Annotated in this window: 181 protein-coding genes, 3 tRNA genes and 3 pseudogenes; 93 read left to right on the top strand and 94 right to left on the bottom strand. The window is 58.9% G+C overall.

Translation table 11 applies throughout. The annotated features are described in order from the left end of the window. Positions 1-8,639: retention module-containing protein (locus FBY01_RS20180; RefSeq protein ID WP_145309055.1), on the bottom strand; the 8,639-nt coding region annotated here is incomplete at its 3' end. Between the two features lie 358 nt (positions 8,640-8,997). On the opposite strand from FBY01_RS20180, the gene FBY01_RS20175 reads away from it, so the two are divergent. The 7 genes from FBY01_RS20175 to FBY01_RS20140 all read left to right on the top strand — a co-directional run bounded on the left by FBY01_RS20175 (position 8,998) and on the right by FBY01_RS20140 (position 19,580). Next, positions 8,998-10,350, top strand: coding sequence for a TolC family outer membrane protein (locus FBY01_RS20175; RefSeq protein WP_010464927.1), 1,353 nt, complete (start codon positions 8,998-9,000; stop codon positions 10,348-10,350). A gap of 36 nt (positions 10,351-10,386) precedes the next feature. Next, complete coding sequence (locus FBY01_RS20170; RefSeq protein WP_010464926.1) at positions 10,387-12,543, top strand: type I secretion system permease/ATPase; 2,157 nt, start codon at positions 10,387-10,389, stop codon at positions 12,541-12,543. Then, complete coding sequence (locus FBY01_RS20165; RefSeq protein ID WP_145309058.1) at positions 12,533-13,900, top strand: HlyD family type I secretion periplasmic adaptor subunit; 1,368 nt, start codon at positions 12,533-12,535, stop codon at positions 13,898-13,900. The genes FBY01_RS20170 and FBY01_RS20165 overlap by 11 nt, the downstream gene beginning before the upstream one ends. A 437-nt stretch (positions 13,901-14,337) precedes the next feature. Next, complete coding sequence (locus tag FBY01_RS20155) at positions 14,338-15,258, top strand: LysR family transcriptional regulator (protein WP_077750398.1); 921 nt, start codon at positions 14,338-14,340, stop codon at positions 15,256-15,258. Between the two features lie 220 nt (positions 15,259-15,478). After that, positions 15,479-17,014 carry an MFS transporter gene (locus FBY01_RS20150; RefSeq protein ID WP_077750397.1) on the top strand — a complete coding sequence of 512 codons (1,536 nt, stop codon included), beginning with the start codon at positions 15,479-15,481 and terminating at the stop codon, positions 17,012-17,014. Positions 17,015-17,040: 26 nt separating this feature from the next. Further along, entirely contained in the window at positions 17,041-18,108 is a 1,068-nt protein-coding gene (locus FBY01_RS20145) for an HlyD family secretion protein (RefSeq protein ID WP_010464922.1), read from the top strand. After that, positions 18,105-19,580, top strand: a complete 1,476-nt coding sequence (locus tag FBY01_RS20140) for an efflux transporter outer membrane subunit (RefSeq protein ID WP_077750396.1) — start codon at positions 18,105-18,107, stop codon at positions 19,578-19,580. The genes FBY01_RS20145 and FBY01_RS20140 overlap by 4 nt, the downstream gene beginning before the upstream one ends. Here the strand turns inward: FBY01_RS20140 and FBY01_RS20135 are convergent. Beyond that, positions 19,561-20,250: an NYN domain-containing protein gene (locus FBY01_RS20135; protein WP_145309060.1), complete on the bottom strand. Its 690-nt coding sequence runs from the start codon at positions 20,248-20,250 to the stop codon at positions 19,561-19,563. The two genes, FBY01_RS20140 and FBY01_RS20135, sit on opposite strands and share 20 nt — an antisense overlap. Before the next feature lie 497 nt (positions 20,251-20,747). Between FBY01_RS20135 and FBY01_RS20130 the strand changes: the two genes are divergently transcribed. From FBY01_RS20130 to FBY01_RS20115, 4 genes are read left to right on the top strand one after another with little or no spacing between them, the layout of a single operon-like run. Then, positions 20,748-21,530, top strand: a complete 783-nt coding sequence (locus tag FBY01_RS20130) for an efflux RND transporter periplasmic adaptor subunit (protein ID WP_010464919.1) — start codon at positions 20,748-20,750, stop codon at positions 21,528-21,530. Beyond that, positions 21,527-22,846, top strand: a complete 1,320-nt coding sequence (locus FBY01_RS20125; protein WP_102594837.1) for an efflux RND transporter periplasmic adaptor subunit — start codon at positions 21,527-21,529, stop codon at positions 22,844-22,846. The genes FBY01_RS20130 and FBY01_RS20125 overlap by 4 nt, the downstream gene beginning before the upstream one ends. Then, a complete protein-coding gene (locus tag FBY01_RS20120) occupies positions 22,847-24,943 on the top strand; it encodes an HlyD family efflux transporter periplasmic adaptor subunit (protein ID WP_145309062.1) in 2,097 nt (698 codons plus the stop codon). A 12-nt stretch (positions 24,944-24,955) separates the two neighbouring features. Continuing rightward, positions 24,956-25,453 carry an N-acetyltransferase gene (locus FBY01_RS20115; protein ID WP_077750391.1) on the top strand — a complete coding sequence of 166 codons (498 nt, stop codon included), beginning with the start codon at positions 24,956-24,958 and terminating at the stop codon, positions 25,451-25,453. Positions 25,454-25,575: 122 nt separating this feature from the next. On the opposite strand, the gene FBY01_RS20110 is transcribed toward FBY01_RS20115, so the two are convergent. Both FBY01_RS20110 and FBY01_RS20105 read right to left on the bottom strand, forming a co-directional pair. Continuing rightward, positions 25,576-25,887: a hypothetical protein gene (locus FBY01_RS20110; protein WP_077750390.1), complete on the bottom strand. Its 312-nt coding sequence runs from the start codon at positions 25,885-25,887 to the stop codon at positions 25,576-25,578. 51 nt (positions 25,888-25,938) lie between these two features. Further along, on the bottom strand, positions 25,939-26,526 hold the full coding sequence (locus tag FBY01_RS20105) for a phage tail protein (protein ID WP_145309064.1): 588 nt from the start codon (positions 26,524-26,526) through the stop codon (positions 25,939-25,941). Between the two features lie 241 nt (positions 26,527-26,767). Between FBY01_RS20105 and FBY01_RS20100 the strand changes: the two genes are divergently transcribed. From FBY01_RS20100 to FBY01_RS20070, 7 genes are all read left to right on the top strand, one after another. Then, a complete protein-coding gene (locus FBY01_RS20100; RefSeq protein WP_145309066.1) occupies positions 26,768-28,339 on the top strand; it encodes a glycosyltransferase family 39 protein in 1,572 nt (523 codons plus the stop codon). Between the two features lie 126 nt (positions 28,340-28,465). After that, positions 28,466-29,302, top strand: coding sequence for a sulfotransferase (locus FBY01_RS20095; RefSeq protein WP_010464912.1), 837 nt, complete (start codon positions 28,466-28,468; stop codon positions 29,300-29,302). 51 nt (positions 29,303-29,353) lie between these two features. After that, positions 29,354-37,546 carry an Ig-like domain-containing protein gene (locus FBY01_RS20090; RefSeq protein WP_145309068.1) on the top strand — a complete coding sequence of 2,731 codons (8,193 nt, stop codon included), beginning with the start codon at positions 29,354-29,356 and terminating at the stop codon, positions 37,544-37,546. Positions 37,547-37,587: 41 nt separating this feature from the next. Beyond that, positions 37,588-39,102 (top strand): TolC family protein, encoded by a 1,515-nt coding sequence (locus FBY01_RS20085; protein WP_042932453.1) that lies wholly within the window; start codon positions 37,588-37,590, stop codon positions 39,100-39,102. Beyond that, positions 39,086-39,691: an adenylyl-sulfate kinase gene (gene cysC / locus FBY01_RS20080; protein ID WP_077747460.1), complete on the top strand. Its 606-nt coding sequence runs from the start codon at positions 39,086-39,088 to the stop codon at positions 39,689-39,691. The genes FBY01_RS20085 and cysC overlap by 17 nt, the downstream gene beginning before the upstream one ends. Further along, on the top strand, positions 39,688-40,473 hold the full coding sequence (locus tag FBY01_RS20075) for an aspartyl/asparaginyl beta-hydroxylase domain-containing protein (RefSeq protein ID WP_145309070.1): 786 nt from the start codon (positions 39,688-39,690) through the stop codon (positions 40,471-40,473). Before cysC ends, FBY01_RS20075 begins: the two co-directional genes overlap by 4 nt. Beyond that, positions 40,461-41,456 (top strand): sulfotransferase family protein, encoded by a 996-nt coding sequence (locus FBY01_RS20070; RefSeq protein ID WP_145309071.1) that lies wholly within the window; start codon positions 40,461-40,463, stop codon positions 41,454-41,456. The genes FBY01_RS20075 and FBY01_RS20070 overlap by 13 nt, the downstream gene beginning before the upstream one ends. Positions 41,457-41,551: 95 nt before the next feature. Here the strand turns inward: FBY01_RS20070 and FBY01_RS20065 are convergent, their stop codons facing one another. Together FBY01_RS20065 and FBY01_RS20060 are read right to left on the bottom strand one after the other, a co-directional pair. Beyond that, the gene (locus tag FBY01_RS20065) at positions 41,552-42,310 is read right to left on the bottom strand and encodes a slipin family protein (RefSeq protein WP_010464903.1); all 759 of its coding nucleotides are present in this window, start codon (positions 42,308-42,310) and stop codon (positions 41,552-41,554) included. Positions 42,311-42,312: 2 nt separating this feature from the next. Next, the gene (locus FBY01_RS20060) at positions 42,313-42,846 is read right to left on the bottom strand and encodes an NfeD family protein (protein WP_010464902.1); all 534 of its coding nucleotides are present in this window, start codon (positions 42,844-42,846) and stop codon (positions 42,313-42,315) included. Positions 42,847-43,045: 199 nt separating this feature from the next. Between FBY01_RS20060 and FBY01_RS20055 the strand changes: the two genes are divergently transcribed. From FBY01_RS20055 to FBY01_RS20010, 10 genes are all read left to right on the top strand, one after another. After that, positions 43,046-43,507, top strand: a complete 462-nt coding sequence (locus FBY01_RS20055) for an aminoacyl-tRNA deacylase (protein WP_010464901.1) — start codon at positions 43,046-43,048, stop codon at positions 43,505-43,507. A 139-nt stretch (positions 43,508-43,646) separates the two neighbouring features. After that, positions 43,647-43,892 (top strand): DUF2789 domain-containing protein, encoded by a 246-nt coding sequence (locus FBY01_RS20050; protein WP_010464900.1) that lies wholly within the window; start codon positions 43,647-43,649, stop codon positions 43,890-43,892. 96 nt (positions 43,893-43,988) lie between these two features. Then, entirely contained in the window at positions 43,989-44,183 is a 195-nt protein-coding gene (locus FBY01_RS20045; RefSeq protein ID WP_010464899.1) for a prevent-host-death family protein, read from the top strand. 135 nt (positions 44,184-44,318) lie between these two features. Then, positions 44,319-44,747, top strand: a complete 429-nt coding sequence (locus FBY01_RS20040; protein WP_010464897.1) for a MarR family winged helix-turn-helix transcriptional regulator — start codon at positions 44,319-44,321, stop codon at positions 44,745-44,747. Next, the gene (locus FBY01_RS20035) at positions 44,744-46,816 is read left to right on the top strand and encodes an FUSC family protein (protein WP_145309073.1); all 2,073 of its coding nucleotides are present in this window, start codon (positions 44,744-44,746) and stop codon (positions 46,814-46,816) included. The genes FBY01_RS20040 and FBY01_RS20035 overlap by 4 nt, the downstream gene beginning before the upstream one ends. Further along, positions 46,813-47,022 (top strand): DUF1656 domain-containing protein, encoded by a 210-nt coding sequence (locus FBY01_RS20030; protein ID WP_010464893.1) that lies wholly within the window; start codon positions 46,813-46,815, stop codon positions 47,020-47,022. Before FBY01_RS20035 ends, FBY01_RS20030 begins: the two co-directional genes overlap by 4 nt. Beyond that, on the top strand, positions 47,019-47,906 hold the full coding sequence (locus FBY01_RS20025) for an HlyD family secretion protein (RefSeq protein ID WP_145309075.1): 888 nt from the start codon (positions 47,019-47,021) through the stop codon (positions 47,904-47,906). Before FBY01_RS20030 ends, FBY01_RS20025 begins: the two co-directional genes overlap by 4 nt. Then, positions 47,903-49,351 carry an efflux transporter outer membrane subunit gene (locus FBY01_RS20020; protein ID WP_145309077.1) on the top strand — a complete coding sequence of 483 codons (1,449 nt, stop codon included), beginning with the start codon at positions 47,903-47,905 and terminating at the stop codon, positions 49,349-49,351. Before FBY01_RS20025 ends, FBY01_RS20020 begins: the two co-directional genes overlap by 4 nt. Before the next feature lie 81 nt (positions 49,352-49,432). Continuing rightward, entirely contained in the window at positions 49,433-50,068 is a 636-nt protein-coding gene (locus FBY01_RS20015; RefSeq protein WP_010464887.1) for a hypothetical protein, read from the top strand. 284 nt (positions 50,069-50,352) lie between these two features. After that, entirely contained in the window at positions 50,353-51,858 is a 1,506-nt protein-coding gene (locus FBY01_RS20010) for a YdgA family protein (RefSeq protein WP_010464885.1), read from the top strand. Between the two features lie 74 nt (positions 51,859-51,932). Here FBY01_RS20010 and FBY01_RS20005 read toward each other — a convergent pair whose 3' ends face one another. Beyond that, positions 51,933-53,462: an apoptosis inducing factor family protein gene (locus tag FBY01_RS20005; protein WP_145309079.1), complete on the bottom strand. Its 1,530-nt coding sequence runs from the start codon at positions 53,460-53,462 to the stop codon at positions 51,933-51,935. Positions 53,463-53,601: 139 nt separating this feature from the next. On the opposite strand from FBY01_RS20005, the gene FBY01_RS20000 reads away from it, so the two are divergent. The 6 genes from FBY01_RS20000 (at position 53,602) to FBY01_RS19975 (ending at position 57,684) form a co-directional block, all read left to right on the top strand. After that, entirely contained in the window at positions 53,602-54,162 is a 561-nt protein-coding gene (locus FBY01_RS20000) for a YbhB/YbcL family Raf kinase inhibitor-like protein (RefSeq protein WP_145309081.1), read from the top strand. 89 nt (positions 54,163-54,251) lie between these two features. Further along, entirely contained in the window at positions 54,252-55,955 is a 1,704-nt protein-coding gene (locus FBY01_RS19995; protein WP_145309083.1) for a VWA domain-containing protein, read from the top strand. A 1-nt stretch (position 55,956) separates the two neighbouring features. Beyond that, positions 55,957-56,523 carry an RNA polymerase sigma factor gene (locus FBY01_RS19990; protein ID WP_010464876.1) on the top strand — a complete coding sequence of 189 codons (567 nt, stop codon included), beginning with the start codon at positions 55,957-55,959 and terminating at the stop codon, positions 56,521-56,523. Next, positions 56,520-57,158, top strand: a complete 639-nt coding sequence (locus tag FBY01_RS19985; RefSeq protein ID WP_145309085.1) for a hypothetical protein — start codon at positions 56,520-56,522, stop codon at positions 57,156-57,158. The genes FBY01_RS19990 and FBY01_RS19985 overlap by 4 nt, the downstream gene beginning before the upstream one ends. Positions 57,159-57,178: 20 nt before the next feature. After that, a complete protein-coding gene (locus FBY01_RS19980) occupies positions 57,179-57,445 on the top strand; it encodes a hypothetical protein (RefSeq protein ID WP_154502514.1) in 267 nt (88 codons plus the stop codon). Further along, positions 57,442-57,684, top strand: a complete 243-nt coding sequence (locus FBY01_RS19975) for a hypothetical protein (RefSeq protein ID WP_077747473.1) — start codon at positions 57,442-57,444, stop codon at positions 57,682-57,684. Before FBY01_RS19980 ends, FBY01_RS19975 begins: the two co-directional genes overlap by 4 nt. Before the next feature lie 29 nt (positions 57,685-57,713). Here the strand turns inward: FBY01_RS19975 and FBY01_RS19970 are convergent. Continuing rightward, positions 57,714-57,790 (bottom strand) — tRNA-Arg (locus FBY01_RS19970). Between the two features lie 349 nt (positions 57,791-58,139). On the opposite strand from FBY01_RS19970, the gene gabD reads away from it, so the two are divergent. The 3 genes from gabD (at position 58,140) to FBY01_RS19955 (ending at position 62,395) form a co-directional block, all read left to right on the top strand. Then, complete coding sequence (gene gabD, locus FBY01_RS19965; RefSeq protein ID WP_010464868.1) at positions 58,140-59,582, top strand: NADP-dependent succinate-semialdehyde dehydrogenase; 1,443 nt, start codon at positions 58,140-58,142, stop codon at positions 59,580-59,582. Between the two features lie 185 nt (positions 59,583-59,767). Beyond that, a complete protein-coding gene (gabT, locus tag FBY01_RS19960; protein ID WP_010464866.1) occupies positions 59,768-61,045 on the top strand; it encodes a 4-aminobutyrate--2-oxoglutarate transaminase in 1,278 nt (425 codons plus the stop codon). A gap of 135 nt (positions 61,046-61,180) precedes the next feature. Next, positions 61,181-62,395: a response regulator gene (locus FBY01_RS19955; RefSeq protein ID WP_077747475.1), complete on the top strand. Its 1,215-nt coding sequence runs from the start codon at positions 61,181-61,183 to the stop codon at positions 62,393-62,395. A 71-nt stretch (positions 62,396-62,466) separates the two neighbouring features. Here the strand turns inward: FBY01_RS19955 and FBY01_RS19950 are convergent, their stop codons facing one another. Together FBY01_RS19950 and desA are read right to left on the bottom strand one after the other, a co-directional pair. Then, positions 62,467-63,456, bottom strand: a complete 990-nt coding sequence (locus tag FBY01_RS19950) for a sensor domain-containing diguanylate cyclase (protein ID WP_145309087.1) — start codon at positions 63,454-63,456, stop codon at positions 62,467-62,469. A gap of 255 nt (positions 63,457-63,711) precedes the next feature. Next, positions 63,712-64,896, bottom strand: a complete 1,185-nt coding sequence (gene desA / locus FBY01_RS19945; RefSeq protein WP_145309089.1) for a delta-9 fatty acid desaturase DesA — start codon at positions 64,894-64,896, stop codon at positions 63,712-63,714. A 146-nt stretch (positions 64,897-65,042) separates the two neighbouring features. On the opposite strand from desA, the gene dibA reads away from it, so the two are divergent. From dibA to FBY01_RS19915, 6 genes are all read left to right on the top strand, one after another. Beyond that, positions 65,043-66,962, top strand: a complete 1,920-nt coding sequence (dibA, locus tag FBY01_RS19940; protein ID WP_145309091.1) for a phosphodiesterase DibA — start codon at positions 65,043-65,045, stop codon at positions 66,960-66,962. 204 nt (positions 66,963-67,166) lie between these two features. Further along, positions 67,167-67,349 (top strand): sulfur starvation response protein OscA, encoded by a 183-nt coding sequence (gene oscA / locus FBY01_RS19935; RefSeq protein WP_010464855.1) that lies wholly within the window; start codon positions 67,167-67,169, stop codon positions 67,347-67,349. A gap of 75 nt (positions 67,350-67,424) precedes the next feature. Continuing rightward, entirely contained in the window at positions 67,425-68,438 is a 1,014-nt protein-coding gene (locus tag FBY01_RS19930) for a sulfate ABC transporter substrate-binding protein (RefSeq protein ID WP_077747478.1), read from the top strand. Between the two features lie 69 nt (positions 68,439-68,507). Further along, positions 68,508-69,326, top strand: coding sequence for a sulfate ABC transporter permease subunit CysT (gene cysT / locus FBY01_RS19925; protein WP_007899634.1), 819 nt, complete (start codon positions 68,508-68,510; stop codon positions 69,324-69,326). 12 nt (positions 69,327-69,338) lie between these two features. Continuing rightward, positions 69,339-70,208, top strand: coding sequence for a sulfate ABC transporter permease subunit CysW (gene cysW / locus FBY01_RS19920; RefSeq protein WP_010464848.1), 870 nt, complete (start codon positions 69,339-69,341; stop codon positions 70,206-70,208). Positions 70,209-70,211: 3 nt separating this feature from the next. Then, positions 70,212-71,201 carry a sulfate/molybdate ABC transporter ATP-binding protein gene (locus FBY01_RS19915; RefSeq protein WP_010464846.1) on the top strand — a complete coding sequence of 330 codons (990 nt, stop codon included), beginning with the start codon at positions 70,212-70,214 and terminating at the stop codon, positions 71,199-71,201. Between the two features lie 92 nt (positions 71,202-71,293). Here FBY01_RS19915 and FBY01_RS19910 read toward each other — a convergent pair whose 3' ends face one another. Next, on the bottom strand, positions 71,294-71,812 hold the full coding sequence (locus tag FBY01_RS19910) for a DUF962 domain-containing protein (protein WP_010464844.1): 519 nt from the start codon (positions 71,810-71,812) through the stop codon (positions 71,294-71,296). Positions 71,813-71,896: 84 nt separating this feature from the next. On the opposite strand from FBY01_RS19910, the gene FBY01_RS19905 reads away from it, so the two are divergent. Both FBY01_RS19905 and FBY01_RS19900 read left to right on the top strand, forming a co-directional pair. Further along, on the top strand, positions 71,897-72,583 hold the full coding sequence (locus FBY01_RS19905) for a Crp/Fnr family transcriptional regulator (RefSeq protein WP_077747479.1): 687 nt from the start codon (positions 71,897-71,899) through the stop codon (positions 72,581-72,583). Between the two features lie 70 nt (positions 72,584-72,653). After that, positions 72,654-73,019, top strand: coding sequence for a response regulator (locus FBY01_RS19900; RefSeq protein ID WP_077747480.1), 366 nt, complete (start codon positions 72,654-72,656; stop codon positions 73,017-73,019). Between the two features lie 156 nt (positions 73,020-73,175). On the opposite strand, the gene FBY01_RS19895 is transcribed toward FBY01_RS19900, so the two are convergent. Beyond that, entirely contained in the window at positions 73,176-74,180 is a 1,005-nt protein-coding gene (locus FBY01_RS19895; RefSeq protein WP_010464838.1) for an AraC family transcriptional regulator, read from the bottom strand. Between the two features lie 100 nt (positions 74,181-74,280). On the opposite strand from FBY01_RS19895, the gene FBY01_RS19890 reads away from it, so the two are divergent. From FBY01_RS19890 to FBY01_RS19860, 7 genes are all read left to right on the top strand, one after another. Next, positions 74,281-75,354, top strand: a complete 1,074-nt coding sequence (locus FBY01_RS19890) for a fatty acid desaturase (protein ID WP_145309093.1) — start codon at positions 74,281-74,283, stop codon at positions 75,352-75,354. Between the two features lie 384 nt (positions 75,355-75,738). Continuing rightward, entirely contained in the window at positions 75,739-76,320 is a 582-nt protein-coding gene (locus FBY01_RS19885) for an alpha/beta hydrolase (protein WP_010464834.1), read from the top strand. Positions 76,321-76,379: 59 nt separating this feature from the next. Continuing rightward, positions 76,380-77,312 carry a sigma 54-interacting transcriptional regulator gene (locus FBY01_RS19880; RefSeq protein ID WP_145309095.1) on the top strand — a complete coding sequence of 311 codons (933 nt, stop codon included), beginning with the start codon at positions 76,380-76,382 and terminating at the stop codon, positions 77,310-77,312. Positions 77,313-77,486: 174 nt separating this feature from the next. After that, positions 77,487-78,269, top strand: coding sequence for a MetQ/NlpA family ABC transporter substrate-binding protein (locus FBY01_RS19875; protein WP_010464830.1), 783 nt, complete (start codon positions 77,487-77,489; stop codon positions 78,267-78,269). 685 nt (positions 78,270-78,954) lie between these two features. Then, a complete protein-coding gene (locus FBY01_RS19870) occupies positions 78,955-80,058 on the top strand; it encodes an efflux RND transporter periplasmic adaptor subunit (protein WP_145309097.1) in 1,104 nt (367 codons plus the stop codon). Next, positions 80,055-81,122 carry an efflux RND transporter periplasmic adaptor subunit gene (locus FBY01_RS19865; RefSeq protein WP_010464827.1) on the top strand — a complete coding sequence of 356 codons (1,068 nt, stop codon included), beginning with the start codon at positions 80,055-80,057 and terminating at the stop codon, positions 81,120-81,122. Before FBY01_RS19870 ends, FBY01_RS19865 begins: the two co-directional genes overlap by 4 nt. Beyond that, positions 81,119-84,172: an efflux RND transporter permease subunit gene (locus FBY01_RS19860; RefSeq protein ID WP_010464825.1), complete on the top strand. Its 3,054-nt coding sequence runs from the start codon at positions 81,119-81,121 to the stop codon at positions 84,170-84,172. Before FBY01_RS19865 ends, FBY01_RS19860 begins: the two co-directional genes overlap by 4 nt. Before the next feature lie 114 nt (positions 84,173-84,286). Here the strand turns inward: FBY01_RS19860 and FBY01_RS19855 are convergent, their stop codons facing one another. The 13 genes from FBY01_RS19855 to FBY01_RS19790 form a co-directional block, all read right to left on the bottom strand. Beyond that, on the bottom strand, positions 84,287-84,916 hold the full coding sequence (locus FBY01_RS19855; protein ID WP_010464822.1) for a bifunctional 2-polyprenyl-6-hydroxyphenol methylase/3-demethylubiquinol 3-O-methyltransferase UbiG: 630 nt from the start codon (positions 84,914-84,916) through the stop codon (positions 84,287-84,289). 174 nt (positions 84,917-85,090) lie between these two features. Beyond that, complete coding sequence (locus FBY01_RS19850; RefSeq protein ID WP_010464820.1) at positions 85,091-85,447, bottom strand: DUF6124 family protein; 357 nt, start codon at positions 85,445-85,447, stop codon at positions 85,091-85,093. A gap of 542 nt (positions 85,448-85,989) precedes the next feature. After that, a complete protein-coding gene (locus tag FBY01_RS19840) occupies positions 85,990-86,634 on the bottom strand; it encodes a methionine ABC transporter permease (RefSeq protein WP_010464818.1) in 645 nt (214 codons plus the stop codon). Continuing rightward, complete coding sequence (locus FBY01_RS19835; protein ID WP_145309099.1) at positions 86,624-87,745, bottom strand: methionine ABC transporter ATP-binding protein; 1,122 nt, start codon at positions 87,743-87,745, stop codon at positions 86,624-86,626. The genes FBY01_RS19840 and FBY01_RS19835 overlap by 11 nt, the downstream gene beginning before the upstream one ends. 2 nt (positions 87,746-87,747) lie before the next feature. Next, complete coding sequence (locus FBY01_RS19830; protein WP_010464814.1) at positions 87,748-88,557, bottom strand: MetQ/NlpA family ABC transporter substrate-binding protein; 810 nt, start codon at positions 88,555-88,557, stop codon at positions 87,748-87,750. A 143-nt stretch (positions 88,558-88,700) separates the two neighbouring features. Next, entirely contained in the window at positions 88,701-90,059 is a 1,359-nt protein-coding gene (locus FBY01_RS19825) for an LLM class flavin-dependent oxidoreductase (RefSeq protein ID WP_145309101.1), read from the bottom strand. Then, entirely contained in the window at positions 90,059-91,252 is a 1,194-nt protein-coding gene (locus FBY01_RS19820; RefSeq protein ID WP_077747491.1) for an SfnB family sulfur acquisition oxidoreductase, read from the bottom strand. Before FBY01_RS19820 ends, FBY01_RS19825 begins: the two co-directional genes overlap by 1 nt. 23 nt (positions 91,253-91,275) lie before the next feature. Beyond that, positions 91,276-92,517, bottom strand: coding sequence for an SfnB family sulfur acquisition oxidoreductase (locus tag FBY01_RS19815; protein ID WP_145309103.1), 1,242 nt, complete (start codon positions 92,515-92,517; stop codon positions 91,276-91,278). A 323-nt stretch (positions 92,518-92,840) separates the two neighbouring features. Then, on the bottom strand, positions 92,841-93,605 hold the full coding sequence (locus tag FBY01_RS19810; protein WP_077747493.1) for a hypothetical protein: 765 nt from the start codon (positions 93,603-93,605) through the stop codon (positions 92,841-92,843). A gap of 491 nt (positions 93,606-94,096) precedes the next feature. Then, a complete protein-coding gene (tcyN, locus tag FBY01_RS19805; protein ID WP_010464805.1) occupies positions 94,097-94,852 on the bottom strand; it encodes an L-cystine ABC transporter ATP-binding protein TcyN in 756 nt (251 codons plus the stop codon). Positions 94,853-94,856: 4 nt separating this feature from the next. Next, positions 94,857-95,522 (bottom strand): cystine ABC transporter permease, encoded by a 666-nt coding sequence (gene tcyL, locus FBY01_RS19800; protein ID WP_010464804.1) that lies wholly within the window; start codon positions 95,520-95,522, stop codon positions 94,857-94,859. Then, complete coding sequence (gene tcyJ / locus FBY01_RS19795; protein ID WP_010464802.1) at positions 95,522-96,322, bottom strand: cystine ABC transporter substrate-binding protein; 801 nt, start codon at positions 96,320-96,322, stop codon at positions 95,522-95,524. The genes tcyL and tcyJ overlap by 1 nt, the downstream gene beginning before the upstream one ends. 351 nt (positions 96,323-96,673) lie before the next feature. Continuing rightward, positions 96,674-97,672: a D-cysteine desulfhydrase gene (locus FBY01_RS19790; protein ID WP_010464800.1), complete on the bottom strand. Its 999-nt coding sequence runs from the start codon at positions 97,670-97,672 to the stop codon at positions 96,674-96,676. Positions 97,673-97,862: 190 nt separating this feature from the next. On the opposite strand from FBY01_RS19790, the gene epsC reads away from it, so the two are divergent. Then, on the top strand, positions 97,863-98,789 hold the full coding sequence (gene epsC, locus FBY01_RS19785) for a serine O-acetyltransferase EpsC (protein ID WP_010464798.1): 927 nt from the start codon (positions 97,863-97,865) through the stop codon (positions 98,787-98,789). Positions 98,790-99,198: 409 nt separating this feature from the next. Then, positions 99,199-101,154, top strand: a complete 1,956-nt coding sequence (gene betT, locus FBY01_RS19780) for a choline transporter BetT (protein ID WP_169857611.1) — start codon at positions 99,199-99,201, stop codon at positions 101,152-101,154. Between the two features lie 18 nt (positions 101,155-101,172). On the opposite strand, the gene FBY01_RS19775 is transcribed toward betT, so the two are convergent. Next, positions 101,173-101,433: a hypothetical protein gene (locus FBY01_RS19775; protein ID WP_010464795.1), complete on the bottom strand. Its 261-nt coding sequence runs from the start codon at positions 101,431-101,433 to the stop codon at positions 101,173-101,175. A gap of 135 nt (positions 101,434-101,568) precedes the next feature. Further along, on the bottom strand, positions 101,569-102,309 hold the full coding sequence (locus tag FBY01_RS19770; RefSeq protein WP_083375285.1) for an SDR family oxidoreductase: 741 nt from the start codon (positions 102,307-102,309) through the stop codon (positions 101,569-101,571). A gap of 124 nt (positions 102,310-102,433) precedes the next feature. Between FBY01_RS19770 and FBY01_RS19765 the strand changes: the two genes are divergently transcribed. Both FBY01_RS19765 and mgrA read left to right on the top strand, forming a co-directional pair. Next, positions 102,434-103,324 (top strand): LysR family transcriptional regulator, encoded by an 891-nt coding sequence (locus tag FBY01_RS19765; protein ID WP_077747495.1) that lies wholly within the window; start codon positions 102,434-102,436, stop codon positions 103,322-103,324. A gap of 163 nt (positions 103,325-103,487) precedes the next feature. Then, positions 103,488-104,525: an L-glyceraldehyde 3-phosphate reductase gene (mgrA, locus tag FBY01_RS19760; protein ID WP_010464790.1), complete on the top strand. Its 1,038-nt coding sequence runs from the start codon at positions 103,488-103,490 to the stop codon at positions 104,523-104,525. A gap of 144 nt (positions 104,526-104,669) precedes the next feature. On the opposite strand, the gene tauD is transcribed toward mgrA, so the two are convergent. From tauD to FBY01_RS19720, 7 genes are all read right to left on the bottom strand, one after another. Further along, a complete protein-coding gene (tauD, locus tag FBY01_RS19755; protein WP_010464788.1) occupies positions 104,670-105,512 on the bottom strand; it encodes a taurine dioxygenase in 843 nt (280 codons plus the stop codon). A gap of 139 nt (positions 105,513-105,651) precedes the next feature. Next, positions 105,652-106,485, bottom strand: a complete 834-nt coding sequence (gene tauC, locus FBY01_RS19750) for a taurine ABC transporter permease TauC (RefSeq protein ID WP_010464786.1) — start codon at positions 106,483-106,485, stop codon at positions 105,652-105,654. Further along, positions 106,482-107,276 (bottom strand): taurine ABC transporter ATP-binding subunit, encoded by a 795-nt coding sequence (gene tauB, locus FBY01_RS19745; RefSeq protein ID WP_145309105.1) that lies wholly within the window; start codon positions 107,274-107,276, stop codon positions 106,482-106,484. The genes tauC and tauB overlap by 4 nt, the downstream gene beginning before the upstream one ends. A 16-nt stretch (positions 107,277-107,292) precedes the next feature. Continuing rightward, positions 107,293-108,270 (bottom strand): taurine ABC transporter substrate-binding protein, encoded by a 978-nt coding sequence (gene tauA / locus FBY01_RS19740; RefSeq protein WP_145309107.1) that lies wholly within the window; start codon positions 108,268-108,270, stop codon positions 107,293-107,295. A 242-nt stretch (positions 108,271-108,512) separates the two neighbouring features. Beyond that, positions 108,513-110,096, bottom strand: a complete 1,584-nt coding sequence (gshA, locus tag FBY01_RS19735) for a glutamate--cysteine ligase (protein ID WP_010464781.1) — start codon at positions 110,094-110,096, stop codon at positions 108,513-108,515. 280 nt (positions 110,097-110,376) lie between these two features. Further along, positions 110,377-110,760, bottom strand: coding sequence for a PaaI family thioesterase (locus tag FBY01_RS19725; RefSeq protein WP_010464779.1), 384 nt, complete (start codon positions 110,758-110,760; stop codon positions 110,377-110,379). Next, on the bottom strand, positions 110,760-113,084 hold the full coding sequence (locus tag FBY01_RS19720; protein ID WP_010464777.1) for a Tex family protein: 2,325 nt from the start codon (positions 113,082-113,084) through the stop codon (positions 110,760-110,762). Before FBY01_RS19720 ends, FBY01_RS19725 begins: the two co-directional genes overlap by 1 nt. 360 nt (positions 113,085-113,444) lie before the next feature. On the opposite strand from FBY01_RS19720, the gene ompR reads away from it, so the two are divergent. Both ompR and FBY01_RS19710 read left to right on the top strand, forming a co-directional pair. Continuing rightward, positions 113,445-114,185 carry a two-component system response regulator OmpR gene (gene ompR / locus FBY01_RS19715; protein ID WP_010464774.1) on the top strand — a complete coding sequence of 247 codons (741 nt, stop codon included), beginning with the start codon at positions 113,445-113,447 and terminating at the stop codon, positions 114,183-114,185. Between the two features lie 101 nt (positions 114,186-114,286). Next, entirely contained in the window at positions 114,287-115,600 is a 1,314-nt protein-coding gene (locus tag FBY01_RS19710; protein ID WP_010464772.1) for an ATP-binding protein, read from the top strand. 131 nt (positions 115,601-115,731) lie between these two features. Here the strand turns inward: FBY01_RS19710 and rimK are convergent, their stop codons facing one another. The 3 genes from rimK to FBY01_RS19695 all read right to left on the bottom strand — a co-directional run bounded on the left by rimK (position 115,732) and on the right by FBY01_RS19695 (position 117,910). Continuing rightward, the gene (gene rimK / locus FBY01_RS19705) at positions 115,732-116,637 is read right to left on the bottom strand and encodes a 30S ribosomal protein S6--L-glutamate ligase (RefSeq protein WP_007949201.1); all 906 of its coding nucleotides are present in this window, start codon (positions 116,635-116,637) and stop codon (positions 115,732-115,734) included. Further along, a complete protein-coding gene (locus tag FBY01_RS19700; protein WP_229801818.1) occupies positions 116,634-117,053 on the bottom strand; it encodes an ATP-dependent zinc protease in 420 nt (139 codons plus the stop codon). Before FBY01_RS19700 ends, rimK begins: the two co-directional genes overlap by 4 nt. 77 nt (positions 117,054-117,130) lie before the next feature. Beyond that, on the bottom strand, positions 117,131-117,910 hold the full coding sequence (locus FBY01_RS19695; protein ID WP_102593423.1) for an EAL domain-containing protein: 780 nt from the start codon (positions 117,908-117,910) through the stop codon (positions 117,131-117,133). A 116-nt stretch (positions 117,911-118,026) separates the two neighbouring features. Between FBY01_RS19695 and FBY01_RS19690 the strand changes: the two genes are divergently transcribed. Continuing rightward, positions 118,027-118,434: an RNA-binding S4 domain-containing protein gene (locus FBY01_RS19690; RefSeq protein WP_010464763.1), complete on the top strand. Its 408-nt coding sequence runs from the start codon at positions 118,027-118,029 to the stop codon at positions 118,432-118,434. A gap of 173 nt (positions 118,435-118,607) precedes the next feature. Here FBY01_RS19690 and FBY01_RS19685 read toward each other — a convergent pair. Further along, positions 118,608-118,826: pseudogene (locus FBY01_RS19685) on the bottom strand (phosphoesterase); the annotation flags it as partial. Between the two features lie 101 nt (positions 118,827-118,927). On the opposite strand from FBY01_RS19685, the gene hslO reads away from it, so the two are divergent. Together hslO and FBY01_RS19675 are read left to right on the top strand one after the other, a co-directional pair. Continuing rightward, positions 118,928-119,830, top strand: a complete 903-nt coding sequence (gene hslO / locus FBY01_RS19680) for an Hsp33 family molecular chaperone HslO (protein WP_010464758.1) — start codon at positions 118,928-118,930, stop codon at positions 119,828-119,830. A gap of 182 nt (positions 119,831-120,012) precedes the next feature. Then, entirely contained in the window at positions 120,013-121,554 is a 1,542-nt protein-coding gene (locus tag FBY01_RS19675) for a phosphoenolpyruvate carboxykinase (protein ID WP_077747502.1), read from the top strand. Between the two features lie 130 nt (positions 121,555-121,684). On the opposite strand, the gene FBY01_RS19670 is transcribed toward FBY01_RS19675, so the two are convergent. The 5 genes from FBY01_RS19670 to FBY01_RS19650 form a co-directional block, all read right to left on the bottom strand. Beyond that, positions 121,685-122,050: a DUF1493 family protein gene (locus tag FBY01_RS19670; protein WP_077747503.1), complete on the bottom strand. Its 366-nt coding sequence runs from the start codon at positions 122,048-122,050 to the stop codon at positions 121,685-121,687. Positions 122,051-122,139: 89 nt separating this feature from the next. Continuing rightward, positions 122,140-122,295, bottom strand: coding sequence for a YhfG family protein (locus FBY01_RS31895; protein ID WP_145309109.1), 156 nt, complete (start codon positions 122,293-122,295; stop codon positions 122,140-122,142). Positions 122,296-122,424: 129 nt separating this feature from the next. Beyond that, positions 122,425-122,712 carry a hypothetical protein gene (locus FBY01_RS19660; RefSeq protein WP_077747505.1) on the bottom strand — a complete coding sequence of 96 codons (288 nt, stop codon included), beginning with the start codon at positions 122,710-122,712 and terminating at the stop codon, positions 122,425-122,427. Positions 122,713-123,160: 448 nt separating this feature from the next. Further along, positions 123,161-124,288, bottom strand: a complete 1,128-nt coding sequence (locus FBY01_RS19655; protein WP_145309111.1) for a hypothetical protein — start codon at positions 124,286-124,288, stop codon at positions 123,161-123,163. A gap of 88 nt (positions 124,289-124,376) precedes the next feature. Further along, on the bottom strand, positions 124,377-124,640 hold the full coding sequence (locus FBY01_RS19650; protein WP_010464748.1) for a hypothetical protein: 264 nt from the start codon (positions 124,638-124,640) through the stop codon (positions 124,377-124,379). A gap of 270 nt (positions 124,641-124,910) precedes the next feature. On the opposite strand from FBY01_RS19650, the gene FBY01_RS19645 reads away from it, so the two are divergent. Together FBY01_RS19645 and FBY01_RS19640 are read left to right on the top strand one after the other, a co-directional pair. Then, on the top strand, positions 124,911-125,414 hold the full coding sequence (locus FBY01_RS19645) for a polysaccharide deacetylase (RefSeq protein WP_145309113.1): 504 nt from the start codon (positions 124,911-124,913) through the stop codon (positions 125,412-125,414). Between the two features lie 259 nt (positions 125,415-125,673). Further along, complete coding sequence (locus tag FBY01_RS19640) at positions 125,674-127,608, top strand: ATP-dependent DNA helicase RecQ (RefSeq protein ID WP_145309115.1); 1,935 nt, start codon at positions 125,674-125,676, stop codon at positions 127,606-127,608. A gap of 45 nt (positions 127,609-127,653) precedes the next feature. Here FBY01_RS19640 and FBY01_RS19635 read toward each other — a convergent pair whose 3' ends face one another. The 8 genes from FBY01_RS19635 to rffA all read right to left on the bottom strand — a co-directional run bounded on the left by FBY01_RS19635 (position 127,654) and on the right by rffA (position 134,829). Beyond that, complete coding sequence (locus tag FBY01_RS19635) at positions 127,654-128,067, bottom strand: GtrA family protein (protein WP_145309117.1); 414 nt, start codon at positions 128,065-128,067, stop codon at positions 127,654-127,656. After that, the gene (locus FBY01_RS19630) at positions 128,060-128,983 is read right to left on the bottom strand and encodes a hypothetical protein (protein WP_145309120.1); all 924 of its coding nucleotides are present in this window, start codon (positions 128,981-128,983) and stop codon (positions 128,060-128,062) included. Before FBY01_RS19630 ends, FBY01_RS19635 begins: the two co-directional genes overlap by 8 nt. Continuing rightward, complete coding sequence (locus FBY01_RS19625) at positions 128,980-129,645, bottom strand: acetyltransferase (protein WP_010464737.1); 666 nt, start codon at positions 129,643-129,645, stop codon at positions 128,980-128,982. Before FBY01_RS19625 ends, FBY01_RS19630 begins: the two co-directional genes overlap by 4 nt. After that, positions 129,642-130,277, bottom strand: coding sequence for a trans-aconitate 2-methyltransferase (locus FBY01_RS19620; RefSeq protein ID WP_010464736.1), 636 nt, complete (start codon positions 130,275-130,277; stop codon positions 129,642-129,644). The genes FBY01_RS19625 and FBY01_RS19620 overlap by 4 nt, the downstream gene beginning before the upstream one ends. Next, a complete protein-coding gene (locus FBY01_RS19615; protein WP_145309122.1) occupies positions 130,264-131,187 on the bottom strand; it encodes a glycosyltransferase family 2 protein in 924 nt (307 codons plus the stop codon). Before FBY01_RS19615 ends, FBY01_RS19620 begins: the two co-directional genes overlap by 14 nt. After that, positions 131,184-131,876: a WbqC family protein gene (locus tag FBY01_RS19610; protein ID WP_010464732.1), complete on the bottom strand. Its 693-nt coding sequence runs from the start codon at positions 131,874-131,876 to the stop codon at positions 131,184-131,186. The genes FBY01_RS19615 and FBY01_RS19610 overlap by 4 nt, the downstream gene beginning before the upstream one ends. 38 nt (positions 131,877-131,914) lie before the next feature. Then, positions 131,915-133,549 carry a hypothetical protein gene (locus FBY01_RS19605; RefSeq protein ID WP_145309124.1) on the bottom strand — a complete coding sequence of 545 codons (1,635 nt, stop codon included), beginning with the start codon at positions 133,547-133,549 and terminating at the stop codon, positions 131,915-131,917. Between the two features lie 137 nt (positions 133,550-133,686). Beyond that, on the bottom strand, positions 133,687-134,829 hold the full coding sequence (gene rffA, locus FBY01_RS19600) for a dTDP-4-amino-4,6-dideoxygalactose transaminase (protein WP_145309126.1): 1,143 nt from the start codon (positions 134,827-134,829) through the stop codon (positions 133,687-133,689). A gap of 322 nt (positions 134,830-135,151) precedes the next feature. Here rffA and FBY01_RS19595 point away from each other — a divergent pair, with 322 nt between their 5' ends. Together FBY01_RS19595 and FBY01_RS19590 are read left to right on the top strand one after the other, a co-directional pair. Continuing rightward, complete coding sequence (locus FBY01_RS19595; protein WP_145309128.1) at positions 135,152-136,378, top strand: 3-hydroxyacyl-CoA dehydrogenase; 1,227 nt, start codon at positions 135,152-135,154, stop codon at positions 136,376-136,378. A gap of 162 nt (positions 136,379-136,540) precedes the next feature. Then, positions 136,541-136,972, top strand: a complete 432-nt coding sequence (locus FBY01_RS19590) for a thioesterase family protein (protein ID WP_010464723.1) — start codon at positions 136,541-136,543, stop codon at positions 136,970-136,972. 68 nt (positions 136,973-137,040) lie between these two features. On the opposite strand, the gene FBY01_RS19585 is transcribed toward FBY01_RS19590, so the two are convergent. From FBY01_RS19585 to FBY01_RS19570, 4 genes are all read right to left on the bottom strand, one after another. After that, positions 137,041-137,529, bottom strand: coding sequence for a glycine zipper domain-containing protein (locus FBY01_RS19585; protein ID WP_145309130.1), 489 nt, complete (start codon positions 137,527-137,529; stop codon positions 137,041-137,043). A 359-nt stretch (positions 137,530-137,888) separates the two neighbouring features. Further along, entirely contained in the window at positions 137,889-140,237 is a 2,349-nt protein-coding gene (locus tag FBY01_RS19580; protein WP_102593429.1) for an FdhF/YdeP family oxidoreductase, read from the bottom strand. Continuing rightward, positions 140,234-141,073, bottom strand: a complete 840-nt coding sequence (gene fdhD / locus FBY01_RS19575; RefSeq protein WP_010464717.1) for a formate dehydrogenase accessory sulfurtransferase FdhD — start codon at positions 141,071-141,073, stop codon at positions 140,234-140,236. Before fdhD ends, FBY01_RS19580 begins: the two co-directional genes overlap by 4 nt. A gap of 93 nt (positions 141,074-141,166) precedes the next feature. Then, complete coding sequence (locus FBY01_RS19570) at positions 141,167-142,054, bottom strand: LysR family transcriptional regulator (RefSeq protein WP_010464716.1); 888 nt, start codon at positions 142,052-142,054, stop codon at positions 141,167-141,169. Between the two features lie 137 nt (positions 142,055-142,191). On the opposite strand from FBY01_RS19570, the gene lysM reads away from it, so the two are divergent. After that, a complete protein-coding gene (lysM, locus tag FBY01_RS19565; RefSeq protein WP_102593431.1) occupies positions 142,192-142,632 on the top strand; it encodes a peptidoglycan-binding protein LysM in 441 nt (146 codons plus the stop codon). Between the two features lie 86 nt (positions 142,633-142,718). Here lysM and yrfG read toward each other — a convergent pair whose 3' ends face one another. Beyond that, positions 142,719-143,381, bottom strand: coding sequence for a GMP/IMP nucleotidase (gene yrfG, locus FBY01_RS19560; protein WP_010464712.1), 663 nt, complete (start codon positions 143,379-143,381; stop codon positions 142,719-142,721). A gap of 90 nt (positions 143,382-143,471) precedes the next feature. Between yrfG and nudE the strand changes: the two genes are divergently transcribed. Both nudE and cysQ read left to right on the top strand, forming a co-directional pair. Further along, positions 143,472-144,038 carry an ADP compounds hydrolase NudE gene (gene nudE / locus FBY01_RS19555; RefSeq protein ID WP_010464710.1) on the top strand — a complete coding sequence of 189 codons (567 nt, stop codon included), beginning with the start codon at positions 143,472-143,474 and terminating at the stop codon, positions 144,036-144,038. Then, positions 144,035-144,862: a 3'(2'),5'-bisphosphate nucleotidase CysQ gene (gene cysQ, locus FBY01_RS19550; RefSeq protein ID WP_010464708.1), complete on the top strand. Its 828-nt coding sequence runs from the start codon at positions 144,035-144,037 to the stop codon at positions 144,860-144,862. The genes nudE and cysQ overlap by 4 nt, the downstream gene beginning before the upstream one ends. Positions 144,863-145,032: 170 nt before the next feature. On the opposite strand, the gene FBY01_RS19545 is transcribed toward cysQ, so the two are convergent. The 7 genes from FBY01_RS19545 to rfbB are packed head-to-tail and all read right to left on the bottom strand — an operon-like array spanning position 145,033 to position 152,127. Continuing rightward, the gene (locus FBY01_RS19545; protein ID WP_145309132.1) at positions 145,033-145,488 is read right to left on the bottom strand and encodes a YiiD C-terminal domain-containing protein; all 456 of its coding nucleotides are present in this window, start codon (positions 145,486-145,488) and stop codon (positions 145,033-145,035) included. A 40-nt stretch (positions 145,489-145,528) separates the two neighbouring features. Next, positions 145,529-146,923 (bottom strand): sigma-54 dependent transcriptional regulator, encoded by a 1,395-nt coding sequence (locus FBY01_RS19540; RefSeq protein ID WP_010464704.1) that lies wholly within the window; start codon positions 146,921-146,923, stop codon positions 145,529-145,531. Next, complete coding sequence (locus tag FBY01_RS19535) at positions 146,920-148,728, bottom strand: ATP-binding protein (RefSeq protein ID WP_010464701.1); 1,809 nt, start codon at positions 148,726-148,728, stop codon at positions 146,920-146,922. The genes FBY01_RS19540 and FBY01_RS19535 overlap by 4 nt, the downstream gene beginning before the upstream one ends. 36 nt (positions 148,729-148,764) lie before the next feature. Continuing rightward, positions 148,765-149,634 (bottom strand): dTDP-4-dehydrorhamnose reductase, encoded by an 870-nt coding sequence (gene rfbD / locus FBY01_RS19530; RefSeq protein ID WP_145309134.1) that lies wholly within the window; start codon positions 149,632-149,634, stop codon positions 148,765-148,767. Beyond that, positions 149,631-150,176 (bottom strand): dTDP-4-dehydrorhamnose 3,5-epimerase, encoded by a 546-nt coding sequence (rfbC, locus tag FBY01_RS19525; protein ID WP_010464697.1) that lies wholly within the window; start codon positions 150,174-150,176, stop codon positions 149,631-149,633. The genes rfbD and rfbC overlap by 4 nt, the downstream gene beginning before the upstream one ends. Further along, on the bottom strand, positions 150,173-151,048 hold the full coding sequence (gene rfbA, locus FBY01_RS19520; protein ID WP_042932450.1) for a glucose-1-phosphate thymidylyltransferase RfbA: 876 nt from the start codon (positions 151,046-151,048) through the stop codon (positions 150,173-150,175). The genes rfbC and rfbA overlap by 4 nt, the downstream gene beginning before the upstream one ends. Beyond that, positions 151,045-152,127, bottom strand: coding sequence for a dTDP-glucose 4,6-dehydratase (rfbB, locus tag FBY01_RS19515; RefSeq protein ID WP_010464694.1), 1,083 nt, complete (start codon positions 152,125-152,127; stop codon positions 151,045-151,047). The genes rfbA and rfbB overlap by 4 nt, the downstream gene beginning before the upstream one ends. A 176-nt stretch (positions 152,128-152,303) precedes the next feature. Here rfbB and FBY01_RS19510 point away from each other — a divergent pair, with 176 nt between their 5' ends. The 4 genes from FBY01_RS19510 to FBY01_RS19495 all read left to right on the top strand — a co-directional run bounded on the left by FBY01_RS19510 (position 152,304) and on the right by FBY01_RS19495 (position 157,960). After that, positions 152,304-155,216: an aminotransferase gene (locus FBY01_RS19510; RefSeq protein WP_145309136.1), complete on the top strand. Its 2,913-nt coding sequence runs from the start codon at positions 152,304-152,306 to the stop codon at positions 155,214-155,216. Positions 155,217-155,512: 296 nt separating this feature from the next. Beyond that, the gene (gene aguB / locus FBY01_RS19505; RefSeq protein WP_077747518.1) at positions 155,513-156,391 is read left to right on the top strand and encodes an N-carbamoylputrescine amidase; all 879 of its coding nucleotides are present in this window, start codon (positions 155,513-155,515) and stop codon (positions 156,389-156,391) included. 4 nt (positions 156,392-156,395) lie between these two features. Continuing rightward, complete coding sequence (gene aguA, locus FBY01_RS19500) at positions 156,396-157,502, top strand: agmatine deiminase (protein ID WP_145309138.1); 1,107 nt, start codon at positions 156,396-156,398, stop codon at positions 157,500-157,502. 245 nt (positions 157,503-157,747) lie between these two features. Further along, complete coding sequence (locus FBY01_RS19495; protein ID WP_010464685.1) at positions 157,748-157,960, top strand: hypothetical protein; 213 nt, start codon at positions 157,748-157,750, stop codon at positions 157,958-157,960. Positions 157,961-158,166: 206 nt separating this feature from the next. Here the strand turns inward: FBY01_RS19495 and FBY01_RS19490 are convergent, their stop codons facing one another. Next, positions 158,167-160,260: a TonB-dependent siderophore receptor gene (locus tag FBY01_RS19490; protein ID WP_083375265.1), complete on the bottom strand. Its 2,094-nt coding sequence runs from the start codon at positions 160,258-160,260 to the stop codon at positions 158,167-158,169. Positions 160,261-160,514: 254 nt separating this feature from the next. On the opposite strand from FBY01_RS19490, the gene FBY01_RS19485 reads away from it, so the two are divergent. The 6 genes from FBY01_RS19485 (at position 160,515) to FBY01_RS19460 (ending at position 165,099) form a co-directional block, all read left to right on the top strand. Further along, positions 160,515-161,129 carry a DsbA family protein gene (locus tag FBY01_RS19485; protein WP_145309140.1) on the top strand — a complete coding sequence of 205 codons (615 nt, stop codon included), beginning with the start codon at positions 160,515-160,517 and terminating at the stop codon, positions 161,127-161,129. Between the two features lie 233 nt (positions 161,130-161,362). After that, on the top strand, positions 161,363-162,649 hold the full coding sequence (locus FBY01_RS19480; protein WP_010464680.1) for an OprD family porin: 1,287 nt from the start codon (positions 161,363-161,365) through the stop codon (positions 162,647-162,649). 231 nt (positions 162,650-162,880) lie between these two features. Beyond that, the gene (locus FBY01_RS19475) at positions 162,881-163,630 is read left to right on the top strand and encodes a 2OG-Fe dioxygenase family protein (protein WP_102593439.1); all 750 of its coding nucleotides are present in this window, start codon (positions 162,881-162,883) and stop codon (positions 163,628-163,630) included. A gap of 46 nt (positions 163,631-163,676) precedes the next feature. Beyond that, a complete protein-coding gene (locus FBY01_RS19470) occupies positions 163,677-164,090 on the top strand; it encodes a GNAT family N-acetyltransferase (protein ID WP_169857613.1) in 414 nt (137 codons plus the stop codon). Beyond that, entirely contained in the window at positions 164,087-164,803 is a 717-nt protein-coding gene (locus tag FBY01_RS19465) for an AzlC family ABC transporter permease (RefSeq protein WP_010464674.1), read from the top strand. Before FBY01_RS19470 ends, FBY01_RS19465 begins: the two co-directional genes overlap by 4 nt. Continuing rightward, positions 164,782-165,099: an AzlD domain-containing protein gene (locus tag FBY01_RS19460; protein WP_010464672.1), complete on the top strand. Its 318-nt coding sequence runs from the start codon at positions 164,782-164,784 to the stop codon at positions 165,097-165,099. Before FBY01_RS19465 ends, FBY01_RS19460 begins: the two co-directional genes overlap by 22 nt. On the opposite strand, the gene FBY01_RS19455 is transcribed toward FBY01_RS19460, so the two are convergent. Then, entirely contained in the window at positions 165,016-165,942 is a 927-nt protein-coding gene (locus FBY01_RS19455; protein WP_042932449.1) for a LysR family transcriptional regulator, read from the bottom strand. The two genes, FBY01_RS19460 and FBY01_RS19455, sit on opposite strands and share 84 nt — an antisense overlap. A 475-nt stretch (positions 165,943-166,417) precedes the next feature. On the opposite strand from FBY01_RS19455, the gene FBY01_RS19450 reads away from it, so the two are divergent. From FBY01_RS19450 to FBY01_RS19435, 4 genes are read left to right on the top strand one after another with little or no spacing between them, the layout of a single operon-like run. Next, positions 166,418-167,431 (top strand): 2-keto-3-deoxygluconate permease, encoded by a 1,014-nt coding sequence (locus FBY01_RS19450; RefSeq protein WP_077747522.1) that lies wholly within the window; start codon positions 166,418-166,420, stop codon positions 167,429-167,431. Beyond that, the gene (locus tag FBY01_RS19445) at positions 167,428-168,708 is read left to right on the top strand and encodes a four-carbon acid sugar kinase family protein (protein WP_145309141.1); all 1,281 of its coding nucleotides are present in this window, start codon (positions 167,428-167,430) and stop codon (positions 168,706-168,708) included. Before FBY01_RS19450 ends, FBY01_RS19445 begins: the two co-directional genes overlap by 4 nt. A gap of 5 nt (positions 168,709-168,713) precedes the next feature. After that, positions 168,714-169,715, top strand: coding sequence for a 4-hydroxythreonine-4-phosphate dehydrogenase PdxA (gene pdxA, locus FBY01_RS19440; RefSeq protein ID WP_102593442.1), 1,002 nt, complete (start codon positions 168,714-168,716; stop codon positions 169,713-169,715). Between the two features lie 55 nt (positions 169,716-169,770). Further along, positions 169,771-170,550 (top strand): DeoR/GlpR family DNA-binding transcription regulator, encoded by a 780-nt coding sequence (locus FBY01_RS19435; protein WP_145309143.1) that lies wholly within the window; start codon positions 169,771-169,773, stop codon positions 170,548-170,550. Between the two features lie 144 nt (positions 170,551-170,694). Here FBY01_RS19435 and FBY01_RS19430 read toward each other — a convergent pair whose 3' ends face one another. Further along, the gene (locus FBY01_RS19430; RefSeq protein ID WP_010464659.1) at positions 170,695-170,991 is read right to left on the bottom strand and encodes a DUF3077 domain-containing protein; all 297 of its coding nucleotides are present in this window, start codon (positions 170,989-170,991) and stop codon (positions 170,695-170,697) included. A 539-nt stretch (positions 170,992-171,530) separates the two neighbouring features. Between FBY01_RS19430 and FBY01_RS19425 the strand changes: the two genes are divergently transcribed. The 6 genes from FBY01_RS19425 to FBY01_RS19400 all read left to right on the top strand — a co-directional run bounded on the left by FBY01_RS19425 (position 171,531) and on the right by FBY01_RS19400 (position 175,638). Then, a complete protein-coding gene (locus FBY01_RS19425; RefSeq protein ID WP_094469610.1) occupies positions 171,531-172,466 on the top strand; it encodes a hypothetical protein in 936 nt (311 codons plus the stop codon). Then, on the top strand, positions 172,463-172,690 hold the full coding sequence (locus FBY01_RS19420; protein WP_102593444.1) for a hypothetical protein: 228 nt from the start codon (positions 172,463-172,465) through the stop codon (positions 172,688-172,690). The genes FBY01_RS19425 and FBY01_RS19420 overlap by 4 nt, the downstream gene beginning before the upstream one ends. 410 nt (positions 172,691-173,100) lie before the next feature. Then, positions 173,101-173,322 (top strand): 4-oxalocrotonate tautomerase family protein, encoded by a 222-nt coding sequence (locus tag FBY01_RS19415; RefSeq protein ID WP_010464654.1) that lies wholly within the window; start codon positions 173,101-173,103, stop codon positions 173,320-173,322. Continuing rightward, entirely contained in the window at positions 173,319-173,975 is a 657-nt protein-coding gene (locus tag FBY01_RS19410; protein ID WP_010464653.1) for a DsbA family oxidoreductase, read from the top strand. The genes FBY01_RS19415 and FBY01_RS19410 overlap by 4 nt, the downstream gene beginning before the upstream one ends. Before the next feature lie 43 nt (positions 173,976-174,018). Beyond that, complete coding sequence (locus FBY01_RS19405) at positions 174,019-174,729, top strand: SDR family NAD(P)-dependent oxidoreductase (RefSeq protein WP_145309145.1); 711 nt, start codon at positions 174,019-174,021, stop codon at positions 174,727-174,729. Positions 174,730-174,795: 66 nt separating this feature from the next. After that, a complete protein-coding gene (locus FBY01_RS19400; protein ID WP_145309147.1) occupies positions 174,796-175,638 on the top strand; it encodes an oxidoreductase in 843 nt (280 codons plus the stop codon). Positions 175,639-175,790: 152 nt separating this feature from the next. On the opposite strand, the gene FBY01_RS19395 is transcribed toward FBY01_RS19400, so the two are convergent. The 4 genes from FBY01_RS19395 to FBY01_RS19380 all read right to left on the bottom strand — a co-directional run bounded on the left by FBY01_RS19395 (position 175,791) and on the right by FBY01_RS19380 (position 179,385). After that, the gene (locus FBY01_RS19395) at positions 175,791-175,997 is read right to left on the bottom strand and encodes a hypothetical protein (protein WP_145309150.1); all 207 of its coding nucleotides are present in this window, start codon (positions 175,995-175,997) and stop codon (positions 175,791-175,793) included. 941 nt (positions 175,998-176,938) lie between these two features. After that, positions 176,939-178,033 (bottom strand): ThiF family adenylyltransferase, encoded by a 1,095-nt coding sequence (locus FBY01_RS19390; protein ID WP_145309152.1) that lies wholly within the window; start codon positions 178,031-178,033, stop codon positions 176,939-176,941. Next, on the bottom strand, positions 178,017-179,129 hold the full coding sequence (locus tag FBY01_RS19385; RefSeq protein ID WP_145309155.1) for a ThiF family adenylyltransferase: 1,113 nt from the start codon (positions 179,127-179,129) through the stop codon (positions 178,017-178,019). Before FBY01_RS19385 ends, FBY01_RS19390 begins: the two co-directional genes overlap by 17 nt. A gap of 52 nt (positions 179,130-179,181) precedes the next feature. Then, positions 179,182-179,385 carry a hypothetical protein gene (locus tag FBY01_RS19380; RefSeq protein ID WP_223530747.1) on the bottom strand — a complete coding sequence of 68 codons (204 nt, stop codon included), beginning with the start codon at positions 179,383-179,385 and terminating at the stop codon, positions 179,182-179,184. A 92-nt stretch (positions 179,386-179,477) separates the two neighbouring features. Here FBY01_RS19380 and FBY01_RS19375 point away from each other — a divergent pair, with 92 nt between their 5' ends. Continuing rightward, positions 179,478-181,670, top strand: coding sequence for an ATP-binding cassette domain-containing protein (locus tag FBY01_RS19375; protein WP_178113281.1), 2,193 nt, complete (start codon positions 179,478-179,480; stop codon positions 181,668-181,670). Between the two features lie 101 nt (positions 181,671-181,771). On the opposite strand, the pseudogene FBY01_RS19370 reads toward FBY01_RS19375, so the two are convergent. The 12 genes and pseudogenes from FBY01_RS19370 to FBY01_RS19315 form a co-directional block, all read right to left on the bottom strand. Next, positions 181,772-182,120: pseudogene (locus FBY01_RS19370) on the bottom strand (hypothetical protein). Next, entirely contained in the window at positions 182,117-183,097 is a 981-nt protein-coding gene (locus tag FBY01_RS19365) for an integrase domain-containing protein (RefSeq protein WP_145309158.1), read from the bottom strand. The pseudogene FBY01_RS19370 and the gene FBY01_RS19365 overlap by 4 nt, the downstream one beginning before the upstream one ends. Before the next feature lie 441 nt (positions 183,098-183,538). Further along, on the bottom strand, positions 183,539-184,219 hold the full coding sequence (locus tag FBY01_RS19360) for a hypothetical protein (RefSeq protein WP_145309160.1): 681 nt from the start codon (positions 184,217-184,219) through the stop codon (positions 183,539-183,541). Beyond that, a complete protein-coding gene (locus FBY01_RS19355; protein ID WP_145309162.1) occupies positions 184,216-185,214 on the bottom strand; it encodes a hypothetical protein in 999 nt (332 codons plus the stop codon). Before FBY01_RS19355 ends, FBY01_RS19360 begins: the two co-directional genes overlap by 4 nt. A 126-nt stretch (positions 185,215-185,340) precedes the next feature. Beyond that, positions 185,341-186,663 (bottom strand): integrase arm-type DNA-binding domain-containing protein, encoded by a 1,323-nt coding sequence (locus FBY01_RS19350; protein ID WP_145309164.1) that lies wholly within the window; start codon positions 186,661-186,663, stop codon positions 185,341-185,343. A 171-nt stretch (positions 186,664-186,834) separates the two neighbouring features. Next, positions 186,835-186,910 (bottom strand) — tRNA-Thr (locus tag FBY01_RS19345). 78 nt (positions 186,911-186,988) lie between these two features. Next, positions 186,989-187,813, bottom strand: coding sequence for an FkbM family methyltransferase (locus tag FBY01_RS19340; RefSeq protein WP_102593455.1), 825 nt, complete (start codon positions 187,811-187,813; stop codon positions 186,989-186,991). A gap of 343 nt (positions 187,814-188,156) precedes the next feature. Beyond that, complete coding sequence (locus FBY01_RS19335; RefSeq protein ID WP_145309166.1) at positions 188,157-189,386, bottom strand: methyltransferase; 1,230 nt, start codon at positions 189,384-189,386, stop codon at positions 188,157-188,159. After that, on the bottom strand, positions 189,367-190,056 hold the full coding sequence (locus tag FBY01_RS19330) for an ABC transporter permease (protein ID WP_010464640.1): 690 nt from the start codon (positions 190,054-190,056) through the stop codon (positions 189,367-189,369). Before FBY01_RS19330 ends, FBY01_RS19335 begins: the two co-directional genes overlap by 20 nt. Then, the gene (locus tag FBY01_RS19325) at positions 190,053-190,748 is read right to left on the bottom strand and encodes an ABC transporter permease (RefSeq protein WP_010464638.1); all 696 of its coding nucleotides are present in this window, start codon (positions 190,746-190,748) and stop codon (positions 190,053-190,055) included. The genes FBY01_RS19330 and FBY01_RS19325 overlap by 4 nt, the downstream gene beginning before the upstream one ends. A 78-nt stretch (positions 190,749-190,826) precedes the next feature. Next, positions 190,827-191,573 (bottom strand): ABC transporter substrate-binding protein, encoded by a 747-nt coding sequence (locus FBY01_RS19320; RefSeq protein ID WP_010464636.1) that lies wholly within the window; start codon positions 191,571-191,573, stop codon positions 190,827-190,829. Positions 191,574-191,586: 13 nt separating this feature from the next. Then, positions 191,587-192,360 (bottom strand): ABC transporter ATP-binding protein, encoded by a 774-nt coding sequence (locus tag FBY01_RS19315; protein WP_007897462.1) that lies wholly within the window; start codon positions 192,358-192,360, stop codon positions 191,587-191,589. Positions 192,361-192,913: 553 nt separating this feature from the next. Between FBY01_RS19315 and gabP the strand changes: the two genes are divergently transcribed. Beyond that, positions 192,914-194,305 carry a GABA permease gene (gene gabP / locus FBY01_RS19310; protein WP_077747581.1) on the top strand — a complete coding sequence of 464 codons (1,392 nt, stop codon included), beginning with the start codon at positions 192,914-192,916 and terminating at the stop codon, positions 194,303-194,305. Positions 194,306-194,650: 345 nt separating this feature from the next. Then, entirely contained in the window at positions 194,651-194,977 is a 327-nt protein-coding gene (locus FBY01_RS19305; RefSeq protein ID WP_010464627.1) for a hypothetical protein, read from the top strand. A 78-nt stretch (positions 194,978-195,055) separates the two neighbouring features. Here the strand turns inward: FBY01_RS19305 and vapC are convergent, their stop codons facing one another. The 6 genes and pseudogenes from vapC to FBY01_RS19275 form a co-directional block, all read right to left on the bottom strand. Next, positions 195,056-195,463: a tRNA(fMet)-specific endonuclease VapC gene (gene vapC / locus FBY01_RS19300; RefSeq protein ID WP_010464625.1), complete on the bottom strand. Its 408-nt coding sequence runs from the start codon at positions 195,461-195,463 to the stop codon at positions 195,056-195,058. Then, the gene (gene vapB / locus FBY01_RS19295) at positions 195,463-195,693 is read right to left on the bottom strand and encodes a type II toxin-antitoxin system VapB family antitoxin (protein ID WP_083375253.1); all 231 of its coding nucleotides are present in this window, start codon (positions 195,691-195,693) and stop codon (positions 195,463-195,465) included. Before vapB ends, vapC begins: the two co-directional genes overlap by 1 nt. Positions 195,694-195,868: 175 nt before the next feature. Continuing rightward, positions 195,869-196,321: a hypothetical protein gene (locus tag FBY01_RS19290; protein ID WP_145309168.1), complete on the bottom strand. Its 453-nt coding sequence runs from the start codon at positions 196,319-196,321 to the stop codon at positions 195,869-195,871. 5 nt (positions 196,322-196,326) lie between these two features. Further along, positions 196,327-196,743, bottom strand: a complete 417-nt coding sequence (locus FBY01_RS19285) for a hypothetical protein (RefSeq protein WP_010464618.1) — start codon at positions 196,741-196,743, stop codon at positions 196,327-196,329. A 37-nt stretch (positions 196,744-196,780) separates the two neighbouring features. Next, on the bottom strand, positions 196,781-197,755 hold the full coding sequence (locus FBY01_RS19280; RefSeq protein WP_083375251.1) for an alpha/beta fold hydrolase: 975 nt from the start codon (positions 197,753-197,755) through the stop codon (positions 196,781-196,783). Between the two features lie 182 nt (positions 197,756-197,937). Further along, a pseudogene (locus FBY01_RS19275) lies at positions 197,938-198,375 on the bottom strand (DUF1016 N-terminal domain-containing protein); the annotation flags it as partial. Between the two features lie 268 nt (positions 198,376-198,643). Between FBY01_RS19275 and FBY01_RS19270 the strand changes: the two are divergent. Continuing rightward, complete coding sequence (locus tag FBY01_RS19270) at positions 198,644-199,093, top strand: hypothetical protein (RefSeq protein WP_010464612.1); 450 nt, start codon at positions 198,644-198,646, stop codon at positions 199,091-199,093. A gap of 37 nt (positions 199,094-199,130) precedes the next feature. Here the strand turns inward: FBY01_RS19270 and FBY01_RS19265 are convergent, their stop codons facing one another. The 6 genes from FBY01_RS19265 to FBY01_RS19240 all read right to left on the bottom strand — a co-directional run bounded on the left by FBY01_RS19265 (position 199,131) and on the right by FBY01_RS19240 (position 204,151). Then, positions 199,131-199,592, bottom strand: a complete 462-nt coding sequence (locus tag FBY01_RS19265; protein ID WP_010464610.1) for a DUF4234 domain-containing protein — start codon at positions 199,590-199,592, stop codon at positions 199,131-199,133. Between the two features lie 332 nt (positions 199,593-199,924). After that, positions 199,925-200,000 (bottom strand) — tRNA-Phe (locus FBY01_RS19260). Between the two features lie 103 nt (positions 200,001-200,103). Continuing rightward, positions 200,104-200,376, bottom strand: coding sequence for an oxidative damage protection protein (locus FBY01_RS19255; RefSeq protein WP_145309172.1), 273 nt, complete (start codon positions 200,374-200,376; stop codon positions 200,104-200,106). Then, complete coding sequence (mutY, locus tag FBY01_RS19250; RefSeq protein ID WP_077747586.1) at positions 200,373-201,440, bottom strand: A/G-specific adenine glycosylase; 1,068 nt, start codon at positions 201,438-201,440, stop codon at positions 200,373-200,375. Before mutY ends, FBY01_RS19255 begins: the two co-directional genes overlap by 4 nt. Further along, on the bottom strand, positions 201,437-203,668 hold the full coding sequence (locus FBY01_RS19245; protein WP_145309174.1) for an AsmA family protein: 2,232 nt from the start codon (positions 203,666-203,668) through the stop codon (positions 201,437-201,439). Before FBY01_RS19245 ends, mutY begins: the two co-directional genes overlap by 4 nt. Positions 203,669-203,746: 78 nt before the next feature. Further along, positions 203,747-204,151 (bottom strand): acetyl-CoA sensor PanZ family protein, encoded by a 405-nt coding sequence (locus FBY01_RS19240; protein WP_077747588.1) that lies wholly within the window; start codon positions 204,149-204,151, stop codon positions 203,747-203,749. A 224-nt stretch (positions 204,152-204,375) separates the two neighbouring features. On the opposite strand from FBY01_RS19240, the gene FBY01_RS19235 reads away from it, so the two are divergent. Then, entirely contained in the window at positions 204,376-206,040 is a 1,665-nt protein-coding gene (locus FBY01_RS19235) for an OFA family MFS transporter (RefSeq protein WP_010464600.1), read from the top strand. The last annotated feature ends 179 nt before the right edge of the window (positions 206,041-206,219 follow it).

Here is a 206,219-nt window from a genome sequence, read left to right as displayed (position 1 = left end):
GTCAGGCTGACGGTCGAGGTGTCGACGGTGTCGGTCACATCAGTGACCGCTGCCGCCGGGTCTTTCACCAGGTTCTCAAAGTTGCCGCCAGTGGCATCCTTGATGGTCGCTTCGACTTTCCCGGCATCTTTGTAGACGTCATCGGCTGGCGCCTTGACGGTCACGGAGCCGCTGGTGGCTCCGGCGGCGATGGTGATCACGGCACCGTTGCTCAGGTTCACGGTGACCGGCGTGCCAGCCGCGTTGGTCAGGTTGGCGGTGTAGACGATCGAACCGCCTTCAGCGACCGAATCAGTAGCGCTCAAGCTCAACGTCGTGGCGTCCGCGCTGTCGGTCACTTTGGTGACGACGGCGGAGCGGTCGGTGTCGAGTTTTTCGAAGTTGCCGCCCGTGCTCTCTGCAATCGCTGCCCGAACAGGCGAGGCGCCGGTGTAGACGTCATTTGGCACGGTGTACGGCGCCGAACCGCTGGACTCGCCAGCCTTGATGTTGATCACCAGACCGTTATTCAGGGTCACGGTCATGGCCGTGTCGGCAGGATGGCTCAACGTGGCGGTGTAGTTGATCTGACCACCTTCGCCGACGGTGCTCACATCGGCACTGAGCTTGAGCGTGGTGGTATCCACGGTGTCGTTGACGGTGGTGGTGTGCGTGGTTTTGCTGACGTCGAGTTTTTCGAAATTGCCGCCGTCGGTGCTGGCGATGCCAACGGTGATTTTGCTGCCGTCCTTGTAGACGTCATCGCTCGGCGCCGGAACGGTGATGAGGCCCGACTTGTCGCCGGCCTTGATCACGACGCTCTCGCCGTTGCTCAGTTTGACCGTCATGTCCGTGCCGGCGGCATTGCTGAGGTTGACGGTGTACGTGATGGTGCCGCCCTCGACCACGTAGTCGCTGGCGGTCATGGTCACTTTGGTGGTGTCCAGGGTGTCACTGATGGCGGTCGAGGTCGGGGTCTTGTCGGCGACCAGGCTCTCGTAATTGCCCCCCGTCACATCCTTGATGGCGTTGGTCAGCGGCTCGTGGCCGACCAAGGCATCGTTCGGCGCTTTGACGGTGATCGAGGCGTTACTTTCGCCGACCGCAATGGTGATTTTTTCGCCATTGGACAAGGTCACGACGACCGGCGAACCGGTGACCGGCGCGGTGACGGAAGCGGTGTAGACCACGTTGCCGCCTTCGGCGACAGAGGAAGTTGCAGTCAGGCTGACGGTCGACGTATTGATCGTGTCAGTGACTTCAGTAACCGCCGCTCCCGGGCTGGTGACCAGGTTTTCGAAGTTGCCGCCAGTCGCGTCTTTGATAGTCGCTTCGACTTTTCCGGCGTCTTTGTAGACGTCATCGGCTGGTGCCTTGACGGTCACGGAGCCGACCGTCGCGCCGGCCGCGATGGTGATCACGGCACCGTTGCTCAGGTTCACGGTGACCGGGGTGCCGGCAGCATTGGTCAACGTCGCGGTGTAGACAATCGAACCGCCCTCCGCGACCGAGTCGGTAGCGCTCAGGCTGACGGTGGTGGTGTCTGCGGAATCAGTAATCGAGGTGTCTGCCGACTTGCCGTCGATGTCCAGCTTCTCGTAGTTGCCACCCTTCGCGTCGTCGATTTTCACGCTCAGAGAACCACCGCCCGCCAATGCGTCGTTCGGCGCTATGAAGTTCACACTGGCGCTGCTCGAACCGACCGGAATGGTGATGGTCTGGCCGTTGGACAAGGTCACGACAACCGGCGAGCCGGTCACCGGAGCGGTAACGGACGCGGTGTAAACCACGGTCCCGCCTTCCGCCACGCTGCTGTTGGCCGTCAAGCTGACGGTCGAGGTATCGAGGGTGTCGGTAACGTCAGTCACTGCCGGAACAGTGCTTGGCACCAGGTTCTCGAAGTTGCCACCAGTCGCGTCTTTGATGGTCGCTTCGACTTTCCCGGCATCTTTGTAGACGTCATCGGCAGGCGCCTTGACCGTCACGGAGCCGACCGTCGCGCCGGCCGCGATGGTGATCACCGCACCGTTGCTCAGGTTCACGGTGACCGGGGTGCCGGCAGCATTGGTCAACGTCGCGGTGTAGACAATCGAACCGCCTTCCGCGACCGAGTCCGAAGCGCTCAGGCTCAGGGTGGTGGTGTCTTTGACGTCGGTCACCGAAGTCACCGCCGGGGTTTGATTCGCCACCAGGTTTTCGTAGTTGCCGCCGGTGGTGCCATCGATTTTCACGCTCAGCGAACCGCCGCCAGCCAAGGCGTCGTTCGGTGCAACAAAATTCACGCTACCCGAACTCGCACCGACCGGAATGGTGATGAACTGGCCGTTGGACAACGCCACTACCACCGGCGAACCGGTCACTGGTGCATTGACCGACGCGGTGTAAACCACGGTGCCGCCTTCGACCGTGCTGGCCGTGGCGGTCAGGGAGACGGTGCTGTTGTTGATGGTGTCGGTTACGTCGGTGACTGCTGGCGTCTTGTCTGCCACCAGGTTTTCGAAGTTGCCACCGGTGGTCTTGGTGATGCTGGCGTCGACTTTGCCAGCGTCTTTGTAGACGTCATCCTTGGGGGCGGCGAAGTTCACCGAACCGCTGGTGGCGCCCTTGGCGATGTTGATGACTGCGCCGTTGCTCAACGTAACGGTCATTGCAGTGCCAGCGGCATTGGTCAGGGTCGCGGTGTAGACGATCGAACCACCCTCGGCGACCGAACCGGTGGCGCTCAGGCTCAGGCCGGTGGTGTCGGTCGAATCGGTGACGGTGGTGACCGCCGGCGAAGAGCTGGTGACGACTTTTTCGAAGTTGCCGCCGTTGTGGCTGGCAATCGTTGCCTGGACTTTTCCGCCGTCGATGTACGGCGTATTGGCCGGTGCAGCGAAGTTCACCGAACCGGTGGTGGCGCCGGCGGCGATGTTGATCACTGCGCCGTTGCTCAACTTCACGGTCATCGCCGTGTCCGTCGGGTTGCTCAGGGTGGCGGTGTAGGTGATCTGGCCACCTTCGCTCACGGTGTGGCTGGCCGACAGGGACAGGGACGTCGTGTCCACCGTGTCTTTGACGGTGGTGCTCACTGACGTCTTGCTGACGTCGAGTTTTTCGAAGTTGCCACCGCTGGCGTCCGTCATCTTGACGGTGAGCTTGCCGGCATCCTTGTAGACGTCGTCGCTCGGCGCCGCGATGGTGACCGAACCGCTGGTCTTGCCGGCTTCGATGGTGATGGTCTCGCCGTTGCTCAGCTTGACGGTCACCGGGGTTTGCGCGGCGTTGGTCAGGGTCGCGGTGTAGGTGATGTGCGAACCTTCGAGCACAGACTTGTCAGCGCTGAGGGTCAGTTGTGTGGTGTTAGTGGTGTCGGCGACGTTGGTCACGGCCGGATTCGGGCTGGTGACCAGGTTCTCAAAGTTGCCGCCAGCGGCGTCCTTGATGGTGACTTCGAGTTTGCCAGCGTCTTTGTAGACGTCGTCTTTCGGCGCGTCGACGGTCACGGTGCCAGTGGTTTTACCAGCCGCAATGGTGATCACGGCACCGTTGCTCAGGGTCACGGTGACCGGAGTGCCGGCCGGATTAGTCAGGCTCGCGGTGTAAACGATCGACCCCCCCTCGTTGACGTTGCCGGTGGCAGTCAGCGACAGGGTGGTGGTGTCGACGGTGTCGGTCACGCTGGTGCTGACCGGGGTTTTATCGGCGACCAGGTTTTCGTAGTTGCCGCCACTGACGTTGGTGATCGAATTACTCACCGGCGCGTGGCCGCTCAGCACATCATTCGAGACCACGGCGTTGACGGTGCCGCTGCTGGCGCCGACCGCTATGGTGATGGTCTGACCGTTGGCCAGCGTCACGATCACAGGCGAGCCGGTGACAGGTGCGCCGACCGAGGCGGTGTACACCACGGTGCCGCCTTCAGCCACGGTGCTCGTGGCGGTCAGCGTGACGGTCGACGTGTCGAGGGTGTCGGTGACGCTGGTCACCGCTGCGGCCGGGTCCTTGACCAGGTTTTCGAAGTTGCCGCCAGTGGCATCCTTGATGGTGACTTCGACCTTGCCGGCATCCTTGTAGACGTCATCGGCCGGCGCCTTGACGGTCACGGAGCCGCTGGTGGCGCCGGCTGCAATGGTGATCACGGCGCCGTTGTTCAGGGTGACGGTGACTGGTGTGCCAGCCGCGTTGGTCAGGTTGGCGGTGTAGACGATCGAACCGCCTTCAGCGACCGAGTCGGTTGCTGTCAGGCTAAGCGTGGTGGTGTCCGCCGAGTCGGTGACAGAGGTGTCAGCCGACTTGCCATCGACGTCCAGCTTCTCGTAGTTACCGCCCTTGGCGTCGTCGATCTTGACGCTCAGGGAGCCGCCACCGGCCAAGGCATCGTTCGGCGCAACGTAGTTCACGCTGGCGCTGCTCGAACCGACCGGGATGGTGATGGTCTGGCCGTTGGACAAGCTCACGACAACTGGCGAGCCGGTCACTGGCGCAGTCACGGACGCGGTGTAAACCACGGTGCCGCCTTCGGCCACGGACGAAGTCGCAGTGAGGCTGACGGTCGAGGTATCAAGGGTATCGGTAATGTCAGTGACTGCCGGAACAGTGCTCGGCACCAGGTTTTCAAAGTTACCGCCAGTAGCGTCCTTGATGGTTGCTTCGACTTTGCCCGCGTCTTTGTAAACGTCATCGGCTGGCGCCGGAACGCTCACGCTGCCAGTGGTGGCACCCGCCGCGATGGTGATCACCGCGCCGTTCGACAGGTTTACGGTGACTGGTGTGCCAGCCGCGTTGGTCAGGTTGGCGGTGTAGACGATCGAACCGCCTTCAGCGACCGAATCGGTTGCTGTCAGGCTAAGCGTGGTGGTGTCGGCCGAGTCGGTGACCGAGGTGTCGGCCGACTTGCCATCGACGTCGAGCTTCTCGTAGTTACCGCCCTTGGCGTCGTCGATTTTGACGCTCAGCGAGCTGCCGCCCGCTAGGGCATCGTTTGGTGCAACAAAATTCACGCTACCCGAACTTGCGCCAACCGGGATGGTGATGGTCTGGTTGTTGGAGAGGGTCACCACTACTGGTGAACCGGTCACTGGTGCAGAGACGGATGCGGTGTAAACCACGGTGCCGCCTTCGGCCACGGACGAAGTCGCAGTCAGACTGACGGTGGACGTGTCGACGGTGTCGGTCACATCAGTGACCGCTGCCGCTGGGTCTTTCACCAGGTTCTCAAAGTTGCCGCCAGTGGCGTCCTTGATGGTCGCTTCGACCTTGCCGGCATCCTTGTAGACGTCATCGGTCGGTGCCTTCACGGTCACGGAGCCGCTGGTGGCGCCGGCGGCGATGGTGATCACCGCGCCGTTGCTCAGGGTGACGGTGACCGGAGTGCCGGCCGCGTTGGTCAGGTTGGCGGTGTAGACGATCGAACCGCCCTCAGCGACCGAGTCGGTTGCTGTCAGGCTGAGTGTGGTGGTGTCCGCCGAGTCGGTGACCGAGGTGTCCGCCGACTTGCCATCGACGTCGAGCTTCTCGTAGTTACCGCCCTTGGCGTCGTCGATTTTGACGCTCAGGGAGCCGCCGCCCGCGAGGGCATCGTTTGGTGCAACAAAATTCACGCTACCCGAACTTGCTCCGACCGGAATGGTGATGGTCTGGCCGTTGGACAAGCTCACGACAACCGGCGAACCGGTCACTGGCGCGGTGACGGACGCGGTGTACACCACGGTGCCGCCTTCAGCCACGGACGAAGTCGCGGTCAGGCTGACGGTCGAGGTGTCGATGGTGTCGGTGACGCTGGTCACCGCTGCGGCCGGGTCCTTGACCAGGTTTTCGAAGTTACCGCCAGTAGCGTCCTTGATGGTTGCTTCGACTTTGCCCGCGTCTTTGTAAACGTCATCGGCCGGTGCCTTGACGGTCACGGCGCCGCTGGTGGCGCCGGCGGCGATGGTGATCACTGCGCCGTTGCTCAGGGTGACGGTGACCGGCGTGCCGGCCGCGTTGGTCAGGTTCGCGGTGTAGACGATAGAACCGCCCTCAGCGACCGAGTCGGTTGCTGTCAGGCTAAGCGTGGTGGTGTCCGCCGAGTCGGTGACCGAGGTATCGGCCGACTTGCCGTCGACGTCGAGCTTCTCGTAATTGCCGCCCTTGGCATCATCAATCTTGACGCTCAGCGAGCTGCCGCCCGCCAAGGCATCGTTTGGTGCAACAAAATTCACGCTACCCGAACTTGCGCCAACCGGAATGGTGATGGTCTGGCCGTTGGACAAGCTCACGACAACCGGCGAGCCGGTCACTGGCGCAGTCACGGACGCGGTGTACACCACGGTGCCGCCTTCAGCCACAGTGGACGTCGCAGTCAGGCTGACGGTCGAGGTATCAAGGGTATCGGTAATGTCAGTGACTGCCGGAACAGTGCTCGGCACCAGGTTTTCGAAGTTGCCGCCGGTGGCGTCCTTGATGGTCGCTTCGACTTTACCGGCGTCTTTGTAAACGTCATCGGCCGGCGCCGGGACGCTCACGCTGCCAGTGGTGGCACCCGCCGCGATGGTGATCACCGCGCCGTTCGAAAGGGTGACGGTGACTGGCGTGCCAGCCGCATTGGTCAGGGTCGCGGTGTACAGAATCTGACCACCCTCAGCCACTTCGGTGGACGCCGACAGGCTCAGGCCGGTGTCGTCCTTCGAGTCGGTAATGGCGGTCAGCGCCGGGTCGGTGCTCGGAGTCAGTTGCTCGAAATTGCCGCCGGTGGTCCCGGTGATGGTGGTGCTGACGGTGCTGCCGTTGTTGTAAACGTCATTGTCCGCGGTATCGACGGTCACGCTGCCGGTGGTCTTGCCCGCTTCGATGGTGATGACCGAGCCATTGCTCAAGGTCACGGTCATCGGCGTGCCGGCCGGGTTGGTCAGGGTCGCGGTGTAAGTGATCTGGCCGCCTTCGACCACGGTGCCAGTGGCGGTGAGGCTCAGGCCGGTGTTGTCGACCGAGTCAGTAATGGTGGTGACCTCTGGCGTGGTGCTCGGAGTCAGTTGTTCGAAATTGCCGCCGGTGGTCCCGGTGATGGTGGTGCTGACGGTGCTGCCGTTGTTGTAAACGTCATTGTCCGCGGTATCGACGGTCACGCTGCCGGTGGTCTTGCCCGCTTCGATGGAGATGACCGAGCCATTGCTCAAGGTCACAGTCATCGGCGTGCCGGCCGGGTTGGTCAGGGTTGCGGTGTAAGTGATCTGGCCGCCTTCGACCACGGTGCCGGTGGCGGTGAGGCTCAGGCCGGTGTTGTCGACCGAGTCGGTAACGGTGGTGACCGCAGGTGTAGTACTCGGCACCAGGTTCTCGAAGTTGCCGCCGGTGGCGCCAGTGATCGTGGCGCTGACGGTGCTGCCGTTCTGATAAACGTCATTGGCCGCAGTGTCGACGTTCACGGTGCCGGTGGTTTTGCCGGCTTCGATGGTGATGGTCGAGCCGTTGGACAGGGTGACAGTCACCGGCGTTTGAGCCGGGTTGTTCAGTGTGGCGGTGTAGGTGATCTGGCCGCCTTCGGTGACCGTCGAACCCGCCGTCAGTGTGAGGGTGGTGGTGTCCGGCGAGTCGGTAATGGTGGTCACGGCCGGAGCCGGGTTTGGCACCAGGTTCTCAAAATTGCCGCCGGTGGCGCCGGTAATCGTGGTGGTGACCGTGCTGCCGTTGTTGTAGACGTCGTTGGCTGGAGTCGACACGTCGACGGTGCCAGTGGTTTTACCCGCATCGATGGTGATCGTCGACCCGTTGGACAGGGTGATGGTGACCGGTGTCTGCGCCGGGTTGGTCAATGTCGCGGTGTAAGTGATCTGGCCGCCTTCGGTGACGCTGGCGCCAGCGGTCAAGGTGACCGTTGTGGTGTCGACGGTGTCGGTGACTTGGGTCACGGCCGGTGTCGTCGGCGGGGTGACGGTGATGCCGTTGCCACCCGTGGTGCCGGTGACGGTCACGCTGATCTGGGTCGAGTCGTTATAAACAGTGTCGTTCGGCGCGAGCGGGACGTTGACGGTACCGGTCAACTGGCCGGCCTGAATCACGATCACCGAGCCATTGGACAGGGTGATGGTCAGGTCGGTCAGCGGCGCCTGGGTCAGGGTCGCGGTGTAAACCAGTACGCCACCGGCCTCGGTGATGCTCGGCGTGGCGCTCAGGCTCAAGGTCGATTCGCGCTGTACGTTGGCGCTAGTGTCAGCCGTCTGGCCACCGGTGGTGAGTTGTGCCGCCTGCGCCGCAGTGCTGAGGCCCGCGGTCGGGAAACCAATGGTCGGGTCTACCCGGCCAGCGGTTGCATCCAGCATCACGAAGCTGTGACCGCCACCCGCCGCACCGCCCGTGCCCGCAGCGGTAGGGCCGGCTGCGGTGGCTTCGAGTTCAGTGGTCGGGTCGGCACCGGCAACGATGGCTTGTTGCAGTTCTTCAACCGATGGCGCGGCTTGTGCAGTGGCTTCTGACAGGTCAGTGCTGGAATCCGGGTCGCTGGCGCTCCACTGAGTGTCGCGGCCCAGGTCCAGGGTGCGGCCGTCAGCCAGTTCCAGCGTAACGGCGCCCGCCGCGCCCGTGTCTACCTGATCGCCGACAAACAATCGGTCGCCTTCAACGAGTACTCGGCGAATGCCCTCTGGGGACACCGCGAAAACCTGACCGACAATGCTTTTGACGATGGCCACAACACTGCTCATTGAAGACTCTCCGGGTGTCACGTTCAGTTGACTTCCATGGACCTGATGGCGCTTTCGCCAACTCAGTCTGGACGTACTTTCAAGGTATTCGAGGCACAACTTTGACGCGGTTAATCGTCAACAAATTGGCTATACTTTTTCGCTATAAACTATATGCCAAACTATTGACCTTAGTGCTGTCATCCTAAACACTCGTCCCAGTAATGTCACATTGATATTTAGGTAACTACCCGCCTCGCAGAGTGCGATTCAGTTCCAAATTCAAACTTTCCGACACACGGTCATTCCGATGGTCATCATCCGATGCAGCGGTACGTTCTGCAGTGATTCAAGACAAGTAATTCCGGGAAATTCCAACATGCGTTTGCACCTGTTCAAGGCTCTACCCTTCGCTCTAGCCGCCAGTTTTGTTCAGGCGCAGTCACTTCCGGAGGCCATGCAACAGGCGTTGGATGTCCATCCGGAAATCCAGGCAGGTGTTAATAGTCGATTGGCCGCGGATTATCAGTTAAAGGCTGCAAAAGGTGGATACCTTCCCCGGGTCGATCTGCTGGGCGGTTATGGTCGCGAAGGCACTGACAGCGTCACCACCCGCGCGGCCGGCAGTGACAATCACTGGGAAACCCTGAACCGCAGCGAGTCAAGTTTGCGTCTGTCGCAAATGGTTTTTGACGGTTTTGCGACGTCCAGTGAAGTGGGGCGTCAACAAGCCACCGTTAATTCCCGTGCTTATTCCTTGTTGGGCACGTCCGAACGTACCGCGCTGACCGTGGCTCAGGTTTATCTGGATGTACTGACCCGCCGCGAGTTCGTGCGCCTGGCCACAGACAACCTGAAGAGCCACGAACGTATTTTTGACCAGATCAAGTTGCGCACCCAGCGCGGCGTCGGCAGCGGTGCCGACCTCGACCAGGCCGAAGCGCGTATGGCCCAGGCTCGCAACAACCTGATCACCGAACAGACCAACCTGGCGGACGCCGAGACCAACTTCCTCAGTGCCGTGGGCCAGATGCCCGATCAACTGGAGCGTCCTGCCGATTTCCTCGCGCTGTTGCCGGCCAACCTGAATGAAGCGCGGGCGCAGATGCTGGAAAACAGCCCGATCCTGCGTTCGGCCGAGTCCGACATCGCTGCGGCCGAGAAACAGTATGACGCGGCAAAATCGTCCTTCTACCCGCGCTTCGATGCCGAACTGGGTCGCTCCGCCGACAACGATCTCGACGGTCAGAATGGTCACAGCAACGAATGGCAGGCCATGTTGCGCATGCGCTTCAATCTGTATGCCGGCGGCAGCAACAAGGCGGATCTGGAATCCAAGTCCTACCTGTCCAACCAGGCCCTGGATATCCGCAATAACGCCCTGCGCGTATTGAACGAAGAGTTGGGCCTGGCCTGGAACGCGTTGAACAACGCCAACGCCCAGGTGCCGATCGCCCAGCAATATGTCGATCACAGCACCAGCGTGCGCACCGCGTACCAGAAGCAGTTCAGCCTGGGCGAGCGCACCCTGCTCGACCTGCTCGACAGTGAAAACGAACTGTTCACCGCTTCCCGTCGCCTGGCCGAGATCAAGAACATTCAGTTATTTACTCAATACCGAATCAAGGCGACCATGGGCGAGTTGCTCAAGAGCCAGGGAGTGGTCGCACCGTTGGCATCCGTTGTGCAGAACGACGTGAAGCCCAGGGTCCAGCTACCCGGGATGAATTGAGTCTTCCCTTTTTACTGTTATCCAAGAGTGCCGAGCGTGGAATCAGAAGTCAGTAGAGTTCAACTCATTCATGATCCACGCGCGCTGCACGACGATCCGTTACTGGACGGTCTGCTAGCCCTTTGCACCCTGCATCAGAAACCGGCCAGCGCCGCGATGCTGACCACCGGCCTGCCGTTGCCCAAGCAGCGTCTGAGCGTTGAGTTGTTGCCCCGCGCCGCCGCTCGCGCCGGTCTGCAAGGGCGGGTGCTGGTGCGCAAGCTGGAGCAGATTCCGGCGATTGCGATGCCGGCGCTGCTGCTGCTCAAGGATGGCCGCAGCGCCGTCCTGCTCGGCTGGCACGGTGAAGACCAGGCCCGCCTGCTGATCAGCGAAAGCGACGGTGGCGAAAGCCTCGTCAGCCGCGAACTGCTGGCCGACGACTACATCGGCAAAGTGTTCTTCGCCCAACCCCAGCACAAATTCGACGTCAATCACGGCACGCTGATCCCGCGCGCGCGCTCGTGGTTCCGCGACACCCTCAAGCGTTCGCGCTGGCTGTACGCCGACGCCATCGCCGCCAGTTTCCTGATCAACATCATCGCCATGGCCGCGCCGCTGTTTGTGATGAACGTCTACGACCGCGTGGTGCCGAACCAGGCGGAATCGACGCTGTGGGTGCTGGCCATCGGCATCACCGGGGCGTATCTGTTCGACCTGATCCTCAAGAGCCTGCGCAGCCTGTGCCTGGACCTGGCCGGGAAGAAAACCGACCTGATCATTTCGGCGACGTTGTTCGAACGCATCGTCGGCATGGCTATGAAGTACCGCCCGGCCCGGGTCGGCAGCTTCGCCCAGAACATCCATGAGTTTCAGAGCCTGCGCGACTTCCTCGCCTCGCTGACCCTGACCAGCCTCATCGATCTACCGTTTACGCTGCTGATCTTCATGGTCATCGCCATTCTCGGCGGGCACCTGGTGTGGATTCCGGTGCTGGCATTCCCGATTGCCCTGCTGATCGGCTATGCGCTGCAAAAGCCGCTGGTGGCGACCATGGAACGAACCATGGCCTTGGGCGCCGAGCGCCAGTCGAGCCTGATCGAAACCCTCGCCGGCCTCGATGCGGTGAAGGTCAACAACGCCGAAAGCGAACGCCAGTATCAGTGGGAACAGACCATCGGCACGCTCAGCCGCCTCGAACTTCGGGTGAAAATGCTCTCCGGCCTGGCGATGAACATCACCTTGCTGATCCAGCAATTGGCCGGGGTGATCATGATCGTCTTCGGCGTGTACCAGATCATTGCCGGCAATTTGAGCATGGGCGGTCTGATTGCCTGCTACATGCTCAGTGGCCGCGCGCTCAGCCCGCTGGCTTCGTTGTCCGGCCTGCTGACCCGCTACCAGCAAGCGCGGGTGACCATGGTCTCGGTGGACCAGATGATGGAGCTGCCGCAAGAACGCAACTTCGAAGAGCGCCCGCTGAGCCGCAAGGTACTGCAAGGCGCCATCGAATGCCGGCAGATGAACTTCACCTACCCGAATCAACAGAACGCGGCGCTGAAAAACATCAACCTGATCATCAAACCGGGCGAGAAGATCGGCATCATCGGTCGTAGCGGCTCGGGCAAAAGCTCCCTGGCCAAACTGCTGGTGGGGCTCTATCAGCCGGACGACGGCGCGCTGTTGGTGGACGGTGTCGACATTCGTCAGATCGACGTCAGCGAATTGCGCCACAACATCGGCTACGTCGCGCAGGACATCCAGCTGCTGGCCGGCACCCTGCGCGACAACCTGGTCTCGGGCGCGCGCTATGTAGAAGACGAAATGGTCCTGCAAGCCGCCGAGCTGGCCGGCGTGCATGAGTTTGCCCGCCTGCACCCGCAAGGCTATGAGCTGCAAGTCGGCGAACGCGGGCAGAACCTGTCCGGCGGTCAGCGCCAGAACGTGGCCCTGGCCCGTGCGCTGCTGCTCAACCCGCCGATCCTGCTGCTCGACGAACCGACCAGTGCCATGGACAACACTGGCGAAGAACGCCTCAAGCAACGCCTCGCGGCGGTGGTTGAAAACAAGACCGTGGTGCTCGTGACGCACCGGGCATCGCTGTTGTCGCTGGTGGATCGCCTGATCGTCATCGACCGCGGACAAATACTCGCCGATGGCCCGAAAGCCGCCGTGATGGAAGCGTTGAAGAAGGGGCAGATCAGTGTTGCTTAAGTCGGGTTTCAAGGATTCGATCCGCCGTTACTTCAAAGGCTCCGAGTCGCTGCATGGCCAGCCACTTCCCGAGGTCAATAAAGCCCTTATCGAAGACGCCCCGCGTGTGGTGCGGCTGACGATCTGGGCGATCATCGGCTTTTTCATATTCCTGATGCTCTGGGCCAATTACGCGGTGATCGACGAAGTCACCAAGGGCGACGGCAAGGCGATTCCGTCGTCGAAGATCCAGAAAATCCAGAACCTTGAGGGCGGTATCGTCTCCGAGTTGTTCGTCACCGAAGGGCAGATTGTCGATGCCGGCGCGCCGCTGATTCGTCTGGACGACACGCGGTTTGCCTCCAACGTGGGCGAGACCGAAGCCGATCGGCTGTCGATGCTGCTGCGCGTGGAGCGTTTGAGCGCCGAGGTCGATGACCGTCCGTTGAACTTCCCTGCTGATGTGCTCAAGGCTGTTCCCGGTCAGGCCGCCAGCGAAGAGTCGCTGTACATCAGTCGTCGTCAGCAACTGCACGATGAGATCGGTGGTTTGCAGGAGCAGTTGATCCAGCGCCAGCAAGAGCTGCGCGAATTCACCTCCAAACAGTCGCAGTACCGCAATGGACTGTCGTTGCAGCGTCAGGAAATCAACATGTCCGAGCCGCTGGTGGCTCAGGGCGCGGTGTCGCCGGTCGAGGTTTTACGGCTCAAGCGGGCTGAGGTCGAAACCCGTGGGCAACTGGACGCCACAACGCTGGCAATCCCGCGCGCCGAATCGGCAATCAAGGAAGTGCAGCGCAAGATCGACGAGACGCGCGGCAAGTTCCGCAGCGAAGCCCTGACCCAACTCAACGAGGCCCGCACCGACCTGAACAAGGCCCAGGCCACCGGCAAAGCGCTGGAAGACCGGGTCAGCCGGACGCTGGTCACTTCGCCGGTGCGCGGCATCGTCAACAAGTTGCTGGTAAACACCATTGGCGGCGTGATCCAGCCGGGCAGCGATCTGGTGGAAATCGTACCGCTGGACGACACCTTGCTGGTGGAAGCGAAGATTCGCCCGCAGGACATTGCGTTCCTGCACCCGGGCCAGGAAGCGACGGTGAAGTTCACGGCGTATGACTACACCATTTACGGTGGGCTGAAGGCCAGGCTTGAGCAGATCGGTGCCGACACCATCACCGATGAAGACAAGAAGACGACGTACTACATCATCAAACTGCGCACGGATCGCAGTCACCTGGGGACAGATGAAAAGCCGTTGCTGATCATCCCGGGGATGGTGGCTTCGGTGGATATCATTACTGGCAAGAAGACAGTTCTCAGCTATTTGCTCAAGCCGATTATCCGGGCCCGCGCCGAAGCGCTGCACGAGCGGTAGTTCTCGGTTGGGGCTGATGGCCTCATCGCGGGCAAGCCTCGCTCCTACAGGGATTTGTGAACGCGCTATCCCATGTAGGAGCGAGGCTTGCCCGCGAAGGCGGTCTCAAAAACGCCGCAAGTCAAAAGCCATATCGTTATTCATTAACGGTATTCAAATTTCAATTCTTGGTGGAGAACCTGGTGTTTGACACGCTGGAGCGCGTGACTGTTAAGCGCTGGGGGACGCAGCGCTGAGTTTTGCAGTGTCTGAGCTGGCCTCATCGCGAGCAGGCTCACACCCACAGGGTTTTGTGTTGAATACAAAATCTGCGTCCACTGAAGATCCCCTGCAGGAGTGAGCCTGCTCGCGATGAGGCCGGTCCAGCCAACACAATAATTGGGGATGTTTGCTAGCATTGCGTCTGAATCAATCCAGCCCAGACACGAGTGCTCAACATGCAACTCCCGGACATGAACCTTCTGGTCGCCCTAGACGCCTTGCTCGATGAAGGCAGTGTGGTGGGTGCCGCGCGGCGGATGAACCTCAGCCCGGCGGCCATGAGCCGAACACTCACGCGAATCCGCGAGGCCATCGGCGATCCGATTCTGGTGCGCGCCGGTCGTGGTCTGGTGCCGACGCCCAAGGCGTTGGAGCTCCGCGAGCAAGTGCGCGACGTCGTCGAGCAGGCCGCATTGCTATTTCGCTCGGCTGATGCGGTGGACTTGGGTTCGTTGCGTCGTCGGTTCAACATCCGGGCCAATGACTTCTTCGTCGGTGTCTACGGCGGCAAGCTGTTTGACACTCTCGACCGCCAGGCGCCGCATTGCGAGCTGCGCTACGTCCCCGAGGGCGATGGTGATGATGAAGCGCTGCGCGAAGGGCGCATCGACCTGAGCATCAGTAACACCCGGCCGCTGACCCCGGAAGTGAAGGTGCAGAATCTGTTTTCCACTCATTTCGTCGGCCTGGTTCGCGAGGACCATCCACTGTTCGACGAAGAGATCACGGCCGAGCGCTTCGCCGGTTTCTCTCACATCAGCATGTCCCGTCGCGGCATTGCTCGCGGGCCGATCGATACAGCACTCAATGCCCTTGGGCTTGAACGGCGGGTGGCGGTGATTGCGCCGAGTTTCCATGCGGCGATGTTTGCGCTGCCGGATTCCAACCTGATTTTACCGGTGCCCAAGGAGGCGCTGTTGAGTGTGCGGCGCCTGGGCTTGAAGCTGCGCTCGTTTACCCTGCCGGTTCCATTGCCCACGCTGATGCTGACCCAGGCCTGGCACCCGCGTTTCGACAAGGATCCGGCGCATCGCTGGCTGCGTGAAACGCTCAAGGCGTGCTGTGACGAGACCTGGCTGGCCGCACAACCCACCTGAAATTGAACACTGTCCCCTGTGGGAGCGAGCCTGCTCGCGATAGGGCCATCACATTCAATATAGATGTTGACTGAACCACCGCTATCGCGAGCAGGCTCGCTCCCACAGGGGTTTTGTATTGCTGCATAGAGCGCACTTATAACCTGCCCATAAGTCAATTTTCGTCAGGTTCCACACTTCTTAAAATGCTTCGGTATTCAACCCCCGGAGCTTGCAGCAAATGACTTCCTTCACGGTCACGGCACCTCTCGCCGCGGCCAGTCCGGCCGCCGTTACGCCTCCGGTCTTCGGCCCGCGGATCATCATCGGTCTGGTCGGCGTATTGCTGGCGGTGTTGGTGTCGGGCCTCAACGAGATGGTGACCAAGGTCGCGCTGGCTGACATTCGCGGCGCATTGGCGATCGGCTACGACGAGGGCACCTGGCTGGTTGCCAGTTACACGGCGACCTCGGTAGCCGCCATGGCCTTCGCGCCCTGGTGCGCGGTGACGTTCTCGCTGCGGCGTTTCACCCTCTGCGCCATCAGCGCCTTCACCCTGCTGGGCGTGTTGTGCCCGTTCGCTCCGACCTACGAAAGCCTGCTGGTTATGCGCACCTTGCAAGGCCTGGCCGGCGGCGCACTTCCGCCGATGCTGATGACCGTCGCGCTGCGCTTTTTACCGGCCAACGTGAAACTATACGGTCTGGCGGGGTATGCGCTGACGGCCACCTTCGGCCCAGGGCTCGGGACCCCTCTGGCCGGTTTGTGGACCGAGTACGTCGGCTGGCAATGGACCTTCTGGCAAATCATCGCACCGTGCCTGATTGCCATGGCTGCCGTGGCTTACGGTCTGCCGCAGGATCCGCTGCGTCTGGAGCGCTTCAAGCAGTTCAATTGGCGCGGCTTGCTGCTGGGTTTTCCGGCGATCTGCATGTTGGTGATCGGCATCCTGCAAGGCAATCGGCTCGACTGGTTCGAGTCGAGCCTGATCTGCGGATTGCTCGGCGGTGGGTTGCTGCTGTTGGTACTGTTTTTGATCAATGAATGGTCGCAGCCGATCCCGTTTTTCAAGATGCAGATGCTCGGCATCCGCAACCTGTCGTTCGCCTTGTTGACCCTGGCCGGCGTGTTGGTCGTGCTGCTGGCAGTGATCATCATCCCGTCCAGCTATCTGGCGCAGGTTCAGGGTTATCGCCCGGTTCAGACCGCGCCGATCATGCTGCTGGCGGCCCTGCCGCAGTTGATCGCGCTGCCGTTGGTGGCGGCGCTGTGCAACCTGCGTTGGGTCGATTGCCGCTGGGTGCTGGGGCTCGGCTTGAGCATGTTGGCGCTGTCATGCATCGGCGGTTCGCAGCTCACCTCGGTGTGGATTCGCGACGATTTCTACGCGTTGCAATGGCTGCAAATCTTCGGTCAACCCATGGCGGTTCTGCCGTTGCTGATGCTCTCGACCGGCAGCATCACGCCGATGGAAGGCCCGTATGCCTCGGCTTGGTTCAACACCGTGAAAGGCCTGTCAGCGGTGGTCGCCACCGGGGTGATCGAGGCGTTGACCACGTCGCGGCTGCATTTCCATTCGACCATGCTGGTGGACAACCTCGGCAACTCCCCTCTGACCGACAGCGACAGCGCCGGCCTTGCCCATCGGCTGCATGAGCAGGCTGTGGTGCTGACGGCATCGGATCTTTATCTGTGCATGGCCGGCGTCGCGCTGACGTTGATCTTGCTGATTTTTTGGCTGCCGACGCGGATTTATCCACCGCGTGCACCGACATGAATGCTTCACTGAAACAGAAGGCTTTTATGACGACTCAAACAAAGCAAAAAGTGGCTGTCGGCGTCGCCGCAGTGGTGGCGGTCGGCGTGCTGATTTACCTGCTGGCGCCAGGCGTTTTCGGTAAGCGCACCCAGCAGAACACCAATGATGCCTTTGTCTCGGCGGACTTCACCTTGGTGGTGCCTCGCGTGGCGGGTTTCATCAAGGAAGTGCTGGTGGAAGACAACCAGCAGGTCAAGGCCGGGCAGTTGCTGGCGTTGATCGATGATCGCGACCTGCGTGCCGCCGCCCAAGCCGCCGATGCCGAAACGCTGGTGGCCAGGGCGCAACTGCAAAATGCTAAGGCGACCCTTGAACGCCAGACGTCGGTGATCGCTCAGGCCCAGGCCACGGTGGTGTCGGCCAAGGCTGAAATGGCCTTCGCCGAGCATGAACTGAACCGCTACAACCACCTCGCCGGGGTCGGTGCCGGCACTGTGCAGAATGCTCAGCAAGCGCGCACGCGCATCGATCAGGCCTCCGCGCGGTTGGCCAATGTCACGGCGGTGCTGGCGGCGGAACGCAAGCAAGTGGAGATCCTCACCGCGCAGCGCGACGCGGCCGACGGTGGATTGAAGCGGGCGCAAGCGGCGCTGGAAATGGCCAGCTACGAGTTGTCTTACACGCGCATCGTTGCCCCTCAGGACGGCATGGTGGGCGAGCGGGCTGTGCGGGTCGGCGCTTACGTAACGCCGGGCAGCAAGATTCTGGCGGTGGTGCCGCTGGCACAGGCTTACGTGGTCGCCAATTTCCAGGAAACCCAACTGACCGACGTGAAGCCTGGGCAGGATGTGCAAGTGCGTGTCGACAGCCTCGGAGGCGAGGTCCTGACGGGGCGCGTCGAGAGCATCGCGCCGGCGACCGGTGTGACGTTTGCGTCGATCAAACCGGACAATGCCACCGGCAACTTCACCAAGGTGGTGCAGCGAATTCCGGTGAAGATCATTCTGGATCCGGGGCAGGCATTGGCCGAGCGGTTGCGGGTGGGGATGTCGGTGGAGGCGAGGATTGATACGGCCAGTGAGGCGACTGCGTCCGAGGTGGTTCAGCGATGAAGATCTGCGTTGGCCACTGGCCTCAACTCACCCTGTGCGCCTCGCTGGTCATGAGCCTTTCCGCCTGCACCGTCGGCCCCGACTTCCAGAAGCCTCAACCCCAAAAAATCACTGAATGGTCAAAACCATCAAAAGCCGCCGCCAGCGAAGCGGTATCCACCGACATGAACGAACGCTGGTGGGACGTCTTCAACGACCCAAAACTCTCGGCCCTGACCCAGCGCGCCTTGACCGATAACCTCGATCTGAAACTCGCCAGCAGCCGCTTGCAGCAAAGCCGTGCGGCGCGTCAGGTCATCACGGCCGACCGTTATCCGAATACCGCCGCCACCGGCAGCTACGGGCGCAAACGCAACAGCGGAGAAGGTCTGAACGACCCATCAGGCAACAACGGTGATTCGGCGTTCAACCTCTGGGACGCCGGCTTCTCCGCTTCCTGGGAACTGGATTTCTGGGGCCGTGTGCGCCGCGAAACCGAAGCCGCCGATGCGACCCTGGAAGTCGCGGAAAACGATCGCCGTGGGGTGCTGCTGTCGGTGCTCGCCGAAACCGCTCAGGACTATATTCAACTGCGCGGCGTACAGAGTACGCGGGCCGTTACCGAGCAAAACCTCGAGGTCGCCCGGCACAGCCTGAAACTCTCGCAACTGCGTCTGGCCGACGGTGTTGCCACCGACCTTGATGTCGCCGAAGCGGCTGCCCAAGTCGCCGCCATCGAGTCGCGTCTGCCCGCGCTGGAACAGCGCCAGTCACAACTGATCAACGCCCTGAGCTTGTTGATGGGCGAACCGCCTCAAGCGCTCCAGGCCGAGTTATCCACAGACGCCCCCGTGCCTTCAACACCGCGCCAGGTCGCCATTGGCCTGCCGTCGCAATTGGCTGAACGCCGCCCGGATATTCGTCAGGCCGAAGCCCGACTGCACGCCGCTACTGCGAGCATCGGCGTGGCCAAGGGGGACTTCTATCCGCGGATTACCCTGTCGGGCAACATCGGTTCGCAAGCCATGCAACTGAGCGATTTCGGCTCCTGGGGCTCGCGCTCGTTCGGCATCGGCCCGCAATTCAGCCTGCCGCTGTTCGATGGTGGCCGCCTGCGCGGGGTCCTGAACTTACGCGAGGCGCAGCAACAGGAAGCCGCCATCGCTTACCAGCAAACCGTCCTGCGCGCCTGGCATGAAATCGACGATCAACTGAGCGCCTACAACGCCAGCCAACTACGCCGCGACAGCCTCGCCGAAGCCGTCCGCCAAAACCGGATCGCCCTGCGCACCGCGCAGCAGCAATATGTGGAAGGGGTGGTGGATTTCGTTAACGTACTGACAGTGCAAGGCGCCTTGTTGGCGACACAGGAGCAGTTTGTCGAGAGCTCGACCGGGGTGTCGCTGGCGATGGTGGGTTTGTATAAGGCGTTGGGTGGGGGATGGGAGTCGGTGTATCCGTTGGCTAGTGTCGTTACCAGTAATCCGGTTTGATGGCGGGAGCCTTATGGGTCGGTACCCGTGTCTGAAATTGGTGTACCTGCAACTCTTCAGAGGTGACGACACGCCGCATCCAGTGAGAGTGCTCCTTCAAAGAACCTGGTGATGGGCGGTTTAACTCGGCACGGTGAGGAAGAATGACCCCGACTTTCATGTCAGGAAAATCTTCTCGAATTGCTTTCAGGGCTGGAGTCATGTCTGTGTCACTGGATACCAGGACTAGCTGTTCGATTTGTTTATTAGCATGGAACTTGGTCTGTCTTGCGGCTGTGCGATACATGCTGATCGCAATGTGGACATCTGTCTCTTTCTCTTCAAGCTTCCAGATGTCGACTTTGTCTTGGCGAGAGGCGCCAGTTTTTCTGTCAATGAAGCGAGGTGCTTTCGCGGGCTCAAGCTTATGGCGACCGTAGTGAACGGCAACGTTGGTTGCTTTTAATGCACGCAAATAGGTGTCTTGAGCTTCTTTGGAGGCTCGGCCGCGAGTTGCAAGCTCTGGCTTGACGGATGAGGTGAAGTAATCAACCGAGATTAATGAGCTTTGGGGATTCTCGATGTAAGCGACATGGCCCAGCAAACTTTTCAGATTGAGCCATTTGTATGGCGTGCCCGCGAGTAATCCATAGAACACGTTGTAGCCATCGACAAAAAACGCGGTTCGCACAAACTCAATCCTCTGAAACGAAAAAACCGGCCGAAGCCGGTTTCTTCACCCCAACGGCCAGTGAATTTAATCTCTGCGTACGGGGTTCAGTTGGGGAATCCTAAGTCGGGTGTGTCATATACGTCAACCCACTGGCTGATCAACATTTGACTCGATTGAAGGATTTCCAGCGCCGGCGAGTCAGTTTTGATCGCCGACCTTGGTGATGGTCAAGGCGTTATCGGCCTGAGTTATTAGTAATTGCTACAGGAAGAGTGTTGAGGTGCTGCATTTCGATAAAGGTTTGAAGTGTCGATCGCTGCTCTCCGTATCGATTGAAAGTACGTTCCCAATCTGATGTGGGATTTATTACCGATAGCTACTGAAGGAAAGCCCACGTTTTCGTGCTGAGAAATCAGGCAATTTTGAAACAGCACATTTCTATCCAAGGACATCTATCCACTTGACGCCCACCCACCCTGTCATAGACTCCGCTCATCCGTCAGGGAGATACGGTTATGCGGCGTTTTTGTGTTTGGGTTATTGGATTGACCGTTGTGACCTGCGCAGTCCACGCGCAAACGCCCGCGCCAGACGATCCGTTGTTGGAAAACAGCACCGCTGGCAGCAATGCGACAACCAGCAGCGAGGCCCGGGGCGTGTTGCGTGCCCGGGATCAGGCGGTGCTCGCCAGTGAGTTGTCCGGGCGCATTGTCGAGCTGCCGTTCAGTGAGGGCGAGTCGTTCAAGAAGGGCGATACGCTGGCGCGTTTCGATTGTTCCGCTTATCAGGCCCAGCTCAATGCGGCGCAGGCTGCCAACCGTGGTGCGGGTGAAGAGCTGTCCCACAACAAACAGCTGGCGGCGTTGAATTCGGTCGGGCGTTTTGAAGTGGCGCGGGCCCAAGCCAAAGTCAGCGAGACGCAGGCGCAGTCTCAGGTTTATCAGGTTCAGGTGAAACGCTGCAGCGTGCTGGCGCCGTTCGATGGCCAGGTCGTCGAGCGCAAGGTCAAACGCTATGAAAGCGTGGCGGCCGGTGCACCGTTGCTGGATGTGGTAGACAATCGAACGCTGGAGATCCATCTGCTGGTGCCGTCACGCTGGATGGCCCGGCTCAAGCCCGGTCAGACCTTCAGCTTTGTCCCCGATGAAACCGGTCAAGCGCTGGATGCCACAGTCAAACGCCTCGGCGCTCGAATTGATGAAGGCAGCCAGACCTTGTTGCTGGTTGCAACACTGCCCAATGCCAACGGTTTGCTGGCCGGCATGAGCGGCACGGCGCGTTTCGCGGAGCTTAAATGAACGCGCCCGCTGCGAGCGGTGCCGAACAGGTCTTCGCCAGGTTTCTTGATCTCGAACGCCTGACCCGCGCTGCGCGCACGCCTGCGCAACTGGCCTACAGCCTGGTCAATGACGGGCAGGCGCTATTTGGTTTTCGTCATGCGGCGCTGTTGATTGCCGGCAAGGTGCAGGCGGTGACGGGTGTCAGTGCCGTCGACCCGAATGCGCCATTCGTGGCGTTCGTCGAGCAGGCCGTGGCGCAATTGTTCAAGGCCGGTGTGCTGAAGCAGGCAAGGGTGATACCGGCGAATGTCCTCAGCGAATCGATTCAGGCCGATTGGCAAAGTCTTTCGGCGGCTCAGGTGTTTTGGCTGCCGCTGATCGATCACCAGGGCGAGGTATTCGGTGGGCTGTGGCTGGCGCGGGACCTGCCGTGGAACCCTTCCGAGCAAGTGCTGCTGTCGCAACTGGGCGACACTTACAGCCATGCCTGGTTGGCGCTGCAACCGCGCAAACCGTGGCGGCTACGCTGGACCCGAAAACGTCGGGTGGCACTGGTCGCCGTGCTGTTGCTCGGGTTGCTGATCCCGGTGCGCCAATCGGTGCTGGCGCCGGCAGAAGTGGTTCCATTGGGCGGCCGCGTGGTGGCTGCGCCCTTGGACGGCGTGATTGCCGAATTCCTGGTCAAACCCAATCAGACGGTCAAAGCCGGCGACCTGTTGCTGCGCTTCGAAAGCACCACGCTCAAGGCCCAGGCCGATGTGGCCGAACGCGCCTTGGGGGTGGCCGAAGCTGAACTGAAGGCCAATTCCCAACGCTCGTTCGCCGATGCCGAGTCCAGCTCGAAGATCGATCTGCTGGCTGCGCGAGTCGAGCAAAAACGCGCCGAACGGGATTACGCCCGCGAATTGCTCAAACGCAGTGAAGTCCGCGCCGAGCGCGGCGGTATCGCGGTGTTCGCCGATGCGGAACGCTGGACCGGCAAGCCGGTGCAGACCGGCGAGCGGCTGATGGAAATTGCTGACCCGACCCAGGCCGAGTTGCGCATCGAACTGGCGGTGGGCGACGCGATATCCCTTGAGCCCGGCGCGCAAGTCGCGCTGTTTCTCGACAGCGATCCGTTACAGCGGCACTTGGCGAAACTCGAACGCTCGGCTTATGAGGCGCAACCCACCGCTGCCGGACAACTGGCTTATCGCCTGGATGCGAATTTCGAGGGCGCACCGCCGCGCATTGGCCTGCGCGGCACCGCTAAAATTTTCGGCGACCGTGCTCCGTTGGCGTTGTACCTGCTGCGTCGACCTCTGGCCGGGTTGCGCCAGAGTGTGGGGCTTTAGATGAGCCTGCCGAGCCTGCGGGCCGACTTGCAACTGTCCGTGGCGACTCCGGCCCTCGATGGCTCGCCGCGCTGGACCCTCGCCGACCCAGTGCGCGGGCGCTATTTCAAACTCGGTGCCGCCGCGATGCGGTTGCTGCGTCATTGGTCGTTGGGGGATCCCGAGCAGGTGTTACGCGCCGCCAACCGCGAGCCCGGGTTGCCACTCGATGGCGCGGAGCTTGAGCAGTTGCTGGGCTTTTTGCGTGGCCACGACCTGATCAGCGCACTCGACCCGCAACAGCGCGCCAGTTACAGCCTGAAGGCGGCGGCCCAGCGTCAGACGCTGTGGCAGATTCTGCTGCACCAATACCTGTTTTTCCGCATTCCCCTGTGGCGCCCCGACGCTTTTCTCAATCGTGCCTGGCCATGGATCGAGCGCTTCGGCCCGCGGGCGCTGCGCTACGGGTTGCCCGTGACGTTGGGGCTCGGGGTGTTTCTGGTGTCGCGGGACTGGCAGCGGTTTATCGCCACCTTCCCGCATCTGTTCAGTCTCGGCGGCGCTCTGGCGTTCGGTGTGGCGCTGTTTTTCGCCAAGCTCTGTCACGAGTTCGGCCACGCCTTCATGGCCAAGCGCGCGGGTTGTCGGGTGCAGAGCATGGGCGTGGCGTTCATGGTGTTGCTACCGATGTTTTACACCGACGTCAGTGATGCCTGGCGGGTCAATGATCGTCGTGCGCGACTGTTGATCGGCGCCGGTGGTGTGCTGGCGGAATTGCTGCTGGCGAGCATTGCACTGCTGGTCTGGTCATTGCTGCCGGACGGTCCCGGGCGCACCGCTGCATTCATGCTCGCCAGTGCCACCTGGATCACCACGCTGGTGATCAACCTCAACCCGTTCATGCGCTTTGATGGTTACTTTTTGCTCAGCGACTTTTGGGAAGTGGACAACCTTCAAGGGCGAGCCTTTGCCTTGTGTCGTTGGCGGTTGCGCGAGTTTTTGTTCGGCTATGGGGCTGCGGCGCCGGAGCCCTGGTCGCCGAAGATGCAGCGTCGATTGCTGATCTGGGGCTATGGCGCGTGGCTGTGGCGTGCGGCGTTGTTTCTCGGGATCGCGCTGGCGGTCTATCACCTGTTCTTCAAGGTGTTGGGGATTTTCCTGATGCTGGTGGAGCTGGTTTGGTTCATCTTCCTGCCGATCTTGAGTGAGTGGCGGCAATGGTGGAGTCGACGGGAGCAGGCCTATGTCCCCCGCGTGTTGCTCAGCGGTCTGGCCTTGCTCGGACTGGTGCTGGTGCTGGTTTTGCCGTGGCGCAGTGCGGTGGAGCTGCCGACGATGCTGGAAGCGGGACGCGCCAGTGCGTTGCACGCGCCCGTCGCGGCGCGGGTCAAAACGGTGAACGTGCATGACGGTCAGGTGGTTGCCCAGGGTGAGGTGCTGATCGAACTGGAATCGCCGGACCTGGACTCGCGCCAGGCCATCGTCCGGCGTGAAATCCAGATCCAGCAGTTGCAGATGCGCCGTCAGGCCAGTCGCAGCGAAACCGCCGCCGACGCCGGGATTGTCGAGCAACGCCTGGCGGAGGCGGTGGCCGACTATCGCGGGCTGGCCGCCCAGCGTGAACGTCTGCTTCTGCGCGCGCCCCACGCCGGCACCGTGCGCGATCTGTTGCCGCAACTGGTGGCAGGTCGCTGGTTGTCGACCAAAGATCCCCTGGCGCGGGTCGTTGAAGACGGTGCACGGTTGCGTGGCTATCTGGCCGAAGCCGAACTGTGGCGCGTGGCGCCGGGGGCCACCGGGCGGTTCATTGCCGATGATCCGATGCACCCGGCGATCGCCGTGCGATTGACCGAAATCGACACCAATGGCGCGGCCTATGTCGATCAGGAAGCGCTGACGTCCGATCACCACGGGCCGATTGCCGTGCGCCGGGATGCGCATCAACGGGCTGAGCCGGTGCAGGGACAATACGGGGCGCGGTTGAGCACCCTTGAAGCCGCGCCGACGCCGATGCAACCCTTGCGCGGCGTGGTGGTGTTGCAGGGCAGCGGCGAGTCGTTGTTGGGCGTGGCCTGGCGCCGCATGGCGGCGCTGGGTGTCAGGGAAAGCGGTTTCTAAGGAGAGCAGGTGATGGCGAATACCGAATCAGTGGCGGCCGATGGCTTGGTGGTTCGGCCCTCGCGGACTAGCGATGGGCCTTTTTTGCACAGTCTTTACCAGGCGGCGCGGCCGGATCTGCAATGGATCGACGGCGATCGAGAAGTGATTGAGCAGGTGGTCGCCCAGCAATTTCAGGTGCAGGAACAGGGATTGGGGGAGCGATTCCCCAACGCGATGCATTACGTGATTGAAAAGCTCGACACAGCCATCGGTGCGCTGACCACCGATTTTGGCCCCAATGAAATTCGCGTGTTGTACCTGGCGTTCATTCCGCAGGCCCGCGGCCAGGGTTTTGGCCGCAAGGTGCTGCAAGGTGTGCAACAAGCCGCCCAACAGATCCGTTGCCCGGTGGCCACGGTGGTCTGGGCCAACAATCCCCATGCGCGCCAGCATTACCTGGCGCTGGGGTTTCAGGTTGAAGAGTGCAGCCCGGCGGCGGAGCGGTTGGTATGGTATCCACAAGGCTGAATCCACCCCTGCCCCCTGTAGGAGCGAGCCTGCTCGCGATGGCGGAGTATCAGTCACCATAGATGTGAGTGAACCACCGCCATCACGAGCAGGCTCACTCCTACAATGGGATTTCGGTGTGTTCAGTTGAAGGCGATATAGAAATACCCCATGTCCGGATCACGGCCCATGGCCGGCACACGAGAGACAAAAATGCCCTGCACCTGACCCAGCATCGGTAACTCCAGCGTGCATAACCCATCCACAAACGCTGTGGGTTCCAGACTGTTGAACTCGACACTGAACGGCACGCGCTCGCTGTTTGGCATCCGCGAATGGGGTGTTTCTTCAAGCGTGTAGATTTGGATCGACAACTCACTGCCATCCGGCAGCCGCAGCGAGCCTGTCTTGCCCAGCAGGGTCTGAAAGTGTTGGCTTTGAACCTGTTGCAACATGGCGTCACTCCCGAAAAAACGGCCGGGGGATGGGTATCCCCCGGCCAGACCTCAATTGCGAGAAGGGAACAACCCGTTCAAGGCGATGCTGAAGTTGAGCACCAGGAATGGATTCATCGTTTCCATCGGCAAACCGTTACCGGCCGACGAGATTTCCCCCGTCACGGCAGTGGCCACGCCCTTCAGCGGTACCGCCGCAGCGCCTTGCGCATCAGAGAAGATGCTCGCCGAGCCCGGGCCGCCGCCCGAAGCACCGATGTACGAGTTGGTCGCGGTTGGAGTGGTGACCGGGTTGCTCGCCGGGCTGGCCAGTTGCAGGGTGGTGGTGGCCGTCAGCCCGGACAAGGCATGGGTGTGATTCGGCAGGTTGGTGATGGTCGCGGTGACGTTCTCGGTCCCGGAGATTTCGCCAATGACCCGTGGTGTCAGGTTCAGCCCGTTGCCCATGCACACCGGCATTCGGCCTTGCAGGTTGGGTAGCATGAAGTTGGTGGAGCCATTGCCGCCGAAGTTGACGCCGAGCAGGGCAAATAGCGCGTTGTATTGCTGGACCGCCAGCGTCTGGCCGTTGCACAGGGCCCAGCCGTTGGGAGCAAAGTTAAAGGCGAAAGGCTGAATAGTGCCCATGAATACTTCCATAGTTCCTTATCCCTCAGGTTAGTGTCTGAAGCGTCACGTAAGGCCCGGTTATCCAGGCGGATCGCGCTGATCAGCCGACTCCATTCATCTCCGTGGCTGGGTCACGCCAAGCCAGAGCGTAGTAGATCCGGATGATTGCCGAATGTCGTTGGTCGTAAAGCCAGCATCGACGACGGCGCTGACGCTGACCTACAGTGATGACACGCTTCACGCTTTTTCACTGGCAGTCCCGAGGGGAGCAATGGAGGCGTACAGAGAATTGCCACTTGAGGGCACCCAAGGCCCGCAAGCGACACCCGGTGCCTGGGCGAGCGTCAAGCGCTTGCTTCGGTGGGTGCGCGAACATTGGCTGTTGCCGATCCTCGCGTTGGCCGCGCTGGTGCGTTTCTACGACCTGACGGCGGCGGCTATCTGGGGCGACGAAGGTTCCAGCCTGCTGATGAGCCAGTTTTCGCTCGGCGGGATCTGGCTGCACGCCGCGTACGATGTCCACCCGCCGCTGTATTTCATGCTGCTGCACGGCTGGGTCGAGCTGTTCGGCGACGGTATATTTTCGATCCGCAGTTTCAGCGCGCTGCCCGGGATCGCCACGGTGTGGCTCGGCTTCTGGCTGATGGACTTGCTCGCCACCCGGCGTGCCGCGCTGCTGGCCGGTTTGCTGCTGGCGCTGCTGCCTACGGCGGTGCGATACAGCCAGGAAGTGCGGATGTACTCACTGCTGGGCCTGTGGCTGATCGGTGCGACGATTGCGCTGGTCTACTGGATCCGATACCCCCGGCGCACGCGTTATCTGGTGGCGTATGTGCTGCTCATGACAGCGGCGTTCTACACCCATTACTTCACCGCCCTGTGCGTGCTTTGCCATTGGCTGTATCTGGGGGTGATCCGCCTGCAACCAGGTTACCGCTTGCGGCATATTCAACGCCCCGGCTGGTGGCTGGCGAACGTGGCGATTGTGTTGTTGTACTTGCCTTGGGTGCCGAGCCTGATCGATCTGGTCCAGCACATGGATCAGCTCAAGGCCAATGGCGATGTGGGATGGGAGGCACCGGTCACGTTCGGCTCGTTGCCGTCGATGATCTGGTCGTTTCTGATTCAGGACGATGGCGAGAACCTGCCGACCCTGATTTTCAGCACGTTACCTTTGGCGTTGCTGGCCTTGATGTGGGTGGCGCTGGCGCGGGATCGCAGCGTGATTCGGGGCAGTGCGCTGGTGGTGATCTACACCGTTGTGCCGTTGCTGGTAGTGTTTGGGGTGTCGTTTGTCTCGCCGGTGTTCATCGAACGTTACCTCACCGCCTACGCCCTCGGCCTGCCAATGATTGCCGCACTGGCCATTGATCGCCTGTACTCAGGGGCCCGGGTGTTGGCCATGACAGTGCTGGTGTTGTTTGCCGGTGTCGAACTGGTGGGCCTGAATAACAACGCCACGGTCGATAGCAACGACCAGTTCAACGTCATGGTCAATTACGTCAACCAGCACTTCGTTGCCGGTGACCGAATCGTCACCAGCGACATGCTTTGGTACCTCAGCTACGTCTATTACAACCGCACCGACGCCAAGCCGTTGCTGTACACACCACCGTTACCAGGCGGTGCGTCGAGCCGGCCGGGTGCTTATGGTTTCGGCACGTTGGTGACCCCGGACATTTACCTCGATAGCCTTGGCACCTTGCCCAAAGGCACGGGGCGCGTGTGGTTGATCGGCACTGTCGGTGTGCCGGACGAGTTCGCCCCGTTGCCCGCCGGCTGGCAGAGCGTTGGCCAAACGCAGGCAGGAGGCGCCAATGCGCGCTTGTTCGTGTTGCGTTAAGTCAGTAACAAAAATCTTGTTTTTCAGACGATTTAGCTTCGATTTGATATCAAAACACTACTACTGCTTCGGCCATTCATAGTCTACGCTCCGTCATACATAAAGGACTTATGATCAGGTGAAGGGATGCAGCAGTACCACTTTATCTCCGGCTTGCCGCGTTCAGGCTCGACCCTGCTTTCTGCAATCCTGTTGCAGAACCCGCGTTTCCACGCCGGCATGACCAGCCCCGTTGGCGCGCTTTTTTCAGGTGTTCTGGAACAGTGCAGCGCCGGCAGTGAGTTTGGCGCGGTGATCGATACCGATCTGCGCCGACGCTTATTGCGCGGTCTGTTCGACTCCTTCTACGCCGACAAGGCCGACAAACCGGTGGTGTTCGACACCAACCGGCTATGGAGTTCGCGCTTGCCGGCCATCAGCGACCTGTTCCCGCAGGCCAAGGTCATTGCCTGTGTGCGCAATGTCGCCTGGGTCATGGACAGCATCGAGCGTTTGTACCGCGCCAACCCCTTTGAAAACACCAAACTGTTCGGCGACGCGATCGAGCGCAACACCGTCTACAGCCGTTGCGAAACCCTGGCCCAGCGCAATCGCCTGGTGGGATTTGCCTGGGCTGCGCTCAAGGAAGCCTATTACGGCGAACACGCCGAGTCGCTGCTGATCGTCGACTACGACCTGCTGACTCAGGCGCCGGATCGGGTGATGCGGCTGGTCTACGACTTCATCGGCGAACCCTGGTTCGAGCATGACTTTGATCACCTCGCTTACGACGCGCCAGCGTTCGACCAGGCCCTGGGGGTTTCGGGCCTGCACAAGGTCAAGCCGAGGGTCGAACTGCAATCGCGGCGAACGATTTTGCCGCCGGACCTGTTCAAGCAGTACGCAGAATTGTCCTTCTGGCTCGATGGCTCAGCCAGCGCCGCCAATGTCATTCGCATGAAAGCCGATGCCGCGATCAGTTGATCGCGGCATTTTCATTTTCGCGTCACGAAAGTTCGAGTCCGGGTGAGCAGCATGTGGTGGAGCAAAGGCAAGTCGCGGGTTACCGAAGGTGCACGGGCGCTGGCCTCGCCCATGATCATGTCCCTGGAGCCGCGGATGTTGTTCGACGGCGCGGTCGCGGCCACCGTGGCGGATGCCGCACAGCCTGAAAGCCATCCCACGGCCGACGCGGCGAAAGCGCCGGCGAATGATCAGCCGGTCGCCAGCCAAGACACCCACGGCCAGGCCGATGCCACGCCGGCTTCAACACCCGTTGCCGTCCCGGGGCAGAGCGTGGTGTTCGTCGATTCCCGGGTCAAGGACGCCGACAGCCTGCTCAAAGGCGTGGCGCCTGGCACTCAAGTGGTTCAGCTGGACGCAAGCCGGGACGGTCTGCAACAGATTGCCGATTATCTGGATACCCATCAGGGCATCAGTTCCGTGCAAATCATCGCTCACGGCAACGCGGGCGACCTGTGGCTGGGCGACAGCTATCTGTCGGCCGACAACGTCGCGGCCCGAAGTGCGGTGCTGGCGGAAATCGGCAAGGACATGAATGCCGGCGGCGACATCATGATCTACGGCTGCTACACCGCCGAAGGTGAGCGAGGCTTGAGTTTTGTCGATTCCCTCGCGCAGCTGACCGGCCGTGATGTAGCCGCTTCCAGCAACCGCACCGGGATCGGCGGTGACTGGGACCTGGAAATTGTCACCGGCAACATCGAAAGCGCCAACGTGCTGTCGACCACGGCCATGAGTGAGTATCAGTGGGGCCTGGCGACCTGGACTGCTACCAACAACGGCAACACCGGTATCGGCTCGTTGCGTGCCGCCATCGCTTCGGCACAGAACGGCGATATCGTCACCTTCAACGCCAGCATGACGGTGCAGCTGACGTCCGAACTGCTGATCAACCAGAACATCACCGTCGATGGCGACTTGAACAACGACGGCGTGGCTGACGTAACTCTCGACGGTCAGTACCGGACGCGGGTGATTGAAATTGCCGCGGGCAGAACCGTGACCCTTGATGGCCTGGTGATTACCCGTGGCCTGGTGGCGGGAACGGGCGGCAACGGTGGCTACGGTGCCTCAGGGGCAATGGCCGGGGGGATTTTCAACGCCGGCATCCTGACCCTTAACAACGTCAGCGTGACCTCCAATGCCGCTTCCGGCGGCGGTGGCGGCGGCGGTGTCACGGGTGCTTTTTACGGCGGTGGCGGTGGTGGTGGCGGCGGTTTGGGCGGTCAGAACGGTGGGCATGGTGGCTCGGCCGGGCCGGGCACCGGCACGTTGGGCGGCCAGGCTGGCAGCGCCAATGCCGGCGGCTACGGTGGCGGTTATGACGCGACCCACATGGGCGGTCGCGGTGGCACCAATACTGGCGGCGCGGGCGGGCTGGGCGTGTCCTATTACAGTAACGGCGGTAACGGCTCGACGGCCACCAATGGCACGATTTCCATTGGCGGCGGGGGCGGTGGCGCCGGTTGGGACAAAGTCGGTGGCGCTGGCGGCAACGCGGCGGGCGGGATCTACAACGCCAGCAGCGGCACCATTACCATCATCGGCACTTCGACCATCAGCAACAACATCGGCGCCGGTGGTGGCGGTGGCGGTGGCGGTGGCCAAAGCAGCAATGCCAGCAATGGCGGCATCGGCGGTCGGGGCGTCGGCGCGATCTGGAACAAAGGCACGCTGCTGATCACGGCCTCCAACTTCGCGGCCCTGGCTGGTAATGCCGCGGCCAGTGGAGCAGGCGGTACCGCGCAGGGTGGAGGTACAACCGGAACTTCGCCGACCTCCGTCGCGACTATCTTCAACGACGGAGGTGTACTCAACACCGCGTATGCGCCGCCGCCGACCGCAACCATTGTGGTCGCTGACACCACGCTGAGCATCGGCGAAACGTCTTTGGTGACGATCACCTTTTCCGAGGCCGTGACCGGTTTCACCAACGCCGACCTGACCATTGCAAATGGCACCCTGAGCGCCGTCAGCAGCGCCGATGGCGGCATCACCTGGACGGCCACCTTCACGCCGACCGCGAGCATTTCCGATACGACCAACCTCATCACCCTGGACAACACCGGGGTGAGCAACGGCCTGGGCACGGCCGGCGTCGGTACCACGAACTCCAATAACTACGTGGTCGACACCTTGCGCCCCACCGTCGGCATCGTGTTCACCGACACCGCGCTGAAGGTCGGCGAAACATCGCTGGTGACCTTCACCTTCAGCGAGGCCGTGACAGGTTTCACCAACGCGGACCTGACGATTGCCAACGGCACCTTGTCGGCCGTGAGCAGCAGCGATGGCGGCATCACCTGGACGGGCACCTTCACGCCAACCGCCAGCATCACTGACGCGACCAACCTGATCACCCTCGATAACACCGGGGTCAGCGACCTGATCGGCAACGCCGGCAGCGGCACCACCGATTCGAACAATTACGCCATCGATACCGTGCGCCCGACCGCGACCATCGTGGTGGCCGACACGGCACTGAAAATCGGCGAAACGTCGCTGGTGACCATCACCTTCAGCGAAGCCGTCAGCGGTTTCACCAACGCTGACCTGACGATTGCCAACGGCACGTTGAGCGCGGTGAGCAGCAGCGATGGCGGCATCACCTGGACGGCGACCTTCACACCGACTGCCAGCGTCAATGACACAACCAACCTGATCACCCTGAACAACACAGGGGTCAGCGACCTGGCGGGCAACGCCGGCAGCGGCACCACCGATTCCAACAACTACGCCATCGATACATTGCGTCCAACAGCTACCATCGTAGTGGCAGACAATGCGCTGAGAATCGGCGAAACCTCGCTGGTGACCATCACTTTCTCCGAGGCGGTGAGCGGTTTCACCAACGCCGACCTGACTATCGCCAACGGCACATTGACGGCCGTGAGCAGCAGCGACGGCGGAATTACCTGGACGGCGACCTTCACGCCGACCGCCAGCATCAACGACACAACCAACCTGATCACCCTGAACAACACCGGGGTCAGCGACCTGGCGGGCAACGCCGGCAGCGGCACTACCGATTCGAACAACTACGCCATCGACACCGTGCGGCCAACGGCAACCATCGTGGTGGCGGACACCGCATTGAGAATCGGCGAAACCTCGCTGGTCACCATCACCTTCTCTGAAGCGGTCAGCGGTTTCACCAACGCCGACCTGACGATTGCCAACGGCACGTTGACGGCCGTGAGCAGCAGCGATGGCGGCATCACCTGGACCGCGACCTTTACCCCGAGCGCCAGCATCAACGACACGACCAACCTGGTCACCCTGAACAACACCGGCATCGCGGATCTGGCGGGCAACGCCGGCAGCGGCACTACCGATTCCAACAACTACGCCATCGACACGGTGCGTCCGACGGCCACGATTGTGCTGGCCGATACCACCCTGACCGCGGGCGAAACCTCGCTGGTGACCATCACCTTCTCCGAGGCCGTCAGTGGTTTCACCAACGCCGACCTGGCGATTGCCAACGGCACGTTGACGTCGGTGAGCAGCAGCGATGGCGGCATCACCTGGACTGCGACCTTCACGCCTACCGTTGGCGTGAATGACCTGACCAACGTCATCACCCTGGCCAATACCGGCGTGGCCGACCTTGCCGGCAACACCGGCAGCGGCACCACCAACTCCGGCAATTACACGATCGATACCGTGCTGCCGACGGCGACTATCGTGGTCGCCGACAATGCGCTGAAAATCGGCGAAACCTCGCTGGTGACCATCACCTTCTCCGAAGCAGTGACCGGTTTCAGCAACGCCGACCTGACTATCGCGAACGGCACGCTCAGCGCGGTGAGCAGCAGTGACGGCGGCATCACATGGACCGCCACATTCACGCCGACCACCACCATTACCGATGCCACCAACCTGATCACGCTGGACAACAGCGGTGTGCAAAACGGTTCGGGCAATGCCGGCAGCGGCACCACCAACTCCAACAACTACGCCATCGACACCGTGCGCCCGACGGCCACCATCGTGGTGGCGGACACTGCACTGAGCATCGGCGAAACCTCGCTGGTCACGATTACCTTCTCGGAAGCGGTCAGCGGTTTCACCAACGCCGACCTGACCCTTGCCAACGGCACGTTGAGCGCGGTGAGCAGCAGTGACGGCGGCATCACCTGGACGGCGACCTTCACGCCGAGTGCCAGCGTCAATGACACGACTAACCTGATCACCCTGGACAACACCGGCATCGCGGATCTGGCGGGCAACGCCGGCAGCGGCACTACCGATTCCAACAACTACGCCATCGACACGGTGCGTCCGACGGCCACGATTGTGCTGGCCGATACCACCCTGACCGCGGGCGAAACCTCGCTGGTGACCATCACCTTCTCCGAGGCCGTCAGTAGTTTCACCAACGCTGACCTGACGATTGCCAATGGCACGTTGACGGCTGTGAGCAGCAGCGACGGTGGCATCACCTGGACCGCGACCTTCACGCCTACCGTTGGCGTGAATGACCTGACCAACGTCATCACCTTGGCCAATACCGGCGTGGCCGACCTTGCCGGCAATACCGGCAGCGGCACCACCAACTCCGGCAATTACACGATCGACACCGTGCTGCCGACCGCCACCATCGTGGTCGCCGACAACGCCCTGAACATCGGTGAAACCTCGCTGGTGACCATCACCTTCTCCGAAGCGGTGACCGGTTTCAGCAACGCAGACCTGACCCTTGCGAACGGCACGTTAACCGCCGTGAGCAGCGCCGATGGCGGGATCACCTGGACGGCCACGTTCACGCCGACCGGCAGCATTACCGACGCGACCAACCTGATCGTGCTCAACAACAGCGGTGTGCAAAATGCCTCGGGCAACGTGGGCAGCGGCACCACCAACTCCAACAACTACGCCATCGATACCGTGCGCCCGACGGCCACCATCGTGGTAGCGGACACTGCACTGAGCATCGGCGAAACCTCGCTGGTGACTGTTACCTTCAGCGAAGCGGTCAGCGGTTTCACCAACGCCGACCTGACCCTTGCCAACGGCACGTTGAGCGCGGTGAGCAGCAGTGACGGCGGCATCACCTGGACGGCGACCTTCACGCCGAGTGCCAGCGTCAATGACACGACTAACCTGATCACCCTGGACAACACCGGGATCGCGGATCTGGCGGGCAACGCCGGCAGCGGCACCACCGATTCCAACAACTACGCCATCGATACGCTCCGCCCTACCGCGACCATCGTCCTGGCAGACCCGACCCTGAGTGCCGGCGAAACTTCGCTGGTGACCATCACCTTCTCCGAGGCCGTCAGTGGTTTCACCAACGCTGACCTGACGATTGCCAACGGCACGTTAACCGCCGTGAGCAGCAGCGACGGTGGCATCACCTGGACCGCGACCTTCACGCCCACCGTCGGCGTGAATGACCTGACCAACGTCATCACCTTGGCCAATACCGGCGTGGCTGACCTTGCTGGCAATACCGGCAGCGGCACCACCAATTCCGGCAATTACACGATCGATACCGTGCTGCCGACGGCGACTATCGTGGTCGCCGACAACGCCCTGAACATCGGTGAAACCTCCCTGGTGACCATCACCTTCAGCGAAGCCGTGAGCGGTTTCAGCAACGCCGACCTGACGATTGCCAACGGCACGTTGAGCGCGGTGAGCAGCAGCGACGGCGGCATCACCTGGACGGCGACTTTCACGCCGACCACCAGCATCACCGATGCCACCAACCTGATTACCCTGGACAACAGCGGTGTGCAAAATGCCTCGGGCAACGTGGGCAGCGGCACCACCGATTCGAACAACTTCGCCATCGACACCGTGCGCCCGACGGCCACCATCGTGGTGGCGGACACCACGCTGGCGCTGGGCCAAACCTCGCTGGTCACCATCACGTTCAGCGAGGCGGTCAGCGGTTTCTCCAATGCCGACCTGACTATTGCCAACGGCACGTTGAGTGCGGTGAGCAGCAGCGACGGCGGCATCACCTGGACGGCAACCTTCACGCCGACTGTCAGCGTCAACGATGCGACTAACCTAATCACGCTGGACAACACCGGCATCGTCGACCTGGCCGGTAACGCGGGCAGCGGCACCACCGACTCCAACAACTACGTGATCGACAGCCTGCGCCCGACCGCCACCATCGTCTTGAGTGATACGAGTCTGAAACCGGGCGAAACCGCGCTGGTGACCATCACTTTCTCCGAGGCCGTCAACGGATTCGACAACAGTGATCTGAGCATTGCCAACGGCACGTTGAGCGCCGTCAGCAGCAGCGATGGCGGGATCACCTGGACCGCGACTTTCACCCCGACCCTCGGCGTGACCGATACGACCAACCTCATCACCCTGAACAACACCGGCATCGCAGACCAGGCCGGTAACGCCGGTACGGGCACCACCAACTCCGCCAACTACGTGGTGGAAACCCAAGTGCCGACCGCGACCATCGTGATCGCCGACAACGCCCTCAAGGCCGGCGAAACTTCAGGCGTGACCATCACCTTCAGCGAAGCGGTGAGTGGTTTCAGCAACGCTGACCTGACCATCGCCAACGGCACGCTGAGCAATGTCTCGTCCAGCGACGGCGGCGTCACCTGGACGGCGACCTTCACGCCAACGGTCGACGTGACGGACAGCAGCAACCTGATCAGCCTCGACAACAGCGGTGTGATCAATGCATCAGGCAACAGCGGCGTGGGCGTGACCGATTCCAATAATTACGCCGTCGACACGGCGCGGCCGACCGCCACCATCGTGGTCGCGGACAATCGCCTCGGTATTGGCGAGACCACCACGGTAACCATCACCTTCAGCGAAGCGGTGTCCGGTTTCGACTTGTCGGACCTCAGCGTGGCCAACGGTGTGCTGTCCAACCTGGCCAGCAGCGACGGCGGCGTGACCTGGACCGCGACCCTGACGCCGACGGCGAACATCAACGACACCACCAACCTGATCCTGCTCGACACCGGCAACGTGGCCGACGCGGCAGGCAATGCCGGTGCCGCGATTGCCATTTCCAACAACTACGCCCTCGATGCCACGCGCCCGACCGCCACCATCGTGGTCGCCAATTCGCATTTGGGCATTGGCCAGACCACGCTCGTGACCTTCACCTTCAGCGAGGTGGTCAGCGACTTCGACTTGTCGGATTTGAGCGTGACCAACGGCGAATTGAGCAACCTGGCCAGCAGTGACGGCGGCAAGACCTGGACCGCGACCTTCACGCCCACCGCGAATATGTCCGACCCGAGCAACTTCATCGCCCTCGACACCAGCAATGTCGCCGACCTGGCAGGCAACATCGGCAGCAGCTTCGCCGTGTCCAACAATTACGCCATCGACGGTGAACGGCCGACCGTCACCGTCGTGGTCGCCAACCCGAACATTGGCGTCGGGCAGACGTCGCTGGTGACGATCACGTTCAATGAAGCAGTGAGCGGTTTCGATCTGTCCGACATCAATGTGGCCAACGGCACGTTGTCCGACCTGTCCAGCAGCGACGGCGGCACAACCTGGACCGCGATGCTGACGCCTACCAACAATGTCAGCAACGGCAGCAACGTGATCAGCCTGAACATCGCGGGCGTCAGTGACGGTTCGGGCAATGCCGGCAGCGGCGCCAGCCAGTCGAATAACTTCGCGATCAACACCGTATCGACCCCAAGTGTGTTGGTGCCGGTCGATCCGGTGATCCCCGTCTCGCAACCCGTAACCGTTGCTGAGCAACCGAACGCGCCGCTGCAACCGATCATTTTCGCCGCGCCAACGGGCGCGCTGGGCTCGCCGCTGACCTTTACCCCGCTGTTCGAAGACCGGGTGATCGGCAACGGCATCCGGCCGCTGGGGGACATTTTCATCAACCGCGGCGCGCTGACCCGCAGCTTCATCGCCCAGGTATTCAGCAGCAGCGACAGTGGCGGCGATGGGTCAGGTCACGGTTTCCTTGGCTTTGGGGGTGGCGATGGCGGGGTATTCAGCACCAGTACGCTGTCGAGTCTGTTCAATCAGGACACCAGCAGTGAACGCGGCGAGCTGAACTCTTTCGGCAGTCATTCCATCAGGGGCGGGGATGTTTCCCAAGGACTGCGCGGCGTGTTTGGCGCGCTGACGCTGAACGAGCAATTGCAACAACTCAAAGACACCGAGCAACGGCAGGTCGACAGCCTGGCCGCAGCGTTGAAACAGGTCGGCATCAGCGAAATGCAGGCCTGAAATAACCATAAAATCAGTGCAGCACTCAGGGGCAGTCAAGGATGAATAGAAGTCACTCGTTGTTGTGCGTCAGCCTGCTGGCGCTTGCGATAAGCGGATGTGCCGTCAAAAGTGAACCGATCGAACGCAGCGTCAGCGAACAGCGCGCCAAGAGCGATCTGCAAAATATGTACACCGGCCAGGAGCCGCTCAGTGGTCCGCTGACCTTGCACCAGGCCATGGCCCGTGCGGTGAAATACAACCTTGAAGGCCGGCTCAAGATCATGGAAGAGGCGTTGGCCAAGCGCCAACTCGACCTCGCCAGTTTCGACATGCTGCCGCGCATGGCCCTGGATGCAGGCTACGTCGGGCGTAGCAACGTTGGCGCCTCCAGCAGCCAGAGCGTACTGACCGGCACCCAGTCTTTGGAACCGTCGACCTCCCAGGACCGCGACCGCCGAGTGGCCGACCTGACCATGGTGTGGAACGTCCTCGACTTCGGCGTCAGCTACATCAGTGCCAAACAGCAGGGCGACCAGCGCCTGATTGTTCAGGAACGTCGGCGCAAGGTCATCAACACCATCGTCCAGGACGTGCGCTCGGCCTATTGGCGAGCGGTGGCTGCCGAACGTTTGCTCACGCAGATCGACAGCCTGATGGCGCGGGTCGATACGGCACGCGGCAACAGCCAAAGCATGAGCACCCAACGCATCGGCGATCCGATCCAGGCGCTGGGTTACCAGCGTTCGCTGATCGAGGCGACCCGCCAGTTGCAAGAGCAACGCCGGGCGCTGTCCCTGGCCAAAACCGAACTGGCGACCCTGATCAACCTGCCGATGGGCACCGATCTGAAATTGGCGACCCCGGACGACTACTCGATTCCGCAGTTGAAGGTCGGCATGGCCAGCCTGGAGCATGAAGCCCTGGCCAGCCGTCCGGAGCTGCGCGAACAGGATTACCAGACCCGCATCAGCACTGCCGAAACCCGTAAAGCCATGCTGCGGCTGTTGCCGGGGCTGGAGTTTTCGGCAGGTGGGCATTACGACAGCAACTCGTTTCTGGTCAACGACAAGTGGGCCGACTACGGGGTGAAATTGACCTGGAACCTGTTTAACGTGATTTCCGCACCGGCCGCGATCAACGTGGCCAAGGCCGGCGAAGAGGTCGCCAAGGCACGGCGCCAGGCCATGTCCATCGCGGTGCTGGCCCAGCTCTATGTGGCGAACGCCAACTACCAGGAAGCGCTGAATCAGTTCCAGACCAACCAGGAACTCTCGAGCATCGACGGGGAGATTCTGGGGCAATTGCGCAACCGTCATCAGGCGGCGGGACTTGGTGAACTGGACCTGATCCAGGGTGAACTGAACACGTTGCAGGCGGATTTGCGCCGGGACCTGTCCTATGCCGATCTGCGTAACGCCTACGGCCAGATCTTCGCCAGCGCCGGCCTCGATCCGATGCCGGACGAGGTGCAATCCACCGAAGTCCAATCCATCGCCACCGCCTTGGCCAACCGCGAAGCGGCGTGGGCGTCGGGCAATATCAGTGTGCCGGTGACCCATGCTCCGGTCCAATAACCTGCTGGCGCCGACCGCGAGCATCAATCGCGAACAACGGGAGACCCGCAATGGTCATCACGGCGCCGCGATCCTGCTGACCGGTTTGCCGGCGGCGGGTAAATCGACGCTGGCCCAGGCCCTGCACGCTGAGTTGTTCGAGCGCGGCGTGCAGAGCGTGGTGCTCGATGGCGACGGCTTGCGGGTCGGGCTCAATCGTGACCTGGGCTTTTCCGACAGCGATCGTCTGGAGAACATCCGCCGCGCCAGCGAACTCGCGGCGCTGTTGGTGGAGAACGGGCAGATCGTCATCCTCGCGATGATCGCGCCTCTGGTGGAGTTGCGTGAGGTGTTCGCTCGCCGTCTGGGTGAGGATTATCGCGAAGTCTGGTGCAGCGCTTCGTTGGCGGTGTGCGAGCAGCGTGATCCCAAAGGTCATTATGCGCGGGCGCGTCGTGGTGACCTGGCGGGGTTTACCGGGATTTCCGCGCCCTATGAACCGCCGCCGTCCGCCTCCCTGGTGCTCGACACCGGCGTGCAGTCGGTCGAAGCCTGCCTCGACCGCTTGCTGACCTGGCTCGGCGAGTGTGCGGTGCTGCCGAAACGATGAGCAGACCGGTATTTTCCCGCTTGCCGGTGGCGGTGGATTTACCGCTGTTGTTGCAGGCGCTGGCGGCGATTGGCGAGGACGCGTGGCATGCGCATTTCAACAGCGATTACTACGCCGGGGACTGGAGTGGTGTGGCGCTGGTGTCGGCGGCGGATGCGTTGACGGAACTGTCGCCGGGGCGTGGCGAACCGCTGTTGCGTTCGCCGTGGTTGCGGGATCCGCGATGGCAGCAGGGCTTGCGGGATCTGCCGCTGGAAATCGTCAGCGCACGCCTGTTGCGACTTGGGCCGGGCGGGCAGATTCATGAACATCGTGACTACGATCTTGGCGGACCAGCCGCCGATCTGCGTCTGCACATTCCGCTGCTCAGCCCGCCGAAAGTGGACTTCATGCTGGACGGTCAGCGCATGCCGATGACGGCGGGCGAGTGCTGGTTTCTCGACCTGTCGCGACCGCACCGTGTGGACAATCGGGATACTCAGGCGCGGGTTCATTTGGTGCTCGATTGCCGGCCGGGTGACTGGCTGGAGCAGGCGATTGTCGACGGTGTATCGACCACGCCGCAGCCGGGTTCGGGTGACGGCGCCTTGCTGCAATTTCAGCGTCTGGTGGCCAGTGATTTGCAGCTTTCGAAGACCTTGCAGGGCTTGCCGGACACCGAGGTGTTTATCACCCGCACCTTGGAGCTGGCGGCGGAGCGAGGCCTGGAATTTTCTCGGGAAGAACTGCGTGCCGCGATGCGCAGCGGTCGCCGCCGATGGAATGAACAATGGAGCGCCTGAATCTCGAAGGCTGGTTGCCGATTCGGATCTGGCAGCCGGCTGGCGAGTGGCAGGTCGATTGGTGCTGGTTCGGGGACACGCCATTGCATCAGCCGTTTTTTCGCGATGCCGTGGAAGCTGCGCTGAGGTTACCGTTCAATCAGGCGTTTCGTCGGCAGACGCCGCTGTCCATCCTCAGCAGTTTGCAATCGAGCCGTCCCGGTCTGGCACCCAGTGCCTTTATTTTTCACGCTTCGCGCTGTGGCTCGACGCTTATCAGTCAAATGCTCGCGCAACTCGCCAACCACATCGTCATCAGCGAACCGCCGCCGCTGGATGCGTTGTTGCGCAGTGGTTTGCCAGTCGTCGAACGGTGTGCCGCGGTCAAAGGGTTGTTGTCCGCCTATGGTCAGCGTCGGCTCGGTACGGAGCAACGGCTGGTGATCAAGCTCGATGCCTGGAACATCACCGAATTGCCCCTGTTGCGCGAGTGCTTTCCCGACACGCCCTGGTTGTTTGTGTACCGCGATCCGCTGGAAATTGCTGTTTCCCATCTGCGTCGACCGGGCATGCACATGGTGCCGGGAATGATCGGGGCCAGTGGGCTGGATGACGAATGGCCGTTCGACAGTCGTGAGGATTTTATTGCGCGGCGGTTGGGGCGGTTGCTGGCATCGGGGTTGGCGCAATGCCAGGCGTTTGGTGGGTTGGCGGTGAATTACGGCGAGTTGCCGGGCGCAATGGCGGGGCGGTTGGCTGGGTTTTTCGGGTTGGATGACGTGCAGAGGGAGCAAGTGTTTGCGGCGGTGGGGCGGCATGCCAAACAGCCTTCATCGGTGTTTGTCGGGGACTGTGATGACAAGCGGCGTGAGGCGTCGACGTTGTTGCGTGAGCGGGTGGAGCGTTGGGCGCGGGGGCCTTATGAGGCGCTGGTTGCCAAGTCATGCATTGACAGCACTGACGCCATCGCGAGCAGGCTCACTCCTACAGTTGATCTTCAGTGAACACAAATTATGTGTACGACGCAGATCCAATGTAGGAGCGAGCCTGCTCGGAAATCTCCGGAGGCATTACCAGACGTTGGTGTTTTCGCGGAAGGTCAGGATTTGGACGACAAATCCGCCATCCCCTTGAGCAATTCGATCGGCAGCGGGAAGACAATCGTCGCTGTCTTGTCCCCGGCAATCGAGCTCAGCGTCTGCATGTACCGCAATTGCATCGCCCCCGGCTGACGCCCCAACATCTCGGCGGCTTGCATGAGTTTTTCCGAGGCCTGCAATTCGCCTTCGGCGTGAATCACCTTGGCCCGGCGTTCCCGCTCGGCTTCGGCCTGTTTGGCGATGGCGCGGACCATCGATTCGTTGAGGTCCACATGCTTGATCTCGACGTTCGCCACCTTGATACCCCAGGCATCGGTCTGGGCGTCGAGCACTTGCTGGATGTCGATGTTCAGCCGCTCCCGTTCGGCCAGCAGTTCATCGAGCTCATGTTTACCCAGCACTGCCCGCAACGTGGTTTGGGCCAGTTGGCTGGTGGCCATGAGGAAGTCTTCGACCTGGATGATGGCTTTCTGCGGGTCGAGCACGCGGAAATACAGCACGGCGTTGACCTTGACCGAGACGTTGTCGCGGGTGATCACGTCTTGTGTCGGCACGTCGAGCACCACGGTGCGCAGGTCGACGCGAACCATTTGCTGGACCACCGGAATCAGCAGGATCAGGCCTGGCCCCTTGACTTGCCAGAAGCGCCCGAGCTGGAACACCACCCCGCGCTCGTATTCGCGCAGGATGCGGAAGGTCGACCCCGCCAGCGCGATCAGCAGTAACAGCAGCGCGGCAAAACCCAGTTGCAGGCCCATGGCTATTCTCCCTTCGACGCCGCGTCAGCCGCGGCCACTTTCAGCAGTAATCCCTTGCGTGCCACCACCCGGACCTTTTGCCCCGGTTGCAGCGGCGTGCTGCTGAGCACTTGCCACTGTTCGCCTTGCAGGTGCACCCAGCCGTTACAGGCGTTGTCGGCGTTCAACGAAATCACCGGCGTTACGCTGCCCACAAGTCCGGCATCGCCACTGACGTTGTGCCGCGGTCGGGTTTTCAGGGCGCGGATCAGCAGGAAGATCAACAAAAGCGCACTGATCAGTCCCAGGCCGATCATCAACGGCACCGGCACCTCGGTGTTGGTCAGAATCACCGCGCCGATGACGAACATCACAATGCCACCGAGCCCGATCACGCCGTAATTGGGCAGCGCCGCCTCGGCGATCAAAAAGGCGATGCCGAGCGTGATCAGCCAGATCCCCATGGGGTTGGGGGCCAGCAAGACAATGGTGTCCGACGCGAAGACCGATCCGCTCAAGGCCAACAGCAGCGCAACTGCACAGCAACGAATGTTCACGCGACCCTCCGGGAGAGTCATTGATGGTTCTTTATACAGTCTAGCTGAGCTGTGGGTTGTACGAATTTTGACCAGTTGTTGACCTTGGCCCGGCGGGCGGATTTCACTCCGGAATGCGCCAGCGGGCCTAGACTTTCAGTACGAAGAAAAGTGTTAACCATCGTCCGCCAAACAGTGTTTGCGGACACCGAGGTGCATCATGCGTATGGCAAGAACCCTGCAGAGCAGCCTGGACAAGGCGCACTGCGAATATGACATCGTGTCCCACCCGCACTCGGCCAGCAGCCTTGAAACCGCGCGACTCGCGGGCATTCCTGCCGAACGGGTGGCCAAGTCAGTTATCCTCGACGACCAACATGGGCATTTCCTGATGGCTGTGCTGCCCGCCAGCCGTCATCTGGACCTGAGCAAAGTTCGCAGCAGCGGCGAATGGCAGATCTCCCGGGAAAGCAACCTGCCGCACCTGTTCGATGATTGCGAACGCGGCGCTGTGCCCGCCCTGGGCGAAGCCTATGGCTTGGACGTGGTCATCGACCCGCTACTGACCCGGCAGAAAGACATCTATCTGGAAGCCGGCAACCACACCAATCTGTTGCGCATGGAAATGCCGCAGTTTCTGAAAATGGTGCCGCACGCCGAGGTGCGTGAATTGAGCCAATGAGTTTTGTGGAGTCAGTGACATCGCCTTCGCGGGCAAGCCTCGCTCCTACAGGATCACGCTGTCACCTGTAGGAGCGAGGCTTGCCCGCGAATGACTGCGCAGCAGTCACCCCATCATTTGCCATAAAAAGGAGCCCGACATGGAATCCCCAACCCACAACCTCCCCTCGCTGTTCAAGCAACTCGGCCTGCCGGACGACGCCGAAAGCATCGATAAATTCATCGCCACTCACTCACCGCTCAAGCCCGAATTGCATCTGGCCGATGCGTTTTTCTGGAACGAGAGCCAGGCTCAGTTATTGCGGGAGGAGATTCTGGATGATGCCGATTGGGCGGAGGTGGTGGATCAGCTGGATGTGCTGATGAGGAAGGGGCGGGGGGTGTAACCATCTGAGCGCAAGACCTTGTCACAGCTTTTCTGAAAGGTGTTACCTGAGCTGAAGTAGCTTTCATGGCGTTGAGTCCAACCATGAGACCGAGTCATGCAGCGTGTTTTGGCAGAAAGAGTCATCAGCATCTCTGAACTCGCGAAAAACGCAGGAACTATAGTGCGTGAGGCGCAAGACAGGCCTGTGGCGGTGATTGAAAAAAATCAGATCAAGGCCTCTCTGGTTTCGGCAGAGCTTTTCGAAACGATGCTGGTGCGTCTGGGCGATTTCAACCAGGGGTCCGGTTGAATGTCGTAAAACGGTCCGTCCGGCTACAGAATTGTTTCAAAACTTGACCAACTTTCCCCTCCAATGCCATATTGATAGTTAGCAAACTAACAGTGTGCATTTCCCCTCGTGCCGAAAAACCTCGACGCTCTCCAGATGAACATCAGCAGCTCCATGGTGGTGGCCGCGCGGCATTGGCGAAAGATCTGCCAGACCACGCTGGTCAACTATGGGATTTCCGAAGCCTGCGCCGTCCCGTTGTTGATGATCGGGCGCCTGGGCGAGGGTGTGCGACAGGTGACGGTGGCGCAGGCGGCTGGGATGGAGAGTCCGTCGCTGGTGCGTCTGCTCGATCAGCTGTGTCACGCCGGTTACGTCTGTCGCACTGAAGACGTCCATGACCGCCGCGCCAAATGCCTGAGCCTCACCGAAACCGGTCGGGAGCTGGTGCAGGCTGTCGAAATCGAGCTGGTGCGTTTGCGCCATGAAGTGCTCGAAGGGATCGACCGCAGTGATCTGGAAGCAACACTGCGGGTGTTGAGAGCCTTTGAAGCCGCGAACGCGCCATCGGTGGCCAACCCTTGAGCGGATTTTTCACCGGCGTTCCTCCGGCGCGGGACTGGTTCTACGGAGTGCGCACGTTCGCGGCGTCGATGATTGCGCTGTACATCGCCATGCTCATGCAAATGCCGCGTCCGTATTGGGCGATGGCCACGGTGTATATCGTTTCCAGCCCTTTTGTCGGCCCCACCAGTTCCAAGGCGTTGTACCGGGCGGTCGGCACCTTGCTCGGTGCGGCGGCCGCGGTTTTTTTCGTGCCGATGTTTGTCCAGAGCCCGTATGTGCTGGTGGTCGTGATCGCGCTGTGGACGGGGACGTTGCTGTTCCTGTCTTTGCATCTGCGCACGGCCAACAGTTATGCGCTGATGCTTGCCGGTTACACCCTGCCGCTGATCGCCCTGCCGGTTGTGGATAACCCGTTGGCGGTGTGGGATGTCGCGGAAGCGCGAACCGAAGAAATTTTTCTCGGCATCGCGGTGGCGGCCGTGGTCGGTGCCATGTTCTGGCCCCGGCGGCTGGCGCCGGTGTTCAACGATTCGGTGAACAAATGGTTCGCCGATGCCTCGACTTACAGCCTGCGTTTCCTCAGCCGCGACGTGCAACCTGATGAAGTCAGCGCCTTGCGCTCGGCGATGGTGGCGACGTTCAACAGCCTGGAATTGATGATCGGCCAGCTGCCCCACGAAGGCGCGCGGCCGCAGACGGTGCGTAATACCAAGGAACTGCGCGGCCGCATGATTCACCTGCTGCCCGTGATCGATGCCCTCGACGACGCGCTCTATGCCCTCGAACGCAGAACGCCCGAGCTTGTGGATAAGTTCGCGCCGCTGCTGACGGCGACCACCGAATGGCTGAATCACAAGGATGCCGACCTCGGCCGCTGGCAGGCGCTGAAGGATCAACTTGAGGCCTTGCAACCGTCCGCCGAAGCGCTGAATGACCGCAAGCAACTGCTGTTTTCCAACGCCCTGTATCGCCTCGGCGAGTGGGTCGACTTGTGGCAAGACTGCCGCAGCCTGCAATACGCCATTCAGTGCGAAAGCCAGGACAGCTGGCGCGCGGTGTATCGGCACTGGCGCCTGGGCCGCCTGTCGCCGTTTCTCGACCGGGGGCTGATGCTTTATTCGGCGGCGTCCACGGTGACCGCGATTATTGTCGCCTCGGTGCTATGGATCCTGCTCGGCTGGACCGATGGCGGCGCTGCGGTGATTCTGGCGGCGGTGGCGTGCAGCTTCTTCGCCTCGATGGACGACCCGGCGCCGCAGATTTTCCGGTTCTTTTTCTGGACCGCGATGTCGGTGTTGTTCGCCAGTCTTTATCTGTTCCTGGTCCTGCCTAACCTGCATGATTTTCCGATGCTGGTGCTGGCGTTTTCTGTGCCGTTCATTTGCATCGGCACCCTGACGGTCAAGCCGCAGTTTTACCTGGGCATGCTGCTGACGCTGGTCAACACCTCGTCGTTCATCAGCATTCAGGGCGCTTACGACGCGGATTTCCTCAGCTTCGCCAACTCCAACCTCGCCGGCCCCGTCGGCTTGCTGTTTGCCTTTGTCTGGACCCTGATCGCCCGGCCATTCGGTGCGGAACTGGCGGCCAAGCGCCTGACCCGTTTCAGCTGGCGCGACATTGTCAGCCTGACCGAGCCGGCCACGCTGGCCGAACACCGGCACCTGGGCGTGCAGATGCTCGATCGCCTGATGCAGCATCTGCCGCGGCTGGCCATGACCGGGCAAGACACCGGCATCGCGCTGCGGGAAGTGCGCGTATCGCTGAACCTGCTCGACTTGCTGGCTTATACGCCGCGAGTGCTCGGCGCCCCGCGAGTGCTGCTGCATCAAGTGGTGGCCGAGGTTGGCGAGTATTTCAAGGCGTGCCTGAAGGCGGGCGAGCGATTGCCGGCACCGAGCCCGCTGCTGATGACCCTCGACCGCACCCGCCGCGCCCTCAACACCGAGTGCGATGACGGCGCGCGTCTGCACCTGTTGCATGCCCTGAGCGGCCTGCGCCTGTCGCTGCTGCCAGGGGTGGAATTCGTCGCCTTGGGCGAACTCGAAGAACCGCTTCCCCATGGCATCGATGGAGCGCCTTTATGATCGGTGATCTGGATATCAGCGGGGTCTTCCTGCCCACGTTGCTGGTGCTGATGGGCATTACGTATCTGTTGTTCCTGTTGGTGCACGGGCTGCTGACACGCCTGCACTTTTACCGTCTGGTCTGGCACCGGGCATTGTTTAACGTGGCTCTCTACGCCTTGCTGCTTGGCGCCGTGGACTCACTCAGTCGATACCTGATGACATGAAAAAACCTTTTTTGACCCTCGGTCGCGTGGTCCTGACCTTGCTGATCGTGACCTTCGCCGTCGTCGTGGTCTGGCGCATGGTGATGTATTACATGTTCGCGCCCTGGACCCGGGACGGGCACATCCGCGCCGACATCGTGCAGATCGCGCCGGACGTTTCCGGGCTGATCCAGCAAGTGCAGGTGCGTGACAACCAATCGGTGAAACGCGGCCAGGTGCTGTTCAGCATCGACCAGGACCGATTCAAACTGGCCTTGCGTCAGGCGAAAGCGGCGGTCGCCGACCGTCAGGAAACCCTGGCCCAGGCGCAACGGGAAGCCAAGCGTAACCGCGGCCTGGGCAATCTGGTGCCGGGCGAGCAACTGGAAGAAAGCCAGTCGCGGGTCGCTCGCGCCGAAGTGGCGTTGATGGAAGCCCAAGTGGCGGTGGACAGCGCCCAGCTCAACCTCGACCGCTCGACCATTCGCAGCCCGGTGGATGGCTACGTCAACGACCGCGCGCCGCGTGCGCAGGAATTCGTCACCGCCGGGCGTCCGGTGTTGTCGGTGGTGGACAGTAATTCGTTCCACATCGACGGTTATTTCGAAGAAACCAAACTCGACGGCATTCATGTCGGCCAGTCGGTCGACATCCGCGTGGTCGGCGACCGCGCGCGTTTGCGTGGCCACGTGGAAAGCATCGTCGCCGGCATCGAGGACCGCGACCGCAGCAGCGGCAGCAACCTGCTGCCCAACGTCAATCCGGCCTTCAGCTGGGTGCGCCTGGCCCAGCGGATTCCGGTGCGGATTGCCTTCGACGACGTACCGGCGGATTTCCGCATGATCGCCGGGCGCACCGCCACGGTATCGATCATGGAAGACCAGCCGCAGGAGCCCGCGAAATGAGCAGGGCCGCGGGTTTGGCTGTCGTCGGATTAGGCGTGTTGCTGTCGGCCTGCCAGGTGGTCGGGCCGGATTATCACCTGCCGGACGACGCGGCCATCCACCGTGAAGACTTGCAGGGTGACTTGGCGGTGAACGGTAAAAATGTCGTTTCGGCCCCGGTGCCTGCCGATTGGTGGCGCCTGTATCAGGATCCGCGCCTGGACCAATTGGTGCAGCAGGCCATGGTCACCAATACCGATTTGCGCGTGGCGGCGGCGAGCCTTTCCCGGGCCCGTGCTCAGGTTGACGAAGCGCAGGCGGCGGGCGGCTGGAGCGGCGGCGTGAAAATGGGCGCCCAGCGTTTGCAGGAGTCCGGCGAAGCCTTCTTGCTGGCGGATAAAGTGCCCGTGGCCAACGTTGGCGACATCGGCATTACGACCTCGTATCAGTTCGACCTGTTTGGCACCTTGCAGCGCGGCATCGAAGCGGCCAAGGCCAATGCCGACGCGACCCAGGCTGCCGCCGATACCGCACGCATCACCTTGGTGGCCGATGTGGTTCGGGCCTACACCCAAGTGTGTGCGGCCAATGAAGAGCAGGAAATCGCTCAGCATTCCCTCGACCTGCAAGCCCAAGGCACGACCCTGATCCAGCGTCTGCGCGACGCCGGGCGCGGCGATGAAACCCAGGTCACGCGCTCGCAAACTCAATTCAAATCCTTGCGCGCCGACATGCCGCGCTATGAAGCGGCGCGCCAGGCGGGTTTGTTCCGTTTGTCGATGCTGTTGGCCAAACCGGTCGATCAGTTGCCAGCCGGGACCGCCACCTGCAACGAACTGCCGAAAATCACTCAATTATTGCCGGTCGGTGACGGCGCCACTTTGCTCAAGCGCCGGCCCGATGTGCGCCAGGCCGAGCGCCGATTGGCCGCCTCGACCGCTGGCATCGGCATCGCCACCGGCGAGTTGTACCCGGACATCAGCATCGGCGCGACCGTCGGCACCGTCGGCATCCTGGAAAACCTCGGCAAACCGGCGACCAACCGCTGGGGCTTTGGTCCGTTGTTGACCTGGACTGTGCCGTCCAATGGTTCCCGGGCGCGAATCCGTGAGGCAGAAGCGGCGACCCAAGGCACGCTTGCGCATTTCGACGGCGTGGTGCTCAACGCCATCCGCGAAACCCAGACCAGCCTGGCGCAATACTCCGCGCTGCTGCAACGCCGCGATGCGTTGGCCGATGCCGAACAATCGGCACAACTGGCCGCCGACCAGACCCACCGCTTCTTCCAGGCTGGCCGCGCATCGTTCCTGGCGGACCTGCAAGCCACCCGCACCTACACCGATGTACGGGCGCAATTGGCCTCCGCGAACACGCAAGTTGCCATGAGCCAGATCGATCTGTTCCTCGCGTTGGGCGGTGGCTGGGAAAGCGGACGAACGCAAGCGTCACAACCCGGCAAACCCTGAGGCCGTTGCTATGCTTTGATTTGATGAAGTCGCGCGTCGATTTCATCGATCAAGGCTCGCGTTGGTCATGGGGATCTAATAATGAAAAACCCTTATGCTCCCGGCTTCTGGTGCGCTATTGCGGCATTGGTTCTGCTGTCGGCCACCTATTTCTACGGCATCATGCTGGCCCACCAGATCGACAAGGCTCTGGTGTTCCTCGACAGCGCAGCCGCGCTGATTGCCGTGATGGCAATCGTCGTAGTGGCCTGGGCCTCAGTCCAGGGCCAGCGCATCAAGAAAAGACAACTCGAACAAGGCAAGACCCGGGTGCTGATCTGGGACACCAAGGTGGCGTTGCGTCGGGTCGAAACGGTGTTTGACCGCTATTTCTGGGGCAGTTACTGGCAACCGGGGCGCACGTTCCAGGAAGTCATGGGCGAACTCACCGGCACGCCACTGGAAAAAAGCCTCGATACGTTGAAGAAACAATGCCTTGAACTGGACAAGCAAGTCTCCGAAGACGGCAGGCACTGGCTGAACAACGCCCGCGAACTCTCCGATGTCGCCGCCGCCATGGCCCGCGAACGCTATCAGCTGGACTTCTGCGATCCCCGTGCGGACGTGACGGGCGGGGCGGTAATCAATCGCGATTTTGAAGTGCTGGTGTATACGTGGACGGCGCGACTCAAAAGCTTTGATCACCAGCTGGATGAGATGGAAGTTCAGTATTCCTGAATTGATGTTGTCGGTATTGACGCCTTCGCGGGCAAGCCTCGCTCCTACAAGGATCATGCGATACCTGTAGGAGCGAGGCTTGCCCGCGAACGCGATTTCATGACCGCCGAAACTCTCGGCCCGTGCACGCGGTCCATAGACACTCTTTAACCTTTAAACATTGGGCCACCCGGTGCGCCTGATGCTAATCTCCCTCGCACTTTCAGCGCAGTCGTGACCGCAACCCGTCAAGGGTTCAGGGAAGACGACCACATTTTCAACAACGGACATTGATCGGGTAATTCATGAATAAATCAGCAGGCGTGCTTCTTGGAATCGTCGTTGCCATCGGTGCAATCAGCGCCGGTGGTGCCTGGTACACCGGCACCAAAATCGAAGGCGTGCTGAATACCTCGATCGCTGACGCCAACAAAGAGCTGAAAGCCGCGCTGGTGGGTTCCAACGGCACGGCATCGCTGGAACTGGTCTCGCTGGAGCGCCACGTGTTCAGCAGCACCGCGCACTATCGCCTCAAGGGCGAAGGTGAAATGTTTGGCGAAGCGCCGGTCGAGTTGCTGTTCGTCGACCACATCGAACACGGACCGCTGCCGTTCTCGCGTCTGATGTCGCTGAAATGGCTGCCGGTCATGGCCACCAGTCACTACGAACTGGAAAGAACGCCAACCACCGAGAAATGGTTCGCCGCTGCCAAGGACCAGTCGCCTCTCAAGGGCCTGGTCAATATCGGGTACGACAATTCCACCAACGGTACGCTCGAATTGCTGCCGCTGGACGTGGCGCTGGACGCCACCTCCCATCTGAAGTTTTCCGGTCTGAACCTCGACGTCGCCGCCAGCGCCCAAGCCCAAAAGGTCAAGGCTGACGGCTACATGGACAGCCTGACGCTGACCACGGTGGCTGAAGACCAGACACCCGTGAAGGTCGAGCTGAACGGCCTGACCGTGGCCAGCAACCTGACCAAAAGCACCTACGGTTATTACGTCGGCGACAACACCCTGGAGGTGACCGACAGCAAAACCACCTTCGGCGCCAAACAGTCGGTACTGGGCTTCAAGAAATTTGAAATGAAAAACCACACCGAAGAGTCGGGCACCAGCGCTTCGGGGCGCGCCGATTACAAGGTGGGCGAGGTGTCGTTGAATGGCAAAACGTTCGGTTCTGCGCAGATGGCCATGAGCCTGAAAAACCTCGACATCCCGGCGACCATGTCGCTGATGCAGATCTACCAGACCAAATTGCAGCCCTACGAGAAGGCCGCCGCCGAAGCCGCTGCCGCCGGTGAACCGGCGCCAGAACTGGTGTTGACCCCGGAAGAAGAAGCACAGGTCAAAATCGGTCTGGAAAAACTGCTCGCGGCTGGCCCGCAGGTCGCCCTGGAGAATCTGTCGTTCAAATCCACCAACGGTGAAAGCCGCGCCAACCTGGTGCTCGACCTGACCAAACCGCAGTCCATGGACCTGCCGCCAGACCAGTTGACCCAACAACTGATTGCGCTGCTGGATTTCAATCTGAAAGTGTCCAAGCCAATGCTCGTTGACCTGTTCACTGTGCAATCGCAGATCGACGGTCAGACCGACGCCAAGCTCATCGCCGATCAGGCAACGGCGACTGCTGACATGTTCAGCAGCATGGCGGTCGGTACGCAATTGGCCAAGCTGGAGGGCAACGATGTCGTCGCCAAATTGCATTACGCCAACAATCAGGTGGAATTCAATGGCCAGAAAATGACCGTTGAACAATTTGTCGGCTTCGTGATGAGCAAACTCGGCGGCGTTGCACCGATTCAGTAATACCGTTCGCTTCATGGCAACGCCCGGTCTCTGCGAACGCAGGCACCGGGCGTTTTGCTGTCCGCTGTTTAAACCTAATCAACATCCCGAATCAACAGCCACGCCTCATCCACCGGCAGCGGTTGCTTCATCCGTTCAGCGAGCATCGCCATCGCCCGCTCTTTGTCGCAGGCAACAGCCGCCACCACCACGCCGTTCTTGCTGAACAGGCCGATAAAGGGTGGATGGTCAGGATTGCCCTTGAACTCGACTTCGTCCCAGCTTTCGGCGTGGCCGAGGTAGTCGTAATTTTTGCCGAAGTGCCAGGTCCAGAAATACGGCACGTCGAGGTAGTGCTCGTCGCCGCCCAGCATGTTCGCCGCCGCAATCCGCGCCTGTTGCTGCGCCAGGCGCCAGTGCTCGATGCGCTGGGGCTGGCCGTTGAGCGGGAAGGTCGCGATATCACCCGCCGCCCAGAGCCCTTCGGCCACGCGCATGCCGCCGTCGGCCTGCAGTGAACGGTCTTTTTCCTTGGGCAGGTCGGCAAACGGATCCGTCGCCGGGCTGACGCCTATGCCGACGAGCACCAGATCGGCAGGCAAACGTTGACCGTTTTCCAGTTTCACCGCTTCGACCTTGCCCGCGCCTTCGATTTGCGCGGCTTCGCTGTCGGTATGAAACACCACGCCGTTGGCCACGTGCCGGGCACGAATCGCTTTGCCGACCGCTTCGCCAAACTGCTTGACGAACGGCACTGCGTGGCGCGCCAGCACGGTGACCTCCAGACCGTATTGGCGCAGGGCCGACGCGGACTCCAAGGCAATGAAGCTATCGCCGATGATCACCACCCGTTGGCCGGGTTTTGCCGCGTTCAGAATCCGCGTCGCCTGATCTTTGGAGCGCAGCAGGAAGACTTGCGGCAAGTCGGCGCCTGGCAACGTGAGGGGGTTGGGTGTGCCGCCGGTCGCGAGCAGCGCAGCGTCATAGGTCAGTGACTGACCGTCGGCCAGTCGCAGTGTTTTGTTGGCTGTATCCAGGCTCGCCACTTCACCATTTATTCGCTCGATGCGCTGCTCGCGGTAAAAGCGTTCATCCCGTAGCGGCGGGACTTCTTCGGGCGGCATTTCCCCGGCAATCACAAATTTGCTCAGCACTGTGCGGTCGTAACCGGCGTCGGCTTCACGGTCGATCAGCACGACGCGGCCGCCGAAGCCTTTTTCGCGCAATGCCGCCGCTCCCGCTGTGCCGGCGGCCCCGGCTCCGATGATCACAAATGTGCGCTCATCATCGGCTGGCGGGGTGTGGGGATCCGAGAGCGGCTGATCGTCGACCCAGACCTCGTCATCACGCATCTCCAGGGGATAGCGCTTGAGGCTGTCCAGAGACGGCGGATCACATAGCCCGCCATCCTCGATCCGATACGCGGCTTTGTGCCACGGACAGATCAGACGCCCATGACACAGCGCACCCTCGGCCAGCGGCGCCCCGGCGTGGGGGCATTCACCTTGATAGGCGCGCAATTGATCGCCGACCCTTAGCAAAACTATCTTGGTGTCCGCGATCCGTACTTCCAGGCCTCGGTTTTCGGGCACATCGGCAAAACGGGCGACGCGGTGCAGGGCCATGATCATTCTCCAGGCGGGCGTTTCACTTAAGAGTTTGGCCTTAGTCCCGAGGTTCAGCCAATTCCCACTGCCACCGCACCAACGGTACGGCTATAGTTCGCAGGCCGACGAAGGCCCCATCCGCACAAGGTGCTCCGGAATGACCCGATTGACCTCTCTGAACCCTTGGCTGGCGGCCGTTGCAGTCGCCCTTTGCGTGCAATTTCCGGCGCAGGCCCAGGAGCGTTTCACCGTCAGCATTCCCGGTGTTTCGGATAACCGCCTGTTCACCTCGGCGGCGGCCAGCGACGCCAGCGGCTGCGGCGGCAAGAATCAGCCCCCGGCCCTGAGCTGGAACGCCGGCCCCCAGGGCACCTTGAGCTACGCCATCGTCATGCACGACCCGGACGGCCAGAAAGGCCTTGGGGTCGATCACTGGATTCACTACGGCATCAAGGCCACGACCCGTCAGATCCCGGCCGGAGTGGGCGCCAAATCCGCGCTAGAAGGTATGGGCGGCAGCAACAGCAAAGGCACCACCGGCTACATCGGTCCTTGCCCACCCATCGGCGACAGCTCCCACCACTACATTATCCAGCTCTACGCCCTGGACCTCGCTCCGGACGCCTTGCCCGCCGGCCTGACGCGTGCGCAGCTGCTGGAGAAAATCAAAGGCCATGTGCTGAAAAACAGCAGTGTGGTGCGGCGTTATCACCGCTGAGATTGATTTTTCAGCCGGGTTAACCCGAACCTGGACGGGGGCTCGTCTCAGAGGATGAATGGATCAATTTCCTCCTGAGGTCAGCCCCCATGTCCCTCCCTCTGCATTTCCTCCGCCCGGCCGCCCAGGGTTTCACCGTCGGGTTGCTGTTGGCCGTTGCCGGTTGCGGCGCTTCCTCTAAACCTGAGTCCGCCGCAGTGTCGCCACCGGCTCAAGGTGCACTGAAGACTGAGGCGCTGGTGCGCAGCGAGTCCGTTGCCGCGGATGCCTCGATGGCCAAACGCAGCGCCCGTCCAGCCCCCATGGTGAGCTTTGCGCCTGAGGTGGCTGCGCCGGGTTATCGGGATGAGCAGCGCGAGCAATATCAGGCATTGGCGGATAACCCGATTCACAGTGTGGCCGAGGCGCCGGTCTCGACCTTCAGCGCCGACGTCGATACCGGCGCTTACGCCAATGTCCGCCGCTTGCTGAATCAGGGACGCCTGCCGCCCGAAGGCGCTGTGCGGCTGGAAGAACTGGTCAATTACTTCCCCTACGACTACGCGCTGCCCACGGACGGCTCGCCTTTTGGCGTGACCACTGAACTGGCGCCATCGCCATGGAATCCGCATACCCGTTTGCTGCGCATCGGTATCAAAGCCTCGGACCGCGCAGTCGCGGAACTGGCCCCGGCCAACCTGGTGTTTTTGGTGGACGTCTCCGGCTCGATGGACCGTCGCGAAGGTTTGCCACTGGTCAAAAGCACCCTGAAATTGCTGGTCGATCAACTGCGCGAGCAGGACCGGGTGTCTTTGGTGGTCTACGCCGGCGATTCGCGTGTGGTTCTTGAGCCGACTTCTGGACGGGAAAAAGCGAAGATTCGTACAGCGATTGATCAATTGACCGCCGGTGGCTCGACGGCGGGTGCCTCGGGCATCGAATTGGCCTACCAGATGGCGCAACAAGCCTTCATTCTCAAAGGCATCAACCGCATCCTGCTGGCCACGGACGGTGACTTCAACGTCGGCATCAGCGACTTCGACAGCCTCAAGCAAATGGCTGTGGATAAACGCAAGACGGGCGTTTCCCTGACCACCTTGGGTTTTGGTGTGGATAACTACAATGAACATCTGATGGAACAACTGGCCGACGCCGGCGATGGCAACTACGCCTACATCGACAACCTGCGCGAGGCGCGCAAAGTGCTGGTGGATCAACTCGGTTCAACCCTCGCGGTGGTGGCGAAAAACGTGAAGCTGCAAGTGGAGTTCAACCCGGCGCAGGTCAGCGAATATCGGCTGCTGGGGTATGAGAACCGGGCGCTGAAGCGTGAGGATTTCAGCAACGACAAAGTCGATGCCGGTGAAATTGGTGCAGGACACACGGTGACGGCGTTGTACGAAATCGTGCCCAAGGGCGAGAAGGGCAGGCTGGAGCCGCTGCGGTATGGCAAGGCTGAGCCGGTGGCTTCCGGTACAACTGGGGAGTTGGCGATGCTGCGTGTGCGATATCAGCTGCCGGAAGGTGGGAAAAGTCGCTTGATCGAACGGCCGATTGCGGGTAATTCGGTCGGCAACGCCAGTGATGACCTGCGCTTCGCGTCGGCTGTGGCAGCGTTTTCCCAGCAGCTCAAGGACGGGCGTTACACCGGTGATTTCAGCCTGAAGGACACCGAAGCCTTGGCGCGCGGTGCACGGGGCGACGACCCATTCGGTCTGCGCGCAGAGTTCGTGCAATTGGTTGAGTTGGCGCAGAGCCTGCGAACCACTACCACCGCCTCCAACACTGAGTCGCATAAAGGAGCTTATAACTGACATGTCCGCGCCTGAACCGAGCGACGAATCGCTACTGGCCCGGTACCGCGCAGGCGACGGGCCAGCGTTCGAGATCTTGTACGCCCGTCATCGCCAGGGCCTCTACCGATTCCTCTTCGGTTTGAGCGGCAGGCCTGAACTGGCCGAAGAGGTTTACCAGGACACCTGGCTGAGCCTGATCCGCAGCACCAGTCAGCCACAAGGCCGGGCGAATTTTCGTACATGGCTTTATCAGATTGCCCGCAACCGATTGATCGATCACTGGCGCAAACATGGCATTCACAACCCTTTGCACGATAGCTACGACGAACAAACCCACGCCGTGATTGATGAGGCGACCGATCCCGAACAACTGCTGAGCCTGAGCCGCGACAGCCAACGCCTCGAAACCGCGTTGCACGACTTGCCCGCCGACCAGCGCGAAGTGTTCCTGCTCCGCGCCCACGGCGATCTCGACCTGCCGCAGATCGCCGCCCTCACCGAAACACCCCTGGAAACCGTCAAGAGTCGCTTGCGCTATGCCCAGCAAAAACTGCGTCGGCTGCTGGCCGAGGAGGTACTGACATGACTGACGCCCGTAAAACACCGGAAGACCAAGTGCTTCAGCATTACCGTGAACACGTGGCTGGCGAACCACCGGCTCATCTGGATGCATTCATCCTGGCTGCTGCACACCGTGAAACACCTGCGCACAAACCGAACCTGTGGCAACGATGGGTCCAGGCTTGCCAAAAACCTCGTTGGCAGGTCGCATTCGCCAGCCTCGTTGGCGTCGCCTTCATGTTGGCGCTGGTGCAGCGTACGCCTGAGCAAGTGCCAACTTTGGATTCCAGCCCTGCACCCAAAACCTCGTCTTTTGCGGTCAAGAAAGAAGCTGCAGAAGCACCTGCATCGGTTGCCCGCTCAATGGCGGCCCCGGCCGGCGCGATGTCCGCGCCTGCGCCCGCACCCGTAGCGCCAATGGCTGAATTTGCCGCGCCGGCGCAGAGCGAATCGATCAGTGCTGACATGGCGGAAGAATCAAAAATGAGCAAACGCCCAGCGGAGGCTCCGGCGAAATTTATCGACGACCAGTTACGTGAAGTGATTCGCTTGCAAAATGCCGGTCAAACCAAAGCAGCTGATGAGCTGATGGCGACCTTGCACAAACGCTTTCCCAAGGAAAATCTCGCGGCTCGGCTCAAGGAATTGCAGAAAAACTGAGCAGCAGGGCGGTCGGCCATTTGGCAACGAGCCCCGAAAGCGCGCACTATCGGCCTATAGCCGATGCGTTGGAGGATGCCGTGGCAAAAAAAATCGACCGCATCGCCCAAATGCTCAACTGCCCGGAAAAGGGTGAGGTATTGCGGCGCGCTGTGACGGAGAGTCGTAAGGAGTTTCTGCTGGCGAAGCAGGCAGAGGAAGCGCTGGAGGAAGACGTTCTTGACGATGAAGAGGTTGAGGACGAAGAGGATGATGAGTATGACGAGTTTGATTGGACGACGGAATGAAAGACCACATTATGCTCGTTTGTGAATCTGACACCTTGGTTGCTCAGCGCTCGTCCTACACGGAATCACAGCAGATGGCAGTTCGGTTACAAGCTAAGGCTATTGAAGCTAGCTGTAATGATCCGCGTCCAAATATCGCCGCCGAAACAGTGTTTGCGGAGCTTTATGTGCTCATTGATGACATTGAGGCTAAGCAAAGCAGGACGGGACACCGCCCACAAAAAAGCCCCAGTCCCTAAGGCCTGAGGCTTTCTCGTTTCTACTAGTATGGTGCACCAGGCGGGATTCGAACCCACGACCCCTGCCTTCGGAGGGCAGTACTCTATCCAGCTGAGCTACTGGTGCAAGCGGGCGCCATGATACTCATATGCACTGCGGGCGTCCATGCTGCTGAATCGACTGCGGTTTTCGCAAGCGTAACAACCGTTTGCTACGTTGATCAGAAAAAGTAGGCAAATGCGGCGTTTTCGTTCTTTTTTTCGAACAGACTATTGTCCTTTACCCCCTTTGATCCTAGGATTCGTTTGAGATTTCAAACGCTCTTGTCTGGGTGCTGAACCGCACGAGTTTCGAACAGTGCGCTATTTATGTGCTTCAGCCCGGTGAATGATTTCCCTGACGGCAGCCTACAAGGCGCCTTTCTACAATCATAATTCGCTCCGCGCTGGTCGCGGTGCTGTTAAGGAAAGCCGACATGCAGCTTAAAGATACCCAGTTGTTCCGCCAGCAAGCCTTTATCGATGGCGCTTGGGTTGATGCGGACAATGGTCTGACGATCAAGGTCAACAACCCGGCAACGGGCGAAATTCTGGGCACTGTGCCGAAAATGGGCGCTGCCGAAACCCGCCGTGCGATCGAAGCCGCTGACAAGGCGCTGCCGGCCTGGCGTGCACTGACCGCCAAGGACCGCGCGAACAAGCTGCGTCGCTGGTTCGAACTGATCATCGAAAACCAGGACGACCTGGCTCGACTGATGACCCTGGAACAGGGCAAGCCATTGGCTGAAGCCAAGGGCGAAATCGTTTACGCCGCTTCCTTTATCGAGTGGTTCGCCGAAGAAGCCAAGCGCATCTACGGTGACGTGATTCCGGGCCACCAGCCAGACAAGCGCCTGATCGTGATCAAGCAGCCGATCGGCGTGACCGCAGCCATCACCCCGTGGAACTTCCCGGCCGCGATGATCACCCGTAAAGCCGGCCCGGCCCTGGCCGCCGGTTGCACCATGGTACTCAAGCCTGCTTCGCAAACCCCTTTCTCCGCATTCGCGTTGGCTGAACTGGCCCAGCGTGCCGGCATCCCTGCCGGTGTGTTCAGCGTGGTCACCGGCAGTGCCGGCGACATCGGCAGCGAGCTGACCAGCAACCCGATCGTGCGTAAATTGTCCTTCACTGGCTCGACCGAAATCGGTCGTCAGTTGATGGCTGAATGCGCCAAGGACATCAAGAAAGTGTCCCTGGAACTGGGCGGCAACGCGCCGTTCATCGTGTTCGACGACGCGGACCTGGATAAGGCCGTCGAAGGCGCGATCATTTCCAAGTACCGCAACAACGGCCAGACCTGCGTCTGCGCCAACCGTCTGTACATTCAGGATTCGGTCTACGACGCGTTTGCCGAGAAGCTGAAAGTGGCCGTGGCCAAACTCAAGATCGGCAACGGTCTGGAAGAAGGCACCACCACTGGCCCGCTGATCGACGAAAAAGCCGTGGCCAAGGTTCAAGAGCACATTGCTGACGCAATCAGCAAAGGCGCAACCGTTCTGGCGGGTGGCAAGGTCATGGAAGGCAACTTCTTCGAGCCGACTATTCTGACCAACGTGCCGAAAAACGCTGCCGTGGCCAAGGAAGAAACCTTCGGTCCATTGGCGCCACTGTTCCGCTTTAAAGACGAAGCCGAAGTGATCGCGATGTCCAACGACACCGAGTTCGGCCTGGCCTCGTATTTCTATGCTCGCGACCTGGGTCGTGTGTTCCGTGTGGCCGAAGCTCTGGAATACGGCATGGTCGGCGTCAACACCGGGTTGATCTCCAACGAAGTCGCGCCGTTCGGCGGCATCAAGGCGTCGGGCCTGGGCCGTGAAGGCTCCAAGTACGGCATCGAAGATTACCTGGAAATCAAATACCTCTGCCTGGGCATCTAAGCTCGGCAGACGGGAATGCAACAAGCGGAAAGGGCACGAGAGCGCTGTCCCTTTCTGCGCTTCAAACGGAATTTTCTCTGTGGCCGGGAAAGCTGTGGCAGTCGATCATCGCATGCTGCCGTAGTTGCCTCCCCGCCGCATTTTCCTTGAACCACGCCGCCCGATGAGCGGTGAATGAGGACTTTATGAGCAAGACTAACGCATCCCTGATGAAACGCCGCGAAGCCGCTGTACCGCGCGGTGTTGGCCAGATTCACCCGATCTTCGCCGACCACGCGAAGAACGCCACCGTGACCGACGTTGAAGGTCGCGAGTTCATCGACTTCGCCGGCGGTATCGCCGTGCTGAACACCGGTCACGTGCACCCGAAAATCATCGCCGCGGTGACCGAGCAGCTGAACAAGCTGACCCACACCTGCTTCCAGGTGCTGGCCTACGAACCGTACGTAGAGCTGTGCGAAAAAATCAACGCCAAGGTGCCAGGTGATTTCGCCAAGAAAACCCTGCTGGTCACCACCGGTTCCGAAGCCGTTGAAAACGCTGTGAAGATCGCCCGTGCCGCCACTGGCCGTGCCGGCGTGATCGCGTTCACCGGCGCTTACCACGGTCGCACCATGATGACCCTGGGCCTGACCGGTAAAGTCGTGCCTTACTCGGCCGGCATGGGCCTGATGCCAGGCGGCATCTTCCGCGCGCTGTACCCGAACGAACTGCACGGTGTGAGCGTCGACGACTCGATCGCCAGCATCGAACGCATCTTCAAGAACGACGCCGAGCCGCGTGACATCGCTGCCATCATCATTGAGCCGGTTCAGGGCGAAGGCGGCTTCTACGTCGCGCCTAAAGAGTTCATGAAGCGTCTGCGTGCCCTGTGCGACCAGCACGGCATCCTGCTGATCGCTGATGAAGTGCAAACCGGCGCTGGCCGTACCGGCACGTTCTTCGCCATGGAACAGATGGGCGTTTGCGCCGACCTGACCACTTTCGCCAAATCCATCGCTGGCGGCTTCCCGTTGGCCGGTGTGTGCGGCAAGGCCGAATACATGGACGCCATTGCTCCAGGCGGCCTGGGCGGTACTTACGCCGGTAGCCCGATTGCTTGCGCTGCGGCCCTGGCCGTGATGGAAGTGTTCGAAGAAGAGCACCTGCTGGATCGCTGCAAGGCAGTCGGCGAGCGTCTGGTCACTGGCCTGAAAGCCATCCAGGCCAAATACCCGGTGATCGGCGAAGTCCGTGCCCTGGGCGCGATGATCGCGGTCGAGCTGTTTGTCGACGGTGACAGCCACAAGCCGAACGCTGCCGCGGTGGCATCGGTGGTGGCCAAGGCTCGCGACAAAGGGCTGATCCTGCTGTCCTGCGGCACTTACGGCAACGTTCTGCGCGTCCTGGTTCCGCTGACCGCGCCGGATGAGCAATTGGACAAAGGTCTGGCAATTATCGAAGAGTGCTTCTCGGAACTCTGATCTAAAATGTTCATATGAATGTGTGAGCTGATCGACAAAAAACCCGCTTCGGCGGGTTTTTTTGTCCCCGGGACAAACGGCACCGTCCATGATCAGCATTGACTAAGGTACAAGCATCGCAAAGGGAGCGTGCAGATGACCGCTGTGGTTTTACCGGCTGTACCGCGTGTGTTGGTTGCCGAGGCTGACCCTTGGTCTCGTGACCTGATCAAACAAGTGCTGTTGAGCGTGCGCTGTGACGCACGGCTGGATCTGTGTGCCGATGGTCAGGAAGCGTTGCGGCTGTTGGCGGAAAATCCGTATGACCTGGTGATCGTCGACGGGGAGCTGCCCGGCGTCGACGGTCTGAATGTCTTGCGCAACGTCCGTCAGCGCAAACGCAATCCGCCACTGCCTTTCATCCTGATGAGCAGCCGCAACGACAGCGCCAGTGTGCGCGAAGCCTTGCCCCTGGCGCCTACGGCGTACCTGACCAAGCCCCTGAACATGGAAAGCCTGACCCAGCGTCTGCAGGATCTGCTGCTGAACGCCGGTGAAGAGGTTTTCTGTGAAATGCCGACACTGGCGGCCGGCATGACCTTGTCGGTGTATCTGCAGCGCCGTCGCGAACTGGCGGAGGGTGCGCCATTGATGGCCGATGTGCAGATGGCGGTCAACGCCAGCCTGAACACCCGCGGTCTTGACCTGGTGCGGCTGGAAGAGGAAATCCGCACCGACCCGCACATCACCGCCGTTCTGATCGCGGCGGCTAACAGCGCGGCGCTGCACGTTGGCGATGCGGTCCAGACCTTGTCTCAGGCGCTGCACCGCTTGGGCTCCGCGCAAAGCATGAACCTGATCCTCGGGTTGGCACTCAAGCACAGTGCCCGGCTCAGCGATCCGTTCCTGGCGGACTATGCCGAGCGCTTCTGGGACTTGTCTCTGCACACTGCCGAATACGCCCGCACGCTGGCGCGGTTGCTGGATCTGGATCAAGAGCGTTGTTATTGCGCAGGCATTCTGCATTGCCTCGGCGACCTTGCGTTGCTGAGGTGTTTGCAGGAATGGAAGCAGGCCGGTGGCGAGCTGGATGAACGGGAGGAGGTCGGCAATGCCTTGGCCGAGTTCGGCGCAGCCTACGGTTCGTCGCTGCGGACTCGCTGGCGGCTGCCGCTGGAGTTGCGGGAGTTGATTGCAGCGGCCTATCAGCTCGGTGGCGGCGTTTATTCTCGCGAAGCGTTGGTGATGAACATGGCCGCGCAACTGGCGCGCCTGACCGAGCACGAGGGCATTGAGGCCTTGGCGAAGAGCCGGACTGCGCGGTTGCTCAAGATCGGCTTGCCGGAGTTGATGCGGCTGCGCAAAAAGTAAACTTCACACAAAAACCTGTGGGAGCGAGCCTGCTCGCTCGCACAGGAGTTGTGTTGGATTTTGGATGGGTGTCACCCGGAAATAATGCGGTTTTTACCCTGGCGCTTGGCTTCATACATGGCGGCATCCGCGCGGGCGAACACGCTGTCGAGGGAGTCGTCCTCCGGCGTCAGGCTGGTCAAGCCCTGGCTGACGGTGATGCCGAACGTCTGGTCATCATGGCTGAAGCTCAGTTGCTGAATCTGCCATTGCAGGCGCTCGGCGACTTGCATGGCCATGTCGGGTGCACAGCCGGGAAACACCGCTGCGAATTCCTCGCCTCCGATCCGCCCGAATACATCTCCCCGGCGTAATGCAGCTCGACCGCTCTCGGCGATTCGTTGCAGTACGTTGTCGCCCGCTTGATGACCGTAAGTGTCGTTGACCCCTTTGAAGTCATCTATGTCCAGCAACAGGAACGCCATCGGTGCGCCTTGCTTGCGCGCCTGAGCAAACTCGCGTTGGGCGCATTCGAAGAAGTGTCGGCGATTGCTGCTTTGCGTCAGCACATCGGTGGTCGCCAGGCGCTGCAACTCGGCTTCCATCCGTTTCTTTTCGGTGATGTCTTCGGCAATGCCGACGATGGTCACCGGTTGGCCCGGCTCGGCCTGGCGGTTGATGAAGCATTTGTCGCTGAGCCAGCGCACCTGGCCGTCGGCGGCGATGATGCGGTATTCGCGGTCTTCAACGGCGCCTTTGACCAGCACTTCGGCGAGGCTGCGCTCGGCGTAGTCGAGGTCATCGGGGTAAATGCTGTCGCGCCATTCGTTGTAGTCGGACAGCAAGCTGCCAGCCGATCGGCCAAAAATCCGTTCATACGCCGGACTGACGTAGAGCACCTGACGGGTTTCCCAGTTGAAGGCCCAAAGCACCGCGTTGACGCTCACCAGCAGGGAGCTGAACAGCTGTTCGCGTTCGCTCAGGCGCGCGACTTCGCTCTGGGCGTGCATTAGCGCCATCAGGGTTTGAGCAGTGTCGGGCGATTGAGCGAAGGATGCGTCTTGCAGGTTTTTTGGGACCATTGGGACAACTCTCAAAGGGCGTGCGCCGCTTGAGGTTCGAAAGCAGCAACAACGAAGCCCGCCGGGGTATGGCGAAGTGTCTTTGAGATAGGGGATTTGGAGATTGGTTCCCGCACTACGTGGCGAGGAGGCTTGCTCCCGCCGGGCGGTATCTGAGGCGCGTTTTTTCAGTTAAAACGCGTCGTCAGATTTTGCGGCGACGTCGTCGCCGCACGGGGGCAAGCCCCCTCGCCACAGGGAAGAGCTTCGGCAGGGTCAGGCAGCGGCGGGGCGCAGGGAGTAGGTTTTCAACTGGTCGGCGAAGTCGCGCAGGGATTGAATCCCGCTGGCTTCCGCTTCGTGCACCCAATCCTTGATGGCAGCCAGCATGTCGTGACCATTTGAGCTGGTCTTGACCCAGATCTGCTGCAAGGCCAGGCGTTTCTCGTAAATTACCTTCAGCGCCTGGCTGTGCTCGAGCATGGTCTGGATGCGCAGGTGGTGCTTATCGTCCAGCAGACTGGTTTCCCGCGAAAGCAGACGCTTGGCCCGGTGGAACTGGTGACGGACCGAGTGATCGACCTTTTCCAGCTCTTGCTTGACCAGCGGCGCGATGACCAATTTGCGGTATTGGGCCATGATCTGGAAGCGGTTGTTGAGGATCGCCATGGCGGTGTCCATGTCCAGGCTGCCTTTGCCTTCGACGCGGTGGGCGATCGGTGCAACCCGCTGGACCTTGGCCAGGCGGAAGAAACTGAAGACCTGGATCCAGGCCCAACCGAGGTCGAACTCCCACTTCTTCACCGACAGTTTTGCCGAGTTAGGGTAGGTGTGATGGTTGTTGTGCAGTTCTTCGCCGCCGATCAGGATGCCCCAAGGCACCAGGTTGGTCGCCGCGTCGCGGCATTCGAAGTTGCGGTAGCCGATGGCATGGCCCAGGCCATTGACCACGCCGGCGGCCCACACCGGGATCCACATCATCTGGATCGCCCAGATGGTGATGCCGATGGTGCCAAACAGCAGCAGGTCGATGACGCCCATGATCGCCACACCCAGCAGCGGGAAACGGCTGTAGAGGTTGCGCTCGATCCAGTCTTCAGGGCAGTTCTTGCCGTAGATGCGCAGGGTCTCCGGGTTTTCCGCTTCGGCGCGGTACAGCTCGGCACCTTTGCGCAGAACGGTGGACAGGCCCTTGATGACCGGGCTGTGCGGGTCATCGACGGTTTCGCATTTGGCGTGATGCTTGCGGTGGATAGCGGTCCACTCGCGGGTGTTCTGCGCCGTGGTTAGCCACAGCCAGAAACGGAAGAAATGTTTCAGGCCAGCATTGAGCTCAAGCGAGCGATGGGCTGAATAACGGTGCAGATAGACCGTGACGCCGATGATCGTCACGTGGGTCATCAGCAGGGTGACTGCCACCAGTGACCAGGGCGACAAGCCGAGAAAACCTTCGTACCACATAGGCTATAGGGCCCTCGATAAAGAAAAAAACAGCCGTTGCATTATCACTAAGCCCACAGATAAAACCAGCCACCCTTTCAGATAAGAGTGGCTGGATGTTTCTTTAACCTATAATCCCATCCTTTTCGCAGGGACAAGGACGGCTAATGTCTGCCACCTATCGCGACGCGTCGCGAGCAGCGCTGCTCTATCTATTGATTTCCATCGTCTGGTTGCAGCTCAGCGGCTATTTATTGAACAGTTTCTTCGATGGCTCCGACGAGCTGGTACGTTGGCAACTGATCAACGGTTATGTCTGGATCCTGCTGAGCACCGGCTTGATCTTCGTTGCCAGAGCGCGATTGCTCCGTTGCCTGGGGATCGGCAACACATTGAGTGAGCGTCATGAAGAGCGCGAGCGTTTGCGCCAGGCGGCTGCGGTGTTCGATTGCACGCGTGAAGGTGTGCTGGTCACCGATAGCAACGGGCTGATCGTCCACGTTAACCGGGCGTTCATGGAAATCACCGGCTACTCGCAGGCGGAAGTGCTGGGTCAGCGACCGAGCCTGTTCAAGTCGGGCCATCACCCCGCGGATTTTTACCAGACGATGTTCGTGACACTCAAGAGCCTCGGCGAGTGGAGCGGGGAGATCTGGAACCGCCGCAAAAGCGGTGAGATCTACCCGCAATGGCAGACGATCCGCGTCATTCGCGACGATCAGGGCCAGCTCAGCCATTACGTCGCGGTGTTTTCCGACATCAGTGCGATCAAGAACTCCGAACATGAACTCAAGCACCTGGCTCATCACGATCCGCTGACGGATCTGCCTAACCGCTTGCTGTTCACCGACCGTACCGAGCAGGCGCTGACGTCGGCGCAACTGCACAAGCGTGGCTGTGCATTACTGATGATCGACCTGGATCATTTCAAAATGATCAACGACAGCCTTGGGCACACCATCGGTGACGAACTGCTCAAGGCCGTGGCCGAGCGATTGCAGGCCATGCTCGGGCCGGAGCTCACGCTGGCGCGGCTCGGTGGCGATGAGTTCGCGGTGCTCGCCGAAAGCTGTCCGCAGTTGATGCAGGCGGCGGCGCTCGCGCAACGGATCATTGATGCTCTCAAAGAGCCGTTCCAGATCGGCGGGCATCAACTGTTCATCAATACCAGCATCGGTATCAGTCTGTTCCCCGGCGATGCCTTGAGCGCCGAACAATTATTGCGTAACGCTGACTCGGCGCTGTTCAAGGCCAAAAGCGCCGGTCGCGATGGCTACGCCTTGTACACCGAAGAGCTGACCGCCCATGCCCAGAATCGGGTCGAGACGGCTGTTGAATTGCGCCGAGCGCTGGAGCATCAGGAGCTGCGCGTTTATTACCAGCCGGTTCACGACCTCAGGACCCGTCGCCTGGTGGGCGCCGAGGCGCTGGTGCGCTGGGAGCATCCGCAACGGGGGCTGGTGCCGCCGGCAGAATTCATTCCCATCGCCGAACGCACCGGGTTGATCGCGGAGATCGATGCGTGGGTGATGCGCCAGGCTTGTCAGCAAATGTGCTCGTGGCAGCAGGCCGGTGTGGTGTTGTCGTTTATCGCGGTAAACGTCTCGTCTCGACTGTTCGCTCGCCGTGAGCTCTTTCAGCAAGTGGCGAAAGTACTTCACGAAACCGGGCTCGACCCAGCGTTTCTGGAACTGGAAGTCACCGAGAGCGCGGTCATGGAAGACCCGGAAGTGGCCTTGGAGCAGATGCATCGACTGCGCGAGTTGGGTGTGCGGCTGGCCATCGATGATTTCGGCACCGGCTATTCGTCGCTGCTGCGGCTCAAGCGTTTGCCGGTGCAGAAGCTCAAGATCGATCAGGGCTTCGTCGCAGGATTGCCGTGGGATGAGGACGACGTGGCGATCGTGCGGGTGATTATCGCGCTGGCGCAAAGCATGGGGATGCAGGTGCACGCCGAAGGGATCGAGCAGGTCGAGCAGGCGCGTTTCCTGCTCGAACACGATTGCGATCTGGGCCAGGGCTACTGGTTTGGGCGACCGGTTCCGGCCGAGCAGCTCGATTGGGCGCATGCGCCGGAAATTCGCTAAGCGCAGGTCCCCCCTTAATCCGTGACGCAAAGCGTCACCGGATACTTCCCCCCTTCGCGCATAGCGCCGAAGCGATCTGCTTTCTGGTTATATAAACATTCTTAAATAGTCTTTTTAAGAATATCTACGCGTCTCTAGTATTGCTCTCACGCCGCAAGCAGTGCCGCCACTGCCAGGCAATCTCTCAGTTGAAGGAGCAGCACCATGAGCGCATCCCTACGTAGCGTTGAGGGTCAAGACGAAGCCACCATCTTGCGTGAGATCCAGAGCGCACTGCGCGACCTGCGCTTTGGCGCAGTCGAGATCACCGTGCACAACGCTCAGGTGGTCCAGATCGAACGCAAAGAAAAATTCCGTCTGCAAAGCCCGAGCAACAAACCGAGCTGAAAAAAACCGGCAGCCCGCGCTTCCAGCACTCCATAAAAAAAGCCAACACATCCAAGAATTCCAGGAGCTTTCACCATGTCGTCGATTCGTCATTTCGCTTTGGCCGCCCTGGCCAGTGCATTTTTTGCTGGTTCTGCGGTTGCCAAGGATTACGAGTTGCTCAACGTGTCGTATGACCCGACTCGCGAGCTGTATCAGGATTACAACGCCGAGTTCGTCAACTTCTGGAAGAAGGACCACGCTGGCGATAACGTGAAAATCCAGCAGTCCCACGGTGGTTCCGGCAAACAAGGCCGTGCCGTGATCGATGGCCTGCGCGCCGACGTGGTGACCCTGGCCCTGGCCGGTGACATCGACGAAATCGCAAAACTCGGCAAGACCCTGCCGGCCGACTGGCAGAAGCGTCTTCCCGAGGCGAGCACGCCTTACACCTCGACCATCGTGTTCCTGGTACGCAAGGGCAACCCTAAAGGCATCAAGGACTGGGGCGACCTGGTCAAAAACGACGTGTCGGTCATCACTCCTAATCCGAAAACCTCCGGCGGTGCGCGCTGGAACTTCCTCGCGGCCTGGGCCTACGGCCTGAAAGCCAACGGTGGTGACGAAGCCAAGGCCAAGGAATACGTGCAGACCCTGTTCAAGCATGTGCCGGTCCTGGACACCGGCGCTCGCGGTTCGACCATTACTTTCGTCAACAACGGTCAGGGTGACGTGTTGCTGGCCTGGGAAAACGAAGCGTTCCTGGCTTTGAAAGAAGACGGCGGCGCGGACAAGTTCGAAATCGTTGTGCCTTCGCTGTCGATCCTCGCCGAACCGCCGGTGGCTGTGGTCGACAAGAACGCCGAGAAAAAGGGCAACGCCGAGATCGCCGAGGCGTACCTCAAGCACCTGTACAGCCCTGCCGGCCAGGAAATTGCGGCGAAAAACTTCTATCGTCCACGTGACAAGGATGTGGCCGCCAAGTACAGCAAGCAGTTCCCGACCCTGGACCTGGTGACCATAGACAAGGATTTCGGCGGCTGGAAAAGCGCTCAGCCGAAATTCTTCAATGATGGCGGTGTGTTCGACCAGATCTACCAGGCGCAGTAGTTTTAAATAGCCATCAACGAGCCCCGGATTTAAGTTCGGGGCTTTGCGCGTTCTCAACCAAGGACTTTTATGTCGCGTCGTATCTCCCCCGTCATACCCGGCTTCGGGCTGACGCTGGGCTACACCTTGGTGTACCTCAGCCTGATTGTGCTCATTCCACTGGCGGCGATGTTCGTGCATGCCGCTCAACTCACCTGGGATCAGTTCTGGGCGATTATCTCGGCGCCACGGGTGCTGGCGGCGTTGAAGCTGAGCTTCGGCACCGCGCTCTATGCCGCGATCATCAACGGCATCATCGGCACGCTGCTGGCCTGGGTGCTGGTGCGCTATACCTTCCCTGGACGCAAAGTCATCGATGCGATGATCGACTTACCCTTCGCTTTGCCCACCGCCGTGGCCGGTATCGCGCTGACTGCGCTATACGCGCCCAATGGTTGGGTAGGTCAGTTTGCAGCGGACCTGGGTTTCAAGATCGCGTATACCCCCCTCGGCATCACCCTCGCCCTCACTTTTGTGACACTTCCATTCGTAGTACGTACCGTACAGCCAGTATTGGCTGATATCCCGCGTGAAGTGGAAGAAGCGGCAGCGTGCCTGGGTGCAAAACCGCTACAGGTTTTCCGCCATATTCTGGTGCCCGCGCTGCTGCCAGCCTGGCTGACCGGTTTCGCGTTGGCCTTTGCCCGCGGGGTCGGCGAGTACGGTTCGGTGATTTTCATCGCCGGCAATATGCCGATGAAAACCGAGATCCTGCCGCTGCTGATCATGGTCAAACTCGACCAGTACGATTACACCGGCGCCACGTCCATTGGTGTACTGATGCTGGTGGTTTCCTTCGTCCTGTTGCTGCTGATCAACTTGCTGCAGCGGCGCATCGAAACCCCATAAGGAGGCGCAGAAATGTCCCAATCGTCTATTGCTGCTGCTTCCTCGAACGCCGCCCGCCGTGGCAGTGCTTCGTCGCGGCGAATCCTGATCGGCCTTGGCTGGCTGGTGTTCGTCCTGTTCCTGTTGCTGCCGCTGGTGATCGTGGTCTCTCAGGGCCTGAAGCTCGGAATCGGTGCGTTCTTCACCGCGATCTTCGAACCCGACGCGCTGTCGGCCCTGAAACTCACGGTGATTGCCGTGCTGATATCAGTGCCGCTGAACCTGGTGTTCGGTGTCAGCGCTGCATGGTGCGTGAGCAAATACTCGTTCCGTGGCAAAAGTATGCTGGTCACGCTGATCGACCTGCCGTTCTCGGTATCGCCGGTCATCGCCGGTCTGGTCTACGTGCTGATGTTTGGCGCCCAGGGCCTGTTCGGGCCGTGGTTGCAGGATCACGACATCCAGATCGTCTTCGCCTTGCCGGGCATCGTGCTGGCGACGATTTTCGTCACCGTGCCGTTCGTGGCGCGTGAACTGATCCCGCTGATGCAGGAACAAGGCACCCAGGAAGAAGAGGCTGCGCGCTTGCTCGGGGCCAATGGCTGGCAGATGTTCTGGCACGTCACCGTTCCCAACATTAAATGGGGTCTGATCTACGGCGTGGTGTTGTGTACCGCGCGGGCCATGGGTGAATTCGGTGCGGTGTCGGTGGTTTCCGGGCACATTCGCGGGGTGACCAACACCCTGCCGCTGCACGTCGAGATCCTCTACAACGAATACAACCACGTGGCCGCGTTCGCTGTGGCGAGCCTGTTGCTGATCCTGGCGCTCTGCATCCTGCTGCTCAAGCAGTGGAGCGAAAACCGTATTAACCGCCTGCGCGCCAGCGCCGCGGAGGAATAAGTCATGTCGATCGAAGTGCGTAACGTCAGCAAGAATTTCAATGCGTTCAAGGCGCTGGACAACATCAGCCTGGACATTCAAAGCGGCGAACTCGTGGCCCTGCTCGGCCCTTCGGGTTGCGGCAAGACCACGCTGCTGCGGATCATCGCCGGCCTGGAAACCCCGGATCAGGGCAACATCGTGTTCCACGGTGAAGACGTCTCCGGCCATGACGTGCGTGATCGCAATGTCGGCTTCGTGTTCCAGCACTACGCGCTGTTCCGTCACATGACGGTGTTCGACAACGTCGCGTTCGGCCTGCGCATGAAACCGAAAAACCAGCGCCCAAGCGAAAGCCAGATCGCGGTGAAGGTTCATGAACTGCTGAACATGGTGCAACTGGATTGGCTGTCGGATCGCTACCCGGAGCAACTTTCCGGCGGCCAGCGTCAGCGTATCGCGTTGGCCCGTGCCTTGGCGGTGGAGCCGAAAGTCCTGCTGCTCGATGAACCGTTCGGGGCGCTCGACGCCAAGGTCCGCAAGGAGCTGCGTCGCTGGCTCGCACGGCTGCACGAAGACATCAACCTGACCTCGGTGTTCGTGACCCACGACCAGGAAGAGGCCATGGAAGTCGCCGACCGTATCGTGGTGATGAACAAAGGCGTGATCGAACAGATCGGCTCACCGGGCGACGTCTACGAAAACCCGGCCAGCGATTTCGTTTATCACTTCCTCGGTGATTCGAACCGCCTGCATCTGGGCGAAGACAACCACGTGCTGTTCCGCCCGCATGAAGTGTCGCTGTCGCGGCATGAGCTGGAAGACCATCACGCGGCGCAAGTGCGGGATATCCGTCCGCTGGGCGCGACCACTCGGGTGACGTTGAAGGTCGAAGGCCAGAGCGAGTTGATCGAAGCTGAAGTGGTGAAGGATCACGACAGCCTGATTGACCTGGCGAAGGGCGATACGCTGTTCTTCAAGCCCAAGGTCTGGCAGAAACTCGCCAACATCTAAGGCAAAAGCTTCGCGGGCAAGCCTCGCACCTACAGGGGATCTATGGCGTACATAGATCCCCTTTAGGTGCGAGGCTTGCCCGCGAAAGCAATCTACGCAGCAGCGCGCTTCGGATTGACCCGCACCCCACCCACCCGCGCCTCGATCTGCTCTTTCAAATCCCGCCGCATCCCTAGCAAAAACGCCAGTTCAACCACCACAAACAGTGGCCCGACAATCAACCCCGTCACATCATCGACAAACGCCGGTTTGCGTCCTTCATAGTGATGACCGACAAACTGAATCGCCCAGCCCACCACAAACATCCCGATCCCGCTCGAGAGCCACACCAGCGTACTTTGCTGCGCGAGAACCTGACCCGCCCAGACGCACAGCCCCAGCAGCACCGTCATCAACACCCCGAGGCGTACCTCCAGGCGCAGGTAAAACCATGCCGAGGCCAGTGCCAGCAGCACCGCCGGCGACACCCAGCCCCCGACCCATTGCGGCCGCGACAGCAGCACCGCCACCGCCACCACAATCAGCGGAATCCCGATAAAGTGGCTGGCGATATTGCGCGGGTCACGGTGGTAAGCGGCGTATTGACTGAGATGGTCAACGAGGCTTTTCATTGTTATTCCTCCTGTAGGGTGATTGATCATGCCTCGGGTTCACCTTTCGCTCTGTCAGGCAGGCGACAATCTCCAGGAGTTTTCATGAGCATGCAGGTTTGGCGTTCGCGCCTGGAGTCGGGGCAGTGGTTCAGTCATTTACCGGTTCCCTTACAGGATAGTCTGCTGGCTGCGGCCCGGGTGCGACGGTTGTCGACCGGGCAGCTGTTGTTCAAACGCGGTGACCCGCCGTGCGGGTTGTATGCGGTGATCGAAGGCGCGGTACGCATCGGCGCGGTCAGCGAGCAGGGCAAGGAAGCGCTGTTGAGCCTGGTGGAGTCGCCCCATTGGTTCGGCGAAATCTGCCTGTTCGACGGCCAGCCACGCACCCACGATGCGTTCGGCGTTGGCCAGTGCACCCTGTTGCACATCCCGCAGGCGGCATTGCTGGCGTTGCTCGACGAACAACCGGTGTATTGGCGGCAGCTGGCATTGCTGATGAGCCACAAACTGCGCCTGACCTTCATCAACCTCGAACAGCTGAGCCTGATGCCCGCCCCGGCACGCCTGGCTCACCGCCTGCTGATGATCGCTGAGGGCTACGGCGAATACGATCCGCCGCGCCGCGTGCTGCAACTGCCGCAGGAGCAACTGGCGTCAATGCTGTCGCTGTCGCGCCAGACCACCAACCAGATCCTCAAGGACTTGCAGGGGCAGGGCATTCTGAATTTGAAGTATGGCGAGATCGAAATCCTCAACGCCGAGGGCTTGCGGGCCTTGGCGATTTTCTGAAACTCAGCGTTTTTGATGGGCTTTGCCCGCGAACGCGCCTAGCCTGTGATGACGACAATCGAGGTGTGCCATGCGTGTGCTGCTAGTAGAAGACGAATCGGAGATCGCCAAACGCCTGGCCAACGGCCTGAACGAGGCGAGTTATTCAGTCGATGTGGCGCTCAACGGTATGGACGGGCGTCGCTTTATCGAGTCCGGCGAATACGATCTGATCATCCTCGACGTGATGCTGCCGGGGCTCAACGGCTGGCAGTTGCTGCAACAGATCCGCAAGCTCGGCGACACGCCGGTGCTGTTGCTGACCACCAAGGACGGCATCGAAGATCGCCTGCGTGGGTTGGAGCTGCATGAAGATGATTACCTGCTCAAGCCGTTTGCCGTGAGCGAACTGGTGACGCGGGTGCGCAAGTTGTTGCGGCGGGATCGGGGGCGTTAGGGCGTTACTGCGGTGTCTGGCCTGGCCCCTTCGCGGGTAAGCCTTGCTCCTACAGGTTTTTCGATTTGCCGCGATATTGTGGTCCATATGGAACCACTGTAGGAGCGAGGCTTGCCCGCGAAGAGGCCGGTTCTGGCAAACCATCTTTCCGATGTTTCACCGCAACCCATCCCGAAACTGCCCCGGTGTCATCCCGGTCCAGCGCTTGAACGCGCGGCTGAAGCTGCTGGTATCGGCGAACCCCAGCATATAGCTGACTTCACTCAACGAGCATTGCGGGTCACGCAGGTGCAGCAGCGCCAGGTTTTCGCGGCTTTCATTGAGCAGCGCGTCGAATCGACAACCTTCGTCCGCGAGATGCCGTTGCAGGCTGCGCAAGCTCAGGTGCAGGGCCTTGGCGATGTGTTCGGCGCTCGGTTCGCCTTCGGGCAATTGTTCTTCAATGGCATCGCGGACCTTGCGTTCCCACGTCAGCGGCTTGAGTTGCGCCAAAGTACGCTTGAGCACTGCTTCGTTGTGTTCAGCCAGTTCCGGATTGGCATCGTCCAGGTGACTGTCGAAGTCCACGAGGGCAAATTCCAGTCGGTCCTCGTCGGCGGCGAAGTGCACCGGCGAACGAAAGACTTTGTGCCATTGATGCGGGTCGGCCGGTTCCGGGCGGCGCAGATACACCGCCAGCGGGGCATATTCGCGGCCCAGGCGATTGCGGCAGGTGCGCACGTAAATCGCGGCAAACGCGTCGATGGCCTCCAGCGCCGGTGCGGGATTGCCTTGCGGAATTTTCAGGCGGAAGCGGTAGCGATCTTCAGCGCGGGTCAGTTCCAGTTCCAGCGCATCGCTGACCACCTGGTGATAACGCACGATGCGCTCGAACACTTCGCGCAGGCTGCCACTGGCCACCAGCGCATAACCGAGTGCATGGAACGTGGTCGGGCTGACAAAACGTGACACCCGCAGACCGATCGCCGGGTCGCCGCTGACCTGCACCGCGATTTCCCACAGGCGCGTGGTGCCCGACAACGGGTAACGGGCGTTCGGGTCGTCCATCAATTGCGGGTCGAGCCCCGCCTGCTGGCACAGAGCGGTGCTGTCGAGGCCCAGCGCATCGAGTTGCTTGCGCAGGGCGCGGGTCCAGCTGGCGAGGGAGGTCGGTTCAGTCATGCTGATTGGCGCTTCCGGTCAACAGGTTGGCGTTCACGGCTACCACGGTGTGAGGGTTCACAAGGCAGGATGCGAACATCAATAACCAGAGGATGGAAGCATGGACGGTACTTCTGCAAGTCCCCAGCGACTGAATGCAGCCCAACGATCAGCGCATATTCGCGAAGTGGTGCTGGCCAGAGGGGTCGAACTGCGAAAACGCTACCCGATTCTCAACCATCAGGACGCCTTGGGCGCGGGCATTCTGGCCTTCGCGCTGGCCGGAATGATCGGTTCAGCGGCGCTCTACCTGACCGGGCACCTGGCCTGGTGGGCGTGCCTGTTGCTCAACGCGTTTTTCGCCTCGTTGACTCACGAGCTGGAACACGACCTGATTCATAGCATGTACTTCCGCAAACAACGGGTGCCGCACAACCTGATGATGGGCCTGGTGTGGCTGGCGCGCCCGAGCACGATCAATCCATGGATTCGCCGGCATCTGCACCTCAATCACCACAAGGTGTCCGGTACGGAAGCCGACATGGAAGAGCGCGCGATCACCAACGGCGAGCCTTGGGGATTTGCGCGGTTGTTGATGGTCGGCGACAACGTGATGTCGGCGTTCATTCGCATGCTGCGCGCCAGGACCTGGGCGCATAAATTCAGCATCATCAAACGCACGTTGAAGGTCTACGCGCCGCTGGCGCTGGTGCATTGGGGCGCCTGGTACATGTTCCTCGGTTTCCATGCGGCGAATGGCATTGCCTACCTGACGGGGTCACCCATCGAATGGTCGGCGACCACGCTGTCGGTGATGACAGTCATCGACATCGCGGCGGTGGTGATCATCGGCCCGAACGTGTTGCGCACGTTTTGCCTGCATTTTGTCAGCTCCAACATGCATTACTACGGGGACGTGGAGCCGGGGAATGTGATTCAGCAAACCCAGGTGCTGAACCCTTGGTGGATGTGGCCTATGCAAGCGTTCTGCTTCAACTTCGGCAGCAGCCACGGGATTCATCACTTCGTGGTGAAGGAACCGTTTTACATCCGCCAGATGACCGTGCCGGTGGCGCACAAGGTGATGCGCGAGATGGGCGTGCGGTTCAATGATTTCGGGACGTTTGGGCGGGCGAACCGGTTTGTACGCGAGGAAACAGCAGAGGCGCAGGAGGTGCGTGCCGCTCAGGCTTGATCGATGTTCTCGGAAACTCAACACGGCAAAGGCGCCCGTCATCAATCTGACCCAAAGGGGCGGTACGTTATGACCCAAGCAGGATGACTTGGTAGTTACTGTATCGCGATCCACTTATGCGTTTCGGATCTAATAAAGTAATTAAATATTCCTTTATTGGATAAGTATTTAAGTCAATCATCGCATCCAGTGATGTTGATTAGGGCTAGCAGATTTTGAGTTTCCGGGGCCGTCTCCTTGGCAGGGTGCGGTCCCTTTTTTTGTCTTTTCAAAACCACCGCATATTCCTTATAGGTCTTAATAAATAGCTTCTTATTCCTTAACGGGTATAACTCTCCTCCCTATACTCGACCGGGAACAGACACGCAGCAGGAGAGCTCCCCCATGCGCAACGAATCAATTCGCTACCTGATTGTGCCGGGCTGGCAAGGATCGCCGGAAGATCATTGGCAAAGTCACTGGCAGAACAGCCTGCCCAATAGCGCTCGGGTGGAGCAGGCCGACTGGCTGACGCCGCGTCGTGAAGACTGGGTTGCCGCGCTGGCAGAAGCGATTGCTGCCGACAGCACGCCGGTGATCTTGATTGCGCACAGTCTGGGTTGCATTACGGTCGCCCATTGGGCGGCCACGGCATCGCTGCATTTTTTGCGACAGGTTCGCGGTGCCTTGCTGGTCGCGCCGGCGGACGTTGAACGTCCGGCATGTGCTCCGGCCTTGCGCAACTTCGCACCGATTCCCACAACCCTTTTGCCCTTCCCGAGCCAGGTCGTCAGCTCCGACAACGACAGCGCCGTGAGTGCGCCGCGAGCCCTGGAGCTGGCTCGCAACTGGGGCGCCGAGGCGGGGATTCTGCCGGGTGCCGGACACATCAACGTGAAGTCCGGTCACCAGCGCTGGGAGCAGGGATTTGCCTATCTCTATCGCCTGCAAAATCGAATGGAACACCACGCCCTGCGACGCGCTTGAACCTTTTTCTTTTTTAGAACGCCAACCCGTCTCCCGGCGGTTCAGGGCGGGAGTCTGCCATGAGTTTTGAAGCCTTCGGTCAGCCACTGCTGACCTTTCCCGACGCAGAAAAAAGTCCCCTGAGTATTCGCGCCAAGGCGCTGGTGTTTGTCGATCCACGTTCCCGGCAGTTGCGCCAGGAGCTGGAACAACTGGCGCCGCGCTCGATCTCGGTGTTGATCCGTGGTGAAACCGGCAGCGGCAAGGAATTGCTTGCGCGGCACATCCATCGTGCCAGTGATCGCGGAGGGTTATTCGTCTCGGTCAACTGCGGCGCCATCAGCCCGACCTATGCTGACGCCGAACTGTTCGGCTATGCCGCCGGCAGTTACAGCGGATCGGCCAGCAGCCGCGCGGGGTGGTTCGGTTCGGCCAATGGCGGCACGCTCTACCTGGATGAGATCGGCGACTTGCCGCTGCCGATCCAGATCAAATTGCTCGCCGCCCTGGAAAACCACGAAGTCACCCGCGTTGGCGCTCAGCAACCGAGCCCGGTGGACGTGCGCCTGGTGGCGGCCACCAGTATCGATCTGGCCCAGGCGGTGGCGGCCGGGAAATTCCATGAGCGGCTTTATCACTACCTCAGCGAAGGTCAACTCGAACTGCCGGCATTGCGTGACAGGGTCGGGGATATTTTGTCGCTGTCAGAATATTTCCTCGGCATCTACAGCCAGCGCCTCGACCTGCCGGTGCCGCTGATCAGTGAGGCCGCGCAGTTGGTGCTGGAGCGGCACAGTTGGCCGGGCAATACCCGGGAGCTGGAGAATGTCATTCACTTTGCGCTGCTGGTCAGTACCGGCGACGAGATTTTGCCGGAGCATTTGAATCTGCCTGAAGTGCCTGTGTCGTTGGTGCAGATAGAGCAGCAGATCGCTCAAGTGAGCAAAAACGGCACGGCTGACGAGCGTTCGGCGCTGAAGGATCTGCTCGAAAGCTTTAGCCGAATGCTGTAACCCGTGTGGGTTAGAGCTGTATGAACAAAATGGAATATGAGAGTGAATAAAAGATATTGTTCGGGAATAAAAAATCCCGGTATTGTCCGCCTCACGCCAGCGATAGCACTTCACTGGCACACGTACTATTTAGCCGTCGTCGCTGACGACCGTGATTTTCGATAAGGACACTGCATGAAAAAGGTTCTGTTGTTCACCGCACTGGCGGCTGCCCTGACTGCGGGCCTGGCCCAGGCTGGCGAGAAACTGGTGGTGGCGGCGACCCCGGTTCCACACGCCGAGATTCTGGAACTGATCAAGCCAACCCTCGCCAAAGAAGGCGTGGACCTGGAAATCAAAGTGTTCACCGACTACGTTCAGCCGAACGTACAGGTCGATCAGAAGCGTCTGGACGCCAACTACTTCCAGACCCTGCCGTACCTGAAAAGCTTCAACGAAGGCAAAGGCACTAATCTGGTAACCGTGATCGGCGTGCACGTCGAACCATTCGGCGGCTACTCGAAGAAAGTCAAAACCCTGGCTGAGCTGAAAGACGGCGCGACCATCGCCATCCCGAACGAAGGCAGCAACAGCGGCCGTGCCCTGATCCTGCTGCAGAAGGCTGGCCTGATCGAGTTGAAAGACCCGAAAAACGCTCTGGCTACGCCGAAAGACATCGCCAAGAACCCGCACAACTTCAAGTTCAAGGAATTGGAATCGGCCATGCTGCCGCGTGTGCTGGATCAGGTCGACCTGGACATGATCAACACCAACTACGCGCTGGAAGCAGGTCTGAACCCGGCTAAAGATGCGCTGGTGATTGAAGGTGCCGATTCGCCTTACGTGAACTTCCTGGTGGCTCGTCCGGACAACAAGGACAGCGTTGCCATCCAGAAACTGGCCAAAGCCCTGACCAGCCCGGAAGTGAAAGCATTCATCGAGAAGAAGTACAGCGGCGCGGTACTGCCGGCGTTCTGATTCGCGAGGTAAACCCCTTCAAGGTTTCGAACGCCGACGGCTGGTAAAGCGTCGGCGTTTTTTTTGCCTGCGAGAAACCTGTGGCGAGGGAGCTTGCTCCCGCTGGGTTGCGACCCTAAATCCTGCACATGCGCTTCTTCAGGCACACCGTTTCGACTGATTTTGCGACTGCTGCGCAGTCGAGCGGGACGGTGCGGCGGTCCGACAAGCTCCCTCGTCACAAAAGCGCCCGCGCATTCAGGCTACTCTGGCCTCCAGCGCCCGGCGCAATGCCACCAATAACTTCACGATTTCCTGCGGATCCAACCGCTGTGGCACTTTCATCTCAGCCATTTTTCTCTTCCTTGTGAGGGTTCAGCCAGGGAGTCTGGCCAAAAGCTGTGCGTCCTTGGAGGGGCTTTTTGAAAAAAAGATCCCTCCTACAGCTGCAAGGAAAATAGTCGTCTTCTTTCGCCGCGACAAATCCGCGGGATAGTTTTTTGCGTGATGCGACAAGGTCGACGTGAAGCTGGCCAACACGATCGTCATCCGAACCTCAGGCTGGCTCTCAGTGGGCTCCGCCACGTGCTACAAGATTTGTGACTTGATGGCTTTATTTGAGGGCGTCAGGTGCACCCATGGAACCCTGTTCTAAGCTCACAGTCGTATCGCCATTGGCACGTCCGTACAACGCAAAGGAGTCTGCATGGCTGGTCCCGGATTGAAAATAGCGGTTGGTCTGAGCCTCCTTGCACTACTGACCGCGTGTGGCGATAAAAAACCGGTCGAGAAGGACCGTCCACGGGTCTTCGTCCAAGAGGTCAAACCCTTGGATTACGCCGCGTCGGTGACGCTCACCGGCGATGTTCAGGCCCGGGTCCAGACTGAGTTGTCGTTCCGCGTGGGCGGCAAGATCATTCAGCGCATGGTCGATGTCGGTGACCGAGTGTCGGCCAAACAAGTGCTGGCCAGACTCGATCCCAAAGACCTGCAGACCAGCGTCAATTCGGCCCAGGCCCAAGTCACCGCCGAGCAGGCCCGGGTCAAACAGACCGCCGCCGCGTTTGTCCGCCAGCAAAAACTCCTGCCCAAGGGCTACACCAGCCAAAGCGAATACGATTCCGCGCAAGCTGCCTTGCGCAGCAGTCAGAGTGCGTTGACCGCTGCCCAGGCGCAATTTGCCAACGCCCGTGAACAACTCGGCTACACCGCGCTGATTGCCGAGGCGCCAGGCGTGATAACGGCGCGTCAGGCCGAAGTCGGCCAAGTGGTGCAGGCGACGGTGCCGATTTTCAGCCTGGCGCGCGATGGTGAGCGTGACGCGGTGTTCAACGTCTACGAATCGCTGCTGGCCGAGGCGCCGGAGGATAAAACCATCGTGGTCAGCCTGCTCGACAACCCGTCGATCAAAACCACTGGCACCGTGCGGGAGATCACCCCGGCGGTGTCCGCGCAGACCGGCACCGTGCAAGTCAAAGTCACCCTCGACAGCCTGCCCGAGGGCATGCAACTGGGCTCGGTGGTAAGCGCCACGGCCAAGACGCCGGGCAAGTCCGCCGTGGAATTGCCGTGGTCGGCCCTGACCAAAAACCTCAGCGATCCGGCGGTATGGCTGGTGGATGGCGAGGGCAAGGCGCAACTGCACAATGTTACGGTCGGTCGTTACCTGACCGGCAAAGTGATCATCAGCGCCGGCCTGCAGAGCGGCGAAAAAGTCGTCATCGCGGGCGGTCAGTTGCTGCACCCCGGCGTGAAAGTTGAAATCGCCGAAAACACCTACAAGGATCTTGCTGTGGAAGCTCAGCCATGAAGCGTCTGTTACTGGTGTGCACGGCGATGATGCTGGCGGCTTGCTCGAAAGAGGAACCGCCGCCGGAGCCGATACGTCCGGTGCTGTCGGTCAAGGTCGAATCGCTGGACGAGGAACATCTCGGCCGCTTTGCCGGCAGCATCCAGGCCCGCTATGAAAGCAATGTCGGGTTCCGCGTGCCGGGGCGCATCGCCAGCCGTAACGTCGATGTCGGTGCCGAAGTGGAAAAGGGCGCGCTGCTCGCCACCCTGGACCCTACCGATCAGCAGAATCAGCTGCGTTCCGCCCAGGGCGATCTGGCCAGCGTCCAGGCGCAATACATCAACGCCCAGGCCAGCGCCCGGCGGCAGCAGGAATTGTTCGATCGCGGCGTCGGCGCCCAGGCGCAACTCGATGTCGCGCAGACCGACCTGAAGACCACCCAGGCCTCTCTCGATCAAGCGAAGGCGGCGGTCGATCAGGCCAAGGATCAGCTCAACTATGTCGAATTGCGCTCGGACCACAAAGCCATCGTCACCGCGTGGAATGCCGAAGCCGGGCAAGTCGTCACCGCCGGCCAGCAAGTGGTGACCCTGGCGCAGCCGGACATCAAGGAAGCGGTGATCGACCTGCCGGACACCCTGGTCGACCAACTCCCGAGCGACGTCGTCTTTCAAGTTGCGGCGCAACTGGACCCGAGTATCAACACGACGGCCACTGTTCGTGAAATCGAGCCCCAGGCCCAGAGTGCGACGCGTACCCGTCGAGCCCGCCTGACCCTGACAGACACACCGCCCGGCTTTCGCCTGGGCACCGCGATCAGCGTCACCCTCAGCTCCGCGATCAAACCCCGCATCGAACTGCCCTTGAGTGCGCTACAGGAGGTCGGTGGGCAATCGCGCATCTGGGTCGTCGATACGCAGACCCAGACCGTTGCCCCACGGGACGTCAACCTTCTCAGCCGCACCGATTCGACCATGGTCCTGGCCAACGGTGTGAAGTCGGGTGAGCGGGTGGTCAGCGCGGGTGTGAACAGCCTGAAACCCGGACAGAAAGTGAAAATCGACGAGGACAGCCCCCAATGAAAGGGAGTTTCAACTTATCCGAATGGGCCCTCAAGCATCAGTCGTTTGTCTGGTATTTGATGTTCGTCGCGCTGCTGATGGGCGTGTTCTCGTACATGAACCTGGGGCGCGAGGAAGACCCGTCGTTCACCATCAAAACCATGGTCATCCAGACCCGCTGGCCGGGCGCGACCCAGGAAGAAACCCTCAAGCAGGTCACGGATCGCATCGAGAAAAAACTCGAAGAGCTCGACTCCCTCGATTACGTCAAAAGCTATACGCGGCCCGGCGAGTCCACGGTGTTCGTCAACCTGCGCGACACCACCAGTGCCAAGGACATCCCGGAAATCTGGTACCAGGTGCGCAAGAAGATCAACGACATTCGCGGTGACTTCCCCCAAGGCCTGCAAGGGCCGGGATTCAACGACGAATTCGGTGATGTGTTCGGTTCGGTCTACGCCTTTACCGCCGACGGCTTGTCGATGCGCCAGTTGCGCGATTACGTGGAACAGGTTCGCGCTGAAATTCGTGAAGTGCCGGGGCTGGGCAAGGTCGAGATGGTCGGTGAGCAGGACGAAGTCCTCTACCTGAATTTCTCCACCCGTAAATTGGCGGCGCTGGGGATCGATCAACGCCAGGTGGTGCAAAGCCTGCAAACCCAGAACTCGGTGACCCCGGCCGGTGTGATCGAGTCCGGTCCGGAGCGCATCTCGGTGCGCACCTCGGGGCAGTTCGCTTCCGAGAAAGACCTGGCCAACGTCAACCTGCGGCTCAATGACCGCTTCTACCGCCTGGCCGACATTGCCGACATCAGCCGTGGCTACGTTGACCCGGCGACCCCGGAGTTCCGTTTCAACGGCCACCCGGCCATCGGCCTTGCCATCGCCATGAAGAAGGGCGGCAACATCCAGGAGTTCGGCAAGGCGTTGCACCAGCGCATGACCGACCTGACCGCAGACTTGCCGGTGGGCGTTGGTGTACACACTGTGTCCGATCAGGCCGAAGTGGTGGAAAAAGCCGTCGGAGGCTTCACCAGTGCCTTGTTCGAAGCGGTGGTGATCGTGCTGATCGTCAGCTTCGTCAGCCTCGGTGTGCGCGCCGGGCTGGTGGTGGCGTGCTCGATCCCGCTGGTGCTGGCCATGGTGTTCATCTTCATGGAATACAGCGGCATCACCATGCAGCGGATTTCCCTCGGCGCATTGATCATCGCCCTCGGCCTGCTGGTGGACGACGCAATGATCACGGTCGAAATGATGGTCACACGCCTGGAAATGGGCGAGACCAAGGAGCAGGCGGCGACGTTTGCCTACACCTCCACGGCGTTCCCCATGCTCACCGGCACATTGGTGACCGTCGCCGGTTTCGTGCCCATCGGGTTGAACGCCAGCTCGGCGGGCGAGTACACCTTCACCCTGTTTGCCGTTATCGCGGTGGCGATGCTGGTGTCGTGGATTGTCGCTGTGTTGTTTGCCCCGGTGATCGGCGTGCACATTCTCAGCGCCAAGGTGAAACCCCATGACGCCGAGCCCGGGCGCATCGGCCGTGCATTCAACTACGGGATGTTTTGGGCCATGCGCAATCGCTGGTGGGCGATCGGTATCACCATTGCGCTGTTCGTGGCCTCGGTGTTTTCCATGCAGTTTGTGCAGAACCAGTTCTTCCCGTCGTCGGACCGCCCGGAAATCCTCGTCGACCTCAACCTGCCGCAAAACGCCTCGATGGCCGAAACCCGCAAGGCGGTGGACAAGCTCGAAGCGACGCTCAAGGATGACCCGGACATCGTGCGCTGGAGCACTTACATCGGCGAGGGAGCGATCCGTTTCTACCTGCCCCTCGACCAGCAATTACAGAACCCGTACTACGCGCAACTGGTGATCGTCAGCAAAGGCCTGGAATCGCGCAACGCCCTCAGTCAGCGCTTGCGCGAACGGCTGCGCAAGGATTTCGTCGGGATCGGCAGCTACGTCCAGGCGCTGGAAATGGGCCCGCCGGTGGGTCGCCCGATTCAGTACCGGGTCAGCGGCAAGGACATCGATCAGGTGCGCAAGCACGCCATCGCCCTGGCCACCGAGCTGGACAAGAACTCGCACATCGGCGAGATCATTTACGACTGGAACGAACCGGGCAAAGTCCTGCGCATCGAGATCGCCCAGGACAAGGCGCGGCAACTGGGGCTTTCTTCGGAAGACGTGGCCAACCTGATGAACAGCATTGTGGTTGGTTCGCCGGTGACTCAGGTCGATGACGATATCTACCTGATCAACGTCGTGGGGCGCGCGGTGGACGCGGAACGTGGCACGCCGGAAACCCTGCAAAACTTGCAGATCGTGACCCCGAGCGGCACGTCGATTCCGCTGCTGGCGTTCGCCACGGTGCGCTATGAACTCGAGCAACCGCTGGTCTGGCGCCGTGACCGTAAACCGACCATCACCATCAAGGCGGCAGTGCGTGATGAGATTCAGCCGACTGACCTGGTGAAACAGCTCAACCCCGCCATAGATAAATTCGCCGCTGGTTTGCCGGTGGGTTACTCGGTCGCCACGGGCGGCACGGTGGAGGAAAGCGGCAAGGCCCAGGGGCCGATTGCCAAGGTGGTGCCGCTGATGCTGTTTCTGATGGCGACCTTCCTCATGATCCAGCTGCACAGCGTGCAGAAGCTGTTCCTGGTGGCGAGTGTCGCGCCGCTCGGGCTGATCGGCGTGGTGCTGGCGTTGATCCCGACGGGCACGCCGATGGGCTTTGTGGCGATCCTGGGGATTCTGGCGCTGATCGGCATCATCATCCGCAACTCGGTGATCCTGGTGACCCAGATCGACGCCTTGGAGAAAGAGGGCGTTTCACCTTGGGATGCCGTGGCGCAGGCCACGGAGCATCGACGCCGACCGATTCTGTTGACCGCTGCGGCGGCCAGCCTGGGGATGATCCCGATTGCCCGGGAAGTGTTCTGGGGGCCGATGGCTTACGCCATGATTGGCGGGATCATTATTGCGACGTTGCTGACCTTGCTGTTTTTGCCAGCGCTTTATGTCGCCTGGTACAAAATCCGCGAGCCGCAGAAAGAGGTGCAGTAAGGCGAGCGCTACGCGCTCATCGCGAGCAGGCTCGCTCCTACAGGGGGACCGCGTCCGTCTGGACAACTCGGTCAACTGTAGGAGCGAGCCTGCTCGCGATGGCGTCCTGTCAGGCTACACCGGCTTGCGCCACACACTCGCCAACCAAGGCTGCTGCTCCCGCGGCAGCCCCGCCGGCCGGTAGTAATGCTCCTGCTCCACAAACCCCGCCTCAGTCAGTAATTGCTGCCACGCCGCAAGATCGTGATAAGCCCCATAACGCGGCCCATTCCACCCTTCCTGATTCTCGCCGCGAGGATTGGAACTGAACAACACGCCACCTGGCTTCAACGCCCTGCGCAACTCCTTCAACACCCGAGGCAATTCCTGGCGCGGGATATGAAACAACACCGCATTGGCAAAAATCCCGTCGAAGCGTTCATCCGGCAGGTCCAGCTTCAGAAAGTCCTGCTGCCATACTTCGCATCCACTGTCCTCACGCGCCATCTGCGCAAACTTTTCCGAACCATCAAGCCCGACAGCCCTGTGGCCCATGCGCGTGAACGTCTGCAAATCCCGCCCCGGCCCACAGCCGAAATCGAGAATGTCGAACGGCGCCTCGCCCTGAATATGCCGCAGCAAGGCATCGATGTTCTGGCTGACATCATGATCGCGAGTCCCCTCGCGAAAACCTTCGGCCACCGAGTTGTAATGGTCCAGGGTGGTGGCGGTGATCTTCTGGAGGTCGTCGGGGGTTTGCTTCATGGTCGGCTGCGCACGCAATGGGGATTTGCCGAATATACGCCATCAGACGGGGGGCTGCTTCGCAGCCATTCGCGGGCAAGCCTCGCTCCTACAGTTGATCGAGTTGTTTCGACAGACGCGTACTCCTGTAGGAGCGAGGCTTGCCCGCGAAGGCGATTTCACTGCCGACCGATGTCAGCCCTGCTTCATCCCCAAACAATCAATGGAGCGATCAACCATGGCTTTGGCAATCTCCAGCAAATGCCAAACGGAAAACACCATGGCTCGATCCGCCCCCTTGAGGTGATCGCCACACTGATACGCGGTGACTGAAGCGCAGCGCAGCAAATCCGCAACATAGAGTTGGGTGTCTTCAAAGCTCACGTCTTCACTGACGTTGTAGAACCGCAGTTCATCGGGGGCCGAAGGCTGTTCTCCGGTGAGGTAGAAATCGATCGCACGATAAAGGGCGGAACGATCTCTGAGTGGATCGTCGGTGGGTTTGTCTTGGGTGGATGTTTCGGGAGGTGGATCGGGGACAGATCTTTTCATTGGCGTTGCTCCTATTGCTGCAGGGGAGCCGACACCTTCGCCTACTAAGCGGTGGGTGGCAGCTGTACGCAGGTAGTAGGCCGGTCAATAGGAAAACCGGTGCACCCGAGAGTGCCCCACGTACAGCCACCATTTTCTGCACGCGGCAAGCAACACCGGGCATGAGCATGGAACCGCCATACGCCTATTGTTCCGGGCTACTAAACCCGATCACTGATGAGCAGTGACGGACCGAGACTAGCCACCGAATTTGGCAGGCGCAAGCGAGCGGAATGATCTAGGAAATGTCCTGCAAATGAAAGGGACCAGGCCTGTAGGCACACTGATTTTCCTGTGGGAAATGTTCCCCCTGTTGCGAGGGAAATTGCCCGTGTCGAGGACACTTTTGTGGCGAGGGAGCTTGCTCCCGCTGGGCTGCGAAGCAGCCCCCAGCCATTCGATGAGGTGTGTCAGATAAACCCGGTCTAAAGATCTTGCGATTGCTGCGCAATCGAGCGGGAGCAAGCTCCCTCGCCACAAAAGCGCTACAACCTTGACCGTGTTCAGCGCTTGTTGAGCCCCTGAGCCAAGCGATCCCCACCCAGCTGGATAATCGCCACCAACACCACCAGCAACACAATCACCGTCAGCATGATCTGGCTGTCAAACCGCTGATACCCATACCGATACGCAATGTCCCCCAACCCCCCCGCACCAATGGCCCCGGCCATGGCCGACGAGTTGATCATGGTCACCAGCGTGATGGTGAAACCACCGACAATCCCCGGCAGCGCCTCGGGCAACAGCACATGCCAGACGATGTGCCAGCGCCGGCAACCCATCGCTTGGGCCGCTTCGATCAAACCGTGATCCACCTCGCGCAAACTGACTTCGGCTATGCGCGCAAAGAACGGCGTGGCTGCAATCGTCAGCGGCACCACCGCGGCCCAGACCCCGTAAGTGGTGCCGACGATCAACCGGGTGAACGGAATCAGCGCCACCATCAGAATCAGAAACGGAATCGAGCGGAACAGGTTCACGAAGGCGCCCAGTGCACGGTTCAGCGCCGGTGCTTCGTAGATGCCGCCTTGGGTGCTGGTGACCAGGATGACCGCCAGCGGAATCCCCGCCAGCAGCGCAATCAGCGACGACACGCCCACCATCAGAAACGTGTCGATGAAGCCTTGCAACAAACGATCAAACCACATAACCGAGCACCTCCACCTGTTGCGCCCAGTGGCCGGCGCGCTGACGCAGTTGCTCGGCGCCCAAGGACGACCCCGTCACCGCCAGCAGCAATTGCCCCAGCGCATGGCCCTGAATGCGTTCCACGCCACCTTGCAGCAACCTCACGCGACCGCCGAGGGCGCTGAACAGCGCTGCCAGATCCGGTTCGTCTGTGGCGCTGCCGGTGAAGCGCAAACGCAACACAACCGCCGCATCCGAGGACTGAGGTTGTGGACGCAAACCGCTTTGCAGTTCTTCCGGCAGCGCGTGTTGCAGCGGCGCGAGCAAGGTCTTGCTGACTTCATGCTGCGGGTCGCCAAAGACTTTCCAGACCGGCCCTTGCTCGACGACTTTTCCGTGTTCCAGCACCACCACCCGATCACAGATATCGCGGATCACCGCCATCTCGTGGGTGATCAGTACGATGGTCAAACCCAGCCGCTGATTGATCTCGCGCAGCAGGCCGAGGATCGATTGCGTGGTCTCCGGGTCCAGTGCCGATGTGGCTTCGTCACACAGCAGGATCTCCGGGTCATGCACCAACGCGCGGGCGATGCCGACACGCTGTTTCTGTCCGCCGGACAGCTGCGCCGGATAGGCCTTGTGCTTGCCTTGCAGGCCGACCAACTCCAGCAGTTCGCGGACTTTCTGTTCGCGTTTTTCCTTGGGTACACCAGCGACTTTCAGTGGCAATTCGACGTTCTGCCAAACGGTCTTGGCCGACATCAGGTTGAAGTGCTGGAAGATCATGCCGATCCGTCGGCGCAGCGCGACCAGGCGGTCTTCATCGAACTCGCCGATGTCCACTTGATCGATCAGCACCCGGCCGCTGCTCGGTTGTTCGAGACGGTTGATGGTGCGGATCAGCGACGACTTGCCAGCGCCGCTGCGACCGATGATGCCGAACACTTCACTGCGCTGGATCGCCAGGTCGATGCCGTGCAACGCCGCCACTGGACCCTGCTGACCGGTGTAGGTTTTGCCCAGGCCGATGAAGCGCACATGAGCGCGGTTCAGGTCCGGGTGCAGTTCGGTCTGTTCGGCTTTATGTGGCTCTGGAATCTCCAGTCGCCGTTGGATCGCGGCCGTCATCCTCAGCTTTCCCAGCCGGCTTGATAGAGCTTGCCGTGGGCTTTATCCAAGGCTGCACGAACAGCCGGCGAGTGCTGGTAGATATCGACAAACTTGATCAGGCGCGGATCGGTTTTGCTCTTGGGCTGGATCACGAACTGAATCACGTATTCCTTGTGATCGAGACCGTCGAACAGCAAGGCCGAACCGGCATCGAAAGTCTTCGACAGACGTATATACGCCGGGTAGCCCTGCACCAGATCGGCATCGTCATAGGCGCGCACCAGCTGTACCGCTTCAACCTGGAGGATTTTGATGTTCTTCGGGTTGGCGATGATGTCTTCTTCGGTGGCCTTGTAGCCGACACCCGGCTTGAGGGTAATCAGGCCGGCCTTGGCCAGCAGTTGCAGGCCGCGACCGCTGTTGATCGGGTCGTTGGCAATGGCGACGCTGGCGCCTTGTGGCAGTTCGTCGAAGCTTTTGTATTGCTTCGAGTAGAGGCCGACGTTGTTGATGATCCCCGGCGCAAACGGCACCAGGTCAAAACCGGCGGCAGCCTTGGCGTTTTCCAGGAACGGGACGTGCTGGAAATAGTTCACGTCGATGTCGCCGGCCGCGAGGCTGACGTTGGGGGCGATCCAGTCGCTGAACTCCACGAGGTCGACTTGCAGGCCTTGTTTTTTGGCTTCCTCGACGGCGGCTTCCAGCGGGATGGCGAAGGCCGCGGTGGTGCCGACTTTCAGCGGCGCGTCGGCGGCGAAGGTGACAGAGCTGAAGAGGCCGAGGGCCAGGGCCAGTGCTTTGACTGGGTGGGAGAGGCAGGTCTTTTTCATGATGGGGTTTCCAGTCAGTGCATAAATTTTGGGTGTTTGGGCGGGCCTCTTCGCGGGCAAGCCTCGCTCCTACAGGTTCAGCGCCGTACCGGACACTTGTGAACGACCAATACCTGTAGGAGCGAGGCTTGCCCGCGAAGCTTTTAGCGCCGAAACGCCGAGCCCGTATGTTGCTCAGGCAAATGCGCTTCGCCGTGAAACAGCTTTTCCCGCAGACTGCCGTTGTCATAAGCCGTTTTGTACGACCCACGCCGCTGCAGCTCCGGAATCACCAGCTCAATGAAATCCACATAGCTTTCCGGCGTGACAATCCGTGTCAGGTTGAAGCCATCCAGCCCGGTCTCGGCGATCCACGATTCCAGTTCGTCCGCCACTTGCTCAGGCGAACCCACCACCGTGATGTAGCGGCCGCCGAGGGCGTGTTGATCGAGCAATTTGCGCCGGGTCCAGTCGTTGTTTTGCAGGTTTTTGGTCGCCGACTGGATCGCATTGCTCTTCACGTACTGGATCGGCTCGTCGATCTCGTAGTCGGAGAAGTCGATGCCGGTCGACGCCGAAAAATGCGCCACGCCGGCCTCCGCGCTGGCATAACTCAGGTATTCGGCGTGCTTGGCCCAGGCCAGCTCCTCGGTGGCGCCGACAATCACGTTCAAGCCCATGAACACCTTGATGTCTTCGGGATTGCGCCCGGCTTCAACAGCGCTGGCGCGAACCTTATCCACCTGAACCTTGGTCGATGGTTTGTTCTGCCCGCTGATGAACACGCACTCGGCATGACGCCCTGCGAACAGCAAACCGCGATCGGAACTGCCGGCCTGGAACAACACCGGCGTGCGCTGCGGCGATGGCTCGCAGAGGTGATAACCCTCGACCTGATAGAACTCACCCTTGTGTTCGACCTTGTGCACTTTTTCCGGTTGGGCGTAGATCCGCTGTTGCGGGTCATTCAACACCGCGCCGTTTTCCCAGCTGCCTTCCCAGAGTTTGTAGAGCACTTCGAGGTATTCATCAGCCTGGTCGTAACGGCGGTCGTGTTCGACCTGTTCGCTGAGGCCCATGGCCTTGGCGGCGCTGTCGAGGTAACCGGTGACGATGTTCCAGCCGACCCGGCCGCGACTCAGGTGATCGAGCGTCGACAGGCGGCGGGCGAACAGGTACGGCGGTTCGTAAGACAGGTTGGCGGTGAGGCCGAAACCGAGGTTTTTCGTCACCGCCGCCATGGCTGAAACCAGCAGCAGCGGGTCGTTGACTGGCAGCTGGATCGATTCTTTCAGAGGCACGTCCACCGAGTTCTGGTAGACGTCGTACACGCCGACGATATCGGCGATGAACAGACCGTCGAACAAGCCGCGTTCCAGCAACTGCGCCAGTTCGGTCCAGTATTCAATGGTTTTGTACTGGGTGGAGGTGTCCCGTGGATGCGTCCACAAGCCGTGGTTGATGTGCCCGATGCAGTTCATGTTGAACGCGTTGAGCAGGATCTTCTTTCTCGCCTCGGCCATCAGATGGTCCCTCGCAACGGAGGGTTTTCATCGTTGAGGTAGTAGTTGCCGACGGCGTGATACTTCCAGCGCACCGGGTCGTGCAGGGTATGCACCCGCGCGTTGCGCCAGTGGCGATCGAGGCCGTGTTCGATCAGCGTTGCCTGGCTGCCGGCCAGTTCAAACAACGTGCTGCCGGCGGCGAGGGAAATGTCGGTGCTGATGGCGCGGGCTTCGGCAACGGCAATCGAGGCCGCAGCGACGGTCTCGGCGTTGGTGTTGGCCTGGGCTTTGTCGAGGAATTCGCCGGAGCGTTCCAGCAAGGCTTCGGCGGCGTGCAGGCGAATGCTCAGGTGGCCGAAACTCTTGAGGGTGAGCGGGTCGTCAGTGGCTTTTTCATGGGTGGCGTCGATCCACGGTCGGGTTTTGGTGCGCACGAAGTGCAGGGCGTCTTCATAGGCGGCGCGGGCGATGCCGGTGTCGATGGCGGCGTGAAGAATCTGTGCCAGCGGGCCAACGGTGGTCGGGCGCTCGAACGCACTTTGAAACGGGATGACGTCTTCGGCGGCGACGTAGACGTCTTCGAACACCACCGAACCGCTGCCGGTGGTGCGCTGGCCGAAACCGCTCCAGTCGTCGATGACGGTCAGGCCTTTGCTGTTGTGGGGGACGAACGCCAGTTGCTGCACGCCGTTTTCATCCACCACCGACGTCGGAATGCGTTGCGCATAGATCGCGCCGGTCGCGTAGAACTTGCGACCGTTGATGCGATAACCGTCAGCGTCGCGGGTCAGGCTGGTGACGCGGTCATGGGCGGTTTTGGTGCCCAGTTCCGCCAAGGCATTGCCGAAGCGCTGGCCGGCGAGCACTTCGGCGTACAGGCGTTTTTTCTGCTCTTCGCTGCCGTTCACGCGCAGCACTTCGAGGGCGTAGAAATGGTTCTGCGGGATCTGTCCGAGCGAGCCGTCAGCCTGGGCAATCAGCGCGATGACCTTGGCCAGGGTCACGTTGGAAACCCCGGCGCCGCCGTATTCTTTGGGCACGCTGATGCCCCAAAGACCCGAGCGGGAAAACACTTCCAGCTCCGGGTGCGGCAAACGGCGTTCGCGGTCGCGCAGGGCGCTGTCGCGTTTGAAATCTTCGGCCAGATCGGTAGCGACGATCAGGGCTTGCTCATCGCTGGTTATGACCGCGACGTGGTGAGAATGAGTCATGTGTTTCTCCAGAGATCTGGTCGTTAAATCCAGGAGTGGCGAGCGGGCAGCGTGCCGTTCAGGTGATAGCTGCCGATGGCGTGGTATTTCCAGCGCACCGGGTCGTGCAGCGTGTGCACGCGGGCGTTGCGCCAGTGGCGGTCGAGATTGAACTCGGCGAGGGTCGCGCGGCTGCCGGCCAGTTCGAAGAGTTTTTCGCTGGCGAGCAGCGAGATCTCGGTGGTCAGCACTTTTGCTTCAGCGACGGCAATGGACGCGCGCGCGGCGGACTCGGTAGTGAGGGGCGCGGCGCTGACCTCATCGAGTACTTGTCCGGCCTTGCGCAGCAGTGCCTCGGCGGCGTGCAGTTCAATTTTCAACTTGCCGATATCGGCGATGACGTAGAGGTCGTCGCTGGCCCGCTCGACCTTGGCGTCGATCCACGGACGGGCACGGGTTTTCACGAACTCGATGGCGTCGTCGATGGCACCGCGAGCGATACCGGCGTCAATGGCCGCTTGAATCAGTTGCGACACGGCACCCTGGATGTTCGGGCTGTCGTTGATCTTCCAGTTGTCTACCACCAGCTCGGCGTCGACCCGCACGTTGTTGAGCAAAATGGTGCCGCTGGCGGTGGTGCGCTGACCGAAGCCTGACCAGTCATCCACAATGCGCAGGCCCGGTGTGCCGCGACGGACGAAGGCCAACACTTGCTTGCCGTCGTCGTTCAGCGCCTTGACCGCCACCCAATGGGCGAACAGTGCGCCGGTGGAGTAAAACTTCTGCCCGCTGATGACAAAACCATCCCCGTCAGCGGTGATCCGCGCTTTGAGTTCGAGGGTGTTTTTGGTGCCGTGCTCCGGCCCGGCATTGCCGATGCGCCAGCCTTCGAGCACGCTTTTGAACAGCTGTTTTTTTTGCGCCTCGGTGGCGCTGCCGAGTACCAGGTGCAGGATGCCGAACTGGTTCTGCGGGATCTGTCCCAGTGCCGGGTCCGCCGCAGAAATGATCGCGAAAACCTCGGCCAGGGTGACGAACGAAACCTGTGGGCCACCGTACTCGCGCGCAATGGAAATGCTGCCCAGGCCGCTGCGGGTGAACTGTTCGATTTGCGACCATGGCAATTTGCGCTGCCGGTCACGTTTGGCCGCTTGCAGGCGGGCGACTTGCGCCAGCTCATGGGCGGCCTTGATGGCTTGTGCGTCGTTGCGCAGGACCTGCGCGGGCAACAACAGGGGGGCGATGTCCAGATCACTCTGAACGATTGCATCTGCCAGACTGGACATCAGTGCCGCTCCTTGGCTGCACGCAATGCCCTGGCGATCTGCACTGGGGTGATTGTGTTCCGGACCATACCTACCTCACATCTCATGGAGTCGCCGCGAGGGTTGCGGCGAACGAAAATCAAGAATGTCCGGTGGTCCGGTGCATATACCCTAAACGCGTATAAAAAATTAATAAACTAACTTTTGGGAATATGCATAGAAGGGTGTTGCTTCCCCTGTAGGAGCGAGGCTTGCCCGCAAAGGCGAAGTGTCGGGGACCTTTGATGTTGGCTGACACACCGCCTTCGCGGGCAAGCCTCGCTCCTACAGGGACGGCGGTGTTTTTACTTATTGCGCGTTTCGGCGGCTTTCAATTGCTCTTTGAACGGCACTTTCAGATAGGGATTGTTGCAACCGATCTTGAGCCAGCGCGGTGGTGCCCAGCCGGAGTTGTTGCCCACGCGATCGAGGATGCAGTAAGTCACCTCCAGCCGAAGGTCTTCGCCGGCTTCGAGAATGATCGCCGGCGGCACCCAGACCTGAACCGGCTGGCCCACCTCGTCGGCCTTGAGCTGCGGCAGGTCCATGCGCACATCACCCCAGCGCAGGGTGATTTCATCGTCGACGGCCATGTTCAGGTAAGGCTCGATGGTCAACGGCACGCCCCGCTTGATCTGGTTCGGATTGACCCCCTGACGGCGAATGGTTTCGGGGATGCCCACTGGCGCCAGGTGCTCGTTTTCGTGGCCGCACAGCGTGAGTGGCTGACCGCCCGGGCAATCGAGCTTGATCTGTACCCGTGTGGCGAGCGACAGCGCCGGCCCCTGTCCGACTTGCATGACGCGGTAGTGAATGCAGGAGGAGCCATTGGCAATGAAGCTTTGCGGCACACGCAGACTGACGACTTCGCCGACATCGTCGGCCATGAGGACGCGGGAGGCGACGTAGCAGTTGTCCCAGAACAGTTCGATCAGGTCGCCTTCGTCCATGCCGGGGTAGGGCGCCACATCGATCAGCAGATGGGCCGCCGAAGTGACATTGATGCCCGTCTTGTGGGATTGCGCCAGGGTAGGGGCCGCAAGTCCGGATTTATTCGAGGTGCTTGTCATGGGTTTCTCCTTGACGCCTTGCAGCGAAGTCCGTTTCTGAAAAAATCAAAAGGCGTGTATTACCGAGCAACAAAGTTGTTCACTATTTGCAAGTTTCAATAATGGTTTTTAACGATGGTTGACGCCTGCTGGGGACTAGATAAGAGTGCGCCTGAATAGGTGTCAATAGAACTGACTAGTTAAGTAGGGTATTCAGTGCTATTCAGAAAAATCCTACGCCTTGAAGTTAATATGCCGCACCGCTCTGTCGAATTTCGCCGCGTATTTATTGATTTTCGGGCGTGGGTGGCGGCGACGGTGTGCTCATTGATGGCACTGGATCTGGCGGATTTTAGGCGCGTTGAATCTGTTGCAGAACATATATATGTACCGCATGCAGTTGTAAAAATTGATCTATTGTTCGAATGAACGAGAAGAGAGAATCGAGCGATGTGGGTGGCGGGGTAAGTTGCCACTTCCATCCATGGAAGTTGACAAATGGTGAAGCGATATTAAGGGTTGGTGTTATTCAGGAACTTGCTGAGAAACTGCTTCGTCCGTTCTTCTTTCGGGTTGGCAAACAACGCCTTGGCTTCGCCTTGCTCGACGATCACACCCTTGTCGAAAAACACCACACGGTTGGCCACGTCCCGGGCAAAGCCCATTTCGTGGGTAACGATCACCATGGTGCGCTTCTCTTCAGCCAGGCTGCGGATGGTCGCCAGCACTTCACCCACCAGCTCTGGATCAAGCGCTGAGGTGGGTTCATCGAACAGGATCACTTCCGGCTCCATCGCCAGTGCACGGGCAATCGCCACACGCTGCTGCTGACCACCGGAAAGGCGTCGCGGGTAAGCGTCTTCCTTGCCCGCCAGGCCAACCCTGGCCAACAGCTTTTTACCCAGGGCAACGGCGTCGGCGTGCGGGATCTTCTTCACGATGATCGGGCCTTCGATGACGTTTTCCAGGGCGGTGCGATGGGGGAACAGGTTGAAGTTCTGGAACACGAAACCGACATGCTGACGCAAGCGCCGCACCAGGTTCTGCTGCTGGTTCAACGGGCGGCTGCCATCGATCTCGATGTCACCGACCTTGATCCGGCCGCTGGTGGGTTCTTCCAGAAAATTCAGGCATCGCAGGAAGGTGGTTTTACCCGAGCCGCTAGGCCCTATGATCGCGACGACCTCACCTTCCTTCACTTCCAGATCGATGCCGTTGAGCACCACTTGACCCTTGAACTGCTTTGTCAGTTTTTCCACGACAATCATTGGGTCAGGACTCCTGGTCGTGCCGATTGACCCGCTCTTCCAACTTGTTCTGCAGGTGCGAGAGCACCGTGGCCAGAATCCAGTAGATCAGCGCGGCGGCAAGGTACATGGTGAACACTTCGAAGGTGCGTGCTGTGATCAGTTGCGCCTGGCGGAACAGTTCCGGTACCTGGATGGTGGCGGCCAGCGCGGTGTCCTTGACCAGCGAAATGAAGCTGTTGCCCAGCGGCGGTAATGCGGTGCGCATCGCTTGCGGGATAATGGCCCGGCGAAGGGTTTGCGCACGAGTCATGCCGATGCTGGCGGCAGCTTCCCACTGACCGCGCTCGATGGAGCTGATCGCGGAACGCAGGATTTCACAGGCGTAAGCGGCCATATTCAGCGAGAAGCCGATCAGGGCCGCCGGCAGCGGATCGAGTTCCATGCCCAATTGCGGCAAGCCGTAATAGATCACGAACAGTTGCACCAGCAACGGCGTGCCGCGAAAGAACGACACGTAGATGCGGGCGATCCAGCTGACCAGCTTGAAGCGCGACAGGCGCATCAGTGCCAGGCCGAAGCCCAGCATGAGGCCGAAGAACATCCCGCCCAGGCTCAAGATGACCGTGTAGTAGGCCCCCTTGAGCAGGAAAGGCAGGGAGTCCAGTGCGAGTTGAAAAGCTTCTTCCATTATTGAGTGACGTCAGCGCTGAAGTATTTTTCCGAAAGCTTTTTCAGCGTACCGTCGGCACGCAGCTTGTCGATGGCTTTGTTCACCGCAGCCAGCAACTCAGGCTCGCCTTTGCGCAGGGCAATACCGGCTTCCTGACGGGAGAACGCTTCGCCGGCGGCGGTGGTGTCCTTGGCTTTCTTGGCGTATTCCAGAGCGGCCAGACGGTCGATCAGAATGGCGTCGATGCGGCCGACGCGCAGGTCCTGGAACTTGGTCGGATCATCGTCATAGGTCTTGATGATGGCTTTTGGCTGATTGTCTTTGAGCCACTGCTCGTAGTTGGTGCCCAGGCCTACGCCCACTTTTTTGCCGGCCAGATCGGCGGCAGACTTGATGTTCAGCTCCGCGGCCTTCTTGGTCAGCACCAGCGCCTGAATCCCGGAAACGGTGTACGGCTCGGAGAAGTCATACTTCTTCTTGCGCTCTTCGGAGATGGTCACCTGGTTGATCACTGCGTCCAGACGTTTGGATTCCAGCGCCGCGAGGATGCCGTCCCATTTGGTCGGTTGCAGTTTGACCTTCACGCCCAGTTCTTTGGCCAGGGCTTCGGAGAACTCGACTTCGAAACCGGCCAGTTTGCCGTCGGCGTCAACGAAGCTGAACGGTGGGTAAGTGCCTTCCAGACCGACGTTGATCACGCCCGCGTCCTTGATTTTTTGCAGCTGCTCACCGGCAACCGCCTGCCCCAGCAGACCGGCGCTCAGCGCCAGGCCCAGCGAACCGACCAGCAGATTTCGACGTAGTGCGGAAAAATTCATGACAAGCCCCTGTGTTTTCTTATGAAGACGCTTTTAGGAATGTTGGCAAAATCGGGATTTGGACGACTGCAATATCCTGCCCTAAAGCAGCGTATGCGTCTCGCTGCAAATTCGCCTGCGGCGTGACTATATGATGGCGCTTTTAGATAGGAAAATAATAAATATCGTGTTTGTTATTCTTTTATTTCATATGAGATGCACGCGATTCCCTGTGGCGAGGGAGCTTGCTCCCGCTCGGCTGCGCAGCAGTCGCAAAATCAGTCTCCGCGGTCAACTGAGAAACCGTGGGGGACAGGTCTTGGGGGCGCTGCGCACCCCAGCGGGAGCAAGCGCCCTCGCCACAGGAGTACTTCAACTGGTCAGCGAGTCCTTGTAGGCAAACAACGCTGGTGCACCGCCGGTATGCAGGAAAATGATCGGGCCATCGTTGAACCGTTGACGACCGATGCCATCCAGCAACCCGGCCATGGCTTTACCGGTGTAAACCGGGTCCAGCAGCAACCCTTCCTGACTCGCCACCAGCTTCACCGCCGCCAGCGTCCCGGCATTCGGCTCGCCATACCGCGGGCCAAAATATTCGTCCCACAGTTCGATCTTGAAACCCGCCGGCAGGCTCACGCCCAGCAACTCGGCAGTGCGCTCGGCCAGGCCCTGGACTTTCGGGCGCTGATCTTCATCGCTACGGGAAACCGTGACACCAATCACTGGCAAATCCGGCAGTACTTCACTCAGTGCCAGCGCCAGACCACTGTGGGTCCCGGCACTGCCCGAGGCCAGGACCACGGCGGCAAATTGCAGGCCGGTGTCCTTGATCTGTGCGGCCAGTTCCAGCCCGGCGCGCACATAACCCAAAGCGCCCAGCGCATTGGAGCCACCAATTGGCACCAGATACGGTTTCTTGCCGTTATTGCGTAAACGGTCGGCCAAGGCTTGCAGTTGCTCGTCGGCATTGTCGAGGTTTTCCACCAGCTCGACCTTGGCATCGAACAGGTCGAGCAGCAGCCGATTGCCGTTGCCCAGGTAGTTGGCGTCGTCGGTGCCCAATGGATTTTCCAGCAGCGCGACGCAGCCCAGGCCAAGCTTGGCCGCAATGGCGGCAGTCTGGCGCACGTGGTTGGACTGAAGCGCACCCGCGGTGATCAACGTGTCGGCGCCCTGGGCCAAGGCATCGGCCGCCAGGTATTCGAGTTTGCGCAGCTTGTTGCCGCCCATGGCCAGCGGTGTCAGGTCATCGCGTTTGACGTACAGATCACGGCCGAGCCAGGTCGACAGCCGTTCGAGTTTTTCAAGCGCGGTAGGGTGGCCGAGGAGGTCGAGGCGGTTAAAGCGGGCAAGCTGTTGTTTGATCATGGGTCCGTACTGGCCAAGGAAGATGTCAGGACTATAGGCACGGCTATATGCATGGGCAACCGTCAATCGCTTATAGCCAAAAGAACTGAACACAGCACAATTGGTTCTTAATTCGGCCTCCAGACCTTGCCGTAAAGTAATCGCCGACAACGCGGCCAGACACTCCGGCCGCCCGTGAGGAGTTTTTACCGTGAGCGAGCGTTCCAGCCATTGGCAATTGCAGACCATCGTCAGTCAACTGCGTACTGCGCGGGACCAGTGGCGCGCACAAAACGGCCGAGTCAGCGGCGAGCAGGGCGGTCGCGAATTGCCTTCCCGGGCCGCCATGGCGGAGATACTGGAAGCGCTGTGCGGTGCCTTGTTTCCGATGCGTCTGGGACCGGTGGATTTGCGTGAGGAGAGTGAAGACTTCTACGTCGGGCACACGCTGGACGTCGCGTTGAACGCGTTGCTGGCGCAGGCACGACTCGAACTGCGTTACGCCGCTCGTCACAGCGCCGAAGCTGACACCGAAGTGGAGGCCAAGACTATTGCGATCATTCAGGATTTCGCCCTCGCGTTGCCGGGGCTGCGCAGCTTGTTGGACACCGATGTGCTGGCGGCCTATCACGGTGACCCGGCAGCTCGTAGCGTCGATGAAGTGCTGTTGTGCTATCCCGGGATTCTGGCGGTGATCCACCATCGCCTGGCGCACCATTTGTACCGCTCGGGGCTGCCGCTGCTGGCGCGGATCAGCGCAGAAATCGCCCACTCGGCCACCGGTATCGACATCCATCCTGGGGCGCAGATCGGTCGCAGCTTCTTTATTGATCACGGGACGGGTGTCGTGATCGGCGAGACGGCGATCATTGGTGAACGCGTGCGGATTTATCAAGCCGTGACGTTGGGCGCCAAGCGCTTCCCGTCGGATGAGGACGGCCAGTTGCAAAAGGGCCATCCGCGGCATCCGATCGTTGAGGATGATGTGGTGATCTATGCCGGCGCGACGATTCTGGGGCGGATCACCATTGGCAAGGGCTCGACCATTGGCGGCAACGTCTGGCTGACCCGTAGCGTACCGCCGGGGTGCAACCTGACGCAGGCGAATTTGCAGCATGATGACGGGACGCAGAAGTAAGCTTCGAAATTTCTGCTGACTGCACCGGCCTCATCGCGAGCAGGCTCGCTCCCACAGTGGATTTTTGAACGACACATCTCCCTGTGGGAGCGAGCCTGCTCGCGAATGGATTTCAAGGCGCACGGTAATCATGGCATTTAGCTAATTTCCCGCTGAACGAATCCCCCCAATCCCACGTCATACCCATCCTTGAGCTAGCGTACAGAACGTACCGCCGAGCCCTGCGATTAGTCCTTAGCACCCTATTCATGTTTAACTTGAACGCTCATTCAAGTTAAACCGCCGGTTTGCTGCCCGTTCACAACAGGAGGCTTGCCTTGCCGAGTCCGTTATTGATTGCCCTGTTTCACCCCCTTGAGGTGCACCTTTCATGAGTGCATCGTCCCTCCCTCCAAGCGGCCAGGTCCGCATGAATCCGCCGGTGTTTTATTTCGCGGCGACCTTCATTCTGCTGTTCGGCATCGTCGTCATTGCCATGCCTGAACAGGCCGGCGCCTGGCTGCTGGAAGCGCAAAACTGGGCGGCCAATACGGTCGGCTGGTATTACATGCTCGCGATGACGCTGTATCTGGTCTTCGTGGTGGTCACCGCCTTGTCTGGTTACGGCAAGATCAAGCTCGGTGCCGACCACGACGAGCCCGAATTCAGTTACCTGTCCTGGGCCGGCATGCTGTTCGCCGCCGGGATCAGCATCACGCTGTTCTTCTTTTGCGTGTCCGAACCGCTCACTCACCTGGCCCAACCACCGCAAGGCGAGGCCGGCACGGCGGATGCGGCGCGTCAGGCGATGCAGATTCTGTTTCTGCACTGGGGCCTGCACGGCTGGGGCGTGTTCGCCTTTGTCGGCATGGCGCTGGCCTACTTCGCCTACCGCCACAACCTGCCGCTGGCCTTGCGTTCGGCGCTCTATCCGCTGATTGGCAAGCGCATCAACGGCCCGATCGGTTACGCCGTGGACGGCTTCGGCATCATCGCCACGGTGTTCGGCCTCGGCGCCGACATGGGCTTTGGCGTGTTGCACCTCAACTCGGGCCTGGACTACTTGTTCGGCATCGCTCACACCCAGTGGATTCAGGTCGGCCTGATCACGTTGATGATGGGCGCGGCGATCATCGTTGCGGTGTCCGGCGTCGATAAAGGCGTGCGGGTGATGTCCGACATCAACATGCTGCTGGCCTGTGCGCTGTTGCTGTTCGTGTTGTTCGCCGGTCCTACGCAGCATTTGCTCAACACCCTGATCCAGAACATCGGCGACTACCTCGGCGCGTTGCCGATGAAGAGTTTCGACCTGTACGCCTACGACAAACCCAGCGACTGGCTGGGCGGCTGGACCGTGTTCTATTGGGCCTGGTGGATTGCGTGGTCGCCGTTCGTGGGCCTGTTCATCGCCCGGATCTCCCGTGGCCGTACCATTCGCGAATTCGTCTTCGGCGTGTTGCTGATTCCGCTCGGTTTCACCCTGGCGTGGATGTCGATCTTCGGCAACAGCGCCATCGACCAGGTCCTGAACCACGGCATGACCGCACTCGGCATGTCGGCCGTCGACAATCCGTCGATGACCCTCTACCTGCTGCTGGAAACCTACCCGTGGAGCAAAACCGTCATCGCGGTGACGGTGTTCATCAGCTTCGTGTTCTTCGTCACCTCGGCCGACTCCGGCACCGTGGTGCTGTCGACGCTCTCCGCCAAGGGCGGCAACCCGGATGAAGACGGGCCGAAATGGCTGCGGGTGTTCTGGGGCGCGATGACCGCGCTGGTGACCAGTGCGTTGCTGTTCTCCGGCAGCATCGATGCGCTGAAGTCAGCGGTGGTGCTGACGTCGTTGCCGTTCTCGATGATCTTGCTGCTGATGATGTGGGGGCTGCACAAGGCGTTCTATCTGGAGTCGCAGAAGCAGATCGCGCAGCTGCATTCCCTGGCGCCGGTGTCCGGCTCGCGGCGGGGCGGTTGGCGTCAGCGTTTGACCCAGGCCGTGCATTTCCCGTCCCGCGATGAGGTCTATCGTTTCCTCGACACCACGGTGCGCCCGGCGATCGAAGAAGTGAGCGCCGTGTTCGTCGAGAAAGGATTGAACGTGGTCACTCAGCCCGACCCGGCCAACGACAACGTCAGCCTGGAAATCGGACACGGCGAAGAGCATCCGTTTATCTATCAGGTGCAGATGCGTGGCTACTTCACGCCATCGTTTGCCCGTGGTGGCATGGGTTCCAAGGAACTCAACAACCGCCGTTATTACCGGGCCGAAGTGCATTTGAGTGAGGGCAGCCAGGACTACGATCTGGTGGGTTACACCAAGGAGCAGATCATCAACGACATCCTTGATCAGTACGAACGGCATTTGCAGTTCTTGCACTTGGTGCGTTGAACGTAGTGGCGGTGCTGTTCACGTTTCGGTGGTCAACACCATGAACAGCACCAGCGCCGCCACCGGTACACCGAACACGGCGCTGCCAACGACCAGTTCCGTGCTCAACGGCTGACCGGCATTGACCATGCCGACCGCGCCGTTGATCAGTGTCAGGGCCAGCCACAGGACCACAAAACTGTAGGCCAGGGTCTCGCGGCTGAAGCCGATTTTCTCGCCGATGAACAGCATCAGCGCCAGCAGGATCAGGCCGAAGGTGATGATGATCGTGGTGTGCATGATGCATTCCGTCCTTTCGATGTGTGCTGCCCTCAAGACCGCCTTCGCGGGCAAGCCTCGCGCCTACAGATTGCGCGCAACCCCTGTAGGCGCGAGGCTTGCCCGCGAAGGCGTCTGGGCTGCCTGCAAACCAGCTTAAACCAATCCACCATTCACCCGCAGAATCTGCCCATTGACCCAAGCCGAATCCGGCCCGACCAGAAACGACACCACACGAGCAATGTCCTCCGGCTGACCGAGACGCTCCAGCGGAGGCATCTTGGCGAAGGTCTGGATCTGCTCTTCGCTCTTGCCGTGCAAAAACAACTCAGTTGCCACCGGCCCCGGCGCCACGGCGTTAACGGTGATGTTGCGCCCGCGCATTTCTTTGGCGAATACCTGGGTCAGGGATTCCACGGCCGCTTTGCTGGCGATGTATACCGCGTAGCCTGGCAGGTTGAGCCCGACGGTGCTGCTGGAAAAGTTGACGATCCGCCCGCCGCTGTTCAGACGCGTCGCCGCCTCACGCAAGGTGTTGAAGGTGCCGCGCGCGTGGATGTTGAAGGTCTGGTCGAACAGTTCGTCTGTGTGTTGCGCCAGCGGCATCACTTTGAGAATGCCGGCGTTGTTGATCAGCACATCGACCTTGCCCAGTTGCGTTTCGGTCTCGTCGAACATCCGGCGCACGTCGTCGGCATTGGCCACATCGGCCTTGATCGCTATGGCTTGATGGCCGGCCTGACGCAACTCCACCACCCGTTTTGAGGCTTCGATGGCGCTGCTGGCGTAGTTGATGGCGACGGCGAACCCTTCGCTGGCCAGTTGTCTGGCGATCACGGCACCGATGCCACGGGAGGCGCCGGTCACGAGGGCAACTTTCGAAGTTTGAGTAGTCATGGCGAACCTTTGAAGGTGTTTGTTGGGGTGAAGCCAGATTCACATGTTTACCGAAGTCGATAAATGCACGAGAGTTGCCTTGACTGTTCAATAATCGCCAACAATCGAGGAGCAAGAGCCAAGCGTGGATCAAGTCAAAGCAATGAAGGTTTTCGTGCGGATCTACGAGCGCAGCAGCTTCACGCTGGCCGCCGAGGACCTGAATCTGCCACGGGCGACGCTGACCCATACGCTGAATCAGTTTGAAGCGTGGCTCGGTACGCGCTTGTTGGAACGCAGCACCCGCAGGGTGCGTCCGACGCTGGACGGCGAGGCCTACTATCAGCGTTGTGTGCACTTGCTGGCGGAACTGGAAGAAGCCGAACTGGCGTTTCGCGGTTGCGCACCCAAAGGCCGCTTGCGCGTGGACTTGCATGGCACCCTGGCCAGGCATTTTGTGATCCCGGCATTGCCACAATTCATGGAGCGTTACCCGGACATCGAGTTGTCCATCAGCGAAGCCGACCGTTTTGTCGACCTGATCGCTGAAGGCGTCGACTGCGTGCTGCGCGCCGGCACCTTGAGTGATTCGGCGCTGATCGGAAAACGCATCGCCAGCCTGCGCCAGATCACCTGCGCCAGCCCCGCCTATCTGCGTCAATACGGTGAACCGAAAAGCCTTGAAGACCTGAAACACCATCGCGCGGTGAACTACGTCTCGCGCACCACCGCCAAGTTGTTCCCCTTCGAATTCATGGTCGATGGCGAGCTGAAAGAAGTCGCTATCGAAGGCGCGGTTTCAGTGTTCGGCGCGGAAATCTACGCGGCGTCGGCAATTGCCGGGCTCGGCCTGATCCAGTGTCCGCATTACCGAATGGAGGCGCAGATTTCCCAAGGCCTGGTGCAAGAAGTCCTCATCGACACGCCGCCACCGTCAATGCCGGTTTCGGTGCTGTACCCCCACAACCGACACATGTCGCCACGGGTTCGGGTGTTTGTGGATTGGTTGGGGGAGCTGTTTACGGGCGCTGTTTGACCTTGCTGTTCTTGATCGTTCCCACGCTCCGCGTCGGAACGATCATCTGTGAAACGTTTCAGCTTTTTCTCGAGTCCGAGGTTTATCGGCGTTTGTCTGGGCGTATGCTGGGCAACTTGCGAAGCAGTCGATACCAACTTCAAGACAGACAAGAGAGGATTCGATGACTTACACCGCTGCCGAAAACCGCTACGACTCTATCCCTTACCGCCGCGTAGGCCGCAGCGGTCTGGTGCTGCCGGCGCTGTCCCTGGGGCTGTGGCACAACTTCGGTGACAGCACGCCGATCGACACTCAGCGCTCGCTGTTGCGCACCGCCTTCGACCTGGGCATCAACCACTTCGACCTGGCCAACAACTATGGCCCGCCGTATGGCAGCGCCGAGATCAACTTCGGTCGTTTGCTGCGTGAAGACTTCAAGCAGTACCGCGACGAGTTGATTATTTCGAGCAAGGCCGGCTGGGACATGTGGCCCGGCCCTTATGGCCAGGGCGGCGGTTCGCGTAAATACGTGCTGGCCAGCCTCGACCAGAGCCTGCAACGCCTGGGCCTGGACTACGTGGACATCTTCTATTCCCATCGCTTCGACCCCGACACCCCACTGGAAGAAACTGCCAGTGCGTTGGCCACCGCCGTACAGCAGGGCAAGGCGCTGTACATCGGCATCTCGTCCTATTCCGGGGTGAAAACCCGTGAGATGGCGGCGCTGCTGAAAGAGTGGAAAGTGCCGTTGCTGATTCACCAACCAGCCTACAACCTGCTCAATCGCTGGGTTGAAAAGGATCTGCTGGACGTCACCGACGAACTCGGCACTGGCGTGATTGCGTTCACGCCATTGGCGCAGGGCTTGTTGACCGACAAGTACCTCAATGGCATTCCGAAGGATGCGCGGGTCAATCGCCCGGGCGGTGGTTCTTTGCAGGAATCACATCTGTCCGAAGCCAACATCGCCCACGTGCGCGGGCTCAACGAAATCGCCAAGCGTCGCGGTCAGAGCCTGGCGCAACTGGCGTTGGCATGGACGCTGCGCGATCCGCGCGTGACCTCGGCACTGATCGGTGCGAGCCGGCCGGAGCAGATTATCGAGAACGTCGCAGCGTTGAAGAATTTGAGTTTCAGCGCGGAAGAACTGGCGGAAATTGACCGGTTTGCCCAGGAAGGCGGGATCAATCTTTGGGAGAAGCCTTCGACGGCTGAATAAGTGTTCGGCACGGGGTCTTGCTGCGCCTGTTCCTGCCTCTTCGCGAGCAGGCTCGCTCCCACAGTGGATTTGTGTCAGGCACAGACCCTGTGGGAGCGAGCCTGCTCGCGATGGGGCCAGAACAGGCAGTAAAGAACTCAGGACTCACCGAAAGAAAGGCACATCCCCCAACACCGTAGCCCGCTGCATCACCCGCCGCGCCGGTCGGTAATCATCCACGGCGTAATGCTGTGTCACGCGGTTATCCCAGAACGCCACGTCATCTTTTTGCCAACGCCAGCGAATGGTGAATTCCGGCCGCGTCGCATGAGCAAACAACAGCTTCAAAATCGCTTCACTCTCGGTGTCCGACAGCTCATTGATCTTCGACGTGAAGCCTTCATTGACGAACAACGCCCGGCGCCCGCTCACCGGGTGTGTGCGGATCACCGGGTGCGACAGCGGTGGATTTTTGCGGCGTGCTTCTTCCCACTGGGCCAACGCTTGCGGCGTGTTGCCATATCGCTCCAGCGGGAACGAGCGGGTGAAATCGTGTGTGGCCGTCAGGCCTTCGAGCAAGCTTTTCATCGGCGCGGACAACGCTTCATACGCCGCGATGCCACTGGCCCACAACGTGTCGCCGCCAAACTCCGGCAACAGCTTGGCACTCAGCACCGCGCCCATGGCCGGGGTCGGCAGGAAGGTCACGTCGGTGTGCCAGATCGCGTTGTCGCGCACGTCGGTGACGGCGGTGTCGAGGATCAGCACTTCGGGCTGTTCCGGCACGTTCGGGTAGATCGGATGGATGTGCAGGTCGCCGAAATTCGCAGCGAATCGCGCCTGCTGTTGCGGTGTGATCGGCTGGTCGCGGAAGAACAGCACTTGATGCTTGAGCAGCGCTTGCTCGATGGCGTCGCGCTGTTCCAGGTTCAGTGGCTGGCTGACGTCGATGCCGCTGATTTGGGCGCCGAGGGCCGAGCTGAGGGGGACGATGGTCAGGTTGCTCATGGTGATTCTCTTTAATCCGGGGTGCCGAGCTTTTGTAGGAGTGAGCCTGCTCGCGATAGCGGAGAGTCAGACGACAGGGTGGTGGCTGATACACCGCCATCGCGAGCAGGCTCGCTCCCACATTAAGATCCCAAAAAACTCAGTGGGCCTGGCCGTGCCACGGCACCAGTTTGCGTTGCAGGGCGCGCAGGCCCATTTCCATGGCAAACGCGATCAGGGCAATCACCAGAATCCCCAGCACCACCACATCGGTGACCAGGAATTGCGCGGCCGACTGCACCATAAAACCCAAACCGCTGGTGGCGGCGATCAATTCGGCGGCAACCAGCGTCGACCAACCCACGCCCAGACCAATGCGCACGCCAGTCAAAATGTCCGGCAAGGCACTCGGCAGAATCACATGGCGAATCAACTGCGCCCGGGTCGCTCCCAGCGACTGAGCGGCGCGCAACTTGGCCGGGTCAACCGTGCGCACGCCAGTCGCGGTGGCGATGGCGATCGGGGCAAAAATCGCCAGGTAGATCAGCAAGACTTTCGACAACTCACCGATGCCGCACCAGATGACGATCAGCGGCAGATAAGCCAGCGGTGGAATCGGCCGGTAGAACTCGATCAACGGATCGAGCACGCCGCGGGCGATGCGGTTATGGCCGATGGCGATGCCGATGGGCACGGCGGTCAGCACCGCGAAACCAAGGCCCAGACCGATACGGCTGAGACTGGCCCCCAAGTGCTGCCACAACGTTGAATCCATGTAGCCGCTGGTCACCAGCAGCCAGCCCTTTTGCAGCACGGCGGACGGTGGTGGCAGGAACAGCGGTTCGATCATCCCTGTGGCGGTGACGGCCCACCAAATGACAACCAGCGCCACCAGCGTCAGCACGCTGATCCACCGAGTGCTGAGGCTGCGACGTGACGGGATGTCCGTGGAACCCGGTTTAACCGCGACGGCGGGAATTTGATAGCTGCTCATGCGCGCTCCTGCCGCTGGGCGGTGCTGCGTTGGGAGAACACTTTGGCGAGTACGTGTTCGCGAGTTTCGATGAAGCGCGGGTCGGACTTGATCGAGCGAGCGGACTCACCGGCCGCATACCGCTGACCGAAATCCAGGCTCAGGCGCTCGACGATTTTTCCCGGATCAGGCGCCAGCAGAATCAGGTCCGTGGCGAGGAACACCGCTTCTTCGATGTCGTGGGTAATCAGGAAAACCGGTTTGGCGGTGCGCTGCCAGACTTGCAGCAGCAGCTCCTGCATCTGTTCGCGGGTGAAGGCGTCGAGGGCGCCGAAGGGTTCGTCCATCAGCAAAACGCGCGGGTCGGCGGCCAGCGCACGGGCCAGGCCGACACGTTGCTTCTGGCCACCCGAGAGCTGCCAGATGCGGCGACTTTCGAAGCCGGAAAGGTTCACCAGTGCGAGCATTTCCTGAGCGCGCAGTTCACGTTTTTCCCGCGCAATGCCGGCCAGCTCCAGGCCGAAACCGACGTTGGCCAACACGTCCTGCCAAGGCAGCAGGGCGTCGTCCTGGAACACCACGCCGCGTTCGGCGCCCGGGCCTTTGACCGGCACGCCGTCAAGGGTGATGCGCCCGGCGCTGGGTTCGACGAAACCGGCAATCAGGTTCAACAGCGAGGTCTTGCCACTGCCGGACGGGCCGAGGGCCACCAGCAACTGCTGGGGGCCCAGGCTCAGGGAAATATCCGCCAGTACCGGTTCGGCGGCGCCGGGGTACTGTGCGCTGATGCGCTCCAGCTGTAGCAAAGCCATCGCAGTTAACTCCCGATCAGTTGGTGATGTACTTGGCGCTGACGTAAGGGGCGTAGTCCGGCAGCACGGCCTCGACCTTGCCTTGTTCCTTGAGGAATGCGGCGGTGTCGGTAATGGCCTTGGTGGTCGGTGCGCCGAGGGTGATCACTTGGTCAGCCGCCAGCGGGAAGACGTTGCCTTGCAGCAACAACGGAATGTCGCTGGCCTTGGCGCCCGACAGTTTGACAAGCTTGTCCACGTTGCTTTGATTGGCCAGCCAGGCTTTCGGGTCTTTGCGGTAATCGGCGTAGGCGTCGAGGGTCACTTTGGCGAACGCAGTGACGATTTCCGGGTGCTTCTCGGCGAAGTCCTTACGCACGATCCAGGCATCGAAAGTCGGAGCGCCGAACTTGGCCAGTTCGCCGGAGGTAATCAGCACTTTGCCGTTTTCCTTGGCGACACCGAGGGCTGGGTCCCACACGTAAGTGGCGTCGATATCACCGCGTTTCCACGCAGCGATGATGGCGGGCGGAGCGAGGTTGAGCACGGTGACCTTCGACGGATCGATGTTCCAGTGCTTGAGCGCCGCCAGCAGGCTGTAGTGGCCGGTGGAAACGAACGGCACGGCGATTTTTTTGCCGATCAGGTCTTGCGGAGTCTTGATCCCGGAGCCTTCGCGGGCGACCAGGGCTTCAGCCGCGCCGATCTGGGTGGCAATGAGGAAGGTTTCTACCGGGATTTTGCGGGTGATGGCCGCCGTCAGGGGGCTGGAACCGAGGTAGCCGATCTGCACGTCGCCGGAAGCGATGGCGGCGATGATGTCGGCGCCGTTGTCGAATTTGCGCCAGTCGATCTTGGCGTTGGTGGCTTTTTCGTAAGCGCCGTCGGCCTGGGCGACCTTTGCCGGGTCAACCGTGGTCTGGTAGGCGACGGTCACGTCAGCCGCCTGGGCAAACAAACTCGCCGCAGCCAGAGACGCGGCCGCCAAGAGGCGAAGAGAGAAATTCAGTTTCATTGAGAAGCTCCTTGTCAGGCGACCGAGAGTCGGCGTGAAAGGAGACTAAATGATCTAAGAATCCGAAAATAAATAACTTTTTCGAATGAGCTTATGAGCGGAAAATTCTAAGGGAGACCGCAGTGCGGCCATCGCGGGCAAGCCTCGCTCCTACAGATTCGGGGTCGAGTCACAAATGGGGACCGACACAAAACTGTAGGAGCGAGGCTTGCCCGCGAAAAGGTCTGAAGGACCTTCTGATGTTAGTTGCTGATCGCCAGAATGCTCGCCTGATACGACCCGACAAACACATCGAAATCGCCGACTTCGTTCTGCTCCAGCGCCACCTGCTCAGCCAGCGAGGAGCGTGCGCGTTCTTCAAACTTCGCCTGATCTTCGCTATTCAACGGCTCGCTGCGGAAAAACTCCGCATGCGCCTGGCTCTGGCGCAGGGAGAACTGGGCAAAGCTCTCCTTGTGTTCAGCCATGGCCGCCAGCACTTGTGCTGAAGGTGTGCGCGACGAATCCTTGACCTTCTCCATCTGCACGTCCAACGCCTTGCTGTGGGCATCGCCGCCATGGCTTTGATCAAGCAGCGCCGCGAGCGGAGCTATTTTTTCCAACAATTCGCCGGCCCATTCCTTCAGGTCGACCGGTTGACCGTCACGCTGCAGTTGCAGGCCCGGACGACGACCTTCCTTGACCACGCTGAGGAAGTTCGAGGTCGCGTTGCCGCACGAAGTATTGGTCAGCAGCGGGCTGTCGTTCAGCGCGCAATACAGCAGGAACGCGTCGAGGAAGCGCGACTCTGGCAAATCGATGCCCATCGGCAGGAACGGATTGATGTCCAGGCAACGCACTTCGACGTACTGAATGCCGCGGGCCACCAGCGCCTGGATCGGCCGTTCGCCGGTGTAGGTCACGCGCTTCGGGCGGATGTTGGAGTAGTACTCGTTTTCGATCTGCAGGATGTTGGTGTTGAGCTGAACCCACTCACCGTCCTGATGCGTACCGATTTCGACATACGGTGCATACGGCGTGGCGACCGCTTTGCGCAGGCTGTCGGTGTAGCTGGCCAGATCGTTGTAGCACGGCGTCAAGCCGGCCTGGGCGTTGCTCTGGTAACCCAGGTCACTCATGCGCAGGCTGGTGGCGTATGGCAGGTACAAGGTGTCCGGGTCCAGTTGCTCCAACTGGTGCGAACGACCGCGCAGGAAACCGGCGTCCAGCGCAGGGGAGGCGCCGAACAGGTACATCAGTAGCCAGCTGTAGCGGCGGAAGTTGCGGATCAGCGCAATGTAGGCTGACGACTGATAGTCGCGGTCGGTGCCGACAAAGCCTTCAGCCTCTTTAAGCAGTGGCCAGAGCTTTTCCGGCAGGGAAAAGTTGTAGTGAATCCCGGCGATGCACTGCATGGTCTTGCCGTAACGCAGGGCCAGGCCCTTGCGGTAGACGTACTTGAGCTGACCGATGTTGGACGTGCCGTAATAGGCGATCGGGATGTCTTCCTCGGCCGGCAACGGGCACGGCATCGATGGACTCCACAGAAACTCGTTGCCGAGCTTGCTGTAGGCAAAACGGTGAATCTTGTCCAGGCTCGCCAGCGTATCGGCCGGGTCTGGCAGGGCCGGGGTAATGAATTCCAGCAGCGACTCGGAATAGTCGGTGGTGATTTGTTCATTGGTCAGCGCGGAACCCAATGCTTCCGGGTGCGGCGTTTGCGCCAGGCGACCTTCGCCGGTCACGCGCAGGCATTCACGTTCGATGCCGTGAAGGCACTGTTCGAGCAGAGAGAGGTTAGCGCGCTCGCCAAGCAGAGCCAGGCGGCGGTTGAGAAGTTCGCTCAAGTTGGATTCCTTCACGCGTCAGTCGCCCCAATATGGGGGTGGGCAAGACGGTCTACAAGGGTGAAGTTGAAACTGGCGTTTTCGCCTGGTTTTTGGACCGTACACGGCTGCTGACAGCAGCCAAGGAATTCCCTGTGGGAGCGAGCCTGCTCGCGAAGAGGGCGTGTCAGTCAACATTGATGTTGTCTGATACACCGCCTTCGCGAGCAGGCTCGCTCCCACAGGAAACTTCGGCGCTGCAGTCACAGCGCCGAAATTAACTCAAATCGATGACTTCTAGCTACAGGACAGCGAACGTGCCTTGTGCTTTTGCGACGAGTTTGTCGCCTTGCATCACGTCGGCTTCGACCACTAGCGTGCGCCGGCCCGGGTGAATCACCCGCGCCGTGCACATCACTTCACCGTCGGAAACGGCGCGAATGTAGTTGATCTTGCACTCGATGGTCGCGCTCTGCTGGTCAAAGCCGTGGGTGCTGGAACAGGCCAGCCCCATGGCAATGTCCACCAGACTGAACAAGGCCCCGCCGTGCAGCTTGCCGCCGCGATTGCGCAGCTCTGGCGCAAGCCCCAGGGCGACTTGCGCCACCCCGGCTTCCAGACTGTGCAAGCGACATCCCAGCAGCTTGAAAAAAGCGCTTTCGGTCAGCCCGGCAGGGATCTCCATCAGCGTTTCTTCAACTGCTTGGCGTTGGCAAACAACGATGCCATGGCGTTGTTGGCCGGGGCCGCCGCCGTGGTTTCCTTACGCGGTGCGTTGTTCTGGGACTGGCGTGGCGCCGACCCCGGACGTGCACCACGAGCGCCGTCGATTTTCTCGCCCGGGGTGTCGCTCATGCGCATCGACAGACCCACGCGTTTACGCGGGATATCGACTTCCATGACCTTCACTTTCACCACGTCTCCGGCCTTTACCGCTTCGCGCGGATCCTTGATGAACTTCTCCGAAAGCGCAGAGATGTGCACCAAACCGTCCTGATGCACGCCGATGTCGACGAACGCGCCGAAGTTGGTCACGTTGGTGACGACGCCTTCGAGGATCATGCCCAGTTGCAGATCCTTGAGGTCTTCGACGCCTTCCTGGAACTCGGCGGTCTTGAACTCCGGACGCGGGTCACGGCCCGGTTTTTCCAGCTCTTGCAGAATGTCGGTGACCGTTGGCAGACCAAAGGTTTCGTCGGTGTACTTCTTCGGGTCGAGACGCTTGAGGAAGCTCGCGTCGCCGATCAACGAGCGAATGTCACGGTCGGTCTCAGCGGCAATGCGCTGCACCAGTGGATAGGCTTCCGGGTGAACCGCCGACGAATCCAGCGGATTGTCGCCGTTCATGACGCGCAGGAAACCGGCCGCCTGTTCGAAGGTTTTCTCGCCCAGACGAGCGACTTTCTTCAACGCCGCACGGGTTTTGAACGCGCCGTGCTCGTCGCGGTGGCTGACGATGTTCTGCGCCAGGGTCGCGTTGAGGCCGGAGATGCGGGCGAGCAGCGCCACGGAGGCGGTGTTGACGTCCACGCCCACGGCGTTCACGCAGTCCTCGACCACGGCATCCAGGCCACGCGCCAGTTTCAGCTGCGACACGTCGTGCTGGTACTGGCCGACACCGATGGATTTCGGATCGATCTTCACCAGTTCGGCCAGCGGATCCTGCAAGCGGCGGGCAATCGACACGGCGCCACGGATCGACACGTCGAGGTCCGGGAATTCCTTGGAAGCCAGTTCCGACGCCGAGTAAACCGATGCACCGGCTTCGGAGACCATGACCTTGGTCATCTTCATCGCTGGGTATTTTTTGATCAGCTCAGCGGCGAGCTTGTCGGTTTCACGGCTGGCGGTGCCGTTGCCGATGGCGATCAGGTCCACGGCATGCTTGGCGCACAGGGCTGCCAGAATCGCGATGGTCTGGTCCCATTTGTTGTGCGGTACGTGCGGGTAGACCGTGGCGTGATCCAGCAGCTTGCCGGTGGAATCGACCACGGCGACCTTGCAACCGGTGCGCAGGCCCGGGTCGAGGCCCAGGGTGGCACGCGGGCCGGCCGGGGCCGACAGCAGCAAGTCGTGCAGGTTGTGGGCGAACACGTTGATCGCTTCGGTTTCCGCGCCATCGCGCAGTTCGCCGAGCAAATCGGTTTCGAGGTGGGTGTAGAGCTTGACCTTCCAGGTCCAGCGCACCACTTCGCCCAGCCATTTGTCGGCGGCGCGGTTCTGGTTCTGGATGCCGAACTGCTGGCCGATCATGCCCTCGCACGGGTGCATGGTGCCCGGCAGCTCGTCGCCGACTTTCAGCGCCGAACTCAGGATGCCTTCGTTGCGGCCACGGAAAATCGCCAGCGCGCGGTGCGACGGCATGCTTTTCAGCGGTTCGTCGTGTTCGAAGTAATCGCGGAACTTGGCGCCTTCCTCTTCCTTGCCGGCGATGACGCGGGCACTGAGGGTCGCTTCCTGCTTGAGGTAGCTGCGCAGCTTGTCCAGGAGGCCGGCGTCTTCGGCGAAGCGTTCCATCAGGATGTATTTGGCGCCTTCGAGGGCCGCCTTCACATCGGCCACGCCTTTTTCGGCGTCGACGAAGCGTGCGGCTTCGGCGTCTGGCGTCAGGGTCGGGTCGTTGAACAGGCCGTCGGCCAGCTCGCCGAGGCCGGCTTCCAGGGCGATCTGGCCCTTGGTGCGGCGCTTCTGCTTGTACGGCAAGTACAAGTCTTCCAGGCGGGTCTTGGTGTCGGCGAGTTTGATGTCGCGTTCGAGTTGCGGGGTCAGCTTGCCTTGCTCCTGAATGCTGGCAAGGATGCTGATACGCCGTTCGTCGAGTTCTCGCAGGTAGCGCAGACGCTCTTCCAGATGACGCAACTGGATGTCATCGAGGCTGCCGGTCACTTCTTTCCGGTAACGGGCGATGAAGGGAACGGTAGAGCCTTCATCGAGTAGCGCGACGGCCGCTTCGACCTGTTGTGGGCGTACACCGAGTTCCTCGGCGATGCGGCTGTTGATGCTGTCCATAAAACCACCTGACAAATTGTGAAAGCAGGCTCGCAGGCGCAGGGATAAAGGCTCGGCGAGTCTGGTTGAGCGGCCTGGCGTGCGCCGCTACCTGGATCAACAGGTATCCCGTTGACCCGTGAAATCGAACAATGACTGCCGGCGCCATGAAAATAAAAAGCGGCCAACTGCAGCCATGATCAGACGTTGCCTGACACAAAAGGCCGCGCATTATAACCAGCGTTCTATCATTCAGGGGCATCGCAGGCATTAGCGCGAGGGCCGGATTTCTGGCAGTGAAGGAAAAATCTGCTAACAATGCACACGGTGCGTATAACGGCAGCTACGCCATAATGCGCGCCGAGATCAAAGGAGCATCCAATGAGCAGCACTGCAAACAATGCTGAAGGCGAAAAAATTCTTATTGTTGACGACGATCCAGGGCTGAGCAGCCTGCTGGAACGCTTTTTCGTCAGCAAGGGCTACCGCGCCCGCGCCGTGCCGAACACCGAACAAATGGATCGCCTGCTGGCGCGTGAAGTGTTCAACCTGGTCGTCCTCGACCTGATGCTGCCCGGCGAAGACGGTCTGACCGCCTGCCGCCGGCTGCGCACGGCGAACAATCAGATCCCGATCATTATGCTGACCGCCAAGGGCGATGAGCTGAGCCGCATCAAGGGCCTGGAACTGGGCGCCGACGATTACCTGGCCAAGCCCTTCAACCCGGATGAGCTGATGGCCCGTGTCAAAGCGGTCCTGCGCCGTCAGTCGACACCTGTGCCGGGCGCACCGGGCAGCGAAGACGAAAGCGTGACCTTCGGTGACTACGAACTGTCCCTGGCCACCCGCGAACTCAAGCGCGGTGACGAAGTGCACATGCTGACCACCGGTGAATTCGCGGTGCTCAAGGCCTTGGTCATGAATGCGCGTCAGCCACTGACTCGCGACAAGCTGATGAACCTGGCCCGTGGCCGTGAATGGGATGCCCTGGAGCGTTCCATCGACGTGCAGATTTCCCGTCTGCGCCGGATGATCGAGCCTGACCCATCCAAACCGCGTTACATCCAGACGGTCTGGGGCGTGGGCTACGTGTTCGTTCCGGATGGCGCCGCCACCAAGTGATCGGCGATTTGTAGGAGCGGGTCTTGCGGACAATCGTCCGCAGACTCGCGATCCGCAATATGCGAGCATCGCTCGCTCCTGCAAGTGTGTAGCGGTTATTCATGAAAACCCCCGTTTGGTTCCCCCAGAGTTTCTTCTCCCGCACCCTGTGGCTGGTGCTGATCGTCGTCCTGTTTTCCAAGGCACTGACCCTGGTTTATCTGTTGATGAACGAAGACGTGCTGGTGGACCGCCAATACAGCCACGGTGTCGCCCTGACGCTGCGCGCTTATTGGGCCGCTGATGAAAAGAACCGAGAGAAAATCGCTGATGCTGCCACCCTGATCAGGGTCGTGGGCGCGGGTGTGCCGGAAGGCGAGCAACATTGGCCTTACAGCGAGATCTATCAGCGGCAGATGCAGGCTGAGTTGGGTGCCGACACCGAAGTGCGATTACGCATGCACTCACCGCCGGCCCTGTGGGTTCGGGCACCTAGCCTGGGCGATGGCTGGCTGAAAGTGCCGCTGTATCCGCATCCGTTGCGCGGCCAGAAAATCTGGAACGTGCTCGGCTGGTTCCTTGCTATCGGCTTGCTGTCCACCGCCTCGGCGTGGATCTTCGTCAGCCAGCTCAATCAACCCTTGAAACGTCTGGTGTATGCCGCACGGCAACTCGGCCAGGGGCGCAGCGTGCGCCTGCCGATCAGTGACACGCCGAGCGAGATGACCGAGGTGTATCGCGCCTTCAACCAGATGGCTGAAGACGTCGAGCAGGCCGGTCGCGAGCGCGAGCTGATGCTGGCCGGGGTGTCACACGACCTGCGTACACCGCTGACCCGTTTGCGCTTGTCCCTGGAATTGATGGGCGACCACAACGACCTCACCGACGCGATGGTGCGTGACATCGAAGACATGGACGCGATCCTCGACCAGTTCCTCGCGTTTATCCGCGATGGTCGTGACGAGTCTGTCGAGGAAGTGGACCTGATTGACCTGGTTCGTGAAGTCGCTGCGCCGTATAACCAGAACGAAGAAAAAGTGCGTCTGCGCCTGGAACCGATCCAGGCGTTTCCCTTGCGTCGGGTGTCGATGAAGCGGCTGCTGAACAATTTGATCGGCAACGCTTTGCACCATGCTGGCAGCGGGGTTGAGGTGGCGGCTTATGTCTCCGGTGATACCAGCGCGCCGTACGTGGTGCTGAGCGTCATGGACCGTGGGGCAGGGATTGATCCGTCGGAACTGGAGGCGATCTTCAACCCGTTCACCCGGGGTGATCGTGCCAGGGGCGGGAAGGGGACAGGACTTGGACTGGCCATCGTGAAGCGGATCGCTTCGATGCATGGCGGGAATGTCGAGTTGCGCAATCGGCCGGGTGGCGGGCTTGAAGCTCGGGTGCGGTTGCCGCTTGGGCTTATGTTGCCGCGGGATGCGGTTTAACAGCTGACTACTCCAATCATTCCCACGCTCTGTGTGGGAATGCAGCGCTGAACGCTCGGCGTCCCGGCAACAGCCGAACGCGGAGCGTCCGTTAGAGCATTCCCACGCAGAGCGTGGGAATGCTCGGTGGGTCAGCCCTTGCCTTTGGTGCGCGTCATATTCGGCCCGCCATTCTTCTCAAGATGCTCGATGATGATCCCCGCCACATTCTTCCCGGTGGTGGTCTCGATCCCTTCCAGCCCTGGCGACGAGTTCACTTCCATCACCAGCGGCCCGTGATTGGAACGCAGGATATCCACGCCCGCCACCGCCAGCCCCATGACCTTGGCCGCCCGCAACGCGGTCATGCGTTCTTCCGGGGTGATCTTGATCAGGCTGGCACTGCCACCGCGATGCAGGTTGGAGCGGAACTCCCCAGGCTTGGCCTGGCGCTTCATCGCCGCGATCACCTTGTCGCCCACCACGAAGCAGCGAATGTCCGCGCCCCCGGCTTCCTTGATGTATTCCTGAACCATGATGTTCTGCTTCAGGCCCATGAAGGCCTCAATCACCGACTCTGCCGCCGTCGCCGTTTCACACAACACCACACCGATGCCTTGCGTACCTTCCAGCACCTTGATCACCAGCGGTGCGCCGTTGACCATGTCGATCAGGTCGGGAATGTCATCCGGGGAGTGCGCAAACCCGGTGACGGGCAAGCCGATGCCGCGGCGCGAGAGCAGTTGCAGTGACCGCAGCTTGTCCCGCGAACGGGCGATGGCCACCGATTCATTGAGCGGGAAAACCCCCATCATTTCGAACTGACGCAACACCGCGCAGCCATAAAACGTCACAGACGCACCGATCCGCGGGATCACCGCGTCGAAACCTTCCAGCGGCTTGCCGCGGTAATGGATCTGCGGTTTGTGGCTGGCAATGTTCATATAGGCGCGCAGGGTGTCGATCACCACCATTTCATGTCCACGCTCGGTACCGGCTTCGACCAGACGACGAGTGGAATACAGACGCGGGTTCCGCGACAGCACAGCGATCTTCATGCAACACCTGTGGAAGAGGTAGATACCGGGAACACCGGCTTGTCTTGTACATATTTGATGCCCGGATTGACCACCAGTTGGCCGTCGATCAGGGCTTTGGAGCCGAGGAGCAGGCGATAACGCATGGACTTGCGGCAGGCGAGGGTGAATTCGACCCGCCATACCCGATCACCCAGGGCCAGTGTGGTGCTGACCACGTAACGCATCTGAGCGTGACCGTTGGAGCTTTTGATGGTTTTGCGCGTCACCAGTGGCGCCTCGCAGCGTCGATGGCGCAACTGCACCACCGTGCCCAGGTGCGCGGTGAAGCGCACCCAGCTTTCACCGTCGCGCTCGAACGGCTCGATGTCGGTCGCATGCAGGCTTGAGGTGCTGGCGCCGGTGTCGATTTTTGCGCGCAGGCCCGCGACTCCCAGATCCGGGAGCGCCACCCACTCGCGCAGACCGATAACGGTCAAATGGTCAAATGTCTTCAATAGGAAAAAACCGGCGATTAACGCGTCCAGGCCTCAGGTGCTACCTGGGCCAACGCTTTGAATGCAGGCTTGGCGAACCAGTAACCCTGCATCAGAAATATTCCACAGTCCGCCAGGAAATCCCGTTCTCCGGCGCTTTCGATGCCTTCGGCGATGACTGTAACGTTCAACTCCGCACACATTGTGACAACCCCTCGGACGATCGCCTGACGAACACGGTCGCGATCGACATCGCGGATCAGTGCCATGTCGAGTTTGATCAGGTCCGGTTGGAAATCAGCCAGCAGATTGAGCCCCGAGTAGCCCGCGCCGAAATCGTCGATGGCGGTCTTGAAGCCGAATTCGCGGTATTCACGCAGAATATTAGTCAAATGGCGATAGTTATCTACGTGCTCGCTTTCCAGGGTTTCGAAAATCAGCCGGTTGATGGGGAAGTTGTGTGTTTTCGCGGCTTCCAGAGTGGTGCGGATGCACAGCTCCGGGCGGTACACGGCGTTGGGCATGAAGTTGATGGACAAGTGTGTCTGCATGTTTAGATTGGCCGCTCCTGCAATGGCGCGGGTCCGGCAGAGCTGGTCGAAGCGGTAGCGATTTTCCTCGGTGACCTGGTCGAGCACCGACAGTGCGCCTTCCCCGGCAATGCCACGCACCAACGCTTCGTGAGCAAAAACTGATTGGTCGCGCAAATCGACGATCGGTTGGTAGGCAAAAGAAAAATCGAAGCCCAGCGGCTCGCTTTGCTGGCAGCCCTGGCAACCGCCCTGAGGCGAGGTCAATGAAGACGGGAATATAGTCACTCGATCACTCCATGCCGGTGAGCCGGCCAAGATCACAGTCTATCTGGGGGGCCGAGTTCTTGCGCCCGACAGAAACGGTAGTACAGTTCCGACTATGGGCTGAAAGAGGAATTCCAGTGGCACAAAAAAACGAAGAGGACGACAAGGTCCGTCTCGATAAGTGGTTGTGGGCCGCGCGTTTTTATAAAACACGTGCCTTGGCCAAGGCGGCAATTGAAAGCGGCAAGGTGCATTGCCGTGGTGAGCGCTGCAAACCGGGCAAGGAGCCGAGGGTGGGCGACGAGTTTCAGATTCGTGTGGGGTTCGAGGAACGCACGGTGGTGGTCCAGGCGCTATCGATTGTGCGCCGTGGCGCGCCAGAGGCTCAGACGTTGTATGCGGAAACCGATGCCAGCATCGCCAAGCGCGAAGCGGCTGCGGCCATGCGCAAGTCCGGCGCGTTGGGCATGAGCACCGATGGCAAGCCAAGCAAGAAACAGCGGCGGGATTTGTTCAAGTTTCGTGGGAGCAGTAACGACGAGTGAGGTAGATGCTTCTGTGTCGTCTGGGCTGAAGTCTTCGCGGGCAAGTCACGCTCCCACAGGTATAGCGCCGACCTTTGTGGGAGTGAGCCTGCTCGCGATCGAGTGCGCAGCACTCGCCGGCAGCACCACAAAATCAGGCCCTAAGCACCACACTCATCCGCGAAACTCCCCACATCGAATGGGCGCAGACTTGCAATCGCCCAGATGCGTAGCCATATCGGGTTGCTGGCCAGCGGCGCATTCAGCAGATGAAACAGCCACTCGTCGAAAATCACACACAGCATCTGACCCGTAGGCCATAACCAAAAGGCCAGCAGCGCCAGAGGCACGAAATTGCACAGAGCCAACCGGCGCAGGTTCCACCTTGCTTGGAACAAACCCGGATTGTTCATAAAATGCCTCCCATGGCTGAACGTCGCGCACCAAAGCGGTGCTGCAAAGGCGCAATTTTCACGGTTGTAACCATTTTGTCATTACTTCAGAACCCAGACCTATGACCGATCTACCGGATACCGACTACACCCAACGCTTCATCTTCGATGACAGCGACACCCGCGGCGAGCTGGTTTCGTTGGAACGGAGTTACGCTGAAGTCCTCGCCAAACACCCGTATCCGGAGCCGGTCGCGCAACTGCTCGGCGAACTGATGGCGGCCGCGTCGCTGCTGGTCGGCACGTTGAAGTTCGATGGCTTGCTGATTCTTCAGGCCCGTTCCGACGGTCCGATTCCGCTGCTGATGATCGAGTGCTCCAGCGAGCGTGAAATCCGTGGCCTGGCCCGTTACGACGCCGACCGGATTGCCCCCGACGCGACCCTCGCCGACCTGATGCCCAATGGCGTGCTGGCACTGACCGTCGACCCGACACAGGGTCAGCGTTACCAAGGCATTGTCGACCTGGATGGCGAAACCCTGTCGGAGTGCTTCACCAACTACTTCGTCATGTCGCAACAGGTTGGCACCCGGTTCTGGCTGTACGCCGATGGCCGTCGCGCCCGCGGCATGTTGTTGCAGCAACTGCCTGCCGACCGCTTGAAAGACCAGGAAGAGCGCGAGGACAGTTGGCAGCACATCACCGCGCTGGGCAACACCCTGACCGCCGACGAATTGCTGAGCCTGGACAACGAAACCGTGCTTCATCGCCTCTACCATGAAGAACAGGTGCGCCTGTTCGATGTGCAGAGATTGCGTTTCCGTTGTAGCTGCTCGCGAGAACGTTCGGCCAATGCTCTGGTCAGTTTGGGCATGGAAGACGCGCAGGCGCTGGTCATCGAGCACGGCGGCAACATCGAGATCGATTGCCAGTTCTGCAACCAGCGCTACCTGTTTGACGCGGCCGATATCACCCAATTGTTCGCCGGTGCGGGTGTCGAGACACCGTCAGATACCCGGCACTAAAACGGTTCAGCGCAGGTAAGTTCACTGGATAGCGCCGGAATAACGCCGTTCTGACGGGAGGGCCCTACTATTTTTGGGCGTTTCTGGCATAATCCGGCCCACTTTTTGTCGCGGTAGTAGTGCACGACTTTCTACTACAAAACGTTTGGAGCACACTCGGCCACTGGCCGACGGGGAATCTCATGACGCAAGCCAATAACGCCGTGTACACCGATCTGAGTGTTGATGATCTGGTAAAAGAAGCTCTGAATCGCGGTGAAGGCGAGCTTGCCGACACTGGCGCACTGGTTGTTCGCACCGGTCACCGTACCGGCCGCTCGCCAGTCGACCGTTTCATCGTTGAAGAGCCGTCCACTCAGGCCGCCATTGCCTGGGGCCCGATCAACCGCAAGTTCCCGGCCGACAAGTTCGATGCCCTGTGGGACCGCGTCGAGGCCTTCAACAACGCGCAAGAACATTTCGTTTCCCACGTCCATGTAGGTTCGGCTGAAGAGCACTACTTGGCCGTGAAAATGACCACTCAGACGGCTTGGCAGAACCTGTTCGGTCGTTGCCTGTTCATCAACCCGGCTCAGTACAACCCGGCCGGTCGTGAAGAGTGGCAAGTTCTGAACGTCGCCAACTTCGAGTGCGTTCCAGAGCGTGACGGCACCAACTCCGACGGCTGCGTGATCATTAACTTCGCCCAGAAGAAAGTGCTGCTCGCCGGCATGCGTTACGCCGGTGAAATGAAGAAAGCCATGTTCTCGGTGCAGAACTTCCTGCTGCCGGCCGCCGACGTGCTGCCAATGCACTGCGCTGCCAACATCGGTGAAGCGGGCGACGTGACCCTGTTCTTCGGCCTGTCGGGCACTGGTAAAACCACCCTGTCCGCCGACGAAAGCCGTTACCTGATCGGTGACGACGAACACGGCTGGGGCGAAGGCGTTGTCTTCAACATCGAAGGCGGCTGCTACGCCAAGTGCATCGACTTGTCCGAGAAGAACGAGCCGGTCATCTGGAAAGCCATCAAGCACGGCGCCGTCCTGGAAAACGTCGTCATCGACGATGCCAAGCACGCCGACTACGCCGACGTCAGTCTGACCCAGAACAGCCGCGCCGCTTACCCGCTGGAGCACGTTGCCAAGCGTTCCGAGAAGAACCTCGGTGGCGAGCCAAACGCTGTGATCTTCCTGACCTGCGACCTGACCGGCGTACTGCCGCCAGTCTCGATCCTCAGCGAAGAACAAGCGGCCTACCACTTCCTGTCCGGCTACACCGCGCTGGTGGGCTCGACCGAAATGGGTTCCGGCAGCGGCATCAAGTCGACCTTCTCCACCTGCTTCGGCGCACCGTTCTTCCCGCGTCCGGCCGGCGAATACGCAGAACTGCTGATCAAGCGCATCCGCGGCTTCGGCTCCAAGGTTTACCTGGTCAACACCGGCTGGACCGGCGGCGGCTACGGCGTTGGCAAACGCTTCAACATCCCGACCACCCGTGGCGTGATTGCAGCGATCCAGAGCGGCGCGTTGATCGGTGCAGAAACCGAGCACCTCGACACCATCAACCTGGACGTGCCGTTGGCAGTGCCAGGTGTTGAGACTGGCCTGTTGAACCCACGTAACACCTGGGCTGACAAGGCTGCTTATGATGAAGCGGCCAAGGCGCTGGCTGGGTTGTTTGTTGAGAACTTCAAGAAGTTTGAAGTGAGCGACGCGATCAAGGCTGCAGGTCCTAAGCTGTAAGGCTTGGATTTAGCGAATGAAAAAGCCGCCCTTTGAGGGCGGCTTTTTTGTGGGCGTTTGGTTTCACCATCCAACTCACAACTGCCAATATTCCAGCTGTGTTGGCGCTAAACGACCAGAATAATGGCACTTATGTGTTGGGCTCGATGCCTTCCAGTTGCTGCGTATCCCACCGTTGCATTTTGATCGCTTGGTAAAGCATGCCGATGGTCAGCGGGATTTTGTCACCGCGACCCTTTGCCTTTCGCTTGAGATGCACATCAAACCCTTCGGGCTGAAAGTAGCGATAGGCGTCGTAGTCATCGAGGTCGATCCCGAACTGTTGTTCCAGCGATTCCATCAAATGCCGCGCATCAGCGCCATTGCAGCCCAGGTCGAAGTTGATCGAGGTGGTGAGGCTGATGGTTTTGCGTTCGGGCAGGCCGAGCTCTTCGTGCAACAGCTGCATGAGCAGGTGCATGACTTGGTCGTCGGGGAAGTTGGGGGAGAGGTTCATTGCGGGGGTGTCCGGTTGGGCTTGGATGGATCTTATTGATCGGCAGGCTTGTGGGGAAGGGCGGGAGCGGGTTGTGACGGTTTGTCTTGTTAGTATTTGGCGAGCGCTTCTTCTCGCGTTGGCAGTGGTTTGTCGAGGTCTGCCGGGGATGTGTCGAAACCAGCGAAATGCAGACTGGCCAGGTAATTAGAGCGGCACACCTTTTCGTAGTGCGCTTGTTTGTGTTTGAACGTTAATTCAGACATCACGATTGTCTCAGGCGTTGAAGGCTTGATCGAATGCAGCCCGGGACGCTCTGCGTCCCAAGAGCCGAACGCGGAGCGTCCGTGGAGGCGTTCCCACGCGGAGCGTGGGAACGATCTTTTCACTCGGCGTCAGGCAGGTGCTTTCCAGCCCATCATGCGTTGTTGGGCGACTTGGAGCAGGTCGCAGCCGTCCTGGGCCAAGAGGTAGAGCGCGTGGGTGATGTGGGGGATGTCTTCGACGTCGCCGTGTTTGAAGCAAACGCAGTGCAGGGTTTTGAGGAGGTCGCTGGAGGCTCGGATGCGCTGGAGGGCGGCTTCGAGGATGTCCTGGGGGTTGGCCTCTGTGTCGATGATCAGGGGCGGGGAATCGGTTAGGTTGGTTTGCAGTGGGAGGTAACGATCGTTTGTAAGTGTCATTATTTGTAGCCTCAAATGCATCAGAAAGAACCGCCGCCACCGTGACCAAGCGATGGGAGGCGGACTGTGTTCGGGTTGGTCAACCGATGAGGCTCACATCCCGGCACGCCCGAGGGCGTCCCAAACACAGCCGCCATATAGCGTGCAGGCACTTAAAGTGCCGGCAGCATACAACGGACGCTTAGATATGAGCCATTCGGGTGACCAAGCCCGAGTCGCTGATTTGGCAGCGACAGTCACGACTATAGATACGAGCTACCAAGCAGCGATAGGCGACAAAGCATCCCCGCTTGTAGGAACGGGCCGAACCTCGGTTAGGCCCTTTCCATAGGAATTTTCCGCGGCGCAATTTCTCGCGTTTTTTCGCCATCAGCCTCATCGCGTCCTCATCAGAAATGCTCGGCGTGAATCATCAAGGTTGACCTGAACCTGCTCCCACACCCATCACTTAACCAATATGCTGATAAGCCGCCACATCCTGCAGGCCAGTGGTCAACCCAGTCGCCGGCGCGTAAATCGTGCCTCTCACCGCCGAGAACTTGACCCCGTTGCTGCCTAGCGAAACGTAGCGCTCGCCCTGGTCCAGTTCGGTGAAGAAGGTGTACGAGCACTTTTCCATCGCTTTGTATTTCGCGGCGGCGCTGGCCATGGCGTTGTGGTGGTTTTGCAGGTCGGTCGGGGTCAGGTTGGTGGTTTTGTTCAGCGGCACACCCCAGCGTTTCAAGCACACTTCGGCAAAGTGGCGGACGATCAGGCCGGGTTCGGCCAGCGCTTTAGGGCCGCTGACACCATCGGCGGCGGCGTTGCCGACCAGCGTGCCGTGGCGGCCGGGCATCGGGTAGATGTGAGTGCGGGTGCCGGTGGCCGTTTGCGGGATGACGCAGCTGAAGCCTTTGGAGCGTTCGTCCCGGGCGTAGAAGCCAACGTATTCTTTTACGTTGGCATTCAATTTGACTTTTTCTTCCTGAAAGTTACCGATGCCCGGTACCGGATCTATCGCAAAGATGTTCACCGGGATGTTCTTCAGTGCGCTGTCCTTGAACATGGCATTGGCCAGCATATGGCAACTAATGCCGCCGCGGCTCCAGCCTACCAAGTTGACGTTGGTTGGAATAACGCCGTCCTTGCGGAATGTTTTGATGATTTGTTCCTGTAACTTCTGTTGGGTCACGCTGCGGTCGCCGTAGTTGTACTTGCGCCACAACCAGGAACCTTCGACGATCACATCTTCAATAGGGATTCCGGCAGCCTTGAGACGGTTGTATTCAGCCTCGGTCAGTTTTTCACGTTCCCAGTCGCATTTGCCTTTGATGATGTTGATGGCGTGTTTGACGTTTTCTTCCCAGCCCTTGCCGAACAGCGTGCCGCTCAGGCCGTAGTCCCCGGATTTGGTGAACAGCTCGTCGGCTTGCAGGTTGCTGGTGCCGGGGCCGTCAATCACGATCCATTCGGCAAATTCGCGGCCGCCGTGATGGGAAGCCAGTGTCGAGACCAGTTCGCCGTTCCAGTAAGTCGGGTTCTGGTTGTCGAATTTGGTCGAACCGGTGCCGCAGAAGAAAATAGTTAATGTAGTCATTGTAGTGCTCTTGATGGGTTTAAGAGCTTGCAGACTAGTGTTTGTTATTTGCAAGTTGAAGAAGTTAGTTGTTTCTGTATTTGTGTTTTTAAAGTTCTGTTCGTTGTCTTGCAACTTCAAGAAGTTCGCAGCCGTCCTGCGTTAATAAATAAAGTGCATTCACTATGTGAGGAATATCCTTCACATCCGCCTGTTTGAAGCACAGGCAGTAAAGTGTTTCGAGCAGGTCGCTGGCGGCGCGCAGACGTTGGTGGGCGGCGTCGAGGATTTCGTGAGGGTCGGCCTCGGTGTCGATGACCAACACGGGCGATTCGCTGTAGCGGGTTTTGAGCGGGCGATAGCGGTCTTGCATGAGGTCCGTCCTGTTTTCAGCGGCGACGCAAACTATAGAGGCGTACTTCCTGGCGTCGCAATACAGCGCAAATGGACGGGATTTGTAGGGGATTTACTTGCGTTGTGGCTTTTTGCCTACGTGTACCCCGAGGCTTTTTTCAGCAAATCCCCTAGAAGTCGAATTTCCTACATGTTTGTCAGGCGCAACGCAGCAATCCTCTGTATGGTGCGCGCCAGAATCTGTAGGACGTTTCGAAAACGTCTGTTCAATGCTTAAAGGGAATTAGGTATGCAATGGCTACGTATGGCCTCGATTTTGTTGCTGTGGGCAGGTGTTTGTCGTTTGGCGGGCGCAGCTGACACGGATAATTCGTTAATCCTCGCCAATGTGGATCGCACCGGTTGGCCAGATGCGATGACAAGCCAGGCCAATGTGGACACTGCGTCCCGCGCCGAAGTGTTGATGTTCGGTAAGGCGCTGCTGGCCAGCGAAATGCTCGACGAACAAAGTCTGAAACAGCGACTGGGCGTGCAGGATGTAAAGCTCAAGTCGGTCAGGCGAGTGCGTGACGGGTTGTGGGATCGGTTACTTATCACCTACCGCGGCGCCAGTCAGAACTGCGACGGCGAACCCTTCTGCCCTCGCGTGCGAAGCGTCGCCGATTTGCGTCAGTTGGCGGCAGCCTTCACGGGTGAAATCAGCCCGGCCCATGCGGTTTGGGTGAGCAAGAGCCAAACCGTTCACGAGCAAGCGCTGAATGATCAATTGCGTGTGGCGGTGTTGGTGCCCTGAGGGCTCTCGAAAGTCTTGCGGAGACTGCTCTGGTCTTTTCGCGAGCGGTTCGCTCCCACACTATTTTGAAATGCATTTCCCTGTAGGAGTGAGCCTGCTCGCGATAGCGATCTGAACGCTGCCCAACCCTCATGCCTTGCCGTGTCCAGGTTGCATCCGCTGTATCATCCCGTATCGTTTTGGTCCCCGACCTTTTCTCGACTCGCTGCGTTTGCCGGCTAGGCTTTGGGCTTCGCAGCGGTCAACGGAGTGACAGCTTATGCACAACACCCTGGAACAGGTTTTCGGTTATCCACAGTTTCGACCCGGCCAGGAGGCGGCGGTCAGCGCGGTGTTGGCCGGGCGCTCGGCGGCGGCGATTTTCCCCACCGGCTCAGGCAAGTCCCTTTGTTATCAATTGCCGGCGCTTTTGCTACCGCACCTGACGCTGGTGGTCTCGCCGCTGCTGGCGTTGATGCAAGATCAGTTGGCGTTCCTTCAACGCCATGGCATTGCGGCGGGCAGCATCGATTCGGCCCAGAGTCGGGACGACGCAAGTGATGTGATGGCCCGGGCCAGGTCCGGCGAACTGAAGATTTTGATGATCTCTGTGGAGCGCCTGAAGAACGAGCGCTTTCGCAATTTCCTGCAGCAGGTGCCCATCTCGTTGTTGGTGGTGGACGAGGCGCACTGCATCTCGGAGTGGGGCCACAATTTCCGTCCCGACTATCTCAAGCTTCCCGACTACCAGCGCCAGTTCAACATTCCGCAGGCGCTGCTGCTGACCGCCACTGCGACGCCCAAAGTGATCGCGGACATGGAGGCCAAATTCGCCATCGCACCCGAAGACGTGGTGACCACCGGTTTCTACAGGCCGAACCTCAATCTGCTGGTCGAGCCGGTACGCGGTCAGGACAAGCGCCGACGTCTGGTCGAATGGATGAGCGAACGTCCGGGCCAGCCGAGTATCGTCTACGTCACCCTGCAAAAAACCGCCGAGCACATCGCCGAACACCTGGGCCGTAACGGCATACAGGCCGAGGCCTATCACGCCGGTTTGCCCCACGAACAACGCGAAGCCATTCAAAAACGGTTCATGGGCGGGCAGTCCAATTGCATCGTCGCCACCATCGCCTTCGGCATGGGCATCGACAAGAGCGACATCCGCAACGTGGTGCATTTCGATCTGCCCAAATCCATCGAAAACTACAGCCAGGAAATCGGCCGCGCCGGACGAGACGGGCAGCCATCCGACTGCCTGGTATTGGCGAACCGCGACAGCCTCAACGTGCTGGAAAACTTCGTCTACGGCGACACGCCGGAACTGGACGGCATTCGTTGTGTGCTCGATGAGATGCAAGCTGCCGCGCCGGAGGGGCAGTGGGAGTTTCTGTTGGGGCCCTTGTCGGACCAGAGCAACATTCGCCAGCTGCCGCTCAAGACCTTGCTGGTGCAACTCGAACTGCGTGGTTTGATTGCCCCGCGTTACGCCTATTACGCCGAATACCGCTTCAAGTATTTACAAGAACCGGAAGCTTTGCTGGCCCGCTTCGAGGGCGAGCGCAAAGATTTTGTCGCGGCCATCATCCAGACCTCCAGCCGCGCCCGAACCTGGGCAACGGTGAATTTCGACGCTCTCTATGAACAGCATCAAGCCGAGCGCAACCGGGTGGTCAAGGCGCTGGATTATTTCCAGGAGAAAGGCTGGGTCGAGCTGGAAAGCAAGCAGATGACCGAGGTCTACAGCCTGCTGCAAGCGAATGTCGACAGTCAGGCACTGAGCGCCGAACTGCACGCCTATTTCACCCAGCACGAACGTACCGAGATTGCTCGGATTCACGCGATGCTGGATCTGTTTGCCACCGACCACTGCCTGGGCTATCGCCTGGCCGAGTACTTCGGCGATGAAAACGCGCCTCGTCAGTGTGGACATTGTTCGGTGTGTCATGGGCACGTGGCGCGACTGCCATCGCCGCCGGAATTGCCGGCGCTTGTGGAAAAAAACTTTGAAGCGCTGTGCGATGATTTTATCCACAGGCATGAACAGCACACCGGCAATGTGCCGTCGGCTGAACGCGTAACGCGGTTTTTGTGCGGGATCAGCGTGCCGCTGTTTACCAAGCTCAAGGCGCGAGCGACTCCCGGATTTGCGACGCTGGAGAACTATCCATATGCCGATGTGCGGGCTTGGGCAGAAGTGGCTTTGTCAAAATGAGGGGGCGCAGGCATGGTTGCGAGCAGCTATGCCTCGCCTCGTTGATTAATCAGTTTTTTTTGGAAATACAAAGAACTTGAACATCAGGAAAAGAAAACCGGCAACGGCAAATATGGAAAATACCTGGACCCACTGATGCGGGTAGCCGAGATGGTCCACCATGATGATTAGAAGGGACAAATTCAAGGCATACCCAAGGCTATGCGCAAAAATATAACGCGCCCCAGCACTCATCAGATTGCCATCATGGGAAAAGGTCCATTTTCGGTTACTGATAAAACTGATGGCGGTACCCACCGCGTAGAGTACGCTCATCGTGATTTTCGGTGTGCCGCCATAATAGGTAATCAACAAATAGATCAAATAGCCTAGAAAGTTAGTTATCAGACCGATTACGCCGTAACGCACTAACTCGATAATTGTCTTTTTCTTGGGGAGCTTGCCCAGTGATTTACGCATCTACCCAAACCGCCAGACCAAAACCGGATTTGCCATAACCATTACCGTTGTAGAGCATGTAACGTTGGTCTTTATGGATAAACACGTAGGGGTATTCGATCATCTCCGAGTCCCAATCATCAGCCGAGACATCAATGCCGCAAGCGCTCAAATCCAACTGCCAGGCGTGACCATCATTACTGCGCGCATACCCGATCCTGTAGGATTCCCCCGCACCACTTCGATAAGAAAACCACATTTCAAACCCGGTTTCTGTCGAGCCTATGACTGTTGGTCTCGAGAACGCTTGTGCTTGCCCAATAACGTAGGGAACCGCCAATCCTCGCCGATTCCAATGATGCCCGTCGGTAGAGGATGCGTAGTTCAAGGTATGCAGCATCTCTCCATTGCCGGCATCCCAATTTGCGGTTGAGCCGTACCACATATCGTAACCATCGCTGTCACGGCGCATCACCCAAGGGTAGGAAAGACTAATGGGATCGGTAGCATCAGCACCCATGAAAGGCACCTGACTCTCAAGTTTCAACGTGAGATCCGCATTGACGATCAGTCGACCGATATCACCACGCCAATGGCCGGCTGCTGGGTTTTGCCAACCCATAAATAGCATGTACCGAATGCCGTCGGCCTCATAACAATTGCCGATGCTGACGCCATCTGCAAAAAAGCTTCCTTCGTTGCCATGCACAAACATCGGTTCGTCATGTTCACAGATCACTTGGCGAGTGATGATGTTGACATCAACCGCGCCCACTGAGGACCGGTTGTTGGCGTCTCTTCCGCTGTAATAAATCCGATAAACGTCGCCTTCAAGCAAAACGGGTAAGGGATTGGCAACGTGAGTCAAAAGCTTTGGATGCCGTCCGGTAATGGGGGGGCGGTAGAGCAGTCCCAGTTTTTTCCAGTGAGGGGTCATATCTTCCTCAACTTGGTGCTTGGCACTTTGGAGCGCTCAGTCGCTGAACCGACGTACAAGCCCTCGGGTTCGGCATCACTCAAGAGCAAGGCACCTGCACCGATGACGCACCGTTCACCGACTTTGATGTGATCGCGCAGCGTTGCGTTAACACCGATAAAGCACTGCTCACCGATGTCGACGCCTCCAGAAACCACCACGTGGGAAGCAATGAAGGCGTGATCCCTGATCGTGGAGTGATGGCCAATATGATTACCGCTCCACAGCGTCACGTTGTTGCCGATGGTGACAAAGGGCTGGATGGTGTTGTCTTCGAAAATGAAGCAGTTCTCTCCGATACGTCCTTCATTCAAAACCGTTGCGTGAGAGCTGATAAAGTTTGCAAACCGGTAGCCCATTGCCTTGCCGGCAAGGTACTTTTCTTTGCGCACAGCATTGAGTTTCGAGTAGCTCAATGCGACGAACAATTCGAATCGATCTGGCGGATACTGCGTAGAGAGCTCCTCAAATGCGCATACAGGAAGCCCGCAAAATGTCGGGTCGGTGACGTACGCCGCGTTGACAGTAAACGCGACAACTTCATAGTCTGAATCCGAGGAAAAATAATAATGGGCAAGTTGTGCAATATCGCCCGCTCCAAAGATAATCAACGGTTTCTTCATGGTTGTTTCCTCACCAGGATGGTGAACTCATAGAGATCATAATCATGAAGAAGCGCCACATTGCGCGAATAACGACGTTTACAAAGATCGAACAGTTTGCAAGGGTCAGCGTAGTAAAGATATTCACGCATCTTGTCGGCATCGGAGTAGGACGTCAGGCAATTGAAGGCGAATCCCAATCGGCTGGTCTTGTCGAGCGTATCGAGTACACCTTCAAGGTAAGTGGACCACTCTAAATCTGTTCTGCCCAGGCGGACGTTGAAAATGCCACTCGCAATTCCGTAGTCAGCGGTTCGCATGGGTTCGCTGCCGACATGGAACTGTACGTGGGATTGACCGTTGTAACGCAGCCTTGCGGCATTGACCATGTCTTCAGACACATCGATGCCGTCGTAGGAAAATGCGCTGTGTCGCTCCTGCAAAAAGTCGTAGAACGCACCGTAGCCACTGCCGACATCATTGATGGAAAAGGGCTTTTCGCTGTCAATGATGTTGTTGAGTTGCTTAAACCGCAGGTACTGCCCTTCTTTACCATTCCAGTCCACCCCTTGAGGCGTCTCGCCGTGCTCGGCAAGTTTCGAGGAGTAGTACTCGGCAACTTCAGACAAAAGTTCGGTTTTATCGCTTTCCATGAACTTGCCTCACAATGGTATAGGGACGCTGTTTGGTCTCGGAGAATATCTTTGACAAATAAATGCCGACAACACCTATAAAAGAAATGATCATCCCGCCCAACAGCCAAATAGAGGCCATCACCGAGGTCCAGCCATCGACGGGTGTGGCCTGCGTGAGTTTGATGATCAGTAGATAAGTGATGTAAACGCATGACAACAGTGAAATGGCCAGGCCAATATAAAAAATACCAATCAGTGGTGCATTGCTGAATGAGGTGACGGAATTGACCAGCAGCGACATTTTCCGGCGAAACGTATACGTTGTTTCGCTAGTGCTGTGTTTTTTTATGAGGCGAGGGTTTTGAACGAAACCTGTGATGTGCCACAGGCCTGCCATAAACACTTCACGTTCTTGATGGCTGAGCAGTGCATCCACATAACGACGGGTCATCAATCGTGCAGTCACGATGTTCTCTGGAAGGTTGAGGCCCGTGAGTAGCCTGAACAAGCCATAGAACCAGCGCCCACTGATACGCTCCAGAAAATTGCCTTTGCGTCGTTCCTGCACGCCATAGACCACGTCATTTTGGTCTTCTGCCATTTGTTGCGCGAACGTGAGCAGCCATTCCGGTTCTTCTTCCAGATCACTATCGATCAGAAATATGCGCTCACCGGTGGCGTGTGCCAGGCCGGTCATCATCGCCTTGTGATGGCCGAAATTGCGCGACAGGTCGACAACCACGACGTGGCCGTCCTGCTCGGTCAAACGCACTGCGGTTTCCAGACTGTTGTCGGGTGAGCCATCGTTTACAAGGACGATTTCATAATCATCGCCAACCAGCTTTTGTGCGGCAGCGCTTGCTCGCTGGTGAAACTCAGCCAGGTAAGCAGCTGATTGATAAAGCGTCGCTACAATTGATAGTTTCATTGGCGTATGAATTTCATGAAGTTAGGCGTTTCTTTCCCACAATTGAATAACAAATCAAGAATGGTTACGTAGTGAGAAAAATCTCCCCAGAGCTGCGGATACTCAGGGTAGCCGGAATAGTCAAACCAGCTTAGCTGAATACCTCGGTCGAAGAACACATCGGCCTCAACGTAATCCCGTGCTGCCGGGCCGGAAATGTACTCGGTGGCGCCAGCCTGCACACAGAGGTCCGCCAGGCGTTCGGTCTTGCCGTCGCTCAACGTATAGTCCGAAGAATTGCTGATGACCGTCGTAATCCCCAGATAGGTACAGATGCGCTCGAGAAAGGCTCTATTGAGGTCAGACAGCCGCGTGTAGGGACCTGTAAAGAGAGGTTCAAGCCAGGCTGAAATCTCTTCGAAGTGCGGCGAACGGCGATAATTTTGCTGCAAGGATTTCCAGTGAACCGACGCCCACTCGGAACCCTCGATTTCGGTTTCGAAAATTGTCTGGTGGTATTTGCCTTTGACTTTAACGGGCACGGTTAGCCATTGCAGACCCTGAGGTGTCTTGATCTGGTTTCGGTTGCGCCAGTCACGCCGGGTGTATTGCATGTCGTCATAGAGAATGAATTCATCGACAGCGGCAATCATGTCGAAATAACCCTTCCAGGGTATGTAATTGGATTGCACGATAGCGATTTTTTTCATTTCGTTCAGACACCTCTTAAATGAATAAAATGCATGATTTATAAATCGTCCAGGTTCACACAGCAATAACCCATGTCATCACTCTTTTGTACATTACGAAACTGCAATGGCATCCATTCGCAGCGTGAAATGACACCAGGACTTTTCAGTTTTTTCAAGAAGGGCAATAGTCGACCATTTGACAGGTCGCCGCCGAAGCCATATTCGGATACATAAAGAACATGTATGGGGTTTTTCGCTTTCATATAAGCGAAATACGTCATGTGATCGACAACCATATTTCGTGTGTTGTCCGGAGGCAGACCACAGGATGCACCAAGCTTCTCAATGGATTTCAAGTGGGATTGGGTATTGAAAACCGGAATGGACAAGGGTTGGCCAGGCAGCGTTGCTGCCGCAGACGCAGAGTTTTTTAGCGTGGCGGGAAATACTGCTAATAAGAGCGTCATCATCGAAAGGATGGAAATGATCAAGATGGCTGAGTAACCAACAGCCGAGTATCCACGCCATTTTGGGATGATGATGTTATGCAATAACAAAGCGGCCAGGATGATGGCGATGGGTAAAAATTGGGTAGCTGCGTAGAAATTCTGAATATTGAAGAAAAGCGCATTGAATATGTCGGCGGATGCCAGCAATGCGGCCAGAAAGACGGGTGCGGATAACTTTCTTCTTACGATGTTGATCATAAAGATCAATAAGCCAGCAAGGTGCGTGCCGATGATAAAGGCGTAAAGCAGATATTTGATAACGAAGTTCAAGTACAGGAAAAAGCTGTCACTGCTTTCAATCGGCGGCAGCCAACCCGATTGCGAAACCGGATTGAAGGTCAAATGTAAAAGTAGTTTGTCCGGGAAATTCAGAAGGTTGTTTGACGCTGCGTTGATAAAATCAAGCGGTGCAGAGAATAACATTCCTGGCAACAGTGTGTTGGCAGCCAGTAACGCTTGCATTGCAGGTGCATCTGTACAAGCGGCAATAGCGTTCGATTCGTGGAGTACTTGAGCAAACAGCACCAGCGCATAGACGAGCAATGCGCAACGGATTAGCGTGTGATAAGTCTCGGTGGTCAACCACAGGGCGACCAATAAAAAAGGGAGGAAGAACAGGCTTTTTGGATGGACATAAAAAAAACAGGAAAGTATAAATGTCATCAGCAATGCCCCCAGGCATTGTTTAAACACGGTTTTTTCGGCTTTAAAATAAAACGCGGTTAAACAAAAAACCAGAATAGGCAATGTCATAAACTGTTCGGAGCGAGACAGGACCAATAGATATGGCAATACGCCTAGTGATGAAAATGCAATAAGGCCGGCAAGACGTGTCATGCCGGATTTTTCATTTGTTTGCTTAAAGCACCAGAATGTAAGCAGGCCAAACCAAACCAGTGTTAAAACAATCCCGCTTAATCTCGTCCCAAGAGGGCTCAGGTTGCTATATATCGTCGAAATCAATGCAGCGGCGGGATAAAAGACCCAGGAGACAGCCCGGTCGGACATTGTCGAGCATTGTGGAAAGAAAGACACCAAATGTTGGTCTTCAAGAAAAAACCTCGACACACTCCACTTTGACACAATTTCGTCAGAGTAGACGGGTATGACAATCCCGGACAGCAATGTAAAAAAAAATAGTCCGATAACTATGGAGGCGGTTCGTTCTGTAATTTTGTACATAGTTACGGCCTTGTGGGTGAAGCGGTACAGTTGTGAGCGGGCAATGCGCCTGCTGCTTTATAACGAGAATGCGACACTTTTTGAATGTCGAGGTGCACCGCTATAAGGCGGCCTCTCCCATGATATATTTTTGTTGATTAGTTGCTGGTCGCATTCAATAACAAGTCGGCAATTTTGTTTTGCTGCTGTTCGGTGAGCCCTACCCACATTGGCAGTCTTATCAAACGTTCCGACTGTTGGTTGGTCACCGTCAGTGGTCCGTGTGCTCGTCCATAGCGCTGTCCTGCTGGAGAGGAATGTAACGGAACGTAGTGAAATACCGCATCTACGGCGTTTTGTTTCAACCTGGTCAATACGTGTTGACGGTCAAATTTCGGATCAAGCAATACGTAATACATATGCGCGTTATGATGGCACTCATCCGGCACTATCGGACGTCGTAAAATACCTTTCTGTTCAAAGGGGGCTAGCAGTTCGTGGTAATGCTGCCAACTCGCCAGGCGCTGGGCGGTTATTGATTGTGCCTCTTGCAATTGTGCCCACAGGAACGCTGCCGTCAGTTCTCCGGGCAAAAAAGAAGAACCTACCTCTTGCCACGTGTATTTATCGACCTCTCCTCGGAAAAATCGACTGCGATCAGTGCCTTTTTCCCGAATTATCTCAGCGCGCAACGCCAGGTCGTCGTCATTCACCAATAACGCTCCGCCTTCGCCGGAAATCACGTTCTTGGTCTCGTGGAAGCTGAAAGCACCTAAATCACCGATGCTCCCCAAGGCTCGCCCTTTATAGCTAGCCATCACTCCTTGAGCGGCGTCTTCCACGACTTTCAGGCCGCGCCGCCGAGCGATGTCCATGATGGTGTCCATTTCGCATGCAACTCCTGCGTAATGGACTGGGACTATCGCCTTCGTGCGGGGCGTAATGGCTGCCTCAATCAGGCGTTCGTCGAGGTTCAGAGTGTCTTCTCTGATGTCGACGAATACAGGCACCGCACCTCGCAAAACAAAGGCATTGGCGGTGGAGACGAAAGTGTAGGAAGGCATGATGACTTCGTCACCGGGCTGGATGTCCAGCAGCAACGCGGTCATTTCAAGAGCAGCAGTACATGAGTGGGTCAAAAGCGCTTTGACAGACCCGGTTGTTTCTTCGAGCCAGCGGTGACATTTCTTGGTGAACGGACCATCTCCAGCGAGCACATTACCGAGCTTCGCCTGTTCAATGAAATAAAACTCCTTACCTGTCATATAAGGTCGATTGAACGGGATTTTTCCGATACTCACGCGATGCCTCCGGGCCTGAATAGTTGTAGTGGTGTAGCCAGTCAGCAGATTGTTACTTTTTTGTATTTAGCCTGGCGAAACTTTAATCGAAGGGCCGCGATATATTCATCCGCCGATAGGCAGGTTCGGCTGTGCGGATCATAACTTAACGCTCCGCTGAAGCCCACATTCACCCAAGGTGCGCACAGGTCGGTTCCCGAATTTACGGCGACTTTTTTCGATCCATCCGCTGAATGTCCCTCATCACAGGAATAAATTTCAAAAATACCCGGCGGCTGACTATGGTGAGGGCTGTCTTTGGATCGCCAACAAGAGAGCAAACATGAGCCAGACACCGTTCAACATTCAGCGCGCCGCCGTGATTGGTGCGGGCACCATGGGCCGTGGCATTGTCATGTGCCTGGCCAATGCCGGGGTGCCGGTGCAATGGGTCGATAACAACCCGCAGATGCTGGAACAGGCGCTGATTACCGTGGCGGACACCTACGCGCACAATGTGCGCCAGGGTCGCATCGATCAGGCCGAGGCGGATGCGCGCATCGCTCGGGTCACGGCAGCGGCTGATTATGCGGCGATCCGCGAGGTTGACCTGGTGATCGAAGCGGTTTACGAAAACCTTGAGCTCAAGCAAAAGATCTTTCGCGAACTGGACGGGCTGCTCAAACCCGAAGCCATTCTGGCCAGCAACACTTCAGCGCTGGATATCGACGCCATCGCCGCGGCGACTCGCCGTCCGGCTCAGGTCCTGGGGCTGCACTTCTTCAGCCCGGCGCACATCATGAAATTGCTGGAAATCGTTCGCGGTGCGCAGACTTCGCCCGCCGTACTCGATGCGGCGCTGGAGCTGGGCACGCGCATGGGCAAGGTCAGCGTGGTGGCGGGCAACTGTGAGGGTTTCATCGGCAACCGCATGCTCAATACCTACGTGCTTGAAGCGCGCAAGATGCTGCTTGAGGGCGCTTATCCCTATCAGGTGGATGCGGCGCTGCAAGGCTTCGGTTTTGCCATGGGGCCGTTTCGCATGTACGACGTGGTGGGCGTCGACCTGGGATGGCGGGCTCGGGAACTGGCAGGCACAGGCCAGGATGCGCCTGAGGTTCAGGTGGATAACCGTCTGTGCGAACTGGGGCGATTTGGTCAGAAGAGCGGCAATGGCTATTACCACTATGAGCCGGGCAGTCGACAGGCTGAACACGATCCTGAAGTCGATGCGCTGGTGCTAAGTGTTAGCGAAGGGCTTGGCTTCCAGCGTCGGGAGATAAGCCCTGAGGAGATTCTTGAGCGCTGTCTGCTGGCACTCGTCAATGAAGGCGCGAAGATCCTTCAGGAAGGTATTGCGGGGTCGGCGCACGACATTGATCTGGTGTACCTCAACGGTTATGGCTTCCCAGCGGTCAAGGGCGGGCCAATGGCGTGGGCGGATCAGCAAGGGCTGGCGGATATTCATCAGCGTTTGATGGCGCTGGAGACTCGCCAGGGCGATCACTGGAAGCCGGCGCGGTTGATTGGTGAGTTGGAGTTGATGGGTAAAGGGTTTGCTGACAAGTAATTGATGCAGCGCCTGTACCGGCGCTTTCGCGAGCAGGCTCGCTCCCACAAGGGATCTCGGTGGCCCACCCCTTCAAGTCTAAACATACAAGCGAGCCTGCTCGCGATGAATACAGCGCGGTATTCTCCTTAGACTGGCAATCCAACTCCAGGAATCGACACGATGTCCAACCCGATGCCCCAACGCACCGACTACCCGCACTTCCAGCCCATCACCACCCGCTGGCACGACAACGACGCCTACGGTCACGTCAACAACGTCACTTACTACAGCTTCTTCGACACGGCAGTGAATACCTACCTGATCGAAATCGGTGGCCTGGATATCCATGACGGCGAGGTGGTGGGTTTTGTGGTGAGTTCGTCTTGCGATTATTTCGCCTCCATCGCCTTTCCGGAGCGGATCGAGATCGGTCTGCGGGTGGGCAAGTTGGGTAACAGCTCGGTGCAGTACGAACTGGCGGTATTCAAGGCCGGGGAAGACGAGGCCTGCGCGGCGGGGCGCTTCGTGCATGTGTTTGTGGATCGGACGTCGAATCAGCCGGTGGCGATCCCTGCCGGATTGCGTGGTGCATTGGAGCGTCTGGTGGTTTGACGGACAAAAAAAATCGCAGCCCTTGGGCTGCGATTTTTTATCTATCGGTCAGCGAAGCCGTTCAGGCCTCAATGATGACGATAGTGCTTCTTATGTTTGCGATGACCGTAGGCATGACCTCGGCCCGGGTGGCCGTCACGGTAGTAGCGACGATCATCACGGCCGCCGCGATAGGAGCGACGATCATCGTCTTCATCGCTCTTGTTGCCCATGTAGTTACCCAGCGCGCCACCGGCGCCGCCGCCTGCTGCGGAGCCGATCAGGCTGCCGGTGGTGCCGCCCATGCTGCGGCCGACCACGTTACCGCCTGCTGCGCCCAACGCACCACCAATGGCGGCTTCGCCACGGCTGCGTTTGTCTGCGCCGACTGCGCTACCACCCGCGCCGCCCAAGGCCGCGCCAATGGTGGAACCCGTATTACCGCCAAGCGACTGACCGACGACCGAGCCAAGAACCCCGCCCAATGCGCCGCCCACACCTGCTTCGGTGGTGCCTCCGGCAGAAGCGAAGCCACTGACCAGGCCAAGGGACAACAAGAGAATCGAGGAGAACTTCATAGAGGAACCTCAAGGGGATGACGGCGCGATCCTGAGGCTGTGTCGGGGTTGTGACAATCGAAATCCGACGAGTAACACGACTTGAGCACATTTCTATAAGTTGCTGTTTTTTGGGCGGAACTTAACGGTTTTTCGCCGGTCTTTAGCTACTTCCGATAGGCCGTTTTTGTGAAAAAGCGGCCTTTTTTGTGGGCGATTGGAAAGTACCGAAAGGGGCCCGATCATGTGTTGTCATGTCGGACGCCTTCGCGGGCAAGCCTCGCTCCTACAGGATTCGTGTCATGTACAAAAAAAATGCGTAAGACACCGATCCTGTAGGAGCGAGGCTTGCTCGCGAAGAGGCCAGACCTGCCGTCCCGTTAAGCCGACTTGGCCAAAATCAACCCGGTCTCACTCGCCATTTCCAGACGGATCGCCACAAACTTCGACGTTGGCGTATGGCTGCCATCCCCGGTGCTTTCCAGCGGCACCAGTGGATTCACTTCTGGATAGTAAGCAGCCGCCTGCCCCGCAGGAATATCAAACGCCAGCAGCGTAAACCCCTTCACTCGACGCTCACGTCCATCATCCCAGATCGAAACGATGTCAGCCTTCTGCCCAGGCTTGAACCCCAGGCGAATGATGTCCGCTTCATTGACGAACAACACATCCCGCTGACCCTTCACGCCACGGTAACGGTCATCCAGCCCATAAATCGTGGTGTTGTACTGATCGTGAGAACGCATCGATTGCATGATCAGGTCCGGCAACACGCCCGTGGCGCGGGTGCGTTCGTGCACCAGGTCCTTGGGCAGGGCGTTCGGGCGGAAATTGGCGCGCCCGGACGGGGTGTTCCACTTGCGTGCACCGGCGCTGTTGCCGAGGTAGAAACCGCCCGGATTCTTGATCTTCTCGTTGAAGTCGCGAAAGCCCGGAATGGTATCGGCGATCAGATCGCGAATGCGGCTGTAATCGGCCACGAGCCAGTTCCAGTCCACCGGTCTGCTGCCCAGGGTCGCGGCAGCGATGCCGGCGATAATCGACGGCTCCGAGCGCATCTGATTCGACAGTGCCTGCAACTGGCCGTTGGAGGCGTGGACCATGCTGAACGAATCTTCGACGGTCACCGCTTGCGCGCCTTCGGCCTGGATATCGATGTCGGTACGGCCCAGGCACGGCAGAATCAGCGCATCTTTACCGTGGGCCAAATGGCTGCGGTTGAGCTTGGTGCTGATCTGCACGGTCAGGTCGCAATTGCTCAGGGCCTGGAAGGTGCGCGGGCTGTCCGGGGTTGCCTGGGCGAAGTTGCCACCCAGACCGATAAAGACTTTGGCGCGGCCTTCGGCCATGGCATGAATCGCCTCGACCACGTTATGACCGTTTTCACGCGGCACCTTGAACTGGAAGCGCCGCTCCAGGGAATCGAGGAACGCCACTGGCGGACGTTCGTTGATGCCCATCGTCCGGTCACCCTGCACGTTACTGTGGCCACGCACCGGGCACAGGCCGGCGCCCGGCCGGCCGATGTTGCCGCGCAGCAGCATCAGGTTGGCGATTTCCTGGATGGTTGCCACTGAGTGGCGGTGCTGGGTGATGCCCATGGCCCAGCACATGATGACGTTCTTGCCTTTGGCGTACATGCGCGCCGCTTGCTCGATTTCCACCAGGGGCAGGCCGGACTGCTCGACGATCTGCTCCCAGGAAGTGTCGTCGACGGTGCCCAGGTATTCCAGGACGTTGACGCTGTGCTCATTGAGGAAATCGTGGTCGAACACGGCCGGCTCACCCGCCTTCTGCGCGTCGCGCTCCCATTGCAGCAGGAATTTCGCCATGCCACGCAGCACCGCCATATCGCCGCCCAGCGCCGGGCGGAAGTAGGCGGTGTTGGTCGGCTTGTCGCCGTTGGTGAGCATTTCGATCGGGTGCTGCGGGTGCTGGAAGCGTTCCAGGCCCCGCTCTTTCAACGGGTTGATGCACACCACCTGCGCGCCGCGTTTCACGGCTTCGCGCAATGGTTCGAGCATCCGCGGATGGTTGGTGCCCGGGTTCTGGCCCCAGACAAAAATCGCGTCGGCGTGTTCGAAGTCGTCGAAGGTCACGGTGCCTTTGCCGACACCGACACTTTGCGCCAACGCCACGCCGCTGGCCTCGTGGCACATGTTCGAGCAGTCGGGGAAGTTGTTGGTGCCGTAGGTGCGCACGAACAATTGATAGAGGTACGCCGCTTCGTTGCTGGCGCGGCCCGAGGTGTAGAACTCGGCCTGATTCGGGCTCGACAGGCCCTGCAAATGTTTGGCGATCAAGGCGAACGCCGCTTCCCAGCTGATCGGCTTGTAGCGATCAGTTTCGGCGTCATAGCTTAATGGCTCGGTCAGGCGACCCTGATACTCCAGCCAATAATCACTCTGTTCCAGCAACGAACTGACGCTGTGTTTAGCAAAGAAAGCGCCGTCGACACGCCGTTTGGTCGCTTCCCAGTTCACCGCTTTGGCGCCGTTCTCGCAGAACGCCACCATGCCGGCTTCGTTGGAATCGCCCCAGGCGCAACCGGGGCAGTCGAACCCGCCGTTCTTGTTGGTTTTGAGCATCATGCGCAGGTTTTTCAGCGCGTTGTCACTGGTCAACCAGGCCCGGGCAACGCTGGCCAGTGCGCCCCAGCCACCGGCCGGGCCTTTGTAGGGCTTGTAGCGAGGGACGGGTTTCTGGTCGGCTTGACGGTGTTGACTCACGCTTGATTCTCCAATGCCGGGCTGTAGACCCGCGGCGCATTCTTCTGGGGCAGATGGATGAGGTTGAGGTTGTGGCGACGGGCCCATTGCACGGCAAGGCCCGTGGGCGACGACAGGCTGACCAGGGTCTGGATGCCGGCGCGCAATACTTTTTGAATCAATTCGAGGCTGCAACGGCTGGTGACAATCGCCAGGCCGCCTTCAGTCGGGATCTTCTGGCGGATGAGCCCGCCAATCAGTTTGTCGAGGGCGTTATGCCGGCCGATGTCTTCACGGCCCAGCAGCAATTCCCCCTGACCGTTCATGAACACCGCCGCATGCACCGCGCCGGAGTACTGACCAAGAGGCTGGAACGCACCGATGCGCTGGCGCAAGCCATCGAGCCATTCGGCGGGGGGCAATGGGGCGCCGGGCAATACCTTGAGGTCTGGCAACGCCTGTTCAACCGCTTCCACGCCGCAGAGCCCGCAACCGCTGGTGCCGGCCATTTGCCGACGCTGCTGCTTGAGGTTCCAGAACGCGCGGTTGGCGATGGTCACTTGCGCGTATTGCGCCGAGCCCGAGCCGCTGAGTTGCAAGTCATAGATGTCAGAGGCGTCTTCGATGATGCCGCTGCCGAGGCTGAAACCGACGATGAAGTCTTCAAGGTCCGTCGGCGTTACCAGCATCACCGCCTGACTGATGCCGTTATAAGCGATCGCCAACGCGACTTCTTCGGCGAGCGCGGTGCTGGCCGATTCGATTTGTTGAAGGTCGCTGTAACTGTAGGTCTGGCTGGCGGCGGGTGCGGGCGCTTCAGAGGCGGGCGCCGCGCAGGCAGGGCGCTTGGCTTTCATGGGCATCACCGACGGTTTAGTCAGCTTTAAGCCTAGGCGCGTCAACTTGTCGCGTCTAATCGCTTATACCGATCTACCGATAGATGACATCGATCAAGAAGCTGTCAGCGATTTCTGATAGATCGCAAAGCAGGCTTCGGCCAGCGCCGAACGCGGGGCGCTGCGACGCATGATCAGCCCAAGCCGGGCAAGGGTCTTGGCGTTTTCGATGGGTTGCAGACGCAAGTGATCGGTGAGATTTTCCAGGCCGCCATCCAACGGCATCACCGCGCAGCAGAGGCCGCCGTGCACCGCTTGTAACAATTGGTGGACCGCGTCGGTTTGCAGAAGCGGCTGGGGTGTCAGGCCGCGGCTGTGGAAGTTGTGATCGATGGACTGGCGAAAGTGCATGCCGCTGGTGAGCATGCCCAAGGGCAACTCGATCAAGGACTCCCAACTCAACGGCGCCTCGCCAAAGCTGAAGAAGCGCTGATCGTAGAGCAGGCCCATGCGGGTTTCGCTGAAGGCCAGGGAATCGAAACGCTCGTTGTCCAGTCGCTCCAGGTAAGACACGCCGAGGTCCAGGCGATTGTTCGCCAGTTGTTCGAGGATTTGTTCGGAGCTCAGGGCCGAGAGTTCAAAGCGCAGGTTCGGGTGTTCGGCATGCAGGCGTTGCATCAACGGCAGCGGATCGAAACTCGACAGCGGCACCACGCCCAACCGCAGCGTACCGACCAGATTGCCGCGACAGGCGGCGGCCTCGGCCTGCAAGCCGTCGTAGGCCGCCAGCACCGTGCGTGCCCACGCCAACACGCGCTCGCCCGGCGCGGTGAAGCCTTCGAAGCGCTGGCCACGATTGACCAGCGGCAGGTCGAGTTCTTCTTCGAGGCTGCGCAGGCGCATGGACAGGGTCGGCTGGGTGATATGACAGCGCGCTGCGGCCTGGCCGAAGTGGCGGGTTTCGTCGAGGGCGATGAGGAATTTCAGCTGCTTGATGTCCATCTTCGCTCCAGGGCGCGGTGAAGGTCGGGATTCTAGCGCTTGTGCCGGATCAGCGTCATTGGTCGGGTTGGAACCGGGGGTTTCAAGCTTGGTCTAGTCTTTTGCGTCTGGAACCCTAAACCCAAGGAGCGTGCACCATGAGTATTTTTAGCTTTGTGAAAGAAGCAGGCGAAAAACTTATCGATCTACTGACACCGGGCAACGCCAATGCCAGTGAGCAGTTGAAGGAACACATCAGCAAGGTCGGCCTGGGTAACCCGAATGTGCAGGCTACGGTGGACGGCGACAAAGTCACCGTCACCGGTGATGTGGGCAGCCAGGAAGAGAAGGAAAAGATTCTGCTGGCGGTGGGCAATATCGCTGGAGTTGGCAGCGTGGACGATCAGATGACCGTGACCGGGCCGGTGGTAGTGGCCGCAAAGTTTGTCACCGTCGTGAAGGGCGACACCCTCAGCGCTATTTCCTTGCGCGTGTATGGCGATGCCAACAAGTATCAAAAAATCTTCGACGCCAACAAACCGATGCTCAAGCATCCGGACAAGATCTATCCGGGGCAGACGTTGCGGATTCCTGAGTAATCCTTAAGTCCGTTTGATGGCCTTCGCGGGCAAGTCGGAGCGAGCGATGCGGCGTTCCGACTTGCCCGCGAAGCAGGCGATAAGGTCTAAAGCCCTGCGATAAGCTCCCGATAATCCCCCACCGCCGCAAACTCCGCCGTGTCCTTCGGCCCTTTGCGACTGTCCGGCTCACTCACCGCCAACAGGTGCGCCACCCCAAAACTCTGCGCACTGCGCAGGATCGGCAACGTATCGTCGATAAACAGGCTGCGCGCCGGGTCGAAACCGATGTCGGCCTGCAACGCCTCCCAGAACTGCGGATTCTCCTTGGGAAAACCATAGTCATGCGAGCTAATTAACCGCTCGAAGTAGGGCGCCAGTTCAATCCGTTCCAGCTTCAATGACAGCGAGTCACGGTGCGCATTGGTGATCATCACCACGCGCTTGCCCGCCTGTTTGATCGCCGCCAGAAACGTGTCCGCATCCGGTCGCAGGGCGATCAGGTGGGCGGTTTCCAGTTTCAGTTCGCGCACCGGCAGTTTCAGCTCGGCGCTCCAGAAATCCAGGCAATACCACTGCAATTGGCCGGCGTTGCGTTCGAACAGCGGCTGCAATTCCATCTCGGCCATGGCCCGGCTGACCCCGTGCAACTCGGCGTAACGCTGAGGCAGGTGCTCCATCCAGAAATGGTTGTCGTAGTGCAGGTCCAGCAGCGTGCCGTCCATATCCAGCAGAACGGTGTCGATGTCGCGCCAGGGCAGCAGGGACATAAAAAACTTCTCCAGCGGTAAAAAAGATATCCGAGGTCAACAATCAGGATAGGCCGGGTATAGTAACCCGCTTACGCCAAGGAGCCTTTCATGCGCCAGAAACCCACCGTACTCGCCCGCGAGATCGTCGCCACCAGCCGTTTGTTCTGCGTCGAGGAGCTGAAGCTGCGCTTTTCCAATGGCGTGGAGCGCACCTACGAGCGCTTGGTCGGCAAAGGCGCCGGCTATGGCGCGGTGATGATCGTGGCGATGCTCGATGCGGATCATGCCGTGCTGGTCGAAGAGTATTGTGGCGGCACCGATGCTTATGAGCTGTCGTTGCCCAAAGGCTTGATCGAGCCGGGCGAGGACGTGCTGGCGGCGGCCGAGCGCGAGCTCAAGGAAGAGGCCGGGTATGGCGCGCGGCAACTGGAGCACCTGACCGAGTTGTCGTTATCGCCCGGTTACATGAGCCAGAAGATCCAGGTGGTGCTGGCCACCGATCTGTACGAAGAGCGCCTGGAGGGCGACGAGCCCGAGCCGATGGGCGTGGACAAGATCAACCTGCGCGAGCTCTCATCCCTGGCGCAGAACCCGCGATTCACCGAGGGCCGTGCCTTGGCGGCGCTGTATCTGGCCCGTGATCTGCTGACTCAGCGAGGGGTGTTTCTGCCATGACGTTCCCGCATCCATTGATGGCGCCTGTGATTGAGCTGGCGCTGAAGGCTGGCGAAGCGATTTTGCCGTTCTGGCGCATCGGCACGGCGGTGACCGCCAAGGCTGACGATTCGCCCGTCACCGCAGCCGATCTGGCCGCCCACCATCTGATCCTGGACGGACTGACGGCACTGGACCCGAGTATTCCGGTGCTGTCCGAAGAAGACGCCAACATTCCCCAAAGCGTGCGAGCCGGCTGGCAGCGTTGGTGGCTGGTGGACCCGTTGGACGGGACCAAGGAGTTCATCTCCGGCAGCGAAGAGTTCACCGTCAACATCGCGCTGATCGAGGAGGGCCGGGTGGTGTTTGGCGTGGTGTCGATGCCGACCAACGGGCGGTTTTATGTCGGTGGCGCCGGTCTGGGCGCATGGCGTGGTGATAAAGGTGCCGAGGCGTTGCCGATTCAGGTTCGTGAGATTCCTGCTGCGGGCGAGGCGTTTACCGTGGTCGCCAGCCGCCGGCATTCAAGCCCCGAGCAGGAACGTTTGCTGGCCGGTTTGAGCGCCAGTCTGGGTGAGTTGCAACTGGCTAATATCGGCAGTTCGTTGAAGTTCTGTTTGCTGGCTGAAGGGGCGGCGGATTGTTATCCGCGCCTGGCGCCGACCTCGCAGTGGGACACGGCGGCGGCCCAAGGTGTGCTGGAAGGGGCGGGTGGTGAAGTGCTGGATTTGAGCGGGAAGCCTTTTTGTTATCCGGCGCGGGAATCGTTGCTGAATGAGTTTTTTCTGGCGCTGCCGGCGAAGGCTGCGTGGCGGGAGAAGTTACTGGAACTGGCCCGATCCTGAGTTCACCCAAACCTGTGGCGAGGGAGCTTGCTCCCGCTGGGCTGCGAAGCGGCCCCAAAACCTAGACTCCGCGCAGCATCAGTTAAACCCGGCTGCCTGATTTGCGACTGCTGCGCCCGAGCGCGGACCGGCCGGCGGGAGCAAGCTCCCTCGCCACAGGTTTTGTGTCTTTACCGGTGCAAGACGTACTGCCCGGTAAACCTCACCGCATCCTCATCACTATCGGCATTGACGATCCGCGAATGCAACGTCAGCCGCGCCCGTCCATAGCGCTGATACATCGCCAGAAACTTCTTCCACACCACCGCGCTCGGCGCCTGGCAAATCGCAATCGCGTCCATGGTCACCGGCAGCGGATAAGTGATGTGCCCTTCCTGAATCACAATGTGCCCGCCTTCAATCCCTTCTTCGTGCAAGCGCAAATGCAGCCAGCCCCAACCTGCCAGCACCGCGCCGCAGTACAGGCTGCCGCCGAACATGGTGCTTTTGTGATTGACGTTGGCATCCAGCGGCAAGTGCAGTCGCAGTTGCTGGTCGTGCCAGTCGAGCACTTTGAGGCCCATGTCCCGGGTCAACGGAATATCGCGGTGGAGGACTGATTCCAGGTGACGACTGTCGCGGCTCATTCACGGGTCTCTTTTTTAAAGATGATGATGGGACGGTAGCTCAATCGAGTTCGTCGGTGTGGCTACTGGCGCCGCCGTCGGCGAAGTTCAGGCCGTGCTTGCGCAGTTTGTCGTGCAGAGTCTTGCGCGGAATGCCGAGGGCCTCGGCGAGGCTGCGCACCGAGCTGTGAGAGCGCGCCAGTTCGGCGGCAATCAACGATTTCTCGAAGTTTTCCACTTGCTCGCTCAGGCCGCCGCTGACCACTTCTACGGTCATGCCGGCAGCGCCCTCCGGTGTGTTGTTGTCCAAGGCCAGTTCCAGGCCCAGGGCAAAACGTTCGGCGGCGTTTTGCAGTTCACGCACGTTGCCCGGCCAGGTGTGGCGCAGCAGCAGGGCGCGTTGCCCCGGTTGCAGTTCATGGGGCGGCAAGCCATGGCGGGCGCTGGCTTCGTCGGCGAAATACTGGAACAGCACCAGCGCGTCTTCGCCGCGTTCACGCAGCGGCGGAATACGCAGCGGCGCGACGTTCAGGCGGTAATACAAGTCGGCCCGGAAGCGCCCTTGATCGGCGGATTGACGCAGGTCTTCCTTGGTCGCGGCGATGATGCGGATGTCCAACGGGATCAGTTGATTGCCGCCCAAACGCTCGACCACGCGCTCCTGAAGCAAGCGCAGCAGTTTCACCTGCACATCCAGGCTCATGCTTTCGATTTCATCGAGGAACAGCGTGCCGCCGTTGGCGAACTCGAACTTGCCGATGCGGCGCTTTTGCGCGCCGGTGAAGGCCCCCGGCTCGTGACCGAACAGCTCGCTTTCCACCACCGACTCAGCCAAGGCCCCGGCGTTGATCGCTACAAACGGACCGCTACGGCGGCTCGACAAATCGTGCAGCGCCCGGGCCACGACTTCTTTGCCGGCACCGGTTTCGCCAAGAATCAGCACGTCAGCCTTAGTTGCCGCCAGCGCACCAATTTGCTCGCGCAAGCGCAGCATCGGCGCCGATTGCCCGACCAGTCGGGTGCTCAGTTCATTGCGATCGCTCAGGGCCAGACGCAGGCTGCGGTTATCCAGAACCAGTCGGCGCAGGGCCAAGGCGCGGCGAACGCTGTCCAGCAGCGCGTCGCTGGCGAAGGGTTTTTCCAGGAAGTCATACGCCCCGGCGCGCATCGCTTGCACGGCCAGCGGCACATCGCCGTGGCCGGTGATCAGCAACACGGGCAACTCAGGGTCCTGGGCATGCAGTTCGGTCAGCAGTTCGAGGCCGTCCATGCCCGGCATGCGGATGTCGCTGACCACCACGCCGGGCCAGTCGCGCTCCAGTTGCCCGGCCAGGCCCTTGGCTTCGGCCAGTGGCAGGATTTTCAGGCCCGCCAGGTCCAGCGTCTGGCTCAAAGCTTGACGCAGGTGGGGATCGTCGTCGATCAGCACGACCTGGACACGGTTATCGATGGTCATGCACTTCGGTCCTCGGACGGTTGCAGGCTCACACCCGGTGCGCCTGCGCGCAACTTCAGGGTAATCAGGGCGCCGCCTTCCTTGTGGTTGGCGAACGACAGTTCACCGCCGAAGGCGCGCATCAGGGTTTCGCAAATCGCCAACCCCAGGCCAAGCCCCTGGGTGCGGGTCTTGGTGGTGTAGAAGGGCTCGCTGGCGCGACCAAGGGCTTCCATGCAGAAGCCGGGGCCGTTGTCGCGAATGTACAGCGTGACGCCGTCCGCGGTGGATTGGGCACTCAACCAGAGTTTACGCGGCGGGCCTTTTTCGGTCAGCGCGTCCAGCGCGTTGGCCAACAGGTTGCCGAGTACCTGGCGCAGACGGGTTTCCCCGGCCTCGACCCACAACGTGGCCGCCGGCAAATCGCGGATCAGTTCGACTTCCATGCTTCTCCGACGCTTGGCCAGCAACGCCAGGGCGTCATCCAGCGCTGGTTGCAGGGCGACACTTTCCGGCGCATGGCGATCGCGCCGGGCGAAGGCGCGCAAATGAGCAATGATCGACGCCATGCGTCCGGTCAGTTCGCTGATCAGCTTGAGGTTGCCGCGGGCATCGTCGGTGCGTTGATGATCGAGCAGCACTTCGGCGTTTTCCGCGTAGCTGCGAATGGCGGCCAACGGTTGATTCAATTCGTGGCTGATGCTCGCCGACATCGTCCCCAGCGCCGACAACTTGCCGGCCTGCACCAAGTCGTCCTGGGCGCGCACAAGTTCCTGCTGGGCATGTTCGCGCTCCAGCACTTCCTGTTTCAATCGACGGTTGAGGCCTTCGAGGTCACTGGTCCGCTCGGCGACCCGGCCTTCCAGCTCGCGCCGCGCCTTGGCTTCGAAGGCGATGCGTTCGAGGTAATGGCGGCGGCGCTGCATCATCAGGCCGAGCAGCAACATCAAGACCAGCAACGTCGCGCCGCCAATGGCGACAACGGTACGCACCGGGCGGTCGATCAGGGTGCGGGGGGCGAGGATGCTGACGTTCCAGCCGGTTTCGGCGATCTGCTGGGTTTGAGTCAGCCAGGCGTTGGGGTTGAGCCTCAATGGTTTCGGATCTCGGGTCGGGTACGGCTGGATCGCAGTGATCGCTTTGCTTTCTTCTTCGCTCAATGGCCGGGTCGAGCGGAATCGCCACTCAGGCCGCGACGTGAGGATGACCACACCGTTATGGTCGGTCAGCAGCAGTTGTTCCGGGGTTTTACCCCACAGGCTTTCGGTGTGGTCCAGGTCGACCTTGACCACCAGTACGCCGATGATTTTCTCGCCGTTGCGCACGGCGGCGGCGAAGAAATAGCCGCGCTTGGCTGACGTGGTGCCTAAGCCGAAAAAGCGCCCGAGCCGCCCGGCCATGGCTTCGCTGAAATACGGACGGAAGGAAAAATTGCGGCCGACGAAACTGTCGTGTTTGTCCCAGTTCGATGCGGCCAGGGTCTTGCCCGTGGTGTCCATCAGGTACATGACTTCGGCGCCGGTCTGGGCGCTGATGTTTTTCAACAGGCGATTGGCATTGCCTTGGGTGACGCTGTCATCCGGCGCCCCGAGCACTGCGCGCAGGGCCGGCAGGTCGCCGAGGATCTGCGGCAACACTTCATAACGGTGCAGCGTGCCCAGCAGGTTGGCAACGTAAAGGTCGAGGGTCTGACGGTTCTGCCCGGCCAGCTCGCTGCGGTAGTAACGCTCGGCCAGATGCTCCAGCGGCCACAGCAACGGCGCCAGGCACAGCGCAAGCAGTGCGAGGCTGCGCCAGCGGGGTCTGCGGGGAAGGGTCGGAGTCATGAGCATCGGGCGCCTGTGGGTACAGGCGCATTATGCCTAGGCTTGCTCGGCAAGACACTCGCGCAGCGCGGTTTGCCAGTCAGGCTGACTGACGCCCCATTCGCGTTGCAGGCGGCTGCAATCCAGGCGCGAGTTCAATGGCCGGGCGGCCGGCGTCGGATAGTCGCTGGAGGGGATCGGCAGCAGGTTTGCGCAAGGCTTGCCCTGATCCCGCAGTGCCTGGCCGATGGCCTGGGCGAAACCGAACCAGGAAGTCTCACCCTGAGCGGTCAAGTGATACGTGCCCCAGGCCCCGGCCTGTCCCGCTTGCCAGCGTTCGATCAGTGCGACGGTGCTGCTGGCGATCGTGCCGGCCCAGGTGGGCGCGCCGATCTGGTCAGCGACAATGCGCATCTCCGGCTTTTCTTGCAGCAGGCGTTGCATGGTCAGCAGGAAATTACGACCGTGAGTCGAGTAGACCCAACTGGTGCGCAGGATCAGGTGCTGGCCTTGTACCGCGCTGATCGCTTGCTCGCCGGCCAGCTTGCTCTTGCCGTAAACGCCGAGCGGGTTGGGCAAATCGGCTTCGTTGTAAGGCTCGGCTTTGCTGCCGTCGAAGACATAATCGGTGGAGTAGTGAATCAGCGGGATACCCAGCGCCGACGCTTCTTCGGCCAAAATACCCGGCCCGGTCGCGTTGATGGCAAACGCCAACTCCGGCTCGCTTTCAGCTTGATCGACTGCGGTGTGAGCGGCCGCGTTGATGATCAGGTCCGGGCGAACGCGCTGCACTTGCTGACGAATCTGTTGCGGCTGAGCCAGATCGAGCTGATCGCGACCCAAAACAACCCATTCGCCAACAGCACCCAGGCGAAGCTGCAACTCACGCGAAACCTGACCGTGCTGACCGCAGATAAGAATTTTCATGGAAACAGATCAGCCTCTTTCAGGCTTTTGCCGTTCTGATCCTTGGCCGACAGTTTGGGCGCTTCGTCCAGTTGCCAGTCGATGGCCAGCGTCGGATCGTCCCAGCGAATGCAGCGCTCGGCGGACGGCGTGTAATAGTCCGTAGTCTTGTAGAGAAACTCGGCGAATTCGCTCAGCACCACGAACCCATGGGCGAACCCTTCCGGCACCCAGAGTTGGCGACGGTTTTCTGCAGACAGGCGCACCGCTTCCCACTGGCCGAAATTCGGCGAGCTGCGACGGATGTCCACCGCGACGTCGAGCACTTCGCCGACGGTTACCCGCACCAGTTTCCCCTGGGTATTTTCCAGCTGATAGTGCAGGCCGCGCAGCACGCCTTTCTGCGAGCGGGAGTGGTTATCCTGAACAAACTGCGTGTCCAGGCCGGTCGCTTCTTCGAACGCCTTGGCATTGAAGCTTTCGTAGAAAAAACCGCGCTCGTCACCAAACACCTTGGGTTCAATGATCAGCACGCCGGGCAAGGCGGTTTCAATCACATTCATTGTTCTTCCCCGGCCAGTTTGAAGAGGTACTGGCCATAGCCCGTCTTGCCGAAATAGCTGGCGCGCTCCAGCAACAGCTCGCGGCTGATCCAGCCATTTTCGTAAGCGATTTCTTCGAGGCAAGCGACTTTCAGGCCTTGGCGGTGCTCGATGGTCTGCACGTATTGCGAGGCTTCGAGCAGGCTGTCGTGGGTGCCGGTGTCGAGCCAGGCGAACCCGCGACCGAAGCGCTCGACCTGCAGATCGCCGCGTTGCAGGTAAGCGTTGTTGATGTCGGTGATCTCCAGCTCTCCACGCGGCGAAGGCTTCACCGCTTTGGCGATCTCGATCACATCGTTGTCGTAGAAATACAGGCCGGTCACGGCATAGCTGGACTTCGGCTTTTTCGGCTTCTCTTCGATCGACAGGGCGCGGCCTTCTCTGTCGAAATCAATCACGCCGAAGCGCTCCGGATCCTTGACCCAATACCCAAACACGGTGGCGCCGGAAGGGCGCATGGCCGCGTTTTTCAACTGTTCGCCAAAGTGCTGCCCATGGAAGATGTTGTCGCCGAGGATCAGGCACACCGGATCGTCGCCAATAAATTCTTCGCCGATCAGGAAAGCCTGGGCCAAACCGTCCGGCGACGGCTGTTCGGCGTAGCTGAAGTTGACGCCGAACTGACTGCCGTCACCCAGCAGGTTGCGGTATTGCGGCAAATCCTGAGGCGTGGAGATCAACAAAATATCTTTGATGCCGGCCAGCATCAGGACCGAGATCGGGTAGTAGATCATCGGTTTGTCGTACACCGGCAACAGCTGCTTGGAGACGCCAAGCGTGATCGGGTGCAGACGCGTGCCTGAGCCACCGGCCAAAACGATGCCTTTCATCATGCGAGCAGCTCCTTGGTATTGATGGCACCCAGGCGTTCACCCTGATAACTGCCATCCTGAACGCGACGGCACCATTCCAGGTTGTCGAGGTACCACTGAACGGTTTTGCGCAGGCCGGTTTCGAAGGTTTCTTCGGGCACCCAGCCCAGTTCGCGCTCGATCTTGCTCGCGTCGATGGCGTAGCGCAGGTCGTGGCCAGGCCGGTCCTGGACGAAGGTAATCAGGTCAGCGAAATGAGCCACGCCTTCAGGCTTGTTCGGTGCCAACTCTTCGAGCAACGCGCAGATGCCACGCACCACGTCGATGTTCTTTTGCTCGTTGTGACCGCCAATGTTGTAGGTCTCGCCGACCACGCCTTCGGTGACCACTTTGAGCAGCGCCCGGGCGTGATCCTCGACAAACAGCCAGTCGCGCACTTGCAGGCCGTTTCCGTAAACCGGCAGCGGCTTGCCGGCCAAGGCGTTGAGGATCACCAGCGGAATCAGCTTTTCGGGGAAGTGGAACGGCCCGTAGTTGTTCGAGCAATTGGTCAGCAACACCGGCAAGCCGTAGGTGCGCTGCCAGGCGCGGACCAGATGGTCGGACGCCGCTTTGCTGGCCGAATAGGGTGAGCTGGGCGCGTAAGGCGTGGTTTCGGTGAACAGATCGTCGACGCCATGCAGGTCGCCGTAGACCTCGTCGGTGGAGATGTGATGGAAGCGGAAGGCGCTTTTTTCCGGCTCGGCCAGCGTCTGCCAGTAGGCGCGAGTGGCCTCGAGCAGGCTGTAGGTGCCGACGATATTGGTCTGGATGAAGTCCGACGGACCGTCAATAGAACGGTCGACATGGGATTCTGCCGCCAGGTGCATGATCGCGTGAGGCTGGAAACGTGCCAGTACCGCACTGACGGTGGCCTGGTCGACGATATCGGCCTGGACGAATTCGTAGCGGGTGTCGGTGGCAATGCTGGTCAGCGACTCGAGATTGCCGGCGTAGGTCAGTTTGTCCAGGTTGAGCACTTCATGCCCGGTGTGCCGAATGAGGTGGCGAATCAGGGCAGAGCCAATGAAACCGGCACCGCCGGTGATGAGAATACGCATGTTGGCCAGCCTTTTTCTGTAAGACGATAAAGCGAATGAGCATAGCTTGTCGGCAGGAGCAGGGCGGTGCAAGAGGGTTGTTGGTCGTAATTGGCATTTGCCGCACCAGGGGGGGGTTGATTCTCGACCGATGCAGTGGCGATATAGGTGCCTAATAACATTTCAGGGGTCGTTGTATGCCGCTCGCCACGTTGATTCACCGCGCCAGTTTGCCCAGCCCGCAAGTGTCTGCGGAGCAAGCGCTAGAGCTGCTGGAAGGGCATTACGGGCTGAGTGGAAGGTTGCACGCCCTGGGTAGCCAGCAGGACCTCAACTTTCGGGTCGACAGTGATCAAGGGCGTTTCGTCCTGAAAATCTGCCGTGGCGACTATTCGGCGCTGGAGCTGCAAGCCCAGCATGCCGGACTCAAGCAGTTGGGTGAACACTCCGGCGTGCATGTGCCGCGAGTGATTCCGGCAATAAACGGCGCTGAACTGCTCACGCTGGAAGTCGGGGGGCAGGCCGTGCATATGCGTCTGCTCGATTACATCGAAGGCCAGTCGCTGACGCACCTTGATCATTTGCCCGGTCCGGTGGTGGCCGGTTTCGGTCGGCTGTGCGGCGAAATGGACCTGGCACTGGCCGCTTTCGAGCATCCGGGCCTTGAGCGCACGCTGCAGTGGGATGCCCGCCACGCCAGCGCGCTGATTAGCCATTTGCTGCCGGTGATCAAGGATGACGCGCAACGCCAGTTGATCGCCGACGCGGCGGAACGGGCCGAGCGCCATTTGCTGCCGCTGGTGGACAAACTGCCGGTGCAGGCGATTCACATGGACATCACCGACGACAACGTGGTCTGGCAGCGTGACTCGCAACGCCAATGGCAGTTGCAGGGCGTGATCGATTTCGGCGACCTGATCCGTACCTGGCGCATCACCGATCTGTCGGTCACTTGCGCGGCGTTGCTGCATCACGCCGATGGCGATCCTTTCTATATTTTGCCGGCGGTCCAGGCGTATCACGCCGTCAATCCGCTCACCCATGAAGAACTGCGGGCGCTGTGGCCGCTGATCGTCGCGCGCGCGGCGGTGCTGGTGCTCAGTGGCGAGCAGCAAGTCAGCATCGATCCGGGCAATGATTACAGCCGCGACAACCTGAGCCACGAGTGGGAGATCTTCCGCGTGGCCACGTCGCTGCCGCTGGAATTGATGGAAGCGGCGATTCTGACGTCGGTCGGCCAGACACTGCCGAGCATTGGCAGCGAAGGTTTCGCGCCGTTGCTGCCGAGCCTGGTGGGGCGTGAATTTGCCTTGATCGATCTGGGCGTGCTGAGCCCGCATTTTGAGGCGGGCAACTGGGAGCAAGAGGGGGTTGATCAGCGTTTGCTGACTGAAGCTGCGGCGGCGCATGGATTGGCGGCCAGTCGTTATGGTCAATACCGGCTGTCCCGTACTCGTCCAGATAGCTCAGGCGAACCCGTCACCTGCCCGTTGCACGTGGAGTTGCGAGTGCCAAACGGCACGGCGGTCGAATCGCCGTTTGCCGGCATGGTCCATCAGCCGGTGGCGGGTGTGTTGCAACTGGACGGTCCGCAACTGAGCGTGCGGTTGTGGGGCGTGACGCCGTCGCTGCACACCGGCGCGGCGCTGGTCAAAGGTCAGGTGCTGGGTGCGGTCAGCGGGCCGTTGATTGTGCAGTTGTGCCGAGGCGCTTCGTTCGATGCGCCGTTGTTTTGCACGCCGTCTCGCGCACCGGCCTGGCAAGCGTTGTGCCCGTCACCTGCGGCGCTGCTGGGGCTGGCTTGCGATGCTGAAGCCGAGCTCGATTCGCAGACGTTGCTGGCGCGCCGTGACGCCAGTTTCGCGCGCACGCAGAAGCATTATTACGTCGACCCGCCGCGCATCGAGCGTGGCTGGCGCAATCACCTGATCGACATGCAGGGCCGCTCCTACCTCGACATGCTCAACAACGTCGCGGTGCTGGGCCACGGTCATCCGCGCATGGCGGCGGTTGCCAGCCGTCAGTGGTCGTTGCTCAATACCAACTCGCGCTTCAACTACGCGGCGGTGGCCGAGTTTTCCGAGCGCCTGCTGAAGCTGTCGCCAGAGGGCATGGACCGGGTGTTCCTGGTCAACAGCGGCAGCGAGGCCAATGACTTGGCGATCCGTCTGGCATGGGCCTACAGCGGCGGTCGCGACATGCTCAGCGTGCTGGAGGCTTATCACGGCTGGACAGTGGGCGCGGACGCGGTTTCGACCTCGATTGCCGACAACCCGCAAGCCTTGAGCAGCCGTCCCGATTGGGTGCATCCGGTGATCGCGCCGAATACCTATCGCGGCGAATTCCGTGGCCCAGGCAGCGCGCCGGACTACGTGCGCAGCGTCGAACACAACCTGGCGAAAATCGCTGAGCAGAAACGCCAGTTGGCCGGTTTCATCTGCGAACCGGTGTACGGCAATGCCGGCGGGATCTCTCTGCCGCCGGGTTATCTGAAACAGGTCTATGCGTTGGTTCGCGCCCAAGGCGGTGTGTGCATCGCCGATGAAGTGCAGGTCGGCTACGGGCGCATGGGTCATTTCTTCTGGGGCTTCGAAGAGCAGGGCGTGGTGCCGGACATCATCACGATGGCCAAAGGCATGGGCAACGGCCAGCCGTTGGGCGCGGTGATCACCCGCCGGGAAATCGCCGAGGCGCTGGAGGCCGAGGGTTACTTCTTCTCGTCGGCCGGTGGCAGTCCGGTCAGTTGCCAGGTCGGCATGGCGGTGCTGGACGTGATGGAGGAAGAAAAGCTCTGGGAAAACGCTCAGGTGGTGGGGGGGTATTTCAAGGAGCGGCTTGAAGCGCTGATCGATATTCATCCCTTGGTGGGCGCGGTGCATGGTTCCGGCTTCTATCTGGGTGTCGAGCTGATCCGCAACCGCGAGACCCTGGAACCGGCGACCGAAGAAACCACGGCGCTGTGTGACCGGTTGCGGGAGTTGGGGATTTTCATGCAGCCGACAGGGGATTACCTGAACGTCCTCAAGATCAAGCCGCCGATGGTGACCTCGCGCCGGAGTGTGGATTTCTTTGTCGACATGCTTTCGAAGGTGTTGGGTGAAGGGTTGTAAGGCTTGATATCGCCTTCGCGGGCAAGCCTCGCTCCTACAGAATTTGCGCGATTTCAAATTGGCGCATGGCCTGTAGGAGCGAGGCTTGCCCGCGAAGGGGGTCTCAAAAAAGCCGATTGTTATCGAGTTTAAGTGCTTTAAATAAGACGGGCGGAGTATTAATCGCTTCTAAAGTCGATATTTATCGGCTATAAAGTCGCCATTGCTCACGGCGTGCCTCATCGCGCCCGTGCTTCCCGTTTCTGTCATCGGTCGAGGCCATACTCGACCCATCAGCACTTGCCCGGAGATGATTCATGAGTCGTATCGTTACCGTCGCCGCCACCCAGATGGCCTGTTCCTGGGACCTTGAAGCCAACATCGAGACCGCTGAGAAGCTGGTCCGTGAGGCTGCAGCCAAAGGCGCGCAGATCATACTGATCCAGGAGCTGTTCGAGGCGCCGTACTTCTGCCAGAAACCGAACCCGGATTACCTGCAACTGGCCACGACGGTTGAAGACAACGTCGCCATCAAGCACTTCCGGAAAGTCGCCAAGGAACTGCAAGTGGTGCTGCCGATCAGCTTCTATGAACTGGCCGGCCGCGCCCGTTTCAACAGCATCGCGATCATCGATGCCGACGGCAGCAACCTCGGGATTTATCGTAAAAGCCACATCCCGGACGGCCCGGGTTACCACGAAAAGTATTACTTCAACCCGGGCGATACCGGCTTCAAAGTCTGGAACACCCGTTACGCGAAAATCGGCGTCGGCATCTGCTGGGATCAGTGGTTCCCGGAGTGCGCTCGCAGCATGGCGTTGCTGGGTGCGGAAATCCTGTTCTACCCGACCGCCATCGGCAGCGAGCCGCACGACAAAACCATTTCGTCCCGCGACCACTGGCAGCGCGTGCAACAAGGCCATGCCGGCGCCAACCTGATGCCGCTGATTGCGAGCAACCGCATCGGTAACGAAGAACAGGACGGCTACGACATCACGTTCTACGGCTCATCGTTCATCGCCAACCAGTTCGGCGAGAAGGTCCAGGAACTCGACAAGACTGAAGAGGGCGTGCTGGTCCAGAGCTTCGACCTCGACGAGCTGGAGCACATTCGCAGCGCGTGGGGTTCGTTCCGTGATCGTCGCCCGAACCTATACAATGCGATCAAAACCCTCGACGGTTCCCTGGAGTCCTGATCGTATGACCACTTTAAACAGCACCCCGCGCGCCGATGGCTTCTACATGCCCGCCGAGTGGGCGCCACAAACCCAGACCTGGATGATCTGGCCGGAGCGCCCGGACAACTGGCGCCTGGGCGGCAAACCCGCGCAAGCCGCGCACGTGGCCGTCGCCAAGGCCATCGCCCGTTTCGAACCGGTGACCGTGGCGGTCTCTGCCGGCCAATACGAAAACGCCCGTGCCCGTCTCGACGTGCCGAATATTCGTGTGGTCGAGATGTCCAGCGACGACGCCTGGGTTCGCGACACCGGCCCGACGTTCGTCATCAATAGCAGTGGCGAAGTCCGTGGTGTGAACTGGGACTTCAACTCGTGGGGCGGTTTCGATGGCGGTTTGTACTCGCCGTGGAACCGCGACTCGCAGGTGGGCGGCAAGATCCTCGAGATCGAGCGCAGCCAGCGCTACCGTACCGAGGGCTTCGTGCTCGAGGGCGGTTCGATTCACGTCGATGGCGAAGGCACCCTGATCACCACCGAAGAATGCCTGCTCAACCGCAATCGCAACCCGCACCTGAGCCGGGGGGAAATCGAAGCGGTGCTCAGTGCTCATCTGGCTGTGGATAAGATCATCTGGCTGCCGGACGGTCTGTTCAACGACGAAACCGACGGCCATGTGGATAACTTCTGCTGCTACGTGCGTCCGGGTGAAGTATTGCTGGCCTGGACCGATGATCCGCAGGACCCGAACTACCCGCGCTGCCAGGCGGCAATGAAAGTGCTGGAAAGCAGCACCGATGCCAAGGGTCGCCCATTCACGGTGCACAAGATGCCGATCCCGGGACCGCTGTATGCGACCGAGGAAGAGTGTGCCGGCGTGGATCCGGTGGACGGGACTCAGGAGCGTAATCCGAGCGTGCGTCTGGCCGGTTCCTACGTGAACTTCCTGATCGTCAACGGCGGCATTATCGCGCCGAGTTTCGACGACCCGCTGGACGGTCCTGCGAAAGAGATTCTGCAGGCGCTATTCCCGCAGCATGAAGTGGTGATGGTGCCGGGCCGCGAACTGTTACTGGGGGGCGGTAACATCCACTGCCTTACCCAACAACAGCCGGCGCCGCACAAGGAGTGAGTGGGGTTGTAACAGCCTGAACCGGCTGAAAAATCACCAAGACGCCGGTTTATCCCCGCTCTTCACCCAGAAGCCCGCAGCCCCAAAGGACTGCGGGCTTCTTTGTATCCACTTGTCGACACTTGGGAAACATTGGCACAGCTCTTGTATCTGTCACGGAGTGAAACAGGGAGGGGGAGGACTTCGATGTTCTGTCATAAACCTTGGATAAGTTAGCCGCTCACGAACCAGGAGAGAGCGCTGAAATGAACGCCGAAGTGAACGTAGTGAGAGAGCGGGCGTTGCATCCCCTGGCAGTTAATAGCGAATCGCTCCAGGTCCTGGCGCACTGGTTGAAGTCCAATGGAACGCGTCAGATCAGAGAACCTGATCCGCGCCGGATGATGATCGAGCGCTACCCCGCTGGTTTATTCAGCGAGGCGGAACTGGAAGCGTTGTGGGATGTGATGGAAGGATAAGAAGAAAAAACAAAGGATTGATGAGAGCGCTGCCGGGATGGCGGCGCTTTTTTATGGGCGATGGATTTGTAAGCTACACCCTGACCATTGTAGGAGCGAGCCTGCTCGCGATGGCGGCCTGGCAGTCACATTAACGTTGACTGACCCGCCGCCATCGCGAGCAGGCTCGCTCCCACAGGTGATTGGTGGGAACACATCAGCAGTGTTTAGAAGCTGTAGGTCCCCGTCACCACCAGGCTGCGCGGTTCGCCGGGTTGAATCTGCGCCGCGCTGGTGGCCGACGAGTAATAGGTCTTGTCGCTGATGTTGTTCAGTGCCGCACGCAAGTCCCAATCCTTCTGCCGGAATCCGGCCAGTGCATCCCAACGGCCATAACCCGGCAGTACGACGGTGTTGAGGTTATCGGCGTAACGCTGGCCGACCAGGGTCAACCCGGTTTCCGCATACCAGCCCATTTCCGGTTTCCAGGTCAGGAACAGACTGCCGTTGTGCTTGGCCACGTTGCTGATGCGTTTGCCTTCAAAGCCGTTGTTGTCCTTCTCGACCGTCGCGTCCTGTACGCCCACGCCACCGCGCACGTACCAGTTGCCGGCAATTTTACCGGTGCCGGTCAGCTCGATCCCGCGGGAACGTTGCAGGCCCGAGAGCAAGGTGACGGTCGGGTTGAGGGGATCGCTGGTGCGGCGGTTGTAGAGTTCCAGTTCGTAGATTGCCAGGGTGGTGCTCAGGCGGTCGTCGAGCCAGTCGCTCTTCACGCCGATTTCCTTCTGCTTGGTCAGCTCCGGGCTCAAGTCGTTGCTGTTACCGGCAGCGCCGGGCGTGATGCCGATCAAGCCGCCGCCCACTGGCGAGAACGTCTTGGTCCAGGAGGCATAGAAGGAATGATTCTGCAGCGGCGTCCAGACCAGGCCTACACGCGGGCTTGTGCTGTGGCTGTCACGGTCTTCGGAAATGTCGCGCAGCTTGTTGGTCGATTCGATGTCGAACGTGTCGTAGCGCAGACCGGCCAGCAGTTGCCATTGATCGTTCAGACGCAATTGATCCTGCACGTACACCGCACGGCTTTCGACTTCTGTGTGGTTGTCGCTGGACACCTGCATGCGGCCGGTGTGGCGCAGATCGCGATTCGGGTTGTGCAGGTCCAGCGCCGGCACCGGCGAGCTGCCCGGCCCGGAAGTGGCCGCGTTGTAAAGGGTCGGATCGCGGCGCTGGCTGCCGATCTCGATGCCGGTCAGCAGGCGATGCTCCAGGCCGAAGGTGTCGAAACCTCCCTCCAGTTCGACGTTGTTGTAGACATTGCGGGTGGTCAGGTCTTGCTGCCAATGCTGACGCGTGACCTTGTTGGTGGCCGGGGTGTAACCGGTCAGGTACGTGTTGTCGAAATCGCTGTCGAGCTTGAACACGCCCAGGGTGTGGCGCAGCTGCCAGTTGTCGCTCAGTTCATAGCTGAGTTTGGAGCGCAGGGATTGCGACTTGTCGTCGATGAAATCGTGCTCGCTGCCGTAGGTCGTATCGCGTCCTACGTCTGCCGGGCGCCCGTTTACGCCAGGAATACCGCGATCCGGCGTGCGGTTGTAACGGCTGTATTCGTATTGCACCAACCAGTTCAGGTCCGGCGTCAATTGCCAGCTCATGGAGGGCGCGAACAGTTGGCGGTTGCCGCTGACACCCTCGCGAAAGCTGTTCTGATCCATGTTGCCCATGTTCAGGCGCAGGCTGATGTTCTCGGACGGATCGGTGCTGAGGTCGGCATAAAGGCTGCGTAAATCATCGCTGCCGCCCTGGGCTTCGATGGTCGAACGGCGGCCGAACTCGGGCAGTTTGCTGACCCGGTTGACGATTCCGCCCTGGCTGCCACGCCCGTATAACACGGCGGCCGGCCCTTTGAGGACTTCGATACGCTCGATGTTGTGCAAGTCGCGCACGTATTGGCTGTCGTCACGAATGCCATCGAGGTAGAAGTCGTTGCTCGCATCGAAACCGCGGATACGCAGGCTGTCGAAACGAGTGTCTGCACCGCTGCTGACGTTGGGGATGCCGCTCAATGCAGTGCCCAGATCATTGGTGCCGTAATCCGAGACGTTCGAGGTTTTAATCGAGTCGATGGCTTGTGGCACGTAGCGCACCGGAGTCGCAGTCCGGGTGGCGGTGCTGGTTTCCTTTACTCGCGGATCGTCGGCCTCCGCTTCGGCACTGATCGAGGTTTCGGGTAAAACGGTGGTCGCGGCGCAGGTGAATCCGGCAGACAGAAAAGCAGAAAACCCAAGGGTGACGGGCATAAGGCGGAAGGGGGCAGGCATCTGAAGCGCATCCGAAAGGGTAGAAGAATTCGAGGGTGCGAATGGTAATGCTTGTTATTTGCTTCGGTTAATTATTCTTGAAAAGCTTCGTTGTTCGATTGTTTCAAGTTGTGTCGAGATTGCTACAGAGGCTTGTCGAGACTATTCGACCGATTCATGAAACAGACTGAATGCCATTCCAGCGTTTTTCCGCAACGGTCCGAGGACTAGTCTGCCGGCACTGAGTTTCCCTGATTGATTGCCGGAGTCTTTCCATGATCCTTCACTACATTTACGACCCTTTGTGCGGCTGGTGCTACGGCGCCAAACCGCTGGTGCACGCCGCTCAAGGCGTGTTGCCAGTGATCGCCCACGGTGGCGGCATGATGAGCGGTGCCAACCGCAAAGCCGTTTCGCCACAATTGCGCAACTATGTGATGCCCCACGACCGCCGAATCGCCGAGTACACCGGCCAGCCATTTGGCGAAGCGTATTTCGAAGGTTTGCTACGCGACGACACGGCGGTGTTCGATTCCACCCCGCCAATCGCTGCGGTGCTGGCCGCCGAACACATCGCCGGCCGTGGGCTTGAGTTGCTGGGGCGTTTGCAAACCGCCCATTACGTGGAAGGGAGGCGGATTGCCGATGAGGCGGTGTTATTTGAGCTGGCAAAAGAGATTGGTATTGAGCCTGATGCCTTTGCGTCAGCCTTCATAAGCACCGACTCGGATCGCCACATCAAGGACAGCCGCGCATTGCTGGCCCGTGTCGGTGGTCAAGGTTTTCCGACCTTGGCGTTGGAGCAAAATGGTCATTTCACGGTGGTCGATATCAGCCCTTGGCTTGGTAAGCCGGAAGCGTTCGCGTCCTGGCTTGCTCAGTCCGCTTAGATGTTTTTCGCCTATGGATAGACGATTCATCAAATTGACACAGCCTTCTGGGCGCGGCTACGATCGCGCCCAACGCCTGTGGCTAACCGCCATGACTCATAAAATAATAAAAAGGCCCGCCACGATTTCTTCGTGGGCGGGCCTTTTTGTTTTGGGGTGAAAAAAGAGTGCGATAGCGCCGTTTCAGCCGTTCGACACAGCGCGTATCAACCGGTAATAAGGAAAAAAACAAAATGTTGAATAAGCGAATCAGCTTGATCGCTCTGGGGATGTTGAGCGCTACACAGGCCATGGCTAACGACCAGGCCGAATCCAAGGGATTTGTTGAAGACAGCAGCCTCAAAGTGCTGCTGCGCAACGCCTACATCAATCGTGATTACAAAGACGGTCGTGCGGACAAAGCCGAATGGGGCCAAGCGGCCATCGGCACGTTCTCGTCCGGCTTCACCCAAGGCACCGTCGGTGTCGGTGTGGATGCTTTCGGTCTGTACGCACTGCGTCTGGATGGCGGCAAGGGTCGCACCGGCGCACAAGGCATCGACTTCTTTAAAAAGGGCGACAGCGGCAACGCGGCTGACGACCTGTCCAAAGGCGGTGCAGCAGTCAAATTCCGTGTCTCCAGCACCACGCTGACCTACGGCGACCAGATGCCGGCCCTGCCGGTGCTGAGCTACGACAACTCGCGCCTGCTGCCGGAAAGCTACACCGGCACCTTGATCACCTCCAAGGAGATCAAAGGCCTGGAGCTGAACGCCGGTCGCTTCACCGCCGAATCGCGCAAAAGCGCTGAAGGCCGTGACAGTGGTGGCCTGAAGTCGATCAACGTGTTGGGCGGTAGCTACCAGTTCACCGAACAATTCAAGGCGGCGCTGTACGCATCCGACGTTGAAGACGTGTTGAAGAAGCAATACGTGAACGCCAACTACGTGTTCCCGATCGACAAGGATCAGTCCCTGACCCTGGACTTCAACGGCTATCGCACCAAGCTGGATGATTCCTACGTCCGCGAAAGCGGCGCCACCGGCGACGACAACAAAATCTGGAGCCTGGCGGCGACCTTCGCCACCGGCCCGCACTCGTTCACCCTCGCTCACCAGCGCAGCACCGGCGACAGCAACCTGGGCTATGCCTACGGCGGTTACCAGAAGGACCAAGGTCGTGTCGGCGACGGCGGCAACACCATCTACCTGGCGAACTCCTACTGGTCTGACTTCAACGCCGAAGACGAGCGCAGCTGGCAGTTGGGCTACGGCCTGGACTTCACCGCATTCGGCGTTCCTGGCCTGAGCTACAACTTCGCCTACGTGCGCGGTGACAACATCACCACGTCCACCAGCGAAGGCGGCACCGAGCGTGAAATCTTCAACCAGTTCAAGTACGTCGTGCAAAGCGGCCCGGCCAAAGACCTGAGCGTGAAACTGCGCAGCTCGATCCTGCGTGTCTCGCAGAAATCCAGCGAGTACAACGTCAGCGGTAACGAAGTGCGTGTGTTCGTGGATTACCCGATCAACATCTTCTGATGATCGACTGAGTGTTCAACACTCACTAAAGAACCCCGACTGGCTCGGGGTTTTTTTCGCCTGAGAACCGTTGAAAAACGCATAAAAAGGCCATTTTCGATCGTAAAAAGTCAAACTAAAGCAACGTCATGCTCCGTTTCAAGCAGCGCTTGATATGCCTCAAATTCTTTCTCATGGACGTAAATCCTGTGCTCTCTAGATTAGGCAGCTAAATGCACGGAGATTTTTAAAATGATCGTTTTGAACAAAGAAGTGGGCGAGTTTCTACGGCGTGACAAATATGCGAACGTCCGGGGTGCTGACTTCAATCTTTTCGGTCATTTCAACGATTTCGTCAGATTGACCAATAGCTGGGAAAACATGGAGCCGGACAGTTACTACGGACAGTCCGAGGCGGGCATGCGCTACCGTCGCTACAGCGATTTCGAGTACAACCCGGTCACGCGCGATCTGAAGCAACTGGAACACCGCGCTTATGTTCAGTCCAAGGCGAACAACAGTTACGTTGGCGGGATGGTTCGGCACTTCCAGGACTTCTCTGATGAAATCATCAGTTCGCCGGTGATGCGCAGCCTGATCGACACCGACTTCGAAGTGTACAAAAACGTTTTGCCACCTGAGTTGCACGACGAAATCTGGCAGTGCCAGATTCATCAGATCCGCATCGAGATCAAGCCTGGCAAACAACTGGAAATCACCCCGGAAGGTATTCACTGCGACGGTTATCCGTTCAGCGGCGTGCACTTCTGGGGACGCAATAACGTTGAAGGGGCAGAGAGCCGTTTGTACGACACGGAAAACCAGGAGCACCTGGCCTCGACGACGTATCAGGAAATCCTCGACACCACCTACTTTCTCGATCGCGACATGCGTCACTACGTGACACCGGCACGCAATACCCATTCTCACGACATGGCGTACCGGCAGATTCTGGCGATCTCTTTCTCGCGGCCCGGGACCGCTTTCGACATTGTTCGCTGAACAGTACAACACCGTGACCAGCCTCGCCGAGTGCCCCGCACCGGTGATGCTGCGGCGCACCACGGCCAAGGATGCACAGCGCCTGGAACGCTTCTTTCGGCAATTCGAAGAAGTGTCTTTCTGTGAATGGCAGGACGCCAAATGCCTGCGCAGTGTGCTGGTGCAGAAGACCACCACCGCGTTTATCGCGCTGGATGTCAGCGGTGAAATCGTCGGCGCAGTGCTGGGCGGAATGCTCGGCAGTCGCGGCACGATCAACCACCTCGCCGTGAGCCCGGATTACCGCAGCCAAGGCGTCGGTCAACGCCTGGTTGAAGCAGCGTCGTCAGACATGAAGCGCGTGGGCGTGCTGCGGATGTTCCTGTTTGTCGACGATGCTAACCTTGCCGGCCAGCGCTTCTGGAGTGCCCAGGGTTTTTGCGAGCCGCGCGGCGAAAGAACATTTGAGAGGGACCTATGAATGAGACGTCCAGCAGCCAGCCGCTGATGGTCGAGCCGCACGCTTCGCGCACCTTCGCCGAAGCCAGCCCGGTGGTTGCGGGTTACTTCACGGTGTCGTTTGTGTTCGGTTTGATGGCGGTGAATGCCGGGTTGCCTGTGTGGCTGCCGGTCGCCATGTGCCTGTTCGTGTATGCCGGCGCTTCGCAGTTCGCCGCCCTGGCGCTGATTTCCAGCGGTGCGTCGCTGACCACCATCATCCTCACCACGTTTCTGATCAACGCGCGGCACATGCTGATGTCGGTCTACATGGCCAAGGCGTTGCAGGCGATGGGCCTCAGCCGAATGGAGCGCTGGTGTTACGCGGGTGGGCTGACCGATGAGTCGTTCGCTTTTCACAGCGTCAAACTGGGCAAAGGCTCGCCCGTCAACGTGCGTTACCTGATCGGTTTCAATCTGTATTGCCACACCTCGTGGGTGCTCGGCGGTTTGCTGGGGGCGATTTGCGCGCAGTATGCGGCGCACTTGATCCAGTATCAGCTCGACTACGCGTTGACCGCGATGATGCTCTACGTGCTGGTGTCGCTGTGCAACACGCGTAACAAACTCATCGCCGCACTGGCCGCCGTCGCCTGCATGGGCGTGCTGAGCCTGGTCGGCAGCTCGCCCTTCAACGTATTCATCGCCACATTTGTGGGCTGCGGGGTGGGCGTATGCCTGACCAAACGTTCCTGATTCTGGTCGTTGTGCTGATGATGGCCGTGACCTTCCTGCCGCGCGCATTGCCGCTGCAAGTGAACACTGACCATTGGCCGCCCTTCGTCGCCCGGGCGCTGGAATACCTGCCGGTGGCGATCGTCGCTGCAATCAGCCTCACGCCGTTGTTGATCAAGGATCAGCACGTGCAGCTCGATCGCCCGGAATTTTATGCCGCGATTCCGACGTTGTTATGTGCGTATTTCAGCAAAAACCTCTTTCTCTCCGTTGCGGTGGGAACGGCTGCGTACATTGCGCTCGGCTCGTTCATGTAGCGGGAGGTCGACCACATCGTGCAAAGCCTGGCCCGACAACTCAGGATTATTGATCGCCAGCCGCACTTCAAGGGCATCCTCGAAGCCGGGGAAAATCGTCAGGCCATTGCGCTGGGCTGCATCCCGCGAAACCATGCCAAGGCCGTCCATCTGGGTGATCAACGACAGCGTCAGGGTTTCGCTGCACGAATAGACCATCCGCTTGCCCGACTCGTAATTGCCCAGACCCGCGTCGAGAAAGCGCAAGAAGCTGTGGGAATACGGACAATCGTCTGCCGGACGCACCTGAAACTTGTTGCCGAGCAGCACCAGCGGATCATGTTCCTGACCGCAATGCGCACCGACCACCTGCACCTGGACCTCGGGCAGGATAATGCTGGGCAATCCCGGCTTCTGCGGACCAATCAGCACCGCCAGGTCAAAGTCTTCGTTCTTCAGCTTGCTGAGGTTTTCCATCGACTCGGCGTAGCTGAATTCCAGCTGATAGTCGGGAAACACCTCAATCAGGCGTCCGATCATTCGCCGATTGAAGTCAGCCGACAGCGTCGTGTTCAGCGCTACCTTGAGCGTGCGCTGCCCAGGCACCTTCAACGCGGCGACTTTTTCTTCCAGTTGCCGCGTGGCAACCAACACCTTGTCCATGTAAGGCGTGAGTTCCGTGCCCTGCGTGGTCAGGGTCAACCCCTTGTTGGAGCGACGAAACAACCGAAAACCGAACTGTTCTTCGACCTTGTTCAACTGCGCGGCCAACGCCTGCACGGTTAAACAGGAATGCTCTGCCGCCGCCGACAAAGAGCCGGTCTGAACAATGCGCATGAGGTTGCGTAGGGTTCTGCTATCCATTGGGTAATGCCCTCTAAAGTGGGCTGGCTATTGTTGAGTACCTGGCCGCCGGTTGGGCGATACGTGCTGGCTATAATCCTGCACCTGAACACGCTTGTCCCGAGTTTAGTAGCGAATTGATGCTGCGTCCGATGGTTGGAGGCTTACATAGAGTCGAGGTTTTTTGGGAAAACTGGGTGATCAGGGTCAAAAAAATGCTCAGGCCGGGAGGTTTGGGCATTTTTTTTGGGATGTGTGAATGTTCGACCTTGCCGCTTTTCTGTATCTGGGGGCGGCTACTGAGGTGGCTGGCAAAGGTATTTGTGAAAAAACAGGTTTCCTCCATAAATGATCAAAACGATCATTTGAATGATTGGTTTGCGCAATTAAGAACGAAAGCCTAAGATTATTTTGACTGAGTCAATCATCAAATGATCGAATCAGTCAGTTTCGAGGTGAAGTACGTCTTACCAAACAATTATAAAAGGAGACCCTCGTGGCCCAAATTCCTATCAAGCGCACCATTGAACGCATCCCTGGCGGCATGATGATTGTCCCGCTGCTGATTGGCTCACTGGTGGCTACATTCCTTCCTGACACACCGAAGTTTTTCGGCTCTTTCACCAATGCGCTGTTCACCGGGGCGTTACCCATCCTCGCGGTGTTCTACGTCTGCATGGGCGCGAGCATCAATATCAAGGCCACACCTTATCTGCTGAAGAAGGGCGGCACGCTGCTTATCACCAAAGTCGGCATCGCCGTGCTTATCGGCATTGTGCTCGGGCATTTTCTCGGCGAGCAGCCGATTTCGTCTGGCCTCTTCGCCGGCATTTCAACGCTGGCGGTCGTCGCCGCGATGAACGACACCAATGGCGGCTTGTACATGGCGCTGATGGGGCAATACGGTCGATCCGAAGACGTCGGCGCCTATTCGGTCATGTCCCTGGAGTCCGGGCCTTTTCTGACCATGGTCACCTTGGGCATCGCCGGCCTGTCGGCTTTCCCTTGGCCGACGCTGGTGGGCAGCATCCTGCCACTGGCCCTCGGCATGCTATTGGGCAATCTCGACCGTGACATGCGCGACTTTCTGGCCAAGGCCGTCCCGGTGATGATCCCGTTTTTTGCCCTTGCACTCGGCGCCAGCCTGGACTTGCATAACGTCTGGCAGGCCGGTTTGCTGGGTCTCGGCATGGGCGTTGCGGTGGTTGTGCTGACCGGCATTCCGCTGTTCTTCGCCGATCGTTTGACCGGTGGCACGGGCGTCGCGGGTGTTGCCGCAGCCACCACCGCCGGGAATGCCGCGGCCGTCCCTGCACTGATTGCGGCAGCCAACCCGGTGTACGCCGAAGCGGCCAAGAGCGCGACCATACTGGTAGCCGCCTGCGTCGTGGTCACCGCGATCCTCGCGCCGTTACTCACCGCCGCCGTCGCCAAACGCGTGCAGCAGCGCAATCCTGTCGTCATACCTGAACCGGGGATCGAACCTCAAAAGCAGGAGGCTTTGCGATGAGGATTCTGATCATCGCTGACGATCTGTCCGGCGCGGCAGATTGCGCCATCGGCTTTGCCAGCGTGGGGATGCAAACGGTCGTTACCCTCGACCCCCTGAATGACGAGGCTGACGCTCAAGTGATTGCCGCGGATACGGACACTCGGCGCCTCCCACCCGCACGGGCTGCCGAGCGCACGGTCGCGGCATTCAAAGCACTGCACAAACCCGGGCAGCGGCTGTACAAAAAAATCGATTCGACGCTGCGCGGCAACTGGGCGGCTGAGGTTGCCGCCCTGCAACCGTTGGCCGGCCTGGCCATCGTCGCCCCGGCTTTTCCGGCCACCGGGCGCACGTTGCGCGGCGGTCGCGTGTTCGTCAACGGCCAGCCGCTGGAAACCACCGACACCTGGAAACTGGAAAACGCCGACCGTCCGGCCGATGTCGAGGCGATGCTGATTGCCGCAGGCCTGAGCACCGCGAAGCTCGACCTCGACACCTTGCGCGGCAACGAAAAAGCGCTCGAGCGGCACATTGCTGAAATTGCCGGCAATGGCACGCAGGCGCTGATCGTCGATGCGCAGACCGAAGACGACCTGCTGACCCTCGCTCGCTTGACCGCGTCGATGGATCAGCCGCTGTTCTGGATCGGTTCGGGTGGTCTGGCACGGGAAATCGCCAGTCTTCCTGATTTATCCGAAGCAAGGTTTACGACTATCGAACCTGCGACCCTCGAAAAAAGCCAGGCGCCGATTCTGATCCTCGTCGGCAGCCTCTCCGGCGTCTGCGAGCGACAATGCGAGCGGCTCAAAGAGCGTGGCGGCGTCAGCGAACTGGTTATACCGCCTGAAGTCCTTCGTCAGGGCTCAACCCACGGCGATTGGTCGCTCTGGCAATCGCGCATTGGCGAGCAACTGGACGGCTGGAGTGACCTGCTGCTGCGCATCGGCCGCGATGAAGCGTTCGATCCCCAAGAGGGCGCGCAACTCTCGACCATGCTCGCCGTGCTGGTCGAACCGCACTTCGCCAAGGTCGGCGGCCTGATCGCCACCGGCGGCGAAACCGCGCGGGCCATATTGACCACCGTCGGCATCGACAGCCTGCAACTGCTGACCGAAATCGAAGCCGGCGTCGCCTTCGCCCGCCCGACCGTTTCCCGCCAGGGCCATCGTCCCGGCATCGTTACCAAGGCCGGCGCGTTCGGTACCGACAACGCCTTATATGCGGCATGGCAACACCTGAGCGACAGCGCCGATCGCTCCCCGCCCCAACGCACACGAATCCAAGGACTCGAATGAACACTATGAGCAATTACCTCCCCATCATCGGCATCACCATGGGCGACGCCACGGGTGTCGGCCCGGAAATCATCGTCAAGAGCCTGACTCACGACATCGTCTACCAACAATGCCGGCCCCTGGTGATCGGCGATGCCCGTCGCCTCGAACAGGCCAACGTCATCGTCGGCGGAAGTGCCAAAGTGCGCCGTATCGAGGACGCATCCCAAGCCTTGTACGAGGCCGGTACCATTGACTGCATCGACCTTAACCTGATCCCCGACGACCTGCCGTTCGGCGAGTTGTCGCCCATCGCCGGTGACGCTGCTTATCAATACATCGCCCGCGCCGTGCAACTCGCCGAGGCCAGCCAGATCGACGCGATCTGCACCGCACCGCTGAACAAGGAAGCGCTGCACGCCGGTGGCCACAAATACCCTGGCCACACAGAAATGCTCGCGCACCTGACCAACGTCGACGAAGTCTCGATGATGCTCGTGGCGCCGCAGTTGCGGGTGATTCACGTCACGACCCACATCGGCATCATCGACGCGATCCGCAAGATCGAGCCGGGCCTGGTCCAGCGCACCATCGAGCGCGGCAACGCGACACTGATCAAGGCCGGCATTGCTCGCCCGCGAATTGGAGTTTGCGGGATCAACCCCCATGCCGGTGAAAACGGACTGTTCGGTTATGGCGAAGAAGAGGAAAAAATCATCCCTGCGGTGAAGCTGCTGCAAGAACGCGGCCTCGACGTCACCGGCCCATTGCCTGCCGACACGCTGTTCTTCCGCGCCGGTCGCGGCGACTTCGATCTGGTGGTGGCGATGTATCACGATCAAGGCCACGGCCCGGTCAAAGTGCTCGGTCTGGAAGCGGGCGTAAACGTCACCGTGGGCCTGGACGTGATCCGCACCTCGGTCGACCATGGCACCGCGTTTGATATCGCCGGCAAAGGCATCGCCGATGAGCGCAGCCTGCTCGAAGCGCTGCGCCAGGGCGCCGAGCTTGCCACGCGACGGGGATGAGGCGCAGGGGCTCGGTCGTGTAAGATCGACCACCGTCCCCACAACGAGACCCGCCATGAAAGCCTCCGAACGCCACCGCGCCATCCTCGATCTCGTGCGAATTGGCGATGCCAACGTCGAGCAATTGAGCGCGGCACTCGGAGTCTCGGAAGCCACGGTACGGCGCGACCTGACCATGCTCGCCAAACAGCGGCACCTGGTGCGCACCTATGGCGGCGCAACTGCGGTGGTCGGCGTTCATGAGCCGGAAGCCTCGCTCGAAGAACGCAAGACATCCCAGTGGGAACAGAAAGATGCCATCGCCCAGGCAGCGGCGGCCCACGTTCAGGATGGTGATACCGTGCTGCTCGACGGCGGCACCACGTGCGCCGCACTGGCCCATCATCTGTGTTCGCGACAAGACGTGCATGTGGTGACCAACAATTTGCTTGCCGTAATGACCCTGGCCAATGCGCCGGGTATTCGGTTGACGTTGATCGGCGGCGATCTGCGCGGTTCGAGCATGAGCACGTTGGGGCCGCTGGCGGAGCTGACGTTGAGTCGGCTCAGTGTCGACAAGGCCTTTCTGGGTGCGGATGGCGTGGTTGCGGAGTTTGGTTTGTGTGAGGCGAGTGCGCAGCAGGCTTATTTGAAGGAATGCATCATCAAGCGAGCGGCGCAGATTGTTGTGCTCGCGGACACTGACAAGTTGGGGCGCGCCCGACAGCAGCACTGGACGCCGATTGAGCGGGAGTGGCGGTTGATTACCGGAGCTTCAGCGGATGAGGCGGCGCTTGCGCCGTTTTATGCGCTGAAGCAGATCACTGTGGAAACTGTGAGCGTCGACAACGCTTAAGGTTGTGAACGTTTTTATGCAAAAGACCCATTTTATGATCGTTTTTGTGCACGTAGATTCGTTTTTACGCACAAAGCATATGCCAACACCCTCTCATTGACGCAAAAAGCCCCGATTGATTCGGGGCTTTTTTATGCATGCGATTTAGATAGGTACGACGTTACTGGCTCGGTTGTTACATGGCGCGTCCAACACCTTCACCACATCATCAATGATCGCCTTGCTCATATCCTGCAAGTAATGCGATGCCCAGGCGTGCCGGTCGGTGTCGCGAACCATGGCCGCGTCTGACGCGAGCAGTTTGGCGACGTGGAGCAGATCGGAGGCGTGGGAGAGGGCTGCAATGACCGGGACGCCGGCGTTGATGCGGAAGAGCGGTTCGTTGGCGTGGTAGGAGAAGGGGGTGAGGCCGATGGTTTTAAGGTCTTTGGGGTTGGTCATTGGGCACCTCCGGTTTTTGGGCGGTGGTGGGTGATGGCAGGCGTAGCAAAGAGGGAAGTTTTGAACGGATCAATAGCGTGCATTTGCAATACTCCAAAATCAAAGTAGAGCTGCCGCGTTCGTTCTCAGGCGAATGGGTGGCAGCTGTGCGCAGGCTGAGAAACCGGTATGCACGACCCGGCAGACCCGAAGGTCTCCCACGCACAGCCGCCATTGCACGGAAATGCAGGCACAAAAAAACGCCGGCAATCGTGATTTAGGGCGCTGGTGCGCGCGCATATTACCCGGGTTCTCAGGCCCGGTCGCTGAATTGGCAGCGACGGTCTGAAGGTAGCTTGAGGGCGACGGATGCGCAATCGTGGCTAGGTGGTGGCTTGTGTGCAAATTTAACAAAGGAGATTAATAAGAATTTTAAATTACACCTACGTCGGAAAATTCATTCGACTTTTTAGGAGGGATTTGTAGGAGCGCTGTGTCACTGAACTAAAAAAGTCAGCTATATTTATGGCTTGGATCGAGCCTTGAAAAAATGCGGGTGTATGTTGAAAAAAATAACAAAAAACAATTCAAAAAACAGATCGATTGAAGGTAGGGTTTTTTATTTTTCTGTAATGTTTTCCAATTTTTGGATGACGCTAATTTCGCCCGTTATCATTGGTGCGTTTATTAGTAAATATTTTGCGACTGGGGAATTATCTAAGTTTACGTTGGGTGAAACGGTACTTTTTTCATTAAGCGCTTTTCTGCATCTAGTGTTTACCAGCGTTTTATTGTCGTCGAGCACTCGTAAATCCGTGACTCAAGAAGTAGAGAAGCTTATTAAGCAGAATAAGATTTTCAGAAAGATAGTGATTCCGAAAGCTTCCCAAATGTATCAAAACCTAAAGTTTCAACAAACTGTGTCGTATATTTCCACGTTGGAGTTGGAGAATTTAATCGATGAAATCAATGATTCTAATAATACTGACTGCACAAGCGCTCGGGTATCTGCTGATTTAGGAAAGATACTTTCGCCTCTAGTCAAATATAGAGCGGAGCTTTTTGGTTATAGCTCGACGGCTTTATATAACTTTGCATTATACCTTTATAATGAGAGCACAGCTCAGCTTGAGCTTAAATGGAGAAGCCATGATGACAGGCTCGTTACCACGGGGAGGAGCTGGAAACCGGGATTCGGCCATGTAGGATTAACATACATTTTGGATGAGATAAAAATTTGCCATGATATTACTAGGAGCACGGAGCTTTCGGTAAGCTCAAGTACTATCGGTGATGAGCATAAATATAAGTCATTTCTTTCTATGCCAATAAAAGACTCTGCAAAACTCAGCTCTGGCAGCAAACCGTTGGGTGTGCTAGTATTCACTAGTAATGAATCTAATCAATTTTCCTTGGAGAGAGATAAGATGTTAGGCCTGACAATAGCTAAACTCTTATCGATTTATCTGGATAAACGATTTGGAGCAAGACCATGAGAATATTTAATTTTCTTTCAAAGAAAAACAGCGAAATTGATAAAAATAGAGTTGCTGGTGGAAATGATATATATCATTCGTCGATATCTATGTTTTTTGAAGACGAGCTTTTAAAGGGCTCCGAAGAGAAAAATTCGTTTGTAGCGAGCTGGGTTGATTCTGAAATAAAAAATAGCGAAGATTATTTTAATAATGAGCTGAGGTCATCAGCTTCAAAAGAGTAGAGTCTTGTATTTGTTAATGACTAAGTAAGAGTTTTTTGAGTTTATATACTTACTTCGGTCCAATGTAGCATCACTATAATGAACTTAGGTGTCGAGGGCTCTAATTAGAGGCCGTCCTGAGTGGAATTATGAAATTACGATTTGTTGACGAGAGCCCGACCTGTTCGGGCTTTTTTACGTCCGGAAAGGTACTGGGCGCCCAGGAAAATGTGCCCCTAACAACAGATCTCTTAAATCTCTGCGAGAGCTTCCTGATTAGCGAAGAAGTCACGTCGAGCTCGGATTGTAATAATTACACCGCGTAACTAATGATGTTCCCGCCCCCACCTTTATCCCCTCCAGCTAACTCCCTACATTGAACTCCAACGCCGACCCATTCATTCCGAAGGGAAGGTCACTGGAGATTCCTCATGCCTTTCGTAAGCGTACGCATCACCCGCGATGGCGTTACCTCTGAGCAGAAAGCTCAGGTGATCGCCGAAATCACTGAAACCCTGGAACGCGTCCTGAAGAAGGATCCGCACCTGACCCACATCGTGATCGAAGAAGTCGACACCGATAACTGGGGCTACGCCGGCATCAGTACCACTAAGTACCGCAAGCAACTGGCTGAGGCGGAGGGCAAATCATGACCGCGTCCGTCTCCATCGATTTCATCTCCGACGTGGTGTGCCCGTGGTGTGCATTGGGTGCGACGGCGCTGGAGCAAGCGATCGAGAACGTGGCCGGTGAGATTTCAGTGGAGCTGACCTACAAGCCCTTCGAGTTGAACCCGGACATGCCGGCAGTCGGCGAAAAAGCGGTCGAGCATTTGATGCGCAAATATGGACGCACCGCCGCAGACGTCGCCGCTGGCAAAGCGATGCAGATCGAACGTGGCGCGGCTCTGGGGTTCAAGTTCGATCTGGACAAGCGCACTCACTTCTACAACACGTTTGATGCGCATCGGCTGCTGTTGTGGGCGTTGCAGGAAGGGCGGCAGGTCGCACTCAAGAAAATCCTGTTGCGCGCTTACTTCACCGACGGCCAGAACCCGAGCGATCGCGAAACGTTGGTGAGTCTGGCTGCTGAAGCGGGACTGGATGCGGCGGCGGCTCAAGAGGTGTTGGCGTCCGGCGCATTTGCCAAAGAAGTGCGTGAGCTTGAAGCGTTTTACCGCCAGCACGGCATCAACTCGGTCCCGGCCATGGTGCTGAACGGTCGCCACCTGGTGTCCGGTTCGCAGTCGGTCGAGTACTACGAACAAATGTTGAGACAAATGGCCAAGGCCCCCGCCGAAGCCTGATTACTTACTTATTCAAACCATTATTTATTAGTAGAGGTTCATCATGAGCAATTCGAAAAAAGTCATCGTTATCACTGGCGCATCCCAAGGCCTCGGCGCCGGCATGGTCAAAGCCTTCCGCGACCTGGATTACAAAGTTGTCGCCACTTCGCGTTCGATCAAACCGTCCACCGATCCGGACATCCTCACCGTGGCGGGCGACATCGGCAACCCGGAAGTCGCACAACAAGTCATCCGTGAAGCCATCGCACGTTTTGGTCGCATCGACACCCTGATCAACAACGCCGGCATCTTCATCGCCAAGCCGTTCACCGCCTACACCGCCGAAGACTACGCCAACGTGTTGTCGGTGAACCTGAACGGCTTCTTCTACATCACCCAACTCGCGATCAACGAGATGGAAAAGCAAGGCAAAGGCCACGTCGTCAACATCACCACCAGCCTGACAGATCACGCAATTGACGGTGTGCCGTCGGTACTGGCTTCGCTGACCAAAGGTGGTTTGAACGCAGCGACCAAGTCCTTGGCGATTGAGTACGCCAAGCGCGGGATTCGGGTGAATGCGGTTTCCCCTGGCATCATCAAGACCCCGATGCATGGTGAGGAAACCCATGCAGCGCTGGGCAGTCTGCACCCGGTCGGCCACATGGGCGAAATCAACGACATCGCTCAGGCGGTTGTGTATCTGGACAACGCCAACTTCGTCACTGGCGAAATCCTGCACGTCGATGGCGGTCAGAGCGCCGGTCACTAAGACCTCTTTGACTTGTCCACAGCGCCGTCGATCACTATCGACGGCGTTTTTATTGGAGAACGCAGGATGAACACCCACGCTCACAAGGTTTTCCTGATCACCGGCGTCAGTTCAGGTTTCGGCCTTGCCTTTTCGCAAGCAGCGCTGGCGGCGGGGCACACGGTGGTTGGCACGGTGCGGCGCGAATCCGAGTGCGCCGCGTTCGAAGCGCTGGACGCCCATCGCGCTAAAGCGTTCGTGCTCGACGTCACCGATTTCCCAGCCATCGAACCACTGGTGGCTGACATCCTGCGCGAGGTGGGGCAGATCGACGTGCTGGTGAACAACGCCGGCTATGGGCACGAAGGCATTCTCGAGGAATCGCCACTGACTGAAATGCAGCGCCAGTTCGACGTCAACGTGTTTGGCGCGGTGGCAATGATCAAAGCAGTCCTGCCCGGCATGCGTGAACGGCGCAGCGGGCATATCGTCAACATCACCTCCATGGCCGGCTTCATCACCTTGCCGGGCATCGCTTACTACAGCGGCAGCAAATTCGCCCTTGAAGGCATCAGCGAAGCGCTGGCCAAAGAAGTCGAAAGCCTGGGCATTCACGTAACCGCCGTCGCACCTGGCTCATTTCGCACCGAATGGGCGGGGCGCTCGATGATCCGATCCGGTCGCACCGTGAGTGACTACGACGCGGTGTTCGATCCAGTGCGCAAGGCGCGGGAAGAGAAGAGTGGCAAGCAGGCTGGTGATCCGCACAAAGCTGCGCAGGCGTTGATGACCTTGGTCGCTGCTGAAAAGCCGCCGGTTCATCTGTTGCTGGGTAAGGATGCGGTGAGGTTGGTGCGTGAAAAGATTGCGCGGTTGCAGGGGGAGATTGATGCTTGGGAGCATCTTTCGGTTTCTACGGAGTTTGAGTGATTGATGGCCGGTGTATAAAAATCCAGAACCCAGAAACAACAAAGCCCTCGTATTTCTACGAGGGCTTTGTTTTGTGGTGTCGGCAATAGATCTGAAAATCATCTGGGCGCCCCTCTCCTCTCGTAGGAGGCGAGTGATTCCATTCGCTACAGTCAGAAAAGCGCCACGTCTTCGTCGTCGGGGACTTCGTCCGTAACAATCACTCGTGCGTGTGCGCTGTGCTCATCCTCCATGCGCAACCCGAAGTAGCGGGTATCGTTGGCGTCCCAAAATGCCTCTATCTGCGCCATGGCTGCATGTTCAAGCAGCACCTCGGCGCTGTGCTCCAAGATGATCGAGTAACGTCGTTCGGTGTTCATTACAAAGGGGCTCGCAACGGCGGAGTGAAGTGGCAGGTTGTGCATAAGCACTGCTGTCATTATGCCGCCTCACTGATTTTCGACCGTAACCGCTCATCGTTTCGGTGAGATATGTAGATGCGCGGTACCAGAATTGGCTGCGCCGATTCCGCACCTTTGATGAATATAACCACCCTTCAGCGAGCGGGGCGCAAAAAGGGGCGAACACGGAACGGGGAGCCAGCAGAGGAAACCCAGGAGCGTAAGACCCATAAACGAAAAAGGCCCACCTTTCGGTGAGCCTTTTTCGATACTGCGTATGGTGCGGCACCAGGAGTCCAATAATAAATTAACTATTTGATTTATATGGTTTTTATTGTTTAGTATAAAATTTTATATCCCTAATACTACTCTAATCGATACCCGCAATTTATTAGGCTTTTCAGATCTTCCGCGGAACGTATTGTTAAGTGGGAGTGTGGAGGGTAGTGGTCGCAGATATCTGATTCGTATAATATTTTTTTGTATGGATGGAGCTTAGTTGTTATGCATTAAAAATGCAGAAATTATTTCTAGATATTGATGGCGTTATAGAGAAAATAATAAATTATAAATAATAAACGCAAAGCTGGACTGGAAATAATGCCCTTTACCTGCTTGAGCTATGTGTGATTGTTAGTTGATCTCTGTGCTCGGCAGGCGTTCGCGGTCGGTACCATGTATAAAGTTGTCGCTTAGTCTTGAGTTTTTTTACGTGAATAATGAAAGTTTTAGTTTTTACCCAGTCCCGGCAATCACATTTAAAATATTAAAGAGAAACAATGTCACTTGGGAAAGCGCTTGTCGGTTTCATGATTTTCGAATAAGTATAGCAGTTGTAATGTTGTATTCGGCCAGTCCATATTTTACAAGATGGAAAGTATAAAGTTAGTGTGTGTGTTTGAGATGGCCTCTTTAGATTATCAGATTATGTCGTCGGAACAATATTCACAAACGGTATTTCTACTCACAGTAAATGCACCAAAATCAAAGTTGCTTAAGTTAAATTCAATACGTTTATTTATTACCGCCAAAAATTTTAATGGCACACCAAAAATAACTTTAATTGCCTCTGTTGAGGTAATCGATGCGGAAACACCACATACGGGACCTATACTTCCAATTTTACGAGATTTTCTATTTAGTTTTTTTACACCAAATAGATCCGCAGCGTTCGTTGGAGTCAGCACTTGATCGAAACAGTGGAAGCAAGCGGTTAATCCTGGAATAACTACCTGCCCAATCAGCGTTAAGTGTAAATTATAACCGCCACCAATGATGTGTGGAGTTTTATATTTTAAACAGAAATCGGAAACTATCCTGGACGTTTTGTCAACGCTCGGAAAGTCTGCGCAATTTATAATTAAATTTTGTGTGTTAGGTAATGATCCTAAATCTTCGACAGATTCCATTTTTTTACAGATGGCCTTTATTTCAATACCATATGAATGCCTGATGCTGTCGCGAGCTGAGGTAGCTTTAGGCTTTCCGACGTCAGCCTCAAAGAACAAATCTTGTCTATGGAGGTTAGATGCCTCGACGACGTCATCATCCATTACAGTAATATTCTGGACACCAGCTTTTATCAAGCAATGCAAAACCCATGACCCTACAGCGCCAAGTCCGATGATAAGTACACTTGCCTTTGAGCCTTGCGAGATGGCCTTTTTAACTTCCGATGTGGAATGAAAATAACTTTCTAAAGTATTTATCAGTCGAGGGCGTGAGTCTACGTCAGACTGAGAGTACGGTTCATTCACTTCAATTAGAACGTATTTCTCTTGAAGAAATAGGGCTAGTGCACATAGCTCGTGAATTAAAATTTCTGGATACAAAGCGCTGATTGAACTAACTGTCAGCGAACCATCAAATCGGTGTAGTAATCCAATAATTTCAGGGTAACTCTGCTCGATAAAAAACCCGACCCTTAGATTGCTATCAAAAAACTCAACAATCTGTCCAAGGTGTACAATTGCAATGCAACTTCTTAACCTAAATACTTTATTTTCTACAGACATCGCAACCTTCCTTAGCTGAAATTTCCACCCACTCCACTTCACTTTTTCCGATCATGAACTCTCCACGCTGAGATAGCCTAGATTTATATGCCTCACCGCCTGCAATGTAGTTCAGCAGTTGTACACAAGCGTATGATGCAGAAAACAGAGACATACTGTAAGTTCCGCCGCTACCACCGATAACATGTGTTTTTGTGGGGTTGGTTTTATGTACCTTGTAAGATGGTTTCCAGTCAGCTAAGGCAACGCTGAAAAAATTGCTACAGCAATCAACACAGATAGACTCTCCAGGAATAAAAAAATCTCCTGTACTCATGAGGTGAGCATCAAACCCACCGGCAACATAAAGAGGGATATTCTTAGCCCACAAATAGCGCCCGAGTTTGACCGAAGTGTGACCTATATATGGTTCGTCGGCCGTGTTAATTACGACAGTGGCACTATCCACCAAACTGGATAGGACTGTTAAAGGTAGGAGTTTTTCCTGGATGCACTTGACGCTTACATCGGAGTTTATTTTTTCGATGTAACGCCTGAGAGCATGAACCTTCGGTTCTCCGATCTCATTAATTGAAAAATATGGATGCCGTTCGGAAGACTGTTGAGTGAGGGTCTTGTTATCTACAAGCGTAAAATTTGATACTCCAGCTCTTGCAAGATTAATTACAATAGAAGCCCCAACTGCCCCCACACCAAAAACAACGCAGTGGCTGTCAACGATTCGTTGATGAGCCTTATCTGCGGGCAACCCAAATATCCAATCAGACAAAAAGTTTATCTGTCGTGAGTATCGCGAGTCAGGGTCTGTACTCGAAGGGTATTCTAATACACCGTTAACGATTAAATAATCTAATATCGACTTGAGTTCATCGAGGTCTACTTCGAACCCAAAATCGGCTAAATGCTTCGAGAGGGGCTTTACTCCATCTAGGGCAGATAGTACTTCACTAAATGTAGGGTCAACCCGAATGGAAAGTTTTTGCCTAGTATTGATATGGTAAAACTGAATAGTGCAGACATGAGGTTCACCTGTGGACATGTATACATCCACGCTGTCTTTTATTTTTAAGACAGGATCATATGTGAAAGCTTCCATTCTTCATCCTACCGATAGGAATAGGTGCCAAATTCTTGGCACCGCTCCAAAATCAATATTGCAAAACACCGGCATTGGCTTCGAGATACTCATCCCAAGAATCTAAACTGCCATCATCAGATCCAATATCTTGACGGGTGCAAACTCGAGTGCAGCAATCGCTTCTGCTTCCTGAACAAGTCGTAGTGTACTTGGTACCGGCTTCAGGATGTTCTCCTACTTCGGAAAACTTCAAACTAACCTTCATTTTGACCATTGCTAACTCCGTTTACGTTATGGACACAGAGCGAAAACGATACCATAATGGCATTCTCATGTCACTTACAACTTTCACGAACGGAGTTACTGATGCAGGGAAGATCAGAAGAAAATTTCTTCACAGTTGTTGGTGCCAAAACAAACAACCTAAAAAGTCTAAATATTAGAATTAAGTTAAATTCATTGACCGCCATAACAGGGATAAGTGGTGGTGGGAAGTCTTCTTTAGCGTACGGCACGCTATTTTCAATCTGCAAACAGCAATTTAATCAGCTGGAGTTTGGAGCATATGATTATGCTACTTATAGCGTGGATTCATTTCATGGCTCATTACCTGCGATTGCGCTAACGCAAAACAATTTTAACTCAAACCCAAAATCGACAATTTATTCTTACCTAGATATTCCTAGTTACCTCTACTCAATCCTTCCGAACGACGACACATTAATCGATCATTCATCTCTTCGTTTAAATAAGCCAGGAAATGAATGTCCGCAGTGCGAAGGAAGTAGAGAGTCACTATCGTTGTCCGAAAGTCTCATTTTTGATGAATTTAAACCTTTGGAAAAAATCCCTTTCAAATGTTGGTTTGGGGCAAATCTATCTAAGCATACAGCTCTGCTTCGCGCTTTTTGTGAGGATGAAGGAATTGATCTGAAAAAATCGATTTCTGAGCTTTCAGTGCAGCAAAAAAATTTGGTCCTAAATGGCGAGTCGGCTAAAAAATTTAAAATAAGCTTTGCCTTTAGTGGGAAGAGGAGATCTAGAGAAGAACGTTACATAGGTCCAATAAAGAGCTTGGTGGAGTTCTCGCAGAGCGAAAAAGCATCACTATATGATGCTTATAGGAAGTTTTCAAAACCATCTCCGTGCTCCCATTGTGACGCAACTGGCCTGAACTTGAGTTTCTATAAGAAAAGCAAAGTATCTGGAATTTCTCTTTTTGAATTTTTAAAGTCTCCAATTTCTGAGGTTGTCACGCGGCTGAAATACTCAGGTAAAAGCCAACCTTCGGCATTAAAAGCATTAGTTACCCAACTGGAAACACTCATTGAACTTGGTTTGGGGTATCTTTCTTTGGTAAGACAGGTCCCCACCCTGTCTGGTGGAGAGTTACAAAAACTTAGGTTTGGTCAAATATGTAATACTTCAATTTCTGGGGTTATGTTTGTTTTGGACGAAATTTCGTCGCAAATATCTACAAATGCTCATGATCTTTTGATTGAGAAGATGAGAAAAATATGCGCTAACGGAAATACAATTGTAATGATTGAGCATAATCATTACTTTATCCAATCGGCAGACCAAGTAATTTGCATAGGTCCAGCGCCGGGAAATGAGGGTGGCTATATTGTACCTTATGTAGCTCCTGAGCATTCTGTACTTGAAAGAGATAAAGAGTATAAGTCGGCGGACTTTTTTCCTCTCCCCAAAGTAAGCAAGAATAATGTTTCAAATGTCCTAGCGTCTATTCCCAAGAATGCTATTACCGGAATATGCGGCGTTTCTGGTTCGGGTAAGTCCTCTTATGCAGCCGCTATTAGTGAAGTATTTCCCGAAGCTCACTACGTTTCGCAAAAGCAAATGCGTGGAAACGTTAGGTCTACTATATCTACAGCTCTAGATTTGAGCGCAAGTATCGCGAATATTTACTCAAAAAACACTGATATGGCTAAGGAGCTTTTCCTGCCTCAACCAGGTAAGTTAGGTTGCTGTGATGTCTGCGGTGGAACAGGGGTCGTAGACTTTGCTAGGACTTTTGAGAAAACGATTAAGATAACCTGTTCTCTCTGTGAGGGTTCATTGTTTTCAGAAGTTGTCGATCTTATTAAAGTGTTTAACATGAATGTGAAGGAGTTTTATGGTTCACCTCTTCACTCTCTGCCTAATGATCTGGTTGTGCAAAGTAAAAAGTTGAGCTCTGTAATAAAAATCGCTGAGGCTCTTGGGGTATCCCACTTGAGTCTAAATAGGAAAATCGGAAGTTTGTCAGGGGGCGAATCTCGCCGTATTAAATTGCTGCAAGCATTAATCTCTCCAAGTAAAGACAAAATACTGATAATAGATGAGCCTGGCGCTGGGCTGGATAGTGCTTCTGCAGTTAAAGCCATAACTCATATTGGCGATTGCGCTGCTTATTTTAAGGCTATTTTGGTGATAGACCATAAGCCGGAAATACTTGATCGATGCAATTATATCTTAGAGTTTGGCCCGGGCGCTGGGCCAGCGGGAGGGGAACTTATATACTCTGGGTTGCCATTCAGCAGGAGTAGAGCAGTATAAGGGTTGGTTTTTTAGCGAAAAATCTGTGATAGATGATTTGAAAGGTAAGCCTCTCAATTGTGAAATAATGGGAGGTTTACGCGATTTGCCCTTGTTTTTGTTTATTCCTTCCCTGCCTTTACTTTGTGTAGAGTAGTTAATGCAGCGTCCTCTATAGATGCCGGCCTTCGCGAAGCTTTTTTGAACTGCCAGGATTTGTTTAAGCGAGTAGTGAGTAAATGCACGGTCAGCAGATAGTAAAAACGCGTCGACTTAGTGCTGGTTCAGGTGCTGATTTAGAAACCAGTCAAGATGTTTTCGCTGCCAGGCCCATGGATTATCTCGGTACCAGCGATTAGAAATCGCCGCTTGAATGGCCTTTGCTTGGCGTAGGTGACGCTCACGTGTGGCATGCGATCCGGTCAGAACGCCCGCCAGGAACAGCTCCATATCGAATGGTTTGTTGCTCATGTTCGACCACCGATGTAGGCCGATACCACGTCGATACGGCCATGCCCCAGTTCATAGCTGATTTGGTCTCGGGCCTGCTGATCGAGGGGCTGGTCGAGTTGGTAGCAACGACCACCGTTGATGGGCGCGGGATGATGGGTGATTTGCTTATAGCGTTCGCACGCATAGGCCGCTCGCAATTCGTGGAAGCCCTTGAGTTTGTGCGTATGGAGAATCTCCCGTGCGGGGCGAACGATTACCTGTTGGAAATCGAGGTAGCGTTCATTTGCTGCAAGCAGGTTGCGGCTACCATCAGAAGGGACTTGAAGGGCGAATGCCAGTGCGTCGCGGATGTGCTCATCCACCGTTATCCACCGAGGGGCCGAGGCTCCCGAGCGTCCAGCTTTGGTGCCGTCCTGGATGTTGATACTCCCGAGTTGCTCGGCTTCCCGTTGCAGTCGAGGAGGGTCGGCCAAAATGGCCGCGCGCAAGCGCATTCCGGCGACTCGCGCCAAATGCACGATGGCGGCAGCGCGTTGCATTTGGTGTTCGCAGAGTACGTCGACGATCCGTTTCACATGTTCGCGATCTTGGCCTTGCGGCACCGATTGACGAACACTGGTGCGCCGCATTCCCAACGCCTTGCTCGAACTCACGACCTTCACATACTGATCACCGCGAAGCGCAGCCATGGTCCGGTTCACGCTGGACAATCGGTTTTGCGCGGTGGCGATGCTTATAGCGCCTTGTTCAACTTGCTGACGCAGATATCCGGCGTACTCCAGCAGGGTCTGCCGATCAATTTGTCGCGCATCGTTAATACCTGGTCCATCCTCCGACCGACACCACCGAACAAACGCGTGCCAGCGATCACTGTGCGCTGTAACGGTCCCATAGTGCCTACCGCTGAACATGTCTTTCAGCGCTTGCGGCCCGGCATAGCTCAGTTGCCGACCATCGCCAAAATTCCGCCCGTCCCGTCTACCTACCAGTGCCATGATCAAACTCCTCTCGAAGCCAAACCTTTGAGACTTTCCCCACGTCATCCCGCCAAAGATGTTGAGTGTTATCAGGGATCAAGGCCCCTGCGACCTGTGAGGGTTGTCCACTGCGCGGGACTAGCGGCTCTTTACGACCGAGAGCTTGGGCTTCTCATGATCTGGCCTCCTGAACACTTCCGAAGACGTGGGCGGATGGAGGCTGCGCTGGCGGACGAGACCGGCGCCGCGAGATCTTGAGTCAGGTGAAGGCAGTGAGGCGATGACCGGGGCGTGCCTGACTGTCAGTCAGGTGCAGTCTATTCCCTGGGCTCCGTCACGTCCTCAGCAACCAAGCTCTGCTAGAAATTGAATGATGCTGCTACGCTTGAGAAGGGCTCTCTTGGCCTATGTAAAATAGATGCGCAAGCGAAAAAAAGCCCTACGTGGTAGGGCTTTTCATTACAGCGAGGCTAGCTCTCTGACAAGGTTGGGCATGTAGCTGACTCTCGCGGGCTGACCCTTGAGGCCAAGCAGAGGGTAAACTTGCCCACCGATACCAGGCGTGATCTCGCCGTCTTCTGCTTTTTCGCTATCAACTGCGAACACCAGAAACTCGAACTTGTCAGCAATGTAGCTCGGGAACTCATCGCGTAATGCTTTTTCAGAGCTGATGTGCATCACTGGTGAGACGATATATATCTTCTCGGGATTCACATGCTCGATAAGCTCAAGAAGGTTAGTTCGCACAACGCAACTGCCTGAAATGATCGACTTGGCAATAACCAAAACCGTGGCACCTTCATATCCAGGTTCTAGGAATTTATGCACGACTGGAGCAATGCTTCCACCTGGAATGGAGTAATGGTTATTCCAAAATACTGCAGCTTTGGTGGAGTGATTTTCCTTCAGGCAGTCATAAATACCCTTGCTGAGGTAATCGGCGTCCTCTGCGGTTGACGCTAAAAGGCATTGCTTGTGTGCCGGAATTTTCTGATTAAGCACTCCACCCAGCAGTTCTCCCAGCGCACGCATGGTGGCCGAGTAAGCTTGCGGGTTATCCGTCGATGATAGAAGGCTGTCCAAGGCTGCCTTAGCTTCACCTTTAGCAAGTGCACTGTATTTCCTATTCACAATGCTCATTGACGGTTTTCCCCTGTGGGCAAATGGTCATCTAACGTCTCTGCTTCAAGTGACATCAGAAAAACAACGATGTCTCCAGGCTTTTTGAGCTTGGCCAGAGCTTGAGGTGACGGGCTAGCAATGCTTGAGGTAACCCTCGCCTGCATCCCATTGTAGCTGACAATAAAAGCGCCGCATTCTACCGTCACAGAAGGCATTTGGAAAGCGGCCAGCAGGTCTGTGAGCCAAGTGGGTGCATCGGATTCCTGCAGATTTTTGACCGTCACGACCCCAACTTCCTCTTCTTCTATACCGTTGGGCACGAAGCTTGCGAATACATCAGGATGAGACATCGCTTTGGCTTTGGTCAGGACGTCCAGTACCGTACGGCCATGTTCATTGTCCGCGCACCACTGGCCTAGCACCAATCTAAAGGCCGCGTCAACGTTTGACAAGCTTTGGGTGGTACACAGCTTATTCAGCGCCTCACGTAAAGGGCCATGTCCAATTACCAACTGGGTGGACGAGGTGTGGTAGGGGAAATGCTCGGACAGGCAGTAATCCTTCATATCTGCAGGGATTTTTGCGTCATTGGCTGCAGCCTTGTCGATGCTACTGACGAGTAATACCTGGGTGGAAATTTTGCTCAGATGAAGGTCATGGTCGATGATTTGCTGCATACCGAAGCGGCACTGCATCTCCTCATCCCAGCTAGCGGGATCACCGTCTGAATTCTTGGCTTGGTAGTTGGTTTTTTGTGCGGCAGACAAATGGCGGACACATAGATCATCGACGAAAGCGGTTTCCTGGCAGGTGATGTGGTAGTCGCCATACTCTCTTGCCTCGACGTTCGATGCTATGAGGCAGATTTTGTTAGCCGCGAAAAAATTCTCGAAGTCCGAGCCTTTCTTGTTGTTTTTGCCGCCTCGACCGATGTTCGTCAGCTTTTTCGCGAGCTCGGCTCCGAATTGCTGCTCTACGAACTGCGTCACTTCCGTGTCAGACATTTCTTTCATCGGTCGGCCCCTTGGTTAGTCACTTCATTATCTCCATCACCTAACAGCCAGTCGAGGGCATGTGGGCGGATTGCCATCCAAAGCTTTAATAGGCTGCAGTGTTTGTAGAGATAAGCACAGATGTCCTTACTCAGTCACGCTGGGCTTGTGACGAAGGCGAGTGACATTCTTGCCGATATGGTTAGCCAATTCGTGGGGCGTAAGGTGCTCCTGCCGATTGGCCTCAAGGTACCGGCTCCACCAGTTCTTGATCAGTCGGCGCTCCTCGATGAACTCAGCCTTGTGGATATAGGCCGCTCGGACGTTATTCCTCTCCTTGTGGCTCATCTGCCTTTCAATGGCTGTCTCCGACCACAGCCCTGACTCAATCAGCGCGCTACAGGCCATCGAACGAAACCCATGCCCGCAGATTTCGGTTTTGGTGTCATAGCCCATTTTTCTGAGCGCGCTGTTCACCGTGTTTTCAGACATGGGCTTCCAGGGCTTGGCATCGCCTGCAAACACCAAGTCGAATTTGCCGGTGAGGACGTGGATCTGTTCAAGCAGAGTCACGGCTTGCGGCGATAAGGGTACAAGGTGGATGTCCCCTGCCATCTTCGTACCCCTTGTGGAAAAGGGTACTCCTTCCAGCGCGGAGCGAGTGTCCGGTATCTCCCAGGTGCCGCGCTTGAGGTCGAACTCGCTCCAGCGGGCGAAGCGCAGTTCGCTGGAGCGGACGAACACATGCAGCGAGAGCATGACCGTCAGCCGGGTAAGTGCGCGGCCTCTGTAGGTGTCGATGCGCTCCTGCAATTCAGGCAGACGCGATAAGGGTAAAGCAGGGCGGTGAATCACCCTCGGTGCTTTGATCAAACCTTCAAGGTCGGAGGCAGGATTTGCCGCGATCTGTCGAGCACGTTTCGCCTCGCGCATGATGCTTTGCAGGTAGTTTTGTACCCTTAACGCGACGTCAATCGTGCCACGCTTCTGGATTGCTTCCAGAGGTTGCATCAGGTCATGGGTGTCCAGATCGACAATAGAGCGAGCGCCGATCAGCGGGAAGACATGGGTTTTGAGGCGGCTCAGGACCGTCTTGGCATGGCCCGGAGCCCATTTGGTAGACATCGCTTTGTGCCATTCCAGTGCAGCGCTTTCAAAGGTTCGGCCTTTGATTGCGGCCTGCGTCTTGGCTTGGTGTTTGGTCTCTATGGGGTCGATGCCTTTCGCCAGCATCCGCTTGACCTCCAGGCGCTTGTTGCGCGCATCGGCAAGGCCGACCACGGGATAGCTGCCGAACGAGGTCAGTCCTTCGCGTCCATCAGGTTTGACATACCTGAGACGCCAGCCTTTACGGCCATTGGGTTGGACTAGAAGGTAGAGGCCGTCGCCGTCGAAAAGCTTGTAAGCGCGGTCAGTGGGCTTGGCTGAGCGGCAAGCCGAATCGGAGAGTGGAGCAGTGGTGCGCGACATAAGGGTACTCCCCCTTTATCGAATTACCTTACCCCTAACACTACCCCTAAAACGGTTGGAATCCACCAGTTTCTGACGGAAACCGACGGAACGCCAAAACGAAAAAACCCGCCAGAAGGCGGGTTTTTCGGGAGTTTCAGAGATTTTGAAAGCCTTCTCTGGAACCTTGGATGGTGCCGGCACCAGGAGTCGAACCCGGGACCTACTGATTACAAGTCAGTTGCTCTACCAACTGAGCTATACCGGCGTGTTAGGGCGACGATTATAGCGATTGGATTGGTTCTGTAAACCCCTGAATTCAGACTATTTTTGCGCAGGCGTCACGTCAGGCGCGAAGCAGGGTTTTCTTGAGTTTCTGAAGGGCTTTCCAGGTGCGGCTGTTTTGCATCGCGCGCAGCTGTGCTTCGGCCTGTTCGGCGCGTTGAAGGGCGGCGGCGAGTTGGTGTTCGGCGTCGCTGACGGGGTGGCTGAAGTTGTGGCCTTTGCAGAACTGGAACTCGTCCAGGTTGCACGGCGGGATGTCGAAGGCGGGTTTGAGGTTCAGGTGTTCGTTGGCCAGGTAGTAGGTGTTGATGCCGTCGAACAGGATGGACTGATAGCCGGCGTCGGTGACGAGGGTTTCCCAGGTCTGGTCGCGGTCCCATGGGGTTTCGATGAGGATGACCCACGGCCGCCATTGGCTGAAGTCCATGCCGCGCAGGACGGTTTCTTCGTGGCCTTCGACGTCGATTTTCAGAAAGTGGATCTCGCGGCCCGGGGCGTGTTCTTCGCAGATGGAGGTCAGGGTGCGGGATTGGACGGTCTGGCTGCGCACGTCCATGCCGGCGTCTTTGTGCATTTGCGCCATGGCCGGATCGAGGGTGGAGAGGCCGGTGCCGGCGATGCCGTAGAAGGTCAGGTCGTTGGCGCTTTCACCTGCCACGCATTGCAGGTTGGTGTCTTTGGCGCGTTCCTGGCACAGCGCTTCGTAATAATTGGGCATCGGTTCAACGTTGATGCCGGTCCAGCCACGGTCATAGAAAGCTTTTGTCACGGAGTCGTGAGTGGGGTGGTTGGCACCGACGTCGATATAGAAGCCGTTTTCGACGGTTTTGAGGGCGCGCCACAGGCGTATGTCTTCGAAATTCTGTGCGTAAGAAATGAACGTCACTGTGGCTTCCTGTCTGTCAGAGATTTCTTGTTCGTGGGCGCACTTTGGCGCTCTTGTCTGCCTGTATAACAAGGGTGATCGCGGCACGCAATTTTCCGCCGAGCGCGACCGGGTTTCGGCGGTTATGTCCTTTTCGTCGGACGCTTATGCACAACGGCCGCACTCAGGAGTGGCGCTCATGACTTTTTTGTGGACCCATTCTCATTTGTGCGCAAATGCCTGTTTTTCTCGGTTTTTTATCATGTGTACGAAAATTGAACAGTAGCGTTTCGCCGCTGAAACAGGCGGTTATATTGGATCCATGATAATTCCATCAACAGAGTTATCCACAGGCTGTGGCTTTTTACGGACGTTCTGCCAAGAGCAGGAAATTGCGCGGCGTGAGCGGGGTTTTGCAGAAGGTGCCGAGGCGAACGGTGTAGCCCTGATCGGCCAGGAAAAGTGCCCGATCGAGTACCAGCCAAAGCTCCAGCGGGCGTCGGAAAAGGCCACGCAGCAATTCCAGATTGCGCACTTCGGCAAGTCGCTGCCAGCCAGCGGCTTCGAGTGCTGACCAATCTTGCGGGCCGGTTGTGGATAACTCTTTCAACGCGGCCAAATGATGGCAGTAGTCGGCGAAGGATCTATCCAGCCAGGCGCTCGGTAGGGAGGGAGTTGGCAGGTACTCGTCAACGCCACGCAGTTGTCTTTGCAGCAAGTCGAAGCCGAGGCGCCGGGCCATGGAAGTGTCGCGCTGACGTCTGACGCGAGCCCCGGCGGTGACGGTTTCGCTCATCGGCAACGAGAGATCGTCGAGGGAGAGTTGTAGGTCGGATCGCAAACCGGCCGGGGAAAGCGGTTGGTACGCAGTAAGGCTGATTCGGTTATAGCAGCAGGGCGCGATGGCCAATTGTTTGCAGCCTGCGGCGCTGGCCAATTGAATGAGCCGCACGTGCAGATCACCACAAGCATGCAGCGCAACGGGCGTGTGATCGGCATTCAACATCGCAATGGTATCCGCCGCGAGCACATCCTGTTCGACATGCAGCGCATGCAGGTGATGGCGTTGACTGAGCGTCTGGCCGCTGGAAACCAGCGCAGGGTCGTATTCCAGGCAGGTCAGTTGTTGGCCGTGTTGCAGCAACCGTCGACCCAAATGGCCCTTGCCTGAACACCAGTCCAGCCAATGCCTGGGCGGCGTGGTAAACGACAAACGACTGGCGAACGCTTCAATCTGCTGCCACTTACGGCCCGGCACATCGACATTCAATCGATGCCCGGCCGCTTCCAATGCATGCGCCGGCAACTCGCCCACCGAATCCAGCTCAAGGGACAGCGCCGCCAACGCAGCAAATGGCTGCGGCGCATCCAGCAAACCGGGTTGGTTATGGCTGCTTTCCGCATCCTCCAGCGACCGGCCGCGTAGCCACGTTGCCAGTTCCGGGTAGGACGCTTCCCAAGGAAGTTGCAGATGAGTAAACGGACGAGGTTTCCACAACGCCTGATGCTTTATCAGAAAAGCATCCAGCGCCGTGAAACGGGCGAGCAGGGCCTCGCCCGTCAGCACAGGAGAATCAGCGCCCTTGGCAGGCATCGACGCGCAGCCAGCGCTCCAGCAGCTTGAAGCCACGCACCAGCACGTAAGCCATCAGCAGGTAGAACATGCCCGCGGCGAAGAAGATCTCCACCGGCAGGTAAGTCCGGGCAATGATGGTGCGGGCCATGCCGGTCAGTTCCAACAGGGTCACGGTGCTGGCCAGCGCGCTGGCCTTGAGCATCAGGATCACTTCGTTGCTGTAGGCCGGCAGGCCGATGCGCGCGGCACGGGGCAAGATGATGTAGAACAGCGCTTTCGGTCGGGACATGCCCAGCGCCCGCGCGGCCTCGATCTCGCCCGGCGGGATCGCCTGAATTGCACCACGCAGGATTTCGGCGATGTAGGCCGCCGTGTGCAGGGTCATGGTCGCCGTGGCACACCAGAACGGATCGCGCAGGTACGGCCACATCGAGCTGTTACGGACCGCATCGAACTGCGCCAGGCCGTAATAGACCAGGAACAGCTGAACCAGCAACGGCGTGCCCCGGAAAAAGAAGATGTAGGCATAGGGAAATGCCCGCACGTACCAGAGCCGCGATGAGCGCGCGATGCCCAGCGGAATGGCCAGCAGCAAACCCGCAATGACGGCGATGGCCACCAGTTCCAGGGTCAGTGTGGCGCCCTGGGCCAGCTTCGGCAGCCACTTGATGATGACTTCCCAGTTCATTGGGTGCTCCTCGCGAAGCCGCGAGCGGCGCGTTTTTCCATGAAGTACATGCCCGTCATGGCCAGAATGGTCAGGCCCAGGTACATGAACGCGGCCACCATATAGAAGGTGAACGGCTGTTTGGACACGGTCACGCCGATTTGCGCGTGACGCATGATTTCTTCCAGGCCGATCACTGACACCAGTGCCGTGTCCTTCATCAGGATCATGAACAGGTTGCCCAGGCCGGGCAGGGCGATGCGCCACATCTGCGGCATGATCAACCGGGTGAAGATGCGAAACTTCGACAGGCCCAACGCCACGCCGGCCTCACGGTGACCTTTGGGAATCGCCAGGATCGCACCGCGGAACACTTCCGTGGCGTAGGCGCCGAAGCACAGCCCCAGCGCAATCACGCCAGCGGCGAAGGCATTGAGTTCGAGGTCGGGATTGCCGAAAAACTCGCCCAGGGCACGCATCAGGTTGACCGTGCCGAAGTAGATTAGCAGCACCCACAGTAATTCCGGGATGCCGCGAACCAGTGTCGAATAAGTGCCGCCAAGCCATTGCAGCGGCTTGTACGGGGAAGTCTTGGCCAAGGCGCCTAGCAGACCGAGCACCAGCCCGAGGCACAGGGCCGAGAGTGCCAGTTTCACAGTCATCAGCGCGCCAGCGGCGAGTGCCGGGCCGAATCCGTAGAGATCGATAGTCATGGATTTCTTTTCAATGTGCAGCAGGCAATGCCAAGGGCTGGCGCCGTCAAAGAACGGCGCCGGCCAGGCAAGTCAGAATCAATAGATGCTGAACGGGAAGTACTTGTCGTTGATCTTCTTGTAAGTGCCGTCTTCGACGATTTCTTTCAGGGCAAGGTTCAGCTTCGCGCGCAGGGTGTCGCCTTTACGTACAGCGATACCAATCTTGTCGCTTTCTTCCACCGGGTCGCCCTTGAATTCATACGAACGACCGGCGTCGCTTTTCAGCCATTCGTAGTTGACGTATTTGTCGGCCAGGATGCCGTCCAGGCGACCGGAGGTCAGGTCCAGGTAGGCGTTTTCCTGGGTGTCGTAGAGTTTGACTTCGACGTCTTTCATGTTGTCTTCCATCCAGGTGCCGGCGAGGGTCGCACGTTGTGCGCCGATCACTTTGCCTTTCAGGGAATCCTTGTCGGTTTTGAACTCTTTGTCTTTCGGCGCGATGAACTGCAGTTTGTTCGAGTAGTACGGCTCGGTGAAGTCGACCGCTTGCTTGCGCTCGTCGGTGATCGACATCGAGGAGATCAGGAAGTCGAACTTCTTGGCGTTCAGGGCCGGGATGATGCCGTCCCAGTCGGACGTGACCACGGTGCAATCGACTTTCATCTTGGCGCACAGGGCGTCGCCGATTTCCTTGTCGAAGCCGACGACATTGCCACTGGCATCTTTATTGTTGAACGGCGGGTAGGCCGCTTCGATGCCCATCTTCAGGGTTTCAGCCATGGCACCGGCGCTGAACGCCAGGGTGACGGCGGCAGCCAGGAAGACTTTTTTGAAGTTCTGCATGCGGGTAGCTCCGTTAGCGGTTGCTGGACATGAATTGTTTGCAGCGTGCCGAAAGCGGGTTTTCGAACACCTGCTGTGGCGATCCTTGCTCTTCTACCAAGCCCTGGTGGAGGAATACCACCTCGCTGGACACCTGACGGGCAAAGCCCATTTCGTGGGTGACCAGCAGCATGGTGCGGCCTTCTTCGGCCAGTGCGCGGATGACATTAAGTACTTCCTGGACCATTTCCGGGTCAAGGGCGGAAGTCGGTTCGTCGAACAGGATCACCTTGGGCTGCATGGCCAGCGTGCGGGCGATGGCCGCGCGTTGTTGCTGGCCGCCGGACAGTTGCGCCGGATAGGCGTGACGCTTGTCAGCGATGCCGACCTTGGCCAGCAGGGCTTCGGCGACTTCGATGGCTTCGGCCTTGCTCTGGCCGAGCACCCGGCGCGGGGCTTCGATGATGTTGTCGAGCACGCTCATGTGCGGCCACAGATTAAAGTTTTGAAACACAAAACCAATCTCGCTGCGCAGACGGTTGATCTGCTTGCCGTCGGCAGCCACCAGTTCGCCGTTCTTGGCGGCTTTGAGCTTGAGTTCTTCACCGGCCACCAGGATCTGGCCCTGGTGCGGGTTTTCCAGCAGGTTGATGCAACGCAGGAATGTGGACTTGCCGGAACCGGAAGAACCCAGGATCGAGATCACGTCGCCGTCGCGGGCGGTCAGCGAGATGCCTTTGAGCACCTCGAGCTGTCCGTAGCGTTTGTGCAAGTTGCGAATTTCAAGCGCGGGCGTGGCCTCAGCCATGTGCGTTCCTCATAGTGTTTCGCTCCTGCTGTTGGTTGGCCTTCCTGGCGAGGCGGCCAAGCTAGCATAGCGTTCGAATGGCAGCCAACAGCGCTACGGGCGGTAAACGGGTGGCATGTGGCAGGTTGTCGCATCGGTACAGCAGACTGTCGCGCTGCTATCAACCGAACAGCCGTTTGAACCAGCTGTCCCGCGGGTGTCGCGTAAAAAAGGGCGCGATGTTGCCAGCTTTGACGGGGTGTTGGAAGCGCTAACCGGCCAAACGTTCCTGATCTGCACTTTTATTGTGCGTCGACACATTTTCGGGTGTGTTTCTGGTGCGTTGTTTCGTTCTCAAAGTGGGTCGCAGGGTAACGCTCTGGCGAATTGCCATTAATCTCAATGACTTGCGATGACTGTCCGGTCACGCCGCAGGCCCTGTGCTTCGGGAGTTTGAAACATTTTGGCGCAATTATTGCGTGCAGAATATGGAACGCCCTGTTGGTTTCTTTTTACGAGAAGGAACGCCGGACGGGATGGATGCAAATCGCTTTCCCTTACAAAGGTAGTTTCAATGAGCAGTACCCCAAGCTCCAATGGCCTCGAACAGGGGCTCAAACCGCGTCATGTGACCATGCTGTCGATCGCCGGGGTTATCGGCGCCGGCCTGTTCGTCGGCTCCGGCCACGCCATCGCCGCCGCAGGCCCGGCCGTGCTGTTGGCGTACGCCGCCGCCGGTGCTCTGGTGGTGCTGGTCATGCGCATGCTCGGCGAGATGGCTGTCGCCTCGCCAGACACGGGCTCCTTTTCGACCTACGCCGATCGCGCGATCGGTCACTGGGCCGGTTTCACCATCGGCTGGTTGTACTGGTGGTTCTGGGTATTGGTGATCCCGTTGGAGGCCAATGCCGCCGCGACCATCCTGCATGCCTGGTTTCCCAACGTGGCGATCTGGGCCTTCACTTTGGTCATCACTTTGCTGCTGACAGTGACCAACCTGTTCAGCGTGAAGAACTACGGTGAGTTCGAATTCTGGTTCGCCCTGGTCAAAGTCATCGCGATCATCGGTTTCATCGCACTTGGCATCATGGCGATCTTCGGCTACCTGCCGAACAGCCAGGTCAGCGGCGTTTCGCATTTGTTCGACACCCAGGGCTTCCTGCCAAACGGCATGGGCGCGGTGTTGGGCGCTATTCTGACCACCATGTTTTCCTTCATGGGTACCGAGATCGTGACCATCGCGGCCGCGGAATCGAAGAACCCGGGCCAGCAAATCTCAAAGGCCACCAACTCGGTGATCTGGCGGATTGGTTTGTTCTACCTCGTGTCGATCTTCATCGTCGTGGCCCTGGTGCCATGGAATGATCCGGTACTGGCCGCTGTCGGTTCCTACCAGACTGTGCTTGAGCGTATGGGCATCCCGAATGCCAAACTGATCGTCGACATCGTGGTGCTGGTCGCTGTGACCAGCTGCCTGAACTCGGCGCTCTATACCGCTTCGCGCATGATGTTCTCCCTGGGCAAGCGCGGTGATGCGCCGGCCGTTTCCCAACGCACCAACAAGAGCGGCACGCCGTACTGGGCCGTCATGTTGTCGACTGGCGCAGCGTTCCTTGCCGTGTTCGCCAACTACGTAGCCCCGGCTGCGGTGTTCGAATTCCTGCTGGCCAGTTCCGGCGCCATCGCGCTGCTGGTGTACCTGGTGATCGCGATTTCGCAGCTGCGTATGCGCAAACAACGTATGGCTCGCGGCGAAAAAATCGCCTTCAGCATGTGGCTGTTCCCGGTCCTGACCTATGCGGTGATCATCTTCATCGTCGCGGCCCTGACCATCATGCTGTTCCAGGAAGCCCACCGCGTCGAGATCCTCGCGACAGGTCTGCTGAGCTTGTTGGTCGTGGCTGCGGGCTTGTTCGTAGCGCGCCGTCGTCGCAACGAGCAGTTGATCGCAGCGGTTGCGCGCTGAGTGTTCTGACACTGTAGAAACACAGAAACGACCGCCATCAGAAATGATCGCGGTCGTTTTTGTTTTCATTCAGACGAGTGATCGGGCGTTTACCTGATGGACACAGTGATGGCTAGATAGTAGCCTTCTCGCCGAATGTGTATCTCGCTGTTGCGGGGTGCGATGGAGTTTCAGGACACGGATTGTTCGACGCCCCCAGCCTTCCTGGCTAAAGCCCCGACCCTTTCTTGCCTGCTCCCTCATCTGACGCGAGTCACAGATGCATTTGCGTGTGCTTGCCGTTTAAAGCGCTGCATGGAGAGCCCGGCCATCCAGCCAACCCATTGGGGCATCAAGGAGACAGGCATGGCGTTTACATCGGTTGTGTTCAAAAATCCTAACACCGGTGCCATGAAAGAAGCGCCAATCGGCTTCTCGTGGACCGTGTTTTTCTTTGGCTTTTTCCCGGCTTTGTTCCGTGGTGATTTCAAGTGGGCGGCGATCATGTTCGTCGTGGCCTGCTTCACGTTCAGCCTCAGCAACCTGGTGTTCATGTTCATCTACAACAAGCTGTACGTTAAGGACCTGATCGATGCCGGCTACAAGGCTCAGTCCATCGCCAAAGGCGAACTGGGTTATGCCAGCGCCAAGCTGGGTTTTGATATTCCGCGTCTGGAAGGTGTTGCTGCCTGATTGTTGTTTGAAGGTTTAAAAAAACGGCCGCTGTCAGTGATGACAAGCGGCCTTTTTTTTTCGTTAGCTTTATTCGATTCAATCGGGATGAACCCAATCCTCTACACGTAATCCTGGTACCCGTTCGAACTCACGCAGATTGTTGGTGACGACAATTAACCCTCGTGAGCGCGCATGTCCGGCAATCATTTGGTCATAGGGACCAATGGGCGTTCCGGCCTTCGCTAGCTCGGACCGTATCATTCCGGTATGCGCGGCTGCTTCATTGTCGAAAGGGAAAACTTCAAGGCGGGCTGTGAAGCCTTCAATTACCGCGAGGTTCTTTTCGGGGGTCGCTGATTTTTCGGCACCGTAGATCAACTCCATCAGCGTAATCGCGCTGATGCATAACTGTCCGTCATGCAAGTTGAAAGCTTCTCTGACTATTTGCGGTTTGTTCTTGATGGTGAAAATACAGATATTGGTATCGAGCATGAACTTGATCATCAGAACGACTCACGCTCCTGATCGGCGGGTTGTTGGCGATCAGTCATAAAATCTGTGCTGACGTTATCTCCATCGAACCAGCTATCCCATGTCTCGTCTGCAGGCGTAATGATGCGAGCCCGACCGATGGCAAATACGTTGACCCGTTTGACGTCACTTGGCATCGCCACAGCTTTCGGCAGACGGACAGCCTGGCTTCGATTGCTCATGAAAAGGGTAGTCTGTTCCATTGTGGCCTCCTGCGTTTTTACTGGTGTCTGAGTCCAGAGAATAGATCTCTATTGGGATATGTCAATGGGATATACCTATCCGATGACGAGAGGTCGATGAGCTTTGGAAATGGACATAAAAAACGGCCGCTGTCAGTGATGACAAGCGGCCGTTTTTGCTTTCAAGGGCGAGTATTTATTCGCTCTTGTCTTCCTGCGCATCCAGCGACTGACGATAGCTGTCCAGCGCATCGCCAAAATCAGTGATGAACTGCGGATCGGTCAGCCACGCCTGTGCGGCATCGCGGTCCATGCCATCGGTCCACATGCGGTAGTCGATCAGCATGTCGGCGGCCAGGTGAGTGGCGGCCATGGCTTCGTTGTCGGCATTTTCCATGTCCAGCAGTTCGGGGTGGTCGCTGATGATTTCGGCGAGGTCCGACAGCAGGGCCTGCAGCATGTCGTTGCGGCTGATGGCTTCGGCGTCGCGCATTTTGCTGAACATCGCCAGGGTGTATTCCGGGATCGGCTCGCCGATTTCGCCCAGGTCATCGTCCAGTGCGGCGGGTTTGCGGCCGTGGATGTTGATTTGTTTGGCTTTGATCTTGGCCCGTTTGGCGCGTTTTTGCTGTTTGTTCAGGGATGCCATTAAATTCAGTTCGCTTTCTGTTGGGTTTGGGCCGCAATGACGTCGGACGCCGCGACATAGTCAGCCTGGAAGGCTGGCGATTCGATCCACGCCAGGGCGCCGGCTTCATCGACTTCGGTGGACCATTGGCGATATTCGATCAGCGCTGCGAGGATGAAATCCATCGCACCTTCTTCGCCTTCCTGCTCGTACACCAGTTCCAGCAGCGGGTCTTCGAGGAAGGCCATGCACATTGCTTGCTGGCTGATTTTTTCGGCGTCGATCATTTTTTTGAACAGTTCGGTCAGGTCCACCGATTCGAAGTCGATGCGATCGTCATTCGGGTCCAGTTCCACCGGCGCGGCGGCCCGTTGGGTGCGGTTCTGCTTGGCCTTGGCTTTGGCGCGTGTGGCGCGTTTTTGCTGCTTGTTGGCGGAGGCCATGGGGGTCGTTCCGTATTTCGTTGAGTGGGCAAGTCCATCAGCTGCGTGGCACGCGCCGCCCGGGTGTGTCGGGGGCCAGTTCGCCGGTCTGCAGCCAGGACAATGCAATGGGCCATAGTGTGGCTTGGTATGCGCTGCGAAAAAAGGCGAAATGTCCGACTTCTTCTTCGCCGATGTCTTCGGGGGCGATTCGCAGGTGGGTATTTGTGCTGTGGGTGAAGTAGCCGAGCAGGCGCTCGATGGCGGCAATCGTACCGTATGGGTCGTCGCTGATGCTGATGGCCAGGGTTTTTGCGGTGACTGATGCAAAGGGAAGCCGGCCGGTTTTTGCGTGCATGAGGCGACCACTGGGCCGCGTTTCGTAGCGAGCCGTGGGGGTGCTCCAGTCGCGAACCACCGCAGCGGGCGTGTCCTCCAGCCAGCCGAGGCGTTTGCCGGGGAAGTAGCCGTAAAGCCGGGTCATCAACGGCATCACCACATGCCACTTGCCGAACATCCGCCAGCGATGGGCGGGCGCATAATCGCGCCAGTAAGCGAATTGCGCGCCGACTGTCACCAAGTGCCGAATCAAATGCCCGGACGCTCCCAGACCCGCTGCACAGCCTCCAAAGCTGTGACCGACGACATCAATGGGCTGGCCTGGGAATTCGCGCTGCGCGCGCTTGAGCATCGCCTCGAAATCCAGCGCGCCCCAATCGGACCATGACGCCTGCAACCCTTTCAACGACGTTGGGCGCGACTCGCCGATGCCGCGGTAGTCATAGGTGATGACATCGAAATCGTTGGCGAACAAGTAGTCGGCGAAGCGCGAATAATGCCGGCAACGAACCGAGGTGGCCGCGTTGATGATGACGACCGGGCGCGCGCGGTCCTGAGAGGCGTGCCGCCAAGTGAAGCCGCCGAGGATGAAGGCGTCTGCGGCGGGCTCCTTGAACGGTTCGCCAGCAGTATCGGTGGTCAGCGACAATTCGATCTGAGTCGGCGCCAGTGAAGGCATGTCCTGCAAATTCATCGGCTTTGGACCTTTGCGGGTAGTTGCCAACGATAGTCCTCACACCGCGTGTGAACAATCCGCCCGTGTTTATCAGGGGATCAGATCAAGCAGTCGCTCCTCGATTGCCGCCCGTTCTCGATCCAGCTCAGCACGTAGTTCATCTTCGCTCGGCAGCACTAGTTTGTATTTGCTGGCGAACAGCTGATTTGGCGTTCCAGAGCTCGGCTTGACCAGTTTTGGTTGGCAGACTCGTCCATGTACCACTTGCGCGCCTTATCGCTGTCGACTCGCAGCAGCCTGCGGTAGTGGGTCCAGCTCAATTCGAGACGCAGTGCGTCTCGAATTGGAAACGCCTGATAAAACAGGCGCATTTTTCGCAAATTGGTTTCGTCAAAGCCTTTCCCGAACTCCGCTGTCAGTACCTTCGCCAGCGTAGACAGCAGCTGTTTGCCATAACCCGCCCGTCGAGCCCCCTCCTGCTCAAACTCGACAATATGCCTTCCAATCTGCCAGCAGGTTTGCACCTGAACGGTATCGACCGCTCGCAGCACTTTCTGGCGCGCCTGACGTATCAATTCGCCAAGGTTGCCCACCAGAGAAGCGAGTTGTGGGTCTTGGGTGTTTTCGGTTTTGACCATGCTCCTGAAGTCTTCCGCAGCTGGAGGAACAGGCGAAAGAGGATGGCAAAAGAGTGCAGGGCGGTGATGCAGGGCGCGGCCGGGATATCCGCAGGAAATGCCGGATTCGTTTTGCAGGAGCAATCCGACTGAAATGCGTGCTTGAGGAATACAACGTGTAGTCCATTTCGCAGTGAGCCCAAGTACCAATCAATCTAAAACTTGAGCATCCAGCGAGAAATCCAAAAGGAGTAACGATTGGGTTCCGTGGAACCCGGGAGCCACCATCATGAAGTCCATCCATTCCCTCATGTTTTCCATCGCCACCATCGGTGTGCTGATGTTTCCCGCCATGTCAGGGGCCGCGAGCCTGGAGCCCATCGACAGTACAGGCGTGCAGATTCAGCGCCAGGAACAGAACGGGATTACCTATCTGTCCGGCGGTATTGGCGAGGATGAAGCGAAGGCCATTCAGCAAGCGACCGGCTACAACCTGCACATGACCTTTTCCATTGGGCCGGAGGGCAAATATGTACCGGATGTTGAATTGGTTATCCAGAGTGCTCAAGGTCAATCAGTGCTGACACTCAGTCAGGCAGGGCCTCTGGTTTACGTCCAGTTACCGGCCGGCAAGTACACCGTGGTCGCCACCCGTAATGGTGAGGAAAAGCGTGACACGACAGATGTCGGCAGCGCTGGCGTGCGTAATCTGGTGTTCAACTGGAAGGGTGATGAGTGACGGTGGCAGTCCTTCGAGACTGCCCCTCGCCAGTTGATCAGGCTTGCGTCGTCTGGCCACGCAGGATCAGTTGTTTACGCTGCTCTTCAGGCAAGTCGTTGATGCAGTAGTTCACGTAAAAAATGTTCAGGAAGAAGGTATAGAACCCGTTCATTCGCAGGTCGATTTTGTGCTCATTGAGGGCGTATTCCGACAGTGCGTTTTTTGCCTTGAAGGCCCATACGATGTACAGCGCGTTCAATGCGATCAGCAAAATGCCGGAAAGCGAGTCGAACAACACGTCACCCAGGTTCGACAACGCGCCGCTCCAGCCAAGGCAGACGGCGACCCAGATGACGTAGGTGTCGTCGACCACTTTGATTTTCGTGGTTTCGTTGATCTTCTGGTTGCTCTTGTACAACCACAACAGCAAGTAGATCCCGGCGGTCGCAATCGACAGCAGGACCATGTTCAAGGTTTTGGTGTTGACCTTGTCTTTCAGTTCATTGATGTCAGACATAACTGTTCCATGTTCAGGACTTTCGAGAAGGGAGCGTGCCTGGAAGGCTGGCTTCGTGTCGTCGAACAGGGGAGGGCAGTGTTTTGCGGGGAGGGGTGAAATGCACGCACTCCTTGCGCTGTCTCTATCCTGTATCGGCTGATTCGGATGCGGGGCATCGGGATCAATGTCGGCTTTATTCCATGCACGGGGAAAATAATAGCATGGTGCCATCATCGAGGCGGCGTACTAAAGCGTGATTGTTTTCCGGCAGCTGTGCTGCGGTGGATTGTCGTTATCAAATCCCAGGCATAAAAAAACCCTGAATCTTGCGATTCAGGGTTTTCGGTATTTGGTGCCCAGAGACGGAATCGAACCGCCGACACGGGGATTTTCAATCCCCTGCTCTACCGACTGAGCTATCTGGGCAACGGGGCGCATTAAACGGGTTTTTCGGGGGGTCGTCAAGCAAGTTTTCAAAAAAAATTTAACTATTACCGTCGCTTACGTTCCGACCCCCGATAAATCGGGATTATTCTGCCGGCGGAACGTAGCCGTCAGCCTTGGCGTATTCCTCGCCAGAGAAGTACTTGTCCATCTCGCCCTGAAGGTATTTGCGGTCTTCGGCGTTCATCATGTTCAGGCGTTTTTCGTTGATCAGCAGGGTCTGGTGTTTCTGCCAGTCGGCCCAGGCCTTGGCCGAGACGTGGTCAAAAATGTCCTGACCTTTGGTGCCCGGGAATGGAGCGCGCTCCAGGGCGGGCAATTCTTCTTTGTACTTGCGGCACATGATAGTGCGGGTCATGACAACTCTCCTGCGTTCAATACGGCGGCCGCGCGTTCGAGCAAGGTTTTGACCGGGGCGGCAAGGCCCAGGCGCGGCGGGGTGGCGAGGTTATACCAGAGCCAGTCGGCCTCGGCCACGTGATGGCCGGCCTCCTGGACCTGAACCAGCCAGGGTTCGATGGACAACTGGAAGTGGCTGAAGGTGTGGACCAGACTCGGCAGCGCTTGTTGCGTGCCCAGTTCCAGCGAGTGCTGCGAGGCCAGATGTTGCAGGTCGTCGAGGTCATCGAGTTCCGGCAGGCTCCACAGACCGCCCCACAAGCCCGTAGAAGGCCGGCGGTAAAGCAGAATCGCGCCTTCGCCGTTGGCGAGCATCGGCATCAACGTGCGCTTCTGTGGCACGGTCTTGCGCGGCTTCGGGATCGGGTAGCGGGTTTCCAGGCCAAGCATGTGCGCTTCGCAGCCCTTTTCCAGCGGGCAGAGCAGGCAGCTCGGTTTGCTGCGGGTGCAGAGCGTGGCGCCCAGATCCATCATCGCCTGGGTGTAGGCGTTGACCCGATCATGCGGCGTGAAGCGCTCAGCGTTCGCCCACAGCTGTTTGGCGACCTTCGGCTCGCCCGGATATCCCTCTTGCGCGGTAAAGCGCGCCAGCACCCGTTTGACGTTGCCATCAAGGATCGGCGCCCGCAGGCCCATGCTCAGGCTGGCGATGGCGCCAGCCGTGGACAGGCCGATGCCCGGCAACTCGACAAGCTTTTCGACATCTCGCGGAAACTCGCCGCCGTACTCGGCCACGACGATCTTTGCGGTTTTCTGCAAATTGCGTGCGCGAGTGTAGTAACCCAGGCCGGTCCATAAGTGCAGCACTTCGTCTTCCGGCGCGGCGGCCAGGGCCTCGACCGTCGGCAGCGAAGCCATGAAACGGTCGAAGTAATTCAGCACGGTGCTGACCTGGGTCTGTTGCAGCATGATCTCCGAGACCCACACCCGATACGGCGTGATGCCTTGTTGCCAGGGCAAATCGTGGCGGCCGTGGCGGTCGTACCAGTCCAGCACCGCCGTTGAAAACTGCTCGGCTCTCATCGCTTGAACAGCCCCTTCAGCGCGTTTTTCAGTTCAGGGCTGACCTTGTCGCCAAGCTTCTCGTCGATTTTTTCACTGATCCGCTCGCCCGCCAGTTTGCTCGCGACCTCGCCCATGCGTTCGTTATCGAGACGGCACGCCTTGGCGCCCAGTTCCAGCGGGCCACGGCAGCGCAGCGGCCACTCTATGCCGACGAACTTCTCGCCGACCTGGCAGGCCGGGTCCGGCATGTCGCTCTTATCGCCTTCGACGATCACGCCCACGCGATAATCCATGCCCAGTACTCGCAGGTCGACGTCGCCGTCACCTTTGACGGTCATGCCCGGGATGCGCACTTTCAGGTCTGGGTTGCTGGCCACGCCGTTGCGGAAGGTCAGGTTACCGTTGAGCTCCTGGAACGGTGTGTCCTTGCCCCGTGGCTCGCCGCTGAGGCTTTTGCGGTTGAGTGTGGCGATGCCTTTGCACAGTTGTTGTTCAAGGTTGGCGTTGAGCAGCACGCCGTTGTTGATGACGAAACTGGCGTTGCCGTTGAGCGTCTCGATCAGCGCTTGCTGGCTGTTGCCGCTGCCGGTCAGCGCGCTGTTGAGCGTCACCAGGCCGTTGACCGGTGGATTCTTCCCTTGGCTTTCAAGGATTTTTTCCACGGGCACTTTGGTGATGCGCGTCTGCATGTTCAGCGCCGGTACTTCCTGGCGCACGTCCAGGGTGCCCTTGGCTTCGAAGTTGCCGCCGTACAGGTCGCCGCGCAGTTCCTCCAGAGTCAGCAGGCCGCCTTGGCCAGCGGCCTTGAGCGTTGCGTTCTGAATCGGCAGTTTGTCGAGGGTCAACTGGCCGAAGGTCAGGTCGGCCTGTACGTCGAGTTTGCGCAAGCGTTCTACCGGCAACAGGCGTTCTGTACTCCACGCAGTTTTGGTCGGTGCGGCGGGCAACGGTGTGCTGCCGGCGCCCGCCATGGCGTCGGCTTCGGTGCTGGCGACTTCGGCCTGACGCACTTGCGTCGCGCTACTGGCTTCGGCGGACTTGGGTGGCAGATAGCGGTCAACGTTGAAGGTGTCGGCCTTGAGGGTTGCGCGCAGCGATTGCTTGGCGAAGTCCTCGACGGCGATGCGGCCACTGAAGCTGCTGTCGTCGACTTTCAGGTTGATGTTGTCGAGCGACAGGCTCGCAGGCGTGCCCGCCAGACGGCTGACCAGCTCGACTTTGCTCAGGCTGCCTTCGGTCATGGCCGGGAGTGTCTGGCCGATGCTGTCGACGAATTTCGCCAGGTCGAACTGGGCAATCGAAATGCCGCCGCTGATTTGCGGCGTCTTGTCGAGGTCGTTGACCTTCAACTCGCCCAGTGCGCGCATTTGGTTGGCAGAGATCTTGATACCGGTCCATTCGGCGACGTTCGCGGCTTTATCCAGCAGCAACTGGCCTTGGGCAGCGAAGGTCATGGTCTTGCCTTGCAGCGGATCGCCGGCGACTTCGCCGGAGAGCTTCATGTCCTCGAATTTGTAGCGCTGCAAGGCGCGTTCGAAACGCAGCTCGCCATTGAGCTCGGTGCGTACCCGCAGGACCGGCTGATTGGTGCCGAGGAACGCGGTGAGTTTGACCGGAATGTTGGTCGAGTCGTGGACCGGGCCGGTGCTCAGCTGGATGCTTTCGGCGCTGAACTGCTTGCCTGTCTTCTCGTCGTTGTATTCAACGCGGGCGTTGTTGACGGTCAGGCTGTCGATGTCCAGGCGAATCGGTTGGGCCGGTTTTTCCGCCTGGGCGGTAGTGGTCGGCGCAGGCGCAGGTTCGCCAGCAGTAGCGGCTGGCGTGGCCGGGGTGACTGGCGCCGGGGCCTTGCCGATGTCTTCCCAGTTGCCGTGGCCGTCCTTGTCGCGGTTCAGGCGCAGGTTAAGGCCTTCGACGCGCACGTCACTCATCTGCACTTCGCGGCGCAGCAGCGGCAGCACGCGCACAGACAGACCCAGCATCTGCAAGTCGGCGAACGGTTCGGTGGGTTTGGCCAGGGTCGCGACACTGGCTTCGTGCAATTCCAGGCCAAGCCACGGGAACAGGCTCCAGCCGATATCGCCATTGAGCGTCAGCTCGATGTGGGCCTTGTCGCGGGCAATCTGGCGAATCTCGTCTTTATAGTCGTTGGGATCGAAGAGGTGGGTCAGGGCAAAGCCCAGCGCCACAATGATCAGCAACAGCCCGAGAAGCACCAGACCCAGGATTTTGCCGAACGCTTTCATGGGCGAGTCCTTGTAGTTAGTCGAATTCGAAATTTAGCCGGGGAGTATAGCGCTCCGAAGCGGACGACCGGTCAGCGATCACGTCGGCAGCACATCCAGCGGCACTTTCAGCTTGGCGGCCAGTGCCTGAGCTTCGAGATGCCCGGCAGGTGCCAGCAGACGCAAGGTCACGCCCGATTGCGAAGCCATTTTCCGCGCTTCGTCCACCATTCGTTCGGCAACGCCACGGCGACGGGTAATTTTTCGCACGCAGATTTGGGACAAGTGCCAAACGTCGTGGTTTCGTTGCAAGCGAGCCGCGCCGAGCAGCCGATCATTGAAGCGTCCGGCGATCAGCGAACCGTCTTCCAGGCAGCTTTCGATCAGCTGCAAACCCCCTGAAAACGGGGCGAACAGCCAGTCCGGAGCGTCGCGGTAAATTTTTTGCAGGTCTTGCTGATCCTGATAAGTGGCTTCGTGCAGCAGCTCGACAATGATCGGCATAGCGGTTCCTTCAGTGGTACGAGAACAGATGACTTACACAAAGGTGATATCACTTTGGTTTTTCTGTCACGTACAGATGGTAACCTCTGCCGGTTCGTCCGTCCTTCTGCGACGTGATGTCGCACCAAAATGGAGCTTCACCCTGAAAAAGACAGTCATGCGTGCGCATAAGGCTGGGGGTGAAGAGTGGCTGGCGAACCATACTAATAATTGGGGGATACACAATGACCACGAGTATCACGGCGGATGGCTTTACAGCCAATCAGCCCGGGTTCCTGTCCAAGGAACGCATCATCGCCAAGCCCGGTTTCAACCGTTGGCTGGTACCACCGGCCGCACTGGCCATCCACCTGTGCATCGGCATGGCTTACGGCTTCTCGGTGTTCTGGTTGCCACTGTCCAAAGCCCTGGGCGTGACCAAGCCGGTAGCCTGCGCGCCGGACATGAGCTTCATCTCGCAAGTTTTCTCGTCGCAATGTGACTGGCCGATCTCGATGCTCGGCTGGATCTACACCCTGTTCTTCATCTTCCTCGGCTGCTCGGCAGCGATCTGGGGCGGCTGGCTCGAACACGCCGGGCCTCGCAAGGCTGGCGTTGTATCGGCACTGTGCTGGTGTGGTGGTCTGCTGATTTCGGCGCTGGGGATTTATACCCACCAGATCTGGCTGATGTGGATCGGCTCCGGGGTCATTGGCGGTATCGGCCTGGGGTTGGGTTACATCTCGCCGGTGTCGACCCTGATCAAGTGGTTCCCGGACAAGCGCGGCATGGCGACCGGCATGGCGATCATGGGCTTCGGTGGTGGTGCGATGGTCGGTGCTCCGCTGGCCGCAGCCCTGATGGGCCACTTCGCTTCGGCAGACAGCGTCGGTGTGTGGCAGAGCTTCCTGGTGATGGCAGCGATCTACTTCGTGTTCATGATCGGCGGTGCACTGTCCTACCGCGTGCCGCCAACCGGTTGGAAGCCTGAAGGCTGGACCGCTCCGGCGAAGAAAGCTTCGAACGCGATGATCACTCACCGTCACGTCCACGTGAATGTGGCGTGGAAAACCCCGCAATTCCGTCTGGTGTGGCTGGTGCTGTGCCTGAACGTGTCGGCGGGTATCGGCATCCTGGGCATGGCTTCGCCGCTGTTGCAGGAAGTGTTCGGCGGTAAATTGATCGGTGTTGACCTGCCGTTCGGTCAGTTGGACGCCGGGCAACTGGCTTCTATCGCGGCGATTGCGGCCGGTTTCACCGGTTTGTTGAGCCTGTTCAACATTGGTGGCCGGTTCTTCTGGGCATCGTTCTCGGATTACCTGGGCCGTAAAAACACCTATTTCGTGTTCTTCGCCCTGGGCTTTGCTCTGTACGCGCTGATCCCGAACCTCGGTCACCTGGGTAACGTTGCGCTGTTCGTGGCGGCGTTCTGCATCATCCTGTCGATGTACGGCGGTGGTTTTGCGACCGTGCCGGCTTACCTGGCGGACCTGTTCGGTACGCAAATGGTCGGCGCGATCCACGGTCGTCTGCTGACGGCGTGGGCGGCGGCGGGCGTGTTGGGTCCGGTGTTGGTGAACTACATTCGTGAGTATCAGTTGAGCATCGGCGTTGAGCGCGCCGCGGCTTACGACATCACCTTGTACATCCTCGCGGGCCTGCTGGTGCTGGGTTTCCTGTGCAACCTGATGGTTCGCCCGGTGGCCGACAAGTACTTCATGACCGACGCCGAACTGGCTGCCGAACAGGCGCTGGGCCACGACAAGGGTGCTGATGCCAGCACCGTGCTGGAGTGGAAAGCGGCGCCGGGCACCAAGCCGTTGGCGATTGCTGCGTGGCTGGTGGTGGGTATTCCGTTGGCGTGGGGTGTCTGGGTGACCCTGCAGAAGACGGCGGTTCTGTTCCACTAAGTAAAACGCACTGCCCCTGTGGGAGCGAGCCTGTTCGTGAATGCGGTCTGACAGTCGACAGAGATGTTGAATGTGAAGGCCCTTTCGCGAGCAGGCTCGCTTGTATGTTTAGACTTGAAGGGGTGGGTGGGACTAAAGCTCGTCATCTGACTCTAACCAGTACAGACCGTGGGAGACTT

Origin of the sequence: Pseudomonas sp. SJZ077, assembly GCF_007993905.1 — a bacterium.
Classification (GTDB): domain Bacteria; phylum Pseudomonadota; class Gammaproteobacteria; order Pseudomonadales; family Pseudomonadaceae; genus Aquipseudomonas; species Aquipseudomonas mandelii.
The sequence above is the reverse complement of the archived record's forward strand: the minus strand, read 5'-3'. Positions and strand labels throughout refer to the sequence as shown.

What these genes read in the sequence shown, in the direction of transcription:
- gabD (WP_010464868.1), top strand. Translation starts at nt 58,140, where the DNA reads ATGCAGCTTAAAGATACCCAGTTGTTCCGCCAGCAAGCCTTTATCGAT.
- rimK (WP_007949201.1), bottom strand. Translation starts at nt 116,637, where the DNA reads ATGAAGATCGCTGTGCTGTCGCGGAACCCGCGTCTGTATTCCACTCGT.
- FBY01_RS19875 (WP_010464830.1), top strand. Translation starts at nt 77,487, where the DNA reads ATGAAAAAGGTTCTGTTGTTCACCGCACTGGCGGCTGCCCTGACTGCG.
- betT (WP_169857611.1), top strand. Translation starts at nt 99,199, where the DNA reads ATGAATCCGCCGGTGTTTTATTTCGCGGCGACCTTCATTCTGCTGTTC.
- FBY01_RS20055 (WP_010464901.1), top strand. Translation starts at nt 43,046, where the DNA reads ATGCGTATGGCAAGAACCCTGCAGAGCAGCCTGGACAAGGCGCACTGC.
- FBY01_RS19830 (WP_010464814.1), bottom strand. Translation starts at nt 88,557, where the DNA reads ATGAAAAAGACCTGCCTCTCCCACCCAGTCAAAGCACTGGCCCTGGCC.
- FBY01_RS19425 (WP_094469610.1), top strand. Translation starts at nt 171,531, where the DNA reads ATGTTGAAAAAAATAACAAAAAACAATTCAAAAAACAGATCGATTGAA.
- pdxA (WP_102593442.1), top strand. Translation starts at nt 168,714, where the DNA reads ATGAGCAATTACCTCCCCATCATCGGCATCACCATGGGCGACGCCACG.
- tauB (WP_145309105.1), bottom strand. Translation starts at nt 107,276, where the DNA reads ATGGCTTTGCTACAGCTGGAGCGCATCAGCGCACAGTACCCCGGCGCC.
- cysC (WP_077747460.1), top strand. Translation starts at nt 39,086, where the DNA reads ATGCTCCGGTCCAATAACCTGCTGGCGCCGACCGCGAGCATCAATCGC.
- FBY01_RS19385 (WP_145309155.1), bottom strand. Translation starts at nt 179,129, where the DNA reads ATGGAAGCTTTCACATATGATCCTGTCTTAAAAATAAAAGACAGCGTG.
- FBY01_RS31895 (WP_145309109.1), bottom strand. Translation starts at nt 122,295, where the DNA reads ATGTCTGAATTAACGTTCAAACACAAACAAGCGCACTACGAAAAGGTG.
- FBY01_RS19930 (WP_077747478.1), top strand. Translation starts at nt 67,425, where the DNA reads ATGTCGTCGATTCGTCATTTCGCTTTGGCCGCCCTGGCCAGTGCATTT.
- FBY01_RS19880 (WP_145309095.1), top strand. Translation starts at nt 76,380, where the DNA reads ATGAGTTTTGAAGCCTTCGGTCAGCCACTGCTGACCTTTCCCGACGCA.
- FBY01_RS19655 (WP_145309111.1), bottom strand. Translation starts at nt 124,288, where the DNA reads ATGACTACATTAACTATTTTCTTCTGCGGCACCGGTTCGACCAAATTC.
- FBY01_RS19465 (WP_010464674.1), top strand. Translation starts at nt 164,087, where the DNA reads ATGAATGAGACGTCCAGCAGCCAGCCGCTGATGGTCGAGCCGCACGCT.
- FBY01_RS19485 (WP_145309140.1), top strand. Translation starts at nt 160,515, where the DNA reads ATGATCCTTCACTACATTTACGACCCTTTGTGCGGCTGGTGCTACGGC.
- FBY01_RS19590 (WP_010464723.1), top strand. Translation starts at nt 136,541, where the DNA reads ATGTCCAACCCGATGCCCCAACGCACCGACTACCCGCACTTCCAGCCC.
- FBY01_RS19825 (WP_145309101.1), bottom strand. Translation starts at nt 90,059, where the DNA reads ATGGCCGAGGCGAGAAAGAAGATCCTGCTCAACGCGTTCAACATGAAC.
- FBY01_RS19445 (WP_145309141.1), top strand. Translation starts at nt 167,428, where the DNA reads ATGAGGATTCTGATCATCGCTGACGATCTGTCCGGCGCGGCAGATTGC.
- gabT (WP_010464866.1), top strand. Translation starts at nt 59,768, where the DNA reads ATGAGCAAGACTAACGCATCCCTGATGAAACGCCGCGAAGCCGCTGTA.
- FBY01_RS19650 (WP_010464748.1), bottom strand. Translation starts at nt 124,640, where the DNA reads ATGCAAGACCGCTATCGCCCGCTCAAAACCCGCTACAGCGAATCGCCC.
- FBY01_RS19595 (WP_145309128.1), top strand. Translation starts at nt 135,152, where the DNA reads ATGAGCCAGACACCGTTCAACATTCAGCGCGCCGCCGTGATTGGTGCG.
- FBY01_RS19405 (WP_145309145.1), top strand. Translation starts at nt 174,019, where the DNA reads ATGAGCAATTCGAAAAAAGTCATCGTTATCACTGGCGCATCCCAAGGC.
- FBY01_RS20025 (WP_145309075.1), top strand. Translation starts at nt 47,019, where the DNA reads ATGAAAAAACCTTTTTTGACCCTCGGTCGCGTGGTCCTGACCTTGCTG.
- FBY01_RS19775 (WP_010464795.1), bottom strand. Translation starts at nt 101,433, where the DNA reads ATGCACACCACGATCATCATCACCTTCGGCCTGATCCTGCTGGCGCTG.
- FBY01_RS19280 (WP_083375251.1), bottom strand. Translation starts at nt 197,755, where the DNA reads ATGAATTTGCAGGACATGCCTTCACTGGCGCCGACTCAGATCGAATTG.
- FBY01_RS19545 (WP_145309132.1), bottom strand. Translation starts at nt 145,488, where the DNA reads ATGAGCCGCGACAGTCGTCACCTGGAATCAGTCCTCCACCGCGATATT.
- FBY01_RS19990 (WP_010464876.1), top strand. Translation starts at nt 55,957, where the DNA reads ATGTCCGCGCCTGAACCGAGCGACGAATCGCTACTGGCCCGGTACCGC.
- FBY01_RS19320 (WP_010464636.1), bottom strand. Translation starts at nt 191,573, where the DNA reads ATGCAGAACTTCAAAAAAGTCTTCCTGGCTGCCGCCGTCACCCTGGCG.
- FBY01_RS19835 (WP_145309099.1), bottom strand. Translation starts at nt 87,745, where the DNA reads ATGACGGCCGCGATCCAACGGCGACTGGAGATTCCAGAGCCACATAAA.
- rfbD (WP_145309134.1), bottom strand. Translation starts at nt 149,634, where the DNA reads ATGAAAATTCTTATCTGCGGTCAGCACGGTCAGGTTTCGCGTGAGTTG.
- FBY01_RS20130 (WP_010464919.1), top strand. Translation starts at nt 20,748, where the DNA reads ATGCGGCGTTTTTGTGTTTGGGTTATTGGATTGACCGTTGTGACCTGC.
- FBY01_RS19585 (WP_145309130.1), bottom strand. Translation starts at nt 137,529, where the DNA reads ATGAAGTTCTCCTCGATTCTCTTGTTGTCCCTTGGCCTGGTCAGTGGC.
- FBY01_RS19245 (WP_145309174.1), bottom strand. Translation starts at nt 203,668, where the DNA reads ATGAAAGCGTTCGGCAAAATCCTGGGTCTGGTGCTTCTCGGGCTGTTG.
- FBY01_RS19790 (WP_010464800.1), bottom strand. Translation starts at nt 97,672, where the DNA reads ATGATCAAACAACAGCTTGCCCGCTTTAACCGCCTCGACCTCCTCGGC.
- FBY01_RS19890 (WP_145309093.1), top strand. Translation starts at nt 74,281, where the DNA reads ATGGACGGTACTTCTGCAAGTCCCCAGCGACTGAATGCAGCCCAACGA.
- FBY01_RS19285 (WP_010464618.1), bottom strand. Translation starts at nt 196,743, where the DNA reads ATGGCCTCCGCCAACAAGCAGCAAAAACGCGCCACACGCGCCAAAGCC.
- FBY01_RS19915 (WP_010464846.1), top strand. Translation starts at nt 70,212, where the DNA reads ATGTCGATCGAAGTGCGTAACGTCAGCAAGAATTTCAATGCGTTCAAG.
- FBY01_RS19540 (WP_010464704.1), bottom strand. Translation starts at nt 146,923, where the DNA reads ATGACCATCGATAACCGTGTCCAGGTCGTGCTGATCGACGACGATCCC.
- FBY01_RS19455 (WP_042932449.1), bottom strand. Translation starts at nt 165,942, where the DNA reads ATGGATAGCAGAACCCTACGCAACCTCATGCGCATTGTTCAGACCGGC.
- cysW (WP_010464848.1), top strand. Translation starts at nt 69,339, where the DNA reads ATGTCCCAATCGTCTATTGCTGCTGCTTCCTCGAACGCCGCCCGCCGT.
- FBY01_RS19850 (WP_010464820.1), bottom strand. Translation starts at nt 85,447, where the DNA reads ATGAAAAGATCTGTCCCCGATCCACCTCCCGAAACATCCACCCAAGAC.
- rfbA (WP_042932450.1), bottom strand. Translation starts at nt 151,048, where the DNA reads ATGATGAAAGGCATCGTTTTGGCCGGTGGCTCAGGCACGCGTCTGCAC.
- FBY01_RS19475 (WP_102593439.1), top strand. Translation starts at nt 162,881, where the DNA reads ATGATCGTTTTGAACAAAGAAGTGGGCGAGTTTCTACGGCGTGACAAA.
- oscA (WP_010464855.1), top strand. Translation starts at nt 67,167, where the DNA reads ATGAGCGCATCCCTACGTAGCGTTGAGGGTCAAGACGAAGCCACCATC.
- FBY01_RS19720 (WP_010464777.1), bottom strand. Translation starts at nt 113,084, where the DNA reads ATGGACAGCATCAACAGCCGCATCGCCGAGGAACTCGGTGTACGCCCA.
- ompR (WP_010464774.1), top strand. Translation starts at nt 113,445, where the DNA reads ATGAGCAGCACTGCAAACAATGCTGAAGGCGAAAAAATTCTTATTGTT.
- FBY01_RS20020 (WP_145309077.1), top strand. Translation starts at nt 47,903, where the DNA reads ATGAGCAGGGCCGCGGGTTTGGCTGTCGTCGGATTAGGCGTGTTGCTG.
- lysM (WP_102593431.1), top strand. Translation starts at nt 142,192, where the DNA reads ATGAGTATTTTTAGCTTTGTGAAAGAAGCAGGCGAAAAACTTATCGAT.
- rfbB (WP_010464694.1), bottom strand. Translation starts at nt 152,127, where the DNA reads ATGCGTATTCTCATCACCGGCGGTGCCGGTTTCATTGGCTCTGCCCTG.
- tauC (WP_010464786.1), bottom strand. Translation starts at nt 106,485, where the DNA reads ATGAGCAGCTATCAAATTCCCGCCGTCGCGGTTAAACCGGGTTCCACG.
- cysQ (WP_010464708.1), top strand. Translation starts at nt 144,035, where the DNA reads ATGACGTTCCCGCATCCATTGATGGCGCCTGTGATTGAGCTGGCGCTG.
- FBY01_RS20105 (WP_145309064.1), bottom strand. Translation starts at nt 26,526, where the DNA reads ATGGAAGTATTCATGGGCACTATTCAGCCTTTCGCCTTTAACTTTGCT.
- FBY01_RS19490 (WP_083375265.1), bottom strand. Translation starts at nt 160,260, where the DNA reads ATGCCTGCCCCCTTCCGCCTTATGCCCGTCACCCTTGGGTTTTCTGCT.
- FBY01_RS19395 (WP_145309150.1), bottom strand. Translation starts at nt 175,997, where the DNA reads ATGAACACCGAACGACGTTACTCGATCATCTTGGAGCACAGCGCCGAG.
- FBY01_RS19675 (WP_077747502.1), top strand. Translation starts at nt 120,013, where the DNA reads ATGACGCAAGCCAATAACGCCGTGTACACCGATCTGAGTGTTGATGAT.
- FBY01_RS19570 (WP_010464716.1), bottom strand. Translation starts at nt 142,054, where the DNA reads ATGGACATCAAGCAGCTGAAATTCCTCATCGCCCTCGACGAAACCCGC.
- rfbC (WP_010464697.1), bottom strand. Translation starts at nt 150,176, where the DNA reads ATGAATGTGATTGAAACCGCCTTGCCCGGCGTGCTGATCATTGAACCC.
- dibA (WP_145309091.1), top strand. Translation starts at nt 65,043, where the DNA reads ATGTCTGCCACCTATCGCGACGCGTCGCGAGCAGCGCTGCTCTATCTA.
- FBY01_RS20040 (WP_010464897.1), top strand. Translation starts at nt 44,319, where the DNA reads ATGAACATCAGCAGCTCCATGGTGGTGGCCGCGCGGCATTGGCGAAAG.
- FBY01_RS20030 (WP_010464893.1), top strand. Translation starts at nt 46,813, where the DNA reads ATGATCGGTGATCTGGATATCAGCGGGGTCTTCCTGCCCACGTTGCTG.
- FBY01_RS19865 (WP_010464827.1), top strand. Translation starts at nt 80,055, where the DNA reads ATGAAGCGTCTGTTACTGGTGTGCACGGCGATGATGCTGGCGGCTTGC.
- FBY01_RS19810 (WP_077747493.1), bottom strand. Translation starts at nt 93,605, where the DNA reads ATGACAAGCACCTCGAATAAATCCGGACTTGCGGCCCCTACCCTGGCG.
- FBY01_RS20065 (WP_010464903.1), bottom strand. Translation starts at nt 42,310, where the DNA reads ATGGGCCTGCAACTGGGTTTTGCCGCGCTGCTGTTACTGCTGATCGCG.
- FBY01_RS19670 (WP_077747503.1), bottom strand. Translation starts at nt 122,050, where the DNA reads ATGAACCTCTCCCCCAACTTCCCCGACGACCAAGTCATGCACCTGCTC.
- cysT (WP_007899634.1), top strand. Translation starts at nt 68,508, where the DNA reads ATGTCGCGTCGTATCTCCCCCGTCATACCCGGCTTCGGGCTGACGCTG.
- FBY01_RS19380 (WP_223530747.1), bottom strand. Translation starts at nt 179,385, where the DNA reads ATGGTCAAAATGAAGGTTAGTTTGAAGTTTTCCGAAGTAGGAGAACAT.
- FBY01_RS19420 (WP_102593444.1), top strand. Translation starts at nt 172,463, where the DNA reads ATGAGAATATTTAATTTTCTTTCAAAGAAAAACAGCGAAATTGATAAA.
- nudE (WP_010464710.1), top strand. Translation starts at nt 143,472, where the DNA reads ATGCGCCAGAAACCCACCGTACTCGCCCGCGAGATCGTCGCCACCAGC.
- FBY01_RS19350 (WP_145309164.1), bottom strand. Translation starts at nt 186,663, where the DNA reads ATGTCGCGCACCACTGCTCCACTCTCCGATTCGGCTTGCCGCTCAGCC.
- desA (WP_145309089.1), bottom strand. Translation starts at nt 64,896, where the DNA reads ATGTGGTACGAAGGTTTTCTCGGCTTGTCGCCCTGGTCACTGGTGGCA.
- FBY01_RS19995 (WP_145309083.1), top strand. Translation starts at nt 54,252, where the DNA reads ATGTCCCTCCCTCTGCATTTCCTCCGCCCGGCCGCCCAGGGTTTCACC.
- FBY01_RS19255 (WP_145309172.1), bottom strand. Translation starts at nt 200,376, where the DNA reads ATGACCCGCACTATCATGTGCCGCAAGTACAAAGAAGAATTGCCCGCC.
- FBY01_RS20070 (WP_145309071.1), top strand. Translation starts at nt 40,461, where the DNA reads ATGGAGCGCCTGAATCTCGAAGGCTGGTTGCCGATTCGGATCTGGCAG.
- FBY01_RS19435 (WP_145309143.1), top strand. Translation starts at nt 169,771, where the DNA reads ATGAAAGCCTCCGAACGCCACCGCGCCATCCTCGATCTCGTGCGAATT.
- FBY01_RS20075 (WP_145309070.1), top strand. Translation starts at nt 39,688, where the DNA reads ATGAGCAGACCGGTATTTTCCCGCTTGCCGGTGGCGGTGGATTTACCG.
- FBY01_RS19235 (WP_010464600.1), top strand. Translation starts at nt 204,376, where the DNA reads ATGACCACGAGTATCACGGCGGATGGCTTTACAGCCAATCAGCCCGGG.
- FBY01_RS20010 (WP_010464885.1), top strand. Translation starts at nt 50,353, where the DNA reads ATGAATAAATCAGCAGGCGTGCTTCTTGGAATCGTCGTTGCCATCGGT.
- FBY01_RS19390 (WP_145309152.1), bottom strand. Translation starts at nt 178,033, where the DNA reads ATGTCTGTAGAAAATAAAGTATTTAGGTTAAGAAGTTGCATTGCAATT.
- hslO (WP_010464758.1), top strand. Translation starts at nt 118,928, where the DNA reads ATGACCGATCTACCGGATACCGACTACACCCAACGCTTCATCTTCGAT.
- FBY01_RS19325 (WP_010464638.1), bottom strand. Translation starts at nt 190,748, where the DNA reads ATGACTATCGATCTCTACGGATTCGGCCCGGCACTCGCCGCTGGCGCG.
- FBY01_RS19610 (WP_010464732.1), bottom strand. Translation starts at nt 131,876, where the DNA reads ATGAAAAAAATCGCTATCGTGCAATCCAATTACATACCCTGGAAGGGT.
- FBY01_RS19330 (WP_010464640.1), bottom strand. Translation starts at nt 190,056, where the DNA reads ATGAACTGGGAAGTCATCATCAAGTGGCTGCCGAAGCTGGCCCAGGGC.
- FBY01_RS19640 (WP_145309115.1), top strand. Translation starts at nt 125,674, where the DNA reads ATGCACAACACCCTGGAACAGGTTTTCGGTTATCCACAGTTTCGACCC.
- FBY01_RS19305 (WP_010464627.1), top strand. Translation starts at nt 194,651, where the DNA reads ATGGCGTTTACATCGGTTGTGTTCAAAAATCCTAACACCGGTGCCATG.
- FBY01_RS19365 (WP_145309158.1), bottom strand. Translation starts at nt 183,097, where the DNA reads ATGGCACTGGTAGGTAGACGGGACGGGCGGAATTTTGGCGATGGTCGG.
- FBY01_RS20085 (WP_042932453.1), top strand. Translation starts at nt 37,588, where the DNA reads ATGAATAGAAGTCACTCGTTGTTGTGCGTCAGCCTGCTGGCGCTTGCG.
- FBY01_RS19985 (WP_145309085.1), top strand. Translation starts at nt 56,520, where the DNA reads ATGACTGACGCCCGTAAAACACCGGAAGACCAAGTGCTTCAGCATTAC.
- FBY01_RS20155 (WP_077750398.1), top strand. Translation starts at nt 14,338, where the DNA reads ATGCAACTCCCGGACATGAACCTTCTGGTCGCCCTAGACGCCTTGCTC.
- FBY01_RS19660 (WP_077747505.1), bottom strand. Translation starts at nt 122,712, where the DNA reads ATGACACTTACAAACGATCGTTACCTCCCACTGCAAACCAACCTAACC.
- FBY01_RS19895 (WP_010464838.1), bottom strand. Translation starts at nt 74,180, where the DNA reads ATGACTGAACCGACCTCCCTCGCCAGCTGGACCCGCGCCCTGCGCAAG.
- FBY01_RS19870 (WP_145309097.1), top strand. Translation starts at nt 78,955, where the DNA reads ATGGCTGGTCCCGGATTGAAAATAGCGGTTGGTCTGAGCCTCCTTGCA.
- FBY01_RS19770 (WP_083375285.1), bottom strand. Translation starts at nt 102,309, where the DNA reads ATGACTACTCAAACTTCGAAAGTTGCCCTCGTGACCGGCGCCTCCCGT.
- FBY01_RS19605 (WP_145309124.1), bottom strand. Translation starts at nt 133,549, where the DNA reads ATGTACAAAATTACAGAACGAACCGCCTCCATAGTTATCGGACTATTT.
- FBY01_RS20015 (WP_010464887.1), top strand. Translation starts at nt 49,433, where the DNA reads ATGAAAAACCCTTATGCTCCCGGCTTCTGGTGCGCTATTGCGGCATTG.
- FBY01_RS19400 (WP_145309147.1), top strand. Translation starts at nt 174,796, where the DNA reads ATGAACACCCACGCTCACAAGGTTTTCCTGATCACCGGCGTCAGTTCA.
- vapB (WP_083375253.1), bottom strand. Translation starts at nt 195,693, where the DNA reads ATGGAACAGACTACCCTTTTCATGAGCAATCGAAGCCAGGCTGTCCGT.
- FBY01_RS20175 (WP_010464927.1), top strand. Translation starts at nt 8,998, where the DNA reads ATGCGTTTGCACCTGTTCAAGGCTCTACCCTTCGCTCTAGCCGCCAGT.
- FBY01_RS19900 (WP_077747480.1), top strand. Translation starts at nt 72,654, where the DNA reads ATGCGTGTGCTGCTAGTAGAAGACGAATCGGAGATCGCCAAACGCCTG.
- FBY01_RS19885 (WP_010464834.1), top strand. Translation starts at nt 75,739, where the DNA reads ATGCGCAACGAATCAATTCGCTACCTGATTGTGCCGGGCTGGCAAGGA.
- FBY01_RS20125 (WP_102594837.1), top strand. Translation starts at nt 21,527, where the DNA reads ATGAACGCGCCCGCTGCGAGCGGTGCCGAACAGGTCTTCGCCAGGTTT.
- FBY01_RS19710 (WP_010464772.1), top strand. Translation starts at nt 114,287, where the DNA reads ATGAAAACCCCCGTTTGGTTCCCCCAGAGTTTCTTCTCCCGCACCCTG.
- FBY01_RS19315 (WP_007897462.1), bottom strand. Translation starts at nt 192,360, where the DNA reads ATGGCTGAGGCCACGCCCGCGCTTGAAATTCGCAACTTGCACAAACGC.
- FBY01_RS19335 (WP_145309166.1), bottom strand. Translation starts at nt 189,386, where the DNA reads ATGCCTGCCAAGGGCGCTGATTCTCCTGTGCTGACGGGCGAGGCCCTG.
- FBY01_RS19630 (WP_145309120.1), bottom strand. Translation starts at nt 128,983, where the DNA reads ATGACCCCTCACTGGAAAAAACTGGGACTGCTCTACCGCCCCCCCATT.
- FBY01_RS19725 (WP_010464779.1), bottom strand. Translation starts at nt 110,760, where the DNA reads ATGGAGATCCCTGCCGGGCTGACCGAAAGCGCTTTTTTCAAGCTGCTG.
- FBY01_RS20145 (WP_010464922.1), top strand. Translation starts at nt 17,041, where the DNA reads ATGACGACTCAAACAAAGCAAAAAGTGGCTGTCGGCGTCGCCGCAGTG.
- FBY01_RS19815 (WP_145309103.1), bottom strand. Translation starts at nt 92,517, where the DNA reads ATGTCCAGTCTGGCAGATGCAATCGTTCAGAGTGATCTGGACATCGCC.
- tauA (WP_145309107.1), bottom strand. Translation starts at nt 108,270, where the DNA reads ATGAAACTGAATTTCTCTCTTCGCCTCTTGGCGGCCGCGTCTCTGGCT.
- vapC (WP_010464625.1), bottom strand. Translation starts at nt 195,463, where the DNA reads ATGATCAAGTTCATGCTCGATACCAATATCTGTATTTTCACCATCAAG.
- FBY01_RS19375 (WP_178113281.1), top strand. Translation starts at nt 179,478, where the DNA reads ATGCAGGGAAGATCAGAAGAAAATTTCTTCACAGTTGTTGGTGCCAAA.
- FBY01_RS19975 (WP_077747473.1), top strand. Translation starts at nt 57,442, where the DNA reads ATGAAAGACCACATTATGCTCGTTTGTGAATCTGACACCTTGGTTGCT.
- fdhD (WP_010464717.1), bottom strand. Translation starts at nt 141,073, where the DNA reads ATGAAAGCCAAGCGCCCTGCCTGCGCGGCGCCCGCCTCTGAAGCGCCC.
- mutY (WP_077747586.1), bottom strand. Translation starts at nt 201,440, where the DNA reads ATGAGAGCCGAGCAGTTTTCAACGGCGGTGCTGGACTGGTACGACCGC.
- FBY01_RS19510 (WP_145309136.1), top strand. Translation starts at nt 152,304, where the DNA reads ATGCCGCTCGCCACGTTGATTCACCGCGCCAGTTTGCCCAGCCCGCAA.
- FBY01_RS20110 (WP_077750390.1), bottom strand. Translation starts at nt 25,887, where the DNA reads ATGTTGCAACAGGTTCAAAGCCAACACTTTCAGACCCTGCTGGGCAAG.
- FBY01_RS19645 (WP_145309113.1), top strand. Translation starts at nt 124,911, where the DNA reads ATGCAATGGCTACGTATGGCCTCGATTTTGTTGCTGTGGGCAGGTGTT.
- FBY01_RS19495 (WP_010464685.1), top strand. Translation starts at nt 157,748, where the DNA reads ATGAACGCCGAAGTGAACGTAGTGAGAGAGCGGGCGTTGCATCCCCTG.
- FBY01_RS19950 (WP_145309087.1), bottom strand. Translation starts at nt 63,456, where the DNA reads ATGGTCCCAAAAAACCTGCAAGACGCATCCTTCGCTCAATCGCCCGAC.
- FBY01_RS19855 (WP_010464822.1), bottom strand. Translation starts at nt 84,916, where the DNA reads ATGAAGCAAACCCCCGACGACCTCCAGAAGATCACCGCCACCACCCTG.
- FBY01_RS20150 (WP_077750397.1), top strand. Translation starts at nt 15,479, where the DNA reads ATGACTTCCTTCACGGTCACGGCACCTCTCGCCGCGGCCAGTCCGGCC.
- tcyL (WP_010464804.1), bottom strand. Translation starts at nt 95,522, where the DNA reads ATGGAAGAAGCTTTTCAACTCGCACTGGACTCCCTGCCTTTCCTGCTC.
- gabP (WP_077747581.1), top strand. Translation starts at nt 192,914, where the DNA reads ATGAGCAGTACCCCAAGCTCCAATGGCCTCGAACAGGGGCTCAAACCG.
- FBY01_RS19470 (WP_169857613.1), top strand. Translation starts at nt 163,677, where the DNA reads ATGCTGCGGCGCACCACGGCCAAGGATGCACAGCGCCTGGAACGCTTC.
- tcyN (WP_010464805.1), bottom strand. Translation starts at nt 94,852, where the DNA reads ATGATTGTCGTGGAAAAACTGACAAAGCAGTTCAAGGGTCAAGTGGTG.
- FBY01_RS20095 (WP_010464912.1), top strand. Translation starts at nt 28,466, where the DNA reads ATGCAGCAGTACCACTTTATCTCCGGCTTGCCGCGTTCAGGCTCGACC.
- FBY01_RS19955 (WP_077747475.1), top strand. Translation starts at nt 61,181, where the DNA reads ATGACCGCTGTGGTTTTACCGGCTGTACCGCGTGTGTTGGTTGCCGAG.
- FBY01_RS19270 (WP_010464612.1), top strand. Translation starts at nt 198,644, where the DNA reads ATGAAGTCCATCCATTCCCTCATGTTTTCCATCGCCACCATCGGTGTG.
- FBY01_RS20050 (WP_010464900.1), top strand. Translation starts at nt 43,647, where the DNA reads ATGGAATCCCCAACCCACAACCTCCCCTCGCTGTTCAAGCAACTCGGC.
- FBY01_RS20000 (WP_145309081.1), top strand. Translation starts at nt 53,602, where the DNA reads ATGACCCGATTGACCTCTCTGAACCCTTGGCTGGCGGCCGTTGCAGTC.
- tcyJ (WP_010464802.1), bottom strand. Translation starts at nt 96,322, where the DNA reads ATGAATTTTTCCGCACTACGTCGAAATCTGCTGGTCGGTTCGCTGGGC.
- FBY01_RS19625 (WP_010464737.1), bottom strand. Translation starts at nt 129,645, where the DNA reads ATGAAGAAACCGTTGATTATCTTTGGAGCGGGCGATATTGCACAACTT.
- FBY01_RS20090 (WP_145309068.1), top strand. Translation starts at nt 29,354, where the DNA reads ATGTGGTGGAGCAAAGGCAAGTCGCGGGTTACCGAAGGTGCACGGGCG.
- FBY01_RS19620 (WP_010464736.1), bottom strand. Translation starts at nt 130,277, where the DNA reads ATGGAAAGCGATAAAACCGAACTTTTGTCTGAAGTTGCCGAGTACTAC.
- FBY01_RS19535 (WP_010464701.1), bottom strand. Translation starts at nt 148,728, where the DNA reads ATGACTCCGACCCTTCCCCGCAGACCCCGCTGGCGCAGCCTCGCACTG.
- FBY01_RS19480 (WP_010464680.1), top strand. Translation starts at nt 161,363, where the DNA reads ATGTTGAATAAGCGAATCAGCTTGATCGCTCTGGGGATGTTGAGCGCT.
- FBY01_RS19290 (WP_145309168.1), bottom strand. Translation starts at nt 196,321, where the DNA reads ATGGCATCCCTGAACAAACAGCAAAAACGCGCCAAACGGGCCAAGATC.
- FBY01_RS19240 (WP_077747588.1), bottom strand. Translation starts at nt 204,151, where the DNA reads ATGCCGATCATTGTCGAGCTGCTGCACGAAGCCACTTATCAGGATCAG.
- FBY01_RS19860 (WP_010464825.1), top strand. Translation starts at nt 81,119, where the DNA reads ATGAAAGGGAGTTTCAACTTATCCGAATGGGCCCTCAAGCATCAGTCG.
- FBY01_RS20005 (WP_145309079.1), bottom strand. Translation starts at nt 53,462, where the DNA reads ATGGCCCTGCACCGCGTCGCCCGTTTTGCCGATGTGCCCGAAAACCGA.
- FBY01_RS20100 (WP_145309066.1), top strand. Translation starts at nt 26,768, where the DNA reads ATGGAGGCGTACAGAGAATTGCCACTTGAGGGCACCCAAGGCCCGCAA.
- FBY01_RS20045 (WP_010464899.1), top strand. Translation starts at nt 43,989, where the DNA reads ATGCAGCGTGTTTTGGCAGAAAGAGTCATCAGCATCTCTGAACTCGCG.
- aguB (WP_077747518.1), top strand. Translation starts at nt 155,513, where the DNA reads ATGAGTCGTATCGTTACCGTCGCCGCCACCCAGATGGCCTGTTCCTGG.
- tauD (WP_010464788.1), bottom strand. Translation starts at nt 105,512, where the DNA reads ATGAGCAACCTGACCATCGTCCCCCTCAGCTCGGCCCTCGGCGCCCAA.
- FBY01_RS20120 (WP_145309062.1), top strand. Translation starts at nt 22,847, where the DNA reads ATGAGCCTGCCGAGCCTGCGGGCCGACTTGCAACTGTCCGTGGCGACT.
- yrfG (WP_010464712.1), bottom strand. Translation starts at nt 143,381, where the DNA reads ATGTCCCTGCTGCCCTGGCGCGACATCGACACCGTTCTGCTGGATATG.
- FBY01_RS19910 (WP_010464844.1), bottom strand. Translation starts at nt 71,812, where the DNA reads ATGAAAAGCCTCGTTGACCATCTCAGTCAATACGCCGCTTACCACCGT.
- FBY01_RS19430 (WP_010464659.1), bottom strand. Translation starts at nt 170,991, where the DNA reads ATGACCAACCCCAAAGACCTTAAAACCATCGGCCTCACCCCCTTCTCC.
- FBY01_RS19355 (WP_145309162.1), bottom strand. Translation starts at nt 185,214, where the DNA reads ATGAAAGAAATGTCTGACACGGAAGTGACGCAGTTCGTAGAGCAGCAA.
- mgrA (WP_010464790.1), top strand. Translation starts at nt 103,488, where the DNA reads ATGACTTACACCGCTGCCGAAAACCGCTACGACTCTATCCCTTACCGC.
- FBY01_RS19635 (WP_145309117.1), bottom strand. Translation starts at nt 128,067, where the DNA reads ATGCGTAAATCACTGGGCAAGCTCCCCAAGAAAAAGACAATTATCGAG.
- FBY01_RS19820 (WP_077747491.1), bottom strand. Translation starts at nt 91,252, where the DNA reads ATGACTCATTCTCACCACGTCGCGGTCATAACCAGCGATGAGCAAGCC.
- FBY01_RS19265 (WP_010464610.1), bottom strand. Translation starts at nt 199,592, where the DNA reads ATGTCTGACATCAATGAACTGAAAGACAAGGTCAACACCAAAACCTTG.
- FBY01_RS19410 (WP_010464653.1), top strand. Translation starts at nt 173,319, where the DNA reads ATGACCGCGTCCGTCTCCATCGATTTCATCTCCGACGTGGTGTGCCCG.
- FBY01_RS19905 (WP_077747479.1), top strand. Translation starts at nt 71,897, where the DNA reads ATGAGCATGCAGGTTTGGCGTTCGCGCCTGGAGTCGGGGCAGTGGTTC.
- aguA (WP_145309138.1), top strand. Translation starts at nt 156,396, where the DNA reads ATGACCACTTTAAACAGCACCCCGCGCGCCGATGGCTTCTACATGCCC.
- FBY01_RS19840 (WP_010464818.1), bottom strand. Translation starts at nt 86,634, where the DNA reads ATGTGGTTTGATCGTTTGTTGCAAGGCTTCATCGACACGTTTCTGATG.
- FBY01_RS20115 (WP_077750391.1), top strand. Translation starts at nt 24,956, where the DNA reads ATGGCGAATACCGAATCAGTGGCGGCCGATGGCTTGGTGGTTCGGCCC.
- FBY01_RS20140 (WP_077750396.1), top strand. Translation starts at nt 18,105, where the DNA reads ATGAAGATCTGCGTTGGCCACTGGCCTCAACTCACCCTGTGCGCCTCG.
- FBY01_RS19360 (WP_145309160.1), bottom strand. Translation starts at nt 184,219, where the DNA reads ATGAGCATTGTGAATAGGAAATACAGTGCACTTGCTAAAGGTGAAGCT.
- FBY01_RS19415 (WP_010464654.1), top strand. Translation starts at nt 173,101, where the DNA reads ATGCCTTTCGTAAGCGTACGCATCACCCGCGATGGCGTTACCTCTGAG.
- FBY01_RS19615 (WP_145309122.1), bottom strand. Translation starts at nt 131,187, where the DNA reads ATGAAACTATCAATTGTAGCGACGCTTTATCAATCAGCTGCTTACCTG.
- FBY01_RS19460 (WP_010464672.1), top strand. Translation starts at nt 164,782, where the DNA reads ATGCCTGACCAAACGTTCCTGATTCTGGTCGTTGTGCTGATGATGGCC.